This is a genomic window from Corynebacterium sp. MSK073 (genome assembly GCF_030232085.1).
Lineage (GTDB): Bacteria > Actinomycetota > Actinomycetes > Mycobacteriales > Mycobacteriaceae > Corynebacterium.
Genome location: NZ_JASPIY010000006.1, coordinates 1 through 165,091 on the forward strand (window position 1 = coordinate 1; position 165,091 = coordinate 165,091).

At 60.0% G+C, this 165,091-nt stretch carries 154 protein-coding genes and 5 pseudogenes; 113 read left to right on the top strand and 46 right to left on the bottom strand.

What is annotated here, in order from left to right; all coding sequences use genetic code 11:
* Positions 1–486: 486 nt before the first annotated feature.
* From pgfA to tuf, 11 genes are all read left to right on the top strand, one after another.
* Positions 487–1,500: a cell envelope lipid trafficking protein PgfA gene (gene pgfA, locus QP970_RS05155; RefSeq protein WP_239269126.1), complete on the top strand. Its 1,014-nt coding sequence runs from the start codon at positions 487–489 to the stop codon at positions 1,498–1,500.
* A 376-nt stretch (positions 1,501–1,876) separates the two neighbouring features.
* Positions 1,877–5,371 (top strand): DNA-directed RNA polymerase subunit beta, encoded by a 3,495-nt coding sequence (gene rpoB / locus QP970_RS05160; protein WP_023016723.1) that lies wholly within the window; start codon positions 1,877–1,879, stop codon positions 5,369–5,371.
* Positions 5,372–5,503: 132 nt separating this feature from the next.
* Positions 5,504–9,499, top strand: coding sequence for a DNA-directed RNA polymerase subunit beta' (locus QP970_RS05165; protein WP_239275503.1), 3,996 nt, complete (start codon positions 5,504–5,506; stop codon positions 9,497–9,499).
* 362 nt (positions 9,500–9,861) lie between these two features.
* Positions 9,862–10,476, top strand: a complete 615-nt coding sequence (locus QP970_RS05170) for an ECF transporter S component (RefSeq protein ID WP_239275505.1) — start codon at positions 9,862–9,864, stop codon at positions 10,474–10,476.
* 13 nt (positions 10,477–10,489) lie between these two features.
* Positions 10,490–11,917 (top strand): ABC transporter ATP-binding protein, encoded by a 1,428-nt coding sequence (locus QP970_RS05175; protein WP_239269124.1) that lies wholly within the window; start codon positions 10,490–10,492, stop codon positions 11,915–11,917.
* Entirely contained in the window at positions 11,910–12,680 is a 771-nt protein-coding gene (locus QP970_RS05180) for an energy-coupling factor transporter transmembrane component T family protein (protein WP_239269123.1), read from the top strand. Before QP970_RS05175 ends, QP970_RS05180 begins: the two co-directional genes overlap by 8 nt.
* Positions 12,681–12,706: 26 nt before the next feature.
* On the top strand, positions 12,707–13,258 hold the full coding sequence (locus tag QP970_RS05185) for a nucleoside/nucleotide kinase family protein (RefSeq protein WP_239269122.1): 552 nt from the start codon (positions 12,707–12,709) through the stop codon (positions 13,256–13,258).
* Positions 13,259–13,521: 263 nt separating this feature from the next.
* Entirely contained in the window at positions 13,522–13,893 is a 372-nt protein-coding gene (gene rpsL, locus QP970_RS05190) for a 30S ribosomal protein S12 (protein WP_005276879.1), read from the top strand.
* 6 nt (positions 13,894–13,899) lie between these two features.
* Positions 13,900–14,367 (top strand): 30S ribosomal protein S7, encoded by a 468-nt coding sequence (gene rpsG, locus QP970_RS05195; RefSeq protein WP_023025169.1) that lies wholly within the window; start codon positions 13,900–13,902, stop codon positions 14,365–14,367.
* Between the two features lie 319 nt (positions 14,368–14,686).
* Positions 14,687–16,816, top strand: coding sequence for an elongation factor G (gene fusA, locus QP970_RS05200; protein ID WP_237799365.1), 2,130 nt, complete (start codon positions 14,687–14,689; stop codon positions 16,814–16,816).
* Positions 16,817–17,206: 390 nt separating this feature from the next.
* On the top strand, positions 17,207–18,397 hold the full coding sequence (gene tuf / locus QP970_RS05205; protein WP_023025170.1) for an elongation factor Tu: 1,191 nt from the start codon (positions 17,207–17,209) through the stop codon (positions 18,395–18,397).
* A gap of 539 nt (positions 18,398–18,936) precedes the next feature.
* Here the strand turns inward: tuf and QP970_RS05210 are convergent.
* The 4 genes and pseudogenes from QP970_RS05210 to QP970_RS05225 all read right to left on the bottom strand — a co-directional run bounded on the left by QP970_RS05210 (position 18,937) and on the right by QP970_RS05225 (position 24,602).
* A pseudogene (locus QP970_RS05210) lies at positions 18,937–20,642 on the bottom strand (ABC transporter family substrate-binding protein).
* Positions 20,643–20,787: 145 nt separating this feature from the next.
* Positions 20,788–22,671, bottom strand: a complete 1,884-nt coding sequence (locus QP970_RS05215; protein WP_284869756.1) for an ABC transporter ATP-binding protein — start codon at positions 22,669–22,671, stop codon at positions 20,788–20,790.
* Positions 22,668–23,660, bottom strand: a complete 993-nt coding sequence (locus tag QP970_RS05220; protein WP_284869757.1) for an ABC transporter permease — start codon at positions 23,658–23,660, stop codon at positions 22,668–22,670. Before QP970_RS05220 ends, QP970_RS05215 begins: the two co-directional genes overlap by 4 nt.
* Entirely contained in the window at positions 23,661–24,602 is a 942-nt protein-coding gene (locus QP970_RS05225) for an ABC transporter permease (RefSeq protein WP_239269132.1), read from the bottom strand.
* 388 nt (positions 24,603–24,990) lie between these two features.
* Here QP970_RS05225 and QP970_RS05230 point away from each other — a divergent pair, with 388 nt between their 5' ends.
* On the top strand, positions 24,991–25,689 hold the full coding sequence (locus tag QP970_RS05230; RefSeq protein ID WP_239269119.1) for a hypothetical protein: 699 nt from the start codon (positions 24,991–24,993) through the stop codon (positions 25,687–25,689).
* On the opposite strand, the gene amaP is transcribed toward QP970_RS05230, so the two are convergent.
* From amaP to QP970_RS05260, 6 genes are read right to left on the bottom strand one after another with little or no spacing between them, the layout of a single operon-like run.
* Positions 25,678–26,253, bottom strand: a complete 576-nt coding sequence (gene amaP, locus QP970_RS05235) for an alkaline shock response membrane anchor protein AmaP (RefSeq protein ID WP_239269118.1) — start codon at positions 26,251–26,253, stop codon at positions 25,678–25,680. The two genes, QP970_RS05230 and amaP, sit on opposite strands and share 12 nt — an antisense overlap.
* A complete protein-coding gene (locus tag QP970_RS05240; protein WP_023025174.1) occupies positions 26,246–26,812 on the bottom strand; it encodes a DUF6286 domain-containing protein in 567 nt (188 codons plus the stop codon). The genes amaP and QP970_RS05240 overlap by 8 nt, the downstream gene beginning before the upstream one ends.
* Positions 26,805–27,935 (bottom strand): Asp23/Gls24 family envelope stress response protein, encoded by a 1,131-nt coding sequence (locus QP970_RS05245; RefSeq protein WP_239269117.1) that lies wholly within the window; start codon positions 27,933–27,935, stop codon positions 26,805–26,807. The genes QP970_RS05240 and QP970_RS05245 overlap by 8 nt, the downstream gene beginning before the upstream one ends.
* On the bottom strand, positions 27,935–28,129 hold the full coding sequence (locus QP970_RS05250) for a hypothetical protein (RefSeq protein WP_239269116.1): 195 nt from the start codon (positions 28,127–28,129) through the stop codon (positions 27,935–27,937). The genes QP970_RS05245 and QP970_RS05250 overlap by 1 nt, the downstream gene beginning before the upstream one ends.
* A gap of 2 nt (positions 28,130–28,131) precedes the next feature.
* Positions 28,132–28,479: a Rossmann-fold NAD(P)-binding domain-containing protein gene (locus QP970_RS05255; RefSeq protein WP_005276897.1), complete on the bottom strand. Its 348-nt coding sequence runs from the start codon at positions 28,477–28,479 to the stop codon at positions 28,132–28,134.
* Positions 28,480–28,484: 5 nt separating this feature from the next.
* The gene (locus QP970_RS05260) at positions 28,485–28,964 is read right to left on the bottom strand and encodes an Asp23/Gls24 family envelope stress response protein (RefSeq protein WP_005276899.1); all 480 of its coding nucleotides are present in this window, start codon (positions 28,962–28,964) and stop codon (positions 28,485–28,487) included.
* Positions 28,965–29,675: 711 nt separating this feature from the next.
* Between QP970_RS05260 and rpsJ the strand changes: the two genes are divergently transcribed.
* The 11 genes from rpsJ to rpsQ are packed head-to-tail and all read left to right on the top strand — an operon-like array spanning position 29,676 to position 34,850.
* Positions 29,676–29,981: a 30S ribosomal protein S10 gene (gene rpsJ / locus QP970_RS05265; RefSeq protein ID WP_003848085.1), complete on the top strand. Its 306-nt coding sequence runs from the start codon at positions 29,676–29,678 to the stop codon at positions 29,979–29,981.
* Between the two features lie 23 nt (positions 29,982–30,004).
* A complete protein-coding gene (gene rplC / locus QP970_RS05270; RefSeq protein WP_005276932.1) occupies positions 30,005–30,661 on the top strand; it encodes a 50S ribosomal protein L3 in 657 nt (218 codons plus the stop codon).
* A complete protein-coding gene (gene rplD / locus QP970_RS05275) occupies positions 30,658–31,311 on the top strand; it encodes a 50S ribosomal protein L4 (RefSeq protein ID WP_239269115.1) in 654 nt (217 codons plus the stop codon). The genes rplC and rplD overlap by 4 nt, the downstream gene beginning before the upstream one ends.
* Entirely contained in the window at positions 31,311–31,613 is a 303-nt protein-coding gene (rplW, locus tag QP970_RS05280) for a 50S ribosomal protein L23 (protein ID WP_005276934.1), read from the top strand. The genes rplD and rplW overlap by 1 nt, the downstream gene beginning before the upstream one ends.
* Before the next feature lie 35 nt (positions 31,614–31,648).
* On the top strand, positions 31,649–32,485 hold the full coding sequence (rplB, locus tag QP970_RS05285; protein ID WP_005276935.1) for a 50S ribosomal protein L2: 837 nt from the start codon (positions 31,649–31,651) through the stop codon (positions 32,483–32,485).
* A 13-nt stretch (positions 32,486–32,498) separates the two neighbouring features.
* The gene (gene rpsS, locus QP970_RS05290; protein ID WP_005276936.1) at positions 32,499–32,777 is read left to right on the top strand and encodes a 30S ribosomal protein S19; all 279 of its coding nucleotides are present in this window, start codon (positions 32,499–32,501) and stop codon (positions 32,775–32,777) included.
* A 3-nt stretch (positions 32,778–32,780) separates the two neighbouring features.
* Entirely contained in the window at positions 32,781–33,143 is a 363-nt protein-coding gene (gene rplV / locus QP970_RS05295; RefSeq protein ID WP_005276938.1) for a 50S ribosomal protein L22, read from the top strand.
* Positions 33,143–33,889 (top strand): 30S ribosomal protein S3, encoded by a 747-nt coding sequence (gene rpsC, locus QP970_RS05300; RefSeq protein WP_005276941.1) that lies wholly within the window; start codon positions 33,143–33,145, stop codon positions 33,887–33,889. Before rplV ends, rpsC begins: the two co-directional genes overlap by 1 nt.
* A gap of 3 nt (positions 33,890–33,892) precedes the next feature.
* Positions 33,893–34,309 (top strand): 50S ribosomal protein L16, encoded by a 417-nt coding sequence (gene rplP, locus QP970_RS05305; RefSeq protein ID WP_005276943.1) that lies wholly within the window; start codon positions 33,893–33,895, stop codon positions 34,307–34,309.
* Positions 34,309–34,539 (top strand): 50S ribosomal protein L29, encoded by a 231-nt coding sequence (gene rpmC / locus QP970_RS05310; protein ID WP_005276944.1) that lies wholly within the window; start codon positions 34,309–34,311, stop codon positions 34,537–34,539. Before rplP ends, rpmC begins: the two co-directional genes overlap by 1 nt.
* A 2-nt stretch (positions 34,540–34,541) precedes the next feature.
* Entirely contained in the window at positions 34,542–34,850 is a 309-nt protein-coding gene (gene rpsQ / locus QP970_RS05315; RefSeq protein WP_239269114.1) for a 30S ribosomal protein S17, read from the top strand.
* A 71-nt stretch (positions 34,851–34,921) separates the two neighbouring features.
* Here the strand turns inward: rpsQ and QP970_RS05320 are convergent, their stop codons facing one another.
* On the bottom strand, positions 34,922–35,716 hold the full coding sequence (locus QP970_RS05320) for a siderophore-interacting protein (protein WP_239275509.1): 795 nt from the start codon (positions 35,714–35,716) through the stop codon (positions 34,922–34,924).
* Positions 35,717–35,843: 127 nt separating this feature from the next.
* Here QP970_RS05320 and QP970_RS05325 point away from each other — a divergent pair, with 127 nt between their 5' ends.
* The 4 genes from QP970_RS05325 to QP970_RS05340 all read left to right on the top strand — a co-directional run bounded on the left by QP970_RS05325 (position 35,844) and on the right by QP970_RS05340 (position 39,814).
* Positions 35,844–36,791, top strand: coding sequence for an ABC transporter substrate-binding protein (locus tag QP970_RS05325; protein WP_239275511.1), 948 nt, complete (start codon positions 35,844–35,846; stop codon positions 36,789–36,791).
* Positions 36,792–37,871, top strand: a complete 1,080-nt coding sequence (locus QP970_RS05330) for a FecCD family ABC transporter permease (protein WP_239275513.1) — start codon at positions 36,792–36,794, stop codon at positions 37,869–37,871.
* Positions 37,868–38,902 carry a FecCD family ABC transporter permease gene (locus tag QP970_RS05335; protein ID WP_284869758.1) on the top strand — a complete coding sequence of 345 codons (1,035 nt, stop codon included), beginning with the start codon at positions 37,868–37,870 and terminating at the stop codon, positions 38,900–38,902. The genes QP970_RS05330 and QP970_RS05335 overlap by 4 nt, the downstream gene beginning before the upstream one ends.
* Positions 38,903–38,986: 84 nt before the next feature.
* Positions 38,987–39,814, top strand: a complete 828-nt coding sequence (locus QP970_RS05340) for an ABC transporter ATP-binding protein (protein ID WP_239269130.1) — start codon at positions 38,987–38,989, stop codon at positions 39,812–39,814.
* Between the two features lie 38 nt (positions 39,815–39,852).
* On the opposite strand, the gene QP970_RS05345 is transcribed toward QP970_RS05340, so the two are convergent.
* Entirely contained in the window at positions 39,853–40,248 is a 396-nt protein-coding gene (locus QP970_RS05345; protein WP_239269110.1) for a multidrug transporter, read from the bottom strand.
* Positions 40,245–41,129 carry a carbohydrate kinase family protein gene (locus tag QP970_RS05350; RefSeq protein ID WP_239275515.1) on the bottom strand — a complete coding sequence of 295 codons (885 nt, stop codon included), beginning with the start codon at positions 41,127–41,129 and terminating at the stop codon, positions 40,245–40,247. Before QP970_RS05350 ends, QP970_RS05345 begins: the two co-directional genes overlap by 4 nt.
* A 20-nt stretch (positions 41,130–41,149) precedes the next feature.
* Here QP970_RS05350 and QP970_RS05355 point away from each other — a divergent pair, with 20 nt between their 5' ends.
* The 5 genes and pseudogenes from QP970_RS05355 to rplE all read left to right on the top strand — a co-directional run bounded on the left by QP970_RS05355 (position 41,150) and on the right by rplE (position 46,927).
* Complete coding sequence (locus tag QP970_RS05355) at positions 41,150–42,358, top strand: glycoside hydrolase family 32 protein (RefSeq protein WP_239269108.1); 1,209 nt, start codon at positions 41,150–41,152, stop codon at positions 42,356–42,358.
* A gap of 124 nt (positions 42,359–42,482) precedes the next feature.
* Positions 42,483–44,511, top strand: a pseudogene (locus QP970_RS05360) (sucrose-specific PTS transporter subunit IIBC).
* A 1,174-nt stretch (positions 44,512–45,685) separates the two neighbouring features.
* Positions 45,686–46,054, top strand: a complete 369-nt coding sequence (rplN, locus tag QP970_RS05365) for a 50S ribosomal protein L14 (protein WP_023025193.1) — start codon at positions 45,686–45,688, stop codon at positions 46,052–46,054.
* Between the two features lie 4 nt (positions 46,055–46,058).
* Positions 46,059–46,373, top strand: a complete 315-nt coding sequence (gene rplX, locus QP970_RS05370; RefSeq protein WP_005276967.1) for a 50S ribosomal protein L24 — start codon at positions 46,059–46,061, stop codon at positions 46,371–46,373.
* A gap of 2 nt (positions 46,374–46,375) precedes the next feature.
* A complete protein-coding gene (gene rplE / locus QP970_RS05375; protein ID WP_005276969.1) occupies positions 46,376–46,927 on the top strand; it encodes a 50S ribosomal protein L5 in 552 nt (183 codons plus the stop codon).
* Positions 46,928–47,024: 97 nt separating this feature from the next.
* Here rplE and QP970_RS11755 read toward each other — a convergent pair.
* The 3 genes and pseudogenes from QP970_RS11755 to QP970_RS05385 form a co-directional block, all read right to left on the bottom strand.
* Positions 47,025–47,335, bottom strand: a pseudogene (locus tag QP970_RS11755) (transposase); the annotation flags it as partial.
* 802 nt (positions 47,336–48,137) lie between these two features.
* On the bottom strand, positions 48,138–51,554 hold the full coding sequence (locus tag QP970_RS05380) for a choice-of-anchor M domain-containing protein (RefSeq protein ID WP_239269106.1): 3,417 nt from the start codon (positions 51,552–51,554) through the stop codon (positions 48,138–48,140).
* A gap of 233 nt (positions 51,555–51,787) precedes the next feature.
* On the bottom strand, positions 51,788–52,312 hold the full coding sequence (locus QP970_RS05385; RefSeq protein ID WP_239269105.1) for a sortase: 525 nt from the start codon (positions 52,310–52,312) through the stop codon (positions 51,788–51,790).
* Between the two features lie 610 nt (positions 52,313–52,922).
* Between QP970_RS05385 and QP970_RS05390 the strand changes: the two genes are divergently transcribed.
* Positions 52,923–53,708 carry a formate/nitrite transporter family protein gene (locus QP970_RS05390; protein ID WP_239269104.1) on the top strand — a complete coding sequence of 262 codons (786 nt, stop codon included), beginning with the start codon at positions 52,923–52,925 and terminating at the stop codon, positions 53,706–53,708.
* Here the strand turns inward: QP970_RS05390 and fdhD are convergent.
* Entirely contained in the window at positions 53,705–54,523 is an 819-nt protein-coding gene (fdhD, locus tag QP970_RS05395) for a formate dehydrogenase accessory sulfurtransferase FdhD (protein WP_284869759.1), read from the bottom strand. The genes QP970_RS05390 and fdhD overlap by 4 nt on opposite strands.
* The gene (locus tag QP970_RS05400; RefSeq protein ID WP_005276987.1) at positions 54,523–54,771 is read right to left on the bottom strand and encodes a DUF6457 domain-containing protein; all 249 of its coding nucleotides are present in this window, start codon (positions 54,769–54,771) and stop codon (positions 54,523–54,525) included. The genes fdhD and QP970_RS05400 overlap by 1 nt, the downstream gene beginning before the upstream one ends.
* Positions 54,772–55,125: 354 nt before the next feature.
* Here QP970_RS05400 and rpsH point away from each other — a divergent pair, with 354 nt between their 5' ends.
* From rpsH to QP970_RS05435, 7 genes are all read left to right on the top strand, one after another.
* A complete protein-coding gene (gene rpsH / locus QP970_RS05405) occupies positions 55,126–55,509 on the top strand; it encodes a 30S ribosomal protein S8 (RefSeq protein WP_005276990.1) in 384 nt (127 codons plus the stop codon).
* Between the two features lie 15 nt (positions 55,510–55,524).
* Positions 55,525–56,061, top strand: a complete 537-nt coding sequence (gene rplF / locus QP970_RS05410; RefSeq protein ID WP_005276991.1) for a 50S ribosomal protein L6 — start codon at positions 55,525–55,527, stop codon at positions 56,059–56,061.
* A 3-nt stretch (positions 56,062–56,064) separates the two neighbouring features.
* Complete coding sequence (gene rplR, locus QP970_RS05415) at positions 56,065–56,466, top strand: 50S ribosomal protein L18 (protein ID WP_023016753.1); 402 nt, start codon at positions 56,065–56,067, stop codon at positions 56,464–56,466.
* Between the two features lie 40 nt (positions 56,467–56,506).
* The gene (gene rpsE / locus QP970_RS05420) at positions 56,507–57,130 is read left to right on the top strand and encodes a 30S ribosomal protein S5 (RefSeq protein ID WP_284869760.1); all 624 of its coding nucleotides are present in this window, start codon (positions 56,507–56,509) and stop codon (positions 57,128–57,130) included.
* 3 nt (positions 57,131–57,133) lie between these two features.
* Positions 57,134–57,319, top strand: coding sequence for a 50S ribosomal protein L30 (gene rpmD / locus QP970_RS05425; protein WP_005276997.1), 186 nt, complete (start codon positions 57,134–57,136; stop codon positions 57,317–57,319).
* A 3-nt stretch (positions 57,320–57,322) separates the two neighbouring features.
* A complete protein-coding gene (gene rplO, locus QP970_RS05430) occupies positions 57,323–57,769 on the top strand; it encodes a 50S ribosomal protein L15 (protein WP_005277000.1) in 447 nt (148 codons plus the stop codon).
* 142 nt (positions 57,770–57,911) lie between these two features.
* Entirely contained in the window at positions 57,912–58,052 is a 141-nt protein-coding gene (locus QP970_RS05435; protein ID WP_239269098.1) for a hypothetical protein, read from the top strand.
* 106 nt (positions 58,053–58,158) lie between these two features.
* On the opposite strand, the gene QP970_RS05440 is transcribed toward QP970_RS05435, so the two are convergent.
* Both QP970_RS05440 and QP970_RS05445 read right to left on the bottom strand, forming a co-directional pair.
* Positions 58,159–59,661: an FAD-binding oxidoreductase gene (locus tag QP970_RS05440; protein ID WP_239269096.1), complete on the bottom strand. Its 1,503-nt coding sequence runs from the start codon at positions 59,659–59,661 to the stop codon at positions 58,159–58,161.
* A gap of 11 nt (positions 59,662–59,672) precedes the next feature.
* A complete protein-coding gene (locus tag QP970_RS05445) occupies positions 59,673–60,980 on the bottom strand; it encodes a class I SAM-dependent methyltransferase (RefSeq protein ID WP_239269094.1) in 1,308 nt (435 codons plus the stop codon).
* A gap of 377 nt (positions 60,981–61,357) precedes the next feature.
* Here QP970_RS05445 and secY point away from each other — a divergent pair, with 377 nt between their 5' ends.
* From secY to eccB, 12 genes are all read left to right on the top strand, one after another.
* Complete coding sequence (gene secY / locus QP970_RS05450) at positions 61,358–62,683, top strand: preprotein translocase subunit SecY (protein ID WP_239269092.1); 1,326 nt, start codon at positions 61,358–61,360, stop codon at positions 62,681–62,683.
* On the top strand, positions 62,683–63,228 hold the full coding sequence (locus QP970_RS05455) for an adenylate kinase (protein WP_126318292.1): 546 nt from the start codon (positions 62,683–62,685) through the stop codon (positions 63,226–63,228). The genes secY and QP970_RS05455 overlap by 1 nt, the downstream gene beginning before the upstream one ends.
* Positions 63,228–64,022, top strand: a complete 795-nt coding sequence (gene map, locus QP970_RS05460; RefSeq protein ID WP_239269090.1) for a type I methionyl aminopeptidase — start codon at positions 63,228–63,230, stop codon at positions 64,020–64,022. Before QP970_RS05455 ends, map begins: the two co-directional genes overlap by 1 nt.
* 68 nt (positions 64,023–64,090) lie before the next feature.
* Entirely contained in the window at positions 64,091–64,882 is a 792-nt protein-coding gene (locus QP970_RS05465; RefSeq protein ID WP_239269088.1) for a L,D-transpeptidase, read from the top strand.
* A 259-nt stretch (positions 64,883–65,141) separates the two neighbouring features.
* On the top strand, positions 65,142–65,360 hold the full coding sequence (gene infA, locus QP970_RS05470; protein WP_003854422.1) for a translation initiation factor IF-1: 219 nt from the start codon (positions 65,142–65,144) through the stop codon (positions 65,358–65,360).
* A 182-nt stretch (positions 65,361–65,542) separates the two neighbouring features.
* Entirely contained in the window at positions 65,543–65,911 is a 369-nt protein-coding gene (gene rpsM, locus QP970_RS05475) for a 30S ribosomal protein S13 (protein WP_023025213.1), read from the top strand.
* A 3-nt stretch (positions 65,912–65,914) separates the two neighbouring features.
* On the top strand, positions 65,915–66,319 hold the full coding sequence (gene rpsK / locus QP970_RS05480) for a 30S ribosomal protein S11 (protein ID WP_005277076.1): 405 nt from the start codon (positions 65,915–65,917) through the stop codon (positions 66,317–66,319).
* A gap of 21 nt (positions 66,320–66,340) precedes the next feature.
* A complete protein-coding gene (rpsD, locus tag QP970_RS05485) occupies positions 66,341–66,946 on the top strand; it encodes a 30S ribosomal protein S4 (protein WP_023016758.1) in 606 nt (201 codons plus the stop codon).
* A gap of 114 nt (positions 66,947–67,060) precedes the next feature.
* Complete coding sequence (locus tag QP970_RS05490) at positions 67,061–68,071, top strand: DNA-directed RNA polymerase subunit alpha (protein WP_239269086.1); 1,011 nt, start codon at positions 67,061–67,063, stop codon at positions 68,069–68,071.
* A gap of 67 nt (positions 68,072–68,138) precedes the next feature.
* The gene (gene rplQ / locus QP970_RS05495) at positions 68,139–68,651 is read left to right on the top strand and encodes a 50S ribosomal protein L17 (RefSeq protein ID WP_005277082.1); all 513 of its coding nucleotides are present in this window, start codon (positions 68,139–68,141) and stop codon (positions 68,649–68,651) included.
* A 381-nt stretch (positions 68,652–69,032) separates the two neighbouring features.
* A complete protein-coding gene (gene truA / locus QP970_RS05500) occupies positions 69,033–69,914 on the top strand; it encodes a tRNA pseudouridine(38-40) synthase TruA (RefSeq protein ID WP_239269084.1) in 882 nt (293 codons plus the stop codon).
* 92 nt (positions 69,915–70,006) lie between these two features.
* Positions 70,007–71,290, top strand: coding sequence for a type VII secretion protein EccB (gene eccB / locus QP970_RS05505; RefSeq protein ID WP_239269082.1), 1,284 nt, complete (start codon positions 70,007–70,009; stop codon positions 71,288–71,290).
* Here eccB and QP970_RS05510 read toward each other — a convergent pair.
* Together QP970_RS05510 and QP970_RS05515 are read right to left on the bottom strand one after the other, a co-directional pair.
* Positions 71,287–72,528: a S8 family serine peptidase gene (locus tag QP970_RS05510; protein ID WP_239269080.1), complete on the bottom strand. Its 1,242-nt coding sequence runs from the start codon at positions 72,526–72,528 to the stop codon at positions 71,287–71,289. The two genes, eccB and QP970_RS05510, sit on opposite strands and share 4 nt — an antisense overlap.
* Positions 72,528–73,973 carry a ubiquitin family protein gene (locus tag QP970_RS05515; RefSeq protein WP_239275519.1) on the bottom strand — a complete coding sequence of 482 codons (1,446 nt, stop codon included), beginning with the start codon at positions 73,971–73,973 and terminating at the stop codon, positions 72,528–72,530. Before QP970_RS05515 ends, QP970_RS05510 begins: the two co-directional genes overlap by 1 nt.
* 152 nt (positions 73,974–74,125) lie before the next feature.
* Between QP970_RS05515 and eccCa the strand changes: the two genes are divergently transcribed.
* The 12 genes and pseudogenes from eccCa to rpsI (QP970_RS05575) form a co-directional block, all read left to right on the top strand.
* Entirely contained in the window at positions 74,126–77,815 is a 3,690-nt protein-coding gene (gene eccCa / locus QP970_RS05520; RefSeq protein ID WP_284771933.1) for a type VII secretion protein EccCa, read from the top strand.
* A complete protein-coding gene (locus QP970_RS05525; protein ID WP_239269072.1) occupies positions 77,816–79,030 on the top strand; it encodes a type VII secretion-associated protein in 1,215 nt (404 codons plus the stop codon).
* A 133-nt stretch (positions 79,031–79,163) separates the two neighbouring features.
* Entirely contained in the window at positions 79,164–79,478 is a 315-nt protein-coding gene (locus QP970_RS05530) for a WXG100 family type VII secretion target (RefSeq protein ID WP_005277114.1), read from the top strand.
* Positions 79,479–79,522: 44 nt separating this feature from the next.
* Complete coding sequence (locus tag QP970_RS05535; RefSeq protein WP_005277116.1) at positions 79,523–79,810, top strand: WXG100 family type VII secretion target; 288 nt, start codon at positions 79,523–79,525, stop codon at positions 79,808–79,810.
* A 360-nt stretch (positions 79,811–80,170) separates the two neighbouring features.
* Positions 80,171–80,614, top strand: coding sequence for a 50S ribosomal protein L13 (gene rplM, locus QP970_RS05540; protein ID WP_034653789.1), 444 nt, complete (start codon positions 80,171–80,173; stop codon positions 80,612–80,614).
* Positions 80,614–81,156 carry a 30S ribosomal protein S9 gene (gene rpsI, locus QP970_RS05545; RefSeq protein WP_284869761.1) on the top strand — a complete coding sequence of 181 codons (543 nt, stop codon included), beginning with the start codon at positions 80,614–80,616 and terminating at the stop codon, positions 81,154–81,156. Before rplM ends, rpsI (QP970_RS05545) begins: the two co-directional genes overlap by 1 nt.
* Before the next feature lie 524 nt (positions 81,157–81,680).
* The gene (locus QP970_RS05550; RefSeq protein ID WP_284869762.1) at positions 81,681–82,730 is read left to right on the top strand and encodes an extracellular solute-binding protein; all 1,050 of its coding nucleotides are present in this window, start codon (positions 81,681–81,683) and stop codon (positions 82,728–82,730) included.
* Positions 82,731–82,789: 59 nt separating this feature from the next.
* Entirely contained in the window at positions 82,790–83,830 is a 1,041-nt protein-coding gene (locus tag QP970_RS05555) for an ABC transporter ATP-binding protein (protein ID WP_284869763.1), read from the top strand.
* Between the two features lie 8 nt (positions 83,831–83,838).
* On the top strand, positions 83,839–85,566 hold the full coding sequence (locus QP970_RS05560; protein ID WP_284869764.1) for an ABC transporter permease: 1,728 nt from the start codon (positions 83,839–83,841) through the stop codon (positions 85,564–85,566).
* Positions 85,567–85,586: 20 nt separating this feature from the next.
* Complete coding sequence (locus QP970_RS05565) at positions 85,587–86,444, top strand: glycerophosphodiester phosphodiesterase family protein (protein ID WP_284869765.1); 858 nt, start codon at positions 85,587–85,589, stop codon at positions 86,442–86,444.
* 114 nt (positions 86,445–86,558) lie between these two features.
* A complete protein-coding gene (locus QP970_RS05570; protein WP_284869766.1) occupies positions 86,559–87,608 on the top strand; it encodes a LacI family DNA-binding transcriptional regulator in 1,050 nt (349 codons plus the stop codon).
* A gap of 88 nt (positions 87,609–87,696) precedes the next feature.
* Positions 87,697–87,786, top strand: a pseudogene (rpsI, locus tag QP970_RS05575) (30S ribosomal protein S9); the annotation flags it as partial.
* Between the two features lie 307 nt (positions 87,787–88,093).
* Here rpsI (QP970_RS05575) and QP970_RS05580 read toward each other — a convergent pair.
* Positions 88,094–90,019, bottom strand: a complete 1,926-nt coding sequence (locus tag QP970_RS05580; protein WP_284869767.1) for a BCCT family transporter — start codon at positions 90,017–90,019, stop codon at positions 88,094–88,096.
* 195 nt (positions 90,020–90,214) lie between these two features.
* On the opposite strand from QP970_RS05580, the gene glmM reads away from it, so the two are divergent.
* The 4 genes from glmM (at position 90,215) to QP970_RS05600 (ending at position 93,952) form a co-directional block, all read left to right on the top strand.
* Positions 90,215–91,558, top strand: a complete 1,344-nt coding sequence (gene glmM / locus QP970_RS05585) for a phosphoglucosamine mutase (protein ID WP_023025248.1) — start codon at positions 90,215–90,217, stop codon at positions 91,556–91,558.
* A gap of 101 nt (positions 91,559–91,659) precedes the next feature.
* Positions 91,660–91,974, top strand: coding sequence for a hypothetical protein (locus QP970_RS05590; RefSeq protein WP_023025249.1), 315 nt, complete (start codon positions 91,660–91,662; stop codon positions 91,972–91,974).
* Positions 91,974–93,674, top strand: a complete 1,701-nt coding sequence (locus tag QP970_RS05595) for a hypothetical protein (RefSeq protein ID WP_284869768.1) — start codon at positions 91,974–91,976, stop codon at positions 93,672–93,674. Before QP970_RS05590 ends, QP970_RS05595 begins: the two co-directional genes overlap by 1 nt.
* Positions 93,674–93,952, top strand: coding sequence for a hypothetical protein (locus QP970_RS05600; RefSeq protein WP_023016768.1), 279 nt, complete (start codon positions 93,674–93,676; stop codon positions 93,950–93,952). The genes QP970_RS05595 and QP970_RS05600 overlap by 1 nt, the downstream gene beginning before the upstream one ends.
* Positions 93,953–93,974: 22 nt before the next feature.
* On the opposite strand, the gene QP970_RS05605 is transcribed toward QP970_RS05600, so the two are convergent.
* Complete coding sequence (locus QP970_RS05605; protein WP_239269068.1) at positions 93,975–94,808, bottom strand: dienelactone hydrolase family protein; 834 nt, start codon at positions 94,806–94,808, stop codon at positions 93,975–93,977.
* Between the two features lie 202 nt (positions 94,809–95,010).
* Here QP970_RS05605 and QP970_RS05610 point away from each other — a divergent pair, with 202 nt between their 5' ends.
* The 10 genes from QP970_RS05610 to QP970_RS05655 all read left to right on the top strand — a co-directional run bounded on the left by QP970_RS05610 (position 95,011) and on the right by QP970_RS05655 (position 106,751).
* The gene (locus QP970_RS05610; RefSeq protein ID WP_284869769.1) at positions 95,011–97,815 is read left to right on the top strand and encodes an FAD-binding and (Fe-S)-binding domain-containing protein; all 2,805 of its coding nucleotides are present in this window, start codon (positions 95,011–95,013) and stop codon (positions 97,813–97,815) included.
* Positions 97,816–98,039: 224 nt separating this feature from the next.
* A complete protein-coding gene (glmS, locus tag QP970_RS05615) occupies positions 98,040–99,911 on the top strand; it encodes a glutamine--fructose-6-phosphate transaminase (isomerizing) (RefSeq protein WP_023025254.1) in 1,872 nt (623 codons plus the stop codon).
* Between the two features lie 113 nt (positions 99,912–100,024).
* A complete protein-coding gene (alr, locus tag QP970_RS05620) occupies positions 100,025–101,122 on the top strand; it encodes an alanine racemase (protein ID WP_284869770.1) in 1,098 nt (365 codons plus the stop codon).
* The gene (gene tsaE, locus QP970_RS05625) at positions 101,112–101,612 is read left to right on the top strand and encodes a tRNA (adenosine(37)-N6)-threonylcarbamoyltransferase complex ATPase subunit type 1 TsaE (RefSeq protein WP_284869771.1); all 501 of its coding nucleotides are present in this window, start codon (positions 101,112–101,114) and stop codon (positions 101,610–101,612) included. The genes alr and tsaE overlap by 11 nt, the downstream gene beginning before the upstream one ends.
* An 88-nt stretch (positions 101,613–101,700) precedes the next feature.
* Complete coding sequence (locus QP970_RS05630; RefSeq protein WP_284869772.1) at positions 101,701–103,290, top strand: aspartate:alanine exchanger family transporter; 1,590 nt, start codon at positions 101,701–101,703, stop codon at positions 103,288–103,290.
* Positions 103,291–103,464: 174 nt separating this feature from the next.
* Positions 103,465–103,974: a hypothetical protein gene (locus QP970_RS05635; RefSeq protein ID WP_023025258.1), complete on the top strand. Its 510-nt coding sequence runs from the start codon at positions 103,465–103,467 to the stop codon at positions 103,972–103,974.
* Positions 103,974–104,672: a tRNA (adenosine(37)-N6)-threonylcarbamoyltransferase complex dimerization subunit type 1 TsaB gene (gene tsaB / locus QP970_RS05640; protein ID WP_284869773.1), complete on the top strand. Its 699-nt coding sequence runs from the start codon at positions 103,974–103,976 to the stop codon at positions 104,670–104,672. Before QP970_RS05635 ends, tsaB begins: the two co-directional genes overlap by 1 nt.
* Positions 104,669–105,190, top strand: a complete 522-nt coding sequence (gene rimI, locus QP970_RS05645) for a ribosomal protein S18-alanine N-acetyltransferase (protein WP_284869774.1) — start codon at positions 104,669–104,671, stop codon at positions 105,188–105,190. The genes tsaB and rimI overlap by 4 nt, the downstream gene beginning before the upstream one ends.
* On the top strand, positions 105,190–106,233 hold the full coding sequence (gene tsaD / locus QP970_RS05650; RefSeq protein ID WP_284869775.1) for a tRNA (adenosine(37)-N6)-threonylcarbamoyltransferase complex transferase subunit TsaD: 1,044 nt from the start codon (positions 105,190–105,192) through the stop codon (positions 106,231–106,233). The genes rimI and tsaD overlap by 1 nt, the downstream gene beginning before the upstream one ends.
* A gap of 89 nt (positions 106,234–106,322) precedes the next feature.
* Complete coding sequence (locus QP970_RS05655) at positions 106,323–106,751, top strand: hypothetical protein (protein ID WP_284869776.1); 429 nt, start codon at positions 106,323–106,325, stop codon at positions 106,749–106,751.
* 9 nt (positions 106,752–106,760) lie between these two features.
* Here the strand turns inward: QP970_RS05655 and QP970_RS05660 are convergent, their stop codons facing one another.
* Both QP970_RS05660 and QP970_RS05665 read right to left on the bottom strand, forming a co-directional pair.
* Positions 106,761–107,396 carry a response regulator gene (locus QP970_RS05660; protein WP_284852068.1) on the bottom strand — a complete coding sequence of 212 codons (636 nt, stop codon included), beginning with the start codon at positions 107,394–107,396 and terminating at the stop codon, positions 106,761–106,763.
* The gene (locus QP970_RS05665; RefSeq protein WP_284869777.1) at positions 107,393–108,544 is read right to left on the bottom strand and encodes a sensor histidine kinase; all 1,152 of its coding nucleotides are present in this window, start codon (positions 108,542–108,544) and stop codon (positions 107,393–107,395) included. The genes QP970_RS05660 and QP970_RS05665 overlap by 4 nt, the downstream gene beginning before the upstream one ends.
* Positions 108,545–108,656: 112 nt before the next feature.
* On the opposite strand from QP970_RS05665, the gene QP970_RS05670 reads away from it, so the two are divergent.
* From QP970_RS05670 to groL, 5 genes are all read left to right on the top strand, one after another.
* The gene (locus QP970_RS05670) at positions 108,657–109,262 is read left to right on the top strand and encodes an ABC transporter ATP-binding protein (RefSeq protein ID WP_239269047.1); all 606 of its coding nucleotides are present in this window, start codon (positions 108,657–108,659) and stop codon (positions 109,260–109,262) included.
* A complete protein-coding gene (locus QP970_RS05675) occupies positions 109,246–110,505 on the top strand; it encodes an FtsX-like permease family protein (RefSeq protein WP_239269045.1) in 1,260 nt (419 codons plus the stop codon). Before QP970_RS05670 ends, QP970_RS05675 begins: the two co-directional genes overlap by 17 nt.
* A 106-nt stretch (positions 110,506–110,611) precedes the next feature.
* Positions 110,612–111,853 (top strand): ATP-binding protein, encoded by a 1,242-nt coding sequence (locus tag QP970_RS05680; protein WP_284869778.1) that lies wholly within the window; start codon positions 110,612–110,614, stop codon positions 111,851–111,853.
* 176 nt (positions 111,854–112,029) lie between these two features.
* A complete protein-coding gene (gene groES, locus QP970_RS05685; protein WP_005277188.1) occupies positions 112,030–112,323 on the top strand; it encodes a co-chaperone GroES in 294 nt (97 codons plus the stop codon).
* 9 nt (positions 112,324–112,332) lie between these two features.
* A complete protein-coding gene (gene groL, locus QP970_RS05690; protein WP_239269041.1) occupies positions 112,333–113,952 on the top strand; it encodes a chaperonin GroEL in 1,620 nt (539 codons plus the stop codon).
* 374 nt (positions 113,953–114,326) lie between these two features.
* On the opposite strand, the gene QP970_RS05695 is transcribed toward groL, so the two are convergent.
* Positions 114,327–114,623: a WhiB family transcriptional regulator gene (locus tag QP970_RS05695; RefSeq protein WP_239269039.1), complete on the bottom strand. Its 297-nt coding sequence runs from the start codon at positions 114,621–114,623 to the stop codon at positions 114,327–114,329.
* 419 nt (positions 114,624–115,042) lie between these two features.
* On the opposite strand from QP970_RS05695, the gene QP970_RS05700 reads away from it, so the two are divergent.
* Complete coding sequence (locus QP970_RS05700; protein ID WP_239269037.1) at positions 115,043–115,615, top strand: sigma-70 family RNA polymerase sigma factor; 573 nt, start codon at positions 115,043–115,045, stop codon at positions 115,613–115,615.
* A gap of 65 nt (positions 115,616–115,680) precedes the next feature.
* Positions 115,681–116,439 carry a hypothetical protein gene (locus QP970_RS05705; RefSeq protein WP_239269035.1) on the top strand — a complete coding sequence of 253 codons (759 nt, stop codon included), beginning with the start codon at positions 115,681–115,683 and terminating at the stop codon, positions 116,437–116,439.
* A 19-nt stretch (positions 116,440–116,458) separates the two neighbouring features.
* On the opposite strand, the gene QP970_RS05710 is transcribed toward QP970_RS05705, so the two are convergent.
* Positions 116,459–116,830, bottom strand: a complete 372-nt coding sequence (locus QP970_RS05710) for a DUF5319 domain-containing protein (protein WP_239269033.1) — start codon at positions 116,828–116,830, stop codon at positions 116,459–116,461.
* Between the two features lie 120 nt (positions 116,831–116,950).
* Here QP970_RS05710 and guaB point away from each other — a divergent pair, with 120 nt between their 5' ends.
* From guaB to guaA, 3 genes are all read left to right on the top strand, one after another.
* Positions 116,951–118,471, top strand: a complete 1,521-nt coding sequence (gene guaB, locus QP970_RS05715; RefSeq protein WP_023016786.1) for an IMP dehydrogenase — start codon at positions 116,951–116,953, stop codon at positions 118,469–118,471.
* Between the two features lie 7 nt (positions 118,472–118,478).
* Entirely contained in the window at positions 118,479–119,630 is a 1,152-nt protein-coding gene (locus QP970_RS05720) for a GuaB3 family IMP dehydrogenase-related protein (RefSeq protein WP_239269031.1), read from the top strand.
* 191 nt (positions 119,631–119,821) lie between these two features.
* Positions 119,822–121,396, top strand: coding sequence for a glutamine-hydrolyzing GMP synthase (gene guaA / locus QP970_RS05725; RefSeq protein ID WP_239275576.1), 1,575 nt, complete (start codon positions 119,822–119,824; stop codon positions 121,394–121,396).
* Positions 121,397–121,459: 63 nt separating this feature from the next.
* Here guaA and QP970_RS05730 read toward each other — a convergent pair whose 3' ends face one another.
* Both QP970_RS05730 and QP970_RS05735 read right to left on the bottom strand, forming a co-directional pair.
* Complete coding sequence (locus QP970_RS05730) at positions 121,460–122,518, bottom strand: HNH endonuclease signature motif containing protein (RefSeq protein WP_239269027.1); 1,059 nt, start codon at positions 122,516–122,518, stop codon at positions 121,460–121,462.
* Between the two features lie 137 nt (positions 122,519–122,655).
* Complete coding sequence (locus tag QP970_RS05735; protein ID WP_005277210.1) at positions 122,656–123,075, bottom strand: hypothetical protein; 420 nt, start codon at positions 123,073–123,075, stop codon at positions 122,656–122,658.
* 64 nt (positions 123,076–123,139) lie between these two features.
* Between QP970_RS05735 and imuA' the strand changes: the two genes are divergently transcribed.
* Together imuA' and QP970_RS05745 are read left to right on the top strand one after the other, a co-directional pair.
* Positions 123,140–123,802, top strand: a complete 663-nt coding sequence (imuA', locus tag QP970_RS05740; protein WP_502870062.1) for a DnaE2-dependent mutagenesis accessory factor ImuA' — start codon at positions 123,140–123,142, stop codon at positions 123,800–123,802.
* Complete coding sequence (locus QP970_RS05745; protein WP_239269025.1) at positions 123,799–125,331, top strand: DNA polymerase Y family protein; 1,533 nt, start codon at positions 123,799–123,801, stop codon at positions 125,329–125,331. The genes imuA' and QP970_RS05745 overlap by 4 nt, the downstream gene beginning before the upstream one ends.
* Here QP970_RS05745 and QP970_RS05750 read toward each other — a convergent pair.
* The gene (locus tag QP970_RS05750) at positions 125,328–125,885 is read right to left on the bottom strand and encodes an AMIN-like domain-containing (lipo)protein (protein ID WP_239269023.1); all 558 of its coding nucleotides are present in this window, start codon (positions 125,883–125,885) and stop codon (positions 125,328–125,330) included. The two genes, QP970_RS05745 and QP970_RS05750, sit on opposite strands and share 4 nt — an antisense overlap.
* A 110-nt stretch (positions 125,886–125,995) precedes the next feature.
* Here QP970_RS05750 and QP970_RS05755 point away from each other — a divergent pair, with 110 nt between their 5' ends.
* Positions 125,996–126,868 carry a sucrase ferredoxin gene (locus QP970_RS05755; RefSeq protein ID WP_239269021.1) on the top strand — a complete coding sequence of 291 codons (873 nt, stop codon included), beginning with the start codon at positions 125,996–125,998 and terminating at the stop codon, positions 126,866–126,868.
* Here QP970_RS05755 and QP970_RS05760 read toward each other — a convergent pair.
* The 3 genes from QP970_RS05760 to QP970_RS05770 all read right to left on the bottom strand — a co-directional run bounded on the left by QP970_RS05760 (position 126,855) and on the right by QP970_RS05770 (position 129,505).
* Positions 126,855–127,535, bottom strand: coding sequence for a methionine ABC transporter permease (locus QP970_RS05760; protein ID WP_005277229.1), 681 nt, complete (start codon positions 127,533–127,535; stop codon positions 126,855–126,857). The genes QP970_RS05755 and QP970_RS05760 overlap by 14 nt on opposite strands.
* Positions 127,532–128,569 (bottom strand): methionine ABC transporter ATP-binding protein, encoded by a 1,038-nt coding sequence (locus tag QP970_RS05765; RefSeq protein ID WP_023025305.1) that lies wholly within the window; start codon positions 128,567–128,569, stop codon positions 127,532–127,534. Before QP970_RS05765 ends, QP970_RS05760 begins: the two co-directional genes overlap by 4 nt.
* Positions 128,570–128,641: 72 nt before the next feature.
* Positions 128,642–129,505, bottom strand: a complete 864-nt coding sequence (locus tag QP970_RS05770) for a MetQ/NlpA family ABC transporter substrate-binding protein (protein WP_239269019.1) — start codon at positions 129,503–129,505, stop codon at positions 128,642–128,644.
* 136 nt (positions 129,506–129,641) lie between these two features.
* Here QP970_RS05770 and QP970_RS05775 point away from each other — a divergent pair, with 136 nt between their 5' ends.
* Positions 129,642–132,761 (top strand): error-prone DNA polymerase, encoded by a 3,120-nt coding sequence (locus tag QP970_RS05775; protein ID WP_239269017.1) that lies wholly within the window; start codon positions 129,642–129,644, stop codon positions 132,759–132,761.
* Positions 132,762–132,874: 113 nt separating this feature from the next.
* On the opposite strand, the pseudogene QP970_RS05780 reads toward QP970_RS05775, so the two are convergent.
* The 3 genes and pseudogenes from QP970_RS05780 to QP970_RS05790 form a co-directional block, all read right to left on the bottom strand.
* A pseudogene (locus QP970_RS05780) lies at positions 132,875–133,139 on the bottom strand (helix-turn-helix transcriptional regulator).
* 42 nt (positions 133,140–133,181) lie between these two features.
* A complete protein-coding gene (locus QP970_RS05785; protein WP_255716931.1) occupies positions 133,182–133,409 on the bottom strand; it encodes a helix-turn-helix domain-containing protein in 228 nt (75 codons plus the stop codon).
* Complete coding sequence (locus tag QP970_RS05790) at positions 133,393–133,707, bottom strand: hypothetical protein (RefSeq protein WP_239269016.1); 315 nt, start codon at positions 133,705–133,707, stop codon at positions 133,393–133,395. The genes QP970_RS05785 and QP970_RS05790 overlap by 17 nt, the downstream gene beginning before the upstream one ends.
* A 346-nt stretch (positions 133,708–134,053) precedes the next feature.
* On the opposite strand from QP970_RS05790, the gene QP970_RS05795 reads away from it, so the two are divergent.
* Complete coding sequence (locus QP970_RS05795; protein ID WP_239269014.1) at positions 134,054–134,515, top strand: PH domain-containing protein; 462 nt, start codon at positions 134,054–134,056, stop codon at positions 134,513–134,515.
* Complete coding sequence (locus QP970_RS05800) at positions 134,512–135,828, top strand: PH domain-containing protein (protein ID WP_239269012.1); 1,317 nt, start codon at positions 134,512–134,514, stop codon at positions 135,826–135,828. Before QP970_RS05795 ends, QP970_RS05800 begins: the two co-directional genes overlap by 4 nt.
* On the opposite strand, the gene QP970_RS05805 is transcribed toward QP970_RS05800, so the two are convergent.
* A complete protein-coding gene (locus tag QP970_RS05805; protein ID WP_239269010.1) occupies positions 135,812–136,282 on the bottom strand; it encodes a tRNA (cytidine(34)-2'-O)-methyltransferase in 471 nt (156 codons plus the stop codon). The two genes, QP970_RS05800 and QP970_RS05805, sit on opposite strands and share 17 nt — an antisense overlap.
* A gap of 23 nt (positions 136,283–136,305) precedes the next feature.
* Here QP970_RS05805 and QP970_RS05810 point away from each other — a divergent pair, with 23 nt between their 5' ends.
* The 3 genes from QP970_RS05810 (at position 136,306) to QP970_RS05820 (ending at position 138,549) form a co-directional block, all read left to right on the top strand.
* A complete protein-coding gene (locus QP970_RS05810; RefSeq protein WP_239269008.1) occupies positions 136,306–137,154 on the top strand; it encodes a bifunctional methylenetetrahydrofolate dehydrogenase/methenyltetrahydrofolate cyclohydrolase in 849 nt (282 codons plus the stop codon).
* Positions 137,151–137,465 carry a DUF3017 domain-containing protein gene (locus tag QP970_RS05815; protein ID WP_239269006.1) on the top strand — a complete coding sequence of 105 codons (315 nt, stop codon included), beginning with the start codon at positions 137,151–137,153 and terminating at the stop codon, positions 137,463–137,465. The genes QP970_RS05810 and QP970_RS05815 overlap by 4 nt, the downstream gene beginning before the upstream one ends.
* A 115-nt stretch (positions 137,466–137,580) precedes the next feature.
* The gene (locus QP970_RS05820; protein WP_239269004.1) at positions 137,581–138,549 is read left to right on the top strand and encodes an HNH endonuclease signature motif containing protein; all 969 of its coding nucleotides are present in this window, start codon (positions 137,581–137,583) and stop codon (positions 138,547–138,549) included.
* 283 nt (positions 138,550–138,832) lie between these two features.
* Here the strand turns inward: QP970_RS05820 and metX are convergent, their stop codons facing one another.
* The 3 genes from metX to QP970_RS05835 all read right to left on the bottom strand — a co-directional run bounded on the left by metX (position 138,833) and on the right by QP970_RS05835 (position 141,717).
* Positions 138,833–139,939: a homoserine O-acetyltransferase MetX gene (metX, locus tag QP970_RS05825; RefSeq protein ID WP_239269002.1), complete on the bottom strand. Its 1,107-nt coding sequence runs from the start codon at positions 139,937–139,939 to the stop codon at positions 138,833–138,835.
* Positions 139,936–141,252, bottom strand: coding sequence for an O-acetylhomoserine/O-acetylserine sulfhydrylase (locus tag QP970_RS05830; protein WP_239269000.1), 1,317 nt, complete (start codon positions 141,250–141,252; stop codon positions 139,936–139,938). Before QP970_RS05830 ends, metX begins: the two co-directional genes overlap by 4 nt.
* Before the next feature lie 252 nt (positions 141,253–141,504).
* The gene (locus tag QP970_RS05835; protein ID WP_239268998.1) at positions 141,505–141,717 is read right to left on the bottom strand and encodes a hypothetical protein; all 213 of its coding nucleotides are present in this window, start codon (positions 141,715–141,717) and stop codon (positions 141,505–141,507) included.
* A 221-nt stretch (positions 141,718–141,938) separates the two neighbouring features.
* Between QP970_RS05835 and QP970_RS05840 the strand changes: the two genes are divergently transcribed.
* The 3 genes from QP970_RS05840 to QP970_RS05850 are packed head-to-tail and all read left to right on the top strand — an operon-like array spanning position 141,939 to position 145,984.
* Positions 141,939–144,503 carry a nitric-oxide reductase large subunit gene (locus tag QP970_RS05840; protein WP_239268996.1) on the top strand — a complete coding sequence of 855 codons (2,565 nt, stop codon included), beginning with the start codon at positions 141,939–141,941 and terminating at the stop codon, positions 144,501–144,503.
* Positions 144,503–145,147 carry a hypothetical protein gene (locus QP970_RS05845; protein WP_239275580.1) on the top strand — a complete coding sequence of 215 codons (645 nt, stop codon included), beginning with the start codon at positions 144,503–144,505 and terminating at the stop codon, positions 145,145–145,147. The genes QP970_RS05840 and QP970_RS05845 overlap by 1 nt, the downstream gene beginning before the upstream one ends.
* Positions 145,148–145,984, top strand: a complete 837-nt coding sequence (locus tag QP970_RS05850; protein WP_370657789.1) for an SPFH domain-containing protein — start codon at positions 145,148–145,150, stop codon at positions 145,982–145,984.
* Between the two features lie 4 nt (positions 145,985–145,988).
* On the opposite strand, the gene QP970_RS05855 is transcribed toward QP970_RS05850, so the two are convergent.
* Together QP970_RS05855 and pdxR are read right to left on the bottom strand one after the other, a co-directional pair.
* Entirely contained in the window at positions 145,989–146,186 is a 198-nt protein-coding gene (locus QP970_RS05855) for a hypothetical protein (RefSeq protein ID WP_023016815.1), read from the bottom strand.
* 37 nt (positions 146,187–146,223) lie between these two features.
* Positions 146,224–147,540 carry a MocR-like pyridoxine biosynthesis transcription factor PdxR gene (pdxR, locus tag QP970_RS05860; protein ID WP_284849562.1) on the bottom strand — a complete coding sequence of 439 codons (1,317 nt, stop codon included), beginning with the start codon at positions 147,538–147,540 and terminating at the stop codon, positions 146,224–146,226.
* A gap of 81 nt (positions 147,541–147,621) precedes the next feature.
* On the opposite strand from pdxR, the gene pdxS reads away from it, so the two are divergent.
* Positions 147,622–148,509, top strand: coding sequence for a pyridoxal 5'-phosphate synthase lyase subunit PdxS (gene pdxS, locus QP970_RS05865; protein ID WP_126318381.1), 888 nt, complete (start codon positions 147,622–147,624; stop codon positions 148,507–148,509).
* Between the two features lie 10 nt (positions 148,510–148,519).
* Positions 148,520–149,128: a pyridoxal 5'-phosphate synthase glutaminase subunit PdxT gene (gene pdxT / locus QP970_RS05870; RefSeq protein ID WP_239270112.1), complete on the top strand. Its 609-nt coding sequence runs from the start codon at positions 148,520–148,522 to the stop codon at positions 149,126–149,128.
* Here the strand turns inward: pdxT and QP970_RS05875 are convergent.
* The 3 genes from QP970_RS05875 to QP970_RS05885 form a co-directional block, all read right to left on the bottom strand.
* Positions 149,125–151,176, bottom strand: a complete 2,052-nt coding sequence (locus QP970_RS05875) for a M3 family metallopeptidase (protein ID WP_284869779.1) — start codon at positions 151,174–151,176, stop codon at positions 149,125–149,127. The two genes, pdxT and QP970_RS05875, sit on opposite strands and share 4 nt — an antisense overlap.
* 55 nt (positions 151,177–151,231) lie before the next feature.
* On the bottom strand, positions 151,232–152,653 hold the full coding sequence (locus QP970_RS05880; protein WP_284849561.1) for a PepSY-associated TM helix domain-containing protein: 1,422 nt from the start codon (positions 152,651–152,653) through the stop codon (positions 151,232–151,234).
* A gap of 200 nt (positions 152,654–152,853) precedes the next feature.
* Positions 152,854–155,067, bottom strand: coding sequence for an NADP-dependent isocitrate dehydrogenase (locus QP970_RS05885; RefSeq protein ID WP_239270109.1), 2,214 nt, complete (start codon positions 155,065–155,067; stop codon positions 152,854–152,856).
* Positions 155,068–155,258: 191 nt separating this feature from the next.
* Between QP970_RS05885 and QP970_RS05890 the strand changes: the two genes are divergently transcribed.
* The 11 genes from QP970_RS05890 to QP970_RS05940 all read left to right on the top strand — a co-directional run bounded on the left by QP970_RS05890 (position 155,259) and on the right by QP970_RS05940 (position 164,961).
* A complete protein-coding gene (locus tag QP970_RS05890; RefSeq protein ID WP_239270108.1) occupies positions 155,259–156,512 on the top strand; it encodes an MFS transporter in 1,254 nt (417 codons plus the stop codon).
* Positions 156,513–156,547: 35 nt separating this feature from the next.
* Positions 156,548–157,441 (top strand): exodeoxyribonuclease III, encoded by an 894-nt coding sequence (locus QP970_RS05895; RefSeq protein WP_239270107.1) that lies wholly within the window; start codon positions 156,548–156,550, stop codon positions 157,439–157,441.
* Positions 157,441–158,388 carry a trimeric intracellular cation channel family protein gene (locus QP970_RS05900; protein ID WP_239270106.1) on the top strand — a complete coding sequence of 316 codons (948 nt, stop codon included), beginning with the start codon at positions 157,441–157,443 and terminating at the stop codon, positions 158,386–158,388. Before QP970_RS05895 ends, QP970_RS05900 begins: the two co-directional genes overlap by 1 nt.
* Positions 158,389–158,438: 50 nt before the next feature.
* Complete coding sequence (locus tag QP970_RS05905; RefSeq protein ID WP_239270105.1) at positions 158,439–158,630, top strand: hypothetical protein; 192 nt, start codon at positions 158,439–158,441, stop codon at positions 158,628–158,630.
* A 15-nt stretch (positions 158,631–158,645) separates the two neighbouring features.
* On the top strand, positions 158,646–159,125 hold the full coding sequence (locus QP970_RS05910; RefSeq protein ID WP_239270104.1) for a DinB family protein: 480 nt from the start codon (positions 158,646–158,648) through the stop codon (positions 159,123–159,125).
* A gap of 11 nt (positions 159,126–159,136) precedes the next feature.
* Entirely contained in the window at positions 159,137–160,168 is a 1,032-nt protein-coding gene (gene trpS, locus QP970_RS05915) for a tryptophan--tRNA ligase (RefSeq protein ID WP_239270103.1), read from the top strand.
* A gap of 94 nt (positions 160,169–160,262) precedes the next feature.
* A complete protein-coding gene (locus QP970_RS05920) occupies positions 160,263–161,342 on the top strand; it encodes a YhjD/YihY/BrkB family envelope integrity protein (RefSeq protein ID WP_239270102.1) in 1,080 nt (359 codons plus the stop codon).
* 55 nt (positions 161,343–161,397) lie between these two features.
* The gene (locus QP970_RS05925; RefSeq protein ID WP_239270101.1) at positions 161,398–162,291 is read left to right on the top strand and encodes an RDD family protein; all 894 of its coding nucleotides are present in this window, start codon (positions 161,398–161,400) and stop codon (positions 162,289–162,291) included.
* A gap of 45 nt (positions 162,292–162,336) precedes the next feature.
* A complete protein-coding gene (locus QP970_RS05930) occupies positions 162,337–163,248 on the top strand; it encodes an amidohydrolase family protein (RefSeq protein ID WP_370657803.1) in 912 nt (303 codons plus the stop codon).
* Positions 163,249–163,279: 31 nt separating this feature from the next.
* Positions 163,280–163,957, top strand: a complete 678-nt coding sequence (locus QP970_RS05935; RefSeq protein ID WP_239270099.1) for a type 1 glutamine amidotransferase domain-containing protein — start codon at positions 163,280–163,282, stop codon at positions 163,955–163,957.
* Between the two features lie 179 nt (positions 163,958–164,136).
* Positions 164,137–164,961 (top strand): alpha/beta hydrolase fold domain-containing protein, encoded by an 825-nt coding sequence (locus QP970_RS05940; RefSeq protein WP_239275584.1) that lies wholly within the window; start codon positions 164,137–164,139, stop codon positions 164,959–164,961.
* Positions 164,962–165,091: the final 130 nt, after the last annotated feature.

The following is a 165,091-nucleotide window of genomic DNA, read 5'->3' on the forward strand; positions in this document are numbered from 1 at the left end:
AAAACCGGCTACCGGGCGGCTACCGCCACCCCGGTACCTGGTACCGCCTTACCGGTCCCTAAAACAAGCCCGCGTCACTTGAAGTCTTATGGTGATATTTTTGTCTATAAGGATCGTCATAGATAAATGGCGGGGTCCTGTGGATGCATGCTTGAGGGGCTTGCATCCACAGGGGCTAGCTAAAAGTCCTTTTTTACGTCGTGATTTGCTGCCTTGATTTTGTAATCATTAACAAAGGCGTCCAGCTTGTGATTGGGTCGTGGTGTGGGGTGTTCTGTCTGGTTTAGAATCTCCCGTGCTATCTGAGCGCTGAGACGCGGTGCTACTTCTGTGTGATGCAAGGTAAAATCTCCCGGTAGTGTGATGTGCATTACTTGAGGTAATTAGAATCTACATGAGCACTTTGGGTCCGGGTATCCTACAAAAGTTCTATATCTCGTTTCAGGAAGTGTGTTTTGAACAAACGAGTCGGTAGGATAAGCCACCATGCTGCCCAAGTCCCGCATCTTCTCCGTCCTCCTGCTCGGCCTCGGCGTTGCGCTGGTGGCCGCCGGAGTAGCGGCGCCGGCGTTTTTGGATTTCTCGCCGCGGCTGCCGTTGGAACTCAAAAACACCACGTGGACTCTTAAGGATGAGTTCGCGGATTCCCAAGTGGTCAATAAGGATGGAACGTCGCCTTATTCCGGGCCGATGACCTACCAGATCAATGCGGGCATCCAAGAGCCTTCGGATGAAGATACTGCGACGCTGCGCATAGGGGAGACGCGCCTGCGCGACGATGGCCAAGGACTCGATGATTTAAGCCAGGCGCAGGTGTGGACCTATCCCATTGACCGCCTGAGCGGTGAGGCAAAGGCAGAGGCCAGCCTGAGCCATACCTTGGCCAGCCCTGAGGAGAAGGTTGCTGTCGATGGGTACTGGCTAAAATTCCCGGCGGATGTGGAAAAGACGAATTACCCAGTCTTTGACCCCACCTTGCGCAAGGCAGTGGACGCGGTCTTTGAAGAGGAAACTGAAATAGATGGCCGTACGGTGTATCGGTATCACCAGGAAATCGAGCCAACAAACGTAGCGCAGCTTTATGCCGCCGATGGCAATACCACCTCTTTCCCCAAGGAAGATGGGGGACACGAACCTGGTTATTTGATGCACTCGGGCAGTACGGATTTCTACGTCGACCAAGCTACCGGCCTGGTGGTGGGCATGGACATGGATATCGATGACTACTACGCGGACCGAGAGGGCGTAGGCCGCGAGCAAGCATTCGTCTTTAATGGTTCCACCTCAGAGAAGTCCCGCGCGGCGCTACTCGATGAAGCGAAATCGTTCCCACGTAACCGCGTGGCGGAGATTGCGCGGTGGGCGGCACTGGGTATCGGTATCGTGTTCACCTTTATTGGAGTCATTGGGGCGCTGGGAATTTACGACCATAAAAACAAGCATGTGCGCCGACGCGGAAAGAAAAGCGCCAGCGAAATTACTAGCGAAAGTGCCAGATAAGAGTATTAAGCGCGGTTCGGGTTGCGGTGGAATGAGTTTTTAGTGGTACGGTGCTTGTGGTTGCCCCGCTAGATCTGGCGCAACATTATTGCCGCGTTGGCGCAGCGGCGAGCGAGAGCTTGCCCCCGAACGCGGAATGAAAAAAGCCTTAAGAGTGGTGTGTCTTTACATACTTGAGTTTTTCCTATACACTAATTCGTTGCGCTGGAATCTGGATCTTCGGTGCACATTTAGCCTTTCGGGTTGGTGATGGCAAAACCGACTTGACAAGGTGATTTTGTGCATTCTGAACCCAGACACTCCACAGCAGACCGAATGCTAAAATTACCAGCGGTTTTGCTGCTCGTCGGCCAGGGCGAGTAGCAATCCGCGTGAGGTGCTGGAAGGACCCATCTTGGCAGTCTCCCGCCAGACCAAGTCAGTGGCCAATATCCCCGGAGCCCCGAAGCGATACTCGTTTGCAAAAATTAGCGAGCCTATCGCCCTGCCGGGCCTCCTTGACGTACAACTCGATTCCTTTGCTTGGCTCGTCGGCTCGCCGGAATGGCGCGAGCGTGAGCAGGCTGAGCGCGGCGATAACGCACGCGTGACGAGTGGTCTCGAGGATATCCTCGAAGAGCTCTCGCCGATTCAGGACTACTCGGGCAATATGTCCCTGTCCTTGTCGGAGCCTCGCTTCGAGCCGGTGAAAAACACCGTCGACGAGTGTAAAGAAAAGGACATCAACTACTCCGCGCCGCTGTACGTGACCGCAGAGTTCATTAATAACGACACCCAAGAGATTAAGTCGCAGACCGTCTTCATCGGCGACTTCCCGATCATGACGGATATGGGTACCTTCATCGTGAACGGTACCGAGCGTGTCATCGTCTCCCAGCTGGTGCGTTCCCCAGGCGTGTACTTCGATCGTTCCATCGATAAGTCCACCGAACGCCCGCTGCACTCCGTGAAGATTATTCCTTCCCGCGGTGCTTGGCTGGAGTTCGACGTGGACAAGCGCGATACCGTCGGCGTGCGCATTGACCGTAAGCGCCGCCAGCCGGTGACCGTCCTGTTGAAGGCGCTGGGTTGGTCCGAGGAGCAGATCAGGGAGCGCTTCAGCTTCTCTGAACTCATGATGTCCACCCTGGAATCTGACGGCGTTTCCAATACCGATGAAGCACTGTTGGAGATCTACCGCAAGCAGCGCCCGGGCGAGCAGCCTACCCGTGAGCTGGCGCAGTCCTTGTTGGATAACTCCTTCTTCCGCGCTAAGCGCTATGACCTTGCCAAGGTTGGCCGCTACAAGGCCAACCGCAAGCTGGGTCTTGGCGGCGACCACGACGGTCTGATGACCCTGACTGAAGAAGACATCGCCGTCACCCTGGAGTACCTGGTACGCCTGCACGTTGGCGAGCGTGAGATGAAGGCACCCAACGGTGAGATGATCTCGCTGAACACCGACGACATCGACCACTTTGGTAACCGTCGTCTGCGCACCGTGGGTGAGCTCATCCAGAACCAGGTCCGCGTGGGCCTGTCCCGCATGGAGCGCGTTGTGCGCGAGCGCATGACCACCCAGGACGCAGAGTCCATCACGCCGACGTCCCTGATTAACGTGCGTCCGGTTTCTGCTGCTATCCGCGAGTTCTTTGGTACCTCGCAGCTCTCGCAGTTCATGGACCACAACAACTCCCTGTCCGGCCTGACCCACAAGCGCCGCCTGTCCGCGCTGGGCCCAGGCGGTCTGTCCCGTGAGCGCGCCGGCATTGAGGTGCGAGACGTGCACGCCTCGCACTACGGCCGCATGTGCCCGATTGAGACCCCTGAGGGCCCGAACATTGGCCTGATTGGTGCGCTGGCATCCTACGCCCGCGTGAACCCGTTCGGCTTCATCGAGACCCCGTACCGCAAGGTCGTTGACGGCAAGGTTACGGATCAGGTTGAGTACCTCACCGCTGATGAGGAGGACCGCTTCGCCATTGCTCAGGCTGAGGTCGAGCAGGACGAGGAAGGCCGCCTGATCGGTGAGCGCATCGAGGTCCGCCTGAAGGAGGGTGACATCGGAGTGACCGATGCCTCCGGTGTGGACTACGTTGACGTTTCCCCGCGCCAGATGGTCTCCGTTGGTACCGCCATGATTCCGTTCTTGGAGCACGACGATGCTAACCGTGCCTTGATGGGTGCGAACATGCAGAAGCAGGCGGTTCCGCTGGTTCGTTCCGAGGCCCCACTGGTGGGTACCGGTATGGAACAGCGCGCCGCATATGACGCTGGCGACGTCGTCATTACGCCTAAGGCCGGTGTGGTGGAAAACGTCACCGCTGACGTCATCACCATCATGGACGATGAGGGCCAGCGCGATACCTACATCCTGCGCAAGTTCGAGCGCACCAACCAGGGCACCAACTACAACCAGACCCCGCTGGTGTCCATGGGTCAGCGCGTAGAGGCTGGCCAGGTTTTGGCCGATGGCCCAGGTACACACAACGGTGAGATGTCGCTTGGCCGTAACCTGCTGGTTGCGTTCATGCCGTGGGAAGGCCACAACTACGAGGACGCCATCATCCTCAACCAGCGCATCGTGGAAGAGGACATCCTGACCTCCGTCCACATCGAGGAGCACGAGATCGATGCTCGTGACACCAAGCTGGGCGCCGAGGAAATCACCCGCGAGATTCCAAACGTCTCCGAGGACGTCTTGAGCGACCTCGATGAGCGCGGCATCATCCGCATCGGTGCTGACGTTCGTGCCGGCGATATCCTGGTGGGTAAGGTCACCCCGAAGGGTGAGACCGAGCTGACTCCGGAAGAGCGCCTGCTGCGCGCCATCTTCGGTGAGAAGGCCCGCGAGGTGCGCGATACCTCCATGAAGGTTCCGCACGGTGAGGTGGGCAAAGTCATTGGCGTTGCTCGCTTCTCCCGCGATGATGATGACGACCTGGCACCTGGTGTCAACGAGATGATCCGCGTCTACGTTGCACAAAAGCGCAAGATTCAGGACGGCGATAAGATGGCCGGCCGCCACGGCAACAAGGGTGTTGTGGGCAAGATTCTGCCGCCAGAGGATATGCCGTTCATGGAGGACGGCACCCCGGTGGATATCCTGCTGAACACCCACGGTGTGCCGCGTCGTATGAACATCGGTCAGGTGCTTGAGCTGCACTTGGGCTGGTTGGCTCACGCTGGTTGGAAGGTCGACACCGAGGATCCGGCTAACGCCGAGCTGCTCAAGACCTTGCCGGAAGAGCTTTACGATGTCCCAGCGGACTCCTTGACCGCGACCCCGGTTTTCGATGGTGCTACCAACCACGAGATCGAGCGACTGTTGGCATCGTCCCGCCCGAACCGCGACGGTGACGTCTTGGTCAACGAGCACGGCAAGGCCACGCTTTTCGATGGCCGCTCGGGCGAGCCGTACAAGTACCCCATCTCCGTGGGCTACATGTACATGCTCAAGCTGCACCACTTGGTCGATGAGAAGATTCACGCCCGTTCCACTGGTCCTTACTCCATGATTACCCAGCAGCCACTGGGTGGTAAGGCTCAGTTCGGTGGCCAGCGCTTCGGCGAGATGGAGGTGTGGGCAATGCAGGCTTATGGCGCTGCCTACACCCTGCAGGAGCTGCTTACCATCAAGTCCGATGACGTGGTAGGCCGCGTGAAGGTCTACGAGGCCATCGTGAAGGGCGATAATATTCCAGATCCGGGCATCCCTGAGTCCTTCAAGGTGTTGCTCAAGGAGCTGCAGTCCCTGTGCTTGAACGTGGAGGTTCTTTCCACCGACGGCACCCCGATGGAGCTGTCTGGCTCTGATGACGATGACATGGATAGCCCATCGCTTGGCATTAACTTGTCCCGCGATGAGGGTTCTTCCGCTGACATCGCCTAAATAGATTCTCGGTCCACTGCGGAATGCACGGTTCCGGTGTATAGCACCGGGGCCGCCGCGGGCGGGCAATAAAGATTAATTCATTAAAAGCCATCAATTCCTCACATTACGAGGATGAAAGGGAGACATTACGTGTTTGACGTAAATCTCTTCGACGAGCTCCGCATCGGTCTGGCCACTGCTGACGATATCCGTCGCTGGTCTAAGGGCGAGGTTAAAAAGCCCGAGACCATTAACTACCGCACGCTGAAGCCGGAAAAGGACGGCCTGTTCTGCGAGCGCATTTTCGGACCTACCCGTGACTGGGAGTGTGCTTGCGGTAAGTACAAGCGCGTGCGTTACAAGGGCATCATCTGTGAGCGTTGCGGCGTTGAGGTCACCAAGTCCAAGGTGCGCCGTGAGCGCATGGGCCACATCGAACTGGCTGCTCCGGTAACCCACATCTGGTACTTCAAGGGCGTTCCTTCCCGCTTGGGCTACCTGCTGGACCTGGCTCCGAAGGACCTTGAGCGCATCATCTACTTCGCTGCCAACATCATCACCTCCGTTGATGAAGAGGCTCGCCACAACGATCAGTCCACTCTGGAAGCTGAAATGCTGCTGGAGAAGAAGGACGTTGAGGACGATACCGAGTCCGAGATCGCAGAGCGCGCTTCCAAGCTCGAGTCCGACTTGGCAGAGCTGGAGGCAGCCGGTGCGCGTGCCGATGCCCGCAAGAAGGTACAAAACGCTGCCGATAAGGAAATGCAGCACATCCGCGAGCGCGGCGAGCGCGAAGTCGCACGCCTGGATGAAATCTGGAACACCTTCCTGAAGCTTGCTCCGAAGCAGATGGTCATCGATGAGACCATCTACGAAGAGCTGGTTGACCGCTACGAGGATTACTTCACCGGCGGCATGGGTGCAGAAGCCATCCAGACCTTGGTCCGCAACTTCGACCTCGAGGCAGAGGCCGAGGAGCTGCGCGAGATCATCAACAACGGCAAGGGCCAGAAGAAGATGCGCGCGCTTAAGCGCCTCAAGGTTGTTGCCGCATTCCTGAACTCCGGCAACGACCCGGCAGGCATGGTGCTGGACGCTATTCCGGTTATCCCGCCTGAGCTGCGCCCGATGGTGCAGCTGGACGGTGGCCGCTTCGCCACCTCGGACCTGAATGACCTGTACCGCCGCGTTATCAACCGCAATAACCGCCTGAAGCGCATGATCGACCTGGGTGCACCAGAGATCATCGTGAATAACGAGAAGCGCATGCTGCAGGAGTCTGTGGACGCGCTCTTCGATAACGGCCGCCGTGGCCGTCCGGTTACCGGCCCGGGCAACCGCCCGTTGAAGTCTCTGTCTGACTTGCTCAAGGGCAAGCAGGGTCGTTTCCGCCAGAACCTGCTGGGTAAGCGCGTGGACTACTCCGGCCGTTCCGTTATTATCGTCGGCCCGCAGCTGAAGCTGCACGAGTGTGGTCTGCCGAAGCTGATGGCACTCGAGCTGTTCAAGCCTTTCGTCATGAAGCGCTTGGTTGAAAATGACTACGCCCAGAACATCAAGTCTGCAAAGCGCATGGTGGAGCGCCAGCGCCCAGAGGTCTGGGACGTGCTGGAGCAGGCCATTTCTGAGCACCCAGTGATGCTCAACCGTGCGCCTACGCTGCACCGCCTGGGTATTCAGGCCTTCGAGCCTAAGCTGGTTGAGGGTAAGGCTATCCAGCTGCACCCGCTGGCCTGTGAGGCCTTCAACGCCGACTTCGACGGTGACCAGATGGCAGTCCACCTGCCGCTATCCGCCGAGGCACAGGCAGAGGCTCGCGTGCTGATGCTGGCTTCCAACAACATTTTGTCCCCGGCATCCGGTAAGCCACTGGCTATGCCACGTCTGGACATGGTGACTGGCCTGTACTACCTCACCATGGACAAGGCAGAGGATGAGATCGGCGGCAACGGTCGCTACCGCGAGGCTGGCGAGGACTACCCGGCAACCGGCGTGTACTCCTCCTACGCCGAGGCCCTCATGGCCTACGACCGCGGCACGGTTGGCCTGCAGGCACCTATCAAGGTCCGCATCGATCACCTGCGCCCGCCAGAGGATATTGAGGCAGAACTCTTCCCCGATGGCTGGTCCAAGGGCCAGGCATGGTTGGGTTACACCACCATCGGCCGCATCATGTTCAACGAGCTGCTGCCGTGGAACTACCCGTACCTTGAGGGCATCATGGTCCGCAAGGGCGGCGGCACCGACGGCAAGGTACTCATTGGTGACGTGGTCAATGACTTGGCCACCAAGTACCCAATGATCACCGTGGCTCAGGTTCTGGACAACATGAAGGACGCCGGCTTCTACTGGGCAACCCGCTCCGGTGTGACCATTACGATGTCTGACGTGCTGGTGCTGCCGAATAAGACCGAGATCCTCGAGTCTTATGAGAAGGAAGCAGAGCGCATCGAGCGTAAGTACTGGGAGCAGGGTGCGCTTACGGAGCGCGAGCGTTATGACCGCCTGGTGGAGCTGTGGAAGGACGCTACCGACACCGTCGGTGAGGCCGTTGAGAGCATCTACCCGGATTACAACCCAATTCCAATGATTGTGAAGTCGGGTGCTGCCGGTAACATGCGTCAGATCTGGACGCTGGCCGGTATGAAGGGCATGGTTGTGAACTCGCACGGTGATTACATCACCCGTCCGATTAAGACCTCCTTCCGTGAAGGCCTGTCCGTGCTGGAGTACTTCAACAACTCCCACGGTTCCCGTAAGGGTCTGGCCGATACCGCGCTGCGTACCGCTGACTCGGGTTACCTCACCCGCCGTCTGGTGGACGTTGCTCAGGACGTTATCGTCCGCGAAGAGGACTGTGGCACCCGCCAGGGCGTGCGCGTTCCTATCGGCGAGGTCTCCGGCGACAAGGTCGTCCTCTCCGAGCTGTGGGAGACCTCCGCTTCCGGTCGCGTGCTTGCCACCGACGTCAAGGACGAAAGCGGCGAGGTCGTTGCAGAGGCTGGTGCAGACTTGACCGAGGAGCTTACGCAGAAGCTTCTCGATGCCAAGGTCACCGACGTCAAGGTCCGCTCCGTGCTGACCTGCCAGACCCCGGCCGGTGTCTGTGCTAAGTGCTACGGCAAGTCCATGGCATCCGGTCAGTTGGTCGACATCGGCGAGGCCGTCGGCATCGTGGCTGCACAGTCCATTGGTGAGCCTGGTACCCAGCTGACCATGCGTACCTTCCACCAGGGTGGTGTTGGTGGCGACATTACCGGTGGTCTGCCGCGTGTGCAGGAGCTGTTCGAGGCCCGTAACCCGAAGAACCGCGCACCAATTGCTTCCGTGGACGGCACCGTGTCCCTGTCTGATGAGGGCAACTTCTGGACCATGACCATCACCCCGGATGATGGTTCTGATGACGTGATCTACGAGAAGCTCTCCAAGCGCCAGGGCTTGGCCCAGGTGCGTCGCCCGATGGAGTCCAACCCGGATGCGATGATCGAGCGTTCCTTGAAGGACGGCGACCACGTTGAGACCGGTGACCGCTTGATGCGTGGTGCGGCTGACCCGCACGACGTGCTCGAGGTTCTGGGCCGTCGTGGCGTGGAGCAGCACCTCATCAACGAGGTGCAGGCCGTGTACCGCACCCAGGGTGTGGCCATCCACGACAAGCACATCGAGATCATCATCCGCCAGATGCTGCGCCGCGGTACCGTCATCGACGCCGGTACCACGGAGCTGCTGCCGGGCAACCTGATCGACCTTTCTGAGGCCAAGCAGATGAACGCTGCACAGGTTGCAGAAGGCGGCGAGCCGGCGCAGCTGCGCTCGGAGATCATGGGTATTACCAAGGCCTCCTTGGCTACCGAGTCCTGGCTGTCCGCTGCTTCGTTCCAGGAGACCACGCGTGTGCTTACCGATGCCGCTATTAACAAGCGCTCCGATAAGCTTATCGGCCTCAAGGAGAACGTCATCATCGGTAAGCTGATCCCGGCCGGCACTGGTATCTCCCGTTACCGCAATATCTCCGTCAAGCCGACCGAGGCTGCGCGCAACGCCGCATACTCGATTCCGACTTACGGCGATTCCATCTACGGCGATGATGGCTTCGGTGAATTCACCGGCGCCTCCGTTCCGCTGGATGAGGATTTCACCTTCTAAGTCCTAGGCGCTCGTGTCCCTCGGCACCGCGTTCAATTAGAGCCCCCGCTTCCGTGCATACGGTAAGCGGGGGCTCTTGTTGTTGGGGTTGTTGTCACGGTTGCGCATGCCTGATTCGGCCGCCGAATCGGTTACGGGGACCCGTATGCGTGCCTGCTAGTATGAGTAAAGCCTGTGGCCCAGATAAGTAAAATGTGGGCCTTAGACTACTTGATTTAAACCATTACACGGGAGCTTTCAGAATCTGTGGGCCCGCGGACGCACAGGTCGCCCCGGCACAGAAATGAAGGCTGAGATACTGCGATATAACGCGGTGAACCGTTGAACCTGATCCGGGTAATTCCGGCGAGAGGGAGGAAATAATGACTACTAATGCAGCTGCGTCCGCAGCGCCAAAGCGCAACTTGAATTGGCGCGTGGTGGACATCGTGGTGGCATCCGTCTTGGGTGTTGCCTGTGGCTTCGTATTCTTGGGCTGGAATGCCGTGGGCTATGCCTGGTATGAGGCCATGGATGCGCTTACGCCGGGCCTTGGCGGTTTGGCCACGGGCATTTGGCTGTTAGGCGGCATCCTGGGTGGATTGGTCATCCGCAAGCCGGGTGCGGCAGTCTACGTGGAGGTCCTTGCCGCCACGGTGTCAGCCGATTTGGGCTCGCAGTGGGGCATTAGCACCCTGTACTCGGGCCTGGCACAGGGTATCGGTGTGGAGATCATCTTCGCCATCTTCATGTACCGCCAGTTCAACCTTGGGGTGACCATCCTGGCCGGTATGGCAGCAGGCTGGGGCGCTTTCGTCCTGGAGCTGTTTACCTCCGGTAACCTCGCGAAGTCCTTCGAGTTCAATATTATCTACTTGGTCACCCTGACCATCTCCGGTGCCATCTTGGCCGGCGCCCTGGGCTTCTATGTGGTGAAGGCATTGGCAAAGACCGGTGCCCTTGACCGCTTTGCAGTAGGCCGCGAACAGCGCGCTTAGGGCTTAGACCGCTGTGACTGATTTTTCACGCTTAGCAGGAAACGCCACAAAAATATCGGCTCGCGGCTACGGCTGGACTCACGCTGGGCGCTCCCAACCGGCGCTGCAGGACATAGACCTTGTCATCGAACCCGGTGAGAAGGTCTTGCTGTGCGGGGATTCCGGCTCCGGAAAGTCCACGCTTTTGGCGGCGATCGCCGGCGTCTTGGGCTCTGATGAAGAAGGTACGCGAACCGGCACCATCACCTTGGAGGACTCTGCGGGCACGGTCGAAGAACCGGGCCGGACCATTCCGGTGGGGTTGGTCCTGCAGGATCCGGATTCCCAGGTTATCTCCGCGCGCGTGGGCGATGATATCGCCTTCGGCTGCGAGAACCTAGCTTATCCGCGCGAGGAGATCTGGCGCAGGGTGCGCCAAGCCCAAGAGTTGGTTGGCCCATATGTGGACCTGGATTTTCCCACCGAGCACCTCTCCGGCGGGCAGAAGCAACGCCTGGCGCTTGCCGGGGTCATCGCCATGGGCGCGGGCGTGGTCCTATTGGACGAGCCCACCGCCAACCTGGATCCGGAAGGGGCGCAGGACGTGGTGCGGGCCGTCGGCAAGCTGGTAGAGCACACGGGTGCCACCTTGGTGGTGGTCGAGCATCAGCATGCGGCGTGGGAAAGCGTGCTGGACCGCGCGGTAGAGCTGAAGGATGGGCGCATTATTTCCGATGCCCCCTTTGCCGATGCCGCCCGCAAGCGCCAGGTCACCGGCCTCCCGCAGGCGCGGTCGTTGGCAAGCGATGCCCTCGATGAGTCCAACGCGGCGCTGTGGAGCACGGACTTGGTAACCCGCTATGGGCCACCGCGGTCCATCTCCCTGCCGGCGGGGGCGTCGACCGTCATTACCGGCCGCAATGGCGTGGGAAAATCCACGTGGCTGATGACTATGGCGGGGCTACTTCCGGCCGAGTCCGGGGAAATCGGGGTCGCTGACTTCATCCGCCGCGGCGTGAAGGGCCCACCTTCCCGGTGGAAATCCCGCGAATTGGCGGACCGCATTGGTTTCGTCTTCCAAAATCCGGAACACCAATTTGTCTCCCGCAGCGTGGAAGAGGAATTGCGGGTCGCGCCCAAGGTCATGCGCGTTGATCCCCCAGAGGAACGCATCGCCCAGTTGTTGGAATCGCTGCGCTTGGGGCACTTGCTCAAGGCCAATCCGTTTACGCTATCCGGCGGCGAAAAGCGCCGGCTTTCGGTAGCAACGGCTCTGGTGACCGCGCCGGAGGTGCTGCTCTTGGACGAGCCGACCTTTGGCCAGGATCCCGGCACCTTCGTGGAATTGGTGGGCTTGTTGCGCCAATTGGCCGATGACGGCACCACCATTGCCTCCATTACCCATGACCCGCTGTTTATAGAAGCCTTGGGTGACCACCAGGTGGAGGTGCACGGTGCCTAATCTCTTGCGCAACGTCAACCCGCTAACCCGCATCTTCTTGATGTTCGTCTGGGTTACGCCGCTGCTTGCCTCCATCGACTGGGTATCGGCGGCGATATCGCTAAGCCTGACACTCATCTTGGCGCCGTTATGTGGCGTCTCCTGGGTGCGCTTGTGGAAGGCCGGTTGGTTCTTATTCCTTATCGCCCCGCTATCGGGCATTTCCATGCTGCTCTATGGCGCGCCCGGGGGAGAGGAGTACTTCAGCTGGTGGCTGATTACGGTGACGGAAAATTCGCTCACCTTGGCCATTGCGATCACGCTGCGTGTGCTTGCGGTCGCACTACCAACGGTGGTGCTCGCACGCGATATCGATCCCACCGAGCTTGGCGATGCCCTCTCGCAGATCCTCCGCCTTCCCTCCCGCTTCGTCATTGGTGCTGTGGCCGGCGTGCGGATGATGACGCTCCTGAAATCCGATTGGCAATCGCTCGGCATGGCGCGCAGGGCCCGCGGGCTCATGGATGAAGGGCGCTTAAAGCACTTGCTTACGATGTCCTTTGGTCTGTTGGTGATTGCTTTGCGCCGCGGCGGCAAGCTTGCGACCGCGATGGAAGCACGCGGTTTCGGGCGCACCCCACCCGGAGGAGGGGAGCGGACCTGGGCCCGAGAATCCAGGCTGCACGCCCACGATGGGTGGGTGATGGCCTGCGGCCTCGCCCTTGCTTGTGTACCGGTGGTAACTTCGGTACTTACTGGGGCCTGGAGATTCTTTGGCCTTTAATCCGCGAAAGCAGTGATTCAAGCACTATGGACATTGATGCCGAACAAGAGCGCCTCTTGGAGGACATCGTTAAGCTAGCAGCCTCACGAAAGCGTGCGTTTAAACCCGTCACGGTGCTTATCGATGGTCCCTCGGGCTCCGGCAAAACCTGGACCTCCGCCGCCTTGGCAGATCGTACCAATTGGCGGGTGGTTCACCTCGATGAATTCTATCCCGGCTGGCATGGCCTGGAAAAGGGCTCCGAGATGGTGGGCGAGCAAGTCTTGCGCACCATGAATCCCGGCTATTGGCGCTGGGATTGGGAAGCCAACTGCCCCGGTGACTGGGCCAGCCTCGATGTGCGCGATGATCTCATCGTCGAGGGCGTTGGCTCCGTCACCGCTGACAACATTGCGGCCGCGAAAAAGCGCGGCGCAGTAGTAACCGTGCGCATCGATGGCCCCCGCGAGCAGCGCTATGAGCGCGCGATTGCGCGCGAGCCGGCCTACGAAAAGTGGTTTGCCACTTGGGAAGAACAGGAAAAATCCTACTTTTCTGACAAGGCTGCAGAGCCAGACCTGACGTGGGAGTGGGAGTAGTCCCTCCGCGCCGCCGGCAGGATGGACTACCGGTTTTGTGTTCATGGCGCTGGCTTTGCTAGTCTTAGCGCTAGTTCACTATGTACTGCGCGCCCTGTGTGAATATGGCGCGCAAAGAACATGGTGAAAAGTCTGATCCTTAACAAGGCGCCCGCCTTGGGAAGAGTTCTGGACATGCGGAAGCGCCCCGGGAAAGAGCGCCTATTTTTGCATGTTTGGTTCCCTTCTTAAGAAGTGGTGCAATTCGACAGAAAGACTGTTTAATGCCAACTATTCAACAGCTGGTCCGCAAGGGCCGCCAGACCAAGCGCAAAGAGGTCTCTACCGCTGCGCTGAAGGGTTCTCCGCAGCGTCGTGGCGTGTGCACCCGCGTGTACACCACCACCCCGAAGAAGCCGAACTCCGCTCTTCGTAAGGTTGCTCGTGTGCGCCTTACCAGCGGCATCGAGGTTTCGGCCTACATCCCAGGTGAGGGCCACAACCTGCAGGAGCACTCCATGGTCCTCGTTCGCGGCGGCCGTGTGAAGGACCTTCCAGGTGTTCGTTACAAGATCATCCGCGGCTCCCTGGATGCCCAGGGCGTCAAGGACCGTAAGCAGGCTCGTTCCCGTTACGGCGCAAAGAAGGGACAGTAATAAACAATGCGTAAGAATGCTGCTCCGAAGCGTCCTGTAGTAAAGGACCCGGTATACAACTCCGAGCAGGTAACCATGCTCGTCAACAAGATCCTCCAGGATGGCAAGAAGTCCACCGCAGAGCGCATCGTCTACGGCGCGCTTGAGGCTTGCCGTGAGAAGACCGGCACCGACCCGGTTGGCACCCTGGAAAAGGCCCTGGGCAACATCCGCCCGGACCTCGAGGTTCGCTCCCGCCGTGTGGGTGGCGCTACCTACCAGGTGCCGGTTGAGGTCCGCCCAGACCGTGCCAACACCCTGGCACTGCGCTGGATGGTGACCTTCACCCGCCAGCGTCGCGAGAACTCCATGATCGAGCGTCTCTCCAACGAGATCCTGGATGCCTCAAACGGCCTCGGTGCTTCCGTGAAGCGCCGTGAGGATACCCACAAGATGGCTGAGGCTAACCGCGCCTTTGCTCACTACCGCTGGTAATTTTTAAGCACCTTCATCAATGGCCTAAGCAACGAGAAACGAGTTTCGCGCCGATTTCCGGGTTTCCCGGCGGCGAATTAAAACTTCATATCTCTTGCTTAGGCCATTTTGGTGGCACGTGGTGTGATTTAGTCCAGCACAGCTGGCCTAGTCCAGCGCATTCGCTTTGTGTCCAGTACACTGAAGCGATGGAAGTCTAGGAGCCGCTGGGCACCTAGCACGGCCACTCAATGGCAAACTTTTCAAGAACTTATCCATGCAGGCGTCTTAGCCAGGTTTCTGGTCACGGCGTCGACGACTATTAAGTTGGGGTATAAACGTGGCACAAGAAGTGCTCAAGGATCTGAACAAGGTCCGCAACATTGGCATCATGGCCCACATCGATGCTGGTAAGACGACCACCACCGAGCGTATTCTCTTCTACACCGGTATTAACCGTAAGGTGGGCGAGACCCACGACGGTGCATCCACCACTGACTGGATGGCACAGGAAAAGGAACGCGGCATCACCATTACCTCGGCTGCCGTGACCTGTTTCTGGAACAACAACCAGATCAACATCATTGACACCCCGGGTCACGTTGACTTCACCGTTGAGGTTGAGCGCTCCCTGCGTGTCCTCGATGGCGCCGTCGCCGTCTTCGACGGTAAGGAAGGTGTGGAGCCACAGTCCGAGCAGGTGTGGCGCCAGGCCGCTAAGTACGACGTTCCGCGTATCTGTTTCGTCAACAAGATGGACAAGCTGGGCGCAGACTTCTACTACACCGTTGACACCATCGTTGAGCGCCTGGGTGCCAAGCCGCTCGTTATGCAGCTGCCTATCGGCGCTGAGGATGACTTCGACGGCGTTGTTGACCTGCTGAACATGCAGGCCATCACCTGGCGCGGCAAGGTCGAGACCGGCGCTGAGCCAACCTACGAGGAGATCCCTGAGGACCTCAAGGAAAAGGCTGAGCAGTACCGCGAGCAGCTGGTTGAGGCCGTTGCAGAGTCTGATGAAGAACTCATGGAGAAGTACTTCGGCGGCGAAGAGCTCTCCATCGACGAGCTGAAGGCCGGCATCCGTAAGCTGACCATCAACTCCGAGATTTACCCGGTCTACTGCGGTACCGCTTACCGCAACAAGGGTGTCCAGCCGCTGCTGGATGCTGTTGTGGACTTCCTGCCTAACCCGCTGGACGTGGGCGAGGTTATCGGCCACGCTGTGGGCGATGAGGACCAGCAGCTTACCCGTAAGCCTTCCGTTGAGTCTTCCTTCTCCGCACTGTCCTTCAAGATTGCAGCTCACCCGTTCTTCGGTCAGCTCAACTTCGTGCGCGTGTACTCCGGCCAGGTCACCCCTGGTACCGAGGTCATGAACTCCACCAAGGGCAAGAAGGAGCGCATCGGTAAGCTCTTCCAGATGCACGCCAACAAGGAGAACCCGGTGGAGCAGGCTGACGCCGGCAACATCTACGCCGTTGTTGGTCTGAAGGAAACCACCACCGGTGACACCCTGTGTGACAAGAATGACCAGATCATTCTTGAGTCCATGGACTTCCCGGATCCGGTTATCAAGGTCTCCATCGAGCCAAAGACCAAGGCCGACCAGGAGAAGCTGGGTAACGCCATCCAGAAGCTTGCTGCCGAGGATCCAACCTTCACCGTTGAGCTGGATGAGGAAACCGGCCAGACCGTCATCGGCGGTATGGGCGAGCTCCACCTCGACGTGCTTGTTGACCGCATGAAGCGCGAGTTTAAGGTCGAGGCGAACATCGGTAACCCACAGGTTGCTTACCGCGAGACCATTCGCCGCAAGGTGGAGTCCATCGACTACACCCACAAGAAGCAGACCGGTGGTTCCGGCCAGTTCGCAAAGGTCATCTGCACCATCGAGCCGTACAACCCGGACCCAGAGACCTTGGAAGAGGGCGAATCTGCAACTTACGCCTTCGAGAACGCCGTTACCGGTGGCCGCGTGCCGAAGGAATACATTCCTTCCGTCGATGCTGGTATCCAGGACGCTATGCAGTACGGCTACCTGGCTGGCTTCCCGATGGTCAACATCAAGGCAACGCTGGAAGACGGCGCTTACCACGACGTTGACTCCTCCGAGATGGCCTTCAAGCTGGCTGGCTCCCAGGTATTCAAGGAAGCTATGGCCAAGGCAAAGCCGGTTCTGCTGGAGCCAATGATGGCCGTTGAGGTTGTTACCCCTGAGGAGTACATGGGTACCGTTAACGGTGACATCTCCTCCCGTCGTGGCCAGGTCTTCGCCATGGAAGACCGCTCTGGTGCCAAGGTTGTCAAGGCCAAGGTTCCGCTGTCTGAAATGTTCGGCTACATCGGTGACCTGCGTTCTTCCACCGCAGGTCGCGCTAACTTCACCATGGTCTTCGACTCCTACGCTGAGGTTCCTTCCTCCGTGGCTCAGGAGATCATCGAAGAGCGCACCGGCGGCGCTAACTAATAGCGACGCCCCGCCCGTTCAGCGGTGGCTAAGGGCTGGTAGTCTCTGCCAGTAGATGCCAGCCTCACCGCTAAATGTGGCAACTGGGCCAGGGTAGCGGCGGGCTGAGTTTGCAGCTAAAACCATTGGTTGTGAATTGAGCCGGCCGTTACCCTCCCAGGATCCTTTATTTGAGACTCTTGTTGAGGGAAATGGCCGCGAAGATTCGCGGGGTTACCTCCTATAATGGCGGTTTGAAAAAACCGCGGGATAAATCTAGGATCGTGTAACTGGCACGTAAAGAAAGCGTCATTAGCGCTTTGTCCCAGATATTGGGTCAGGTGCCAATGACAACTGTCAACCACGTGGCTGCGAAGGTCGTAGCCACCATATAGTCCAGGAGGACATACAGTGGCAAAGGAGAAGTTCGAGCGTACGAAGCCGCATGTGAACATCGGCACCATCGGACACGTCGACCACGGCAAGACCACCACCACCGCAGCGATCACCAAGGTTCTGGCTGACCAGTACCCTGAGGAGAACCAGGCATTCGCGTTCGACATGATCGACAAGGCTCCTGAGGAGAAGGAACGCGGTATTACCATTAACATCTCCCACGTGGAGTACTCCACCCCGAAGCGTCACTACGCACACGTTGACGCCCCGGGCCACGCCGACTACATCAAGAACATGATTACCGGCGCAGCTCAGATGGACGGCGCTATCTTGGTTGTTGCTGCAACCGATGGCCCGATGCCACAGACCCGCGAGCACGTTTTGCTTGCTCGCCAGGTTGGCGTTCCTTACATCCTCGTTGCACTGAACAAGTGCGACATGGTTGACGATGAGGAAATCATCGAGCTCGTGGAGATGGAAATCTCCGAGCTGCTCGCAGAGCAGGACTACGATGAGGAAGCTCCTATCGTTCACATCTCCGCTCTGAAGGCACTCGAGGGTGACGAGAAGTGGGTGCAGTCCATCGTTGACCTGATGGAGGCCTGCGACAACTCCATCCCTGATCCGGAGCGCGCTACCGATCAGCCGTTCTTGATGCCTATCGAGGACATCTTCACCATTACCGGCCGCGGTACCGTTGTTACCGGCCGTGTTGAGCGTGGTCGTCTGAACGTCAACGAGGACGTTGAGATCATCGGTATCCAGGAGAAGTCCCAGAACACCACCGTTACCGGTATCGAGATGTTCCGCAAGATGATGGACTACACCGAGGCTGGCGACAACTGTGGTCTGCTTCTGCGTGGTACCAAGCGCGAAGACGTTGAGCGTGGCCAGGTTGTTATCAAGCCGGGCGCTTACACCCCTCACACCAAGTTCGAGGGTTCCGTCTACGTCCTGAAGAAGGACGAGGGCGGCCGCCACACCCCGTTCATGAACAACTACCGTCCTCAGTTCTACTTCCGCACCACCGACGTTACCGGTGTTGTGAACCTGCCTGAGGGCACCGAGATGGTTATGCCTGGCGACAACGTTGAGATGTCTGTTGAGCTCATCCAGCCTGTTGCTATGGACGAGGGCCTGCGCTTCGCTATCCGCGAGGGCTCCCGCACCGTCGGCGCTGGCCGCGTTACCAAGGTTCTTGACTAATCGAGGCTTCGTAACCGCTCAGTAGAGCTTTAAGAGTCCGCTGCACCGCATGCCGGTGTGGCGGACTTTTTTGATTCCTACACGCCTTGAATTGGAAAGGTCTTCGTCCACCGGCCGCCGGTGCATTAGCGGCTGTCTGCTGCACTCCGTGGTAACTGTAGAGCCAGCCGGAGGCATAGGATCGCTGTTGGAGGCCTGAAGGCAGCGATATGGTTATGCCAGGGTAGAGGCTATCTCAGAGGTTCCTAGGCGCTTGGGCCAACGGCTTGGCTGGCCCCCTTCGGCAGGAGGCGCTTAAGGATGGTTCTAAGGGTATTCCGGGGTCGTGGGGCCCTTAAGCTGGCGTACGGACTGCGCTAACGCCTAATGGTCCGGCGGCGCGATGCTGTCCCGCTCGCACGCACGGAGGAGCGAGGCTATTGCCTTTGAGTTGGGCCTGGATTGGGATACCGGGGCCAAACACACTCAGAGACGAAGGAAGGCCTCCCACACCTGCTAGCAGGTGGTGGAAGGCCTTTACTCGTTAAGGGAGGTAGGTACTACTTCTCCCAGCCGATGTTTTCCTTAGGGATGACGGCGAAGCCGAGGGCACCCATGTTGGCGAGGCCCTTCTTCTGGCCGACCATCACTGGACCGTTGGCGTATGGAAGCAGTCCGTACTCAGCGAAGGCCTCGGACTCAAGCTCGTTGATGCGCTCGATCTGCTCCTCGCGGGTTGGCAGCTTCTGCATTTCCTCGATCTTCTTATCGAATTCCTCGCTACCGGTCGAGGACTTGTTGAGGGTAGAGTCGCTAGCGTAAGTCTGGCCGAAGTATGCTGGGCCGAATGGGTCACTTGCAGCGAAGCCGGAGAGCAGGAGGTCGAAGTCGCGCTCGCTGGTGATTTTGGAGAAGTCAGAGCTTGGGCGCTCCTCAATCTTCAGCTCAATGCCCGCGTCCTTCAGCATCTTTTGGACGGCGGCAGCGGTGGACTTGGAGACCTCGTCATCGCCGATAAGCACGTAGCGTAGGGAGAGCTTGTCGCCGTCCTTGGCGTAGTAGCCGTCATCGCCCTCAGAGTAGCCGGCGTCTTCCAGTAGGCTCTTTGCCTCTTCAACGTCGTACTCGAGAACCTCAGAGAGGTTGTCCTTGTAGTCTTCCTGGGTTGGGTAGAGGGTCAGGGATCCCGGCATTTCCTCTTCATAGCCAAGCCCGTTGTAGCGGATTTCTGCGAGCTGGTCGCGGTCGATGGCTGCAAATACTGCGTGGCGAACATCCTTATCAGCCAGCTGTGGGGCCTTGGAGTTCAAGGTGAACAGGACGCTGGCCGGGCGGGTAGCTGCACGGACATCGATGGAATCGCCCATATCTGCGGCGATGGTGAGGTTATTCTTACTTCCCACACCGGCCGCGTCGATTTCGCGGGCCTGGAAAGCGTTGATGGTTGCCTGGGACTCCATCACGCGGTAGCTGACCTTGTCCAGCTTCGGCTCATCGCCCACCACTTTTCGTTAGGTACGAAGGACACGGTGCCGCCGCGGAAGTCGGCGTTGTCAACCTTGAATGGGCCCGCGCCGTACTGTGGGTTGAGCTTGCCCAAGTACTCTTGGTCAAACTTCTCGGCGGTATCGATTGCTGGGTGCAGGATGTCGTTGAAAAGTCCCTGCCACCATGGGTATGGACCCTCGAAGGTGACCACGGCTTCCTTGTCATTCTCGCCCTTCTCCACGGATTCGATGAGCTCGTAACCGTCGGTGGAGTTGACCTGGACGTCCATGTCCTTGCCGTTGTTGAAGCGCCAGGTGTTCTCGAAAGCGGTCCAGTCAATGGGGGTGCCATCGTTGAAGGTTGCGTCATCATTGATGTCGTAGGTTACGACGGTCTTATCGCCCTCAGTGGACTCGTCTACCGAATCCAGGTACGCGGGGTTTGGGGTGTAGTGACCCTCACCGTCATAAAGCGCCATCTGCGGGTTGTACCAGCTCCACACGGTGCCGGTATCCACGGTCATGTTGGCGTGGAAGTTGTTTTGCTGCTCAGTTAGCTCGCCGAGGGCGAGGGTGAGCTCACCGCCATCCTTAATCTCATCGCGTTCTTTTTCGTTGTAGTCACCGGTGGGCTTGACGTCGATCTCGAGACCGCCAACTGCCTTATTGGAGGAACCGTCGCCGTTGCCACCGTCAGAGCCCGAGCAGGCGGTGAGTGCGAGTGCCGTGGCGGAGAGAGTGGCAACCGTTGCTATGCGGAAGCGACCGAACTTTTTCATGGGGATTACTCCTTGCGTGAGATGAAGACGAAGTTGGCATAGACGGCCGATTAGGTGACCATCTGCTGCAACTATGTGAAATACTTTACAATATTTATATTTGTGTCCGCAATCACTTTATGGAAAGAGTGCGGGGGTCTGGGAGCTAGGCCCGGGATTTTTCCCTGCGTGCGCGGGCAACCTTGGGATCTGGATTCGGGATGGCATCCAGAAGCTTCTTGGTGTAGTCGTCTTGGGGGTTATCGAAAATCTCATCCGTTGAACCGGACTCAACAAACTTGCCCTTGTACATGACCGCAACGCGGTCCGAAAGGTGGCGCACTACGGAAAGGTCGTGGGCAACGAAGAGATAGGACAGGCCCAGCTTTCGCTTCGGGTCCTCGAGCAGGTTAATGACGCCCGCCTGGATGGATACGTCCAAAGCGGAGACGGGCTCATCGAGCACGAGCACCGAAGGGCGCGTGGCCAGGGCGCGGGCCAGACCGATGCGCTGGCGTTGGCCGCCGGAGAAGTGGCTAGGGAAGCGGTCCAGCTGCGAAGAGTCGAGGCCGACTAGGCCCATGAGTTCGTTCACGCGGGCATCGACATCGCCGTCGTAGCCAAGCGAGTTGAGCGGTTCCGCGATGACCTCGCGCACGGTCAGGCGGGGGTTGAGTGAGCTCATCGGGTCTTGGAAGACGATCTGGATGTCTTTGCGGGCCTCGCGGCGCTCGGAGCCGCTCATGCCATTGGCGTCCTTGCCATTGAGGACCACGGCACCGTTTTCTGGGTCCAAGTCCATGATCTCCAGCAGGGTGGTGGTCTTACCGCAGCCGGACTCGCCGACGATGGCCAGGCACTCGCCTTCGCGGATATCGAAGGTGATGCCGTCCACGGCCTTGACGGTGCCCACCTTGCGCTTAATCAACGCGCCCTTGGTAAGCGGGAACTGCTTGCGCAGGTCATTTACGGCGAGGGTGGTCTTGCGATCCTCGCGGGGAACGTCGGCCAAGACGTCATCGGAAAGCAGCGGTGGCTTGAACATCAGCTCACCGTCGATCTTGCGGTCGTGGATCTCCGGAGCGCGCAGGCAGGCGCTGCGGTGGGAGGTGGATTCGTCCTTGAGCGGAATCAGCTCCGGCTCGCCGGAAAGGCAAGCCTCTTGCGCGACGGGGCAGCGCGGGGCGAATTGGCAACGATCCTTTAGATCCACCAAGACCGGCGGGTTGCCCTCGATGGGGGTGAGGGGCTCCGAGGCCGAGGCATCGGGGCGCGGGGTGGAACCAAGCAGGCCCACGGTATAGGGCATGCGCGGGTTGGAGAAGATGGTATCGACATCGCCGTGTTCTACCGGCTGGCCGGCGTACATGACCATGACGTCATCGGCGGTTTCTGCCACCACACCCATATCGTGGGTGATCATGATGGTGGCGGCGCCGGTTTCGCGCTGGGCCAGCCGGATGACGTCCAGGATCTGGGCCTGGATGGTGACGTCGAGGGCCGTCGTCGGCTCATCGGCAATGAGTACGCGCGGGTTATTCGCAATCGCAATGGCGATGACCACGCGCTGGCGCATACCGCCGGAAAACTCGTGCGGGAAGGACTTCAGGCGCAGGTGGGGCTCGGGGATGCCCACCAGATCTAAGAGCTCGGTGGCTTGCTTCAGGGCTTCTTTCTTGCCGATGTCCTGGTGTGCCTGGATTGCCTCCACCAGCTGCGAACCAATATCGAAGACTGGAGTCAGCGCGGAGAGCGGATCCTGGAAGATCATGCCGATGCCATCGCCTCGGATACCGGACATTTCCTTATCAGAAAGCCCAAGGAGCTCGCGGCCATCGAATTTCACGGAGCCTTCTACCTTGGCGTATTCCGGCAGCAGGCCCATGATGGACATGGAGGTTACGGACTTACCGGAGCCGGATTCGCCGACGATGCCCAGGGTGCGGCCGGGGTGCAGGTCAAAGCTGACACCGCGCACTGCAGAGACGGTTCCAGCTTCAGAGGGGAAGCTGACGCGTAAGTCATTGACGGACAAGATAGGCGAAGTCATAGTTTACCTCCGGAATTGGAGTTGGGATCGAGTGCGTCGCGCAGACCATCGCCAATAAATGCCATGGAGACGGTCAGCAGCGTCAAGGTAGCGGCGGGGAAGTAGAACTGCCATGGGGCGGATTGCAGGGAGGCGGTGCCGCCCTGCAGCAAGGTACCGAGGGAGACATCGGGAAGCTTTACACCCAAGCCCAAGAAGGACAGTGCGGTCTCAGAGCCCACGGTGCCCACAACGCCGAAGACGAACTGGATGATAAGCAGCGAACCAATATTGGGAATGACGTGGCGGATGATGGTGCGCATCTTGGATACGCCCATGTAGCTTGCGGCGCGGACATAGTCCTGCTCGCGGACGGTAAGGGCCAAGGACCAAATCACACGGGCCTGGTACATCCAGCCGAAGGCGATAAGGACGACCATCAAAAGCTTCCAGTCACCGCCGGAGTCTGCCACCACGAGGGCGATGAGCAGGAAGGTCGGGATGGACAGCAGGAAGTGGATAACGGCGAGGACGGCCTTTTCCGCGATTCCGCCCCACAGGGCTGCGGCACAGCCGATGAATGCGGAGATGACCAACGTGGCAAAGGACACCACGATGGCAATGGTCAGGGACCTGCCTAGACCGTGGATGGTTTGGGCATAAAGGTCATTACCGGAATCGTTGGTACCGAACCAGTGCTCGGAGCTCGGTGGCTCAGACAGGGCGAGGAAGTCCGGTTCCGTGTAGTCCCACTGGGCAAAGAAATTGCCAAAAAGGGCGGCGAAGGTGAGAAAACCCAAGATGAAAACGCCGACGGTAGCCAGCTTGTTGCGGAAGAAGCGGCGGACGTACAGCTTGTACCGGGAAGTACCGCGGGGAACCTCCGGCAGCGTGGCCATGCGCTCGGCCTCCTCATTGCTTAAAGGATCCTCGGAGACGACCTCGGTGCGCGTAGAAACCTCGCCACGGGGCTGTTTCTTGGACATCTTTGGTTCTTTGGGATTTGTCATTTAGCTCACCCTTACTCGTGGATCCAAGGCGACAACAACGAGGTCTGCCAGGACGGCGGACACGGCCGTCATCGCGGCACCGAATGCCGCGACGGCTACCGCGCCATTGATGTCGTTCTTACTGATGGTCTGGATGAAGTACTGGCCCATACCGTTCCAGCCGAAGATACGCTCCGTCATCACGGCACCGGTGAAAATGCCGGGCACGGAGAAGGCGACGGACGTTGCCACCGGAATAATGGAGGTGCGCAGCGCGTGCTTGCGGATGGCCTGCTGGCGGGTAAGCCCCTTTGCGCGTGCGGTGCGGACATAATCCACATCGAGGTTATCGAGCAACAGCGTGCGCTGGGTCATGTGGTAGCTGGCGTAGCTGATGATCACCAGGGAAATCGTGGGCAAGACGAGGTGCTGCGCGGAGTCCAGGAGCTTGGGGAAGAATCCCTCGACCCCCAGGGACTTGGAACCGACGACGTAGAAGATCTTCTTGCCGGTCAAATCGTTGATCTCCAGGGCGGCCCAGACGACGGCGATCGAGGCGACAACCACGTGGGTGTTCATCGCAATGATCGAAATTCCCTGCCACACGCGGTCACCGGTCTTGTACTGGCGGGAGGTGGTGTACACACCAACGGCCACACCGATGACGATGGAGAGGATGGTGGCCAGCAACAGCAGCTGTGCGGATACCCAGATGCGGTAGCTGATCTCTTCGTTAACCATCTCACCGACCGGAGATTGTCCCCAGTCCCACCTCGTGAGGATATTGGTCAGCCGGGTCCACCAACGCTCTAAGAGCGGGGTTTCTGGGCTGAGGTTATAAGGCTCGAGGAGGTTATTGATTTCCTCATCTGAAAGTGGTGGACGGCGCTCGGTGTAGTTTGAACGCGGGTCCAAAAACGAGGCCGCCAAGAAATAAGCCAAGTTAGTGGCTAAAAAGATCATGAGTAACCAGCCCAAGATCTTTTTGATCAACTACTTTGTCATTGGGAAATTCTCCGTGCGCGGTTAAGCAGGAAACAGTGCGAACAAATATGAAGCCAACGATGGAGTCGTTGTATGTGACCAATCTAATAAGATATAAGCGAGCGCACAATTCATGTAGTCCCGTGATGTACATCGCCAATCAAACGACAGGTAATTTTTCAGTGTAGACGCTTAGGGTCTTAAAAAGAAAAATGGGATTCAGCTGCAGATTTAAAAACCTGAATTGTTCAACAGTTATAAGGAACGCTTACCTGAAAATAAGGGAAAACGGGGGTAACCAATCAGCCAAGGCGGGCTGCTGCCCGTGGCTGTAATAGGGCGGAATGGCTCGGTAGGCTAGACCCTTATGGAAGATCCCACTCGCATTGACCCGACCTTGGCGGCGCTGCGCAACGCATGGGAGGGCCAGCCCGATCTGAGCCTGCCGACGCTCTTTGCCTTATTGGCCAACCGGGGCATCGGCTGGGGCGTGAGCGACGCGGACTTGGTGACCGAACTTGAACGGCAGGCCGAGGTCCACCCGCCCCTACTGCCCCTTGAGGGCGGCCGCGTGGGCACTGGTGTGTGGCTCGTGCTTAGCGATGCCCCCACCTCCCGCATCACCGCCGATACCTCCCGCATCATTGTGCGCCGCCCGAATGCTCAGCCGGTGGTGTGGGAATACAGCGCCATTAGGCCAACGGGGCCCGGGCGGCCCTTTGTGGTTACGGATACTGAGGGCTTTGAACACCGGCTTGGGATCGTCTCCAGCATCATGCGCCTGGATGAACCGCTGCCGGAACTTAGCGGCCTGAGCCGCTACGAGTTGGGTGACTTTGTCTATGTCCTCCGCTTGGAGGACGCGATTGCAGTTCTAGACCACGGATTGCATCTCTTTCATAAGGAGAATCGGCGGGTGGTGGCCCGCGATTATGCGTGGAAAAGGATAGAAAAATGCCGCCCCGGCGAGGAGCTGGAAGTACTCCTCGAGGGCGGCGATTATGCGCGATTGGGCAGGGTGGTTGAGGTCCTTATTGCAGAGACCCCAAACCCCTTATTCAGCTAAATCCTTCATAGGTTTGACCTTGGTGAAGTGCAGCTTATAACTGGTATCCAGGTCAGCGTCGGGGAAAGCCTCCCGGAAGTCGCGTTCATTGGTCTCCACAGCATCAGTCAGTCTCTCCAGCGGGGTATCTGGGTTAGCAACCACCGTGTACTGCAGCGTTGGGCGGGCGCGGTCGTATGCAACCAAGCGGTCTACGCGTTCCACTCCATCGAGCGAGTCCAGATCCTTGGCCACCGCGGTGGCGATGGCGTTCATGGATGCAGAGATTGCTCCTTGTTCATTGGAGGCTGCGGATTCCACATTATTAAAGCGGCGGTGACGAAGGTTCACGACGATGAGCCACAAGCCAATGATGAGCAGCAGGGCAGAGGCGCCAGCCAAGACCCACACCCACCAATTATTATCGCCCAAAGTGCGCCACGTATCGTGGTCTACCCACTCGGCCAAGTACTCAGCAAATTCCACATTGAAGTTAATGAGGATCGGCCATACACCTAGCGCGATGAGGATGATTCCAAGCAAGCCGAGGAGGATTCGGTCAAAGGTAGCAAGCTTTTTAGACATGATTATCCATCTCCGGAATCTTCTCTACGGCTACGGTGACCTTGGGTGGGTCTGCAAGGACCTCTAAAGCGCGGGTGACAGCCTTTTCCACTCGCCCAGGCAAATCGGCGTCTTGCTCATCGCCATTAACGGTGACCTTCGCGCTCTTGGTATCCGCCGAAGTCTGCGCGGAAGCAACTCCCGGAACACGGCGTGCTGCAGCAGAGCTCAATCGCGCGACATCGACTGGCCGCATCCACATGGAAGCGGACTCGGAAGCGACCTGGGTGTGGGTATTGCGACGGGTCTTTACCGCAGCGAATACAAAGATGAGACCAACCACGATGGAAGCCACGCCAGCCCAGATCATCCACGTCTCTAATTGCTCGGTGGCAATAAGATCAAGGACCGGCTGAACCCACGATTGGGCATTGGCATCTGCTCCGACAAGCCAGGTTTCGCGGACACCCACAATGCCAATGGCAAGCAGAACGAAACCCAGAATTACGGTCCACGTGCGCACTGCAGGAGACGCCTTGGGCCGCTGCCCGAAATGCTCAGGCAAATTCATTTCAGCCATTATTGCCTCCTTGCTCGTGGTACGGGGTAATGGAAATGGCACGCAGCGGCTCAGGTCGTGGCGCATAGACGTGCAACGGGCGCTGGCTAGCTGGCGATACCTCAATGCGCTTTAGCGGTTCCTGACGCGGGGTCTGAACCTTGCGCAGTGACGCGGGCCTAACGGTCCGCACGCGTTGCTCGCTTCGGGAGTTGTCGATCTCGATCTTGCGCAGCGGCTGCGGGCGCGGTGGCTGCACCTTGCGCAGGGGAGCCGGGCGGGCAATGCGAACGCGCTTTTTCTGTTCTGAATTGTCGATCTCGATTTTGCGCAAAGGCTGCGGACGGGGAACAGAGACCTTTGCCTTTTTGACAAAGGGGCGTACCTGTCCGCTCGGAAGCAACCTGCCAGGGCGCGGAGCGCGAACGCTGCGTACCTGCTCTGGGCGTGGTTCGACGATGCGACGCGGTTCGTGATCTTCTGGAGCGCTAATTTCTAGCAGCTGGTGGTCTGGAAGAGCAGCGGAAATGCTGCGCACCGATGCTTCTCGCGGCGTATCGACGGAGCGCACTGGCGTGTCACCAGAGGGTGTCGATACTCCGCGAACAGCAACTTCCTTTCCAGAAGAAATTTCGCGGATTTCCGCCTCTTGCGGGGTGTCGACGTTGCGAACCGTTGCTTCTTCCGGAGTCTCGATGCTTCGCACTTCGACCGAGTCCTGAGTAACGGGTTGGGTCACGGTAGAAGGACTGACCTCCGGGGTAAAAGCTGAAGCGGCAGGACGCTGCGCAAGCTGTTCTGCGGTAACCCGGGTATCCGGAACCGATTCACCGACGGTGACATTAACGCGGGTGGTGGAATAGCCGGTATGGGCAGCAATAGCCTCTGAAATGGCGGCACGCGTACTTTCCGCGACTGCGGTAACCGGAGACGGCCACACCACAGCGATGGTCGCGCTCACGGCAGCGACTTCACGCTCTGGATCCATCTGTACCGAAACCCGTGGATAACCGCGTCCGCCAATGCCAGCAAGCTTGGCATCTAAATCTTTTGTGCCAGGCACGCTAGCAATTGCGGCGGTCACGATTCGTTCCATGGTCCGCAGCGAGAAACGCGTGTGGCCCTTAGTGGAACCTTCTGACATTAGCCTTGGCCTTTCTCCTTGCCAATGAGGCCATTCCACACAGCGGTGAGGTCGATGCGGCCATCAAAGTGGGAGCCCAAGAGGCCACCGATGGCAGCAAGCAGCACGGCCAGCAGCATCCAACCCCAACCTAAGTACAAAAAGAAGGCAAGTAGCAGGCCGATAACAATGCCCAATGTGGTGTAATTTTTCATATCTAATCCTTCGAGGGAGCAGCGGATAAGCCATCTACGGCATCAGAAAACTCAACGTCGACGCGATCTAGTTCCGTACATGCCTTGCGGGCGGTCGAGCGGATTTCTTCCGCCAGACGGTACAGATCAGGTTGCGCACTGATATCAACGCGAACGTTGATTTGCAGGTGGCGATCGTCGCGGGGATCGGGCCGGCGCATGCCGGAAACCCTTTCGCCCGGGAAGAGTAGGTTCACCGAGCCGTAGCGTCCGCCGTCAAGGCCCGCGACACCGTTGAGCTTTTGCACCGCTTCCGCAATTGCGTGAGCGTGGCTTACCTCGAGCTCAAATTGTGCTCGGGGTTCAGGCATTGTTCTTATGCCTGGCCCTGGTTCAGTGCAGCCTGCTCTTCAGACTCGGAGTCTTCCTTCGGCAGCTTGACGTTGTGAACGACAACGTCAACGCGCTCTACGGTCAGGCCGGTCATGCGCTCGACAGCATTCATGATGTTGCGGCGGATTGCCTCAGCCAGCTCGTGGATAGCAACACCGTACTCAGCGGTGATGGCGATCTCGATCTTTGCGGAGCCGTTTTCTACCTCTACGTCAACACCCTGGCGTACGTCCTCGGATGCACCGAAGGACTCGCGGATGGTGCCCATCATGCGAGCGCCGCCGCCACCGAGGGAGTCAACGCCGGAAACTTCGCGGGCTGCAATGCCAGCGATCTTGGAAACAACGACGTCATCAATGGTGGTGGTGCCGTACTGAGTCTCCAGGTTGTTGTTTACCTCGCGCTCTTCAGAAGCGGCAACGTTGTTCTCAGAGTGCTTTGCAGGAGTGTTGTTCTCAGACATGGTCTTTAAGGCCTTTCCTTAAAAATTGACTTGCATGGTCGCAATATGAAATTGAAGGACCAAGAACCAACGGTTCAAAATCCTTCCTTGAGCGTACCTACCGCCCAAGCAGACGTGGGGTCTAGGACAACAATATTTACCAAAACGTGATTATTGGCACTATTGCCGGAGTGGTTTGAAAAACACCAGCCCATCGTGCTTAAATACTTAGGTTGCTTTAACAGGGCAGCGCGAACCGATAATGGGCCGTCTTAAACACGGTGCATATCGGGGAGACGCTGAGCTGGTAAAGCGAACATGACACCTTCGTTGTCACCGTGGCTCAGGGGTTTCCTGAAACACAGACTGGAAGGTCATCCGATCGGGCTAGGTCCGCGCTAGAGCAGAGACACCCCGAGACGATGGACCGGAGAAGGGGCATGGCAAATAAACAGCGGCAGTTAGCGAATAGGACACTCTCCACGTGTAATGCGTGAAAACCGTCCTCTTCACAATACTTTGACTACGGGTCTTGTACCCCGTCAGGAGCACTGCAGACTGGCATTTGCCATGTGCTGTATCTCTTGGTTGTCATGACAGTCAGACCACTGGCGTTGTGTCAGGCCCCAGGCCCGGACAACGTTATAGAGAAATCGAGAAGCAATTTCCCACCGCTTCACGCCCCGGAAACGCCGGGAATGTGAAAGTGGGGAAGCGAGGAAGAGGATAAGCGTGGCGGGACAAAAGATCCGCATTCGGCTGAAGGCCTATGACCACGAGGCAATCGACGCTTCTGCAAAGAAGATCGTCGAGACCGTTACCCGTACGGGTGCTCGTGTAGTTGGCCCAGTGCCGCTCCCAACCGAGAAGAACGTGTACGCAGTTATTCGTTCTCCGCACAAGTACAAGGACTCTCGCGAGCACTTCGAGATGCGCACGCACAAGCGCCTGATCGATATTCTCGACCCGACCCCGAAGACCGTTGATGCTTTGATGCGCATCGATCTTCCGGCAAGCGTCGACGTGAACATCCAGTAAGCGACTTTGGTGGAGAACTAATAATGAGTGAAAACGAGATCAAGGGCATTCTGGGCAAGAAGCTCGGCATGACCCAGGTCTTCGACGATGAGAACCGCGTTGTTCCGGTTACCGTCGTTGAAGCAGGGCCATGCGTTGTCACCCAGATTCGCACCCCCGAAACCGATGGTTACAGTGCCATCCAGATCGCCTTTGGCGAGATTGACCCACGCAAGGCAAACAAGCCTGAGTCTGGTCACTTCAAGAAGGCTGGCGTAACCCCGCGTCGTCACGTTGCAGAAATCCGCATGGACGACACCTCCGCATACGAGGTTGGCCAAGAGGTCAAGGTAGACATCTTCGAAGGCATCACCTTCGTTGACGTCACCGGCCAGACCAAGGGCCACGGCTACGCTGGTGCTATGAAGCGCCACGGCTTCCAGGGTCAGGGCGCAGCTCACGGTAACCAGGCCGCTCACCGCCGCGTTGGTGGTATCGGTGGCGCTGCTACCCCGGGCCGCGTCTTCAAGGGCAAGCGCATGGCTGGCCGCATGGGCCACGACCGCGTGACAACCCAAAACCTGAAGATTCAGAAAGTCGATGTCGAGTCCAACCTGCTGCTCATCAAGGGTGCTATCCCTGGTGCGCGCGGCGGCCTCGTCACCGTTAAGACCGCAGTGAAGGGCGGTGCACACGCATGAGCAACCTCAAGCTAGACGTCCACACCTCTGAAGGTAAGACCAATGGCTCCGTGGACCTGCCGGCTGAAATCTTTGACACCGAGGCATCCGTTGCTTTGATGCACCAGGTTGTCAACGCACAGCTTGCTGCTGCTCGTCAGGGCACCCACGCCACCAAGACTCGCGGCGCTGTCCGTGGTGGTGGCCGCAAGCCTTTCCGCCAGAAGGGCACCGGTCGTGCGCGCCAGGGTTCCATCCGTGCGCCGCACTACACCGGCGGTGGCACCGTCCACGGCCCGCAGCCACGTAGCTACGCACAGCGCACCCCTAAGAAGATGATCAAGGCTGCTCTCTTCGGTGCGTTGTCTGACCGTGCTCGCAACGAGCGCATCCATGTCATCGAAGAGTTGGTTCCAGGCCAGAAGCCGTCCACCAAGGCGGCCAAGGCTTTCCTCGAGTCCCTGACCGAGCGCGACAACGTGCTGCTGGTTATCGGCCGCGAGGATATCAACGCCCGTCGTAGCGCTAATAACCTGCCGAACGTTCAGATCCTGGACGCCGGTCAGCTCAACACCTACGACGTTCTCTACTCCGATGACGTTGTGTTCTCCGTTGAGGCGCTACACACCTTCATCACTCGCGCTACCGGCGCGGATAAGGAGGAGAACTAATGGCTAAGATTTCTAACCCGCGCGATGTCATCATCGCCCCGGTTGTATCTGAGAAGTCCTACGGTCTGATGGAGCAGAACGTTTACACGTTCTTCGTCTCCCCAGACTCCAACAAGTCCCAGATTAAAGATGCCGTCGAGCAGATCTTTGACGTGAAGGTCGACTCCGTGAATACCGTAAACCGTGCAGGTAAGCGCAAGCGCACCCGCACCGGCTTCGGTCAGCGTAAGTCCACCAAGCGCGCATACGTGACGCTCCGTGAAGGCAGCGACTCCATCGACGTCTTCGGCGCAGGCGCTTAAGCGCCACCGGAGAGCCGAAAGGAAAAGGAAGAATTATGGCTATTCGTAAGTACAAGCCGACAACTCCGGGTCGCCGCGCATCCTCCGTATCTGAGTTTGACGAGATCACTCGTTCGACTCCGGAGAAGTCCCTGCTGCGCCCGCTGAGCAAAACCGGTGGTCGTAATAACTACGGCCGCATCACCACCCGCCACATCGGCGGTGGCCACAAGCGCCGTTACCGTCTGATCGACTTCCGTCGTAACGACAAGGACGGCATTCCGGCAAAGGTCGCTCACATTGAGTACGACCCGAACCGCACCGCAAACATTGCATTGCTGCACTACGTAGATGGCGAGAAGCGCTACATCATTGCGCCGAAGGGCCTGAAGCAGGGTGCCGTTGTCGAGTCCGGCCCGAACGCAGATATCAAGGTGGGCAATAACCTGCCGCTGCGCAACATCCCGACCGGTTCGACCATCCACGCTGTTGAGCTCAAGCCTGGCGCTGGCGCTAAGCTGGCTCGCTCTGCTGGTGCTTCCATCCAGCTGCTGGGTAAGGAAGGCAAGTACGCAGTTCTGCGTATGCCGTCTTCTGAAATCCGCCGCGTGGACATCCGTTGCCGCGCAACGGTTGGTGAAGTTGGCAACGCCGAGCAGATGAACATCCGCTGGGGCAAGGCCGGCCGCATGCGTTGGAAGGGCGTTCGCCCGACCGTCCGTGGTGTCGTTATGAACCCGGTTGACCACCCACACGGTGGTGGTGAGGGTAAGACCTCCGGTGGTCGCCACCCAGTGTCCCCATGGGGTCACAAGGAGGGTCGCACCCGCAACCCGAACCGTTACTCCAACAACATGATCGTGCGCCGTCGTCGCCCGAACAAGAAGCGCTAAGAGGAGGTAAACAATGCCACGCAGCCTTAAGAAAGGCCCGTTCGTCGATGAGCACCTCCTCAACAAGGTGGATGCTCAAAACGATGCAGGCACCAAGCAGGTCATCAAGACCTGGTCTCGCCGCTCGACCATTCTCCCCGATTTCATCGGACACACCTTCGCCGTCCACGACGGCCGCAAGCATGTGCCGGTCTTCATCGAGGACTCCATGGTCGGCCACAAGTTGGGCGAGTTTGCACCAACCAAGACCTTTAAGGGTCACGTCAAGGATGACAAGAAGGGACGTCGATAAGCGATGAGTGAGACCATCACCTCCGCATCCGCCACGGCCCGCTACGTCCGCGTTACCCCGATGAAGGCACGTCGTGTGCTCGATCTGGTCCGCGGCAAGTCCGTAAGCGAAGCTTTGGCAATCCTGAAGTACGCACCGCAGGGTGCTTCCAAGCCAGTTGCAAAGGTCGTTGCTTCCGCAGCCGCTAACGCTGAGAACAACTTCGGCCTCGACCCACGCACCCTGGTCATCTCTGAGGCATACGCCAACGAGGGACCGACCATGCGTCGTTTCCAGCCGCGTGCACAGGGTCGTGCATTCATGATTCGTAAGCGCACCAGCCACATCACCGTGGTTGTCGAAAGCCAGCAGGAAGGGGCCAAGTAATGGGCCAGAAGATCCATCCTCACGGCCTACGTTTGGGCATCACCTCCGACTGGAAGACCCACTGGTTCGCGGATAAGGACTACGCGAACTACGTAGCCGAAGACATCAAGATTCGTAACTACCTCAACAAGGGCCTCGAGCGCGCCGGCATCGCCGACATTGTTATCGAGCGCACCCGTGACCGCGTACGCGTGGACATTCACACCGCCCGCCCGGGCATCGTGATTGGCCGCCGTGGTGCTGAGGCTGACCGCATCCGTCGCGAGCTGGAAAAGCTCACCGGCAAGATGGTTGCCCTCAACATCCTCGAGGTCAAGCAGGTAGACGCAAACGCAACCCTCGTTGCTCACTCCATTGCGGAGCAGCTGGTTAACCGCGTCGCATTCCGTCGTGCAATGCGCAAGGCTATCCAGTCCGCTATGCGCCAGCCACAGGTTAAGGGCATCAAGATCCTGCTGTCCGGCCGCCTGGGCGGTGCAGAAATGTCCCGCGTCGAGCGCTACCACGAGGGCCGCGTTCCGCTGCACACTCTTCGCGCCGAGATCGACTACGGCACCGCAGAGGCCCACACCACCTTCGGCCGCATCGGCATCAAGGTGTGGATCTACAAGGGTGACGTCGTCGGTGGCGTACGCGAGTCCGAACTGAACGCTCCGGCACAGGGCCGTGGCCGTGGTGACCGCAACGGTCGCTCCCGCCGCGGTGGCCAGCGCCGCCAGCGTGCACAGCAGAAGCAGGAGGGCTAATCCATGCTGATTCCTAAGCGTGTTAAGTACCGCCGTCAGCACCGCCCGAGCCGTCGTGGCGTGTCCAAGGGCGGAAACCGCATTAACTTCGGCGATTACGCAATCCAGGCACTGGAGCCTGCGTACATCACCAACCGTCAGATTGAGGCCGCACGTATTGCCATCAACCGCCACGTTAAGCGTGGTGGCAAGGTGTGGATCAACATCTTCCCGGACCGTCCGTTGACCCAGAAGCCGCTCGGTGTTCGTATGGGTTCTGGTAAGGGCCCGGTTGAGAAGTGGGTGGCTAACGTGAAGCCTGGCCGCGTACTTTTCGAGATGAGCTACCCAACTGAGGCTGTTGCAATCGAGGCTCTGCGCCGCGCTGGCCAGAAGCTTCCTTGCAAGGTCCGCATCATCAAGAAGGAGGACCAGTTCTAATGGCAACCGGTACCCCCGCCCACGAGTTCCGTGAGCTCGACAACGCAGAGCTGGAAACCCGTCTGAAGGATGCGAAGGAAGAACTGTTCAACCTTCGTTTCCAGAAGGCCACCGGCCAGCTGACCAACAACCGCCGCATCGGCACGGTTAAGCGCGACATTGCCCGCATCTACACCGTTCTGCGCGAGCGCGAGCTGGGCCTGTCTGTCGCTCCGGGAGCTGAGGCTTAATCATGAGTGAGGCTAACGTGACTGAATCCAAGAAGGGACCAACTCCGAAGAAGGAGAAGGTCAAGGGTGCTCCTAAGGTCCGCACCGGCTACGTCGTCTCGGACAAGATGTCCAAGACCATCGTCGTCGAGATCGAAGACCGCAAGCAGCACGCTCTGTACGGCAAGATCATGCGCTCTAACAAGAAGGTTAAGGCGCACGATGAGGAAGAAACCGCAGGCGTAGGCGATCTCGTACGTATCGCTGAGACCCGCCCGCTGTCCAAGGACAAGCACTTCCGTCTCGTAAAGATCATCGAGAAGGCTAAGTAAAACCTAGCCAGCGCAGCCCCTGTACCGGACCATATGGTTCGATACAGGGGCCTTTCGCTGTTTTAGAGCTCTTAAGGCCGGGCCCTTCCGTAGAACCAGTAGGGCACCCAGGTGACGTCGTCGGAAGAAAGGCCCCAATCTCTCACCACGAGGCCCCGGACCTTCTTCGCCAAGTCCCCCTCGCCGGAGACCCACACGTATCCTGGCGTCGGCGCACCGGCATAATCTGCTTTCAGCGTGGCAACGACAGAATCCGCCTCCTTGTGCGGCTCGGTGCGAAGGACGCGCATGCTGCGCACGCGGGACTCCCACCTGTCCGTAAGCCCGGGCTCTACCTCGTCATCGCTGGTGACCACCGCTACAACGTCGGTGGAACCGAGCTTCGCTGGGTCATGTTCCTCTTGGTAGGAAAGGATGTGCCGAAGGGCAGGCAGGGCGGAGGCATCGGCGACCAATAGCTGCGCAGCCTCGGTAGGCCGCCACATCTCGTTGCAGGTAAAGAACCCCGCTGTATCGCCGGGTTGCGCGCGCAGAATCCATCGCGAGCCGGGGCCGGAATCGCCGTGGGTGACCACATCGACATCGATAGTGGCCTCCTCGGGGTGGAGCGCGCGGATGGTGTACCAGCGCAGGTCCGGCCGCGTCTCCTCGTCTATAGCGGCGACGGCGGCTCGGAGGTTAACGCCGTCGACGGGGAAGGGCGTAAATTCCTGCCCGGTTTGGGGCATGACAAGGCCAAAGAATTCATCGGGGCCGGCAAGGTCATACGTCCGGAACGCCTCGGCATGAAACGTCAGGCGGTGCAGGCGCGGCCGGATCAGTTCATTCGCGGTCAGGGTAACGGGAATCAGTTGGTGTTCAGTCATCGGGGACGATTGTAGGGAACAGCTCATGCATTCAACATACTCGTTCGAAGCTAAGCCTTGCCTAATCCTTTGATTGGGGTCTAGGATCAGCAACGTCAATTTCTTCCTTTTTGAAAGGGCCAGCTTCATGAAGATTTTCGGACGCCGCACCATGGGCGTTGTGGCACTGCTGTCAGCCGGAGCCGTCGCATTAGCCGGTTGCTCGCGTGGTGAGGGCGATGAAAGCACGCAGTCCACCGACGCCGCCAGCGAAGAGCGCGTGGCTAGCCTGGGCCTGGGGGATGCCGATACGCTGCTCGCCCTAGGCATTACTCCCGTGACGGTGGCGCCGTGGGGCGCTGAGGGCGATGGCGATCCTTCCGGCGTTGGCCCGTGGTCAAAGAAGCTGCTTGGCGATGCCAAGCCTGAGGTCATCTACAACACCGCAACTGGTTTCACCGCGGATACCTTCGAGCAGATTACCGCTGCTGATCCCACCAAGATTATTGCTGTGAACCAGGCAGTAGATGCGCGCACGAAGGAATCCCTGGAGGATATCGCGCCGACCACCGTCAAGCCGGATGGCTATGAAGACTGGCAGGTTCCCTGGGAGGACCAAGTTGAGGCCATCGCGGATGCCGTGGATAAGGAAGACGAAGGCGATAAACTTATCAAGGACACCGAGAACGCCTTCGAGGAATTCCGCCGCGAGCACACCGAGTTGCAGGGCAAGTCCGCAGCCATCGTCATGCCTTATGACGGCAAGATTGGCCTGTACACCGATGAGGATGGGCGCGGCCAGTTCATCGAGGATCTTGGCATGGAAATCCCCGATGAGTTGAAGGGCGATGGCAGCAGCTTCTTCGTTGACATTGCCCCGGAAAACTACGCAAAGCTGAACCAGGTTGATCACCTCTTTGTCCTGGACTACAACGGCTCTGCCGATGTCTTGAAGAAGGATAAGACCTTCCAGGGCCTCGATGTAGTCAAGGATAAGCGTGTGCGCTACCTGGACACGGATACTGGCAACGCCATGAGCATGCCGAACCCAGTGACCATCCCTTGGGCAATAGATAAGTTTGAAGAGAAGCTGTAATTGTCAGCAACCACGAAGGACGGCCAGACTATCCAGACGGGTTCCACAGCGCAAAACCCCACAGCCACACCGGTGATGGAGCGGGGAAAGGGTCGCACGACGTTCCTTGTCGCCCTCATCCTCGCCAGCCTCGCGCTGGCGGTGGCGTCCTTGGCGCTGGGTTCCCGTTCCATTCCACCCGATGAGGTCATCGCCGCGCTGCGCAGGGCAGGCGAGCAGGATATCCGCGATATCGTGTGGAACCTGCGCATGCCGCGCACCTTCTTGGCCTATTTCGCCGGCGCGGCCCTTGCCGTCGCCGGTGTCTTGGCGCAATCGTGGACCAGGAACCCGCTGGCGGACCCGGGCTTTATCGGTATTACCGCGGGCGCGTCGTTCTTCGTTGCCCTAGGCACGGCCATTGGCATCGCTACCACCACCGGCATGCGGACCACCCTCGCGCTCGTTGGCGCGGGCATTACCACGCTGCTGGTTCTGGCCGTCTCGCGGCGGTTCCAGGACCCACTGACGCTCATTCTCGTCGGCGCCGGCGTCTCCGCCGCCTTGGGATCGGGCGCGGCGATCATCGGCCTGTATTCCACGGACGTGCTCGATAGCATGCGGCGCTGGACCATCGGCTCGACCTTTGGGCGCGGCCCAGAAGACGTCGCCATTGCGGGTATTGGCCTGCTCATTGGCCTCGCGTGCGCGGCGATGGCGGCTAGGCCGCTCGACCTTTTGGCCATGGGGGAGGAGTCCTCGCTCGCCTTGGGCGGGTCTCCCACCACCGCGCGGGTGGGCGCGGCGCTCAGCGTCGTGGTGCTGGCCGGCAGCGCCACGGCGGCAACGGGCCCCATTGCCTTCGTCGGCTTCGCCATCCCTCACATCGTGCGGCGGGTGGTTGGCCCCAGCGTGGCCACGATGATCTTGCCCTCCGCGCTCTTGGGCGGTTGCGCCGTGCTCGCGGCCGATATCATCGGCCGGCTCATCGTGGGTAACTCGGAGCTAGAGATGTCTATCGTGCTTGCCATCGTGGGCGCGCCCTTCCTCATTTGGGGCGCCCACCGTGGCGTGGGCAGAGCGTGGGGCGATAACGCATGACAACAATAAACAGTATCCTGCAAGCGCAACAGCGTCGCCAGCACGTCCGCGTGCTCGCCTCTACGCTCGTATTTGGCCTTATTGCGCTTGCCGCCTACCTGGTATTGCTGGGGCAAGGGCCGCTGGAATTGAGCCCGCGGCAGGTCCTCGATGTGCTCACCGGCGGCGGCAGCGAGAGCCACATCAGGGTGGTGTGGGACTTGCGCCTGCCTGTTGCCATCGCCACCGTCATCGTCGGCGCCGCCCTCGGCGTGGCCGGTTCGTGGACGCAGACCATGGCCCGCAACCCGCTAGCATCGCCGGATATCCTCGGCGTTACTGGCGGCGCATCGGTCCTGGTGGTGCTGGGCACCGTGCATTCGCGCCCCGGTTTCGCGGACGGTATCCCGGACTTCTGGTGGCGGGCATGCTTGGCGATGTGCGGTGCCCTCCTCGTCGTTATTCTCCTCGCCGTCTTGGGTGGCATCGGCACGAGCAATCGCATCGTCATCGTCGGCATTGCCTTATCGCTGATGTTTCAGGCCATCGTGGCGTATTTGATGCGCAGCGCCCAGATCCAGCGCGCGGCCGAGGCACAGACGTGGCTGGCAGGCTCGACCGGGTTCGTGCGCATGGAGGTCATCGTCCCTCTGCTGGTGGCCCTGGCGCCGTTTCTCGCCATAGGCATCTGGTGCGCGCGGGAGCTGCCGCTGCTTGCCCATGATGATTCCTCCGCGACCACCCTGGGTGTCAATATCACCCGCCAGCGCGCCCTGTTGCTCATCGCGGCAACCGGTATCTGTGCCGTGGTGGTTTCGGTGGTGGGACCCATTGGATTTATCGCGCTGCTAGCGCCGCACCTGGCGCGGATGGTGGCGCACACGCCTACGCCATCGCCGGTGGCATCGGCAGCCGCGGGCGCAGCGCTGCTGACCGTGTGCGCCGTCATCGCTGGCGCGATTCCGGTCAATGCCCCGGTGGGCGCGGTTTCCTCGGTCATCGGCGGCTGCGCCCTGGTGGTATTGGTGTGGAATGCGGCCCGGCGCACCTAAACGCTGTGGCGCGCGACAGCGAGGACCGGACAAACGAGCCAACCACAAAGTCCTACACAGTCGTTCGTGGATGAAGGAAAAGATATGACGGATAATCAGCCCACGCGCTCGAAGCGCCGGTGCAGCCTCGAAGCCACCGGCATCCATGCGGGATATAAGGACGGCGAGGATATCCTCGCCGGCGTCGACCTGCACGCCCGCGCCGGTGAGGTCACCACGCTCATTGGGCCCAATGGCTGCGGCAAGTCCACGCTGCTTAAGACGCTATCTAAAATCCTGGCCCCGCGGCAGGGCAGCGTCATGGTCGGGGAGGCTGACCTGCATGCGATGAACGCGAAGGAAGCCGCGCAGCAGGTGGCGTTGCTGCCACAGCACCCCGTGGCGCCGGATGGGCTGCGGGTAGGCGAGTTGGTCGCGCGCGGGCGCCACCCCTATCAGGGCAGGATGCGCGGCCTTTCTCCTACGGACCGAGAGATCATCGCCCAGGCCTGCGAGGCCACGGAGATTGTGGACTTCCTCGACCGCGATATCGCCTCCCTGTCGGGCGGGCAGCGCCAGCGTGTCTGGCTCGCATTGGCTCTGGCGCAAGATACGCCGGTGCTGCTTCTTGATGAACCCACGACCTTCCTTGACCCCGCCCATGCCATGAGCATGTTGGAGCTGGCTCGCGCACAGGCGCGCGCCGGCAAAACGGTGGTTGTGGTCCTGCACGATCTCATGCTCGCGGGCCACTACTCCGATTCCATGGTGGTGATGAAGGCCGGCGATATCATCGCGCGCGGGGCGCCGAAACAAGCGCTGGCTCCGAAGGTATTGGCGCAGGCCTATGGTATCGAGGCGGAGGCCTGGGACGACCCGCTTGGCGATGCCCCCATTATCGTCCCTCGCCGCGTCCTCCCCAGCGACAGCTAAGCGCTGCCCGCGCTAAGCGCCAGGAGCGTTTGGCTTGGCTACTGCCGCGCCAACCGGCGGATGTCCAAAACCGAAATGGCGATGATGAAGAGGTTGAGCACGCAGCCGACACTCAACAGGAAATTGCCAATGCGGTAGGTGCCCGTACCCACGGCCGCCATGTTGCCGTATATGTAGATCCAGATTACCCAGCCCACCAGCAGCACGATGCCGGCGATGCCGGAGAGTAGCTTGAGGCTGCGTGGGGAGGCGGGGGCGAAGAATTTAAAGGCGGCATCGATAAGCGCGCCCGCTGCAAGGATGATGCTTACTCCACCCGAGAGCCAGAGGGGGAGTAGGGCTGCGGTGCCGACGACGACGGGGAGGATGAACGCGAGGAACGCTAAGAGGAATAGTCCCAGGTGTATCCACAGCGTGCGCTTGGTATAGCTCATAGGGCAGACTCTACTTCCTTGCGCAGTGGGGGATTGGCGCCGGTGCGGGAGACGGTGATGCCGGCTGCGGTGGCAGCGAAGTGGAGGATTTCGCGCCACTCTTCGGCGCTTAGTGCTGCGGCCTTGTCCACATCGAGGCCACGTTCATCTAATTGCGCCAAAAGGGCTGCCATGATGGTGTCGCCGGCACCGATGGTATCGGTGACTTCAACTGCGGCGGCGGGAACGTCGAGGGACGTGTCCCCAGCCCTGACGCTAATTCCGTCGCCGCCGCGGGTGGTGACCACGATGGGCACTTGGTTGGTGAAGTCCTCGCCTAAAAAGTCCACCTCTTCATCTGATAGCTTCAGCACCGAGACGTGTGGCAGCAAATCCGTCAGGAATTTCTTATGCGCTTCGGTGGCATAAAAGGGCCGGATATTGGGATCTAGGGCCACGAGCGTTCCCTGTGCGGCGAAGTCCCTGAGCAGCTGCGCGTAGCGGGAAGCGCCCGGTTCCAAGGCCAGGGAGACGGTACCGAAGCAGGCGATATCTGCCGGAGCTAGTTTGGGCTCAACGAAGCGATCTGCGGTGCCTTCCACATAAAAGTTATAAGAAGCCGTGCCGTTTTCCGCGATGGTGGTCACCGCCAAGGTGGTCGGTTCTTCGCCGCGCTGCACGTGGGCGGTCTCGACGCCTTCTTCCTCCAAGCGTCGAAATAATTCTTGGCCAAACCCATCGGTAGAAATCCGCGATTGAAACTCCACGTCCGCGCCCAAGCGCGCCGCCGCGATGGCCACGTTGAAGGGGCCGCCGCCCAGCGCCGGGGTGAGGTCATTCAAGCGGCCGGGGGATACCGGAACCAAGTCCACGAGGCCTTCGCCGCACACATGAATAGTCATAGTTCCATAGTATCGGGGACATGAACCACCGACCGAACTTTCACCTTGCCCCACCACTGGGCCGCCTCAATGACCCCAATGGCCTTTTTGTGGATGGCGATATTCTGCACGCGTATTACCAGCATGACCCTGCTTTTCCGCACAAGCCCAAGCGGACTGGCTGGGGTCACGCCACCACCACGGTGTCCGCGCCTACTCCATGGCGGCATTATCCCGATGCGCTCTATCCTGACCTGCCCTATGACAAGGATGGGTGCTACTCCGGCGGGGCCGTTGTTGACGGCACTGACGTGTGGCTTTTTTATACGGGGAACTTGAAAGAAGACGGGCGCCGCATCCCGTCGCAGAACCGCGTGCGGGTTATAGACCCTTCCGGGCCAGAAGGCGGGATCTATGTCCGCGATACCGACAACCCGCTCATCGCTGATTCTCCGGAGGGATATACCGGCCATTTCCGCGATCCCCATATTTCCCGCGCCGGGGAGGGAGGGCGCATGGTCATTGGTGCGCAAACGGAAGACGAACGCGGAACCATCGTGCTGTATTATTCGCAGGATTTAAAGCGGTGGGAATTCCAAGGTGAGCTTGTTTTTGATGATCCCGCGCAGCTTCCCGGTGGCTATATGTGGGAGTGTCCCAACCTGCTGACCTTTGGGGATAAACACGTGCTGATCTTCTGCCCACAGGAGGAAACGGACCGGTGTGGCTACGTCGTCGGCACCTTGGACGGGCTTAATTTCCACGTTGAGCGCGGCTTTACCCTTCTGGATCACGGCACGCAGTTTTATGCGCCGCAAGCAACCGAGGAAAATATCCTGTTGGGCTGGATGGGCATGCCCGGTCATGATGAGACGCCAACGCAGGGGTGGGTGCATACCTTGACTATTCCGCGGCGGCTGTGGCTGGAAGATAACTACCTGTGTCAAGAACCGCTGTGGCCTGCGCTGCCGGAAACCCGCGGCAGGGACGGCTTTGGCTCGACCATCGATGTAACGGGGGAGGGGGCTTATGCGCTTGTCGACGCCACCGGGAAGGAAGCGTTCCGCGTGGTGCAAGGCGGTGGCACCATCTCTTTCAACGGCGGTGAGCCGATCACATGCCCCGATGGAGAAATGCGGCTCATTGCCGATGGCTGCGCCGTAGAAGTCTTTGCCGGCGGCGGTCGCATCGCCGCGTCCTTCGCCGTTTTTGGGGATGCTCCCTGGCAGGCATGGGAGCCGCTGGACTAAGACCCTGCGAAACTAGGGTCGACAGCTTTTTGCTTTGTGGACATTTGGGTCCAAACAGACTTAAATGGGAAGTAGCCAATCACATCCGGTCATTTGATGTGACCTAAATAACAAAGGTCGGTCCATGGAGCATAAAGAGGTCGCCGCCCGCACCCTGAAGGCATTAGGCGACGAAGAAAATATTATTGCCCTTGCCCACTGCGCCACGCGCTTGCGCATGGTCTTGGATGATTCGGACAAGGTCGATACCGCAGCGCTAGACAACGATCCGGATCTGAAGGGCACCTTCGAAGCCGGTGGCATGTTCCAGGTCATCGTGGGCCCGGGTGATGTCAATATCGTCTTTCAGGAGATGACCAAGTCCATTTCCAAGGACGTCGCCGTGTCCACCGATCGCTTGAAGGATATTGCCGCGGAATCCGGCAACTGGTTTTCCCGCGCGGTCAAGGTCTTGGCCGATATCTTTGTTCCGCTAATCCCCATCCTGCTCGGCGGCGGTTTGTTGATGGCATTAAATAATGTGCTGACCGCGCCGGGACTATTTGGGGATCAATCCGTCATCGAAATGTATCCCTCGTGGGAAGGTTTTGCTGGGCTGGTCAACCTCCTGGCATCCGCTCCCTTTGCTTTCTTGCCCATCCTTGTGGGCTTTACTGCTACTAAGCGCTTTGGCGGCAATGAATTCCTCGGCGCTGGCATGGCCATGGCGATGGTCATGCCGGATTTGGTTAGCGGCTATAACGTTGCCGAGGCTATTGAAAATGGCGAGATGCCCTACTGGGATATCTTTGGCATCGACGTTGCCCAAGCTGGCTACCAGGGCTCCATCTTGCCCATTCTGGTCATCGCCTGGATCCTGGCGACGATTGAAAAGTTCCTGCACAAGCACCTCAAGGGCACCGTGGACTTCATGCTTACACCCCTGCTTACCCTGCTGGTGACGGGCTTTATTACCTTTATGGGGCTGGGCCCAATCTTGCGCACCGCCGGTGAGTGGTTGGGCATGGGGCTGGCCAACTTGTATGACTTTGCCGGTCCCGTGGCGGGCTTCCTTTTCGGTCTGGTTTATTCGCCGATCGTCATTACCGGCCTACACCAATCCTTCCCGCCCATTGAGACGATGCTGTGGAATGAGGGCGGTTCCTTCATCTTCCCCATTGCCTCGATGGCCAATATTGCCCAAGGTGGTGTGGCCTTGGCCGTGTACTTCTTGGCGCGCTCCGAAAAGCTCAAGGGCTTGGCCGGCGCCTCAGGTATCTCGGCACTGTTTGGTATTACTGGGCCCGCGATTTTCGGCGTTAACCTGCGCCTGCGTTGGCCGGTTTTATATCGGTATGGCGGCATCAGCTATTGCGTCTACGTTTATCGCCATTTTTGGCGTGCTTGCGGATGCCCTCGGTGCCGCCGGCTTCATTGGTTTCGTTTCCGTCCCCCGCTTTGTCCCGACCTTCTTGCTGTGTGGTGTCATCTCCTTCGCCGCAGCCTTCATCGGGGCCTACCTGTACGGGCGGGTGCTCATCCACCGCAACGGCACCATCGATCCTGATGAGGTCAATCCTCCCGCCGCACAGGCTATGGCCGCCGAGGCTGCTGAAGAGTTTGCTGCCAGCGCTTCCGCCGCCGCAGATGCCGCGACAATATTTTCCCCGCTAGAGGGAAATGCTGTGCCCTTATCCAAAGTTAAGGACCCCATGTTCGCCGGGGGCAAGCTAGGTAAAGGCGTTGCTATCGAACCGACCGTCGGCAAGCTCGTCGCGCCTGCCGATGGCACCATCACCGTGACCTTTCCTTCCCACCACGCCTACGCCCTGCGCGTAGACGACCCAGCGGTGGGACCGATTGACATCCTTATGCACATTGGCTTTGATACGGTAAACCTCAAGGGCGAACACTTCACCTCGCATGTCAATAAGGGCGATACCGTCAAGCAAGGCGAGGTCCTGGCTGAATTCGATATCGAGGCCATCAAGGAAGCGGGGCTGCCGGTAACGACGCCAATCGTTGTGTCCAACGCCAAGAAGACCGGTCCCGTTATTCCCACCGCGGCTTTCCGCGAGGGCGAGCTCATTGGCTCTGGGACGGACCTATTTACCGTTGACCCGAAGGCTCAGCAGGAGACTGCGGAGACTTCTACAAAGGAAGCAACGTCTTAAGGGCTGGGGTTTCTGATACAAGAAAGGCTGGGGATAAACCCAGCCTTTTACTTGCAGGTGTTCATTAGGCGCCGTTGCGCCGTTGCCCAGGCTTTGGGCGGCTGGTGTCACCACGGTGACAATGGCTACGGTATCGATCCCCTAGAAACCATAAGAGACCGCCAAGTCGGTCGCTACCAACACCGGCACGGCTAAGTTTTGTTGTGGGCCAATCGCGTGGGAAATTGCCTTAGGACTACTCAGGAATACGAGTGCTAACGCACACCTACTGTTTAGTGCAAGAGAATTGAACTATGCGAAGAATTTCCGGCGGGCGGTGAACACGCCGCCAAGCATCATTGCTGCAATGCTGAGGGCTGCCAGGAGCCGAGCGACAGTGTTCGAGCCGGTTTCTGCCGCCATGCCACGCGGAGCCTCAACAGCTGCAGGTGCTTCGGCTTCCACCGGTGTTTCGACGGGGGGCCTGCTCAGGAGCTGTTTCCTCGATTGCGCCACTTTGAGCGATTACTTCTTCTTTGTTGTTTTTGATCATTTCTTGGGAGGCGGCCTTCTCTTCTGGAGTAGGCTCCAAGTGAGTCCGAGATTGATCTCTGATGTAGGTAATGCCGTCCTTGGCGAGGTACCACGTCACGCCACCGATTACGAGAACTGCTGCTAAGGCAGCAATTCCAATTCCACTTTGCGCCTGAGCGTTTGCTTCCGGCGTAGGGGCGGTGGGTGTGACGCCGAAGGTGAGGGCGCCAGCTAACGCCGTGGCGGTCAGAACTTTAGGTATGCGATTTATTTTTGTCCTTAGGGGGCAGTGGAATAGGGAAGAGTCCGTCTGAGAGATAAACGGATCTAAAGATTAACAGGATTCTTTGTGCTGCATTACCGCTGCGCAAAGAAAAATCGTCCGATTATTTAAAACCAGGCACAGCTGTCCTAAATAGGGGGGTGCTAGGGCGAAAAGTTGCTTCGCATTCGAAGTTTGGAAAGCGCCACCCCCATATGGTTGAATGTATAGGTTGCGAGAGCTGGTCGGTCCGTAGCGGTGCGTTTCCGAATCGCCGGTCCGAGACCCATCGACGCTTTACGGTGTTCGTTGTAAAGGCTCGAGCACAGCAAGTTTGTAGACCGCGTGTGGCAAGGACGGAAATCTTGTCGCACATCAATCCAGGTCAGGAGACCCATAGTGATTCAGCAAGAATCGCGTCTGCGCGTCGCCGACAACTCTGGTGCACGTGAAATTTTGTGCATCCGCGTTCTCGGTGGCTCTGTCCGACGCTCCGCTGGCATCGGCGACGTAATTGTCGCGACCGTCAAGGACGCTGTTCCAGGCGGCAGCGTAAAAGAAGGCGATGTAATTAAGGCAGTTATCGTCCGTGCGAAGAAGGAGACCCGTCGTCCAGACGGTTCCTACATCCGCTTTGACGAGAATGCTGCAGTTATTCTGAAGGGCGATAGCGAACCTCGCGGTACCCGTATCTTCGGCCCGGTTGCTCGTGAACTTCGTGACAAGCGTTTCATGAAGATCGTTTCTCTAGCACCGGAGGTGATCTAATCTTATGAAGATCCATAAGGGAGATATGGTGATTGTCATTTCGGGCCCAGATAAGGGTGCGAAGGGCAAGGTCATCGAGGCATACCCGAAGCGCGAAAAGGTCCTCGTTGAGGGCGTTAACCGCATCAAGAAGCACGTCGCAAACTCCGCTACCGAGCGTGGCGCTGAGTCCGGTGGAATCGTTACCCAAGAAGCCCCGATCCACGTGTCCAACGTTGCGATCGTTGACTCCGAGGGCAACCCGACCCGCGTGGGCTACCGTTTCGACGAGAACGGCAAAAAGGTCCGTATCGCGCGTAGCAACGGGAAGGACATCTAAAAATGAGCGAGAACTACACCCCGCGTCTGAAGACTCGCTACCGCGAGGAAATCCGCAAGAACCTGAACGAAGAGTTCAACTACGACAACGTCATGCAGATCCCTGGCGTCACCAAGGTGGTCGTCAACATGGGTGTTGGCGAAGCTGCTCGTGACTCCAAGGTCATCAATGGCGCTCTCGAGGACCTGACCGCTATCACTGGTCAGAAGCCGCAGCTGCGTCGCGCAAAGAAGTCCATCGCGAACTTCAAGTTGCGTGAAGGCATGCCCATCGGCGCACGCGTTACCCTGCGTGGCGACCGCATGTGGGAGTTCCTGGACCGTCTGCTGACCATCGCGCTGCCACGTATTCGTGACTTCCGTGGTCTGTCTGACCAGCAGTTTGACGGTCACGGTAACTACACCTTCGGCCTGTCCGAGCAGTCCATGTTCTACGAAATCGACATTGACAAGATCGATCGTCCCCGTGGTATGGATATCACCGTCGTTACCAGTGCTACCAACGACGAGGAGGGCCGTAAGCTCCTGCGCGAGCTCGGCTTCCCGTTCAAGTAAATAGATCGCTAAAAGGTCCCAACTTCCATGGAAGGAGTTGGGACCTTTTAGTTTTATTGTCATCTGTGGATTCTAGGGGTCATTGCAACGATGACGGTTACTTGGGTGTGATACTACCGGTTTGTGTCAGGGCGTTGGTCATGACTTCGGCTGGGGTGCGCCAGTTGAGTGCTTTGCGTGGTTTGTGGTTGTGAATGTTGGCGATCATCTCTAGGTCCGTGGCGGCGTAGATGTACAGGCCACTGTTTTGGCAAGGTTTCTTCTGAGCCTACCGTTGGTGTTTTCGTTGCTGCCTCTCTCCCACGGCGATCCTGGACGGCAGAAGTAGATGGGAATATCAGTGGCCATGGTAAAAGCTATATGGCCAGACACTTCACTTCCTTGGTCCGGTTGAGTCCTCCTTATTAAGTCTTATTAACATAAGGAGGGTCGAACCTATCATTAGCCCGAGGGAGAACGTGTAGTTTGAATCATTCATTAATCCACCAAAAATGGATAGCACAAACCCGACGAAAAATACCCCAGACTCCGATCTTGGGTAAAAATCTCTACGTATAGAGGCGTTATACAGGGTCAAGTATATTACTGCCATAGCAAGAGGGAAAACACTTAATTCTCCCCAGAAAAAGCCCGCTAGAGAAGTGGATACAAGAATGATTAAAGGAAGTAAAACAGATTTCGATATACGACTAAACAAAGCTAATCACATTTCTCACGGGGGAGCCTTCGTCCATCCATTGGTTATAAATAGCTCAGGTCATCACGGTGATCGGCATAGACCCAATTTCTCTTAGTGGTCAGTCTATTCTATCACTTATTTGGGTCATCACTGCATACGGGCTCAATTTCCACTGACTTTCCCAAGAACCCGTAAACAGTTAGCTAAATTTATTATGCATAGTTTTTCTTTGTCAAAAGGAATGAATCAGGAAGGTAGGTAGATACCCGGCATATTCCATTGAACTATGTTTAACATGCTGAATGCAGCAGTCCAGGTTAGCTTCCAACCTATTCGGGCAGAGATTAAAGGCTTGGTGCGTAAAAACCACTTTAAAACGCAAAATGAGCCCGGCCCGAGCTAGTAATCGACCATGCTCGGGGCTGAGCTCTGGGTTAGGGGTTGATGCTTCTTGGGTTCTAAGGTCGTGGAGCAGTTCCTCGGTGAGAGTTCGTTGCGGTTGGGCGGTCAACGAACCCCGGAGCTTAAGGGCTACTGACTGCCTTTAGACCGCTTTTTCACCAGTACTATGCCGCCGACAACAAAGAGTGCGGCGAGCACGAGAACCCAACCGATATTGGCACCCGTAGAAGCTAGTGCGCCGTTGTGGGGGCTGGAAGAGCCTCCGCCGGATCCGGAGCTTGGACCAGAGCCACTGCCTGCGCCCTTAGCAGTAGTGGACTTGGTGGAGCCGTTCGACTTCCCAGCGCCATTTCCCATGGATGCCTTAGCGCCCGCATTCGATCCAGATGAGTTAGTTGCCTTGGACTTATCGGACCCCGGCTTATTAGTGTCGGTGCTATTCGAGCCGTTATCTGGCTTGGTAGCGCCTGGCTGCTTAACCTTCGAGGAGTCTGCGGGCTTGCCCTCTTCCTCTTCGCCTTCTTTGTCAGTGCCTTTTCCACCGGGCTGGGTGGTTGAATCGCCCACGAGGAAGGTCACGGTGTGCCAGTCGGTGAGTTTGTCGCCGTCGTTGTTGACGGTGCGCATTTCCATTTCGTAGCGCCCTGGTTCGGTAAAAATCCAGTGCGCGTGGACGTGGAAAGGACCATCCTCAACGCCTTTGATCGTATGGGTACCGTTGCTATCGGCTAAGGTGCGTGCCGGTGTGTTTAGGGAGGCAGTGTGGCCGGCCCACCATTTTCCGTCCGTAGGTGCCGACTTAGGGCGAACTTCGATCGCGGCGTCACGGTAGTCTTGCCCCACCTTGATCGTGTCCCACCCCGGCCACACAGCGTCGTGGTCCTGTTGCAATGGTAGGTGGTAGATCGTTGAGCCAGTCTTTACCATTCCGGTAAAAGACAGCGTCTTAGCCAGGGAGTCAGCGACCGTCACGCGGCGGGCATCGTGAATGCGCAGCGCTACGTCTTCAGGCACGTTGTGTTGGTCGTCTTCGTTGACATAGAAGCCGAGCTTGTTGTCCACAACCTTTGGCCCGAAGTCGATGTGGCCCTTGGTAATCTCGCGCTTCTTAGACGGTTCTGCGCTGGGAGCAGGTTCCGTTGTCTCTGGGCTTGGTTCCTTCGACGGTGTGGTGCTTTCCGTGCCGTTGGAGTCGCCTTCAGTGGCACTGTCGTTCCCAGTAGTGGGTGGGGCAGCAGATGATGAATCCTCGGTAGCTACCTTGAAGCGCAGAACAGCCTTTTTCGCAGGCTTACCGTCTTTTTCTGCGACCGTGACACCAACTTCATACGTACCGGGTTTGTTGAATGCCCAGTTGAGGTGCATGTGTTCTGCGGTTTCGGTGGTGTAGGAATGCGTGTCATCGCTGCCGGCAAGGCGCTGGTCCAGCCCGGTCTGATCAGCCTGGTATGCCAACCATTCGCCGTCCTTCGGGGCGCTGACGGGGGTGAAGGTAAAGGTGTAATTCTTCTTGGTGTCCTTGTAAGCATCCTCAGTGCTGAGCCCAGGCCACACTACACCGGTGCGCTGTGTCTCTGGCAGGACGTAGGCAGCGCTGCCTTTCTTTCCAAAGTGCGGAATGTCTTTGTTCAAAGTGGACTTGACCTGCTTTGGAACGGTGAAAAAGACATCGGAAGGCTTACGCCAGATTGCACCAATGTGGTACAGGTTCGTCTCGTCCTTGATGCCCAGGTGCAGCTCACCATCTTCGTGGATCGGGGAGATATCTACGTGACCCCGGTGCAGATTGAGCTCCTTGTGCGGGGTGTCTTTATCCTTCGGGTTCTGCGGCTTGGGTGAGGGGATCTTGGGAACAGAAGGCTTCGAGGTCGTGGAAGGCGATGGATTCTTGGATGGGGCAGAGCCTTCTGATTCTTCCGAATCCTGCGGCTTCTCTGGGGCGTCGGAGTCTTCTGGCTTCTCCGATCCTTCTGGTTCCTGTGAATCCGTGGAGTCAGAAGCCTCAGCGAACGAGACGGTGGTCTCAGCGATCGGCTCATAAGCATCTTTGTGAGTATGGCTAAATAGCGTGGCGCCACCGGCATCGGAGCGGGAATCAGGAACGATGCGCAGCATGAGTTGGTATCCGGGCTGCTTACAACTATCGATGAGTTGCCTGCTCGTTCTTTGCCCCGGCCCGGAAGTAAAGCTGATTTCGCAATCTGCAATATGCTTTTCCGGCAGGCTGGTCATCGGTTCGCCATTTACCTTGTAGAAACCGCCGGTAACGCGCACCGTGGTGCGGTCATCTTCGGGCTCTACGGTGATGTCGATATTGCGGTCACCATCGCCGTACACCTCGCTGGTGGACACGGTGATATCTGAGCTCTCGATCTTAAGGGGATCGGTCTCAAACGGCTCTATCTCTTCCATCTCAGGGGTAGGAAGCTCGCCGCTTTTCGTTGTATAAGCTTCGGCATCTTCATCGTCCTTTTCCCCATCGGTGCTGGTCCAGGACTTTACGGGTTCGGATACCCAGCGAGGGCTTGGGGAATCATTGTCGGGAATAAAGATGGCTTGGAAGTTGGATTCTTCATCACCAATCATTTCATCCCACGAAGCTTTACCGCCTTCTACCTTGCGCTCGGCAAGGTAGTGGCCGTTGATGGTGAATACGGCGCGGCCGGAGTCTTTGGCATTGCCAGTATCGAGGGAGAGCGTGGTGAGGATGCCTTGCTTCGCGCCCTTTGTATCGGCCTTGGAGGGAGCCATCTTAAATATAGGAGCGTTGGACTCGGCCCCTTCGGAGCCTGAGTATTCAGACTTGGCGTCGTTAAAGGCGGTATCAAGGTCGGTGATCGTGCGCTCGGCGGGGTTGGTTCCGCCTACCTGCCAGACCAAGGTTTGTGGCTCGGAGTGGATGAAAGTGCCATCCTTCTTTCGCGCAGAAGCGCGGTAGGTGACCTCGTAGTGGCCAGGACGGGTAAACGTCGTGGCGTTATGCGTGTGCGTGCCTGCATTGACCCAGGTGGTACGGAATCCCGGGTCGTGGGAGGACCAGAGGCGGTTCAGAGGATAGTTCTCGTCGCTGTAGGTAAACAGCTCCATGCGGCCGGGGCCCTTAAAATCAACGATTTCCATGTTGAAGGATTTATCGCGGAATTGATCGGTGGGAAGATCCGCGGCGGCACCGAACCCAGCCCAGATGGGCATGGTGTTTTTCGGGAAGCCTACTGCGGGGCCGCCGTAGTACATGAGCTGGTTTTTCTCGGCATTGAGAAACTCGAAGCGCGGGTCATCGGGAACGCGCCAGGCATAGGCTCCTAGGCCGCCATCGACGCGGCCGTGGCTGACCCAGTTGATCGTGTCCTCGATGGGGACTAGGCCCGCACTATTGGACATGAGTTTGAAGTTTCCGTCCTTCCACACCGCGTGCGGGGAATCTACGTGCGTTTGGGTGCGGACAAGTGGGGCGTCCTCAGCGAGGGCGAAGGGAGCGTGGAATAACGCGAGCGCCAAGACCACGACTATGGTGGCAAGGCGCGGTAGTGAGGTGCGCAACGGCATAAGGTTCTCCCAAGGTTAGGTGCAGTGAACTTTTATATAGGTTGCGACGAATACTACACTATTGCAAACCGTTATCGTTAGCGTTGTTGAAAATAGTGAACCTTTGCCCGCGAGCTGGGAAAGAAGATATAGAAAGTCCCCACCTCCGGTTGCGGAAGCGGGGACTGTGTAAAGCTGAGGAAAAGGAGCGGATAAGCGGAAGGCGGGCGAGTGACCGCAGTGCTGCTGAGCGGTTAAACTTTGTCGTCCGCGGTGTGGGTGGTGCCCTCGAATTGCCATCCCACGACGGCATTGCGCACGGCGGCCTCGAGGGGATTGGCGGGCTGGATGCAGCTAGTCGTCAGCAGCCTGCCTGGCATCGCGTCCTCGCCCCATACGCTGGAGTCACCGGCTAGGCCTTGTTTATCGGGGTCATGGAGATCGGTTGCGGTGTAGGTGAGCCAGTTCTGGTCGGAATTCTTGGTGCGTACGTACAGCTTGTCGCCGATGCTGACCTTGTGCTCGTTGGCAGCGCCATCGTAAAGCTTATTGAATACGGCAGGCACGCCGGCGCCGGTGTGCCAAGCGATAACGACGATATCGTCGGCATTTGTTCTAGGCAGGGAGTAGGGGCGGTCATCGGCAGTATAAGTGCAAGCCTTATCCATGGTGTCAGGGTTTATGGCGCCATCGACTACGCGGCACGTGCCATCCTCAAATTGGGCATGGACGTCGATGGCAGGGATAAACATTTCTACTGCCGCGGACGGTTCGAACACGGGAGCATTTTCTGCAGAAACTTGGTTAGTATCTAATCCTTCGGGCGAGCTGATGTTGCGTTCGGACGTATTGATGCTGCGATCGATCGTGCTGATGACGAGGATCGTTGCAACGATGCCGGCTGAGACTCGAAGGACTCCGGAGGACGCCCATGCGCCTTTAAAGCGATCCCAAGGGGAAGAAGGGGCTTTTCGGTGCCTTGGAGCTGAGGTCTCTTTTATCCTGCGATTCGGGTAACGGCTTTGGATGTGACGCGCGTGATGCTCTGCTTTCCGCCAATCGCGCTCTGTGGAATGGTGCCGGCCAGATCCACCTTTGGGCCGGGAATTTTTATCAGCAACGCTAGAAGCATGGCCTGGAGTGTTGTGATTTAAGGATGTAGTGTGGCGCGGTTGCGCTGCGGATAAGTGAGATCCCTTCCTCCGTGGGTGGTCTTGGTGCTCCACTGCGACCTCCGAGGAAACTAGGGACAATAGGGGTGGGTGTGAACCCAGCTTAGAGTAATAATTTTCTTTTCCGGCTTATCGAGGCAGCGGTTGCGCTAACCGCTACGATACTCCGTGATTCTCTTGTCCGTATAAGTACAGCTAAATAAGGAAAATAAAAACGGTGTCTCTCAACGAAGCTGCCAAGGCCGGATCCCTGAAAAAGGCCGCCCTACTCGATCAATCATTTTCACGATTTTCTGTCCGCGCAATTCTCGCCGGTGTGTATCTGTGCATCGGCACCGTATTTGCCGGCGTCGTTGGCCAAGCGGTGGAAGAGCTTGCCCCAGGCTTGGGCTCCGTGATCTTTGCCCTGTTCTTCGGCCTAGGCCTCTTCGCCATCGTTATCCTCGGTGCTGAGCTGGCCACGGGCAATATGATGTACATGGTCTACGGGGCGATGCAGAAACACTTGTCCTGGGGCAAGGCCTTCTACGTACTGCTTATTACCACGATCTTTAACCTTGTCGGCGCCATCATCTTTGCCGCCGTCATGGGCATGTCTGCCAAGCTCGCGAATATGGATCCCTCGCACCTGTTGGTCACCATCTCTGAAGGCAAGCTGACCAAATCCCCGCAGGGAATGCTCGTGGAGGGCATGGCCGCGAACTTCGTGGTCAATATGGGCATCGTTGGCGCGGTCTTTGCCAAGGAAATCGTGTCGAAGTTCATCGTCATCGTCCCGATCATCGGCATCTTCGTGGGCCTAGGCCTGGAGCACGTGATTGCCAATTTCTGTCTCTTCGCGCTCACCTTCTTCGGCAGCGATCCGCTGCCGGCCGCGCTGACCGTTGGCAATGTTGCTCTCAACTGGACGCTGGTGTGGATTGGCAACTTCATCGGCGGCGGCTTGCTCATCGGTGGCGTGTACGCCTGGCTCAATAATGGGCCGGAAGATTACCGCGACTAGGCCAGCGTGCCCGAATAAAGGTTAAAGCGATCGGCACGGGCAAAGCCCACTAGCGCCATGCCGGTCTCGCGGGCGGTCTCTACGGCAAGGGAAGAGGCGGCGCTGACGGCAACGAGCATGCCAAAACCGGCCATGGCGGCCTTTTGGACCAGCTCGAAACTGGCGCGGGAGCTCATGACCAAAATGAGGTCATCGGCGGGCAGGCGCTCTTCCATGAGCAGGTGGCCAATAACCTTATCGGCGGCGTTGTGCCTGCCGATGTCCTCCCGGATGACCACCGGCTCACCCTCGAGGGTAAATGCGCCGGCGGCGTGGATTCCGCCGGTCTTGCGGAATTCCTTTTGGGCGGCGCGCAGCTTCTCCGGCAGCTGGACCACCAGCTGTGGGTCCACGGGGATCTGGGGGATGGGGTAGCGCGACTTCTTTGCCAGCGCCTCGATGGACGAAGTGCCGCACACCCCGCAGGCGGACGTCGTCGTGGTCAGGCGGAGATCGCTCAAGTCCAACGGCGTATTCTTCACCAAGTCTATGTCCAGCAGGTTATAGGTATTCATGCCCTCGACGGTGGAACCGGCGCAGTAGCGGGCAGTGGTGACATTGGAAAGCGCGGCAATATGCCCCTCGGAGTGGAGGAAACCGTGCGCCAGCTCAATATCGTGGCCCGGGGTGCGCATGGTGGTGGTGATGGTCTGCCCGCCCACGCGAATCTCAAGCGGCTCCTCGCCGGCGACGGTATCGGCGCGGGTATCTACCTGCGCGTGCTCGCCCAGACGGACCTTCGTGACAGCAAACGTGGTATTCTTACGTCCAGCCATTACTTCAGCGCCTCCTTGAGGGTTTCGATATTTACCTTGGCTTCTGCCGTGCTTGCCGATGCCAACCCCACCACGAACGCCGTCAACGGTGCTGCCGGCCGCGATTGGGTATGGGCCACGTCCTTGGTTAAATCCAGCAGTTCCCGGGTCAGCGCCGTGGCCTCGTGGGGCTCGAGGTTTAATAGCCGCGCGGCCTCTTCAAGCCATTGGTGGGCGGTGCGGATCGGATCTTCGTTCTCGGTACTCATCTCAACTACTCCTCAACTATGTGGCGCTGTATCCGACTGTAATGAATGCAGGGGATTTATTTGGAAAACCGCAGGATATGGCGTAAAGTGTTCCCGCGTGCCTGCGCTACAACCGGTGGACGCGCAAAGCCCTGCGGGTTTTGCGTGCTGAACTGGCGAAACGCAGAGCCGAAAAAGAATTGAACATCAACTTTGTTGTAGGCCCCTCGCCGTTTATGGCGGACCGTTGTCTGAATCAAAGGGTGGCGAGCGCCTTGCGGTATTGACCGTGAGGAGCGTGAGTAGCCCGAAATCACACGGAAAACGCTTTGGTGAGCACGGGAACCGCAACGAGAAAGGTACACGGTCACTCATATGACTATGACTGATCCTATTGCCGACATGCTGTCGCGTGTGCGTAACGCAAGTAACGCACACCACGACGTCGTGTCGATGCCTACCTCCAAGTTGAAGGCAAACATTGCTGACATCTTGAAGCAGGAAGGCTACATCGCTGACTACACCGTTGAGGGTCACACCCTGTCCCTCGAGCTGAAGTACAACAACCGCGAGCGTTCCCTGTCTGGTCTGCGTCGCGTGTCTAAGCCGGGTCTGCGTGTGTATGCAAAGTCCACCGAACTGCCACAGGTCTTGGGCGGCCTGGGCGTGGCTATCATTTCCACGTCCCACGGTGTGCTGACTGACCGTCAGGCTGAGGAGAAGGGCGTAGGCGGAGAAGTTCTCGCCTACGTCTGGTAAAGGGAGGTTTGACACATGTCTCGAGTCGGTCTAGCACCGATCGCCGTACCAAACGGCGTCGAAATCAACATCAACGGCCAAGACGTTGAGGTCAAGGGGCCTAAGGGTACCCAGAGCGTAAACGTTCCGGATCCGATCACCATCAACGTGGAAGACGGTATCTTGACCGTTTCCCGCCCTGATGATCACCGCAAGCACCGTGCACTGCACGGCCTGTCCCGTTCGCTGCTCAACAGCGCCGTCATCGGCGTGACCGAGGGCTTCACCATCAAGATGGAAATCTTTGGTGTCGGCTACCGTGTGCAGCAAAAGGGCCAGGACCTGGAATTCAGCCTGGGTTATTCCCACCCGATCCTCATCAAGGCTCCGGAGGGAATCACCTTCGCAGTGGACGGCAATACCAAGCTGTCCATTACCGGTATTGACAAGCAACTAGTCGGACAGATCGCCGCTAATATCCGTCGCCTGCGTAAGGACGATCCTTATAAGGGCAAGGGTATTCGCTACGAAGGCGAGCAGATCCGTCGCAAGGTCGGAAAGACGGGTAAGTAAGCAATGGCAAACACTGAAAACACGAAGCGCACTCCAGTCGGCAAGGACATTTCTTCTCGTCGTCGCGAAGCACGCGCACGCCGCCACTTCCGTATCCGTAAGACCCTGCGTGGCACCCCTGAGTCCCCGCGCTTGGTCCTTCACCGCTCTTCGCGCCACATGCACGTCCAGGTCATCGATGACCTGGCAGGCCACACCCTGGCTTCCGCATCCTCCATGGAAGCGGACATCCGTGCACTCGAGGGCGATAAGAAGGCAAAGGCTGCCAAGGTGGGCGAACTGATTGCTGAGCGCGCCAAGGCCGCTGGCATTGAGCAGGTCGTCTTTGACCGCGCAGGCTACAAGTACCACGGCCGCGTCGCTGCGCTGGCAGACGCCGCACGTGAAGGTGGTCTGAAGTTCTAATGATCATCGTCAACGGAAACATCAACGGAAGGATCGCGTAATGTCGGACCGTGAACAGCGTGACGGCGGACGCTTCGCCGAGAACAACAAGAACAACCGCGGCGGCAACGGCCGTCGCAACGATCGTCGTAACCAGCAGGACAACGAGCGCGATAAGTACATCGAGCGCGTTGTGACCATCAACCGCGTCTCTAAGACCGTTAAGGGTGGCCGCAACATGTCCTTCACCGCTCTCGTCGTCGTTGGTGACGGCCAGGGTCAGGTAGGCGTTGGCTACGGCAAGGCTAAGGAAGTTCCGGCTGCAATCCAGAAGGGTGCAGAAGAGGCTCGCAAGAACTTCTTCCGCGTACCTATGGTTGCCGGCACCATCACCCACCCGGTAGAGGGTCGCGACGCAGCGGGCATCGTCATGATGAAGCCCGCCGCTCCTGGTACTGGTGTCATCGCCGGCGGTGCTGCTCGTCCAGTGCTTGAATGCGCTGGCGTGCAGGACATTCTGTCGAAGTCCCTGGGCTCCGACAATGCACTCAACGTCGTCCGCGCTACCGTGGACGGCCTCAAGCAGCTGGTTCGCCCCGAAGAGGTTGCCGCACGCCGTGGCAAGTCCCTCGAAGAGGTCACCCCGGCCCGTATGCTGCGCAAGCGCGCAGGTCAGGAGGCATAAACAATGGCTCTGAAGATTACACAGGTAAAGGGCCTGGTGGGCACCAAGCCGAACCACCGCAAGAACATTGAGGCTCTGGGTCTCAAGCGCATCGGTCAGTCCGTTGTTAAGCAGGACACCCCGATCATCCGCGGCATGGTTCACAAGGTTCGCCACCTGGTCACCGTCGAAGAAGTGGCAGGGGAGTAAACCATGGCTGATATCATCAAGCTGCACGACCTGCGCCCAACCGCAGGAGCAAATAAGCCCAAGACCCGCGTTGGCCGCGGTGAGGCATCCAAGGGTAAGACCGCTGGTCGCGGTACCAAGGGTACCGGCGCTCGTAAGCAGGTTCCCGCTGCTTTCGAGGGTGGACAGATGCCCATCCACATGCGTCTGCCTAAGCTCAAGGGATTCAAGAACCCGAACCACGTTGAGTACCAGGTTGTTAACGTGGCTGACTTGGCCGAGAAGTTTGCCGATGGCGGCGACATCACCGTCGCTGACATCGCAGCTGCTGGCCTCGTCCGCGCTAACCAGCCGGTCAAGGTTCTGGGCAGCGGCGACATCAACGTTAAGTTGAACGTCACCGCAGACAAGTTCTCCAAGTCCGCTGTAGAAAAGATTGAGGCTGCTGGCGGTTCCGCCAACACCAAGTAATCTGGACTAGGGAATAACTACACCCCCTTTCCTCGCACCTTATGTGCGGGGTGAGGGGGTGTAGTCGATCTATGCGGGCGTATGCATGGCAGTGGTAGTGTTATCACCGTAAACACTCATCCCTACTAGCTAGGATTTTGCTATGTCGTCCATTTCTTCATTCCTTGCCGCTGTCATCTCCGCCGTGCTTGCGCTCGCCGGCTCCACCGGCCCCGTTGACACCAACCCGCAGCTGTCCCAGCCGGATAACGCTGAGACCGCGCAGGTGGCCCAAGCGCAGTAGTCGCGCTGATTAAAGCCTCGGGCCCTGTCAGGGATTGGGCCCGTAGCTGCAAAAAGGGTGGAACGCTTTCACTAGCGTTCCACCCTTATGTGTTTTGGGACCCGTCCTAGGCCTCGTCCACGGTCTTTTCAAAGAGGCCGGGAAAGCGGTCATCGGGGTCCGTTACGGCCTTGATGGCATCGGGAAGCTTTCCGCCGTAGAGCTCCTCGAACCGCTCCCGGGAGTAGAAGGCCTCGGAGTACAGCGACTTGTGGCCGCCCAAGTCATTGACCTTCTCTTCAATGACGCGGTTGAACGCACCATTGCCGGGGGCGCTGGGATCGACGTGATCGCCGTCCACACCGGACCAGAAGCCGACGTTGACCCACGTCTTTCCGGGGCGCAGCGGGTAGAGCGGCCAGGGGTCCTGGGACTCGGCGGCAATATCGCCGGTGCCCACGAGATCGCCCACACCATCGCGCAGGCGGATGGGGCAGAGCCAGACCGGCTGGATATCGGAGGCCTGGAAGAACCAGTGGAGGAACTCCGGGAGGTTTTCCGGGGTGACCTCGATATCCTGGACCACGCGCTCGGCGCGCGGCTTGCCGTGCGGCTTTTTGATGAAGTTGTACTCCAACTCGTACTTGCGGTCCAGGCGCACCAGCTTCCAGTAGAAGGAGCTGCGGCGCAGCTCGCGCGGCCAGACCTTGCGCACCTTGGGGTTCTGGGCGCCAAAGGCACGCGAGCACCAGAACCAGTCGGTATCCCAGCGCCAGATATAGTCGCGGATGGTAAGGCGGTCGCGTCGCATGCCCTGGGCGTGCTGCAGGCTGCGGTAGTAGATCTTATCCCGCGTGTAATCGGAGGTAGGGCCCTCCTCATCGGTAAAGCGGGCGAAGACGAGGTAAGCCTCGTCCTCGGAAAAGACCACGCCGTCTAGGCCATCGACGGACTCACCCTCGTGGGTGTGGTTGACGGAGACATCGGCAAGCACGCGGCTTGCCTCCTCCACCGTGTGGAAACGCTGCTCGCGCAGCTCCACGTAAGGCGGGACGGGCTCGAGCTCGATCTTCAGGCGCACCGCGTAGCCCAAAGAACCGTAGGAATTGGGGAAGAGGCGGAAGAGATCGACGTTCTGCTCGCGCGAGCAGGTAAGGATTTCGCCGGTGCCGGTCAGGATATCCATCTCGATGACGGACTCGTGCGGCAGGCCGTTGCGGAAGCTCGTGGATTCCACGCCCATGCCGGTCACCGCGCCGCCCAGGGTGATGGTCTTAAGCTGCGGAACGACGAACGGCATGAGGCCGTGCGGCAAGGTGGCATCGACCAAGTCCTCGTAGGTGCACATGCCCTGCACATCGGCGGTGCGGGCGAGGGGATCGACCTCGATAACCCCGCCTAGGTCGGAGACATCAAGGCCTACCTGATTCTCGCTGCGGCCGCGAAAGAGGTTAGAGGTCTTTTTGGCCAAGCGCACGCGCTTGCCGGCGGGGACCTCGCGGAAGCTGCGCAGTAAGGTGTCTACGCCGGCGCGGTGGGCCTGCCAGCCTACGGGCTCGATGCGCACGGCGTCGACGGGGCGCGGCTGCAGGGCAGAAACGCGCTCGCGTAAGTGATCCAAAAGGGTCATATGGGCTCCTTTTAAAAGCGGCTGTCTTCCCACCAACGGCGCTCAGGCACGCCGGCGCGGGAGCCGGCCTCGCCGAGCTTGATGCCCAAGAAGTGGTAGAGGTTAATGATATTGCGCTCGAAGCCCCACTCCGAGCCGGCCATGTAGATGCCGTAGAGGCGGGCGGTGGGCAGGCCTACCAGGTTGCAGGCCTCTTCCCAGTTCTCCTTCAAGTTCTCGCACCACTCGTGCAGGGTGCGCATGTAATCAAAGCGCAGGGATTCGGTGTGGAAGACCTCGAAGCCATTGTCCTGCATGGCCTTGGTGACGTTGCCGGAACCGGTGAGCTCGCCATCGGGGAAAATATAGCGGTCGATGAAGCCGCCTTTGGGCGTCTTGTGGTTATCCGGGTAGGTGATGTTGTGGTTCAACATCAGGCCGCCGATCTTGAGCTTGCTGTACATGAACTTGAAGAAGTCATCGTAGTTCTGCACGCCGATGTGCTCGATGATGCCGATGGCGGAGATGGCATCAAAGCCTTCTTCGGTGACATCGCGGTAGTCCATGAATCGGACCTCGGCCAGATCCTGTAGGCCTTCTTCCTCGATTTTCTTTTGGCCCCACTCGGCCTGCTCTTGCGACAAGGTCACGCCGATGGACTTCACGCCGCGGCGTGCGGCGTAGCGCACCATGCCGCCCCAGCCACAGCCCACGTCTAGGTGGGTGTCGCCTTCTTTCAGGCGCAGCTTGTCAAAGATGAGGCGGTACTTGTTTTCCTGTGCCTCCTCCAGGGTGGCGTCCGGGGTGGGGAAGTAGGCGCAGGTATAGGTCATGGAATCGCCCAAGAAGAGCTCGTAGAAGTCATTGCCCACGTCGTAGTGATCAGAAATAACGTCGGCGTCGCGCTCTTTGGAGTGCTTGGACAGGCCATCGTGCAGCTTGCGGCGCAGCCAAGAGGCGCGCTCTACCTCAGGCACCGGCTGGATGTGGAAAGCGCCCATGGAAGCCAGCGAGCGAACCACGCGGGCCAAGTCTTTAGCGCTGGGTTTTTCAAACTTGTCATACATGGCGTGCAGGGCATTGAAGATGCCGTACGGGTGGGCGGGGTGCTCGCCTTCTACAGAGATGCCATCGGTGACATAGGCGCGGGCGAATCCGACGTCGCCTGGGTGGGTGGCGATATAAGCAAGTCCGCCAAGGCTATTGATGGTGACCTTGTATTCGGCATCGACAGGGCCGGTGGCCGAGCCATCAAAGGCCTCCCAGCGGAACGGGTTGGGACTAGGGATGAAGACGTCGATGATCTCAGCAACGGTCATCGGCGTGAATTTTTTGCTCATTCAGACTTCTTTCGCAATGTTGGGGTCACACCAATAACGACCTTGGTGTTTAGGGACCGCAAGGCCGGAATCCTACGGGTAGAAAATTGCGCAGGGCAATAATTAACATGGTAAACCCCTAGCGGAATAAGCGCGAAAGAATGGGCAATCATTGTCACATAATGCGGGTTAGATGTGGCTCGCAGTTATATAGCTGGTAGGGTTATGGGGTCAAAAGTGTTCCACCGTTCCTTTGGGACTCCTTGTCTTTACTTCTTAACGCCGTGTGAGAAAGATGTGGAGCCCTGAGGGGGCCAACGAGTGTCCACCTCCGTGTGTTGCTGCGTGAGGAATCCATAGATTCGCGCGTGACAGCGGTAGGCCAGGAGGATTTTGTAGTGTCCGCCATTTTGCAGGCTTTTAAGGATGCCGACCTACGCAAGAAGATCGTCTTCACCGTCGTGATGATCATTGCGTACCGCATCGGTGCACAGATCCCGTCGCCGGGTGTAGATTACGCGTCAATTGCAGGACGCTTGCGTCAACTGACAGAGGAATCCGGAGACCTCTACTCCGTGATTAACTTGTTTTCTGGCGGCGCCCTATTGCAGCTGTCGATCTTCGCCATCGGCATCATGCCCTACATTACGGCGTCCATTATCGTGCAGCTGCTGACCGTGGTCATCCCGCGCTTTGAGCAGCTGAAGAAGGAAGGTCAATCTGGGCAGGCGAAAATGACCCAGTACACCCGCTACCTCACGGTCGCCTTGGCGCTGCTGCAATCCTCCGGCATCGTCGCGCTGGCGGACCGCGAGCAGCTGCTGGGCCAGGGCGTGCCGGTCTTAGCAGAAGACCGCAACTTCTTCACCCTCATCCTGCTCGTGGTGACGATGACCTCCGGTGCCGTCCTCGTAATGTGGATGGGCGAGCTGATTACGGAAAAGGGCATTGGCAACGGCATGTCCCTGCTCATTTTCGCTGGTATTGCTACGCGCCTGCCTACCGATGGCATGAATATCCTGCAAAACAACGGCGGCATGGTCTTCGCGATGGTGTTGGTCGGCCTTATCGTCTTGGTCGTCGGCATTACCTTCATCGAGCAGGGCCAGCGCCGCATCCCGGTGCAGTACGCCAAGCGCATGGTGGGCCGTCGCCAGTACGGTGGCTCTTCCACCTACTTGCCGCTCAAGGTCAACCAGGCCGGCGTTATCCCAGTCATCTTCGCCTCCTCGCTTATCTACATGCCGGTGCTGATCACGCAGATCGTCAACTCCAGCTCCGTGAACACCCCGGATAACTGGTGGCAGCGCAATGTCATTGCGCACCTGCAGGCGCCGTCGTCCTGGCAGTACATCGTCTTGTACTTCCTGTTGACCATTTTCTTCGCATACTTCTACGTTTCGGTGCAGTACGACCCCGCCGAGCAAGCGGATAACATGAAGAAGTACGGTGGCTTCATCCCAGGCATCCGCCCGGGCCGCCCTACGGCGGAGTACCTCGGCTTTGTTATGAACCGCCTGCTCAGCGTCGGTGCCCTGTACTTGGCGTTGATTGCCATTTTGCCGAATATCCTCCTGGACCTCGGCGTCGGCCACTCTTCTGCTAACGGCACCTCCGCCTTTGGCGGTACCGCCATCTTGATTATGGTCTCCGTCGCGTTGACCACGGTCAAGCAAATTGAATCCCAACTTCTCCAATCCAACTACGAAGGACTATTGAAATAATGCGTCTTGTACTTCTTGGCCCTCCCGGTGCTGGCAAAGGCACCCAGGCAGCAATCCTGAGCGAAAAGCTCGGCGTTCCACACATCTCTACCGGTGACCTCTTCCGCGCCAATATTGGCGAGGGCACCCCGCTGGGCGTTGAGGCGAAGTCCTATATTGACGCCGGAAAGCTAGTGCCTACCGATGTCACCGCGCGCATGGTAGAAGAGCGCCTCAGCCAAGACGACGCCAAAAACGGCTTCCTCTTGGACGGCTTCCCGCGCACCACCGAGCAGGCAGACATCCTGGAAGAGCTGTTGTCCAAGAAGGGCGAAAAGCTCGACGGCGTATTGAATTTCGAGGTTTCTGAGGACGTCGTTGTCGAGCGCATGATGGCCCGCGGCCGCGCCGACGATAACGAGGAAACCATCCGCACCCGCCTGGGTGTCTACCGCGATGAGACCTTCCCGCTCATCGAGCACTACGGCGATGCCATCATCCCCATCAAGGCAGAAGGCTCCGTCGAAGAGATCAACGCTCGCGCCATGGAAGCGCTGGGCAAGTAATGGCTTTTCGGCGCCGCACCAAGCGCATTCCCGCCCGCACCCCGGGCGAGCTGGATGCTATGCAGGCGGCTGGCGAGATCGTCGGCAAGGCGCTGCAAGCAGTCCGTGCCGCGGCGGCGCCAGGAGTGAGCACGCTGGAGCTCGATGCGGTGGCGGAACAGACAATCCGCGATGCCGGTGCCACCCCTACCTTCAAGGGCTACGAAGGCTTTCCGGGCTCCATTTGCTCCTCCGTTAACGATGTCATCGTGCACGGCATCCCGGATGCTAAGACGGTGCTTGCCGATGCCGACCTCGTCTCCATCGACTGCGGCGCCACCCTCGATGGGTGGGTAGGAGATAGCGCGTGGTCCTTTCCCATCGGCGAACTCGACCCGGGCGTTGCGGCATTGAACGCGGCGACCGAATGGGTGCTCATGGAAGGGCTACAGGCGATGGTGCCGGGCAACCGCCTGACGGATGTCTCCCACGCCCTGGAGCAGGCGACTTACCGCGCAGAGGACAAGTTTGGCGTATCCCTCTACATCGTGGATGGTTACGGCGGACATGGCATTGGCCGCACCATGCACGAAGAGCCCTACTTGGAAAATGAGGGAAAGCCCGGCCGCGGTCCCCTCATCCAGGAGGGCTCCGTCCTGGCCATCGAACCCATGCTCACCTTGGGCACCGTCGATAGTGCGGTGCTAGAAGATGACTGGACGGTGGTCACGCTCGACGGCTCCGTTGCCGCCCACTGGGAGCACACGGTGGCCGCGACGGTGGACGGCCCGCGCATCCTCACCAGGCGCTACTAATACTTATTCCCCGAAAAATCGCCGCTTAAACTAGGCGATAATTCCCTGAAAGGTTTATACTCACCACTATGTCTAAATTCAGCCTCCGCAAGTTAAGTGCCACCGTTGCTGCACCAGCAGTGGCTGGCGTCATGGCATTGAGCACTATTGCCGGCGCCCCGGCAGCTTCTGCTCAGCAACTCCCTAATCTCGACCAGCTCACCGCACAGGCCCAGCAGCAGGTTGATAACTTCCAAGGCCAGACCCGTGACCAGGCATGGCAGACCCGTACTGACATCCTGGATCAGGCTGAGAAGTACGCCCCAGAACTGGCACCGAATGTACAGTCCGCAGTGGATAGTGCACTGGAATTCCTTTTCCCGGGCCTAGTTGCGCAGAAGAACGAGGAAGCACGCCAGGCTCGCGAGGCCGCTGAGCGCGCACACGCACAGCAGATTGCGGAAGAAAAGGCGAAGGCTGAAGAGGCGGCGCGCCGTGCGGAGGAGCAGCGCCGCGCTAACCAGTTCGACCGCGGTTCCTGCCCGGCAGACGCCAAGATCTGTGTCGACCTTGACGGCCGCCGCACCTGGCTGCAGGAAGGTGGCGACGTCTCCTACATTTCCCCATCCATGTCCGCCGGCATGGTGGGTGAGGAAACCCCGCGCGGTACCTTCCACGTCAACCGCAAGGTGAAGGACGAAATCTCCCGCGAGTTCAATAACGCACCGATGCCGTACTCCATTTACTTCACCAATAACGGCCACGCTTTCCACCTGGACAACACCAACGTTGACTCCAACGGTTGCGTGCATCTGCCGTACGATGCCGCGGTTCGCTATTGGAACGATGTCCAGATTGGTGACAAGGTCTACATCTACTAATTCGATGTAGCTCACCGCGTTAACGCGCCTCGCCCTCGCGCTTGGTTCCAGAATCAGGAACTGAGCTCGAGGGTATTTTTAGTTTTACTCCGCTGGTTTGGGATTTATGAAAGTGCGTACGGTTTGGAAATCGTGTCGCTGCAGCGTATGCTGGTTTGACGGTGTATAGCGCCAGTAGGTCTGGTTGGCTTGCACCACCGCAGTAGACAACAAACATGCAGGTGACAGGTACTTGTCTGTCGCCAGAAAAGTAGAGGTTATGGCTAAGGAAGGCGCAATTGAGGTAGAGGGTCGCATCGTCGAGCCTTTGCCAAACGCAATGTTCCGTGTCGAGCTCGACAATGGGCACAAGGTTCTTGCACACATTTCCGGTAAGATGCGTCAGCACTACATCCGCATCCTCCCGGAGGATCGCGTCGTCGTAGAGCTGTCTCCTTATGACCTGACCCGCGGACGCATCGTCTACCGCTACAAGTAAACACAGTCAGCCTCCTCACCCAAGGGCGAAGCATGGTTTTGTTCTGTACACCTCAGGCTACGGTGGCCTGAGCCCGCACTGGTAAGCAACCCAAGGATCCCCGGCACGGTCCGGGCGAAGCGTTGCATGGAGCGGGACGGATGGGGAGAAAACCGCCGTAACAACCCGAAAGGACACGCCTTATGGCACGTCTAGCTGGTGTTGACCTCCCACGCAATAAGCGTATGGAGGTCGCTCTCACCTACATCTACGGCATCGGTCCAACCCGTGCCAAGGAATTGCTAGAAAAGACTGGCATTTCTCCTGACCTGCGCACCGACAACCTGGATGATGAACAGGTTTCGGCACTGCGTGACGCAATTGAAGGCTCCTGGAAGGTAGAGGGTGACCTCCGCCGCCAGGTTCAGGCTGATATTCGTCGCAAGATTGAAATCGGAAGCTACAAGGGTCTGCGCCACCGTCGCGGTCTGCCGGTACGCGGTCAGCGTACGAAGACCAACGCGCGTACTCGTAAGGGCCCGAAGAAGACGATCGCAGGAAAGAAGAAGTAGTTCATGCCTCCAAAGACTCGTTCCGGCGCACGCCGTTCCGGCCGTCGCGTCGTCAAGAAGAATGTGGCTCTGGGCCACGCATACATCAAGTCCACCTTCAACAACACCATCGTCTCGATCACCGATCAGACCGGTGCTGTTATCTCCTGGGCATCCTCCGGCCACGTTGGCTTCAAGGGTTCCCGCAAGTCCACTCCGTTCGCTGCGCAGATGGCCGCTGAAAGCGCCGCACGTAAGGCAATGGACCACGGCATGAAGAAGGTTGACGTATTCGTCAAGGGTCCGGGCTCCGGCCGCGAGACCGCCATCCGTTCCCTGCAGGCTGCAGGCCTCGAGGTTTCCTCGATCACGGATGCAACTCCACAGCCGCACAACGGCTGCCGTCCGACCAAGCGTCGCAAGGTTTAAGGGAAGGAAAGAGGTAAGAAAATGGCTCGTTACACTGGCCCCGCTACCCGCGTATCCCGCCGTCTTCGCGTCGACTTGGTCGGCGGAGACATGGCATTCGAGCGCCGCCCGTACCCTCCGGGACAGGCTGGCCGCAACCGCATCAAGGAATCTGAGTACCTGCTGCAGCTCCAGGAGAAGCAGAAGGCAAAGTACACCTACGGTGTGCTGGAGCGTCAGTTCCGCCGCTACTACACCGAGGCTAACCGCCTCCCAGGCAAGACCGGTGACAACCTGGTCATCCTGCTGGAGACCCGCCTCGACAACGTGGTTTACCGCGCCGGTCTGGCACGCACCCGCCGCCAGGCTCGCCAGCTCGTTTCCCACGGTCACTTCACCGTGAACGGCAAGAACATCAACATCCCGTCCTACCGGGTTACGCAGTACGACATCATCGATGTCCGCCCGCGGTCCCAGAAGATGGAATGGTTCGAAGACGCTCAGGACGCTCTTATCGATGCCAACGTACCGGCATGGTTGCAGGTCGTTCCTGATACGCTGCGCATCCTCGTGCACCAGTTGCCCGAGCGCGCTCAGATCGACATTCCGCTGCAAGAGCAGCTCATCGTCGAGCTTTACTCGAAGTAAACTGTTATACCGCACGGCCCTTCACGGCCACGCGGTCCATCAGGAATCTTCAACCTCAAGATTTTTACCCCCTCTACCGGCGTCAAATAGCGGTCGCCGAAAAGGAGAATTGAAATGCTCATTTCCCAGCGTCCTCAGCTCACCGAGGAATTCATCGACTCGTCTCGTTCCAAGTTCGTTATCGAACCGCTCGAGCCGGGCTTTGGTTACACCCTCGGTAACTCGCTGCGTCGCACCCTGCTGTCGTCCATCCCGGGCGCAGCGGTAACCTCCATCAAGATTGATGGTGTGCTCCACGAGTTCACCACCATCAACGGTGTGAAGGAAGACGTTTCTGAGATCATCTTGAACATCAAGAGCATGGTCCTGTCCTCCGACTTCGATGAGCCGGTGGTTATGTACCTGAGCAAGGAAGGCCCTGGTGATGTCACCGCGGGCGATATCCAGCCGCCGGCTGGCGTGGAGATCCACAACCCGGATCTGCACATCGCTTCGCTGAATGACACCGCTAAGCTGGACATTGAGCTCGTCGTTGAGCGCGGCCGTGGCTACGTCCCGGCTGCCGCAACCTCTGGGGAAATCGGCCGTATTCCAATCGACCAGATCTACTCCCCAGTGCTGAAGGTCTCCTACAAGGTCGAAGCTACTCGTGTTGAGCAGCGCACCGACTTTGACAAGCTGACCATCGACGTCGAAACCAAGAACTCGATTTCCGCCCGCGATGCCCTGGCTTCTGCCGGCGGCACCTTGGTCGAACTGTTCGGCCTGGCACGCGAGCTGAACAACGCAGCCGAAGGCATCGAGATCGGCCCCTCCCCGCAGGAGACCGAGTATATCGCCGCCTACGGCATGCCTATCGAGGACTTGAACTTCTCCGTTCGCTCCTATAACTGCCTGAAGCGTCAGGAAATCCACACCGTCGGCGAGCTTGCAGAATGCACCGAGTCCGACCTGCTGGATATCCGCAACTTCGGTCAGAAGTCGATTAATGAGGTAAAGATCAAGCTGGCTAACTTGGGCCTTGCTCTGAAGGACACCCCTGAGGACTTCGACCCCACCCAGCTCGAGGGCTACGACGCAGAAACCGGTGACTTCAAGGACCCGGCTGCGGACGATTCCGAGTAAAGAATCACCCTGAACTGCGGCACTCGTTGCCGCGCGCTCAACTTTTACCGCACACGAGGAGTAAACAATGCCTACCCCGAAGAAGGGTGCCCGTCTCGGTGGCTCCGCCAAGCAGCAAGCTCACATGCTGAGCAACTTGGCAGCTAGCCTGATCGAGCACGGCGCCATCAAGACCACCGATGCCAAGGCGAAGGTTCTTCGCCCGTACGTCGAAAAGATCATCACCAAGGCTAAGTCCGGCACCATTGCTGACCGCCGCGCAGTGCTGAAGCTCATCCCGCGCAAGGATGTTGTTTCCCACCTGTTCGACGAGGTTGCACCGAAGTTTGAGAACCGTGAGGGTGGCTACACCCGCACCATCAAGCTGGACAACCGCACCGGTGATAACGCCCCGATGTCCCAGATCTCCCTCGTTCTTGAGGAGACCGTGACCTCCGAGGCTAACCGCGCTACCCGCGCTGCCGCTTCCAAGGCCGCTGAGGCTGAAGAAGCTCAGGCAGACGAGGCTGCAGAGACCGAGGCTCCGGCCGAGGACACCGCAGCTGAGAACACCTCTGCTGAGGAGTCCGAGGAGAAGTAATCTCCCTCGGCCACTGAATCCGCGTCGGCCCTAACGCCGCGCGTGGATTGCACCGACTACTCGCAGCAGTAGCGCACAATCGCCGCCTTCCCATACTCTTTACGAAGAGAGACGGGAAGGCGGCTTTTGTCGTTTTCCCTCAGCCCCTGCGCCGCGACCTCCTGGGCCTCGGTATTTTAGTGTGACTATGAGCCGGTTTCGTCGCGCATCCACCCGCGCATCCACCCGCGCAACCTCTTATGCGCATCCTCCACTGCGATAACTGAGCAATTACGGCCCTCAGATATTGCATTTTCTGCTCAAAACGAATAGGGGAGGTGTAGCAGGAGAAGTTGCACATTTCGGGAACCCGCCGCCGCCTCCGGTAGCATTAGGTCCACCATGACTGAAGCAGCACCGATCGCAGATGAGGGACCAGCGGAAGGATTCGTTCGGCTCCGGTTAGACCTGGCCTATGACGGCACCGATTTCCACGGCTGGGCTAAGCAAAAGGGCGGACTGCGTACCGTCCAGGGCGTGCTCGAGGAGCAGCTGGCCATGATCGCGCGCACGGAGGTGCCGCTGACGGTGGCCGGACGTACGGATGCGGGCGTCCATGCCCGCGGGCAGGTGGCGCACGTGGACGTACCGCAAGAGATGTTGGAACAACGGTCCGTAGGAGGCGATCCGGGAAAGTTAGTGCGCAGGCTTGCCAAGCTGTTGCCGGAAGACGTCCGGGTGCACGGCTGCGAGGTGGCGCCGGAAGGTTTTGATGCCCGATTTTCTGCGCTGCGTAGGCACTACGTGTACCGGATAACCACCAGCCCGCGGGGTGCGCTGCCGACGCGGGCGCGCGATACGGCCGAATGGTTCAAACCGGTAGACATCGATGCCATGCAGGATGCGGCCAACGCGCTGGTAGGCCTGCACGATTTTGCGGCCTTTTGCAAGGCCAAGCCGAATGCCACCACCATTCGAGAATTACAGGAATTTAGCTGGCAGGATGTCTCGACACCGGAAGAACCGCAGCTCTTTGAAGCCCGGGTGACCGCGGACGCCTTCTGCTGGTCGATGGTGCGCTCTTTGGTGGGCTGTTGCTTAAGCGTTGGGGAAGGCCGCATGGACGTCGACTTTGCCGCGGCATTGCTTCAGGAAACCAAGCGCTCCTCTCGCATTCCCGTAGCACCGGCGAGGGGCTTGTCCTTAGTACAAGTGGATTACCCGGAGGCGGGCGACATGTCCGCGCGCGCGCATATGACGAGGGAAAAGCGCACGACCTTGTGAAAACACGCTGCCAAGTGGCAGGGCCGTGGAGCCTACGCTAGCCTGAGGTCTGGGTTTATTTAGACTTTCGGGGAATTTTCGGGGGGAAATTCATGGCACGTCCATTGCCAACGACGAAGGCCCAAGTCTCGGGCCATAAATTTTTGCGCCGCCGCGTGGAACACGGGCTCGTATTGGGCGATACGCGCATGATCCATGATCCGCTAGCCCGCCGCCGCAAGGCGATGATATTCGGCGGGGTAGGCGTGGCCTTTTTGGCCGTCGGTTCTGGGCTTTTAGCCTGGTTGCAGCCGAGCCCGCAGCCAGGGGACGCGCCCATCGTGCGCTCGGAACAGGGCCAGCTCTTCGTGGATGTCAACGATACGTACCACCCCGTTTACAACCTCTCTTCCGCGCGGATCATCGCCGGCGAGGCGGCCGAGGCGCAGACCATTGGGGACGAGCATTTACGCGAGGCCTCGTTGGGCACTCCCGTGGGGATTTCGGATGCGCCCGGCTATTTGGCCGCACCGGGCGAGACCCCGCAGCGCTCGTGGGCGGCGTGCCTTGCCGGACACGATGAGCAGCCTGCCGATAACCCCACCAGCATCGATAGCCAACAGGTGGCCCAAGAAGAGGTCATCGTGGTAGCGGATCCGCCGCAGGAGGGCTTTGGGGAGGAGCGTGCTGCGCTCGCAGAAACGGATGGCACGCAGTGGCTGCTCACCGCGGACGGGCGGGTGCGTTTACCCGATGCGCAGAGCACGGAGGGCCGGGTCATCCGCCGCGGGATTGGCATCGACGGGAGCACCCATGCCTGGCCCGTTCCCGCGGAATTGCTCAATGCCTTTGCGGAGCAGCCGCCGCTGACGTTTCCCGATCCGCTGCCGGACATCATGGATACCGGGCAGGATCAGTGGGCCCGGACGGACGACGGCGTCGCCGAGCTTTCCGCCACCCAGGCTGACATGCTGGTTAGCTACGGCGCGACGCGCAAAGAAGCCTCACCACGAGAGATAGGCGCGCTTGCCGATTCCCCCTTAAACTTCCGCCTGCCCGCCACCACCTTCGACTTCGTTGACCCAGGTGAGGGCTGGATGTGCGCCGATAGCAACGGTGGGGCAGCGATGGTGACTGAGAACCCCGGGACGGTAGCGCTCGCAGGTGAGGGCATAGCGGATCGCTTCGGTGGGCTATCGGCAGGAGGAGTTGGTGTGGATACCGGGCATGGCTATCACGTTGTCTCGCCGACGGGGCAGCGCCATGCGGTGGACAATAAGGAACTCTTGGAGGCCCTCGGCACCGGTATCGGGGCGGAGGTTCCGTGGGAAATCATCCGGCTACTGCCAGAAGCCTCGCGCTTGGACCGGGACGAAGCTCTGCAGGTCAGCCGCTAGGCCGACTTGGCTCGGCGTAGCCCGCGGGCAACCGTCAGGCCGGTCAGCAGCAGGACTAACCCGCCGATCACCCACCCGGTACGGCTCGCCGCTGGGGAGTGTTCGTCTTTGGCGGGTTGGATGGTCAGATCGCGCGCGGGTGCGGCATATTCGCCATCGATATGGGTCAGGGCGGCGAGCGGGTCGATGAAACCGTTGCCGGGCTCGCCGGCAGAGAGGAGACGTTGGCGTATATCGGCGGCGCTGGCGTCTGGGTAGCGCTCGGCTAATAAGGCGGCGGTGCCGCTAACCACCGGAGCCGCGAACGAGGTGCCATGAAACTGCGCCAGGGAATCCTGTTGGTTCTTCCCGTCTGCCCAGCCACCGGCGGGATTAAGCGCTAAAGGGACGAAGCCGTGGGCGGATAATTGTGGGCCATCGGCAGGCGTGAGGGAGTACTCCGCCAGCGCGTGGGCATCCTCTTGGGCGCTAATGGATAATACGGTCGGTGAATCAGCGGGAAAGACGTGATCGCCTTCTTCGCAGGTGCCGGAGGAAATATTGCCGGAGGCTGCGATGACTACCGCGCCGGCATCTTCCGCGTGGCCGAGCGCCTCATCCAAGCGGGAGCTATCGATGCGCTGCGCGGTCTTCGCTGGAACGCAGGACACGACGGAAATATTGATGACCTGGGCGTTGTCCTCCACGGCATGATCGATGGCGCTGGCCAATGTGTCGAGCGAGCCGGTAGTGCTGTCCTCGTCGGACTCGCCGGCCGTGCCATCGTATTGGCGATAATGCGCGCTGGTTTGGCGGATGGCGCGGATCTCAGATCGCGGGGCGATGCCAATATCGTGCCCGGCAATGATGCCGGCTACAACGGTGCCGTGCAGGTCGCAATCCCGGTGCGGATCCGGTTCTTCCGGAGTGACTAGGTCCGCGCCTGCGGTGAGATTCGGCAGCTGATCGTGGTGGGCAACGCCGGTATCGATGACGGCTACCTTAATGCCCTCGCCCGTGGCAAAGGAATGCAGCTGGGAGCGGTAGGCGCGCTGATCCTCGGAAGGTTCTGGCGCTAGGGGAGAAGGATGCGCGGTGGCGCATTCCCGGTCCGGTTCCCGCGCGCCCGCGATGGGAGCTGCTGCGATGAAGCCGCCGGTTTCGGCGAGGACACACGCGGTGAGGGCACAAGCAGCAAGCCTTGAACTGCCGCTGAAACCAGGTAGTACGGAAGAACGACGCGAGCGATTGTGGTGCATTATCCTAGCCCCCGAATGAGCTCGAAGATCCCGGCGAGGTGCGCGGCAAGCGGCAGGCAGGCGGCGATGGTCAGGGACTCGATGCGTTCGAACCAGGCGATGGTTGTTGGTTCCACCTCGCTCATTTTGGCCGTCCACAGTGGTGCGCTTAACATCGCGGCAAGCAGGAGGGCGGCGACCGCCGTCGGCGCCCAAGCGCCGGCAAGCCCATTGGTGGCAATCGCATGCACGGCGCACAAGCAGGCGGTGAGGCAGGCAACCATAGCGACGAGCATGAGAGCCCAGCTGGCAAGCACGCGCCCGTGACGCGCGGCGTGCATGACCACCGTTCCGGCAACAGAGACGCAGAGCGCTTGGACGAAGCCGAGCCCGGTTAAACCGGTGCCGAAGAGCACGGCTATGCGAGAACCGATGGAAGCGTCTCCCGCCTCGTTCACGGTCCCGTCCGTGGCCACGAGGGTGCCGGTGCCGGTGAAACTGAGCGCGATAAGGGCCGGGATGAGGCAGAGCGCGATTGCGCAGCAGATGCCCTCGTAGGCGTACCCGGCGCGGGTGGCGCGATCGTCCACATCGGGCTGGAGTTCATCCGATACGGCGAGGTCTTGGCCTGCGGTGGGCAATTGCGGCACCTTGAGTCCCGCGGTGGCGATGGTCAGCGCGGGGGCGGTGGCAAGCACAATGACGCCTGCGATAACGGTGCCCGCGGCCGCTGCGGTGCCGTGGCTCGTGCCGATGCCCGAATTCCCACTGAGCCCAGGAAGCAGGTAGCTCACGGCCGCAATGAGCACTAGCCCGGCGATGGTGAGCACACCGGAGGTAATGCGTACCGTGCTTAACCGGGTGAGGTGGCAGGCCAATAACGCCGCGAGGAGGGTGGCGCTGGTGCTGAGGGCGGCATAGGGGGCATCGGCAAGCGCGGGCGAAATAAGCGCCCACCCGCTCGCCGCCCCTGCCGCCAGGGTGAGCATGACAAGCGATAGCGCCCGCGTCCACAGCGCGAGCACGAAGGCCGCGATGGCGAGCCCGGCGCAGGCCACCGCCGGAAGTGAGAGCACCCAGGCCACGGCGAAGGCCGCGGCAAGCCCAGTCCACGCCCAGACGATGGGAATGGCGGAGGTGGTGTCGTCGCGGCTTTGGGCGGCGAGGGATTCGGCCGCATCGCGGATTACGGGCGCGGGCCGCTCCTCGCGCGGGGAGAGCACCAGGATGGAGCCTTCCGCAAGCGGCGTGGCGGCAAGCGGTGCGGTGAGGTCGATGGTGCGCCCGGATGCCGTGCTGGCGCGCCAGGGTGAGTCGATCGCGGGTGCATCGACAAGATCGGTAAGTTCTGCCATGAGCTCGCCGAGGCTGGAGCTTAATGGCAATGCCACGTCTGCTTCCTTGTGGAAGGAGTCTGCGTGGATGCGGATGGTAAGGCGCAGGTGATGCGCCGTTGGAGCGGTCATAATTCCCCCGAATTGTCTAAAGATTGTGGGCGTCCCCCTTGCCCAATGCCACATATTGTGGCTTACTGGTGGCGTCGTGTCCACCGCAGCGCGGGGAATCTTGGCAGGGGGCCAAGAGCGCTAAGCGTGTGGATCGGGGGAGGATTTTACCCATGCTTGGGATCGGGGAAACCCACATCGTGGAGCCATTGTCCATGCCGCTTCGGGACGCGCCACCGCCGCTTCCCACCGGCACCATCGAGGCAGAGGAAGTTCCGGAAGCGGTGCGCCCACAGCCGGTGCCGCTGGTGCGCCTGCTGCTGCCCATCGTGATGATCGCCGCCATGCTGGGCATGGTGGCGTTGATGGTGCTGGGCGCGGGCGATTCGCGGCATATCAGCCCGGTATCCTTGATGTTTCCGCTGATGATGCTGGCCAGCATGGCCATGATGTTTGGGCCGCACAATAGCGGGCAGGACCCGGATGAAACCCGGCGGACTTACTTGCGCCACATTAAGGCGCTGCGGGAAAAGGCCCTGGATAATGCCGGTGCGCAGCGCGCACACGAGCTGTATCGGCACCCGGATCCGGCGGGGTTGGAACCGCTGGTGGGATCGCGGCGCATGTGGGAGCGCGGGCCTGATGATCCGGATGCCTTGGAGGTGCGCGTGGGCACTGGGCCCACCACGTTGTGCACGCCCATCAACGTGCCTGATTCTGGTGCGACCGAGGACCTGGACCCGGTCTGTGCGGTGAGCATGCGCCAGGCCATCAAGGCGGTGGGCACCGTGCCCGATATGCCGGTGGTGATCCAATTGCAGGCCTTTAGGTTTTTATCCTTTACCGGCAATAATGCCCGCGATACGGTGCGCGCCCTCGTCATGCAACTAGCCCTGGCGCACGGCCCCGAGACCATCGGGATCGAGGCCATCGGCGGCGATTGGGAGTGGCTGAAATGGCTGCCGCACACCCGGGAGCCGGACAAGGCGCGGTTTCGCATTGTGCTTGTCGATGCCCTCCTGACCACCGGCACCGAAGACTTCTTCCACGGCGATTCTTATACCACCGTCATTGAGGTAGATGGTGCGCCGTCGTCTGCGTTGAGCCTGCGCGCGGAACAAGAAGGCCTGTGCCTCGTCGCGGCGGATACCCTGCAGGCGGTCACGGCCGCGGGCGTGGAAGAACTGGGTACACCCGATAGTTTAGGTACTGCCTCGGCCACGATTATGGCCCGCCGGATGGCGGTCTTTCGCCGCCCCGATAGCACCTCTGGGCGCCGGGGCAATGATTTGCTGGGGCTGCTTGGTTACAGCGGCGTGGATGAGTTGGCAGCTAGCGGCATGTGGCACGGGCGCGATGGCGCCTCGCGGCTCATGGTGCCCATTGGCATCGATTCAATCGGGCAGCCGGTGACCGTGGATCTCAAAGAATCCGCGCACGGCGGAATGGGGCCGCACGGCCTGTGCATCGGGGCGACGGGCAGCGGTAAATCTGAGCTCCTGCGTACTCTTGTCACCGCGCTTGCTGCCACGCATAGCCCGGATGAACTCAACCTGGTGTTGGTGGACTTCAAGGGTGGTGCGACCTTCCTAGGCTGTGACCGCCTGCCGCATACCTCCGCGGTCATTACTAATCTTGAAGAAGAATCCACCCTGGTAGAGCGCATGTATGACGCCATTTCCGGGGAGATGAATCGCCGCCAAGAGCTCCTGCGCACCGCGGGAAACTTTGCCAATGTGGGCGAGTACAACGCCTCTGCGGATGCCGTGCGGGACTACGGCCCCTTGCCGGCGCTGGTCATCGTCGTGGACGAATTTTCCGAGCTCTTGGGCCAGCACCCGGATTTCGCCGAGCTCTTCGTTGCCGTGGGGCGCTTGGGGCGCAGCCTCCACGTGCACCTGCTTTTGGCCTCCCAAAGGCTTGAGGAAGGGCGCTTGCGGGGGCTGGACTCCCACTTGTCCTACAGAATCGGCCTGAAAACCTTTTCCTCCGCCGAATCCCGCCAGGTCCTTGGCGTCACCGATGCCTACCACCTTCCCGGCCAACCCGGCGCCGGCTACCTCAAATCCGATGCCGAGGATCTCACTCGGTTTCAGGCCTCCTACGTATCAGGGCCGCTCGCGCGCCGGGCTGCACCTGGCACGGGGACGCACGCGGCCACGGACCAAGATGGCAACCCTGCAGGGCCGCCGCGCCGGGTGGAGCTTTTTACAGGCTGGGCGCAGGACGATGCCGCTGCACAGAATTCGCCCTCGGTGGTCATGGATGAATCCACATCGGTTCTTACCGAGGTGGTTCGCGCCGCCGGTGAGGAGGCCGCCGCGCGGGGCCAGGAGGCCCACCGCATCTGGCTGCCACCGCTGCCGCCGGTCATCGAGCTTTCGTCCCTCGATATGGAGAATGCGGGTTCCACCGCAGGGCAACTATCCGCGCCGATTGGGGTCATCGATAGGCCTTACTACCAGCGCCAAGACCAATTGGTCATCGACTTTCACAAGCACGGCGGCCACCTTGCCCTGTGCGGGGGACCGCAATCCGGCAAGTCGGGCGCGCTGCGCACGATAGTCTCCTCCCTAGCACTCAACCGGCGGCCGGAAGATATCCGTTTTTATGTCATCGACTTGGGCGGTGGGCAGCTAGCCGCCCTCGACCGGCTACCGCACGTTGCCGGGGTAGCCGGGCGCGAAGAAGGCGAAAAGATCCGCCGCATCGTCGATGAGGTTGCCGGGTTTATTCGCCGGCCGGAATCGCGCGAGACCTTCTTGATTATCGATGGCTGGCACCACATCGGCCCATCCAATGCGGAGTTTGAGGATATAGCCGAATCCATCACGGATATCGTTGCGGACGGCGCCTCCGCCAACGTACACGTCGTCATCGCCACCTCCCGGTGGACCACGATGCGCCCGGCGATTAGGGATCTCATCGCAAACCGCCTCGAGCTGCGCTTAGGTGAGGCGCTCGATTCGCTTATTGACCGCAAGCTGCAGCAAAAACTGCCCAGCGCTCCGGGCAGGGGGCTGACACAGGCCGGCGAAAATATGCTGCTCGCGCACACCTCGAATCAAGATATTGCCCATATCTGCCGCGTGCATGCTAACGCCGTTCCCGCCCCGCAGCTGAAGATGTTGCCCGCGGTCCTGACCCCAGAGGCGCTGGCTGCCCATGGCGAAGCCCCCACTGGCGGCATCCCGTGGGGCATCGGCGGGCGCGACCTTTCCACCTTGGCCTGGAATCCGGAGCGCGAACCACACCTGGTTGCCATCGGCGCCCAAGGCTGCGGCAAGTCCAACTTCTTGGCGCAGGTCATGCGCGGGATTAGCCGCCTTCCGCGCGAGGCGGCGCGACTGGTGGTCATCGATCAGCGCCGCGCCCATCTGGGCACGCTGGATCAGGACATGGTGGCGGCCTATGCCGCAACGCAATCCAGTGCGCAGGAGGAAATCGTCAATACCGTTCGCACGCTGGAACAACGCTTGCCGGGACCGGATATCACCCCAGAGCAGCTCGCCGCCCGCGATTGGTGGGCGGGCCCGGATATTTACGTGGTGGTAGATGATGCGGACTTGGTCAGCGATATCGCCCTCGCGCCCTTGATCGATCTCTTGCCGCACGCGCGGGACATCGGCTTGCACATGGTCATCGCCCGAAAATCCGGCGGCATCGGCCGGGCGCTGTTCGGTCAGTTCTTTTCCGCGGTGCGCGACCTGCAACCCGCATTCCTGCTTTTCGATGCCGACCGCGATGAAGGCACCATCTTCGGGCTCAAGCCCAGCCACCAGCCGCCTGGGCGCGGGCAATGGAGCATCCGCGGCGAAAACTTGGGAATCGCCCAGGTGGTTTACGGGGAAGGAGAAGAATAAATGTCTACAGAAACGCCTATCTCCGCACCAACGGCAACGATTACGGTGACCGTCATGGATGCGGCCACCATCTTTGAAGGCCCAGAAACCGTGTACCGCTACGATCTCGCCGGAACAGGCATCGTAGAAGGCAAGGCCTTAGGCCACGTCATGGACCAGATTGCGAAGATCGCTGGATCCGCCTGGCCGGACGTGGACGTATCCGTCATCGCGGATCCCTCTGGCACCGCCGTCTCCCGCGAGGCCGTCACCATCCTGACCCGACAACTCGATGTAGCTGGCGCCCGCGTGCGGCAGCAGGACGCAACGCCCGCACCGGAATCAACTCCAGTACGAGAGGCTGAATCGGTTGCGGGCGAGGCAGGGGCGCAGGAAACAGTGCCTGCATCGGCTTCGGCGGCTCTTGCAGACGCTTCAGAATCCGCGCCCACAGCCCAGATGGATATATCCATGGAACGCGCGGAATCGGGAATGGAAACCGAGACTGGCACCGGAACCGGAACCGGAACCGGAACTGGAAAGCGAGCAGGAAAGGAGAGAGGAACGGGCACCCGGTGGGCCGATAAGCTGCGCGGCTGGATAGGTGCCATCGACATGTTCCACGTCGCGATCGTCGTGGTGATCCTCGCCGTCGTCGGCGCCTCGTGGTGGGCCATGGGCGCGAATGCGTCCAATGATGAGGAAGACGGCGAGGCGGTCACCACCGCTGGAAGTGCCACCGCTGCGAGCGCCGCCGATTCCGTGCCGACGGACGAATCTGGTGGTGGCAGCGATGACAACGCGGACGCGGCTGGCGACGCGGGCGGTGATGGCGAGCTCAACCCAGGCGAAAAGCGCCTTGATATCGAAGGGCTGTCCGTCGTCCTTCCCACCGGATTTCAGGCCACTGTGGAGGAAGGCCTGGTGACCGCTACAGGAGAAGACCCTGATCTAAGGATTCTCTTAGCGGCGGACTCGCTTTTCAACGTTCCAGCCAGGGCGCTCTTTGATGAAATCAAAGCCCAGGTGGATAAGGATCCAGAACTGCGCGATGTATCTGAGGACGCGGGGCGTTTGCACTATGTAGAAGACCCCGGCGATGGCTCCGTAGTGGAATGGACCATATGGGAAGATACCGGCCACCACATGTCGGTGGGGTGCCATACCCGGCATAACGCTAATGCCGTGCAAAAAGCCGCGTGCCGGATGGCCACCGAATCCCTGAGCAAGAAATAAACAGAAAAGTTTTTAACATCCCGGGAACCAAATGGGTCTGAGCACAGTCCAATAACGGTGAGAAAGCACAGAAGCTTTTTCGGGGGAAATCACACTCAACATCTCTTCCCGCCCTAAGGAGGGGCGCACTGTTATGTCTCAGACTTTTAAGACACAAGCCGATGTCATGGTCTCCACCGCCGGCCGCGTCGATAACACCAATGACGAGGTCCAAGGCGAGCTCACCCGTCTGCAGGGTGTCGTTGATTCTGTCCGCGGCAGCTGGGCCGGCCAGGCGCAGGTTTCATTCGATAACTTGATGCAGCGCTACAACACCTCCGCGCAGCAACTGCGCGAGGCATTGACCTCGATTTCTGAAAACATTCGCAGCAATGCCCACAACTTCGACAACGTCGAAGCCGAAAACACCCAGGCCTTCTCCAATGTTGGCGGCGGCCTCGCCCTGTAACCCAGTCACCTCCACCAGCAAATTCGAAAGGAAGCATTTTCGACATGTCCGAGATCAAGTACCAATTCGGCGCCATCTCTTCTGCCGCAGCCGATATCAACGCCACCTCCGGCCGCATCAACAGCACCTTGGCCGACCTCAAATCCCGCCTGCAGCCCATGGTGAGCACCTGGGAAGGTGAATCCGCAGTGGCCTATAACCAGGCCCAGGCCAAGTGGGATAAGGCAGCGCAGGAACTCAATACCGTGCTGGCAACCATCTCCAAGACCGTGTCCCAGGGCAATGACGCCATGAGCGATGTCAACCGCCGCGCCGCCGCTAGCTGGGGTTAACGCACCCTTGGCAGCATCTATCTAGCCTGCTTCTTTAAAGCGCAGTAGGGGAGTCGGGCGGTGCCCGTGCCCGTATCCATCCGGCAGGAGGCGAACGCAGCCGCTGTCTCCTTACCGCGCTACTTGTACAAACCGCCACATAGAACCTCTTTTACCGGTACCTCTTCTTCCTGGAAAGGTGCCGGTTTTGGCGTTTTGGTCTTTTACCCCGGTAGCGGCTAAAGTTGTAGCCCTATGTGTTCGCTCGTCGGCAAGCAGCTGGCGAAGCGCTTCCCGCAGGTCTCCACCGGCCGCTGTTGGGAAGCGAATGGATGCTTAGCGCTGGCCGGCAGTTCCGAGACAGACTTTCAAGGAGTCATTTTGTCTACTTTCCACCCAAAGAGCGGTGACATCACCCGCAAGTGGTACGTCATCGATGCTACTGACGTGGTGCTGGGCAAGCTTGCTTCCACCGTGGCAGACCTGCTGCGCGGCAAGCACAAGCCACAGTTCGCACCCAACGTTGACACCGGTGACCACGTCATCATCATCAACGCTGACAAGATTCACGTTTCTTCCACCAAGCGCGACCGCGAAATGCGCTACCGCCACTCCGGTTACCCGGGCGGTCTGAAGTCCATGACCCTGGGTCAGTCTTTGGACGCCAACCCGGTCCGCGTTATCGAAGAATCTGTTGCCGGCATGATGCCGCACAACAAGCTCTCCCGCGCTTCCATCAAGAAGCTGCACGTCTTCGCAGGCGATGAGCACCCGTACGCCGGTCAGAAGCCGGAAACCTTCGAGTTTAAGCAGGTGGCACAGTAATGGCTGAGCAGAACATCGACAACAGTGTAGCCGAGGCTGCTGACATCGCTGCAGCAAGCGCCGCTACCGAAGAGTTCACCAACACCATCGGTGATTCGTTGGCTAGCACCAACCCTGAGACCGAGGCAGAGGTTGAGGCCGCTGCTCCGGTTCACGAGGGCCCAATTCAGACCGTCGGTCGCCGTAAGCGCGCCGTCGCTCGCGTTCGCCTCGTTGCTGGCTCCGGCCAGATCGTGGTCAACGGCCGCGAGTTCGCTGAGTACTTCCCGAACAAGCTGCACCAGCAGGACATCCTCACCCCGCTGACCCTGCTGGCCCGCGAGAACCAGTTTGACCTGAAGGTCACCGTTAACGGTGGCGGGCCGACCGGTCAGTCCGGCGCCCTGCGCCTGGCTATCGCTCGTGCACTCAACATCTACAACCCGGCTGATCGCTCCACCCTGAAGAAGGCTGGTTTGCTCACCCGTGACGCTCGTGCAGTTGAGCGTAAGAAGGCTGGTCTGCACAAGGCACGTCGCGCACCGCAGTACTCCAAGCGTTAATCTCGCTTCTATTGCGCGCGCAAGCACCCTACACTGCCGCTGCTTCCCATTCTGGGAGGCGGCGGCTTTGTTTTTGAATGACACTTTGGCTTGGCGATTAACACCGGTAGCTGGTCTTAAAAGCTGGGGTGAGCCTCATCTGAATTTGATCACAAATTGTAGAAGCCCACACGAGTTACTGAGCTTCTTCGACGTACGAATTTCAAGCTCCCAAATCAAATTTTGATTGTGGATTGTGACAGCTGTACTTCGTGGGTTATCAGTAACTCTAATGAATTTTATTAGCGGGGCGTACTTATCCGCTGGTGAATAGAACCTCGAGTACATTATCTGAGCTGATTTCGTGTGGCTTGGCATTTAATGAAAGCGCTTCCAATAGTTTCTAGACTCTTAACCTTAAAAACATGGGCACTTAATCTGTCTCTGTCATGATCTAGTGGAAGCGCGTTCATCCACGTGGAAAAGTTCCCTTGCGCGACTCGTAAAACCATTTCCAATCAAATTTCTCTACTGAAAGGTTCAGCATGAAGCGCAGCTCCTTCTTGAAGACTTCAGCACTAGCCCTGTCTATGTTATTTGCATCCACGACAGTGACCGCATGTGGAAGTGATTCCAATGGGTCAGGTGACGATACATTGGTTGTTTATTCAAATTCTTTGTCAGACGGTCGGAGTGACTGGCTATCTGACAAGGCCGAGGAAAATGGATTCGACGTAGAGTTCGTTGACCTTGGCGGAGGCGATATTCAAGACCGACTGGTTGCGGAAAAGCAAAACACAATCGCGGATGTTGTATTCGGGCTTAACAATGTCTACTTTGAAAATCTCAAATCTGAGGGAGTACTAGAGTCCTACACTCCCCAATGGTCGGACAAAGTTGAACCTGGCGTTGGTGATGATGAGCAATATTGGCCAATAGTTCAAGAACCCATCATGTTGGTTTACAACAATGAAGCATATTCCGACCGTGAAGCGCCAAAAGACTGGCCGGATCTTTGGGAAAATGAGAAGTTCCATGAGCGCTACGAAACACCTAGTGAGCTGGGAGGCGCAACCACTCAAATGGTGATTGCAGGAATACTGGGGCGTTACTTAGACGACTCAGGGGACCTTGGTGTTTCAGATGAGGGGTGGAGCGCCATAGAAAAATACTTCAAGTACGGCAGCTCTTCGGTCAAAGGAACGGATCTCTTTGCCCGCATGATGAATGGTGACGTAGATGCTGGCCAAATGTGGTTGGCGGGAAAAGCTTCGAGAGAAAAAGAATACGGCATCAGCACAACCGCAGCTCATCCTAAGGTGGGTGTTCCCATGGCGACTCAGCATATCGCAAAAGTAAAAGGTAGCGACAACCCTAAAGCAGATGAGTTCATCGATTGGTTTGGATCTGCTGAAGTTCAATCGGAGTGGTCAAATGAATTCTTCACTGCACCAACGAACAAAGATGCGCTTGAGACGGCGAACCAGGATGCAGTGAAACAAACTGACTCGTTTGAAGCCCAAGATATTGACTGGAACGTCGTGGCCGAGCATTTGCCGGAATGGATAGAAAAAATTGAGTTGGACTACAAGTAGTTACGATTCGCCGAGGAAGGCTAGCAGTAAGAAACTATTGCGAGATCAATAGGAGCGCCATGATTAATTTTGAGCACATCCAAGTGGCTTACGGCGAGTTTACAGCACTTCCAGACTTTGACTTAGAGATCAATGAGGGGGAGTTTTTCACCTTTCTAGGCCCTTCAGGCTGCGGAAAATCCACAGTTCTAAGAACACTTGCGGGCTTTAACTCGCCCAAGAGCGGGAAGGTCTATGTGAATGGTCACGACGTAACATTTGCGCATTCATCAAAAAGAGGTATCGGTATGGTTTTCCAAAACTATGCACTCTTTCCCTCGATGAATGTTCAAGAAAATATAGAATTTGGATTAAAAACCGCTAAATTCCCTGCAACTGAGAGGGAAAGAAGAGTCTCGGAGATTGCTAAAACGGTTGACCTTGCAGAAGAGCAAATGAAAAAGCAGGTCTCCGAACTGTCAGGCGGTCAGCAACAAAGGGTCGCAATCGCCAGGGCTTTGGTCATGAAGCCGAGCATACTACTTTTGGACGAACCACTGTCCAATCTTGATGCGCGCCTTCGAAAGCAACTTCGTGGCGAGTTGCGACATCTGCAGGGATCTGTGGGATTCACGACGGTCTACGTCACCCACGACCAAGAAGAAGCTTTGTCTCTTTCGGATCGAATCGCGGTTCTTAATGAAGGAAAGATTGAACAAGTTGGGTCACCTCGAGAGCTATATGAGGACTCGGATACCGAATTTGTGTGCACTTTCCTAGGCGAAGTGAATCGAATTTCTAAAAGTCAAGTATCGGACTTGAACAGGCAAGGAGCCGGACTAGAAGAAAACGCTACACATTATATTCGACTGGAAAAGCTTAAATTTTCAAATAAAAAGCCGGACACAAGCGAAAATCCAATGCTCAAAGCTAAAGTAAAAACCTGCTATTACTTCGGGGATCATGAGATATATGAGCTTGATTGTCTCGGGTCGGACCTGAAAATCATCAAAACTGGATCTGAAGAACCGGTTGACGAAGGAACACAGGTCTACTTAACAGCAGACCCAAGGTGGATCCGAAGCTACGACGAAAATGGGAAGCGTATCCACCTTTTTTAGGAGCACGAATGAAAAGCTTACTTTCTATAAGAACAATGATGAAATCACCGCTAAACATTATAGTGGTGTGCGCATTAATGTACTTCATTATAACGTTCCTGATTTGGCCTAATATCACAATGCTCCTGCAAGTATTCCGGCCAGATGGTGAATGGACGTTGGACGTATTTGACAAGCTCCTGTCCTCTGAACGTGCCATGAAGTCACTGCGTAATTCTTTTCTTCTAGCAATATCTCTGGCAATCACGGTTAACGTAATTGGCATCTTTATTGTTTTAGCTACCAGATTTTTCGATATCAAAGGCTCTAAAATTCTCTACGTAGGATTTGCCACTACCCTGATTTATGGTGGAGTAATATTGGTATCCGGCTATAACCTTATTTATGGGCCGAATGGATTCTTGACGAATGTAATGCTCAAGGTCTTTCCAGGGATGGATGCTAATTGGTTCCGGGGAATGCCAGCGGTGGTCTTGTTAATGACATTTTCCGGTACGGGCAGCCATCTACTTTTTATGGGAAACTCAATTTCGAAAATCGACCAGCAGACGATCGAAGCTGCGAAGCAAATGGGAGCATCCACTTGGAAGATTCTCATGACTGTAGTCCTTCCTGTGATTAAGCCTATGATTTTTGCTACCACGGTACTTGTATTTTTGGGTGGCCTTAGTGCAATGACAGCGCCTCTAATCTTGGGTGGCGATGACTTCCAAACTATTTCTTCAATGATTTTGACTTTTTCGCGGACGAAAGGTTCGCAAGATCTGGCGGCTACGCTCGCAATGATTCTTGGCGTGGCGACGTTATTGGTGCTTACGGTTTTGAACAAGGTGGAGAGAGGTGGAACGTATTTCTCAGTCTCAAAGGTGCCTGTGAGCTTAGAAAAGCAAAAAATTGAAAATCCAGTGGTGAACGCAGTAGTTCATGTGACTGCATGGTCGTTGTGGGTTGTCTATATTATTCCACCAATATTGATTGTATTGTTTTCCTTCACTAATGCTTCGGCTATTGCGCAGGGAACTATTAGTTTCAGCGATTTGACGTTATCGAATTACGTACAGATCTTCACTAGTAAGGAAGCTATAAATCCCTTCGTGGTGTCAATTGTATACTCTGCGATTTGCTCCTTTATAGTGGTATTCGCATTGTTATTTGTCGCAAGAATTATTCAGCGGTATAGGAATGTAGCTACGGCTTTATTGGAATATTTGCTGCATATTCCATGGGTACTTCCTGGAACACTTATTGCTCTTGGTTTACTGATTACCTTCAGCGAACCTCAGCCCTTGATTGCCGGTAAAGTCCTGTCCGGGACGGTGTATATTCTAGCCATCGGGTATATTGTAGAAAAAATACCGTTTACTTTTAGGATTTTGAAGGCGTCATTTTCTGGAGTCCCGGCTAATGTGGAAGAAGCGGCCTCTATTTTAGGTGCAAGTGATTTGCGAATATTCCGTAAAATCCTATTTCCGTTGGTTATTCCTGTGGCTACAGCTATTGCCGCGTTGAATTTCAATTCGCTGCTGGGCAACTATGACACCGCAATTTTCTTGGCTCACCCTTTCCATCAGCCTCTTGGTATTTTTATTTATAACGCGACCTCAACGGACACTATGAATGACACCACTGTGTTGACCTTTGTGTATTCAGTCTTGCTAATGATTATTTCCAGCGTAGTTCTATACCTCGTGTATGGACGAAGTTCCAAGAGCGTCACCAAGAATAAGACTATTTAATAGAGAAAGTCGGTTGAATAATGGGAAAATACAACGTTGACTCGGTTGCCTTCAAAGAAGTTAATAAAAGATTTGTTGAGGCACACGAAGCTAAGCACCCTTTAGTCGCTGTCCATCGTGGGTCACCTGGTGGTTCGATTATTGAGAACTCTGTCAATGCTATTGTCGCTGCTGAAGCGGAAGGAGCAGACATTGTTGAAATCGACGTGATCCGGTCCGCAGACGGGGAGTTTTACGTATTTCATAATGGCTACGAAAGATTGTATTTTGGCTTGGAGCGAGACATTCGGGAACTGTCCGCCGCTGAAATTGAGGATCTCCAGTACCAGGACTTTTTCAGAAGGGAAGCGGGCTATTGCGGGGTGGAAAAGCTGTCAGAAGTTTTGAAGAGCTGTTCTGATACGCTCCTTAATATTGATAGGTCTTGGGAATATTGGGATACGCTTCTAAATTACCTTGATTGTTTTGAGTGTTCCGAGCGAGTTCTTTTGAAAGCACCTCCTGAGGCGAAAGCGTTAGAGTTACTGAACGCGCACCCTGTTAAATATCCTTTTATGCCAATTTTGAAAAATTGGGATGAGTTAACTTTCGTTTGCGATTATGAAAACATCAATACGATGGCGCTCGAGTTGTTAGCGGAGCATTCTGATGATTGTTTCGCAGAGCATGATGCTGTTAATTCTCTTAGAGATGAAGGTTTTTTAGTGCTGCTAAATGCATTAAATTTACCTAACCGTAAGAACCTTTATTTAGGTTGGGACGACGAGGTCTCAGTTCTGCAACGGCCGCAAGACGGGTGGGGCAAACTTGTAAGCCGAGGTGCCGATATCATTCAAACGGACTGGCCAAGCCTTCTTAATAAGTATTTAGAAAGCTGAGGCTTGCAACATCGAATTACTAGGCTCAGTTTGTTGGTAGGGCGTCGCACCTCTGCCGCGCCGTAAACTGTATGCTCGTGGGTTGGAAGTTGATCGGTCGAAGATGGAGCTTAGATGGGTGAATCGCGGCGCAATGCGTTTCGCGTCACTATGGATGATGTGGCCCGCGCTGCAGGGGTGTCCAGGGCGACGGTCTCTAGAGTGCTGACTGGAAATTCGTCAGTTAGTGAAGAGACGATAGTAAGAGTAGATTCTGCTGTTGAACGTCTGGGTTATGTCCCGAATCCCGCGGCGCGCTCCCTGGCTGGGTATCGTAGCAAGGTTCCTACAGTAGGATTGCTGCTGCGTGATCCAGTGAATATTTATTATGGAGTCTTGTTCGCTGAACTGCAGAGACATGCGGCGGAAAATGGGTTTCAGTTGGTTGCGTCGATTCCTACTCAGAAGAAAAACTCCGTGGACGAACTGTCAGCGCTTTCTAGCTTGTTAAGTATGGGAGTGGATGGGATTTTCTTAGCTACCGGTTCCATTAATCCTTCTGATGTCGAGGGATTCTTGGATAAGGTGCCGATGATTTCTGTGGGACGCCCAGAGCTTCGCAATGAAATAACTGCGGTCGGTTTTGATGAAACTAAGCATGGCAAAATAATTGCATCTAATGTGCTCGGCTACGGACACAGGCGGGTAGGCGTGGTGGTCGTGGACGAGGATTATTCGGTACCTGAGAATCGCCGTGGTGTGTCGACGATTCAAGAATTGACGGCCGCCGGAGCTGTTGTTCGTAGTTTCCCAGTTTCTTCTTCTAGCTCCTTTAAGACTTTATCGAGCAATATAATTGCGCTGGTGAAGCGTGGGGAAATTACCTGTGTTGTGTTTCCTAATGACAGGCGTGCACTGCGTTTTCTAGGTGTTGCCCAATCAGTAGGAGTCGATGTTCCACAAGATGTAAGTGTTGTGGGGGTTGACGGGATCTCAAGGGAAGTGGTGCATGCTGGCCTTGCAACCGTACAAATTCCGGTCAACCTTGTCGCTGCGCGCGCATCGCGTGTCATGGGCTCGCGAATCAAGAATCCCCGACAGGTAGTAACTCATGAGAATTTTGCAGGAATGTTTCTGTCCGGTGAATCTTTGGGAGTACCCAATCCGCTGATTTCAGAATTGTAAAATTTTCTACTATAATCCTGACACTTAGTTTAAAGGTAGCTAATCTCGAAACTTCTGCAGCGTCCTTTTTGATTTTAACTTGTAACCTGGTTTGCTCACCCGTGACGCTCGTGCAGTTGAGCGTAAGAAGGCTGGTCTGCACAAGGTACGTCGCGCACCGCAGTACTCCAAGCGTTAATCTCGCTTCTACTGCGCGCGCAGGCGCCGCACACTGCCGCTGCTTCCCATTTAGGGAGGCAGCGGTTTTGTCGTTTTATCGCTCTGGCCGATGTCCCCGTCGGTTAGGCCGGCCAAACCTCGCCTGGCCGGCCTCTTGAGGCTGAGCCTTGCGCGAGGCATAAACGCTCAGTCGGGGCCACGATGAAGCCCGCACGCCGCAGTGCACCACGGACTGTGGAGTAGAGAAATGCCCGCCTCCCATCGCGGAAGAGTGCATTGGGAGGCGGGCTAGGGGCCTAGGGGAGAGGTCCGGTTAGGCAGAGAGATTACTCATCGTCATCTGCGGCCTTGTCCTTGGTCTTCTTCTGTGCAAAGTCCTTGAGCTCGGCGCGGCGCTCTTCGCGGAGGGCCGCCTGCTCTGCGAGGTATTCATCCGATGCGTTGATGGTGTACCACTCGTGGAGATACGGGTCATCGTTTTCAATTTCTGCCCCGGCACCGTGGTTTTCAGGAACGGCAGAAGAGCTGAATACGAAGTCGCCATTGTGCTCTTGGAGGCCCAAGTGTGTGCCTCGCTCAATGGCGGCATGGGCATATTTCCTGCGCAGTATTGCAGGGTCGCGTGCTAGGTCCTTGCCCCACGCCACCATGATGCCGATGAGGATGAAGGTAAACGGCAGCGAGCTGGAGACCATGATGGATTGCAGGCCGCTTAGCGCATTCTTGCCGGCAATGAGCAGCAGGGACAAGGAAATGCCACCCAGGGCAACGCCCCAAATAACGGAAATCGATGTCGAGGGGATTGGTCGACCTGATTGGGACATGGAGCCCATGACGTTGGTAGCGGAGTCAGCGGCCGTGTTGAAGAAGACGACCACAGCAAGGAGAACGATGACCGTGGTGATGCTAGAGAGCGGTAGCGATCTCATGAGATCGAACATCACATTCTCGCCGGAACCTTCGATCTCGATTCCATCCCCGTCCAGGTGGGTCTTGATAGCCGTGGCACCAAAGATGACGTACCAGAAAAGCGACAGGGTGGTAGGCACGAGCATGATGACGAAGACGAATTCGCGAATGGTGCGCCCGCGGGAAATCTTCGCGATGAACATGCCGACGAAGGGCGACCAAGAAATCCACCACGCCCAGTACAGCATGGTCCATGCGGTGACGAATTCCTTTTCCGGTTCACCCTGGGAGGCGGAGAGGGACATCATGTCTTCGAAGTGCTTGAAGAACTGCAGCAGGGAGGCGGGAAGCAGGTCCAGAATATAGAGCGTCGGCCCAGTGATGAGCACGAAGACCGCGAGTCCGATGACCAGGCCCATGTTGATATTGGACAGGATGCGGATGCCGCGCTTGATGCCGGACATTGCGGAAAGAATGAAAAGGATGGTGAGGATCGTAATGATCACCACCATGATTCCGTTGCCTTCGAGGGGCTTGCCGGTAAGGATAGAGGTACCCGTACGGATCTGCAGCGCGCCGATACCCAGGGAGGTAGCCGTGCCGAAGAGGGTGACCAACACTGCGAAGATATCGACGATCTTTCCAAATACCCGGTTATTCGAATCCGTAATGAGGGGTTCAAATAGCGAGGAAATGAGCGGGATGCGGCCGCGTCGATAAGCGGCATAGGCAAGCGCGCCGCCCACCAGCGCAAAGATCATCCATGGCAACGTCGCGTGGTGCAGAACCGCCTGGGCAAAGGCAGGAAGGATGGCTTCTTGGCTGCCGGATTCGACGCCGGAGAGATACGGCGGGGGAGTCAAGAATAGGGCAAGCGGCTCCATCGGGCCGTAGAAGACCAAGCCGATTCCCATACCGGCGGCAAAGAGCATGGCGATCCAGGCGTTCCGGGAGAAATCAGGCTTGGAATCATCGGCGCCGAGCTTAATTTTGCCGGTTGGGGCGATGGCGATCGTCAGCAGGAATGCCGTGGTGGCAATCATGATGATCGTAAATAGCCATCCAAAGTTTTGGACGACCCATGCCCGCATGGTGCTTCCTGTGTTGGCCAGGTTATCTGGGGCGATGATGGCCCACAGGATAATGCCAACTGTTGATGCCAAGGCCACCGCAAAGACGGTTTTATTGGTCTTGAAATCTGCGCGGGTGTTTTCGACACTTACTCCGGGAATGAGGGCTGGATGAATAGCGCGTTCCCCAGAAGCGGCTTTAGCAATGGCTGAGCGAGCCTTCTGCGAGGTAGTTTCAGGTGACTTGTCACCTGAAGATCTAGGTTCGTTCATCGTTGATCCTCTCTAGGGCAAAAGAGTGAAGTATAACCTAGCTAATAATTTCATATAAATGCCAAAAAGTACGACTTTAAGCAAATTTTGCTTTTCATCACAAGGACATTTTTCGTGATGTTGGTTACCCAACTGGCCTGCTTGCCGATGCTCCAAACATGCGACCCGCGGGACTAACAAGGCATAATTGTTTTCATGACTCGACTATTTGGAACCGATGGAGTTCGCGGCCTCGCGAATAAAAAGCTGACTCCCATTTTGGCCTTGACGCTGGGACAAGCGGCTGCAGAGGTCTTTACTGCGCAGCGCGAATCTTATGAGCGCCGCCCCTTGGCAATCATCGGCCGTGACCCCCGCGTATCGGGCGAAATGCTTGATGCCGCAATCGCTTCCGGCTTGGCGTCCCGCGGCGTGGACGTTGTGCGCGTGGGGGTGCTTCCCACCCCAGCCATCGCCTTTTTGACGGATGATTATGGTGCGGATCTCGGCGTGATGATCTCTGCCTCCCATAATCCGATGCCAGATAATGGCATTAAGTTCTTTTCCGCTGGCGGTAAGAAATTACCGGATAGCGTGGAAGATGAGATTCAAGACGCGATGGATAATCTCGTTGAGGAAGGCCCAACGGGCACCAAGTTGGGTCGCATTATCTCGGAGGCCCCTGATGGGCGCGAGCGCTATTTAGAGCACCTCAAGGATGTTGTATCCACTGACTTAAGCGGCATCAAGGTGGTTGTGGATACGGCCAACGGCGCGGCGTCGAAAGTCGCTCCCAGCGCCTATGAAGCAGCAGGCGCTGAGGTTATCCCGATTTACCACCGGCCCAATGCCTTTAATATCAACGAGAACTGTGGTTCTACCCATATTGAAAAAGCCCAGGCAGCGGTGCTCGAGCACGGTGCCGATTTGGGCCTTGCCCACGATGGCGATGCGGACCGCTGCCTCGCCGTCGATGCCGAAGGCAACGTGGTCGATGGCGATCAGATCATGGCGTTGCTCGCGGTAGGGATGAAGGAAGACAATGACCTGCGCTTTAATACGCTCGTCGCCACGGTTATGTCCAACCTCGGCCTGACCCTCGCCATGGAAAAGCAAGGCATTGAGGTCCGCCACGCGGCAGTGGGCGATCGCTATGTGCTTGAAGAGCTCCACCGCGGCGATTTCTCCCTGGGCGGCGAGCAGTCTGGGCACGTCGTGCTTCCCGATGACTCCACTACCGGCGATGGCACCCTCACCGGCCTTTCCATCATGGCGCGCATGGCCAAGTCTGGAAAGAGCTTGAAGGAACTGGCCTCCGTCATGACCGTATTGCCGCAGGTGCTCATCAACGTTCCGGTATCCAATAAGGCCGCGATCATGGATTCTGCCGAGGTTAAGCAGGCCATTGTGGAGGCAGAAGAGGAGCTCGGGGAGACCGGCCGCGTGCTGCTGCGCCCCTCCGGCACCGAAGAACTGTTCCGCGTCATGGTGGAAGCAGCCGAAGAGGAGCACGCCCGCAAGGTGGCAGGTAGGCTTTCTGCCGTCGTCGCCTCGGTGTAGGCAGTTAAGAAAATAAGAAGTATTGGGGAACCATTTGGTATAAACCCCAGTCCAATGAAGGTGAGCACACTTACCGCATATGGATTTGGGGATTTATACCGATGTCTGAGGTTTTCCTTCGCCCTGCAGAGGCGATGACAGCACTACAACAAGCTATAAGCGCCAATGATGAACAGCGCCAAGCTCACCGCGCCGACGTTCCAGACTTTCCTATTGCGGCGGCTGGGCGAAATTTCTCCGGGCACGGGGAACGCATCCGCAGCATCCTCGCGCGCATTCATGACAATGGAACGTGGCGCTTAGACAATATCTCTGCCACAGGTCAGGCAGCGCACGACCAGATGCGCGCATTCGCCACGTACGATGTCGGCTTTAGCCGCTCCTTTGCAGGAGAGAGCGGAAAGGCCGTGGACTAGTGAGTACGCTGACTAAATCGCTTTTAGGGGATTATTCCGCCGCCATTTCGCAGTTCCAATTGGCCTGCCTGGGACATTACTCTGGTCCCAGCATGCCATTGGGGCTTCTGGGTGAGCTCATCAGCGCGGTAGATGGAATCGCCCCGCAAAACATACTGCGCCATACCATCTCCGCGGTGGGAGGAAATCTGCCGCACGGCGGCGGGAAAGGCCTTGCGGATTTCCTGCGCACGGATGATTCCGATGTTGCCCATGGCACCTTGCGCGAGCACCTGACCGGCATTCAAAAGGATTTTGATATCCACCGCGATGAAGGCAAGCAGCTTACTGACTCCGCCAAGCAATGCTCGAGCGCTATTTCCGATGTCGTCGATACCTCCGATACCGCACTGACAGAGCTGATTTCTGCGGTCATCCCGCTGCTTAATATCTTGTCCATGGTGGCAACTAGGCATCCGCTGGCCAAGTTCATTATTCCCATCGTTTCCACCATTGGTGCGAAAATCATCGATGACACCAATGATTCAATCGCCAGCACGTGCCGGGATCGCGATGATGCCATTGAATCCTGTTACGACGAGTTTGAGTCCCGCTGCGAATGCGTCTGCGAGCGCCCTCTACCTGAGGAATGCCCCGAGCCGGCAGAAGCCGAGGAAGATTCCTGCCCACCACCGGTGGAAAAGTGCCCAGACACGCCAGCTCCTACTCGTCCGATGCCCGATGGTGGGGGCGACACCGCCTCCAACCCGCCACAGCCAGCGCAACCGACGCAGCCCGCATCCACCGCTGAGTGCCCGCCCCAGCCGGAGCCGATGCCGGAACCAACCCCAGAGCCAAAGCCAGATCCGAAACCGGCACCACAACTAGATCCAAAGCCGGCATCGGCCCCACAGCCAGCACCTGACCCCACACCTGAGCAGCATCCTTCCGGGTGCCAGTGCCAGCAGTGCCGCGGTTCGGTGAACAATAATCCTCGACCGACCGAATCCACGACCACGCCGGCGCATGCGGACCCAGATCCGGAACCCGAACCAGAACCGAAACCACAAGATTGCCCACCGGAACAACAGGAACAACCCGCACCTCAGCCGGAGCCCGACCCAGTCCCTGAGCCTGTGCCGGAGGATTCTGAGTGCGAGGAGGAACCAACAACACCGGCTGGCGTAGAAGAAGATGCGGCTTGTGACATCGAGTCCTCCTGCAGCGGCAGCTTGGGAATCGTCGGCGCAGGAATTGCGTTGGTGGGTGTAGGCCTCATCATTGAGGGCGCTGCGGAGTGCCTGGAAAACATCGCGGATGCCGATTGTCCGGAACCTGCGCCCGAGCCTGCGCCTGAGCCAGAACCCGAGCCGGAACCTTGCCCTGAACCGGAACCAGCACCGGAACCCGAACCGTGCCCAGAACCTGAGCCTCAACCCGAACCCGAGCCTGAACCGTGCCCGGAAGACGGAACGATTGAGCCACCTCCGGAGCTTTCCCAGGTGGAAGAACCGGCCCCGCCTCCAGAAAAGGTACAGCACCTGCAGGCAGCAGAAGCCGCTGGAGCTGGTGCACCTGCGCCAGAGCCGCAGCTTCAACCTGAGCCCGCACCAGCACCGGAACCTGAACAGCCACCGGCACCTGCTCCGGCCCCCGAGCCTGCACCAGAGCCAAGCTCAGATGAACCATCCGTGACTGCACGAAAGGCAGGGCAGTGGTAATGAATAACGATTTTGCAGAATTCGCGCAGGGGTTTCGCGAGCGCACCGCGCGACGCATGTTGGAATTTGAAAAAAGCCTGGCGAAGGCCCAAGACGAGCTAGAAAAGTCCACGGCCAAGGCCGTACAGCAGGCCAAAAATGAGCAGCGTGGGGGAAGAGACGGTGATGCGGTGGGGCATCGGCAAGCAGCTGCTGGAACGTGGCGCCGAAATAGTGCTGCCCCAACGCGTGTCAATAACGCATCGGGGCAGGTGAAATCTGTGCTGCGACGTGGATAGGCCTAGTTCAGCGGATTAGCTTTTAGTCATCGAGGGCAACGCCGGCGCGCTCGGCTAGGTCATCGCCGATAAAGCTTTCTACCTTCTTCGCGCTCGCCTCAGGATCCGCAAAGCCGTCATAGGCGGACTCGCCGGCGAGGGTGGAGAGCAAGAAACCGGTGACGAGGCCGCGGGCGATTTCGGTGGGGCCGGATTGGAAGGCGCCGGAACCGATAGCCAATTTGCGGAAGCGATCTTCGCTAAAACCGGCCTGCGTGCCCTTATCGATGGCCCGATAGGCCACCTGGCCGCGCCAGTTATAGGCCAGCTTGGCGGGGTTTCCGGCATTGAAAATGTCATCACGCCCAGAGCCAATGACTAGGCCCGGCGTATCGAGGCTGCGGGCGGCCTCGACGGCGGACGGGGCGGTCACGGCGGGATAAATCGCGGCGACGGCCTTGACCTTCGGGTTATCGACCGCGCCCAGTACCGCGGTGCCGCCGCCCATGCCGTGGCCTACCATGCCGAGCTTGCCCGGCGATACGGTGATATTGCCGGTGCCCAGCTTCACCCCAGCGGCGATCTGCAACGCAGATTCCATGTCTGCAGACAGGTTGCGGTGATCGGGGAACATGCCGGTCTCAGAATTGGGGGCGACCACGACGATGCCCCAGCTGGCGAGGTGGCGCAGCGTGGCGTGGTAATCCTTGATTTTGTGCATCCAATCGTGGCCAAAGGCGACGGCGGGCAGGCCTTGGCCTTCCGCAGGGGTATAAACTTTGCCGGTAATACCCGCATAATCGAGGTCGCCAACCAGCACGCGGTTGCGGCCACGCTTCGATAACGTTCCTAAGTGTTTCTTCAAATTCGCAGACACGCATTCTAGGATAGATGAAGATCACCCCGTGCTGGTGGCAAGGGGTGGCGAGTGGCACATGCGGGGGATTCGGGGAGGCCAAAAGGGGTGCGCGGCACCGAAGTTCTATGGGTTGCCTTACTTGCGCACTGTCGAGAAACCAGGCGAAAATGTGCACTAGGTAACATTTTCTATGCTTCTCTGGGAAGGCAGGTCGCCGCATATGACTACCGGCACCCTCACGATCGACCAATTGTTTCCGCAGGATGGACCGGAGGTAAAGACCGGCATCATCGACCGAGTGGCCTATGCCTCCGATGCCTCGCACTACCTCTACACCCCGAAGGCCGTTATTGAAGCGCGTTCGGCAGAACACGTGGCCGCCATTTTCAAGGCGGGGCGGCAGCAAGGTATTCCGGTGACCTTGCGCTCGGGCGGTACCTCCCTGGCAGGTCAGGCCTCCGGCGAGGGTTACTTAGTGGATGTGCGCAAGCATTTCCGGGGCATAGAAGTCCTCGATGACGGCAAGCGGGTACGCGTGCAGCCAGGGGCGACCGTGCGCCAAGTCAATGCGCTTTTGGGGCTGCGCAACCGCAAGCTCGGCCCGGACCCGGCGAGCGAGGCGGCCTGCACCATCGGCGGCGTGGTGGCGAATAATTCCTCCGGCATGGCCTGCGGCACCGAGTTCAATACCTATAACACCTTGGAATCGCTGACCTTTGTCTTGCCTTCCGGCACGGTGATCAATACCGCGGACGCGGATGCGGACCGGCAATTCCAAGCACAAGAACCCGAGCTGGTGGATACGCTGACCCGCCTGCAGCGCCGCGTGCGCGATAACCAGGAATCAGTAGATATCATCCGCCGCCACTTCAAGCTGAAAAATACGATGGGCTACGGGCTTAATTCCTTCCTGGATTTTGATAGCCCCGTCAAGCTCTTTGAACACCTCTTGGTTGGCTCCGAAGGAACCTTGGCGTTTATCGCGGAAGCGGTCTTTCGCACCGTGCACATCTCAGCCCTCACGACGACCACTGTGGCGGTCTTTAACGATCTCTCCGCCGCTACGAAGGCGTTACCTTCCCTGGTGGATACCGGTGCCGCCACCCTGGAGCTGATGGATTCTGCCTCCATTCGCGTGGGCCAAGGATTCGATAAGGTCCCGCAGGCCATTACCGGCTTCGATGTGGATTCGCAGGCCGCGCTGCTCATCGAGTACCAATCCGATGACAAAGAAGAGCTGCGGGAAAAAGAACACAAGGGCTCGTCCCTATTGCGCGAATTGGACCTGCAATCACCGGCGGAATTTTCTGCCGATATTCCCACCCGCACCGCCGCGTGGAACTTCCGCAAGGGCCTGTATGCCCAGGTGGCAGAAGCGAGGCCCTCCGGAACCACGGCGCTATTGGAAGACGTTGTGGTGCCGGTGGGCGATTTGGCCGATACTTGTTCCTCCTTGCAGGAGCTTTTTACCCGCTATTCTTACGACGATGCGGTCATTTTCGGCCACGCGAAAGACGGCAATATCCACTTCCTTCTAACGGACCGCTTCGAAGGCGATAGCGCCATTGGTCGCTATAACAACTTCAATGAGGAAATGGTGGACTTGGTGCTTTCGGCAGAGGGAAACCTCAAGGCCGAACACGGCACCGGCCGCGCCATGGCCCCGTATGTGCGCCGCCAGTACGGCGATGAGCTCTACGAGGTCATGCAGCTGCTCAAGCGCGCCTGCGATCCCGCTGGCACGATGAACCCGGGTGTGATTCTGGACGATGACCCCGATGCGCACATTACGAATATCAAGCTCAACCCCACGGTGGAAGAGGAAATCGACCCGTGCGTTGAGTGCGGCTATTGCGAGCCGGTCTGCCCGTCGAGGGACCTCACCTTGACCCCGCGCCAGCGCATCGTGGTGCGCCGTGCCCGCCAGCGGGCGCAAGAAAGCGGCGATACGCACTTGGTTGCAGAACTCGATGAGGCTTATGAGTACATGGGCATCGATACGTGCGCCGTGGATTCTATGTGTTTAACCGCCTGCCCAGTGGGCATTGATACCGGTAAATTCATCAAGAAGCTGCGCCACGAGAATGCCGGGGCCGCCGAAGAAAAGGTCTGGTTTACTGCCGCCAAGAATTGGCAGTTCACCAGCCGCGGTGCCGCAACGGCGCTCACCGGCGCGCACATGTTGCCGGCGCAGTTGGTCACGAAGGTCACCGATGTGGCCCGCTCGCTCGTCGGCCCCGATACCGTGCCCGGATACCAGCCGGAGCTAGGCAAGGGTGGCAAGTCCCGCGAGCGTTTGGCCGGGCGCGTGGGAGATCGCTATGCAGAGACCGCGGGAATCTATCTTCCAGCCTGCGTAAACTCCATGTTCGCCCCGCAAGGTGAGGGCATGGGTGCCACGGAGGCCTTCATTACCGTCTTGGAGAGGGCGGGGATCGCGCTGGAGGTGCCTAAGGGCATAGAAAAGCTCTGCTGCGGAACGCCATGGTCCTCAAAGGGCATGCGCAAGGGTCACGACATCATGGAGCAGCGCGTGCGCGAGACCGTCATGGATGCCACGGATAACGCCTGCCTGCCCGTGATCGTGGACGCGTCCAGCTGTACCGCGGGTTTTCAGGAGATGCTGGAATCCATCGGCATCACCGTCATCGATGCGCTGAGCTTCACCGCCGATACGCTGCTGCCGCGCCTCGAGACCACCCAGCCGGTCGATTCCATGACGATTCACCCGACCTGTTCGGCGTTCCAGCTTGGCATGATGGGAGATGTAGAAAAGGTCGCCCGAGCCGCAGCCACGGAGGTACACATCCCCACCGCCTGGAATTGCTGCGGTTATGCCGGCGACCGCGGCATGCTCCACCCAGAGCTCACGGAGTCCGCCACCCGCGCCGAGGCCGCCCAGGTCACGGAGCTGGGCGCGCAGTATCACGCCTCTACCAACCGCACGTGTGAGCTGGGCATGACCCGCGCCACCGGCGAGGATTACCACCACGTCCTTGAGATGCTGGAGCGCGCCACGCGCTAGCAGCCCGGTGGGGAAGGGGCGCGGCTGCTTGCCGATGCCCCCGTCTTCTTCCGCGCCCCAGTCAGCCGCAGGGCGGGAGGGCTGCTCACCGAGGGTGCGAAAACTAGCGGTGGGCAGGCCAGTTTCCAGTAACTATAAAAGGCCCGAATAAGTGTGCGGCCATAAATAACAGGCCCTAGTCCAACCCCCGGTTCGTGTTGACCAATGAGGTAGGATTCCTTTTTATGTGTGGAATTGTTGGATATGTTGGTCACGCTAGCGGTGACCGCGAATACTTCGCTCTGGATGTAGTCGTGGAAGGTCTGCACAGACTGGAATACCGCGGCTATGACTCCGCTGGTGTGGCGATGTACGCCGATGGGGAGATTAGCTGGCGGAAGAAGGCGGGCAAGGTTGCTGCCTTGGATGATGAGATTGCAGCGCGTCCGCTGCAGGATTCCGTTTTGGGAATCGGGCACACCCGGTGGGCCACGCACGGTGGTCCGACCGATCTCAATGCGCACCCGCACGTCGTTGACGGCGGCAAGCTGGCCGTGGTGCACAACGGCATCATCGAAAACTTCGCGGAGCTGCGGACCGAGCTCTTGAATAAGGGCTACAACTTCGTTTCTGAAACCGATACTGAAGTTGCCGCTGCGTTGCTTGGCGATGTTTTCCACAATGACGCCGCAGGTGACCTCACCAAGGCAATGCAGCTGACCGCTAAGCGCCTCGACGGCGCGTTTACCCTGTTGGCCATTCACGCTGACCAGCCGGATCGCATCGTTGCCGCCCGCCGCGATTCGCCCCTAGTCATTGGTTTGGGCGAGGGCGAGAACTTCTTGGGCTCTGACGTATCGGGCTTTATTGATTACACCAAGTCCGCAGTGGAAATGGACAATGACCAGGTAGTCACCATCACTGCTGACGATGTCGTCATTACTGACTACGACGGCAACCCCACTGAAGGCAAGGCCTTTGAGATCAAGTGGGATGCGGCCGCCGCTGAAAAGGGTGGCTTTGATTCCTTCATGGAAAAGGAAATCCATGACCAGCCTGCCGCCGTGCGCGATACCTTGCTCGGCCGCTTTGATGAGCAGGGCCAGCTGACCCTAGATGACTTGCGCATCGATGAGTCGGTCTTGAAGTCCATCGATAAGATCATCGTGATCGCCTGCGGCACGGCGGCCTATGCCGGCCATGTGGCGCGGTACGCCATCGAGCACTGGTGCCGCATCCCCACCGAGGTTGAGCTCGCCCACGAGTTCCGCTACCGCGATCCGATCGTCAATGAGAAGACCTTGGTCGTGGCATTGTCCCAGTCCGGCGAGACCATGGACACCTTGATGGCCGTGCGTCACGCACGCCAGCAGGGTGCGAAGGTCATCGCTATCTGCAATACGCAGGGCTCGTCCATTCCGCGCGAATCCGATGCGGCGCTGTACACCCACGCTGGTCCCGAAATCGCTGTGGCCTCCACCAAGGCTTTCTTGGCGCAGATTACCGCGACCTACTTGCTGGGCCTGTACTTGGCACAGCTGCGCGGCAATATGTTCTCGGATGAAATTCAGGGAGTACTTGCTGAGCTTCGCAATATGCCGGACAAGGTACAAAGCGTCATCGATGAAGAACAGCAGGTAGCTGGCCTGGCTAACTCCATGAAGGATGCGGAATCCGTGCTCTTCCTGGGCCGCCACGTGGGCTTCCCGGTTGCCCTTGAAGGCGCGCTGAAGCTCAAAGAGATCGCATACCTGCACGCCGAAGGCTTTGCCGCCGGCGAGCTCAAGCACGGCCCGATCGCGCTGATTGAGGAGGGCCAGCCGGTCTTCGTCATCGTGCCCTCCCCGCGCGGGCGCGATTCGCTGCACTCCAAGGTGGTGTCCAATATCCAGGAAATCCGCGCCCGCGGTGCCATTACCATCGTGATCGCAGAAGAAGGCGATACCGCGGTAGAGGATTACGCTAACCACGTCATCCGCGTGCCAAAGGCGCCGACATTGATGCAGCCGCTCCTTGCTACGGTGCCCCTGCAGATCTTTGCCGCACACGTGGCAAAGTCCAAGGGCTACGACGTTGACCAGCCGCGCAACCTGGCTAAGTCCGTGACCGTGGAATAACCTTCCGGCGATTCTGGCCCCTTTCTCGCCCTTGCTTGCACTGGGCGGGGGAGGGGTCTTGCGCATATCTGCAGTAAATTCAGCGCGCGGGTGGAAAGTGGCACAATAGTGGCATGCTGAAAACCACAATTGACCTTGCTGCCATCGCGCATAATGTGCGGCTGATTAAGGAGAAGATCGGCCCAGACGTCAAGCTGATGTGCGTGGTGAAGGCGGATGCTTACGGGCACGGGGTAGAAAGGGTCGTGCCCGTGATGCTGGAAGCGGGGGCGGATTCCATTGGCGTCGCCACGCTGACAGAAGCCGTGCAGCTGCGCCGCATGGGTGTGGATTCACCCATTGCGGCGTGGATCTGGCAGTCGGATCAGGTACTAGAAGAGGCCCTAGCCTCTGGCATCCAGATTGCGGTCAATTCCCCGGCGCAGGCGCGGAAGCTGGTGGAAGCGGAAATTCCCGCCGAGGTCTATATCAAGGTCGAAACCGGAATGCACCGCTCCGGGGTGGATAAGGCGGACTGGGATGAGGTTTTTGCGCTGCTGCGGGACGCCCCGCATATCACCGTCCTGGGCCTCATGTCCCACTTTGCCTGCGCGGACGATCCGGATAATGAGCATAATGACGCCCAGGAAGAAGAGTTTCGGCGCGCCCTGGATGCGGCGCGCGCGGCCGGTTTGAAGTGCCCGGTCAATCATTTAGCCAACTCACCAGCCACGCTCTCGCGCCCATCGGCGCACTTTGACCAGGTGCGCGTCGGCCTCGCGTGCTATGGGCTCGAGCCCATCGCGGGGAGAGAGCATGGCCTGCGCCCGGCGATGACCTGGTCCGGAAATGTCTTTGGGCTCAAGCCGATCGATAAGAATGAGGCCACCAGTTACGGGCGCACGTGGAGCGCGGATAAGCCAGGTTTCCTGGCCACGGTGGATTGTGGCTATGCCGATGGCCTGCCACGGGCGTACCAGGGACACCTTCAGGTGGGCATCGGCGGGCGACTCTATCCCCAGGTGGGCCGGGTGTGCATGGACCAAATTGTGGTGGATCTAGGAGAAAATCCACACGGCATTGCCCCCGGTGATGAGGCCACCATCTTTGGCCAGGGCGGCATGTCTGCCACCGAGCTTGCTGATGCCGTGGGCACCATAAACTATGAAGTGGTGTGCCGGCCCACCGGCCGCACTGAACGCGAATATATAGGAGGGGCCGATGCGCAGTAATTTTCCGGAGTCTGGAACCCGCGATCTGGCAACGGTGGAGCAGACCCACGCCTGCGGCAAGGAATTGGGCGCCGCGCTCGAAGCCGGCGATGTCGTTATCCTGGATGGCCCATTGGGCGCGGGAAAAACCACCTTTACTCAGGGAATTGCGCAGGGCATGCAGGTCAAGGGGCGGATTACCTCGCCCACGTTCGTCATCGCCCGCGTGCATCGCTCACGGGTTGGGGGGCCGGACCTGGTGCACGTGGACGCGTACCGCCTCTTGGATGAAGGCGGGGCCAATTCCGGCGATCCCCTAGGGGAGCTGGATGCCTTGGATCTGGATACCGAGCTTGCCGATGCCGTCGTCGTCGCCGAATGGGGCGGCGGCCTAATCGAGCAGATCGCAGATAAGTACCTCTTTGTCAGCATCGACCGCGAACCGGCGGAGTTTTCCGGCGCCGATGAGGACGTGCGCCGTATTAGCTGGTCATGGCGCCACAATGATTAGGTAGATCTCATTAATTTTAAGGTATAAGTGATGGATATCTTAGGGCGTCAAGTTGCTTTAGGTATTTAAGGTGCGGGATCCTTGAAGGGTGTTAGATCTCCTAGCCTCTAGTCCTCTGCTCGCCCTTTTTGCCATCATGGCCATTGGTTTGGCCATCGGCAAAATCAAATTCTTTGGCATCTCTCTTGGCGCCGCGGCAGCGATGTTCGTGGCGCTCGGGCTTTCTACCGCCAATCCGGATATCCAGATTCCACCGCTGGTCTATCAATTCGGCTTGGCCATTTTTGTTTATGCCATTGGCCTTAATTTCGGGCCGTCGTTCGTTCGCGAATTTGCTACCCGTGGCTGGAAGCTGACCGTCTTTATGATCGGCATGTTGATCCTGTTGGTCGGCGTGGGTTTCGGGCTCATCCGCGTCTTCGGCCTCGAAACCGATGTGGCGGCCGGCATGTTTGCCGGTTCGCTGTCGTCCACACCAGGTATGGCGGCAGTGGTGGATATGCTGGGCGATTCCACCCCGGTCGTCGGCTATTCGCTGGCTTACCCGGGTGCGGTTATCGGCGCGATCCTAGTCGCCGCCATCGGCGCGAAAATCCTCAAGGTGGACCACGAGGAAGATGCCAAGAAAGAGGGGATGATTCCCGCTCCGCTGGTAGCCAAAGGCGTACGGCTGACCAAAGACTTCCCGGATACAGCCGGGCACCTGTACCGCGTCACCGGGCATACCGTGGTGGCTACCCGCGAGATCTCCGATATGGAACACCACCGGCTTGCGCACCCGGATATGCCCCTGCGCAAGGGCGAGGCATTCCTTATTAATGGCTCCGAAAAGGATGTCGCCGGTGCCATCGAGGTGCTCGGTGAGGAATACCCAGTCGAGCTCACCCCAGAGGCGGGCTTGCAGTATAAGCGCGTGACCGTGTCGAACCCGAAGGTCGCGGGCAAGCGCATCCGCGATATCGATGCGCTCGAGCATGGCTTCATCATCGCGCGCGTGCGCAAGGGCGATAGCGATGCGGTCCCGCACCCAGATATGGTGCTGAACTACTCCGACCGCGTGCGCGTGGTGTGTAGCTCGCACCACGTGCGCGAGGTGCGCAAGTACTTGGGCGATTCTGAATCGGCGCTCGGCAACGCTGACCTATTGTCCATGTCCATCGGTTTGACCTTGGGCATGCTGTTGGGCCTTATTCCCATCCCCATGCCGGGCGGATCGACCTTGCAGCTGGGCTTTGGTGGCGGTCCCGTCGTGGTCGGCCTCATCCTCGGTTACCTGAACCGCACCGGCCCCATCAATTGGCAGATGCCCTTCCATACCAGGGAAACCCTCTCGAACCTGGGACTGACGCTCTTCCTGGCGGGCGTGGGGACATCGGCAGGCGCATCGTTCCGCGATGCCCTGACGGATCCGTCCTCGCTGACCATCATCGGCGTTGGCTTTATCATTACCTTGGTATCGGCCATCCTCATCGGCGTCATCGGCATGCTGGTGCTGTGCTTGAAGTGGGACGAGGCCATGGGTTGTGCAGCCGGCATGACCACGAACCCAGCAGTATTTGCCTATATCCGGGGCCAAACCGGCACGGAGCTTGCCGGGCGCGGCTGGGCAACGGTGTATCCAACCACCATCATTGGCAAGATTATCGCCGCTCAGGTGCTGCTATTGTTATTGCTTTAGCCCCATATGTCCCGCGCTAATTATTCACCCACTGGGTAAGCCGCCTACACTGGCAGGCACTACCCAGTGGGTGAGTGCTTGTTGGCCGCCGAGTAGCCTCGGAAATAGAACTGACAATCACTTCACCATATGTACATATAGGACCCCCTTGACCCGAGGAGCGTTACTCACCCCATGACTAAATTTGCACGCAACCTGACCACGACCATTATCGCGCTATTTATCATTGTGATGATGGTGCTCGTTGCCGGGGCTACCCTGCGTGATGAGGATTCCCTGGAGGGCAACCTCACCAATACCTTGCAGCATGCCCCGCGGAACCTCGAGGTAATGTCGCTCATCCCGTCTGATGTCTACGGCGCCGACTACAGCGCCATCGGCTTCATCTGCCCAGGCATGGCGGAAGATAAAGTTAAGGAAGCAGCCCCCAACCCCGATGACATCACTTTTGAGGACGGTGTCGTTCCTGAGGGCAAGAGCTACGTCATGGCGCTGGGCCACAACGTTGACCCCTATGTAGAGGAATTGGATTCCTCCGAGGTTGAGGTCTGCGAGATGATCAACACCCAGGTTAAGGCCATGGAGCAGCAGGGCCACGGCCTCGACGGCGGAGTTCCACTGGTTCAGGGCTCCCAGCCGCTGGCCTTCCAGAGTGAAGACGGCGTGTGGAAGCTGGTCGGCTAATGCGCGTCCTGGCCATTGATACGGCGACGACCGCCCTGGTTACCGGGGTAGTCGACACCGAGTCTGGGCAGATAACACAGCGCGTGCTGGCCGATACGCGCGCGCACAATGAACGGCTCATGCCCACCATCCTCGCGGTGATGAGTGAGGCCGGGGTGGAGCTCGGCGCCCTCGACGCCATCGTTGCGGGCATGGGCCCTGGCCCCTTTACCGGCTTGCGCGTTGGTATGGCTACGGCGCAGGCGCTTGCCGATGCCCTCTCCATCCCCCTCCACGGCGTCTGCACCCACGATGCCATCGCGCACGCCGCGCTAGCGGGGGCCGATGCAGCCGATGAAAGGGACGCGGCGGACGCAGCGCTGGTTGCTACCGATGCCCGCCGAAAGGAAATTTATTGGGCTACCTACCGCGCGGGACAACGCGTCGCGGGCCCGGACGTTTCGAAGCCGGGGGAGCTTGACGTGCGAGACGTCGCGCAGGTGGTCATCCCGGAAAAGCTGGCTGAGCAGTTGCCAGAGGAACTTGCTGCGCTGCCACGTAGCGAAGCCGCACTCACCGCAGAGGGCCTGGTGGCCGTCGCGCGGCTCGACGCGAATCCGGAGCCGGAGCCATTCGTGCCGCTGTACCTGCGCCGTCCCGATGCGGTTCCGCCCAAAAAGCAGCAGCTTTCCGCGGCCATTCCAGAGGTGCGCCTGTGAACCTGCGCGAGCTCACCCCCGCCGATGCCCCGCGCTGCGCTGAGCTGGAAAAGGTGCTTTTTCCTGGTGAAACCCCGTGGACAGAAGCGGTATTTGAGCAAGAAATGGCCCAGCCGTTCAACTTCTACCTCGGGGTGGAAGGCGCCCTAGATCCCGCATCGCCGGAGGACGGCGAGGAGCCGGTCTTGTTGGGCTATGCCGGCATCGGCATGATGGGACCAGCCGCGGACCCCGAGTTTGAAATCCACACCATCGGCGTCGATCCAAAGGCCCAGCGCCGCGGCATCGCGCGCATGATGATGGATAATATTTGCTATATCGCGGACTTAAAGAGCGCGCCCATCTTCTTGGAGGTGCGCGTGGGAAACGATCCCGCCATCGAGCTATACCGACGCTATGGCTTTAGCATCGAGGGGATTCGCCGCAATTATTATCAGCCTTCTGGCGCGGATGCGCACGTCATGGTGCGCCCCAGCCAGTCCCAACAGCCAAGCCAGCGCGAAGCAAAGGAGCAGTAATGAAGGTCATGGGCATCGAGTCCTCCTGCGATGAGACCGGGGTGGGCATCGTCGAGCTGGACCAGGACGGCCACATGGAGATCATCGCCAATGCCGTTGCTTCGTCGATGCAGCAGCACGCGCGCTTTGGCGGCGTCGTGCCCGAAATCGCCTCCCGCGCGCATCTGGAGGCCATGCCGCAGGTGATGCGGGCGGCGTTGGAGGAGGCGGGCATCGATAAGCCCGATGCCATTGCCGCCACCGTGGGCCCGGGTCTGGCCGGCGCCCTGCTGGTGGGCGCTTCCGCTGCCAAGGCCTATGCCGCCGCGTGGGGCGTGCCTTTTTATGGCGTCAACCACCTCGGCGGCCACGTAGCCGTGGCCAACCTCGAGGGCGAGAGCCTGCCGCACTCGGTCGCGCTGTTGGTCTCCGGCGGGCACACGCAGTTGCTCGAGGTCGAGGCCGTGGGAAAGCCCATGCGCGAGTTGGGCTCCACGCTTGACGATGCCGCCGGTGAAGCCTACGACAAAGTCTCCCGCCTCCTAGGGCTGGGGTACCCGGGTGGACCGGTCATCGATAAGCTGGCTAGCCGCGGAAAACCCACCATTGATTTCCCGCGCGGCATGTCGCGCGCCGAAGATCTGCGCGGCGAGCACCGGCATGATTTCTCGTTCTCGGGGCTAAAGACCTCCGTTGCGCGCTATGTGGAGCGCGCCGAAAAGGCCGGCGAGACCATCTCCGTGGAGGATGTATGCGCCTCGTTCCAAGAAGCTGTGGCTGATGTGCTCACCGCCAAGGCCATTCGCGCCTGCGAGGATACCGGGGCGAAGGTGCTCCTGCTCGGTGGCGGCGTCGTGGCCAATTCCCGGCTGCGGGAGCTGGCCGCCGAGCGCTGCAACGCCGCGGGTGTCGAGCTGTGCGTGCCGCGGTTTAACCTGTGCACCGATAACGGCGTGATGATTGCTGCACTTGGCGCCCAGCTCATTCATGAGGGGGCTGCGCCGTCGAACCTGGGTATCGGTACCGATACGCAATTGGATGTGGAAGAGCCACAGTTAACCTAAAGTTCTTCTTCCTCGCACTGCAGGGTGGGGGAGTCGGCGGTAACCTTTAACGCGTTCATGCCCTCTCGGCTTTAAAGGAGCTTTCTCTCATGACCGTTGGTTTCCTCGTCAACCCCGATCTCACTCGCCGAAAAATCGAGTTCGAATTAGAACACGCCAACCAGTTTTTGGGCGGCACCACCGAGGGGCGCGTCTCCGTCGTCTTTCAAGATGACGGGACGACCTACGCCGCGCTGTATAACCCAGAAGCTAAGCAGGAAGGCGCCGAGCCCAACCCGGTTGCTTCCCTGGCGCGCAATGCCGCCGACACGGGAAACTCCGCCTTTTTACAAGATCCCATCCGCGCTATCAGCGGCCCAGTTATCTTCGTGGATGCAGAGGGCGAAGAGGACTCCATCGACGAGGTCATCGCTTCCGTCGAGCACGGCATCCGTGCGGTGAAAAACTACCGCGAGGATTTCCCGGACGAGTACACGCTCTGGCGCGCTGCGGTCATCAACTCCACAAAGAGCGCATAAGCACCCTTTTTAACGCTCGGTGTGGCGCAGCCACATCAGCACGGCCTTGACGCGGCGATTGGCGTCTTCGGGACGAAACCCGAGCTTGAGAAAAACATTGGACACGTGCTTGCTCACCGCGCCCGCGGTTAATACCAGCGCGTCTTCAATTTCTTGATTGCTCAAGCCCTGCGCCATGAGCCCTAAAACCTCGCGTTCGCGGGCGGTTAATTGGCTCAGCCCCGTGCGCCGCGCGGATAGCAAGGCGGTGACCACTTCTGGGTCGACGACGGTGCCACCACCCGCCACTTCCTCAAGGGTGTGCACGAATTCGTCCACATCGGATACGCGCTCCTTGAGCAGGTAGCCGAATCCGCCGTGCTCTAAGAGCCGGTCCAAGTAGCTCGCCGCCACGTATTGGCTGAGCACCACCACCGGTTGCGACGGGTCCGCCGCACGCACATCGTGCACGGCACGCAAGCCATCATCGCTCATGGTAGGCGGCATGCGGACATCGCTAATGATCAGATCGAAGTCATCGCTGCCCGCGCAGGCGCGCAATTCCTCGGCATCGTTGACAGCGGTCACGCTATGGCCCAGTGCCGTCAAAAGCTGTTCTAGCCCGGCGCGCAAGAGGGCAGAATCCTCTGCCAATAAGAGTTTCATCGGGCCTCCTTTAGCGGTAGTGACATGGTGAAGGTTGCTCCTTGTCCCTTTGTACGGGCAGGGGAGAAGTCGACGGTGCCGCCAAGTGCCGCGGCCCGCTCGCGCAGCCCGGCCAGCCCTGTGCCCGCGGTTGCTCCGGTGCTCTTTCCGGAGTGTGTTCCGATGCTCGTGCCGGTGTTCGTGTCGGCGCTGGTCCCAGCGCCGACGCCATTATCGCGGACGCTGAGGCGGAGATCGTCGCCAAAAGAGATGGACACGCTGGCGGCGGTGGCCGCGCCGTGGGTGGATGCGTTGGTCAGCGCTTCTGCTACCGCGTGGTAGGCCAGTAGTGCTGTCGTTTCCCCAATCGAGCGTTCCGCGCCTTCAACGTGCAATTCCGCGTCGAGCCCGCTGTGGGCCAAGAGTTCATCGAGGGCGGGGATGAGGCCGTCATCGAAAAGCACCTGTGGTGCAATGCCACGCACGGTAGCGCGCAGGGCGGATAGGGCATGGGTGGCGTTATGTTCGGCATCGGCAAGCGCCTGCTGAGCCTCGGGCGGGGACTGGAGTTTTGCCGCGGCCAGGTTGAGCTTGAGCGCGGTGAGGTACTGCTGGGGGCCATCGTGGAGCTCGCGCTCGATGCGGCGGCGCTCACCCGAAAAGGCATCAATAAGCGTGGCGCGCGAGGCCGCCAACTCCTGGGCAGAGGGGCTCAGGGCGAGCCGGGTGAGGGAAATGGAGGCCTTGACCAGCAGGCGGTTGAGCACCACCAGTAGGACGAAGAGCACGGCGGCCGCGAGCCAGCACACGACAAAAATCAATGGGCGATTATCGGTGGTCCACTCGCCGACGTTGAACTCGGCCTGCGGAATAAACGGCGCGATAACCAGTACGCCCGCGACAAAACCGACAGAGACCCAGTTGGCAAAGCAGGCCACGCAAATAAGAAGCTGCAGTAAAAGGTGATAAAACTGCTGCCAATCAAACCAACGGTTGGCCCGCCGTGGGGGAATATCAACGCCCATCCACTTCGCACCAAAACGGCCGATAAACTCCGCGGCGCGGGCTACCAGCGGAATCCACGGCAGCATGAGCACCGAAATCACCAGTCCCGGAAGGGCAAGTATTCCGAGGACGAGGCTCCACCCGTTGGCCTTGACAGTTCGCATATCCGTTCAGCCTAGCCGCCGCGCCGGGGTGGTGGCAGTAGAGCTAGCCCCACCATTTTTCGGGCAGCCTTCCCCATCGCGCGTGCGGGGCACGGCCGGTGGAATGGAAGGCATGTTAAAAGCACAAAATCTGAGCAAGCGCTACGGCAGCCATACCGCACTCGCCGAGGTGGACCTAAGCATCGAGCCGGGGGAATTTGTCGCGATTATGGGGCCATCCGGCAGCGGCAAGACCACGCTGTTGAACCTGCTATCCGGGCTGGATAAGCCCAGTTCCGGCACGGTCAACGCGCCGGCCCGCACAGAGCGCGCCTTCGTATTCCAGGACTATAACCTGCTGGAATCGCTCAACGCCCGCAAAAATGCCACGTTGACCGCGCACTTTTCCGGCCGGCGCTGCACCCGGGACGCGGTGCAGAAGACCTTCGAGTCTTTGGGGCTTGACGGGCTGGAGCGCCGCCTGCCCGCGCAGCTGTCCGGCGGTCAGCAGCAGCGCGTCGCCGTTGCGCGCGCCTTGCTGGCCGGTGCGCCGTATATCTTTGCTGATGAGCCCACGGGCGCGCTTGACGATGCCACCGCCCAGCTCGTCCTCACCCACCTCCGCACCGCCGCACGGGGTGGGGCCGCGGTGGTCATGGTGACCCACTCGCACCTCGCCGCAGAGGCCGCCGACCGCATCATTGAGCTCCAGGAGGCCAACCATGCTGGTGTGGCTTAAGGACTTACAAAGCAATTGGCTCTCATGGCTTGCCGTGGCGCTAACCATGGTGGTTTCCTCGGCCGCGTGCGCGCTGGCGGTATCGATGCTGGTGGCCACCTCGGACGCGGACGAAGATCCCACTGGGCCGCTCGGCGGCACCGTGCTGGGCATGGCGGTCTGCGCCGTTGTGTTGATCACGTTGTCCCAGATGCGGCTGATCATTGAGGAGCGCGAACCCGTGTACCGTTCGTGGCGCATGATCGGCATGCCTGGGTGGATGATCAATAGCTTCATCGTGGGGCAGGTGAGTGCCGTGAGCGCTATCGCGGCGCTCATCGGGACCTTCCCGGCGCGCCTATTGGTCGACCCCATGGCCGCGGCCTTTCGCAGCGACGGGATTCCCATGCCGGAGTTGGCCATTACCCCGCTGGTCATCCGCATCGCCGTATCCGTCTGCGTGGCATCGGCGGTCTGCGGTGCCCTCATACCGCTGCGCCGGGTCTTTCGCCCGCGGGTGGAACCGCGCCCGGTGTGGGTAGTGCTGCGCTGCCTTGTTGCCGTTGGTTTGGTAGGCGGTGCCGTCTACGGCTGCCTGCAGATAGAGGATCCGGGCGATAGCCTCGCCGCCTCTATGGGGCTGGTCATCCTGGTTGCACTCATGACGCCGTGGCTGATGCCCGCCGTGGACCAATGGACGCGCTTGTGCGGCATCGCCGGGGCCAACGTGCGGGTGCGCCGCCGCTTTTCCGTGCCTCATATCGTGCCGTGGGTGCTGCTCGGCGGCCTGATCGTGGCGGTGGGCTCTGGGGTGATGATGCTCAAAGGTACGGACAGCCTCGACACCCTGTCATCGGGGCGAGTCTTCGCGGCATTCCTCGGCCCAGTCGTTGCCCCAAGCATCGTTGGTGCGGTGTTGACCTCACTCATCATGCGCTCGCGCATCGCCAGCGATGTGCGCGGCCTGCGATTGGCCGGCGCCGCGCCGGTGGCGTGGGCGCGGGTGCAGGTGGGCGAGGCCTTCTGCCTGACCATTACTGCCGCGGCCATAGTCATCACCTTGAGCGTGACGGTGGTCGCGCTGCTCAACCACCTGTTGCATCCCGATTTCTATTCCGGGATGAGCGCGCTGTGGGAGGGGCTTGCCGGAGTGTGGTGGGCGCCATTCGGTCTAATTTTTGGCGCCATGTTTCTTGCGCTGTGTGCGGTCAAGCTCATTCTCGCGGGATTCCTGCGCTCAACCGCCCAGATCCGTACAAACTGATGGATGGATCGCCGATATTCTGATGGGTAGAACGCACTCAAACTGATGGGTGAAACTCTGATATTCTGATGGGTAGAACGCACTCAAACTGATGGATGGGTTTAAAATGACTGGTCAAGAAGGCTATTTTTATCTCCCGCGAGTAGAGGATTCGCGGCTTCATGGAGTCCTGCAGCGATCCGGTGGAGTGTTGATAGAAGGCCCAAAGGGCTGTGGGAAATCCGCGACCGCTCGGCAAATTGCGGGCAGTCTTGTCCAGGTGGATACGGATTTAAACCTCGACATGCAGCTCAGCACCGTCCCGGATTTGGCGTTGGAGGGGGATACGCCGCGAGTTTTTGATGAGTGGCAAGAAAAACCGCAGTTGTGGAACTTGGTGCGGCATGAGATTGACCGTCGGCAAGCGCCTGGGCAGTTCATTCTTACTGGGTCGACTGCGCCAATGGAGGAACAATCCAGGCACTCGGGTGCGGGGCGCATAGCCAGGCTGCGGATGAAGACCTTCAGTTTTTATGAGTCGGGGCATTCTAATGGCGCAGTATCATTAGCCGAATTGGTAGCTCAGGAATCCCCGCAGTCGAATGGGGAAACGGTCGTGGATGTTGCAGGGGTCATTACGCGCATGGCGCATGGCGGCTGGCCCGCAAACCGGAATTATTCCGTTGAGGCGGCGCAGGAGAATCTGCGCAGTTATATCGATACTGTGGCCCACGTGGATATTAATGCCGCCGATGGTGTGCGAAGGGATCCGGTAAAAGTAACGACACTTATTCGTTCGCTTGCCCGTGGGGTAGCCACAGAACAGTCCATTTCTTCTATTGCTGCCGATATTGGCGCGCAAAGGGCTACGGTCAGCGAGTACCTTGCTGCGTTGCAGCGCATCTTCATCGTGGAAGAACAGCTGGCGTGGTCGTCTCATCTGCGCTCGCGGGCTAGTCTGCGAACGGCACCGAAGAGGCATCTGGCGGATCCGGCGTTGGCCGCTGCTGCCGTGGACGCGTCCCCAGACAAGTTGCTGCGCAACCTTGCCTTTGCCGGGCAGCTTTTTGAATCCCAAGTAGTCCACGACTTAGCGGTGTTAAGTGGAAAGCGTATTTTTCACGCCCGTGACGCATCTGGGCTGGAAGTAGATGCGGTATTTGAGCTGGCAGGCAGGACCGTTTTCGTAGAAATTAAATTGGGGCAAAGCCAAGAGATCATTGAGAAGGCGGCAAGCAATTTGCAGGCCTTCGCAGAGTGCTTTGAATGGGAGGTCCCGCCCGTCTTAATGATCGTGACGGGAGGAAACCTGAGCTTTCGGCATCCGAGCGGAGTACACGTGGTGTCCCTGACGCACTTGGCGCCGTAGCGCGGTCCGGCAGCGGGGATCGCGTCATTGTTGAGGGTTAGCAGTCACGAGGGTAGAGTGCTAATCAGGTTGTTTGACCCACAGTTGTTCACCCGCGACGACGGCTGTGCTGGACATCCACAACCGGCACGCGCGCGCCATTAAGGTGCGCAAACGAACAATACGGAGGAAACATCATGGCAACTATTAAGCCGCTTGAGGACCGCGTCCTCGTACAGATCGTAGAAGCAGAATCCACCACCGCATCCGGCCTGGTTATCCCGGATTCGGCAAAGGAAAAGCCGCAGGAAGCAACCGTTATTGCCGTCGGCCCGGGCCGCTGGGAAGACGACGATGACCGCATCCCCATGGACGTTAAGGAAGGCGACACCGTTGTCTTCTCCCGCTACGGCGGCACCGAGCTGAAGTACGACGGCGAAGAGTACTTGCTGCTGAGCCAGCGCGACATCCTCGCCATCATCGAGAAGTAGGAACTACTTATGGCAAAGCTTATTGCATTCGACCAAGAAGCCCGCGAGGGAATTCAGCGCGGCGTCGATACGCTGGCTGATGCCGTCAAGGTCACCCTCGGCCCGCGCGGCCGCAACGTCGTATTGTCCAAGGCCTTCGGTGGCCCGACCGTTACCAATGACGGCGTGACCATCGCCCGCGATATCGACGTCGAGGAGCCCTTCGAGAACCTCGGCGCGCAGCTGGTTAAGTCCGTTGCGGTCAAGACCAACGACATCGCCGGCGACGGCACCACCACCGCGACCTTGCTGGCCCAGGCGCTTATCTTTGAGGGCTTGCGCAACGTTGCAGCCGGCGCTAACCCAATTGAGCTCAACCGCGGCATCTCCGCAGCGGCGGAAAAGGCCGTCGAGGAGCTCAAAGCACGCGCCACTCCGGTCAACTCCGCCTCCGAAATCGCGCAGGTAGCCACCGTGTCCTCCCGCGATCCGGAGGTCGGCGAGATGGTTGCCGGCGCCATGGAAAAGGTGGGAAAGGACGGCGTCGTCACCGTCGAGGAGTCCCAGACCATGGACTCCACCGTGGATGTCACCGAAGGTATTTCCTTTGACAAGGGCTACCTTTCCCCGTACTTCGCTACGGAGGAAGAGACTAACCACGCCGTGCTTGACGATGCCGCCATTTTGCTCGTCCGCAACAAGATTTCTTCCCTGCCGGATTTCTTGCCGCTGTTGGAAAAGATTGCGGAGACCAACCGCCCGACCCTCATCATCGCGGAAGACGTTGAGGGCGAGCCGCTGCAGGCGCTCGTGGTCAACTCCATCCGCAAGGTCCTGAAGGTTGCCGCCGTGAAGGCACCGTACTTTGGCGAGCGCCGCAAGGGCTTCATGGATGACTTGGCCGTAGTTACCGGCGCCACCGTGGTGGACCCTGAGGTGGGCGTCAACCTGAACGAAGTCGGCCTCGAGGTGCTGGGTTCCGCGCGCCGCGTGACCATCACCAAGGAAGACACCGTGCTTGTCGATGGCGGCGGCAGCGCCGCAGCCCTCGATGATCGCCGTGAACAGATCCGCGGCGAAATCGCCCGCACCGACTCCACCTGGGATAAGGAAAAGCTCGAGGAGCGCTTGGCTAAGCTCTCCGGCGGCGTCGCCGTTATCCGCGTTGGTGCCGCAACCGAGACCGAGGTCAACGAGCGCAAGCTGCGCGTCGAGGACGCCATCAACGCCGCCCGCGCGGCCGTAGAAGAAGGCGTCATCGCCGGCGGCGGTTCCGTGCTGGTGCAGATCTCTAAGGAACTCGAGTCCTTTGCCCAGGACTTCGAGGGCGAGGCTAAGGTCGGCGTGCTCGCCGTCGCCCGCGCTCTGACCCGACCGGCATTCTGGATCGCAGAAAACGCAGGCCTCGATGGCTCTGTCATCGTCTCCCGCGTTTCTGAGATGGCCAACGGTGAAGGCTTTAACGCCAACTCCCTGGAGTACGGCAACCTCATTGATAACGGCATCATCGATCCCGTGAAGGTCACCCACTCCGCAGTGGTCAATGCCACCTCCGTTGCCCGCATGGTTCTTACCACCGAGGCATCCGTCGTGGAAAAGCCGCAGGAAGAAGATAACGCTGAGGCCGGCCACGGCCATCACCACCACTAATTCCTGCGCTATACCTAGCCCCATAGCCCGCCGCGCCTTCCCCGCCTTATTGGGGAGGCTGCGGCGGGCTTCTGGCTTATACGTAAAGCACGCGGGAACCACATAACCCGTGCGATGCCACGGTAGGCCTTTTTAGCCGCCAGCGGCAGCAGAAGAGAGGATAGTTCACAAAAGGCGCCAAGCTTAGGGGTCCTCCTCAGCTGGAGGTTGCCTCGTCTTTAGCGGCACGCCCCAGGACTTAGCGGGCTCGAAGGAGTCCCTCACAGGGCGTTATTTGCAGCAGGCGCTTGCTACGCAGGGATAATTCGGAACCCCGCACTCCCGCCCGCCACGAACGCGGTGTGTGGGCTCTGCGCGCTAACTTAATTTTTGGGTTAAGCGTTGACCGTCTCGCGGCGACGCTTGCGCAGCGCCACCACGCGCTCAGACTCGCTCATGCCGCCCCAGACGCCATACGGTTCGGCCGAACGCAGGGCGTGCTCGCGGCAGAGCTCGATAACCGGGCAGGAATTGCAGATGGCCTTGGCGCGATTTTCGCGCTGGGCGCGGGCTCGGCCACGCTCTCCGTCTGGATGGTAAAACACGTCCGAGTTTTCACCGCGGCACGCACCTTGCAACTGCCAATCCCATACATCTGCAGTAGGTCCGAGAAGAGACTTGGACTGAGACACGTTTCTTAAGCTCCTTATAACAGGACGAGAATTCTTACGCTGGCGGCCGGTGGAGAGTCATCCGCGAACCGCAACGATTTGTAGTGTGTCGCGTCTTGGTAAACAAAGGGTTACTAGTATTTAACTTCTAGGTATTGTATCTATTTATGGGACTCGTTAGCGCCCATTTACCTGCAATAATGGCTAAGGTTAACGAATTATGAATTTTCCTCTTTCTATTGTGCAGGGGCCATAAACCCGCCTTCAAAGCGGGTACAACCGCTGGGCACGGGTTTCTTGGTGGGGTTTTCTTTGCTGGGGCATCGCCAAGCAAGGGCAGTGCCGAGGCGGAGGTGTGCAAGGCAGTTGTCCCTTTGCACTCCCTGCCCCAGAGGAAATATGGTTGAATATCGATTTAATAGTCTGCAGAGGGTGCACTCGTGAGCGATAAGGATAAAGAGCTAGCGGATCTCGTTCCGCTGGCCGCTGGTGGAAGCCGCCGCGCACTGCAATCTATCCTGCAAATTATTCATCCGCAGGTGCTGCGCTATTGTCGTGCGCGCATCGGTGGCGGGCGCCAGCCCACCGCGGAGGACGTGACCCAAGAAATCTGCCTCGCCGTCGCCACATCTATCGAATCCTATGAAGATAAGGGCCGACCCTTCATGGCCTATGTCTACGGCATCGCTTTTAATAAGGTAACCGATGCCCACCGCGCCATGGGCCGCGATCGCTCCACGCCCGCCGAGGAGCTTCCAGAAAGCACCGCAAACGAGGCGACTCCCGAGGAATGGGCGCTAGAAAATGATGGTAGTAACAGAATGCGCGCCTTGCTCGATACCTTAAGTGACAAGGCAAAAAACATCGTTATTTTGCGCGTGTTCGTTGGGCTTTCGGCAGAAGAAACCGCCGATATCGTGGGGTCTACCCCGGGCGCGGTTCGCGTCGCACAGCACCGAGCTCTCGCACAATTGCGAAAGGCCCTTGGGCAACAATTAGCCACCGAGGGCTAAAGCCACAACCCCCGCTCTAGAGACACGCGTAAACCTTAAGAAAGGAAGGAGGGACAGAAACCATCATGGCCTCCAAGCATTCTAAAAAGAATAACGATGACCTGACGGAGCAGCTCCAGCCCTTGGTAGATGATGATGCATTCCTCACCGAGCTGTCGCAGGGCAAGGATCCCTCCAATGGCAGCGATGAGCTCGCTGGGCTGCTGTTGGGGCTGAAGGGGGACATCGATAAGCAGATGCCGCCAGCCCCGCGCGTGGATGGGGTAGAGGAAGAACCGGCCGTCATCAGCCTCGATAAGGCGCGGTCTCGCCGGCGCAATCGCCCCGTGATGCATGGACTTATCGGCGCGGCCGCCGCCACAGTCATCCTCGCCGGTGCGGGCGGGGTCATGGTTAATTCTGGCGTATTTGATAGGCCGGATGAGACCCGCAACGTGGAGTTGGCCGGCACCTTAGATGAGATGGAATCCCGCGCGGCAGAGGGAGATATCGAAGGTGCGCGCGAGCTTATGAAGGAAGCCCGCACCAAGCTCGAAGAGGCTGAAGGCAAAGAAGAAAATGCCATCGCCGCCAAGGAAGAAGCCGAAAAGAAGCGTCCTGCCCGCCCGAAGACGAAAACCGTGACGGAAACCGCCACCGAGACCGCGCCGGGCCAAAAGTCGCAGGAGAATCCTGAGCCAGCGCCGAAGACCGTAACGGAAACGCAGTACGAGACCTCAACCGTGGTGGTAACGGAGCAGGCGCCAGCGAATCCGCAGCCGGAGACGCGCGAGCCCGAAGAAGCACCCACCACAACTATTCAGTTGGGGGCGGGCGCCGAGTAGCGAGGGCAGTGCTACAACCCTAGCGGCCCTCGAGGCCGTCCAAGTAGCCTAGCGCGTAGTCCCACGGCACGTAGCGGCGCGGGTCGGGTTCTGCTCCAGGCTCGTGCACTGGGGCGAGCTCGCCCGCCAGCGTTGCGCGCATATTGGCGGCCATAATATCCCACTCGTAGAAGTGGTTTTCCTGGCAGTCTTCACACAGGAAGAAGATGCCATCGATCCCGCGCGGGCCGAGCACACTTGCGAATTTCTCTACCAGGGCGAGATCGTGGATGAGGGCGAGGCGGTCTTCATCGGAAAGCGGCATGACCTGCTCGTCCTCCTCCAGGAAGGAGGCGGGGTCATTCGGATCGTCTGCAAAAGGATCGCGGGGCATATTGGCGAAGAAGTTCACGCCTGCGAGCCTATTGAACTTGCCCGCTTAAGGCAATTAACCCCTAGCCTGAATGGTGTCATTGGCCGGGCACACACTACAGTTGGGGTAGCCGCTGAACCTGTTTAAGGAGATACCTCGATGAGCGATTACCCTATTCACACTGGTGGAGATGACCCGAACAAGGTAGCCCTGCGCGGCTTGACCTTCGACGACGTGCTTCTTTTGCCCGCCGAGTCCAATATCGTGCCCTCTGAGGTCGATACCGGCGCGCAATTTACCCGAAATATTCGCCTGGGCGTGCCGCTGGCATCCGCAGCGATGGATACCGTAACCGAGGCCCGCATGGCCATCGCCATGGCGCGCCAGGGCGGCATCGGCGTGCTGCACCGCAACCTGTCTGCGGAAGCGCAGGCTGAGCAGGTAGAAATCGTCAAGCGCTCTGAGTCCGGCATGGTTACGGACCCGGTCACCGCCCGCCCCGAGATGACCATTGGCGAGGTCGATGCCCTGTGCGCCCGCTTCCGCATTTCCGGCCTGCCGGTCGTGGATAAGGACGGCACCCTGCTGGGCATTTGCACCAACCGCGATATGCGTTTCGAGCCGGACTTTGATCGCAAGGTCAGCGATGTCATGACCGCGATGCCGCTCGTCGTCGCGCGCGAGGGCGTGTCCAAGGACGAGGCCCTAGAGCTGCTGTCGGCCAATAAGGTAGAAAAGCTACCTATTGTTGATGCCAATAACAAGCTCATTGGCCTTATCACCGTCAAGGACTTCGTCAAATCCGAGCAGTACCCCAACGCCTCCAAGGATGCTTCCGGTCGTCTGTTGGTTGCCGCGGGCATTGGTACCGGCGAGGAGTCCTATCAGCGCGCCGCCGCGCTTGTCGATGCCGGCGTTGACGCCCTCGTCGTCGACTCCGCCCACGCCCACAATAACCGCGTGCTCGAGATGGTCTCCCGCGTGAAGAAGGACTTTGGCGACAAGGTCGATGTCATCGGCGGCAACCTTGCCACCCGCGAGGCAGCCCAGGCGATGATCGACGCCGGCGCGGACGCCATCAAGGTCGGCATCGGCCCGGGATCCATCTGCACCACACGCGTCGTGGCCGGCGTTGGTGCGCCGCAGATCACCGCGCTGATGGAAGCCGCAGCCGTCGCCGCCCCCGCGGGCGTGCCGGTCATCGGCGATGGCGGCATGCAGTACTCCGGTGACATCGCCAAGGCGCTGGCCGCCGGTGCCGATACCGTCATGCTGGGCTCCATGTTCGCCGGCACCACCGAGGCGCCCGGTGACATCGTGGTCTACCAGGGCAAGCAGTACAAGCGCTACCGCGGCATGGGCTCCATGGGCGCCATGCAGGGCCGCGGGCTTTCCGGCGAAAAGCGTTCCTACTCCAAGGACCGCTACTTCCAGGCCGACGTGCGCAGCGAGGACAAGCTGGTGCCAGAAGGCGTGGAGGGTCGCGTGCCCTTCCGCGGCGAGATCGATGCCATCGTGCACCAAATCATCGGCGGCCTGCGCGCGGCCATGGGCTATACCGGATCGGCCACCCTAGATGAGCTCAAGACCAAGCGATTTGTCCAGATCACCGCCGCGGGCCTGAAGGAATCCCACCCGCACCACCTGCAGCAAATCGCCGAAGCCCCGAACTACCGCTAGGACAAACATGCGTGAATACGCCGAAATCGGCATCGGCCGCGAGGCCCGCCGCACCTTTGATTTAGACCAGGTCTCCATCGTTCCCCAGCGCCGCACGCGCTCGTCCAAGGACGTGGATACCACGTGGAATATCGATGCCTATACCTTCGATACCCCCTTCGTTTCGCACCCCACCGATGCGCTCGCCACGCCCGAGTTCGTCATCGAGATGGGCCAGCAGGGCGGGCTCGGCGTCATCAACGCCGAAGGGTTGTGGGGCCGCCACGAGGACCTTGAGGGTGCCTTGGCACGCATCTATTCCCAGCCGGGCGATAACTCCACCATCCAGGAATTGCACGCCGCCCCGCTTGACGATGCCCTCCTTGCCTCCCGCATTGCCCAAGTGCGCGAGTCCGGTGTGACCGTCGCCGTGCGCGTCTCGCCCCAAAATGCCCGCGAGATGGCGCCGAAGGCCATTGCGGCTGGGGCCGAGTTACTGTTCATCCAGGGCACGCTGCTGTCCGCGGAGCACGTCGCCACGGGCGGCGAGCCGCTGAACCTGAAGGAATTTATCGGCTCGCTCGAAGTGCCCGTCATCGCCGGTGGCGTGGCGGACTACACCACGGCGCTGCACCTAATGCGCACAGGGGCGGCCGGCGTCATCGTGGGCGCGGGCGTGACGACCAACGCGGAAACCGTCGGCATCGATACCGCCATGGCCACCGCCATTGCCGATGCCGCCGCGGCCCGCCGTGACTACCTCGACGAGACCGAAGGTCGCTACGTGCACATCATTGCGGATGCGGAATTCGATAACTCCGGGACCATCGCCAAGGCCTTTGCCTGCGGTGCCGATAGCGTCGCGCTCGGCCCCCTTCTCGCCCAGGCCCGAGAGGCAGGCGGTAGGGGATGGTACTGGCCGGCTACCGCAGGCCACCCGCGGTTCCCGCGCGGATATGCGCAGTTCGCCGGCGTCGATACCGACCTCGATGTGGATTTTCTTACCGCAGGCGATGCCGCACCCGCGGCTGCGCCGAGCCTGGAAACCGTGCTGCATGGCCCATCCAGCGAGCCATTCGGCCGCACCAACCTTGTGGGTGCGCTGCGGCGTGCCCTCGCAAAGTGTGGGTACACCGACCTGAAGTCGTTCCAGAAGGTCGAGCTCGCGGTGCGCTATTAAGTAGCACGCGGCGCGCCTCGCATCGTGCGGGACCCGCGCCGCACCGCTGCGCCCCTCGCAGCTGCACTCCCGCCCCCCTTGCATGGCGAGTTGCCTGTGCGGCCCGCGCCCCACGGCGCGAAAGCCGCCGCAATGCCCCACATAGGTAAGCGCTTCCTGGGCCGCGGGGCCTATGGGTTAGACTATGGGGCGTGACTAAGCCAAATACTACCCCGCGCCCAGTCCTCGTCGTGGACTTTGGCGCTCAGTACGCGCAGCTCATTGCCCGCCGCGTGCGCGAGGCCAAAATCTACTCCGAGGTTGTTTCCAACTCCGCCTCCATCGAGGAAATCAAAGCCAAGGACCCCGCCGCGCTCATTTTGTCCGGCGGCCCGTCGTCCGTCTATGCCGACGGCGCCCCGGCGCTCAAGCCTGAGCTGCTAGAGCTTGGCGTTCCGGTCTTCGGCATTTGCTACGGATTCCAGGCCATGAACCACATTCTCGGCGGTACCGTATCGTCTACCGGTGAGCGTGAATACGGCCGCACCGATATCGACGTCAAGGGCGGCATCTTGCACGAGGGCCTCGAGCCCACGCACAAGGTGTGGATGTCCCACGGCGACGCCGTCGCCGCCGCCCCCGAGGGCTTCGACGTAACCGCTACCTCCGCCGGCGCCCCCGTCGCCGCGATGGAGTGCCCGGCCAAGCAGATGGCCGGCGTGCAGTACCACCCAGAGGTGTTGCACTCGCCGCACGGCCAAGAAGTGCTTACCCGCTTCCTCACGGAGATTGCCGGTCTGGAGCAAAACTGGACCGCCGATAATATCGCCGAGCAGCTCATCGCGGATATTCGCGCCCAAGTAGGCGAGGAGGGCCGCGCTATTTGCGGCCTGTCCGGCGGCGTGGATTCTGCCGTGGCCGCGGCCTTGGTGCAGCGCGCCATCGGCGATCGCCTGACCTGCGTCTTCGTCGACCACGGCCTGCTGCGCGCGGGCGAGCGCGAGCAGGTCGAAACTGACTTCGTGGCCTCGACCGGCGCCAAGCTGGTCACTGCCGACGAGCGTTCGGCCTTCCTCAAGAAGCTGGCGGGTGTTAGCGACCCCGAGGAAAAGCGCAAGGCTATCGGTGCGGAGTTCATTCGCTCCTTCGAGCGCGCCGTGGCCGGCGTGCTTGCCGATGCCCCCGCCGGCTCCACCGTCGACTACCTCGTCCAAGGCACCTTGTACCCGGACGTCGTCGAATCCGGCGGCGGCGACGGTACCGCCAATATTAAGTCGCACCATAACGTCGGCGGCCTCCCAGATGACGTCGAGTTCGAGCTCGTCGAGCCGCTGCGTCTACTCTTTAAGGACGAGGTGCGCGCGGTGGGCCGCGAGTTGGGCCTGCCGGAAGAGATCGTCGGCCGCCAGCCCTTCCCAGGCCCCGGCCTGGGCATCCGCATCATTGGTGAGGTTACCGAGGATCGCCTCGAGACCTTGCGCCAGGCGGATCTGATTGCCCGCACCGAGCTGACCAACGCCGGCTTGGACGAGGAGATTTGGCAGTGCCCGGTCGTGCTGCTTGCCGATGTCCGCTCCGTCGGCGTCCAAGGCGATGGCCGCACCTACGGCCACCCCATCGTGCTGCGCCCGGTATCTTCCGAGGATGCCATGACCGCGGACTGGACCCGCTTGCCGTATGACGTGCTAGAGAAGATCTCCACCCGCATCACCAACGAGGTTAAGGACGTCAACCGCGTGGTCTTGGATTGCACCTCCAAGCCACCGGGAACCATCGAGTGGGAGTAAAAACCACAAAACGGCATGCGTAGAAGGCGCTCAGTGCTTGAGCGCCTTTTCGCATGCCTGCGGCTAGTTACGGGGTGTCACCGGTGGCCGCCAGACGATGCGACCGCCCACTCTTTCTAGCCGCCCGCGCCGGGGCGGGGCATTGGGATCGTCGTCGTTGATGCCGTTGTGGTAAGCACAGCACACGACGAGGTTGTTCATATTGGTCTCCCCACCGCGGCTCCAGGCCGTGAGGTGGTGGACCTGGGATAAATCGGCCGGCTGATTGCATCCGGGCCAGGCGCAGCGCGGATTTTCCGCGGCCGCCATCATCCTCTGCTTATCGGTGGCCACGCGCGCCGTGCGGTAGAGGTTGACCGGCCCCTCCACCGGATGTACGAGGGTGACATAGCCCGTTTCACCGTCACCGCTGCCGCTGAGGCCGGGGGCGGAATAGCCGGCATCGTTAAGCACGCGGCGCAGGTACTCGGTTCCGGACATGGTCGCGCCATTGGTGAGATCGAGCTGCACGTCGTCGCCGTGGCCATCGCGAATGCGAATGAATTTCTCCAGCGGCACGACGGCGTTGGTGACCACCGTGGAACGCGCGGCGCTGCCTGTACCGAAGAAGATATCTTCCACCGCCTGCAGCGGCTTTTTATCGGCGGCCGTAATCGCGCCCTGCAGATCCGCAATGAAGCGGGAGGTACCCGTAATGGCGAGCGTCCAGTAGTCATTGGGGCGCCGATAGGTGCGCACGCCGGGGCTGACCGTGGACTTTTTCATCTCGCGCACCCGGCGCCGGGCGTGTTTGATAATGGCGCTCATCTCCGCGGACATCGCACAGCATTCCGCGCGCAGCTCCCACGCCTGCTTCTTGCTGGGCGCGCGATTAACCACGCGCTCGATGCCGGCGAGGAGGGCAATGGGGTGGGCGTTGGTGCGGGCATCGGCAATGGCGCGGCGCTGCATCCGGCTAAAGGCGGTGCGGCCGTAGTAGCTTTCGCACAAAAGGAGCAGGTCGGCGGCGATGGTATCGGGCGCGCCGCGCTCCATGAGCTCAGACCCAGATAGACCGCGGCACGCGGCGATGATATCCATGCCGGGCGCGAGGGCGGTGAGGTAGGTCTCGAGTGCGTTCATGCCGCCTACGCTAGGGCGGTAGCAGCCCGCGCTCAATTGCTAGGGCAACCGCAAGGGCACAAACTGTGGATAACCCGGATCCGCAGCGCGAAAACTCGGGGAAATCCTGTGGATAAGTCCCCGCAGTGTCGCATGGATTAGACGAAGGCCAGCCGGCGCGTGCCATCCACGTGGGGGAAGGCGATAAAACTTATACATGAGACCGCAACCCACACCAGCGCCGAGCCCCACGCGGGCAGGCCTAGGATGGGCGCGAGCATGATGAGGAGCCATAGAATCATCAGCGGGACTAGCTGCGCGATGGTGGGGATGAGATCGGCATCGTGCCGGTCGGCATAGGATCGCATCTCGCGGCGGTAGGGGTGGGCAAAGACCAAGACGAAGGCCGCCACGAGGCAGACCGCGGCCCCAGATAGGGTGGCGAAGAAATGGGTGCGGGTGGTCAGCAGCGCGACGGTGGCGCCGAGCAGGATGGAGGATCCGAGGCGCACCCACGGCGGGGTGGGGATGGGGGTTGGATTCTCGCGCATAGCACCGTAGGCCTCGTTCAGGTTCATGCGCTTAAGGCTACCATTCGAACATACAGTTGCATGTGTCCGGTTGGGGGTTCATACTGTATGGGTGAGTCAAACGAACGTTCGCCTGGAAAAAGCGGTGGCAGGGTTGGATAGGCCCGACCGCGTTGCGGTGCTGCGCGCCCGCATGCAGGCGATGGAGCAGGAGGATGAAGACGAGCTGGTAGACACCCTTCCCCAGCTGGCGCGGCTACTTCCCGCAGGTGGGCTCGCCCGGCGGAAGGTGGTCTCGTGCGCGGAATGTCCCGCGCTCGTGGTGGAGCTTATCTGCCATCTTACGGCCCGCGGGGGCCATGTGGGGATAGTGGGGTGGCCGGATCTTTCTCTCGCACAGGTTGCCGAAATAGGGAAGCTCAATAACGTGGTCACCGTCCCCGATCCGGGCCTGGAGTCATGGGCAGTAACCAGCGTGCTGGCAGAGGGCATGGACCTTATTATCCACCATGGCCCGCCCGGCGAGCTGAGCCCGGCCAAGGCGCGGCCGGTGTGGGCGAAGATCCGCGGCGGGCAGGCCGCGGTGCTGACCGTGGGTGCGCGGCTGCCGGGCACCGCGGTGCGCATTGGGGCGGAGGTGAGTACGTATCGGGGCATCGGCAAGGGCAGCGGGCGCATCCGCGGCGTGGATATCGATCTTGCGGTGGACTCGAAAAAGGGCACGGCGCGCGGCAGTCTCACCATGGGCGAAGCCCGCAGGTTGGAGGCCGTATGAGGGTGGCTGCGGTGTGGTTTCCGGATTGGCCCATTCAGGCGGTTGCGCAGGCGGGGCCGGTGCTGGTTGCGCGCAATCATGCGGTGCTGGTCTGCGATAGCGCGGCGCGCCGGGCCGGCATTCGGCGCGGGATGCGCCTGCGCCAGGCCCAAGCGATTTGCCCTGAGGTAAAGGTGATGGAGGCGAACCCGGATAGGGACGGCGCGGCCTTCGCGGAGATTGCGGCGGGCTTGGATGCCGTGGCCTCGTCCGTAGAGGTGCTGCGGCCCGGCCTGGCCATCGTGGATGCGGGGGCGGCGCTGCGCTACCACGGGCCGGAGGCGTTGGAGATGCTTGCCGATGCCACCGCGCACGCCGGTTTTGATTCCACCCTTGGTGTGGCAGACGAGATTGCCACGGCCATCATCGCGGCTCGGCACCGCGGGGTAGGCGCGGTGGTGCCGGAGGGAGAGTCGCGGGATTTCTTGGCTGCCCAGCCCGTGAGTGTTTTAGCCGCGGAGGCCGCGCTGGGGTTTTCTGCGGAGTTTGTGGCCCAGCTGCAGAAATTGGGCGTGCGCCGGCTGGGTGATGTGGCGGCGCTGCCGTTTAAGCAGGTGGTTACCCGGTTTGGGCAGCAGGGAAAACGCGCGCATGAGGTGGCGCACGCGCGGGCGGACCAGCGCGTGTCCCCGGAAATGGCGCGGCCTGATCTGTCCGTGAGCAGCGAGCAATCCATCGAGCGCGTGGATGCGGCGGCATTCGTGGCTCGGCACTTGGCCGCGCAGCTGCACGTGCGGTTGGCGGAAGCGGAAGTGGTGTGCGTGCGCCTGCGCGTGGTGGCGGAGCTGGCCACTGGTGAAACTGTGGCCCGGGTATGGCGCACGCACGAGGCGTTGACGGAGCAAGCGACCGCGAACCGGGTGCGCTGGCAGCTGGATGGGTGGCTTACGGCGGCGCGTTCGAGCGGCAAGGACGGTGCCGCGATCGTGCGGCTGGTGCTCGAGCCTGTGGAGGTAGCTAGGCCGCAGGCCGATGGCCTATGGGGCGGGGATGCCTCACAGGAACAAGTCAAGCGGGTAATTTCGCGCGTGCAATCGCAGTTGGGCATAGATCGCGTCTTGCAGCCGCGGGCCGCCGGTGGCCGCGGGGTGGCCGAGCGTATCGAGTACGTTCCCTATGGGGAGCAGCGCGATGCCACGCCGCAAGGCAGCTGGCCGGGCAGGCTCCCCGCGCCGCTTCCCGCGCGCCTAGGCGGTGGGCCGAACCACCCGGCCGCGCGCATTCGGCTTATCGATGCCGCCGCGCGGGACGTCATCGTCACCGCCGAGGCCCTCCTATCCTCTGTACCCGTGGCGCTCGGGTGGGGCGCACACCGCTACCGCGTCATCGGCTGGGCTGGCCCGTGGCCGGTGGATACGCAGTGGTGGACCGAAAAGCCGCAGCACGCGGCGCGGCTACAAATTGTGGGCCAGGCTGAGCGGGAGCAACGCCAGCGCGCCTGGCTCTTGGTGTGGTCAGAGGGGCGCTGGCGCGTGGAGGCGACGTATTAGGAGCGAATATCTACCACGAGGCGCGTGGGATTTTCTAGTACCTGTACGGAATAAGGCTTGCGCTGGTTCATGCCGATGACAAACTGACTGCGCCCCTCATAGGTGCGGCCGTTGACCACTTGGGTAATAACGCCACCGGCAGGTGCCTCGACGATGCCGATGCGCGGCTCGTCGATGCCCGCCTCAAACGGATAGACAACGCCGTCGATATTGACATTGAGCGCGGTATCGCCGGCATAGTTGATGGGCTGGCCGGAGCCTTGCTGCTTGGGATTATCGGCATAATCCACGAACCAGCCCGGGGAGCCTTCGCCCTCAAGCTCGAAGACGGCGCGCTCGAAACCATCGTGCTGGCCCACGCGCACCTTGGTCACCACGAGTTCTGAGGGGGCCTCAGGGCGCAGCGTTTTCATGCTCATATCCGCCTCACCCAGAGGGTTGATGTGCGAGTTTCCCACAGAGGCCGCCATGGTGGTGTCATCCGCTGATTCGGTGCTGCAGCCGGTGAGGAAGGCTGCGGCGGCAAGCAGGAGCGAGAGGCGGGCTTTATACATGACCACTAGAGTATAATTTCTAGTAATTACTGCCTATCGTTGGGGGCAGATCTTGACCGAATTGTTGCCAAATATGTGAGCTGAGTTGCAGACAGGTTAGGCTAGGGTACATGACCGATTTCTGTTCAGATTACCAGGTGGAACCGCTGCCCGGCACGGCGAAAAAAGAGTCCGTGTTTGTCCTCTTTGAGTGGCCCGGCGGCTGGTCGCGCGATGTGCTTGATGGCGATACTTTTGGCCCGGAGCTCACGGCCCAGCTGAAGGAAAAGCTCAACGGTCAGGCCGGGCTGCAATTGATTCGTCGCCCCGGCCGCGATGGCCGCCAAATCGGCACCATGCACCGGTGCTACCTGGTGTGGGCCGAGCAGGGCGTGATGGAATTGATCCTTTTGACCGGCCCGGAAAAGATCCTGGATTTGGATCTCACCGCGCCAGGCCGCAACGGGGGAGGAACCCTCGATACGCCGCTGGTTTTGGTGTGCACCCATGCTAAGCGCGATAAGTGCTGCGCCGTGAAGGGCCGGCCGCTCGCCGCGGAGCTGGTGGAGGATTACCCGGATATGGTGTGGGAAACCTCGCACACGAAGGGGCACCGCTTCGCGCCCTCGGTCATGCTCATGCCCTGGGCCTATTCCTTTGGCCGGATGAATAAAGAAGCCGCCGCGCAGATGATTGCGGCGGCGGCGCAAGGAAAGTATTTCTACCCGGTCAATCGCGGGCGCGGCATCTTCGGCCCGCGCGGCCAGGTGGCGGAGTTGGCGGTAGCGCGCGAGCTTATCGATGACTCCGAGGACCTCTACTACGGCCAGCTCCACGCAGAGGACGAAAAACAGGGCCCCGTGGTCACGCATGCCGATGGCCGGCGGTGGAGCGTGACGCTCGAGCAGCGCGCCGTGGAAGGAGTGGTCTCTTCCTGCGGCGACGCGCCCAAGACCGGCAAGGCGCTTGTAGCCACGGGCGTGGAGCTTATTAGCGGCGCATAACCTTGGAGGAGAGCCAGTTGCCGAAGAACTGCGCGGCCTGCACCAGCACGATGATGATAAGCGTGGCCACGACGGTGACTTCCCACTCGAAGGCGCGGTAGCCGTAGACGATGGCGAAGTCACCCAGTCCGCCGCCGCCGACGTAGCCGGCCATGGCGGACATATCCACGATGGCGATAAACAGGAAGGTATAGCCCAGAATCAGCGGGCCGAGGGCCTCCGGAATGATTACGGAGGTAATGATCTTCCACGGTGAAGCGCCCATGGCGCGGGCGGCCTCGATAACGCCTGGGTCGATGGCCACGAGGTTTTGTTCCACCACGCGCGCTACGGAGAACGTGGCGGCGATGACCATCACGAAGGTGGCCGGCTCGCGGCCGATGGACCCGCCCATCACGGCGACGGTGAGCGGCTGCGCAAACGCCAGCAAAATAATAAACGGGATGGGACGAACGAAGTTCACCAGCAGGTTGACCACCAGGTAGACGGCCTTATTCTGCAGGATGCCGCCCGGGCGGGCGGTATAGAGCAAGATGCCGAGCCCTAGGCCCAGAATGCCGGCGACGACGAGGGTGGTCGAGACCATGATGAGGGTGTCGACGATGGCATCGACAAGCGATCCGCCCAAGCGGTCCCAGTCGGCGGCGGCGAGATAGTTGACGTTCATCGTTCAATCTCCTCAATTTGAGTGGTGGCAGATAGGGCGCGGTAGAACTCTTCGATGGCGGCGTCGTCGCCGCTCAAGCGCACGGTGAGCTTGCCAAAGGAGTGCTGCTGCAAGGTGGTAATACCGCCGTGGACGACGGCGATGGATACGCCCGCATCCTTCAGCTTGGCGGCGGCGCCGAAAAAGCCGGATTCCTCGGTCAGGTTGATGGTAAACAGGCGGCCTTCGTGGGCAAGCAGGTCATCGGTTTCCACCACGTCGGGCTCATTGCGCAACGAGGTGGCGACGAACTTGGCGGCCACGGCGGTCTGGGGATTGGAAAAGACCTGGTAGACGCTGCCTTGCTCCACGACGTGGCCATTTTCCATCACCGCAACCTTATCCGCGATGGAGCGCACGACCTCCATTTCGTGGGTGATGACCACGATGGTGATGCCGAGCTCCTTATTCACCCGGCGCAGCAGGTCGAGGACCTCCTGCGTGGTGGTGGGGTCGAGGGCGGACGTGGCTTCGTCGGCAAGCAGCAGCGACGGATTCGTGGCCAAGGCGCGCGCGATGCCCACGCGCTGCTTCTGGCCGCCGGAAAGCTGCTCCGGGTAGCTTTTTCCCTTATCTCCCAGTCCAACGAAATCCAGCAGCTCCTGCACGCGCTGTTGGCGCTCGCGCTTGCCGATGCCCTGCAGCTGCAGCGGGTACTCAATATTGCCCGCCGCAGTGCGGGAGTTCATGAGGTTAAACTGCTGGAAGATCATGCCGATATTGCGGCGGATGCCGCGCAGCTTCTTTTCGGACATGCCGACGATATTTTGGCCATCGAGCAGCAATTCGCCGGAGGTGGGCGTGTCCAGGCCGTTGATCATGCGGACCAGGGTGGATTTGCCGGCGCCGGAGTAGCCGATGATGCCGATGATTTCGCCGGAATCGACGGTCAAGGAGACATCGTCAAGAGCTTTGACCTCGGCCTTTTTCTGCTGGAAGACCTTGGTGATATTGCGGAACTCGATGCGAGTGCCGTTCTGGGTGGAATCTGCCACGGGTTGCGTCCTTAGCGGGGAAGTGCCAAACCCCGCCGGGGTGAAAACCGGCGGGGTAGAAGGCAAGGGTGATTAGTCCAAATCTGCTTCGAGCTTGTCCAGGATTTCCTGGAGTTCTTCTGGGGTGCGCTCGACCTCGACGGAGGTGCCTGCGGAGTCCTCGTCGACGCCCTTTTGTACCGCATCGGAGTGCCAGAGCTCGGCGAGCTTCTTGATGTCCTCGTTATCGGCGTCTTCCTCGCGAACGGCGAAGACGTTGATATAAGGCTCTGCCTCTTCGGAGTTCGGGTCATCCTGGAAGACGGCGGTGGCCGGGTCGATGCCGGCGCGCTCCAGGAAGGAGTTATTGATAATCGCCGGGGTGCCCTCGCCGTGTGCGGATGGGGTCTGGGCGGCATCGACCGGCACGACCTTGACCTTGGACTTCTTCTCATCGATGTCCAGCGGGGTCGGGGTGATAAGCCCGTCCTTCTTCAAGGTGATAAGGCCAGCCTGGACCAGCACGTTGATGGCGCGGCCCTGGTTGGTGGAGTCATTCGGGATGGCAACTTCTTCGCCCTCGATGCCGTCGAGAGAGTCGTGGCCCTTCCAGAACAGCGCCAGCGGCACGATTTCGGTGGCAACGATGGGCACCAGGTTGGTGCCGTTGCCGTGGTTGTACTCGGCCAGAAACTTCAGGTGCTGGAAGTTATTGGTATCCAGCTCGCCCTGGTTCAGGGCCTGGTTCGGGGTGTTGTAATCCGAGAAGGACTTGATGTCGATGTCGTAGCCGGCGTCCTTGGCTTCTTGCTCAAAGGCAACCCAGGCCTGCTTTGCATCATCGGTGGTGCCAACGGCGATGGTCTTGTCATCATCTGCGTCGGAGGAGCAGGCCACGAGGCTAGTGGCGGCGACGGTAACGGCGGCGGTAGTGGCCGCTGCGCGACGAATCTGCATGAGGTCCCCTTACATGTAGGAGTTTAAATAAATTGACCGTTTAGCAATCTAGCAATAAGCGAACCGCTTTGTCTATTGAACACGTCTCATCGCGCCGGGTTGTATAGAACACTGATTCGACACTACCCTGTGAAGGGTGAAATTTAATGGTGGAAAGGCGCTACCGTGGTCGCGTTTAGAAAGGATACTATCCGGCAAGGATACCGCCGCGCCCGCCGCCGTACATCACCTTGGCGGCGGCGATGACCCCGTCCAGCGCGGGCGCTCCGCTGTGCCCTTTGCGGAGCTACATGCGGTAAGTTCCTATAGTTTTCTCGATGGCGCCGCCGAGCCGGAAGAGCTGGTCGCCCGCGCCCTAGAGCTTGGCCTCGAGGGGTTGGCCGTCGTGGATCGGGATGGCTTCTACGGCCTGATGAAATTTGCGGAAGCCGCAGCTAAAGCGGGCCTTCCGGCCATGTATGGCGCGGAGCTTTCCCTCGCTGAGGCCCCAGTGACCGTGCTGGCGCGCACGCCGGAAGGCTATCGTCGCCTCTCGCGCCTTATTGCCCGCGCGCGGATGGACGCCGGCGAGAAGGGGAGTGTCGCGTACCCGCCCCTAGATGCCGTGGCGCGCGAGCTGGAGGAAGAGTGCTTTTTCCTGCTGGGGTGGGAGGCTATACAAAAAATCGATCACGTTCTCGAAAGAATAAAAATAGACAGCATAGTTCTCGAATATGCGTGCACAATGTCTCCCGAAGATGCGGATCACCACAGTTTCCTGGATAAGTACAATAATCTCCGCGCCATAGCAACCGCTCGACCTGCGGCAGCAACGCGCGACCAGGTACGGCTCGCCGCCGCCAAACGCGCCTTGGCGCACCGCCAATCCCTAGAGGAAGCCGCACCGGATGCCCACCCGATGGGCGCAGGCTGGATGCGCTCCGGCGAGCAGATGGCCCAGTTGCTTCCCGGCCGGCCCGAGCTTATCGCCGAAACCGTGCGCCTTGCCCGCGAGTGCTCCTTTACCTGGGGTGCCCTCGCGCCCAACCTGCCGGACTTTGTCGTCCCAGAGGGGCACACCGAGATGAGCTGGCTCGAACACGAGGTGTGGCGGCGCGGTAAAAAGCGCTACGCCTCGCGCCCGCCCGAAATACAGGCCAAGGCGAAAAAGCAGATGCGGCACGAGCTGGGCATCATCAAGCAGCTGGGCTTTCCGGGCTACTTCCTCATCGTCTGCGACCTGGTGGATTTTTGCCGCCAGGAAAATATCCTCTGCCAGGGGCGCGGCTCGGCGGCCAATTCCGCCGTCTGTTTCGCGCTGGGCATTACCAACGCCGAGCCCATTTCGGCGCAGCTGCTCTTCGAGCGCTTCCTGTCGCCGGATCGCGATGGCCCGCCCGATATCGACATCGACATCGAATCTGGACGGCGCGAGGAGGTCATTCAGTACGTCTATCGCACCCACGGCCGCGACCGCGCAGCACAGGTTGCCAACGTCATTACCTACCGCCGCAAGGGGGCTACCCGCGACGCCGCCCGCGCGCTGGGCTACCCGCAGGGCTCGGCCGATGCGTGGTCAAAGGGCATAGCTGAGCCGCCTGCCGATGTCTCCTTACTCGCCGAGCAATTCCTCGACCAGCCGCGCCACCTCGGCATCCACTCCGGCGGCATGGTTTTATGTGACCGGCCGATCGCGGACGTGGTGCCGATGGAATGGGCCCGAATGGAAGGCCGCTCCGTGCTGCAATGGGATAAGGACGATTGCGCCGCCGCCGGGCTGGTGAAATTCGATCTGCTGGGCCTCGGCATGCTGGAGGCGCTGCACCACATGATCGATGCCGTGCGCGCCACCACCGGTCGCAAGGTGCGCCTGTGGGAGCTCGACTTGGCCGAACCCGCGGTCTATGACATGCTTTGCCGCGCCGATGCCGTCGGCGTCTTCCAAGTGGAGTCCCGCGCGCAGCTGGCCACGCTGCCGCGGCTCAAACCGCGCTGCTTCTTCGACCTCGTGGTGGAGGTCGCGCTCATCCGCCCCGGCCCCATCCAGGGCGGTTCCGTGCACCCCTACCTGCGCCGGCGCGATGGCCTCGAGCCCGTGACCTATGACCACCCGGTGCTGGAGAAATCGCTGGGTAAGACCCTGGGGATCCCGCTCTTTCAAGAGCAGCTGATGCAGATTGCGGTGGATGCCGCCGGTTTTACCGGCGCCGAGGCCGATGACCTGCGCCGCGCCATGGGCTCGAAGCGCTCGCCGGCCAAGATGGCCGCGCTGCGCAGCCGCTTTTTCGAGGGACTGCGCGCCACCAACGGCATCGATGGCGAGGTCGCGGAGAAGCTCTGGGCCAAGATCACCGCCTTTGCCGCCTACGGTTTCCCGGAATCGCACTCGCAGTCCTTCGCCTCGCTGGTGTATTTCTCCGCGTGGTTCAAACATCACTACCCGGCGGAGTTCTGCGTGGGCTTGCTGCGCGCGCAGCCCATGGGCTTTTATTCGCCGCAGTCGCTCATTCAGGACGCCCGGCGTCACGGCGTGCGCGTGCTGCCAGTGAGTATCAACGACTCCGGCGCGCAGGCCAGGGCGCTGCCCACCGGCGAGATCCGGTTGGGCCTCAACCTCATCAAGGGGCTGGGGGATAAGGCCGCCGAGCGCGTGGAGGCCGCCGCGCCCTTTAGCGGCGTCTCCGATCTGTCGCGCCGGGCGGATCTCAGCGTGGAGCAGGTGGAGGCGCTGGCCACGGCGGGGGCGCTGGAGTGCTTGGGGTTGGAGCGTCGCCAAGCGCTTTGGCAGGCTGGCGTCGCCGCCACCGAGCGCGAGGGCATGTTGCCGGGCACCTCCGCGCTCGCCTCGCCGCACCTGCCCGGCATGTCGGCCTTCGAGCTAATGGCTACCGATGTCGCCGCCACCGGCGTCACCCACGATAAGCAGCCTATGGAGTTAGTCAGGGCCGCGCTTGGCGATGTCCTGCCTTCCTCCCACCTTCCCCACGTCCCCGATGGCACACGCGTACGCATCGCCGGCATCATTACGCACCGCCAGCGCCCGCGCACCGCCTCCGGCCTGACCTTTTTGGGCGTGGAGGATGAAACCGGCCTGATGAATGTCATGGTCTCGCCCGGGCTGTGGTCCCGGCAGAAGGTGCTCGCCCGCACCGCCCGCGCCCTTATCATCCGCGGCATCGTGCAAAATGCCACCGGCGCGGTAAGCGTGGTTGCAGACAAGCTTGAGCCGCTGGATTTTGGCGATTTCCTCTCCCGCGGCTCCCGCGATTTCCGCTAGTTTCCTGCGCTGCGACCCGCTCCGCACCGAAGATTTGCAGCCCAAATGCGGTGGACAGGCCGAGGAAAAGTTCGCCGGGCAGGACTAGGCGCTTGCGGTGAGCTAGTTAGCCATTAGGAGTTCTTCCTATAGATTTCGGTGGACATCGGGGAAAGCTCCTGGCGGGAAAAGATAGCCTCCACGGGGAGGTCAAAGACCTCGCAGACGCGGAAGGCTAGGTCCAGGCTGGGGGAGTGGTCCCCGCGCTCGAGGGCGCCGACGGTCTGCGGGTTGACGTTGATGGCCTCAGCCAGCTGGGCGCGCGACATGTCCCGCTCGGCGCGCAGCACACGTACCCAGGTTATAGATGGGTGCGGAGGGCTTTTTCTTTGGAGATATGGGTCAGAATATTGCATAAACCCAAAGTAAAGACAAGGTTTTCTATTCCACTTCGAAAATATCGCCCGGCTGGCAGTCCAGCGCCGCACACAGTGCCGCAAGGGTGTTAAAGCGCACGGCCTTGGCGCGATTATTCTTCAGGACGGACAGGTTAACTGGGGTGATGCCCACCTCTTTGGCGAGCGCCGCTCCGGTAATACCGCGCTCCTCCATTATCCGGTCGAGGTGGCAGATCACCTGGGGTTCTTGCCCCTCAGACAAGGCCTTCAACCTCCTCTTCGAGCTTGCTGCCGCGCTTGATGGCAACTGAGAAGAGCTGGAGGGTGCAGACAAAAAGGTAGGGCAGCGCAAGCTCGCCTAATGAGGATCCGCTCTGGTTGGCCCACCAGTCAATTTCGAGCTGCGAGGAAGCCCAGTTATTGCCCATCCCTTCGAGTGGGAAGCGTCCGATAAACCAGACGAAAATCCCAAAGGTCATTCCATTAAGGAAGCGGATATTTTTCGTATTGAAAACCTGCCCACGAAGCATTGGTTTGACCAAGCGGTAGGCAAAGAACGCGATAATCAAGATTCCTGCAATCTTGACGACGAGCCCCGCAGTGAGCATCCAGAATGGCCCGCCGTCGAGGTTGTGCTTGCTAAGGCCTTCCGGGATGGCCGCACTCAGTGTGGTGGAAAAGCGTCCGGTGACAAGGTCGCGAAGGTAGGTGGGGCCGAGGATGACAATGGTGAACAGGCAGAAGGCGGCCGCCGCGTTAATTTCGCGGCGCTCAGCTTGAGAGGTGGCCTGTGGGGTGGTCGTGACAATCCTTTCCGTCGACTCCTTATCGACTTTCGATGTTGTCGTAATTCGATAATATCGATTAACGATAAGTTGCGCAAGAGTGCGGGCTCGATTGCTACTGTCAATAGCTATGAGCGAAGAAATGAACCCCGTCTCGCCGCGTTTGGTTAAGGTGCGCTACATCCGCCACCTGGGCTGGACGATTATCTTCGCCGCGGCGGCCGCAGCGGCAGGGTACTGGTGGACCCCGTGGTTCTACTGGGCGGCGGGGCTCTTCGCCGTCCTCTTTTTCTGGCTGCTTTGGCTCATCCCCGCCCAGGTGCGCCGGATGGGCTGGTGCGAAACCGACGATGAGCTGCTCATTACGCGCGGCAAGCTGTGGCATTCTTTCACCGTCGTGCCCTACGGCCGCATCCAGTTCGTGGACGTGACCGCCGGCCCCCTCGAGCGCGCCTTCGGGCTCAAGGAGCTGCAGCTGCACACCGCCTCCGCAACCACGGACGCCACGGTGAAGGGTTTGGAAGCCCCGCTTGCCGATGCCCTCCGCACCCGCCTCACCCACCACGCCCGCGAACGGATGAGCGGGCTATGAAGTACCACCGCGTCCACCGCTTGACCCCGTTGCTGCGGCTGTGGTCGGTCATCCTGGCCGTCATCGCAGCATTTGCCTTAAACGTCAATATGGAGGCGCTGCGCGGAATCTTTGCCTTCGTTACCGGGGAACACAGTGCGGCAGACCTGCGCGATATTGGCCTCGCGCTGGCCGGGTTCATCGCAGTGTGCGCGGTGGTCTGGCTCGTCTCTGGCGTGTGGTGGCGCCAGATGGGCTACCAGCTGGGCGAGGAGGAACTCACCTTGCGCCGCGGGGTTATTTCGAAGCAGCAGCGCACGGCACGCTATGACCGCACGCAGGCTGTAGACGTCGTCGAGCCCGTTATCGCCCGCCTCTTTCGGCTCGCGGCCGTGCGCGTGGAAACGGCCGGCGGGCAGTCGTCTGCCATCGAAATCGCCTTCCTGACAAAGCGCGATGCCGAGGCCCTGCGCGCCGAAATCCTCTCCCGAGTCCACGGTGAGCCGCGAGAGCAGCCAGTTGAAGAGCGGCCAGCTGAGGAACAGCTGGCCGAGGGGGAAGACAACGTCCTCATCCCCGAAATCCCCATCGCGCGTTCCCTGGCCGCGGCCGCCTTGCACGCGTCCACGATCGTCCTGCTTGCGGCCCTCATCTTCCTCGTGGTCACGCCGATGTCCCTGACCATCACGCTGCCCATCCTTTTGGCTACTGTCCCGCGCGCCTGGAACGTGATTGACTCCTCGTGGCGCTACACCGCCAGCCTTGATGATGACGTGCTCAATATCACCTACGGCCTTGCCGATCGCCGCCGCCAAAACATCCGCCTCGAGCGCATCCACGCCGTCCAGGTCACCCAGCCGTTCCTGTGGCGGCCCTTCGGCTGGTACGAAACGCGCGTGTCGGTCGCCGGCTACGGTGGCACGGCCAGCGGCGAGGGATCGGGGTCGACGCGGATCGTGCCCGTCGGCAAGCGCGAGCAAGCCCGGCAATTCCTGCCCGCCGATGCCGCCCCGACCTACGCCTCGCCCGCGCGCGCCAAATGGGTCTCGCCCATCGATTACCGGCAGCAAACCGTCGCGCTGGCCGGCGACTACGTCATCGTGCGCGCCGGCCGCTTCAACCGCCGCGTCCAGGCCATCGAGCTGCGCCACATTCAGGAGCTCACCCTGCGCCGCGGCCCGATTTCCCAGCTATTCGGCCTGGCCACGGTGGAGCTCGACCTCGTGCAGGGGCCCGTCAAGATGGCGGCGCGCAACCTCGCGCTTGCCGATGCCCACGCCCTCCTCAACCGCCTGCGCTCCCGCGACCTGCCAGAACTTACACCGCTCCCTTAAACCCCAGCTGGCGCCAGGCCTCAAAGACCGCGGTTGATGCGGAGTTGGAGAGGTTCATCGAGCGCCTAGCCGGGACCATCGGAATGCGCACCTGATCGGTGATGCGCGGATGGTTGACATGCTCATCTGGCAGGCCTGTCGGCTCCGTGCCGAAGAGCAGCACGTCGCCATCCTGGTAGTCGACCTCCGTAAACCACTTATCCGTATGCGTGGTAAACGCGAAAACGCGCGCGCCGGGCAGCGCCTCCATGCACGCGTCGAAATCCTTATGAATCTGCACATCCGCCAGGTCGTGATAGTCCAGCCCGGCGCGCTTCAAGTGCTTATCGTCAAAGTTAAATCCCAGTGGCTCAATCAGGTGCAGGCTCGCGCCCGTTACCGCCGCGGTGCGAATGGCATTGCCGGTATTGGTGGGAATGACGGGATTATCAAAGACGATGTGCAGCTGGCTCATGCCTTCAGTCTAGGATGGGGGCTATGAGCGCTACCAAACTAGATGGCACCTTGTACCGTGACGAGATTTTTGCGGACCTCGCCGAGCGCGTGGCCGCCTTGAAGGATAAGGGGATAACCCCTGGCCTGGCCACCGTTCTGGTGGGCGAGGACCCAGGCTCCCAGTCCTATGTAAAGATGAAGCACCGCGATTGCGAAAAGCTGGGCATCAACTCCATTCGCAAGGACCTGCCGGCGGATATTTCGCAGGAAGAGCTTGAGGCGGTTATCGATGAGCTCAATGCCGATGACGCCTGCACTGGCTACATCGTCCAGCTCCCGCTGCCCAAGCACCTGGATGAAAACGCCATCCTCGAGCGCATCGATCCCGAAAAGGACGCCGATGGCCTCCACCCGGTCAACCTGGGCAAGCTCGTGCTCAATGAGGAGGCCCCGCTGCCGTGCACCCCGAATGGCTGCTTGCACCTGCTGCGCCGCTTCGGCGTGGAGCTGAACGGCGCCAAGACCGTCGTCATCGGCCGCGGCGTGACCGTCGGCCGCCCCATTGGCCTGATGCTCACCCGTCGCAGCGAGAACTCCACCGTTACCCTGTGCCACACCGGCACGAAGGATCTCGCCGCCGAAACTCGCGATGCCGATATCGTCATCGCCGCCGCCGGCCAGCCACACATGCTCACCGCGGACATGATTAAGGAAGGCGCCGCGCTTCTCGATGTCGGCGTGTCCCGCGTCGACGGCAAGCTCACCGGTGATATCGCCCCCGATTGCTGGGATAAGGCCGGGTACGTCTCGCCCAACCCAGGCGGCGTCGGACCGCTCACGCGCGCCTTTTTGGTACGCAACATCGTTGAGCGCGCGGAAAAACTGGCGTGAATTTAGACAATCCCCACGACGCGCACCTGACACCGTCCCCGCTGCCCGCCTCCGTGCAGTGGGTGGCCATCGGGCTCTTCATCGCCGGGGTGGCCCTGTCCGGCGGCTACGCCATTTTCGAGTATTGGCGCAGGGCCACCTTTTTGCTCGGGCTTGCGCTGCTGTGGCTGACGGTGGTGCGCCTGACGTGCGATTCGAGCCGCGTCGGCGTGCTGGCGGTGCGCTCGCGCCGCTTCGATGCCACGTTTACAGGCGTCATCGGCGCGCTGATGGCCTTTCTCGCCTACTCCGTGGACGCGCTGGGCAGCTAGTTATCCACAGGTGATTGTTTCAGTATCACCAATCTGCGGCGTGTCGCGTGGTTATCCACAGCCGCAGCACTCTTGGCCTCGCGCCCGCCGCTACCTGCGGTTTAGGCTCGGGGCCATGATTTCGGATTACCTCGCAGCGATAAACTCCCCGATGGCGCTCATCGGGGAGTGCGCCGGGCTATCCGAAGCCGAATTGGTAGACCGCGGTTTCAGCGATAAAGAGGCCGCGGAATTCGCGCGCTTGGCGGATACGTATTTTGGTAGGACATCGTTTAGCGCCAAGCAGCGCGCCGCCCGCAAAACCGCGCTCCCGCTCGATGCGCTGAAAATCATTGAGGTGCACGCGCAGAAGCTGAAGACCCAGCGCGCGGCGTGGGCCCTGCGCGAGGAGCTGTGCCGGCTCAACGTTTCTACCAGCGAGATAGAAAAGCGCGCCCGCCGCCGCGTCAAGGAGGAACGCACCCAGAAGCGCGCGGAGGGCGTCCGGCTCACCCGCCGCACCGATGACCTGTGGACGCTGACCATCACCGCGGAATCGGACTTGGTGGCCGAGATTAATAACCACGTCTCCACCGTGGACGATGCGCGCCGGGTCTTTGCAGAGGGCGCGGCTACCTCCACCATCACCACCAACGTGGTCCTAACCCTGGATGACATGGTGAAGGTCACCCACGGCGAGGACGAGGTCACCCTGCAGCTGACCAACGGCGCCACCATCACCGGTGCGCAGCTAGCGGAGCGCGCGCTTGCCGATGCCGGCCTCATCACCCTCATCCACCCCGTCACCGGTCCCGTGAACCTGTACCACACGCGCCGGCTGGCCACCTGGAAGCAGCGGCAGATGGCGATGGCGGAAAATCCGGTGTGCCCGTGGCCCGATTGCCATATTCCGGCCGATGAATGCCAGGTTCACCACCTGCAACCGTGGCTGCTCGGCGGCGAGACCAATGCCGAGAACCTGACCATCGCCTGCAAGTACCACAACTCCGTTAACGACGATGACCCGAATGCCTCGCCCCGTCGTGGGCGCTTAGAGCGCCGCCCGCACGAAGGAATCGTGTGGCGCCCGCCCTGGGCCCGATAAAAACATCGCCGAAGCCAGCGCAGTAAATGCTGCGCCGCTTCGGCGATCCTTCTGTATGCCTTTTGTAAAGAGTCCTGGCTAGCCACACATCGCGCCCCTCGATCCGGACCCCGCCACTGCCTGCCTCGCGCCGCGTCCTGTTCGTGTGCCGGACCACCCGCGACCGTAAACCTGCGCGCCAGATCGATGGCCACCCGTGCGCTGCTCGCCCAGCCACGCCGAACCACCTGTCACTGCAAGCAGCTGTGTCTGGGGCCGAGTGGCCGTGCGCAGGCGGGGACGGCTAGATGGCGTAGTCGATGGTGCTGTCCACGTCCAGCGGGTGCGGTTGGGACAGGGTGAGGAAGTTGCGCAGGATGCGGTCCATCTGGCGCGATTCCGTGAGGAATGCATCGTGGCCAACGGGTGAGACTACCTTCGCCATGGCCAGCAGGTTGCCCAAGTTGCGCGAGAGGTGTTCCTGCTGGTGGTAGGGATAAAGGATGTCCGTGTCAACACCCACGACCATGGTCGGTACCTGCGAGGAACCGAGAGCGCGGTTCAGGCCGCCGCGGCCGCGGCCGATGTCGTGGCGGTTGAGGGCCTCGGTAAGCGTGACGTAGGAACCGGCATCGAAGTGATCCGCCAGCTTCGAGCCCTGGTAATCCAGGTAGGAATTCACAGCGAAGCGCTGGTCGTGCCGGCGGTAGGGCCCCAGCGGTTCTTCGCCGGTTTGGGCTTGGACGCCAAAGCGCTCATCGATTTCCTGCTCGCCGCGATACGTCAAGTGCGCGATGCGCCGCGCCGCCGCCAGGCCCTCGCGGGGACGCTGAGAGGAGGAATAATAGTCGCCGCCGTGCCAGAAGGGATCGCGTTCAATCGCGGAAATCTGCGCCGACTGGATACCAATCTGCCACGCGGAGGCGCGCGCGGAGACGGCAATAACGCACGCGGCATCGACCGCATCCGGGTACATCAGCGTCCATTCCAAGGTGCGCGCTCCACCCATGGAACCACCGATGATCGCATGCACGCGCGTTATCCCCAGCTCTTCTAGCGCCTTTTTCTCCGCGGCCACCAAATCGCGAATGGATAGCGCCGGAAAGCGCGATCCCCAACTGCGGCCATCCGCATGCGGGGAGGAGGGGCCGGTGGAGCCATTGCAGCCGCCGAGTGCGTTCATGGCGATAACGCACCACTTCGTCGTATCCAGCGCCTTGCCTGGGCCAATGAGATCACACCACCACTCGGCCACATCGGCATTGCCGGTCAGCGCGTGTTCCACCAAAATGACGTTATTTCCGCCGTGCGGATCGCCGAGGAAATGGCCGAAGCGGTGGTAGGCGATGTGGGCATCGGAAAGCGTGGCGCCTGCTTCGGTGCGAAAATCGCCGATACTTATACAGCTCATGCCAGTGCTTTAAATCCCAGTTCGAGGTCAGCAATGATGTCGTCGATATCTTCAATGCCCACGGACAAACGGATGGTGGACTGCGCAATACCCGCCGCGGCCAGGGCGGCATCATCGGATTGCGAGTGCGTGGTGGTCGCCGGGTGAACCGCCAGCGAGCGGGTATCGCCGATATTGGCGAGGTTGGAGTGGAGTTTCAGGGCATCGATAAACGCCCATGCTTCCTCGCGCCCGCCGTCAATATCGAAGGACAGCACGGAGCCGGTATAGGAGTAACCCAGCTTCTCCTTAATCTTCTTATACGGCGAGGAATCCAGGCCGGCGTAGTTGACCTTCGTCACCTTGGCGTGGCCTTCCAGGTACTCGGCCACGGCCTGGGCGTTGGCATTGTGCTTGTCGATGCGCAGCCCTACCGTCTCAATGCCATTGAGCGTCAGCCATGCATTGAATGGGGAAATGGCGGCGCCGGTATCGCGCAGCAGGCCGGCGCGGGCCTTGAGTGCAAAGGCGGGGGCGCCGAGGTCGGCGTATTTTAGGCCGTGGTAGGCCTCGTCCGGGGTGACGAAGTAGGGGAATACTGGCTTGCCGTCGCGCTCGACGGTCCAGTCGAAGGAGCCGCCATCGATAATCGCGCCGCCCACCGCGGAACCGTTGCCGGTGTAGAACTTCGTGGTCGAAACCACGACGATGTCCGCACCCAAGTCGAGCGGGCGGGCCAGCGCCGCGGTGGCGATGGTGTTATCCACGATGAGCGGGACCTGGTTAGTGTGGGCCACCTCGGCGATGGCTGGGATGTCGAGGACATCGGCTACCGGGTTGCCAAAGGTCTCGCCGTAAAAGGCCTTGGTATTAGGCTGCACGGCGTCCTGCCAGGACTGAGGATCGTCCGGGTTTTCGACGAGGGTGACGTCGATGCCAAGCCGCTTGAGGGTGACGGTAAAGAGGGTGGAGGTGCCGCCGTAGAGGCGCGGGGAGGTGACGATGTGATCGCCTGCCGAGGCGAGGTTGAAAATGGCCGCGGTCTCTGCGGCCTGGCCGGAGGCAAAGGCCACGGCGGCCACACCGCCTTCAAGGGAGGCCAGGCGCTCTTCCAGCGCATCCTGCGTTGGGTTGGTCAGGCGGGTGTAGATGGGGCCTGCATCGGAGAGGTTAAAGCGGTTGGCCGCGTGCTCGGCGTCATCAAAGACGTACGAGGTAGTTTGGTAAATCGGCACGTTGCGGGAGTTGTGCGCGCCGTCGAGGTTTTGGCCTGCGTGAACGGAGCGGGTAGCGAAGGACCAGTCTGCGTTGGAGTTATCGTATTTCGTCGTCATGCCACGCAAGACTAGACCAAGCGGTATGTAACGTACAGCACCCTGGCGCGAAACCGCAGGGTAGTCGGAGAATAAAAATAGACTAAGCGGTAAATTAATCGCTTGGGCTTAGCCGCTTATAGCCCTGTACTCCGGCTTTGGTGAGCATGGTGTCGAAGGCGGGGCGGCCGACATCGGAAAGCGCGGCGTCATGGATGGGCATCGTGATCGCGGCGCCGCTGCTCGCAGGCTTCGGGAAGCTGCCCAGCCTAACTACTGCGGGTCTTTGGTGTCCTTGCGGCGAAATAGGTACCAGATTCCGAGGATCGCGCCGAAGAGCAGGATTGCCGAGGCGATAAAGACCATGGCGACCACCATCGTGCGGTGCGGATCGTTTAAGAAAATCATGCAGACGATGGCGGCGAGGAAGATCGCGGCGAAGAACGTGATGAGCCAATTGCGCTTGGTGTGCTCTGCGAATGTCATGCATTAATTGTTACGGAAAAACCGGGGGTAAACAAGCTGGGTGGGCATTCTGGGGGCGGAACCCGGCTATATGGTGCACCGATTTTTCCAATAGTGACCGCGTGCGGTCCGTCTAATGAGGGTGAATGGGGGTAGAGGTGCTCCGTTCGACTATTTAACACCGCTTTGCCCGTTCATAATGATGTATGTCGAACTCTCTACAACTGTGAAAGGGACACTTTATGGCCACCACCACGACTGGGGTTGAAGACCGGAAGAAACCGGTCCTCAAGGTGAGCAACGTGTGGGTGCAGGGCATCGCCCTCGTGATGATCTTTGGCTTCTTGGTCATGGGATTCTTGGCGTACCGCACCTATGACGCATCCATGCCGTTGCCGGAAAAGATTGTCTCCGAATCCACGGGCGAAACGGTCCTCACCAAGGACGAAATCACTAACGGCCAGGCGCTGTACCAGGCCCGCGGCCTGCAGCAATACGGCTCCGTGCTGGGGCACGGCGCCTACTTGGGCCCAGACTATACGGCGGAGTACCTGCGCCGCGCCCTCGACCATGCCCGTGAGGAAAACGACGCGAATGGTATGCCCGATTTCGTTGATTCCTCCGCCACTCCCGAAGAAGCCGTGGTAGAAGAATTCCGCACCAACCGCTATGACGAAGAAACGGGCGTACTGGAGTGGACCGATAACCAGATTTCGGCATTCGAGGCCAATAAGGACTACTACGCGCAGTACTTTGGCCCGGATTCCCACAACAGTGGCTTGCCGTCGGACTTTATTACCGATGAGCAAGACATCAATAACCTCGTCGGTTTCTTCGGCTGGACCGCGTGGGCTTCGGCGGCAGAGCGTCCGGGCCAGGACTATTCCTATACCAATAACTGGCCAGCGGAATCGCGCGTGGACAACGGCCCGACCGCGGACCTCGTGGTGTGGTCGGTGCTCTCGCTCATCGCGCTCATCGGCGGTACCGGCCTGATCTTTGCCATTTACGGCCGGTGGTCCAAGTCCATCGGTTGGCATTCGGAAGAAGCGCCGAACCTGGACTTTAAGCAACCGGGCGAGGTCGGGCTGACTAAGTCGCAAAAGGTGGTGGCCTGGTTCGTCCTAGTCATTGCGTTGCTGTTCTTGATTCAGGCGCTGCTGGGTGCGGCCAGCCAGCACTATCGCACGGAGCTAACCGGCTTCTTTGGCATACCGCTGCAAGAAATCCTCCCCTATAACGTCTCGCGCACCTGGCACGTGCAGCTCTCCCTCCTGTGGACCGCCGGCGGGCTCTTGGCAGCCGGTATCTTCCTGGCCTCGTTCGTGGGTAAGAAGGAACCGAAGAAGCAGAATTGGCTCGTATGGTTCCTGCTCGGCGCCATCGCGGTCGTGGTCTTTGGTTCCATGGCCTTTGAATGGCTTTCCACCATGGGCTACATCGAAGAGGGCACGCTCTTTTCTCAGCAGTGGGAGTATCTGGACCTGCCGCGCTTCTTCCAGGTGCTGCTGACCATCGGCATGTTCGTGTGGATTGGCATCATCTACCGCCAGCTGCGCGGCCGCCTGAAAAATGAACACAAGTCCAATATGCCGTGGCTCTTCTTCTACGCCGGCCTGGCCATCCCAGCGTTCTACGCGGTGGGCAACCTGGCGGGATCGGAAACCCACATCTCCGTCGCTGAGTTCTGGCGCTTCTGGGTGGTTCACCTGTGGGTGGAGGACTTCCTCGAGCTATTTACCACCGTCATGGTGGCCTACGTCTTCGTCCTGCTCGGCGTGGTCCGCGAAAAGATCGCCCTAGGCATCATCTTCTTGGACGTCATCCTCTATTCCACCGGTGGCGTGCTGGGCACGATGCACCACCTGTACTTCTCGGGCACCCCGGTCGAGCACATGGCCCTGGGCGCATTCTTCTCGGCCGCCGAGGTCGTGCCGCTGACCCTGTTGACCGTTGAAGCATGGACCTTCATGCAGCTGGGCTCCCGCCAGCGCGCCTCGGGCGAGCGCCCCTTCCCGCACCGCTGGGCGGTCATGTTCCTCGTCTCCGTCGGTTTCTGGAACTTCTTGGGCGCGGGCATCTTCGGCTTCCTCGTCAACCTGCCCATCGTCTCCTACTACGAAATCGGCACGGCGCTTACCGCCAACCACGCACACGGCGCGATGATGGGCGTCTACGGATTCCTCGCCGTGGGCCTGTCGGTCTTTGCGCTGCGCTACCTCATCCCCAAGGACAAGTGGTCCGATAAGGCCATGGGCTGGGCTTTCTGGCTGCAAAACCTGGGCCTGCTGTGGATGGTGGTCATTTCGCTCCTGCCGCTTGGCATCATGCAGCTCTACGAATCCGTCGGATCGGGCTACGTGGAAGCGCGGTCGCTGGGCTATATCACCCAGCCCGGCAACTTCATCATGGAATGGCTGCGCCTGCCTGGCGATGTCATGTTCCTCCTCGGCGTCCTGCCCTTCCTCTGGATGGCGCTGCGCGGCGTGCTTTACAAAAAGGAGATCCCAACGGTGGAGGAACACCCAACCAACCCGCTGTTTAGCATCATCACCCCGGACGAGGACGACCACGCGGGCGAGGTCCCCGTGGGCTCCTCGGTGGGGCTGGTTTCGGGCGGCAAGGGGCGCGTCGACAAGCGCAGCTCCACGGGCCGGCGCTACGGGTACATCGATGAGCGCGGTGCCTTCGTTGAGGAGGAAGATCCCGATGCCGAGCGCGGCGATTCCGCCACCGCGCCGCGCCAGGAATTTGAATCGCGCACCAAGTGGGGCGGTACCTACCGCTCGGATAAGAAGGACGACTAATGCCGGGTGCATTTACCGTACTATCCGCGTGCTACGGGCTTTTCCTGCTCGCAGTGGCCTGGGTATTCGACTTGCTCGCGCAACAAACCGCCAACCGCACCATGTCCAACCAATCCGGCACGTTCCGGTACTTGGAAGACCACGATGCTTGGCGATGCCCCGAAGATCACTGGCTCTGGCCCTCCAGCTTCGACCCGGAAAACCGCGTCATGCGCTACCGTGCGAACCCGACCGTGTGCAATACCTGCCCAGTCAAGCAACAGTGCACGGTCTCGCACCATGGCCGGGAGGTCACGCGCCAATTGGACCCGTGGCCGCACTCGGATTCGGGGCGCTTCCACCGCGGCATCGCGCTGGCGGTCGCGGCGATGGGCTACCTGCTGCCGCTGGCCTCGCTGATTAGCTATCATTCGCCCTCGGAGGTGGCGTTGACGCTGGCCACGGTACTCATCATCACCGGGTTCGGCGTGTACCCGCTGGCCCGGCACCTGTGGAATACTCCCTCGAACGCGCCGCAGCTGGTGGTGCCGGAGATGGATAACCACGAGGCGGAATTGGCAGCGCAGGTTGACCGCTATGGTTCGAAGTACGGAAAATCCACGCGCTATCGCTCGGTGCGTCAAGAACTGGAAGGGGAAGTCTAAGTGTCCGCTCCCGTATTCTGGCCGATCGTCATCGGCATCATCATCGCCCTCATCGGGGTATTTTTGTCCTACTCGCTCAAGGTGATTAAGCAGTACGAGCGGGGCGTGACCTTCCGCTTTGGCCACCTGCGGCCGATGCTGGAGCCGGGGCTGCATTTCTTGCTGCCGGGCATCGATAAGCTGGAGCGCGTGGATTTGCGTGTGGTGACGCTGACGATTCCGCCGCAGGAAATCATCACTAAGGATAACGTGTCCGTGCGCGTGAATGCGGTGGTCATGTTCGAGGTCACCGATTCGAGCAAGGCGGTCCTCGAGGTCGAAAACTACGCCGTGGCCACCTCGCAGATTGCCCAGACCACCCTGCGTTCGCTCTTGGGGCGGGCGAGCCTCGATGACCTGTTGGCCCACCGCGAGGAGCTCAACGAGGACCTGGCGGCGATCATCAACGGCCAAACTGAACGGTGGGGCGTGCTGACCCGCATCGTAGAGATTAAGGACGTTGAGATCCCAGAGATGATGCAGCGCGCCCTGGCGCGCGAGGCGGAGGCGGAGCGCGAGCGCCGCGCCAAGGTTATTTCGGCCCACGGTGAGCTGCAGTCCTCCCGCGAGCTGCGCGAGGCCGCCGAGGAGCTGGGCAAGGCTCCGGCGGCGCTGCAGCTGCGCTACCTACAAACGGTGCTGGAGCTCGGCGCGGACCAAAACTCCACCATCGTTTTTCCGCTGCCCATAGACATCATGGGTGGCTTCATGGAAAACCTGGGCACCTTTAATAAGGGGTTCAAGGAATTCAGCGAGAACTTCTCGCAGGTGGTAAATACGGAAAAGCCTGCGGACTAGGCATTTAAGAATGCGGCCCCTGCCCAGCGGAGGGGCCGTTTTTCTGTGCCTCGCGAAGCTGCGCGATGGCCTGCGAATTTTGCTTAATATCATTGGAATTACGCGCGACCTGCACGATTAAATAAATGACACCGGCTATAAGTCCGATGTAGATAGCTAGCGGGATGAGCATGAGCAGAAGTTCGAGCGGGCCAAGCGTCATTCTTACGCCTTTCTGTGCGGGGGTATTTGATTTCAGGCTAACACTCGCGCAGGGCTGCGGCGACTGCGCTCAGGCTGTGGCGCAGGTCGTCATCGCTTAGGTGGCCAAAGCCTAAAACGACGCCGTCTTCGGCGTCCACTCCGCCCCAGTATTCGCGCAGCGGGGTCAGCTTGATGCCGCGGGCGGCGGCGCGCGGGACGATGGCCGGATCGCAGAGCAAAACCGCGTGCAGGCCGCCGTTGATGGGCAGCAGGCGCGCGCCGGGGAGAGTGCCCAGGGCATCGGCCACGAGGTCGCGGCGGCGCTTATAGGTCCGGCGCATGCGGCCGGTGTGGCGCCGCAGCGCCCCGCTTGCCAGGTAATGGGCGAGCGCGGCCTGTGGGATGGTGCCGACCGGCTGGCCAAAGATTTCGCGCTGCTTGTCGATGCCCCCGCGCAGCCCATCCGGGACCACCACATAGCCGCAGGCGATGGACGGCGAAATGACGGTGGAAAACGTACCTAGCAACACGGTGCGCTCTGGGGCGAGCGCGGCGAGCGCGGGCAGCGGTTGACCCACGTAGCGCAGCTCGGAATCGAAGTCATCCTCGATGAGTAAAGCGCCATGCTGGCGGGCCCAGGCGACGAGTTCGGCGCGGCGTTCGGCCGGCAGCGAGGCGCCATACGGGTACTGGTGGCTTGGGGTGACAATGAGCGCGTCGAGGTCGGTATCGGGAACGGTAACGCCATCGGCATCGGTGGGCACGTTCACCAACTCATGGCCAAGCGCCTGCGGGATGCGGCGCAGGCTGGGGTAGCCGGGCGATTCGACACCGACGCGCAGCGCGGTACCGAGCGTGCGCAGCACTAAGGCTAGGCCATCGCGGGCACCGGCGGTAACGACGATGCGGCGCGGATCCACCCGCAGCCCGCGCATGTGGCGCAGGTGGTTGGCTATGTGGTGGGGGAGTGGAGGGGCATCGGAAAGCGGCTGGGCGGCGGCATCGCGCCAGGCGGCGCGCCATTCGGGGGTGATGATGCCGGCGGTATCGGGCAGGCCGGGCGTCAATTCCAGCAGGTCGGGTGTGGGAGCGGGCTGCGGCGCGGGCTCGGGGCGCGGCGGCGGGCTGTGGGGCAGGCGGGGGTTGATGACGGTGCCGGAACCAACCTCAGCGCTGAGGTAGCCCTCGGCGGTGAGCTGCTCATACGCAGTAACGACGCTGCCGCGGGAGACGCCGAGCTGGGTGGCCAGCGCGCGGGTGGAGGGGACGGGTTCGCCGGGCAGCAGGGCGCCGGAGGTGACATCGGCGCGCACGGCGGCGGCGATTTGGACCGGCAGGGCGCGCGTATCGGCGGGGTCGAGGCGCAGGGGCATAAGAACAGTATAAGTGGTACAACCCAACACGCGGGAAATGGTTCTTTACTTGTACCACTTGGGCAGGGCAGTATAGAGCGCATGACCGAAAACATTGCGACCACGCGCGTGAAACGTGGACTAGCTGACATGCTCAAGGGCGGCGTCATTATGGACGTCGTGACCCCGGAACAGGCGCGCATCGCCGAGGATGCGGGCGCGAGCGCCGTCATGGCACTTGAGCGCGTGCCTGCCGATATCCGCGCCCAGGGCGGCGTGGCCCGCATGTCCGATCCGGAGCTTATCGAGGGCATCGTCGACGCCGTATCCATCCCCGTGATGGCGAAGGCGCGCATTGGTCACTTCGTCGAGGCGCAGATTCTGGGCGAGCTCGGCGTGGATTTCATCGACGAGTCCGAGGTGCTCAGCCCCGCCGATTACGTCAACCACATCAATAAGTGGGACTTCGATGTGCCATTCGTGTGCGGTGCGACCAACCTGGGCGAGGCCCTGCGCCGCATTACCGAGGGCGCGGCCATGATTCGCTCCAAGGGCGAGGCCGGCACCGGCGATGTCTCCGAGGCCGTCAAGCATCTGCGCACCATTCGCGCGGAAATCGCCCGCCTGCAGCACCTCGACCGCGACGAGCTGTACGTCGCCGCCAAGGAACTCCAGGCGCCGTACGACCTGGTTGCGGAGGTTGCGGAGACCGGTAAGCTGCCGGTCGTCCTCTTCGTTGCCGGTGGCGTGGCCACGCCTGCCGATGCCGCCCTCGTCCGCCAGATGGGTGCCGAAGGCGTCTTCGTGGGCTCCGGCATCTTCAAATCCGGTAACCCATCGGCGCGCGCGGAGGCCATCGTGAAGGCCGCCACGCTTTACGATGACCCCGCCGAGCTCGCCAAGCTCTCCCGCGGCTTGGGCGAGGCCATGGTCGGCATCAATGTCGGCGATGTGCCGGCACCGCACCGCCTAGCCGAGCGCGGCTGGTAATCGCGTGGTCATGCCACAAGAAGCTAGCGCCACGATCGGGGTGCTCGCGCTGCAGGGCGGCGTGGAAGAGCACCTGCGCATCCTTGAAGGCCTGGGGGCGGACACGCGCCGGGTGCGCGTGCCGCACGACCTCGAGGGGCTGGATGGGCTGGTGATCCCGGGCGGGGAGTCGAGTGTCATCGACAAGCTCGCCCGCACCTTCGGCGTGGCCGATCCACTGCGGGCGGCTGTAGCCGCAGGCCTTCCCGTGCTCGCCACCTGCGCCGGGCTGATTTATTGCGCCCGCGAGCTGGATAACCCCTCGCCGGGCCAGCAGACCCTGGGGCTGCTCGATATCACCGTGCGGCGCAATGCCTTTGGCAACCAGCGCTTTTCCGCCGAGCGCACCGTGCCGGTCGCGGTCGGGGAAGAAACGCTGCCCATCGAGGCCAGCTTTATCCGCGCCCCGCTGGTCACCCGTGTGGGCGAGGGCGTGGAGGTCATCGCGACCGTGCCGCACGACGGCGCGGAGGAGGCGGTCGTGGGCGTGCGCCACGGCACCGTCACCGCTTTGAGCTTTCACCCGGAAGAAAACGATGAGGCGCGCGTGCATGCCGCCTGGCTGGCCAGTATCCGCTAGGTGCCGGATAGGCCGCGGCGCTTGAGCAGCGGCGCGACGTCCTTATCGCGGCCGCGGAAGTCGCGGTAGGCCGCGCCGAAATCGCGGGAGGCGCCGCGGGAGAGGATGAGGTCCCGGAACTTTTGTCCTGCGGCGCGCAGATCGCTTTGCTCCTTGAACCACTCAAAACCATCGGCATCGAGTGCCTCCGCCCACAGGTAGGAATAGTAGCCCGCGGAGTAGCCACCGGCGAAGATGTGGTTGAAGTACGTCGAGCGATAGCGCGGGGCGATGTGCGGGTTATCCAGGCCCACCGCGCGCAGGGCCTCCTCCTCGAATGAGTCCACCGCCTCCGAGGTAGCATCCAGCGCTGCGGCATCCTTGGCGCTGAGCGAATGCCACGCCAAGTCGATAATGGAGGCCGCCAAGTACTCCGAGGTGGCAAAGCCCTGGCCAAATTCGGAGGCGGCGGTTACGGCATCGAGCAGCTCATCGGAGATCGGATCGCCGGTATCGACGTGGCGCGCGTACTGCTTGACCAGCGATTTATCCAGCGCCCAGTTCTCATTGATCTGCGAGGGGAATTCCACCCAGTCGCGCGGGACGTTGGTGCCGGCGAAGGTGGGGTAGTGGACATCGGAAAGCAGCCCATGCAAGGCATGGCCGAATTCGTGGAAGAGGGTGTGCACCTCGTCCAGGCTCAGCAGGGGCTGGGAACCATCGGCGGGCTTGGTAATGCCCAGCACGTTGACGATGACCGGCTTGCGCTCCAGCAGGCCCGATTGGCCCACGAACTGGCTCATCCACGCGCCACCGCGCTTGGTGGGGCGACCGAAGTAATCCGTGAGCAGCAGGCCGATTCCCTTATCTCCGTGCTCGCCCTGTTCTTTGTGTTCGACATCCTTGTCGAACACCTCCCACACGCGCACGCCCTCGGCATAGCCCTCCAGGTCCTCGCGCGGGATAACGGTAATGCCGTACAGGCGCTCGGCGGCGGCGAATACGCCCTGGGTAAGGACGTTGTCTAGGGGGAAGTACTGGCGCAGCTCTTCCTCGTCGAGCGAGAAGTCGCGGGCGCGGACCTTGGATTCCCAGTAGGGCCAGTCGGCGGCGTGGAAGTCTTGCTCGTTGAGCGTGGCTTCCTCGGCTAATAGCTTGTGTTCGCCGGCGGCATTGGCCGCGGCCGCGGGGGCGAGGTCTGCGAGCATGTCGCGCGCGGCATCGGCGCTGCCAGCGGTTTCTTCCGCGATGACGTAATCGGCGTGGGAGGCATAGCCCAGCAGCTCGGCGCGTTCGGCGCGCAGCTGGACGGCCTCGATAAGCCCTGGAATGTTGTTCTCGGAGCCCCTGCTTGCCGATGCCGCATAGAGCTTTCTGCGCGCCCCCTCCTGCGCCAGCCGGGACTGCTCCGATTGTACGGTGGGCAGCTCGAGCGGGATGACATAGCCTTCGCGGCCTAGGGCCTTGGCATCCGCCTTGGCTGAGGCGATGCGCTCCGGCGGCAGCCCCTCGAGCTCTTCCTCCGTGAACTCGACGGCGCGCTCGCGCGTGGAGGCCATGAGATTGCGGCCGAATTCCTCCGAGAGGGCGGAGAGGCGCTGGTTGATATCGGAGAGGCGGGCCTTGCCGGCGGCATCGAGATCCGCTCCCTGGCGCGCAAAGGTGCGCAGCAGGTGTTCGTGCAGGCGCGCGCCCTCCTCATCGCCGGCGGGTGGGGTGGCGTCCTTGATGCGCTGGTAGAGCTTTTCGTCCTGGTACATCGCATCGTAATGGGCGGACAGGCGCGGATAGATATCGGCGGCGATTACTTCCATCTCATCGGTGACGTCCGTGCCAGAAAGGTTGCCAAAGATCGCCATGACGCGGTCGAGGTCCTGGCCGGATCGCTCGAGGGCCTCCACGGTGTTTTCCCACGTGGGGACGGCGGTGTTTTCGGTAATGGCGGCAAGCTCGGCGTCGTGGCGCGCGAGCGCTTCGTCGAAGGCGGGGCGGTAGTGCTCGACCTTAATCTCCGCAAACGGCGGGAGTTGGTAGGGCAACGATGAAGGGTGGAGTAATGGATTAGTCATAAATGACCAATGTACCCATTAACTCCACCCTGTGTGATGGTATTCACTAAGATTGCTAGCCCACGGGAACGAGCTCCGCGTCTTCATCCTGCTTCTTTGGCGCGGTGGTCTTGCGCTTTCCGGTATTCATCAAGATGATGTCTAGTACGAGGAATGCGGCAAGGGTAATGCCCAAAAGTGGCATAAATACACCGATGGTGGCGGCAAAGAGCGCTCCTAGGCCGGTGGTGGCCCAGGAGAAGTGCCGCTTGGAGCCAGGTGCAAATTGCGGCCGACGCTTCCACCACATGTAGTAGCCCAGCACCACCATGGCGGCGATGGCGAGGCCGAGTGCGAAGAGGGCAATCTGCAGCGGCAGGCCAAACATGATGCCCATGTGCAGGTAGATGCCCCAGCTGCTGAGCTTGCTAAACAGCGGCAGCTCAGAGAATGGAAGGCGGTCGATGACCTCGCCGGTGGAACCGTCGACGGAGACCTCGTCGGAGGTATAGCGCCACTCGACCCAGCGCTCGCTGACCTTCCACCCCGAGTCGGTGTCTTCCGGCGCGTACAGGCGCAGCGGGCCGGTTAGGCCTTCCGCGCGGCCGGTGGCATAGACGCGCTCGGCCTGCTCGGCGATGACCGCCGGCTCCAGTGCCTCGCCCGCAGCTTCCGCATCCCCACCGTGAGCGCCGTGGGCGCCGTGGCCTTCGTGCCCGGCGTGGGCATCGTGTGCGGCATCGGCGGAGGAATCGGTGGTAAGCGCGGTTTCTACCGGCGTGGCCTTCCAGTTCATTTTCTCCACCACGGAATTGACGTTCCCGCCGGCCAGCTGGGACCAGGTGATGCCGGTGGCAGACAGGCCAATGAGCCCGATGAAAATCCAAGCGCCCATCGTGGAGTGCAGGCGGGTGGCCTTCCAGCGTTTGGAGCGCTGCGGCTGGTTCTTTAGCGGCGCGGCAGCCTTCTTAGGCCGGCGGCGAATCCACCACATGTAAAGGCCGCCGCAGGCCAGGACCCACAGCCAGGAGGCGGCTAGCTCGGAATAGAGCTCGCCCGGCTGGCCCAGGTGGAAGCTTTCATGCAGCGAGGAGATCCAGCGGCGCAGCGGCATTTCGCCCAGGCCAGAATAGGTGGGGTAGTCACCAATGACCTCGCCATCGGCCGGATTAATAAACACGGTGCGCTGCAGGCTCTCGTCGATGCCCGGATCCGCCACCAGCACGCGCGTGGAGTCCTTCGCCGATTCTGCCGGCCACACCTGGGAGACCGGCATTTCCGGGTGCTCCTTTTGGGCAGCGCTGATTTGGTCCTCCAGGCTTACCGGGTTATTTACTTCCTCGACGGTCATGACGTCGCGGTAAGCAAAATTTTCCAGGGTGGGCGCCAGTGCGTAGAGGCAGCCGGTCAATGCCGCGATCAGGATAAAGGGGCCGACGAACATGCCGCCGTAGAAGTGTATGCGTTGGATGAAGGAACGCAGAGCCGTCCGACTCATAAAATAGTTCTCTTTCGTGCTTAGTGGTCAGTTGCATGGGTGCTGATATCAACTGCACTAATAGTCGGAACTTAGGCAACCCTGGTTCCCGGAAGGTGAAAAATTTTTTCAGTTGTGTGAAAACGAGGGGGGCGAAAACGACGACACCGCGCGCCCTGCAAAGGGAACGCGCGGTGAAATCTAGCTGGTGAAGAAAGCTCTTACTTCTTCAGGCCGTCGATGATCTCGTTGAACTGTGCGACGGGGCGCATGACAGCGGAGGTCTTCTCGTCGTTGGGCCAGTAGTAGCCGCCGAGGTCGGCGGGCTCACCCTGGGCATCGATAAGAGCCTGGGAGATTTCATCGGCCTTGCCAGAAAGCTCGGAGGCGACGTCCTTGAAGGCGGCCGCGAGATCGGCATCCTCGGTCTGGTTAGCCAGCTCCTCGGCCCAGAAGGTGGCCAGGAAGAAGTGGGAACCGCGGTTGTCGTTCTCGCCCACCTTGCGGGATGGGGACTTGCCCTCATTGAGCAAGCGCTCGGTGGCCTTGTCCAGGGTGGTGGCCAGCACGCCGGCCTTTTCGTTGCCGTTGGTCTGGTTCTCGTGGCGGAAGGACTCGGCCAGCGCCAGGAACTCACCGAGGGAATCCCAGCGCAGGTGGTTTTCTTCCTGCACCTGCTGGACGTGCTTCGGGGCGGAGCCGCCGGCACCGGTCTCGAAGAGGCCGCCGCCTGCCATCAGTGGAACCACGGACAGCATCTTTGCGGAGGTGCCCAGCTCGAGGATGGGGAAGAGGTCCGTGTTGTAGTCACGCAGCACGTTACCGGTCACGGAGATGGTGTCCTCGCCGCGGCGGATGCGCTCGATGGAGGTCTTGGTAGCGGTGACCGGATCCTGGCTCTCGATGTCCAAGCCCTCGGTGTCGTGGTCGTTCAGGTACTTTTCCACCAGGGACTGGATATTGCGGTCGTGGCCGCGCTCTGGGTCGAGCCAGAAGATGGTCTTCATGCCGGACAGGCGGGCGCGGTTAACGGCGAGCTTGACCCAATCCTGGATCGGCTCGTCCTTGGTCTGGCAGGCGCGCCAGATATCGCCGGCCTCGACGTCGTGCTCGATGAGCACCTCGCCCTTGGAATTGCGGACCTCAACGGTGCCGGCAGCGGGCACCTTGAAGGTCTTGTTGTGGGAGCCGTACTCCTCGGCCTTCTTGGCCATCAGGCCGACGTTCGGAACGGTACCCATGGTGGTGGGGTCGAAGGCGCCGTTTTCCTTGCAGTCCTCGATGACGGCCTGGTACACGCCGGCGTAGGAGGAATCCGGGATGACGGCGAGGGTGTCTTGCTCCTCGTCGTTCTTATTCCACATGTGGCCGGAGGTGCGGATCATTGCCGGCATGGAGGCGTCAATAATGACATCGGAAGGCACGTGCAGGTTGGTGATGCCCTTGTGGGAATTGACCATGGCGAGATCGGGGCCATCGGCAAGCGCGGATTCGAAGGCCGCCTTGATCTCCTCGCCATTGTCGAGCTTGTCCAGGCCCTCCAGGATGGAGCCCAAGCCGTTCTCGCCGTTGAGGCCGGCGGAGATGAGCTCGTCGCCGTACTTATCAAAGACATCGGCGAAGTAGGTGCGCACGACGTGGCCGAAGAGGATGGGGTCAGAGACCTTCATCATGGTGGCCTTCAGGTGGGTGGAGAAGAGCACGCCCTCTTCCTTGGCGCGCTTGACCTGCTGGAGCAGGAACTCATCGAGGGCCTTGGCGGACATGAAGGTGCCGTCGATGACCTCGTCCTTAAGTACCGGCAGCTCCGGCAGCAGGGTCTGTTCGCCGTCGGCAGTCTTCAACACGATGGACAGGGTATCTTCCTCAGGGATGATGACGGACTTCTCATTGTGGCGGAAGTCGTTATCGTCCATGGTGGCGACGTTGGTCTTGGAATCCTTGGACCATTCACCCATGCGGTGCGGGTGCTTCTTAACAAAATTCTTCACGGCCTCCGGCGCGCGGCGGTCGGAGTTGCCCTCACGCAGGACGGGGTTAACGGCGGAGCCTTTGACGGAATCGTAGCGGGCCGCGATGTCCTTTTCCTCGTCGGTGGAAGGGTTATCCGGGTAATCAGGCAGATCGTAGCCGGCGGCCTGCAGCTCGGCGATAGCCTTCTTCAGCTGCACCAGGGAAGCCGAGATATTCGGCAGCTTGATGATATTAGCCTCTGGGGTCTTGGCCATCTTGCCCAGCTCAGCCAGGGCGTCTTCCACCTTCTGCTCCTCGGTGAGGCGCTCCGGGAACTGCGCGGCGATGCGGGCAGCCAGGGAAATATCGCGGGTTTCTACGTCAATGCCCGCGGTGGAAGCGAAGGCCTCCACGATGGGCTTGAGGGAGTAGGTCGCCAGAAGCGGCGCCTCATCGGTACGGGTCCACGTAATCTTAGCCATGATTCTCCTATTAAATGTGGGAAAATTTCTTCAGATGACCAGATTACCGATTTTGTCCGCTCCATGTGGAGCGCTCGGTACATTCTGGGGCTGGGTGGCATCGGTCACGGGGCCATGCGCTGGGTAAATCTCTTCACCTGCCCACGCCCTGAACATGCTTTATGCCCAGGTGGGGTGTATCGTCGCCCCTCGTGAAAATTATCGATCAGTTAAGCCCGCGCAGCGCCCACGAACACCGTATTCACCGTCGGCCTTTGCCCCGCCAGACGGAGATTTCTACCGAGCGCCGCACCATCGTCATGGTGGCGATGGCCCTTGGCGCGTTTGCTATCGGTACTACCGAGTTCGTCTCGATGGGCCTGCTGCCGCTGATCGCGGAGGACTTCGGGGTTTCTGAAGATACCGCCTCCACGCTGATTACTACCTACGCGCTCGGCGTGGTGGTCGGCGCGCCGCTGATTGCGGCGTTTACCGGCAAGCTCCCGCGCCGCCGCCTCATCCTCTTGCTCATCGGCTTTTTGGTGGTGGGCAACCTGCTCTCGGTCCTCGCGCCGAATTACTGGGTGCTCATGGTGGCACGCTTCATCGCCGGCATGCCTCACGGCGCGTACTTCTCCGTGGCTAACCTGTCTGCGGCGTCAATGGCCCCTCCCGGCGGGCGCGGCAAGGCTATGGCGTTTGTGGGCATGGGCCTTGCCATCGCCACGGTCATCGGCGTGCCCGCGGCACAGGCTTTGGGGTCCGCGCTGGGTTGGCACGCGGCCTACCTGGTGGTTGTGGTCATCGGCCTTATTACCGCCGTGGCCCTGTTCTTTCTCATGCCGCACATGACGGAGATGAAACAAACGGATATCCGCACCGAGTTCGGCGCCTTTAAAAACAGCCAGGTGTGGCTCACCGTCATCATGGGCGTGGTGGGTTTCGGCGGCATGTTCTCCGTCTATACCTATATCTCCTGGACCATGACCGAGGTCGCGGGCCTGAGCGATAGCCTGATTTGGGTCGTGCTCATGGCCTACGGCATTGGCATGACGATAGGCAATGCCTTTGGCGGCTGGTTGGCGGACCGCAACCTCGAATTCGGCATCATTTTCGCCTTGGCCAGCCTGATCATCATCCTCACGACCTTCTACTTCCTTTCCAGCCACGCCATCCCGGCCACCATTTGCTTTGGCATGGTGGCGTTTATGGGCTCCACGCTGGTTCCCTCCCTGCAGCTGCGCTTGGTCCACGTGGCGGGCGATGCCCAAACCTTATCCGCAGCGCTCAACCAGTCCGCGCTCAATATCGCGAACGCGGCCGGTGCGACCATCGGCGGCATCGTCGTCGGCGCGGGCTTGGGTTACTCTGCTCCGGCGCTGGCGGGCGCCGGCTTGGCGGCCGCGGGTTGCGTTGTGTGGGCGATAACAATGTGGGATAAAAAACGCCTTGCCAATCGCGGCTAGAACTACCACCGCACACGCCTATATTCTGGAGCACCATGAGCCTTACCATCGCTAGCGTCAACGTCAACGGAATCCGCGCCGCGTGCAAGCAGCGCAATGAGAATAACCCCGGCATGAATGCCTGGTTGGAACAGACCCCGGCCGATATCGTGCTGATGCAAGAGGTCCGCGCCACCCCGGACCAAGCCAGAAAGGCCCTGGCACCAGCCCTGGAGGCGGGCTGGCACTTGGAGCTTGCCGATGCCGCCGCTAAGGGCCGCGCCGGAGTAGGCATCCTCTCTCGCACGCCGCTTGCCGATGTCGATATCGGTTTCGGTTCCTTCACCGACGCCGGCCGCTGGATTGCCGCTACCACCCGCGATATCCGCGTGGCCTCGCTGTATCTGCCCTCCGGCGATACCGATTCGCCGAAGCTGGATGAAAAGTACCGCTTCTTGGATGAATTCGATGCCGTGCTGGCAGAAAACGCCGATAAGGACATGGTCATCGGCGGCGACTGGAATATCTGCCACCGCGCCCAAGACTTGAAGAATAATAAGGCCAACGAGAAGAAGGCCGGCCACCTGCCGGAAGAGCGTGCCTTTATGGATCATGTTTTCGGCAGCTTCCCGGATGAGGCGCCGCAGGAGAAAAAGAACCTGGGTGAGTGGCTCGGCGTCGTGGACTACGCGGGCACCACGCCGTGGGAGCCGGCCACCGCGCCGCAGTGGTTCGACGTGGCGCGCCGGCTCCACCCAGAGGCCGATGGACCCTATACCTGGTGGACCTACCGCGGTCAGGCCTTCAATAACGATGCGGGCTGGCGCATCGACTACCAAGCCGCAACTCAGCCGCTACTCGATCGCGCGCGGCGCACCTGGGTGGATAAGGCCCCGACCGTAGAGCAGCGCTGGTCCGATCACTCGCCGCTCCTGGTGGAATACGCCTGATGTCGCCGCTATTTAGCGTCCTGTACGTCATTGGTATTACCGCCGAGTCCATGACCGCTGCGCTATCGGCCGGACGGCAGAAGCTCGATCTCTTCGGCGTGACGATGATCGCCTCCATCACGGCGCTAGGCGGCGGCACCGTCCGCGATATCGTGCTCGCGGATCCGCCGCTGACCTGGGTGGAGCACCCCGTCTATCTGGTCATCGTCATCGCCGCCGCCATCGTCACGGTGGGCATGTCCTTCCTCATGCACTATTTCCGCCACCTCTTCCTCATCCTCGATGCCTTGGGGCTGGCGGTCTTTTCCGTGCTGGGCACCCAGATTGCCGCGCACTTGGGCTACGGCTTCATCATCGCCTCGGTATCCGCGGTCATCTCCGGCGTCTTCGGCGGCGTGTTGCGTGATCTGCTCTCAGACCGCATTCCGCTGGTATTTTCTGGCGAATTTTATGCGGCGATCTCGATCCTCGCGGCCGGACTCTACATGATTCTCCTACGCGCCGGGCTATCGGAGGAACCCACGGCGATCATTACCGCCTTGGTCTGCTTCGCTGCGCGCCTTGCGGCTATCTACTTCAAGACGGGCCTGCCCGTCTTTGAATACCGCGATGGTGAGCAACAGATGGATCCGCGCCTGCGGCTATCGGCGCGCATCGTGCGCGATGGCGCCCGCCGTGCAAAGCGGAAGGCGGGCGCGGCCACCCGCTACGCCAGCCCGATTACCCGGCCGCTGGGCCGCAGCAAGCGCAACGCAAGCGATTTTTCCTCCCCGCTCAGCCTCGAGGAGCTAAATAGCAACCGGATTGCACGGCCGACCGCCCGCTCATCCATTACCCGCCCCAGCGGCAAGCACTCACCTGGGGCGAGGGGAGTGGATGCGCAGCAGCAATGGACCTTCAACAAGGAGGATGTGGGCAGGCAAAGGACCCCCAAGCACAAGCAGTAGTGCTAGTATAAACACGTTAAAAATTTCGAAATCTGCAACGGAGAAAGTTCATGGCTCGCGCAATTATTCCTTTTGTCCTTGGCGCCGTAATCCTCGCCTTGAGCATCTGGTGGTGGACTACTGTCGGACCGTCCTTCGCCTTCCTTGGCCCCATCGTTCTCATGGGTGTCGGCGGTGCCTTCATGGTGACCGGTTTCGCCATCTTCATGGACATCGTCAGCCCCACCTCCCGCAAGGTCTAAGGGGAAAGGTCTGAGATGAAAGCTATCGATCTACTCACGGACATGGCGCAGCGCCCGCTCGATGCGCTCTCCGCATTGCCGGAGCTGAGCAACGAGACCGCCAATGCGCACTTTGGTGATCACCCGAATTCGATCACGTGGCTGCTATGGCACACCGGCCGCATGGCGGACCTGCAGCTTGCGCAACTAACCGGGGAAGAAGAGCTGTGGCAGCGCTACGACCTCGATCTGCCGGATGCCATGGGCTATGGCCAATCGGCGGAGGAAGCGCGTGCGGTGACCACGCAGGACATTGGCAAGCTCCGCAGCTATACCCAGGAAGCATTGGAACAGGTCAAGGCGTATGTGTCCTCGCTGGAGGATGACAACCTCGATGACGTGATCGACACCTCGTGGACGCCGCACGTTACCCGCGGTGTCCGGCTGGTCTCGATTTTTGATGATGCCGCGCAGCATCTTGGGGCGGCCAATCAACAAGCAAAAATGACGGAGTAACATTACCTGACATGACTGATTCCACTGCATCTAATTCCGCATCCCGCGTACTTTCCGGCATTCAGCCCACCGCTGATTCCTATCACTTGGGAAATTACTTGGGAGCGCTCAAGCAGTGGATCGACCTGCAGGAAGGCTACGATGCCTTTTACTTCATCCCGGATCTGCACGCGATTACCGTGGAGCAGAATCCGGAGGAGCTGCGCAACCGCACCATGGCCGGTGCGGCGCAGCTCATTGCGCTGGGCATCGACCCGGAGAAATCCACCCTCTTCGTCCAGTCCCATGTGCCCGCCCATGCGGAGCTGACCTGGGTATTCCAGTGCCTGACCGGCTTCGGTGAGGCCTCCCGCATGACGCAGTTCAAGGATAAATCCGCCAAGCGCGGCGCCGATCGCACTTCGGTGGGCCTTTTTACCTACCCCATCCTGATGGCCGCCGATATCCTGCTGTATTCGCCGGATTACGTGCCAGTGGGCGAGGACCAGCGCCAGCACTTGGAGCTCACCCGCAATCTGGCTGAGCGCTTCAACAATAAATACGGCGAGACCTTCCACGTGCCGGAGCCGTTCATTCCAGAGGGCGCGGCGAAGATCTATGACCTGCAGGACCCGACGTCCAAGATGTCTAAGTCCGGCCCCAACCCCAAGGGCTTGGTCAACCTGCTCGACGCCCCGAAGACCTCTGCCAAGCGCATTAAGTCCGCCGTGACCGATGACCTGGGCTCGGTCGCCTTCGACCGGGAAAACCAGCCGGGCGTATCGAACCTGCTGGTCATCCAGTCCGCGCTGACCGGCGAGTCCATCGACTCCTTGGTGGAAAAGTACGCCGGCAAGGGCTACGGGCACCTGAAGGTGGATACCGCGGAGGCGCTCGAGGCCTTTACCACCCCGCTCAAGCAGCGCTATGACGAGCTCATGGCGGATCGCGGCGAGCTGGAGCGCATCTTGGAGCGCGGCGCCCAGACCGCACAGGAAGTAGCGCAGCCGCTTGTCGATGCCGTCTATGAAAAAGTCGGCTTCCTTCCTCGCCCGCGCAGGTAGTAGGTACCCCTTAACCCACCCCACCGAGGGACAAGTGGGTGTTTGCCAGCTACGCTATACGGGATAAGCGCTGTGCGAACAAGAAGGGAAGCACGTGTCCACCACCACGCAATCCTCCTCTAAGAAGACGGACCACTACGGCATCGAGCGTGCGAACGCCGATGATCCGGGAGCGATAGATAAGGTACGGCGTAAATCGCCCTTTGTTGACCACCTCATGCGCATGCAGGAGCGCTATGCCGCAGAAGGCGGCAACCAGTTTTCTGCTGGCATTACCTATTACTCGGTCCTGTCCATCTTCCCGTTGGCGATGCTGCTGGTGGCCACCATCGCCGCTGTCCTTGCTAACCGTGAGGACCTGCTCAATGACTTGCAGTCCTATATCACCGACTCCATTGACGGGAACCTCAGCGAGTCGGTCAATGAGATTTTGGATACGGCCATCGACCAGCGCGGCGCCATGTTCGGTATTGGTGGTTTGACTACTCTGTGGTCCGGACTGGGGTGGATGAACCACCTGCGCATCGGCATTTCTGCCATGTGGGGCATCGATGCTAATGACGGCGGCTCCTTCCTGAAAAAGAAGTTCTCTGACCTTCTGGGGCTTATCGGCCTGATCATTGCCTTTGTCGTCGCCTTCGGCGTGACCGCGGCGGGTTCCTCCGGCCTTACGCAGAAGATATTTGACCTCTTAGGTATCGATTCTTTCCCCGGCATGGGTTATGTCTTCTTCTTCAGTGGCTTGTTGCTGGGACTTATCGCCAACTTCATCGTCATGTGGTGGCTGATTATGATCCTGCCGCGCACGAAGGTGCCTAAGAAGTCCGGCTTTATCGGCGCTGCCATTGGTGCGGTGGCATTCGAGGCCATTAAGCAGCTGTCCACGGTGATTATGTCCTCTGCCACCGGCAGCCCGGCCGGTGCGGTCTTTGGCCCGGTCATCGTCCTGATGATTGTCATGTACCTGGTGTGGCGCGTGGTGCTGTATATCTCCGCATGGACTGCGACGACCGCAGAATCCCTGAAGTATGCGCACCCGCCGGTTCCAGAACCCGCCGTTATTCGCGTGCGCAATGAGGTGCGCGAGGGCGCACCGGCCGGCGCGGTCTTCGGCGTGGGTGCCGCTTTGGGCGCTGCGGCCGTGGGCGTGGCGAAGCTTTTCCGCCGGAAATAAAAATCCTCCCTACGGGGGAGGAGTGCGCCGAGCTATACCTTTAAGATAGGACACTATGAACGCCGATGATATTGCCCCAGACTTCTACGAAAAGTGGGACCTCGACCGCAATGGTGGCGAGGATGAGCTTTCCGTTTTATTGGAAGCAAAAGACATCAAGCTCGGGCAGCAGGGATATAACCAGGATGAGCCGCGGCGCGTCCAGCTGCGCATAGCGGCCAGCATCCTGGGTTCGGCGAAGAAGAGGGCCGAATACGATGAAGCATTGCGCACTGGTCTCCGCCCGACGTGGGGCGAGCTCGGCACGCTGAGCTCGGTGGGGCAGTGGTCGCCGGCGCCGCGCCCGCAACCGAGCTTCCACGATCAACCGCAGGGCCCGGCGCAGGTGCCGGGTTTTGCCCAGCCTAGCCCGTATGCCTCCCCGTACGCGCGCGATCCATTCGCCCAGCATGCCTCGCCGCAGCAGCAGATGGTGCCATCGCCCGCTGCCGCGCCGGCGCCAGTCCAGCACCAAGCGCAGAAACGGCCGTCCCAGGAAACGCGCATCGGCATGGGCATCTTGGACTTTTTCTTGGCCGGCGGCATCAGCAGCGCGGTTGGCGCGGGCGTCGACGAGCTCGCGGATGTGGAAGCGTTGTCCTTTGTTGTTGCCTGCATCGTGATGGTGGTTTACGTCCTGGGCAGCGAGGTATGGATGGGCGCTAGCCCGGCAAAGATTCTTGCCGGCTATACCGTGCGGGACGTGGATACGAAGGAAAAGCTCAGCCTTAGCCAGTCCGCCAAGCGCCAGTGGTGGCGCCTTATCAACGTGATCCCTGGCATTGGGCAATTGGTGGGCATGCTGGGCGCGGTGGTGCACGCGACCACCATCAACGAGGAAAACAACCTGCGCGGTTCCCACGACGATCTCGCAAACGCCGAAGTGGTTAAGAGGAAGCCGCGCAAGTAGAACGCCGCATGGCGCAACTTCGGGCAGATACCTACGATGGTGCGCATGCACGATGCACCATTAATTAGCCCCGAAAATAAGGATTCCGCCGAGAGCGTGGTGGAACAACTTCCAAAGGTATCCCTGTGGGAACCGGTCCGCTCGCAGGCCAGCACCGCGGAGGAATTGAACGCGGATATCCGCGAGCAGTGCGCCCAGCTTGCCGATGACCACCTGGTCTACGCCGAGCTGCAGCTCAACCCTGCGGCTTACTCTTTCGATACGTCCGCAGTCGTACGCGAGGTGGCCGCGGAACGATTCGGAGATCTCGAGGTACGGTTTGTCCTCGAGGCGGCAGAGCCGGCGGCTAATGCCGAGGACTCTGCGGGCATTGCTGGCTACACCCTGCCGGAGGGGAATGCTGCCGCCGCGGCGGAGTTCCGCACGAAGTACCTGCCTACCCAGATCGCGGTGGGCGAGGATTTCGCCGCTACCGAAAGCGCCGCCCAGGCCGGCGTGAACCGTTTGCTGCGACCGGTGAATATGATTGATGATTTCACCGCCGATGTCGATGGAATCCGCCCAGGCAAGGCCTCCGGATGGATCCGTGACCGACACATTCCACTGGTATTTTCGCCCGTGGACGATGTTGAGGAACTCACTGATCACCCGCTGCCGCTGTTACAGCAGCTTGGTTTTACCTGCTCGGTCTCCTCCGGAGATTCCACGCTGAGCAGGCAGTTTCTCGCCTTGAGCGAGACCTTTGGGTACGGACTGGAGGAGTTTTTCGATCTTACCGTGAAGGCGATTGAGAATATTTTCGACACCGAAGAAACAAGGCAGCGTATCCTTGAGACCGTTGTCCTTCCGGCCTACGAGGACCTCTCCGATCCGGAACTTGCCGGCCCCGATACTGAGGAGTCGCTCCAAGATTCCGGGTTCTCAATGAACCTGAATGACAACGCTTCCGAAGAGTAATAGATAGTTAATCTACATAAAGGAGGAAGACATGCCTTCCGCACTATTCGTTGTTACCGCCGCTGATAAGTGGACGCTTGCTGATGGCAGCGCCCGCCCTACCGGTTACTGGGCCGAGGAGCTCATCGCTCCGCACCGCGTGTTTAAGAACGCTGGTTGGGATATCGACTTTGCTACGCCGAACGCAAAGGCACCAGTAGTAGACGAGTACAGCCTCGAGGTATTGTCTGAGGGCGACCGCGCCGAGCAGGAGAACTACCTCGCAGAAATCGGCCCGGACCTGGAAGACCCACTGAACCTGGCCGATGTTAAGGAAGCCGACTACGACCTCGTCTTTTACCCCGGCGGCCACGGCCCGATGGAGGACTTGGCTTATGACCAGGACTCTGCCAAGCTGCTGCAGGAGCGCATCGACTCCGGTCGCGCGCTATCCCTGGTCTGCCACGCACCGGCTGCATTGCTCGCGCTGGACAATGACAACTGGCCACTCAAGGGCTACACCATGACCGGCTTTACCAACGCCGAAGAGGGCGAGGAGACCATCGCCGCTGCCAAGTGGGTTGTTGAGACCCGCCTGCGCGAGCTCGGCGCTGATTTCAAGCAGACCGATCCGATGCAGCCTTATGTCGAGGTTGACCGCAACCTCTACACGGGCCAGAACCCAGCATCCTCTGAGCCTTTGGCACAGCGCATCCTGCGCGACTTTTAATGCGGGCGCTGAAAGCTCTCGCTGCAGGTAGTGCGGTAGTAGGGGCGGCGGCATATATAAAGAGCCGCCGTCCTTATCTACGCAGCGTTGCTCCTGAGCTTCGCAGCCCATTACTGTACCTGCCGCTGCACTTGCTTTCGGGTGATCGATTCGCTCGAACGAGCAGGTTATTTGCCAATATGGACGTGGCACGTCCGAAGTGGCGTCCGGTGGACATCGAAGAGCTATCTTGTTCTTTTGAAGGCCAAGCATTCCGTGCCCGCGTTATTACTCCACGCGGAGATGGAGCGCCAGCCGAGCCACGTCCCGTGGTGATGTGGATTCACGGCGGAGGTCACCTGCTCGGTGGTCCCGCGATGCATGATCCCCAAACTTCGCTCATCGCATCGGAGCTGGGGGCCATCGTCATCGCACCGCGCTATCACAAATCCACGCAGGAACCTTTTCCTGCGGATCTGGAAGAGTGTTATGCCGCTTTGCGCTGGATGCAGGAAAATGGCGAGCTTTTAGGCGCGGATACTTCGCGCATTGCGGTCGCTGGCGATAGCGCCGGCGGTGGCTTGGCCGCAGGCCTTGCCCAGCGCACGGTGGATGAAGGTCATTCCATTCGAGCGCTTGGATTGGTCTATCCAATGCTTGATCACCGCACCATTGTTAAAGAGGGTGCGGTGGGGCAGTTTATTTGTCCTCCGAATTTAAATCGCGGCGCTTGGGATATGTACTTAGGCAAGGACCATTTAGGAACCCCGCTGCCACCGTATGCATCGCCGGCGACGCGTTCGGATCACTCGGGGATGCCGCCCACGTGGATCGGCGTGGGAGACATCGACCTTTTTCATGATGAATCCGTAGCCTTTGCTACCGCACTGCAGAACGCCGGAGTCGAGACCACACTTGATGTGTATGCAGGTGCTTATCACGGCTTCGATCAGGTACGCCCGCGTGCGCCCCAGTCGCGCAGAATGCTGGCAGATCTTATCGAGCACCTCGGTTCTCACCTCTAGCCGCACTTTATGTGGCGCGAAGTGTAGGTGAAAATGCAGCAACCGCCCCAGTCTGACGCGGGCTTGTTTTAGGGACCGGTAAGGCGGTACCAGGTACCGGGGTGGCGGTAGCCGCCCGGTAGCCGGTTTT

Coding starts and splice junctions, on each gene's coding strand:
- QP970_RS05510 (WP_239269080.1), bottom strand. CDS start 72,528: ATGCACCACAATCGCTCGCGTCGTTCTTCCGTACTACCTGGTTTCAGC.
- rpsL (WP_005276879.1), top strand. CDS start 13,522: ATGCCAACTATTCAACAGCTGGTCCGCAAGGGCCGCCAGACCAAGCGC.
- metX (WP_239269002.1), bottom strand. CDS start 139,939: ATGAGCTGTATAAGTATCGGCGATTTTCGCACCGAAGCAGGCGCCACG.
- rpsM (WP_023025213.1), top strand. CDS start 65,543: ATGGCACGTCTAGCTGGTGTTGACCTCCCACGCAATAAGCGTATGGAG.
- QP970_RS05440 (WP_239269096.1), bottom strand. CDS start 59,661: ATGACCCTTTTGGATCACTTACGCGAGCGCGTTTCTGCCCTGCAGCCG.
- QP970_RS05745 (WP_239269025.1), top strand. CDS start 123,799: ATGAGGGTGGCTGCGGTGTGGTTTCCGGATTGGCCCATTCAGGCGGTT.
- QP970_RS05325 (WP_239275511.1), top strand. CDS start 35,844: ATGAAGATTTTCGGACGCCGCACCATGGGCGTTGTGGCACTGCTGTCA.
- trpS (WP_239270103.1), top strand. CDS start 159,137: ATGACTGATTCCACTGCATCTAATTCCGCATCCCGCGTACTTTCCGGC.
- QP970_RS05230 (WP_239269119.1), top strand. CDS start 24,991: ATGGAAGATCCCACTCGCATTGACCCGACCTTGGCGGCGCTGCGCAAC.
- QP970_RS05930 (WP_370657803.1), top strand. CDS start 162,337: ATGCACGATGCACCATTAATTAGCCCCGAAAATAAGGATTCCGCCGAG.
- rplX (WP_005276967.1), top strand. CDS start 46,059: ATGAAGATCCATAAGGGAGATATGGTGATTGTCATTTCGGGCCCAGAT.
- QP970_RS05490 (WP_239269086.1), top strand. CDS start 67,061: ATGCTCATTTCCCAGCGTCCTCAGCTCACCGAGGAATTCATCGACTCG.
- QP970_RS05660 (WP_284852068.1), bottom strand. CDS start 107,396: ATGAAACTCTTATTGGCAGAGGATTCTGCCCTCTTGCGCGCCGGGCTA.
- rplP (WP_005276943.1), top strand. CDS start 33,893: ATGCTGATTCCTAAGCGTGTTAAGTACCGCCGTCAGCACCGCCCGAGC.
- rplD (WP_239269115.1), top strand. CDS start 30,658: ATGAGCAACCTCAAGCTAGACGTCCACACCTCTGAAGGTAAGACCAAT.
- QP970_RS05800 (WP_239269012.1), top strand. CDS start 134,512: ATGAAGTACCACCGCGTCCACCGCTTGACCCCGTTGCTGCGGCTGTGG.
- QP970_RS05750 (WP_239269023.1), bottom strand. CDS start 125,885: ATGTATAAAGCCCGCCTCTCGCTCCTGCTTGCCGCCGCAGCCTTCCTC.
- QP970_RS05735 (WP_005277210.1), bottom strand. CDS start 123,075: ATGAACCTGAACGAGGCCTACGGTGCTATGCGCGAGAATCCAACCCCC.
- QP970_RS05465 (WP_239269088.1), top strand. CDS start 64,091: ATGTCTAAATTCAGCCTCCGCAAGTTAAGTGCCACCGTTGCTGCACCA.
- QP970_RS05795 (WP_239269014.1), top strand. CDS start 134,054: ATGAGCGAAGAAATGAACCCCGTCTCGCCGCGTTTGGTTAAGGTGCGC.
- rpmC (WP_005276944.1), top strand. CDS start 34,309: ATGGCAACCGGTACCCCCGCCCACGAGTTCCGTGAGCTCGACAACGCA.
- QP970_RS05245 (WP_239269117.1), bottom strand. CDS start 27,935: ATGTCAGAAGGTTCCACTAAGGGCCACACGCGTTTCTCGCTGCGGACC.
- QP970_RS05345 (WP_239269110.1), bottom strand. CDS start 40,248: ATGAGCTATACCAAGCGCACGCTGTGGATACACCTGGGACTATTCCTC.
- QP970_RS05760 (WP_005277229.1), bottom strand. CDS start 127,535: ATGAACGTCAACTATCTCGCCGCCGCCGACTGGGACCGCTTGGGCGGA.
- QP970_RS05220 (WP_284869757.1), bottom strand. CDS start 23,660: ATGACAAATCCCAAAGAACCAAAGATGTCCAAGAAACAGCCCCGTGGC.
- QP970_RS05730 (WP_239269027.1), bottom strand. CDS start 122,518: ATGAACGCACTCGAGACCTACCTCACCGCCCTCGCGCCCGGCATGGAT.
- QP970_RS05515 (WP_239275519.1), bottom strand. CDS start 73,973: ATGACCGCTCCAACGGCGCATCACCTGCGCCTTACCATCCGCATCCAC.
- alr (WP_284869770.1), top strand. CDS start 100,025: ATGCTGAAAACCACAATTGACCTTGCTGCCATCGCGCATAATGTGCGG.
- rplB (WP_005276935.1), top strand. CDS start 31,649: ATGGCTATTCGTAAGTACAAGCCGACAACTCCGGGTCGCCGCGCATCC.
- QP970_RS05755 (WP_239269021.1), top strand. CDS start 125,996: ATGACCGATTTCTGTTCAGATTACCAGGTGGAACCGCTGCCCGGCACG.
- QP970_RS05250 (WP_239269116.1), bottom strand. CDS start 28,129: ATGAAAAATTACACCACATTGGGCATTGTTATCGGCCTGCTACTTGCC.
- QP970_RS05935 (WP_239270099.1), top strand. CDS start 163,280: ATGCCTTCCGCACTATTCGTTGTTACCGCCGCTGATAAGTGGACGCTT.
- QP970_RS05895 (WP_239270107.1), top strand. CDS start 156,548: ATGAGCCTTACCATCGCTAGCGTCAACGTCAACGGAATCCGCGCCGCG.
- QP970_RS05535 (WP_005277116.1), top strand. CDS start 79,523: ATGTCCGAGATCAAGTACCAATTCGGCGCCATCTCTTCTGCCGCAGCC.
- rpsS (WP_005276936.1), top strand. CDS start 32,499: ATGCCACGCAGCCTTAAGAAAGGCCCGTTCGTCGATGAGCACCTCCTC.
- QP970_RS05940 (WP_239275584.1), top strand. CDS start 164,137: ATGGACGTGGCACGTCCGAAGTGGCGTCCGGTGGACATCGAAGAGCTA.
- truA (WP_239269084.1), top strand. CDS start 69,033: ATGACTGAAGCAGCACCGATCGCAGATGAGGGACCAGCGGAAGGATTC.
- tsaE (WP_284869771.1), top strand. CDS start 101,112: ATGCGCAGTAATTTTCCGGAGTCTGGAACCCGCGATCTGGCAACGGTG.
- QP970_RS05810 (WP_239269008.1), top strand. CDS start 136,306: ATGAGCGCTACCAAACTAGATGGCACCTTGTACCGTGACGAGATTTTT.
- QP970_RS05255 (WP_005276897.1), bottom strand. CDS start 28,479: ATGCCTGAACCCCGAGCACAATTTGAGCTCGAGGTAAGCCACGCTCAC.
- fdhD (WP_284869759.1), bottom strand. CDS start 54,523: ATGGCTGGACGTAAGAATACCACGTTTGCTGTCACGAAGGTCCGTCTG.
- pdxS (WP_126318381.1), top strand. CDS start 147,622: ATGACCGAAAACATTGCGACCACGCGCGTGAAACGTGGACTAGCTGAC.
- rpsI (WP_284869761.1), top strand. CDS start 80,614: ATGGCTGAGCAGAACATCGACAACAGTGTAGCCGAGGCTGCTGACATC.
- QP970_RS05580 (WP_284869767.1), bottom strand. CDS start 90,019: ATGAACGAACCTAGATCTTCAGGTGACAAGTCACCTGAAACTACCTCG.
- QP970_RS05720 (WP_239269031.1), top strand. CDS start 118,479: ATGCGTGAATACGCCGAAATCGGCATCGGCCGCGAGGCCCGCCGCACC.
- guaB (WP_023016786.1), top strand. CDS start 116,951: ATGAGCGATTACCCTATTCACACTGGTGGAGATGACCCGAACAAGGTA.
- rpsH (WP_005276990.1), top strand. CDS start 55,126: ATGACTATGACTGATCCTATTGCCGACATGCTGTCGCGTGTGCGTAAC.
- rpsQ (WP_239269114.1), top strand. CDS start 34,542: ATGAGTGAGGCTAACGTGACTGAATCCAAGAAGGGACCAACTCCGAAG.
- glmS (WP_023025254.1), top strand. CDS start 98,040: ATGTGTGGAATTGTTGGATATGTTGGTCACGCTAGCGGTGACCGCGAA.
- rplE (WP_005276969.1), top strand. CDS start 46,376: ATGAGCGAGAACTACACCCCGCGTCTGAAGACTCGCTACCGCGAGGAA.
- QP970_RS05530 (WP_005277114.1), top strand. CDS start 79,164: ATGTCTCAGACTTTTAAGACACAAGCCGATGTCATGGTCTCCACCGCC.
- QP970_RS05550 (WP_284869762.1), top strand. CDS start 81,681: ATGAAGCGCAGCTCCTTCTTGAAGACTTCAGCACTAGCCCTGTCTATG.
- QP970_RS05885 (WP_239270109.1), bottom strand. CDS start 155,067: ATGGCTAAGATTACGTGGACCCGTACCGATGAGGCGCCGCTTCTGGCG.
- QP970_RS05435 (WP_239269098.1), top strand. CDS start 57,912: ATGTCGTCCATTTCTTCATTCCTTGCCGCTGTCATCTCCGCCGTGCTT.
- groES (WP_005277188.1), top strand. CDS start 112,030: ATGGCAACTATTAAGCCGCTTGAGGACCGCGTCCTCGTACAGATCGTA.
- QP970_RS05380 (WP_239269106.1), bottom strand. CDS start 51,554: ATGCCGTTGCGCACCTCACTACCGCGCCTTGCCACCATAGTCGTGGTC.
- QP970_RS05705 (WP_239269035.1), top strand. CDS start 115,681: ATGGCCTCCAAGCATTCTAAAAAGAATAACGATGACCTGACGGAGCAG.
- groL (WP_239269041.1), top strand. CDS start 112,333: ATGGCAAAGCTTATTGCATTCGACCAAGAAGCCCGCGAGGGAATTCAG.
- QP970_RS05880 (WP_284849561.1), bottom strand. CDS start 152,653: ATGAGTCGGACGGCTCTGCGTTCCTTCATCCAACGCATACACTTCTAC.
- rpsG (WP_023025169.1), top strand. CDS start 13,900: ATGCGTAAGAATGCTGCTCCGAAGCGTCCTGTAGTAAAGGACCCGGTA.
- tsaB (WP_284869773.1), top strand. CDS start 103,974: ATGCGCGTCCTGGCCATTGATACGGCGACGACCGCCCTGGTTACCGGG.
- pdxR (WP_284849562.1), bottom strand. CDS start 147,540: ATGCCCCTGCGCCTCGACCCCGCCGATACGCGCGCCCTGCCGGTCCAA.
- QP970_RS05260 (WP_005276899.1), bottom strand. CDS start 28,964: ATGTCTGAGAACAACACTCCTGCAAAGCACTCTGAGAACAACGTTGCC.
- QP970_RS05670 (WP_239269047.1), top strand. CDS start 108,657: ATGTTAAAAGCACAAAATCTGAGCAAGCGCTACGGCAGCCATACCGCA.
- rplR (WP_023016753.1), top strand. CDS start 56,065: ATGGCAAACACTGAAAACACGAAGCGCACTCCAGTCGGCAAGGACATT.
- QP970_RS05215 (WP_284869756.1), bottom strand. CDS start 22,671: ATGACTTCGCCTATCTTGTCCGTCAATGACTTACGCGTCAGCTTCCCC.
- QP970_RS05855 (WP_023016815.1), bottom strand. CDS start 146,186: ATGACGCTTGGCCCGCTCGAACTTCTGCTCATGCTCATCCCGCTAGCT.
- QP970_RS05525 (WP_239269072.1), top strand. CDS start 77,816: ATGTCTACAGAAACGCCTATCTCCGCACCAACGGCAACGATTACGGTG.
- QP970_RS05600 (WP_023016768.1), top strand. CDS start 93,674: ATGAATAACGATTTTGCAGAATTCGCGCAGGGGTTTCGCGAGCGCACC.
- QP970_RS05560 (WP_284869764.1), top strand. CDS start 83,839: ATGAAAAGCTTACTTTCTATAAGAACAATGATGAAATCACCGCTAAAC.
- rplO (WP_005277000.1), top strand. CDS start 57,323: ATGGCTGATATCATCAAGCTGCACGACCTGCGCCCAACCGCAGGAGCA.
- QP970_RS05845 (WP_239275580.1), top strand. CDS start 144,503: ATGCCGGGTGCATTTACCGTACTATCCGCGTGCTACGGGCTTTTCCTG.
- QP970_RS05455 (WP_126318292.1), top strand. CDS start 62,683: ATGCGTCTTGTACTTCTTGGCCCTCCCGGTGCTGGCAAAGGCACCCAG.
- QP970_RS05635 (WP_023025258.1), top strand. CDS start 103,465: ATGACTAAATTTGCACGCAACCTGACCACGACCATTATCGCGCTATTT.
- rpsK (WP_005277076.1), top strand. CDS start 65,915: ATGCCTCCAAAGACTCGTTCCGGCGCACGCCGTTCCGGCCGTCGCGTC.
- rplQ (WP_005277082.1), top strand. CDS start 68,139: ATGCCTACCCCGAAGAAGGGTGCCCGTCTCGGTGGCTCCGCCAAGCAG.
- QP970_RS05340 (WP_239269130.1), top strand. CDS start 38,987: ATGACGGATAATCAGCCCACGCGCTCGAAGCGCCGGTGCAGCCTCGAA.
- eccB (WP_239269082.1), top strand. CDS start 70,007: ATGGCACGTCCATTGCCAACGACGAAGGCCCAAGTCTCGGGCCATAAA.
- glmM (WP_023025248.1), top strand. CDS start 90,215: ATGACTCGACTATTTGGAACCGATGGAGTTCGCGGCCTCGCGAATAAA.
- amaP (WP_239269118.1), bottom strand. CDS start 26,253: ATGTCTAAAAAGCTTGCTACCTTTGACCGAATCCTCCTCGGCTTGCTT.
- rpsD (WP_023016758.1), top strand. CDS start 66,341: ATGGCTCGTTACACTGGCCCCGCTACCCGCGTATCCCGCCGTCTTCGC.
- pgfA (WP_239269126.1), top strand. CDS start 487: ATGCTGCCCAAGTCCCGCATCTTCTCCGTCCTCCTGCTCGGCCTCGGC.
- rpsC (WP_005276941.1), top strand. CDS start 33,143: ATGGGCCAGAAGATCCATCCTCACGGCCTACGTTTGGGCATCACCTCC.
- QP970_RS05590 (WP_023025249.1), top strand. CDS start 91,660: ATGTCTGAGGTTTTCCTTCGCCCTGCAGAGGCGATGACAGCACTACAA.
- QP970_RS05320 (WP_239275509.1), bottom strand. CDS start 35,716: ATGACTGAACACCAACTGATTCCCGTTACCCTGACCGCGAATGAACTG.
- rplF (WP_005276991.1), top strand. CDS start 55,525: ATGTCTCGAGTCGGTCTAGCACCGATCGCCGTACCAAACGGCGTCGAA.
- QP970_RS05675 (WP_239269045.1), top strand. CDS start 109,246: ATGCTGGTGTGGCTTAAGGACTTACAAAGCAATTGGCTCTCATGGCTT.
- QP970_RS05570 (WP_284869766.1), top strand. CDS start 86,559: ATGGGTGAATCGCGGCGCAATGCGTTTCGCGTCACTATGGATGATGTG.
- pdxT (WP_239270112.1), top strand. CDS start 148,520: ATGCCACAAGAAGCTAGCGCCACGATCGGGGTGCTCGCGCTGCAGGGC.
- QP970_RS05770 (WP_239269019.1), bottom strand. CDS start 129,505: ATGCAGATTCGTCGCGCAGCGGCCACTACCGCCGCCGTTACCGTCGCC.
- rplV (WP_005276938.1), top strand. CDS start 32,781: ATGAGTGAGACCATCACCTCCGCATCCGCCACGGCCCGCTACGTCCGC.
- QP970_RS05555 (WP_284869763.1), top strand. CDS start 82,790: ATGATTAATTTTGAGCACATCCAAGTGGCTTACGGCGAGTTTACAGCA.
- QP970_RS05240 (WP_023025174.1), bottom strand. CDS start 26,812: ATGGCTGAAATGAATTTGCCTGAGCATTTCGGGCAGCGGCCCAAGGCG.
- QP970_RS05900 (WP_239270106.1), top strand. CDS start 157,441: ATGTCGCCGCTATTTAGCGTCCTGTACGTCATTGGTATTACCGCCGAG.
- QP970_RS05355 (WP_239269108.1), top strand. CDS start 41,150: ATGAACCACCGACCGAACTTTCACCTTGCCCCACCACTGGGCCGCCTC.
- tsaD (WP_284869775.1), top strand. CDS start 105,190: ATGAAGGTCATGGGCATCGAGTCCTCCTGCGATGAGACCGGGGTGGGC.
- QP970_RS05840 (WP_239268996.1), top strand. CDS start 141,939: ATGGCCACCACCACGACTGGGGTTGAAGACCGGAAGAAACCGGTCCTC.
- infA (WP_003854422.1), top strand. CDS start 65,142: ATGGCTAAGGAAGGCGCAATTGAGGTAGAGGGTCGCATCGTCGAGCCT.
- QP970_RS05835 (WP_239268998.1), bottom strand. CDS start 141,717: ATGACATTCGCAGAGCACACCAAGCGCAATTGGCTCATCACGTTCTTC.
- QP970_RS05185 (WP_239269122.1), top strand. CDS start 12,707: ATGGACATTGATGCCGAACAAGAGCGCCTCTTGGAGGACATCGTTAAG.
- QP970_RS05400 (WP_005276987.1), bottom strand. CDS start 54,771: ATGAGTACCGAGAACGAAGATCCGATCCGCACCGCCCACCAATGGCTT.
- eccCa (WP_284771933.1), top strand. CDS start 74,126: ATGCTTGGGATCGGGGAAACCCACATCGTGGAGCCATTGTCCATGCCG.
- QP970_RS05610 (WP_284869769.1), top strand. CDS start 95,011: ATGACTACCGGCACCCTCACGATCGACCAATTGTTTCCGCAGGATGGA.
- rplC (WP_005276932.1), top strand. CDS start 30,005: ATGAGTGAAAACGAGATCAAGGGCATTCTGGGCAAGAAGCTCGGCATG.
- QP970_RS05875 (WP_284869779.1), bottom strand. CDS start 151,176: ATGACTAATCCATTACTCCACCCTTCATCGTTGCCCTACCAACTCCCG.
- QP970_RS05445 (WP_239269094.1), bottom strand. CDS start 60,980: ATGAGCAAAAAATTCACGCCGATGACCGTTGCTGAGATCATCGACGTC.
- rpsE (WP_284869760.1), top strand. CDS start 56,507: ATGTCGGACCGTGAACAGCGTGACGGCGGACGCTTCGCCGAGAACAAC.
- QP970_RS05820 (WP_239269004.1), top strand. CDS start 137,581: ATGATTTCGGATTACCTCGCAGCGATAAACTCCCCGATGGCGCTCATC.
- QP970_RS05350 (WP_239275515.1), bottom strand. CDS start 41,129: ATGACTATTCATGTGTGCGGCGAAGGCCTCGTGGACTTGGTTCCGGTA.
- QP970_RS05680 (WP_284869778.1), top strand. CDS start 110,612: ATGACTGGTCAAGAAGGCTATTTTTATCTCCCGCGAGTAGAGGATTCG.
- QP970_RS05225 (WP_239269132.1), bottom strand. CDS start 24,602: ATGATCTTTTTAGCCACTAACTTGGCTTATTTCTTGGCGGCCTCGTTT.
- map (WP_239269090.1), top strand. CDS start 63,228: ATGGCTTTTCGGCGCCGCACCAAGCGCATTCCCGCCCGCACCCCGGGC.
- QP970_RS05910 (WP_239270104.1), top strand. CDS start 158,646: ATGAAAGCTATCGATCTACTCACGGACATGGCGCAGCGCCCGCTCGAT.
- QP970_RS05925 (WP_239270101.1), top strand. CDS start 161,398: ATGAACGCCGATGATATTGCCCCAGACTTCTACGAAAAGTGGGACCTC.
- QP970_RS05905 (WP_239270105.1), top strand. CDS start 158,439: ATGGCTCGCGCAATTATTCCTTTTGTCCTTGGCGCCGTAATCCTCGCC.
- QP970_RS05170 (WP_239275505.1), top strand. CDS start 9,862: ATGACTACTAATGCAGCTGCGTCCGCAGCGCCAAAGCGCAACTTGAAT.
- QP970_RS05805 (WP_239269010.1), bottom strand. CDS start 136,282: ATGAGCCAGCTGCACATCGTCTTTGATAATCCCGTCATTCCCACCAAT.
- rplW (WP_005276934.1), top strand. CDS start 31,311: ATGGCTAAGATTTCTAACCCGCGCGATGTCATCATCGCCCCGGTTGTA.
- QP970_RS05655 (WP_284869776.1), top strand. CDS start 106,323: ATGACCGTTGGTTTCCTCGTCAACCCCGATCTCACTCGCCGAAAAATC.
- QP970_RS05665 (WP_284869777.1), bottom strand. CDS start 108,544: ATGCGAACTGTCAAGGCCAACGGGTGGAGCCTCGTCCTCGGAATACTT.
- rpmD (WP_005276997.1), top strand. CDS start 57,134: ATGGCTCTGAAGATTACACAGGTAAAGGGCCTGGTGGGCACCAAGCCG.
- QP970_RS05830 (WP_239269000.1), bottom strand. CDS start 141,252: ATGACGACGAAATACGATAACTCCAACGCAGACTGGTCCTTCGCTACC.
- QP970_RS05335 (WP_284869758.1), top strand. CDS start 37,868: ATGACAACAATAAACAGTATCCTGCAAGCGCAACAGCGTCGCCAGCAC.
- QP970_RS05565 (WP_284869765.1), top strand. CDS start 85,587: ATGGGAAAATACAACGTTGACTCGGTTGCCTTCAAAGAAGTTAATAAA.